Genomic DNA, 221,322 nt, shown 5'->3' with positions numbered 1-221,322 from the left:
CGCCGGCAGCCCGGCGCCGGAATCGGCGGCGCTGATGGCCCTGGTGCAGCCGCTGGCCGGGCGCTTCCTGCTGCACATCGACCTGCACGAGACCACCGACAGCGACGAGAGCGAGTTCCGCCCGGCGCTGGCCGCGCGTGACGGCAAGCCGTTCGAGCCCGGCGAAATCCCCGACGGCTTCTACCTGGTGGACGACAGCGAAAACCCGCAGCCGGCGTTCCAGCAGGCGGTGATCGCGGCGGTGGCCCAGGTCACACACATCGCGCCGCCGGACGCGCAGGGGCAGATCATCGGCTCGCCGGTGGTGGCGCACGGCGTCATCGAGTATCCGCTCAAGGCGCTGGGCCTGTGCGCGGGCATCACGGGCGCGCGCTACACCACCACCACCGAGGTCTACCCGGACAGCCCGCGCGCCACGCCCGAGCAGTGCGACGACGCGCAGGTGGCGGCGGTACGCGCCGCGCTGGAGTACGCGCTGGCGCAGCGCTGAGCGGCCCCGTGCGTACACTGCCGCGACCAGGGCAGCGGAGCGTCGGCAGGATGGGCAGGACTCTGACGGGAATGGCGGTGGCCATGCTGGCCTGTGCAGGCGCGCAGGCGGCGCAGGCGCCGGCCTACGACCGGCCGGGCATCGGCTTTTCGACCAGCACGGTGGGCAAGGGCGTGTTCGCCTGGGAACAGGGCCTGCCCGATGGCAGCCACGACCGCCGCGATGGCGTGACCGCCACCACCTGGACGGCCGATACGCTGCTGCGGCTGGGCGTGGGCCGTACGCTGGAACTGCAGCTGGGCGCGGACACCTGGGGCGGCCAGCGCCTGCGCGGCGCCGGCCTGCACGCGCGTGCGGAAGGCGGCGGCGACGGCAGCATCGCCGTGAAGTGGGCGCCGGTGCTGGACAACGACACGCTGACGGTCGCCTTCAAATTCGGCACCACGCTGCCCTGGGGGCAGGCGCCGCTGGGCGGCGATGGCCAGGTGCGCGACCTGGGCGTCACCGTGGCCTGGGCGCTGCCGGCCGATGCCGGCCTGGCGCTGCATGTCGACCGGCAGTGGGGCAACGACGGTGACGGCTGGCTGTTCTCGCCCAGCTACGGCTTTCCCCTGGGCGAGGACGTGGCGGCCTATGTGGAAGCCGGCTACGGCGAGGACCAACAGCACATGCGCGCGGCCGGCGCGGGCCTGACCTGGATGGCGACGCCGCGGCTGCAGCTCGATGCTTCCTTCCTGCGCGGCCTGGACGAGGAAACCGCCGATTGGCAGGGCGGCGTCGGGCTGGCGCTTTATTTCGATTGAAGCGGTATCGGCGGTCCGCCTAGCGGCGCCTGCGGATCAGGGTCGCCGACGCCTGCAGCACCGCGCGGGTGAGCAGCGCCATCGAGGCGACTTCGCCCTTCCAGTGCTGCCAGTACAGCGGAATGTCTTCCCAGGCGCGCGCCTTGACGTAGACCAGTCGCCCGCTTTCCAGGTGGCGGCGCACCAGCGGCAGGGGGTTCATGGTCCAGCCCAGGCCGCCGAGGTTGGCGTGGACGAAGGCGCGGGTGGAGGGAATCCACCAGGTCGGCGCGTGCAGCGGCTGCTGCGAGCCGGTCAGGCGCTGGGCGTAACGCGCCTGCAGGTCGTCCTTGCGGTTGAACACCAGCACCGGGGCCTGCGCCAGCGCCTGTGTGGTGACCCCCTTGGCGAAGTGGCGCGCGTGGAATTCCGGGGTGCAGGTGGCGGCGTAGCGCATGCTGCCCAGCGCGTGGATCTGGCAGCCCTGCACCGGCTCGGACAGGGTGGTGACCGCGCCCAGCACCGCGCCCTGGCGCAGCAGCGCGGCGGTGTGGTCCTGGTCCTCGGTGTGCAGGTCCAGGGTGGTGCTGCTGTCGCGCGCGAAGGCCAGCGCGGCCTCGGGGAACCAGGTTTCCATGCTGTCGTGGTTCACCGCCACCGGGATGCTGGCTCGCGGCAGGTCGGCGTCGGACAGGCCGATGCGCTCGAAGGCGTCGCGCTCCAGCAGCGCGGTCTGCTCGGCCAGCCGCACCAGTACCTGGCCCTCGGCGGTGGCCTCGGTGGGCGTGGTGCGCCTGACCAGCAGCTTGCCGACGCGCTCCTCCAGCGCCTTGATCCGCTGCGATACCGCCGAGGCGGTGACGTTCAGCGCCAGCGCGGCGCGCTCAAAGCTGCCTTCGCGGATCACCGCGGCCAGGGCGCGGAGCTGGGCATGGTCGATGCGCATGATTAAGTACGGCTAATGAGGGTTTAAGAAGTTTAGCTCTACTTTTCGATGTTGCGCTGCGACAATTGCCCGCATCGACGCACCCCGGTGCCGTCTTCCCCCATCCGTACACAGGCAGTTCCCCCATGTTTTCCGTCGTAACCGCCCAGGCCACCAGCAGCGCCTGGCTCAGCGGTGCCGGTACCGGCATCGGTCTTTTCGCCGTGGTGGGCGCGCAGAGCGCCTTCATCCTGCGCCAGGGCATCCTGCGCCAGCACGTGATCCCGGTGATCGCCACCTGCTTCGCCATCGACGCGGCCTTCATCTTCGCCAGCGTCGCCGGCCTGCGCACGCTCACCAACCAGCTGCCGTGGCTGACCACGGTGCTGCTGTGGGGCGGCGTCGCCTTCCTGGCCTGGTACGCGCTGCAGTCGGCGCGGCGGGCCATGGCCGGCGGTGGCGGCATGCAGCTGGACGACAGCGCCGAATCCTCGCGCCGCGCGGCGATGATGGCCGCGGCCGGCTTCTCGATCATCAACCCGCATTTCTGGCTGGACATGGTGGTGATCGGCTCCATCGCCGACAACTTCGGCCATGCGCGCATGGCCTTCGCCGCCGGCGTGGTGACCGCCAGCGCGCTGTGGCTGACCGCGCAGGGCCTGGGCGCGCGCCTGCTGGCGCCGCTGTTCAACAAGCCGGGCACCTGGCGCGTGCTCGACGGCACCATCGCGGTGATCCTGAGCGTGCTGGCGCTGACCCTGGCGCTGCGCGGCGTGGGTTGATGGCGCGGACGCGGGCCATCGGCGCGGGTGCCGGCATGCCGGCGCCGGCGCGCTGCGCGGCGGCTTGCGCATGAGCCAGGCCCGGCCCGCGCTGTGGACATCGGGGTTCCTGTTGGCCTGCGTCGCCAACTTCCTGATGGGCATGTCGTTCTACGTGCTGATGCCGACCCTGCCGTTCCACCTGGTGGAGCAGCTGCGGATCGGCGAGGCCACGGTGGGCCTGGTGCTGTCCAGCTACGTGATCGCCGCGCTGCTGGTGCGGCCGTTCTCCGGTTTCATCGTCGACCGCTTCAACGCCAAGCACGCCTACCTGCTGGCGCTGGCGGCCTACGTGCTGTTCACCTCCGGCTACCTGCTGGCGCACACCGTGCTGGTCTTCGTGCTGGTGCGGCTGGGCATCGGCGTGACCTTCGCGGTGATGAGCACCGCCGCCAATACCCAGGCCATCGACATCATTCCCTCGGCGCGCCGCGGCGAGGGCATCGGCTTCTTCGGCCTGATGAGCAGCCTGGCGATGGCGCTGGGCCCGATGGCCGGCCTGTGGCTGATGGACCATTACCCGTTCCCAGTGATCTTCGAGGCGGCGGTGGCCGCCGGCGTCGCCGGCCTGCTGGTGGCGACGCGGGTGCACGCGCCGCGCAAGCTGCGCGACGGCACGGCCACGGTGCTGTCGCTGGACCGCTTCCTGCTGGTGCGCGGCATCCCGCTGGCGCTGAACCTGGCGGTGATCGGCCTGGGCTACGGCATGCTGCTGGCCTTCGCCGCGATCCACGGCAAGCAGCTGGGCGCGGGCAATACCGGCATCTTCTTCACCCTGATGGCGGTGGGCATGATGGTCTCGCGCGCGTTCTCCGGACGCCTGATCGATGGCGGCCGGGTGGTGCTGGCGACCAACGGCGGCAGCCTGGCGATCGTCGCCGGGCTCGGCCTGATGGCCTGGGCGCAGGCGCCGGCGACGTACTACCTGTCGGGCCTGCTGGCCGGCTTCGGCTTCGGCGTGGTGTACCCGGCCTACCAGACGATGATGGTCAACCTTGGCGGGCACGCGCAGCGCGGCACCGCGGTGGCCACCTATTTCTGCGCGCTGGACGTGGGCATCGGTGCGGGCATGGTGCTGGCCGGGCTGGTGGCCGCCCGCTTCGGCCTGGCCGCGGCGTTCGCCAGCGGCGCCGGCCTGGCGCTGGGCGCCGGGCTGGTCTATGCGCTGCTGCTGTCGGCGCGCTTCGTGCGCGCGCCGCTGCCGCAGGCCGGCGCCGGCGGCGTCGCGCACGCCGGGAAAAACGGCTGAAGAGCGGCGGCGCTTGGCCGCCGCCGGCCTGTGGCAGAATCCATCCGCATGTGGCGTCCGTCGGGCGCCGATCCATCACCTCCGGGGGAAGAATGAAGAAGTACCTGCCCGTCATCGCCGTGCTGTGCCTGCTGTCGGCCTGCAGCCAGGGCATCAAGGGCGTCTATGCCGACGCGATGGGCGTCACCCGGTACAGCTTCACCTCCGGCGGCAAGGTGACCATCGAGGCGATGGGCATCGCACAGGAAACCACCTATGTGCGCGAAGGCGACACCCTGAAGGTGGCGCTGCCGCAGAAGGGCGCGTCGCTGAATTTCACCATCAACCAGGACGGTTCGCTGGGAGGCCCGCTCGGCATCCGCCTGGAAAGAACCGACAGGTGACGGATCGCGGCATGCGGCCGGCACGCCCTGGGCACGGGAGGCGCTTGCGTTGGAACCGGTGATCCTTTCCGCGCTCGTGGCGGCGCTGCTGGCCGGGGCGGGCGCGGCCTGGTGGTTCGGGCGGCGGCCGCAGGCCGAGGCCTGGAGCTATGTTCCCGAAGCCCCCGACACCGACACGGCCGCCGCGCCGGCCATGGACCCCGCGCTGCTGCCGCAGATGCGCCGGCGCTTCCTGCGCGCCGCGCTCGGCGTCGAAGGCGGGGAGGCCGAATTGCCCGACCTGCCCGCGCATGACCCGGTGGCCGATGCCGTGGTGGCGTCGCTGGAGCGCGCCGACCTGTCGCAGCGCTACCTCCCGCGGCGCCCGCACCTGCTGCCGCAGTTGATCCACAGCGTCAACGACAGCACCGCCTCGGCGCGTTCCATCGGCCGCATCATCGGCAGCGACCCGCTGCTGACGGTGAACCTGCTGCGCATCGCCAACAGCGCGCTGTACCGCTTCCAGCAACAGCAGGTGCGCAGCATCGAGCGCGCGGTGACCCTGGTCGGCAACGAGGGCATCCGCCAGATCATCTCCGCCGCGCTGGTGCAGCCGGTGATGAATCCCCCCGACGGCGACGGCGGGCGGTTCTCGCAGCGGATCTGGGACTACACCCTGCGCATGTCGCTGGCCGCGGCCGACCACGCGCGCGGCGTGGAGCGCGAGGACGGATTCTCCGCGCAGCTGGCCGGCCTGCTGCGCGGGCTGGCCATGGTCATGGTGGTGCGCGCCACCGCCGACGCTTATTCGCGCCGGCAGACGCTGGCGCCGTCGCCGGAACTGCTGCTGTCGCTGCTGGAACGCTGCACGCCGCCGCTGGCGGCGCGGATCGCGCGCGAATGGCAGCTTGCGGCCGAGGTCGCCGCCGCGCTGGAAGCGGACGGGCAGGGCGCGCCGGCATCGTCGCTGGCGCGCTCGCTGGAAGTCGGCGAACTGGCCGCGGCGCTGTCGATGCTGTGCCGGGAAGGTCTGCTGGACGAAGCGCAGGCGCTGGAACTGCTGTCCGCCTGCGTGCCCGGCCATGTCGGCGGCTGGCTGTGGAAGCGGGTCAGCCCGGACGAGCCGTGCGCCCCCTGAGCCTGCCGCCCGCCGTGGGCGGGCGACGGCCTACAGCTGCGATTCGAGCGGCAGCCAGCTGATGACGCGCGCGGTGGCGCGCTGCAGCCAGGTGGTGTCCGGTTCGGCGACGTAGCCGGCCGGCGGCGCGCGTGCGCGGTCCAGCCAGCGCAGTTTCCCGTCGCTGTCCAGGTACAGGTAATAGCTCAGGTCCGGGCCGGACAGGCGCAGGTATTCCTCGCGCAGCTGCACCGCCAGCACCGGGTCGTCGAACAGCACGCCCATCTCGGTGTTGAGGTAGGCCGAGCGCGGGTCGATGTTGAACGAGCCGACGAAGCCGCGCCGGTCGTCCACGACGATGGCCTTGGTGTGCAGGCTGGCGCCGCTGCTGCCGAAGGCCGAACTGCGGCCGCCATCGCCGCGCGACTTGAGTTCGTAGAGCTGGACGCCGCCGCGCAGCAGCGGCAGCCGGTAATGCATGTAGCCGCTGTGTACCGCGGCCACGTCGTTGGCGGCCAGCGAGTTGGTGACGATGCCGACATGCACGCCCCCGGCCACCTGCCGCAGCAGTTCCTCCTCGCCGGTGCGGCCGGGGACGAAATACGGCGAGATCAGCAGGGTCTTGTGCCGGGCCTGGCCCAGTTCGGTGGCCAGGCGCGTCACCAGCCAGTCGGCGCGGTCGTTGTCGCGGTGCTTGAGCGGTGGATCGGAATACACCTGGAGGCGCGCGCTCCAGTGCAGCGGCAGGCGGTCGCCGACATAGGTGCCGGCCAGGCGCGTGCGCAGCCGGTCCAGGTAGGGGCGGGCCTCGGCGCGGCGCGCGTCCAGGGTGGCGCGGGAGACCAGTTGGCCGAGCTGCTGGCGCGACACCGGGGCGAGGGCGGCGATGGGCACGGCGGCGCGGCTGTTCCAGAAGGCGTCGAAGATGGCGCTGGCCTGGCCGGCGGCCGGGCCGGCGAGCAGCAGGTCCAGGTCGCGGAAATTGACGTCCGGGCGCGCGTCGAAATACTCCGCGCCGATGTTGCGGCCGCCGACGATGGCCACGCGGCCGTCGGCGATCCAGGCCTTGTTGTGCATGCGGTGGTTGATGCTGAAGACCCGCTGCACCATCTCCACCAGCCGCCACACGCCCTCGCGGTTGCGGAACGGGTTGTACAGGCGCACCTCGATGTTGCGGTGCGCGTCCAGCGCCAGCAGCTGCTTGTCCATGCCCGAGGCGTTCATGTCGTCCAGCAGCAGGCGCACGCGCACGCCGCGTTCGGCCGCCTCGTACACGTCGCGCGCCAGCAGGTGGCCGACCATGTCGTCGTGCCACATGTAGTACTGCAGGTCCAGGCTGCGGCCGGCCTGGCGGGTGACGACCGAGCGCGCGGCGAAGGCTTCCAGCCCGTCGACCAGGTAGGCCGCGCCGCTGCGGCCCGGATGCGCGGCAAGCTGGGGGGCGAGCGCGCGGTCCAGCGGGGTCTGCCCGGTGCGCGGCGGCAGCGCGGTGGACGGCGCGCCGACCGCGCGCGGGGTGAGCCGGTCGCCCAGCAGCAGGCCGCTGGCGACCAGCAGCAGGAGCACCGCGAGGAGGCGGCCGCACAGGCGCAGCAGGCGCCTGCCGCGGGAGGGGGAGGGTTCCATGGCCCGCATCCTAGCGGTGTCGGGGTGATGTCGGCGCGTCGGCCATGACGTTCCGGGGGTGTGGGCGGCGGGCGGTCTGGGCGAGAATCGCGGTTTGCCTTGCCCGAGCCTGCCGATGAGCGACCGTTCCCCTTCCTTTCGCGCCCCCAGCCTGGTGGTCCAGATCATCATCGGCCTGCTCGCCGGCATCGTGCTGGCGCTGGCCTGGCCGCAGGGCGCGCGCGCGGTCGGGCTGCTCGGCACCGTGTTCGTGTCGGCGCTGAAGGCGGTGGCGCCGGCGCTGGTGCTGATCCTGGTCACGGCTTCCATCGCCAACCACCAGCAGGGGCAGAAGACGCACATCCGCGCGATCCTGCTGCTGTACGTGGTCGGCACGCTGGCCGCGGCGCTGGTGGGCGTGCTGGCCAGCACCCTGTTCCCCAGCACGCTGCTGCTGAAGGCGCCCACCGATGCAGGGCTGAGCGCGCCGGGCGGCATCGGCGAGGTGCTGCGCACGCTGTTGATGCAGATCGTCGACAACCCGGTGAACGCGCTGCTGCATGCCAACTACATCGGCCTGCTGGCGTGGGCGGTCGGCCTGGGCCTGGCGCTGCGCCACGCCGGCGCCGGCACGCGCGCGGTGGTGGCCGACCTGTCCGCGGCGATCACCTGGATCGTGCGCATGGTGATCCGGCTGGCGCCGCTGGGCGTGTTCGGCATCGTCGCCTCGCTGCTGGCCGAATCCGGCCTCGGCGCGCTGAAGGCCTACCTGCACGTGCTGTGCGTGCTGGTCGGGGCGATGCTGTTCATGGCCTTCGTCGGCAACCCGCTGATCGTGGCGGTGGTGACCCGCCGCAACCCGTACCCGCTGGTGCTGCGCTGCCTGCGCGAGAGCGGCATCACCGCGTTCTTCACCCGCTCCTCGGCGGCCAACATCCCGGTCAACCTGGAACTGTGCCGCAAGCTGGGCCTGCACGAGGAAACCTATTCGGTGGCGATCCCGCTGGGCGCGACCATCAACATGGCCGGCGCGGCGATCACCATCTCGGTGCTGACGCTGGCGGCGGTGCACACGCTCGGCATCGCCGTGGACCTGCCCACATCGCTGCTGCTGAGCGTGGTGGCGGCGATCGGCGCCTGCGGCGCATCCGGCGTGCCGGGCGGCTCGCTGCTGCTGATCCCGCTGGCCTGCGGCCTGTTCGGCATTTCCAACGACGTGGCGATGCAGGTGGTGGCGGTGGGCTTCGTGGTAGGCGTGGTGCAGGACTCGGCCGAGACCGCGCTCAATTCCTCCACCGACGTGGTGTTCGTGGCCGCCGCCGAGCAGGCGCGCGGGCGCGGCTGACGGCGATGGGCGCGCGCTTCACCCCGGCGGTCCGCATCGGCCTTTCCATCGCGCTGGCCACCGGGCTGTACGGCGTTTCCTTCGGCGCGCTGGCGGTGGCGTCCGGGTTCAGTGTCGGCCAGACCGCGGCACTGAGCCTGCTGATGTTCACCGGCGGCTCGCAGTTCGCCTTCATCGGCGTGATCGGCGCCGGCGGCACCGGCGCGGCCGCATTCGGCGCGGCCACGCTGCTGGGCATCCGCAACGCGGTGTACGGCGCGCAGATCAACCGCATGCTGCGGCCGCGCGGCTGGCTGCGCCCGCTGTCGGCGCAGGTCACCATCGACGAATCGGTGGCGACCGCCGCTGGCCAGGACGAGCCCGCCGAGCAGCGCCGCGGGTTCTGGGCGGCCGGCGTGGGCGTCTACCTGCTGTGGAACCTGTTCACCCTGCTGGGCGCGCTGCTTGGCGATGCGCTGGGCGACCCGCGCCGCTGGGGCCTGGATGGCGCCGCGGTGGCCGCCTTCCTCGGCCTGCTGTGGCCGCGCCTGCGTTCGCGCGAACCGGTGGCCATCGCCGTGGCCTGCGCGCTGGTGACGGTGCTGGCGCTGCCCTGGGTGCCGCCGGGCGTGCCGATCCTGCTGGCGGCCGCGGTCGCTGGGCTGTGGGGCTGGTTCGGGCGCGGCCCGGCCGATGAAGGCCTGGAGCCGGACGTGGCGCCCGGCCACGACGCGGGAGACGCGCGATGACGCTGTGGGGCTGGGTGCTGCTGGCCAGCGTCGTGGCCTGGGCGATCAAGTTCTGCGGCTACCTGGTGCCGGTGCGCTGGATGGAATCGCCGCGCATGACGCGCGTGGCCGGCACCTTGACCATCGGCCTGCTGGCGTCGCTGACCACGATGAACGCGGTCTCCGCCGGGCAGGGCATGGCGCTGGACGCGCGCCTCGGCGCGCTGGTGGTGGCTGCGCTGGCGCTGCTGCTGCGCCTGCCGTTCCTGGGGGTGGTGCTGGCCGGCGCGGTGGCGGCGGCGGTGCTGCGGCTGCTGGCGTAGGCGCCGGGCGGCACCGGCGGGGCTTTGGCCGGGGGAGTTTCGTGCAGGGCAGGCCCTGCACCTGCGGGAAGTGCGGCTCAGAAGCGCTGGCCGGGGGCCAGATACCGCCATTGACCATCCGGCATGCGGCTCAGGCCGATGCGGCCGATGCGCAGCCGCCGCACCTGGGTGGCGCGCAGCCCGACCGCCGCGCACATGTGCTGCAGCTGGCCCGGTCGCACGTCCTTGATCGCGAAGCGCAGGCGCTGCTCGCTCTGCCAGCTGACCTTGCAGGCGGGCAGGGCGCGGCCCTGGAAGCTCAGCCCGTGGGTCAGCTTCGGCAACGCCCACGGGCTGCCTTCGCCTTCCACGTCGACCATGAACTCCTGTTCCAGCCCCGGCCCGGCCTCGAGCAGGTGCCGACGCACGCGCCAGTCCTGGGTGAGCACCACCAGGCCGCAGACGGCGGCGTCCAGCGGCAGCGGCGCTTCCAGGCGCAGGAAGTGGCGGTGCAGCAGGCGCAGGCCGGAAGCATCGTCGGCGAAGCGCGCGTCCTCGCGCAGCAGCGCGGACATGTCCGCGGCGGTGCAGCCGGCGGGCTTGTTCAGCAGCAGCGTCGCCGGTTCGGCCGGCTCGCTGCTGGCGCCGGCGGCGAGGGTGATGGTTTCGCCGGCCACCAGGGTCTGCGGCGCTTCCACCACCACGCCGTCCACGCTGACCCAGCCGCCCTCGATGTAGTGCCGGGCCTGGGCGCGGGAACAGTGCAGCTGCGCGGCGAGGCGCTTGTCGAGACGGAGGGGCGTGGTCATGGGGGCGGACAGTGCGGCGGGCGGGGAGTGTAGCGCCGTGGCGACGCAGGTGCCGGGCCTGCCCGGCATGAAGCTTCTCCGGCAAGGCGGCATCCGCCTCTACGGGATGCCGGGAGGGGCGGCGGCTTCGTGCTCCAGCGCGGTCAGGTACAGGCGCAGGTCGAACTCCAGCTGGTGGTAATCCGGTTCCATGTGCAGGCACAGCTGGTAGAAGGCCTTGTTGTGTTCGGCCTCCTTCAGGTGCGCCAGTTCATGCACCACGATCATGCGCAGGAACGGCGCCGGCGCATCGCGGAACACGCTGGCGATGCGGATCTCGCGGCTGGCCCTGAGCCTGCCGCCATGGTTGCGCGAGACCGCCGTGTGCAGGCCCAGCGCGTGCCTGAGCACCTGCAGCTTGCCGTCGTACAGCACCTTGCCCAGCGGCACCGACTGGCGCAGGTGGCGTTCCTTCAGCGCCTGCACGTAGTCGTAGAGCTGGCGGTCGCTGCGTACCGCGTGCGCCTGCGGGTAGCGGCGGCGCACGGCCTCGCCCAGCGTTCCCTGCGCCAGCAGCGCGCGGGCGCGCTGCTGCAGGTGCTCGGGATAGCCGGCGAGGTAGGTCAGGGGCTGCATCGGCGGGCGCGGGTGGGGGCGGGCCGGTATCATGGCAGCATCGATCCGATCACGTAGTACGAGAGATGGCAAAGGCGAATCCCCTGCAGGAGCAGCTGCTCAAGGCCGGCCTGGTCAAGAAGTCGCAGGTCGCGCAGGTCGCGCGCGAGCAGAACAAGGCGCGGCACGCCAAGGGCGCGGCCGCCGGCCCCAGCGAAGGCCAGCTGGAAGCCGAACGCGCGCGCGCGGAGAAGGCCGAGCGCGACCGCGCGCTGGCCGCCGAACGCAACGCCCAGCGCCGCGCCGAGGAACTGCGTGCGCAGGCGCGGCAGATCATCGCCGACCGCAAGGTGCCGCGCCGCGGCGAGCTGGAATACCGCTTCAGCGATGGTGCGGCGATCCGCACCCTGCTGGTGGACGAGGCGCTGCGCAGGCAGCTGGCCGCCGGCACGCTGGTGATCGCGCGCCATGGCGAGGGCTTCGAGCTGCTGCCGCGACTGGCCGCGGAAAAGGTGCGCGAGCGCGACGCCGCGCTGATCGTGCTCGACCACGGCCAGGCCGGCGATGCGCCGGCATCCAGCGGCAACGCCGAGGACGACGCCTATTACGCGCAGTTCGTGGTGCCCGACGACCTGGTCTGGTGACCACGCGGCGGCGCATTGGCCCGACATACAGGCGCTTGCGCTAGGCTGGCCCCTGGTCACTACGGAGCAGCCAGCCATGGCCACCGGTTGGGCGGGAGATACCGCCGTTCAGGATCAGATAGACGCCACCGTCGAGGACGCGATCAAGCGCGCCCGCAGCCGCCTGCCCAGCGGGCCGGGGCTGGAGCGCTGCGAGGAATGCGACGCGCCGATTCCCGAGGCGCGGCGCAAGGCCATTCCCGGCGTGCGCCTGTGCGTGGCCTGCCAGCAGGCGCTGGACGCCGAGGAGTCGGCCCACAGCGGCTACAACCGCCGCGGCAGCAAGGACAGCCAGCTGCGCTGAGGCTCAGCGGCTGTCGCCGCCCATGCTGAAACTGCCGGCCCAGCACCGCATCGCGAACAGCCACCACAGCCCGCCGGCGGTGGCGATCAGCCCGCCGACCAGGCCGATATGGCCCACGCCCAGGCGCAGGCCGACCTGGCTGCCGATCAGCGCGCCGGCGCCGATGCCGATGTTGAAGATGCCCGAGAACAGCGCCATCGCCACATCGGTGGCGTCGGCCGCCAGCCGCAGCACCTTGGACTGCATCGACAGCGCGAAGCAGATCATCGCCACGCCCCACACCGAGGCCAGCGCGTAGAGCATCCAGGCGCCGCCGGTGGCCAGGCGCAGGCCCAGCAGGCACAGCGCCAGGGTGACGATGGCGGCGAGCAGGAAGCCGCGCGGCCAGCGCGTGCCCAGGCGCGAGAACAGCAGGCTGCCGAAGAAGCCCATGCCGCCGAACAGCAGCAGCACCCAGGTGGTCACATGCGCGTCGAAGCCACCGACCTGCTGCACGAACGGCTCGATGTAGCTGTAGCCGGTGAACTGCGCCGCCACCACCACCATCACCAGCAGGTACAGCGCCAGCAGCGCCGGGCGGCGCAGCAGCAGCGGGAGGCTGCGGGCCGAGCCGCTGTTCTGGCTGGGCAGCGCCGGCAGCAGCCGCGCCAGCACCGCCATCGCCAGCAGGGCGACGCCGCCGATGGCCAGGAAGGTGACGCGCCAGCCCAGCAGCTCGCCGACGATGCGGCCCAGCGGGATGCCCAGCACCATCGCCACCGAGGTGCCGGTGGCCAGCAGCCCCAGCGCCTGCGGGCGCTTGTCGGTCGGGGCGATGCGCACCGCCAGCGAGGCGGTGATCGACCAGAACACCGCGTGCGCCAGCGCGATGCCGATGCGGCTGAGCATCAGCACGCCGAAATTCCAGGCCACCGCCGACAGCAGGTGGCTGGCGACGAACAGCGCGAACACGCCCAGCAGCAGGCGGCGGCGGTCGACGTCGCGGGTGAGCAGCATGCCGGGCAGCGAGGCCAGCGCGACCACCCAGGCATAGGCGGTGAGCATCAGCCCGACATGCTCGATGGGCATGCCGAAGCTGGCGCCGATGTCGCTCAGCAGCCCGACCGGCACGAACTCGCTGGTGTTGAACACGAAGGCGGCCATCGCCAGCGCCACCACGCCCAGCCAGCGCTGGCGGTCGCTGCGGGCGACGGGAACGGACAGGGGGGCCTCCGCCGCGGACGCGGCGCAGGAGGGCGTGGGGGAGCGGGACATTGCGGAAGGGAAAGCCGGTAGGGGGCGGCCTGTCGCGGTGCTGCGGGCGCGATTTTCGCACGCAGCGGCCGTACGCGGACGGAACGCTGTGGTACGCCGTGGTCGCAGTCGCCGGCGACGGCCTGCCGGCGCCGGTGGCAGGGGCTCAGCCGTCGCCCTGGATCACGTGCGCCTGCGCCGCGCCCGCCGGCCAGCGGCGCAGGGCGCGCTGGAAGAACAGGCTGTTGGGGATCTGCATCAGCGTGCCCTTGGCCGGGCCGCCGATTTCCTGCAGGGTGGTGTAGATCAGGTTGATGTCGATCACCTGGCCCTTCAGCCCGGGTTTCTCGCCGTCTTCCAGCAGCTCGACGCGGTCGCCGAGGCGGAACGGCCGGGTGGTGAAGATCAGCAGGGTGCAGAAGATGTTGGACAGTACGCTCCACGCGGCGAAGAACGCCACCGCGCCGACCGCGGCGAAGCCGGTGAACGCGGTCCACAGGATGGTCGGCGACACGCCCAGCTGGTCGAGGATCGCCACCAGCGCGGCGCTGCCGATCACGAAGTTGGACAGGCGCCGCGCGGCCGTTTCCACCTGCGGCGGCAGCGTGTAGTGCATGCCCAGCCGCGCCAGCAGGCGCCGGGTGAGCAGGCGCAGCAGCCACGCCACCAGCAGGATCAGGACGATGGCCAGCGCCACGTCCAGCAGGCTGATCCACTCGTGCATCCATTCGGGCAGGTATCTCTTCATCGGCAATCTCCTTGCAGGGCCGCATGCGCTGCGGCCCACGGGTCATCGGCGGCGCAGCGCGGCGGCGGTACGGGCGGCATCGCCGTCGTTGGCGCCCGGCGCGATGCCGAGCACGCGCGCGAGCAGCGGGTATACGTCGACGTTGTCGATCGGCGCAATCACCACGCCCCGGCCGAACGCCGGGCCATGGGCGATGAACGGCGAGCGCATGTCGGGCAGCGCATTGTCGTAGCCGTGCTCGCCGCGCAGGCGGTGGCCCTTGCGCTGCATCGCCGCGCGGGTGGTGATCTGCCAGCCGGGGTCGCCGATGCACAGGTAGGCCGGTACGCGACGGTGCCGCCCATACTGGAAACGGGCCGGAATGCGCTCGCGGGTCATGCACTCCATGTGCGCGTGCCGGCCCAGCAGCTGCCGCGCGGCGTCCTCGCCGCCGGGCAGGGCGTCGAAGGAGGCGTAGGCGCCGGTCCAGCCGAAGTCCAGCCGGCTCACGTCGACGAGGTCGTCCAGGAACAGCTCCTGCTCCGGCCCGGTCGCGGTCATGCCGTGGTCGGAGACCACCACCAGGTTCGCCTGCTGCCCCAGGCCGAGGGCGTCGATGCCGCGCAGCAACTGGCCGATGGCGGTGTCCACCTCGCCCAGCGCCTGGTCCAGCTCGGGAGAGTCGGGGCCGTGCTCATGGCCCACGGTGTCCACCCGGTCGAAGTACAGGGTGATGAAATGCGGGCGTTCGGCCGCGGGCAGCGCCAGCCATTCCAGCACCTGGCGGACGCGGTCCTGCGAGCTGACGGTGATGTCGAACGGGCGCCAGAATTCCGGACGCGCGCCATGCACCGGCGCTTCCGAGGCGACCCAGAACATGGCCGCGGCGCGCCCGCCCTGTTCGCGCACGCGGGTCCACAGCGGCGTGCCGTCGTCCCACCAGCGTTCGTCGCTGACGGTCGCCGGGTCGAACATGCTGAAGCGCACGCCCGGGATCGACGGATCGGTCATGAAATTGGCGATGACGCCGTGGTGGTCGGGGCGCAGCCCGGTCACCAGCGTGTAGTGGTTGGGGAAGGTGATGGACGGATACGACGGGCGCATGTACTCGGCGCGCACGCCATCGCCGGCCAGCGCCGACAGCGTCGGGGTGAGGCCGCGGTCCAGGTAGTCGTTGCGGAAGCCGTCGATCGACACCAGGATCAGCGGCGCGTCGGCGTCGCGCGCAAGCCTGGCCTGGGCCGGCGCGGGCGCCGTCGTGGGCGCGCTGGCGCAGCCGGCCAGCGCGAGGGCCGCGCCAAGCAGGGCAGCGGGGAGTCGGAGCATGGAATTGCGTGGAAATGGCGAAGGCCGATTGTCGGCTACCGGGCCGGCCCTGTCAGCCTTTGCCGCCGCCGGGAAATTTCCGCCGGCGGTTTAAACCTTTTCGATGGCCGCCGCATCCAAGGGATATGCTCGACGCCACCGTGACCGCCACCGCTCCTTTCCCGCAGGCCGCCGACGACGCCGCGCTGGCGCGTGCCGCCGCCGGTGGCGACAGCCACGCCTACGAGCGCATCTACCGCCGCCACGCGCCGCGCCTGTACGCGCTGCTGTGGCGGCTGTGCGGCGGCAGCGCGGCGCGCGCCGAGGATGCGCTGCAGGAAACCTTCATCCAGGCCTGGCGCAAGCTGCCGCAGTTCCGCTTCGAGAGCGCGCTGGGCACCTGGCTGCACCGGCTGGCGGTGAACACGGCGTTGATGGAACTGCGCGCCAGCGCCGCGTTCGAGGCGCTGGACCTCGGCGAGGACGGCATGGACGCGCTGGCGGGCATGCCGGCGGCCACGCGCTGCCACGCCACCGGGCTGGACCTGGAGCGCGCGCTGGAAACCCTGCCGCCGCGCGCCCGCGCGGTGCTGGTGCTGCACGACATCGAAGGCTGGAAACACCAGGAAATCGCCGAGGAACTGCAGATGGCCGTCGGCAGTTCCAAGGCACAGCTGCATCGCGCGCGCGGCCTGCTGCGCGCGCGTCTGGGAGAAACACCATGAACGAACGCATCCCCGACCACGACCCCGGACATGACGCGCTGGCCGCGCGCCTGCGCCAGCTTCCCGCCGAACGCCTGCCGCCGGCCGCGGCCTGGCAGCGCATCGCCGCGCAGCTGCAGGAAGAGCCGCGCCTGCCGGTGCAGGAAGGGCCACGCCTGCCAGCCGCTGCCGCTGCGGCCGTCGCCACGCCATCGACGCGTCGTCGCCGCTGGCTGCCCACCGCCGCCGCTGCGGCCGTCGCCGCGCTGGCCCTGTTCGGCGCCGGCCGCTGGTGGGGCCAGCAGGACCGGCCGGTGCCGGCCCCGGCGGCGCAGGCATCGCCGCTGGAGGCGCAGGCTGATGCGCTGGCCGACGCCTACCAGCAGGCGATCGCGTCCATTCCGCAGGACACCGTACCGGCCGAGCTCGTGCCCGCGCTGCATGAGCTCGACGCCAGCGCCGGCAGCATCCGCACGGCGATCGCACAGAGCCCCGACGCCGGCTTCCTGCTCGGCCAACTGCGGCGCACCTACGCGCTGCGCCTGGAACTCACCCGGCAGGGCCTGGCCCCCGCCGGTCTTCCCACCTGAAGGAGAAATCCCATGAAAGTTTCCCTGCGACACCTGCTGGCCGCCATCGCGCTGCTGGCTCCGCTGCCGGCCCTGGCGCAGACCCCGGTCAACGAACGCCATGCGCTGTCCAGCGGCGGGCGGGTCGAGATCAGCAACGTCGCCGGCTCGGTGACCGTGCGCGGCTGGGACCGCAACGAGGTGCAGCTCACCGGCACGCTCGGCGACGGCCAGCGCCTGGATGTACAGAACAGCGCCAACCGCGTGCAGCTGAAGGTGGTGTACCCGCAGAACAGCCGCAACAGCCGCGGCGCGGTACTGGAACTGCGCGTGCCGCGCGGCAGCGAACTGCAGGCCGGCACGGTCAGCGCCGCGCTGGACGTGGCCGATGTCGACCTGCGCCGGCTGCAGGCCAGCACCGTCAGTGGCGGCATCCGCGCCAACGGCCAGGCCGGCGAGAGCAGCCTCACCAGCGTCAGCGGCGCGATCCGCTCGCAGCTGCGGACCTCGCGGCTGGAACTGCGCTCGGTCAGCGGCGCGATCAACGCGGCCGGCACCAGCGGCGGCGAGGTGAGCGCCAACTCGGTTTCCGGTGGCGTCGAGCTGGATCTGTCCGCGGTGCAGCGGCTCGATGTCGAGACCGTGTCCGGCAGCCTGGGCGTGCGCAGCGCCGGCCTGCAGCCGGGCGGCCGCATCAGCCTGCAGACGGTGAGCGCGCCGATCACGCTGACCCTGCCGGCGCGCACGTCCGCGCAGCTGAAGGTCAAGAGCTTCAGCGGCAGCATCCGTTCGGACGTGGGCGAGGTCGAACGCCCGCGCTACGGTCCGGGCAGCCATCTCGACGCGCGCATCGGCGGCGGCGATGGCGACATCACGATCAACTCGCATTCGGGCAGCGTGCGGGTGAGCCTCGGCGGGCGCTGAGCGCCGCCCTTCCGCCCGCGCCGGCGAAACCGGGGCGGGCGGCTACAATAGGCGGCTTGCCACGTCATGTATGGAGCCGTCATGCCCGATTCTTCCTGCCCGCAGTGTTCGTCGGAGAACGTCTACCCCGACGGCGCGCTGTGGATATGCGCCGACTGCGGCCATGAATGGGCCCCGGGCGAAGCCGCCGCATCGGCCGTGGTGGTGCGCGACAGCAACGGCAACGTGCTGGTCGCCGGCGACACCGTCACCGTCATCAAGGACCTCAAGGTCAAGGGCTCGTCGATCCCGCTCAAGCAGGGCACGGTGATCCGCAACATCCGCCTGGTCGAGGACGACGCCGAGCACATCGAAGGCAACTCGGACAAGATCAAGGGCCTGGTGCTGAAGACCTGCTTCCTGCGCAAGGCCTGAGTCAAGTCGGGGCCCGCCGCCAACGCCCGGGCCGGGCGTTGTGCCCGGCCGCAGGAGCGTGGCCGCTTCAATGTCCGCCATGGCGGGCGGTCAGCCTGCGCAGCGTATCCAGCTTGGCCTGGTAGATCGCGCGCAGTCTGTCGGAGTTGCCGAGCGTGCGCGCCTGCTCCAGCTCGCGCGCCGCGCGGCGGTTGTCGCCGCTGAGCGAGTAGGCGCGCGCCAGCCCGAAATGGAATTGATGGGCAGTGCCGTACAGCCGCACGGCGCGCCGGTAATAGTGGATGGCGGTCGGATAGTCGGCGCGCCGCTCGGCTTCCACGCCCTGCATGAACTGGTAAAACGGGTCGCGTTCCCGTTCGCGCTGCAGCCGCGCCTCCAGCCGGCCCGCGCGTTGGTCATCGCCGATGCGCCGGTAGAGCGCGCTGGCGTTGGAGAGCGTGGAGGACAGGTCAGGGGCGATGGCCAGTGCATTGTCGAACGCGCGGACCGCTGCCGCCGTGTCGCCCGACCGGCTCTCCAGGACGCCCAGGTTGTTCCACGCCGGGGCGAAGCGCGGTTCCTGCGCCAGCGCCATGCGGAAATGCGCGCGGGCCGCCTCGATCTGCTGGGCTGCCAGGAGCTCGGCGCCGCGATTGTTGTAGAAGTGGGCCAGGGCGCGCTGGTCTGAAACCAGATGTGGGCCGCGCCGGTCGTACAGCACGTTCTGGTCCAGGTCCAGGGTGGCGCGGCGGCCGTTGATGCGCAGTCCGACGTTGACGTGTCCGGCGTTGTAGACCACGCCCTGCTCCTGGTACCACATGACGACCTGCCCGACTTCCTGGACCCGGGCCTCGATGCCTGCTTCGCGGGCCAGCGCGACGAAGAGCAGGGTGAAGGAAAGGCAGTTGGCGCGGTGCTGGGACCAGGCCTCGGCTATGGTCAGCGTCGCAGCGGTGTCGTACTGCAGAGCCGCGTCCGGGTCGGCCTTGGCATCCAGTCTCTGTGGCTGGAAAACGAGGTCGATCAGCCTTTGCAGGCGTTGCTCGAGCGAATTGGTCGGGTTGACCACCTCCTCGCGTACCCGCTGCTTCAGTTCGGGAGGGATCGCCATGACCTGCTCGGGCGTCGGCGGCGTGGCCGGCGGAGCGAAGTTGATGGCGGCGAGCAGGGCGAAAGCATTCCAACCGATCATGGCGACCACCCGTGAGGTTGCTTCGGCGGCCCCAGTGTATGCCTGTCCCGGCGCGCCGGCGCATCCGCGTGGGCAATCCACAGGCGGTGTGGACCGGCCGTTGGCAAAGATGTGGATAACCCCCGGCGCGCCTTGCGCCGCGGGCGTTGCGGAAGGGTGGTCATGTTTTCGCCACGGGCCCTGCCGTCGCCGGAAACCGGCGGCCCGACGCGCGGCCGGGTCTGCTAGTATCCGCGCCCCAGACGAGGCCGCGCCGCCATACGCCGGCATCTCCCGCCGGCCGGCGTTTTCATTCGACCATGACGAAGTTCATTCCCTCCGCCGAAGCGCAACTGTCGCTGGGTCTCGGCAGCGACATTCCCACCGAGCGCCTGTTCTTCGCGGTGATGCCCGACCCGGCCACGGCCTGGCGCATCGCCGAACTGGCCGAGGGGCTGCGCGATGAACATGGGTTGGGCGGCCGGCCGCTGGCGCGCGAGCGCCTGCACGTCACCCTGCACCACCTGGGCGACTATGCCGGCCTGCCGCCCAGCCTGCTGGCCAAGGTGCAGCAGGCCGCGGCGCGGGTGCGCATGCCGGAGTTCGAGGTGTGCTTCGATGAGGTCGGCAGTTTCGCCGGTGGCCGCCAGCATCCGTTCGTATTGCGCAGCGAGCATGGCGCCGATCTGCTGCATGGTCTGCACCAGGAACTGGCGCGCTGCCTGCAGGCCGTCGGCAGCCGCCCGGATCCGGCGTTCACGCCGCACCTGACCCTGCTCTACGACAGGCGGCGCCTGCCGGCGCAGCCGGTACAGCCGATGCGCTGGCTGGTGCGCGAGTTCGTGCTGATCCGCAGTTACCTGGGGCAGACCCGCTACCAGCTGGAAGGGCGCTGGCAGCTGGGTTGAACCTGCTTTCTGCAGGAGCGCACCCCCGCACAGGGATTCGAGGCTGGTGCCGGGCTGCAGGCAGGCACCGGCGCGTATTGAGGTGCGCATCCGGCGTGTTGCCTGCCTAGAATGCCGGCATGGATCTGATTCCGATGCCGCTGCCGCCGGGCCAACTGGCCGAGATCGAAGCCGCGCACGCGCAGCCGCCGCGCGCCTACCACAATTTCGGGCATGTGCAGGCGCTGCTGCGCCACCACCGCGATGTCGCCGCCGGTCCCGGCTGGCGGCAGCCGCGCGAGGTGGCGCTGGCGATGCTGTACCACGATGCCGTCTACGAGGCCGGTCGCGGCGACAACGAAGCCCGCTCGGCGACGATGGCGCGCGAGGCGATCGCGCGCTGGCTGCCCGATGCCGGCGTGGACGTGGAGCGGGTAGCCACGTTGATCGAATTGACCGCGCGCCACGGCAGCCTGCGCGGCGAGGAACTGGATGCGGATGCGGCGTTGTTCCTGGACAGCGACATGGCCATCCTCGGCGCGCCGCCGGCGGTCTTCGATGCCTATGACCGCGGCATTGCCGAGGAGTACCGGGGCAAGGTGCCGGTTTTCCTGTTCCGGCTCAATCGCCGGCGTTTCCTGAAGGGGGTGCTGGCGCAGCCGCGCATTTTCTTCAGCGATTTCTTCCATGCGCGCTATGACGCGCAGGCGCGGGAGAATCTGCGGCGGGTGACGGGCTGAGGCCTGCTTTGGCTGCGGCTGTGGCTTGGTTTTGGCTGTTGCGCTTTAGCTTTTGACTTTTCGGGTCCCCTTCCGCAGCGACGGAGCCGACGGACAAGACCCCGAAGGGGCGACGTGCAGGGATGCACGTCGTTTTTCGACGAGACAGGGATGTCTCGTCGAAAAATCCCGGCGGCGGAGTGGACCCAGCCCGCGCAGCGGGCTGGGCGCGTAGGCAGGGCGTGCTTTCTTTGGGCCACGTTTCTTTGCACGAGCAAAGAAAGGTGGCTCGCGCCCCGAAGGGGAGCGAAAGCCCTTGATCCTGTTTCTGCCCTTGCTCTGGTTTTCCCCTGGATGTTTGTGCCAAGGCGATAGGCAAAGAGCCAAGGCAAAGAGCCAAGGCCAAGCATGAAAGCGGAAGCTTGAAAGCAGAGCTTTCGCCCCTGCTTCGCAGGAGCGAGTTACTTCTCTTTGCTCGTGCAAAGAGAAGTAACCAAGAGAAAGCACGCCCCTGCCTCCGCGCCCAGCCCGCTGCGCGGGCTGGGTCCACTCCGCCGGCGGGATTTTTCGACGAGACATCCCTGTCTCGTCGAAAAACGACGCACATCCATGTGCGTCGCCCTTCGGGTTTTTCCCGCCAGCTCCGTCGCTGCGGAAGGGGACCCGAAGTCAAAAGCAAAAGCAAAAGCAAAGGCAAAGGCAAAGGCAAAGGTAAAGGTAAAGGCAGAATCAACGGCAACGGCAACGGCAACGGCAACACAGCCACAGTTCCATGCCTCGCCGGACCTCATGGCCTAGAATCGCCTGATCCTGTTTTATGGCGGCCGCGCCGGCCGAGATGATGAATCCGATTTCCACGCCCGACCCGGACCCGCGGCCCACGCCGCCGGAGGAGCCGGGGCCCAACGAATGCTGTGGCAGCGGCTGTCCGCTGTGCGTGCTGGACCTGTATGCCGATGAGCTGGCGCGCTACCGCCAGGCGCTGGCGGCGTGGAAACTGCGCCACCCCGACGCGCAGGACTGACGCCGGGGCTTCGACGCCATTCCGGCATTGGCAGGCGTAGGCTTGCCATTTCTCCGGTCAAGGAAGCGCTCATGGCACGTGCATCGCTCGCTCTGGTGGTGATGGCCTTCGGCCTGCTGGCCGCGGCGCCGGCGCCAGCGGTGGAACCGATCAGCCACGGCCGTTTCGAGCAGGTGCCGGTGTTGCTGCCCGATGGGCCGGTGCAGCGGGTGGTGCTGTGGTTCGCCGGCGAAGGCGACGCCGCGCGGCGGCAGGCACGCCTGCAGGCGCTGCGCCGCGATGGCGCGATGGTGGTGGACATCGATGCCCGCCATCTGGCCGGCGTGCTGGCGAAGGAGGGCGGCAGCTGCGGTTTTTCCGCTGGCGACGTGGAGAATTTCTCGCGTTACGTGCAGGCCTACCTGCACGTGCCGACCTATCGCCTGCCGATCCTGGGCGGCGATGGCGCGGGCGCCGCGCTGGCGTATGCGGTGTCGGCGCAGTCCGGCGCCGATGTGTTCGCCGGACTGCTCACCGAGGACTTCTGCCCGCGCCTGCACGAGCCTCGCATGATCTGCGGCGACGGTACCCATGACGGCAAGCTGGTGCCGGTGGCCTTGGGGGTTCCGTGGCTGCAGGCCGCGCCCGACAGGGGTGTGGCCTGCCCTGCAACCGAGGTCGAAGCCTTCCTGCAGGCGGTGCCGCTGGCGCGGCGCTTCCGGCGCAGCGCTTCGGGCAGCGCTATCCCGGGCGAGGTCGCGGCCGCGCGCGTGCTCGGCGCGCAGCGCGGGGTGAGCCTGCCGCCGGTGCCGCACGAACTCGATGGCCTGCCGCTGGTGGAAGTGCCGGCCGCCGGCAATGGCGACACCTTCGCCGTGTTCGTTTCCGGCGACGGCGGCTGGGCGGGGCTGGACAAGGAGGTGGCCGGCGCGCTGGCGCAGGCCGGCATCCCGGTGGTGGGCGTGGATTCGCTGCGCTACTTCTGGAGCGAGCGCACGCCGGCTGGTTTCGCCGCCGACCTGGACCGCATCGCCCGCCATTACGCGCGGCAGTGGCAGCGCCCGAAACTGATGTTGATCGGCTTCTCGCAGGGCGCCGACGTGCTGCCGGCGGCGATCAACCGGCTGTCGGTCGACACCAGCTCGATGCTGGCGATGACCGCCCTGCTGTCGGTGGGCACGCGCGCCGACTACGAGTTCCACGTCAGCAACTGGCTGGGCGGTGGCAGCGACCGGGGGCTGCCGATCGCGCCGGAGATGCGCCGGCTGCCGGCGGCGCGCACCGTCTGCGTCTATGGCCAGGACGACGACGACGCATTGTGCCCGCAGCTGCCGGCCGGTTCGGCGCAGGTGGTGCGCCTGCCCGGCGACCATCACTTCGAGGGCGATTACGCCGGGCTGGCGCGGGTGATCCTGCAGCGGCTGGGCGGGCTCAGTTCGACTGCCGACGCGGGTCCAGCGAAATGAGCCGGGTCACGTCCAGCAGCGCGGCGGGCAGGTGCATGCCGCCGGGCGCGGCGAGGTAGCGTGGGCGCCATTCCGGCGCGAACTTGGACTTGAAGCGGCGCAGGCCGCCGAAGCCGTAGAAGCGCTCGCCATGGCGCGCGACGAGGTTGGCGAAACGGTTCCAGCGCCCTGCCAGGCGGTGTTCGGCCAGCCCGGTCAGCGGCGCCATGCCCAGCGAGAAGCGCGTATGGCCGTTGGCCGCGCCCCACAGGAACAGTTCGATGAACAGGAAGTCCATGGTGCCCTTGGGCGCATCGGGGCGGTGCCGCATCAGGTCCACCGACAGCTCCTGCGCGACCGGCGCCTGCCACAGGTTGGCGAAGGCGACGATGCGACCTTCGGCTTCGACCAGGGCGAGCGGGAAGCGGCACAGGTAGCCGGCGTCGAAGCTGCCGAGCGAGAAGCCCTTCTCGTCGCCGGCCTTGTCCTCCAGCCAGGCGTCGGAGATCGCGGCCAGTTCCGGCAGCAGCGGCGCCACGTCCCCGGCCGGCACCACGCGGAAACCCAGGCCCGAGCGCCGGCCCTTGTTCCAGGCCTGGCGCAGGTCCGCGCGCGCGCTGCCTTCCAGGCTGAAGCCGGACAGCGACACCATCGCCTCCTCGCCGAGCTTGACCAGGGTCAGCCCCAGGTCGAGGTAGGTCTGCCAGTGCTGGTCGCCGGTCTGGTAGAACACCGGGCGCAGGCCGAGCCGGTCGGCTTCCTCGCGGAACCGCCAGATCAGCGCGCGCGCCGTGTCCGGCGGGCCGACCGGGTCGCCCATCGACACCAGCGAGCCGCCGTAGCGCTGCATCATCACGAAGCCGTTGCCGTCCTCGCTGCGCAGGATCGCCTTGTCGCCGGTCATCGCCAGGCAGGCCTGGGTGTCCTGCGCCCGCGCCAGCAGCGGCCGCAGCTGTTCGAGCTGCGCGGCGTCGGGTACCGGCAGGGGCGTACGCGTGCTGTGCAGCAGCCGCGCCAGACCGAACACGATCACCACCATGCTCACCAGCAGCAGCGCGCGCAGCGCGCGCGGCGCGTTGCCGGAGGTGGCGAACTGCCACCACAGCTCGTTCTGGTACTCGACGTGGCTGTAGACGAAAAACAGCAGCCACACCGTGGCCACCAGCACCAGCGCCAGGTTGCGCAGCCACGGCCAGGACCAGGCCTCGTCCAGCAGCGCGCCCTGCCGGTAGAACTCGCGCCGCGCCGCCCACAGCACCACCGCCACCAGCGGCAGGGCCAGCGCCACCAGCGCATGGCTGCCGCGCAGCCATGCCGGGATCGGCAGCAGCACGCTCAGCGCCAATGCGATCAGCCACGCTGCATGGCTGCGCCGCTGCAGGCCCTGGCCGATCAGCAACAGCAGCACGCCGCCCAGGCTGCCCAGCAGGTGCGAGGTCTCCACGATCGGCAGCGGCGCGTGCAGCGCGCGGTGCCGAGGCAGCGGCAGGGTGCCGTCGATCACCAGCAGCGCGCCTACCGCGAACACGGCCAGGGCGATGACCTGTGGCAACCACGGGCGCAGCACGTGCCAGAGCGTACTGGCGCCGCTGCGCAGCGGCCGGCGGATGCTGGCCAGCCCCGCCAGCAGGGTGGAGAGGAACAGCGGCACCAGGTAATAGGTGACGCGGTAGGCCACCGCCGCGGCGAGGATGGCGGCCGGCGCAAGCTGCGGCATCAGTTTGAGCAGGCTCCACTCGAACACGCCCAGCCCGGCCGGCACGGTGGAGACCAGCCCGGCCACCACCGCCACCAGGTACAGCCCGATGAAGCCGATGTAGCCGACGCCGTCCTGCGCCGGCAGCAGGACGCAGAAGGCCGCCGACGCCAGCCCCAGTTCCACCACGCTCAGCGCGGTGACTTCCAGCACCGTGCGCCGGTCCGGTATCCACACGCGGTGCCCGCGCCAGCCGATGCTGCGGCCGCCGTGGCCCACCGCCAGCCACATCGCGCCGAAGCCCAGCAGCAGGGCGATGCCCAGCAGGCGCACTAGCGGCGCGGTCAGCGGCAGCGCCTGCGCCGCCGCCCCCGGCTCCAGCCACAGCGCCAGGCCCAGCAGCACCCAGGCGCCGAACACGAAACCCAGCGTGCTCATCAGCACGACCTGGCCGATCTCGGCCAGCCCCAGCCCGGCGTTGCCGTAGCTGCGCACGCGGATCGCGCCGCCGGTGAGCGCGGCGAAGCCCAGCGTCTGCCCGGCGGCGTGGGCGAGGAAGGCGGTGATCGTCACGCGGCTGGCCGGCAGGCGTCGATTGGCACGGCGCAACCCGATCGCATCGAAACCGATCAGGCAGCCATAGCTGGCCATGCCCAGCAGCAGGGCCTGACCCAGCTGCGACCACGACAATGCATGCATGGCGCTGCGGATCTGGCGGTAGCCCTGCTCGCTGAACTCGCCGGCCAGCGCATGCAGGGCCATGCCCATGATCGCCAGGGTGACGGCGACGGCGGCGAAGCGGCGCCAGCCGGCGGTTGCGGGTGCGGTGTGTGTGGCGGGATCGGCCATGTGGGGTGGGGCGGCGGGCGCCGTGGCGGCGCGGGGATGCAGAGACTATCGGCAAGGCATGACGGTGCTGGCAAGCAGGCGCGCGGCCTTCAGCCGGCGGACGGGCGCGCACCCGGATAAGCTGGCGTCCCGTTCCTCCGCAGGGAATCGCCCTGGCCACTTCCTGCCACCGACCGCTCCGCGATCCCGCGCGCCTGGCCGCACTGCTGGCGCTGGCCGCGCTGCTGCTGTTCGCCGCCACGGCGACCTGGCTGCAGTTCGCGCGCACCGACCTGGACTGGGTGCGCGCCACGCTCAGCCTGTACCTGCACGGCCCGCACGGGCTGTGGCTGCGCAGTGCCTACTGCGTGCTGGCGGCGGCCATCGCCGTGCTCGCCGTCGCCTTGCATGCGCGCCTGCAGGGGCCGGCGCGGCGTGGCCTGCCGCTGGGGCTGTTCTGCGCTGCGGGCGTGGGCCTGGCGGCCGTGGCGGTGGGCGACAGCTGGTTGCCGGAACGGGCGCCGCTGCTCGCGCCGCTGGTGCATGCGCTGGCCGCGCAGACGGCCTTTCTCTGCGTCACCACGGCGATGCTGCTGCAGGCCTGGTGCTTCGGGCGCGACCCGCGCTGGCGCGGCTTCCACCGGCTGGCGTGGTGGTGGGCCTGGCTGGCGTTCGCCGGCCTGTGGCTGCACGTGCTCTGGCGCGACACGCCGCGCGGGCTGGGGCAGAAGGCGGTGATCGCGCTGGTCGTGGCGTGGCTGGCGCTGGCCGCGCTGCAGCTGTGGCGGCAGCCGCGACGTCACGGCTGAAACCATCGGTTGCGGGCACAATGGGCGCCACATCCACCCACGGGAAACCCCCCATGATCGAACGCTTCGATACCGGTCCGCGCATGTCGGAAATGACCATCCACCACGGCGTGGCCTACCTGGCTGGGCAGGTGCCGGAAGACACCAGCGCCGACATCGTCGGCCAGACCGAGCAGGTGCTGCAGGCCATCGACGACCTGCTGCGGCTGGCGCCGACCGACAAGAGCCACATCCTGCGCGCGGAAATCTTCCTGGCCGACATGGCCGATTTCGCCGGCATGAACCAGGCCTGGGACAAATGGGTGCCGGAAGGCGCCACGCCGGCGCGCGCCACGGTGCAGGCAAAGCTGGCCAACCCGGCGTGGAAGATCGAGATCGTCGTCACCGCGGCGGTGCCGTAAGCGCCTGGAGCGGGCGGAGCGGGGAAGGCGACTTCCCCTTCCGTTTCAGAAGCGCAGCCAGCCGGTCAGCGCGTGCAGCAGCAGGCCGATCAGGCCGCCGACCAGGGTGCCGTTGAAGCGGATGTACTGCAGGTCGCGGCCCACGCTCAGTTCCAGCTGTTCGACCAGCTTGCGTTCGTCCCAGCCCTTCACCGTCTGCGCGATGTGCGCGGTCACGCCGCTGCGCAGGCGCGTGGTGAGTTTTTCCGCGCCGGCCAGCATGTGCTGGTTGAGCGCATCGCGCAGCGCCGGGTCGCGGCCGATGGCGGCGCCGAGCCGGCCGAGGTTGCGTTCCAGGTGGGCGGCCAGCGCCGAATCCTCGCGCGAGAGGTCGGTGCGCAGCTGCGCGTGGATGCGCTGCCACAGCCCCTGCACGTAGTCCTGCACGGCCGGGTGGTCGATAGCCTGCTGCTTGAGCGCGTCCACCCGCGCGGCCAGCGCCGGGTCCTGGCGCAGCCGCTGCAGGTAGCCGCCCAGCCAGCGCGCGTAATCCTGGCGCAGCGGATGGCCGGGCTGGGAAAGCACGGCCTGCAGCTCGTCCAGCCCGGCGCGGGCCAGGCGGTCGGCAAGCGAATCGCCGATCTCGTCGATGGGCTTGACCCAGTCCACGGTGCTGGCCAGCTTCGGCCACTCCTTGCGGATGTAGCGCACGATCAGCGCCGAAGCGCGCTGGCGCACGGTCTCGCTGTCGAGCCAGCCGGCGACGCGGGTCAGGCCCTCGTCGAGCACGCGCTGGTGGCGGTCGTCGGCGGTGAGCAGGCCAAGCAGGTCGCCGGCGGTGGCCGCGGCGTTCCACTGCCGCAGCTGTTCGACCACGAAGCCCTGGATGGCGCGGCGCACGGCGGCCTCGTCCAGCAGGTCCAGCGCCTGCAGCGCCCAGCCGCGCGCCATGCCGGCCAGCATGCGCGCCTGTTCCGGCTCTGCCAGCCATTGGCCCAGGCGCGTGGCGGGGTCGAATACCTTCAGCCGGGCCAGCAGCGCTTCGGGTTCGAGGAAGTGGTCGCGCACGAACACCGCCAGGCTGTCGGCGATGCGCGCCTTGTTGCGCGGGATGATGGCGGTATGCGGGATCGGCAGGTTGAGCGGGCGGCGGAACAGCGCCACCACCGCGAACCAGTCGGCCAGCGCGCCGACCGTGGCCGCCTCGCAGAACGCGCCGACCCACGCCCAGATGCCGCGCTCGCCGTTGAGGTGGCTGACGACGAAGCCGGCCAGCATCGCCAGCAGCATCGCCAGCGCGTACCGCTTGAGCCGGCGCAGCTGCGCGCGGCGCGGATCGGCGCGCTCCATGCTCAATCCTTGTCGCCCACGCCGCGACGGAAGCAGTGCGGGCCGGCCGGGTGCGCCCACTGCCCGGCAGGGGGCAGGCGCCAGCGCGCGCGGCGCTCGCCGCTGTCGGTGGCGAACCCGGCGCACAGTTCGTAGTGGGTGGCGTCGATGCGGCGGTAGCGGTAATCCGCACCGCCGTCCGGGTCGCGCCGCGGCAGATTGACGCCGGGCTGCGCGGCCAGCGCATCGAGGTCGGGCGGCAGGGCTTCGTGTTCGTTGCGCCATGCCACGATCGCCATCTCCAGCGTCTGCAGGTCGCCGATGCGGGCTTCATCCAGCCGCAGCTGCCGCTGCCGCATCGGCGAGTCCATCACCCACACGCCGGCGGCGACGGCCAGCGCGGTGACGATGCCGGCGGCCCACAGCACGCGGCGGCCGGTGGCGGTCTGGTCGGCGCCGGCCACTTCCTCGCGGCGGAGGTCGCGCAGGTAGTGGCCGAACACGGTGCCGGCGATGGCCGCCACCACCGCCACCTTGAGCACGAAGCGCAGGCTCAGCTCGCCGCCGAGCAGGTTGTACACCAGGGTGGTGAGGTCGCCGATCAGGATGGCCGCGGCGGCGAACAGGGTCAGGTAGGTGAGCCAGCGGCGGATCGGCGACAGGCGCTTGATCGGGTTGCGCGCCACGTCGTGGGCGAGGTGGCGGGAGAGGAAGGCGAACACCGGGAAGGCGATGAGCAGCGCGGAGATGGACCAGCGGATCGCGCCGCTCAGCCGCATCACCTGCCATTGCGCGTCGGCCGGGTCGGGCAGGGCATGTTCCAGCAGCGCGAACAGCAGGCTGCCCAGGTTCCAGGCGAAGAAATACAGGGCGCTGAACAGCAGCAGGTAGAGGAAGGCCTCGCGCGCGGACAGCGAGGCGCGCGGGCGCGGTACCGGCAGGGCGAAATCCACCTCGGCCCAGCCATCGAGCACGCCGCGTATCTGCTCGGCGCTCCAGCCGGCGGCGAGCAGGGCTTGGGTCACCTGTTGGCGGTCATGGCCGCGCATCAGCGCGTCGCGCACGAACTGCTCCAGTTCCGGGGAGGCAGAGGCCATGGCGGGTTCCTCGTCGGGGACGACGCATGGTGAACGCCCGGCGGGCAGTCATGCAATCGCGCCGGCCATCACGTGGTGGTTGCCGCGGGAACGCACTTCAGTGCGCTCCCACGGCGTGCTGCCTGTCTGGCTCGGCCGGATGGGAGCGTGTCGATCTACGGCTCGCCGGCACCCAGCCGCGCGCGCAGCGCGTCCAGTTCCATGCGCAGCGCCTGGTTTTCCGCGGTCAGCGAAGCCACGCGCTGGCGCAGGGCCTCCAGTTCGCCCGCATCGGCCAGGGCGGGCGCAGGCGCGGGCTGCGCGTCGTCGCCGGCCACCGGCTCGGCCGCCGGCCTGGGCCTGCGCCGCGACTCGCGCACGCGCCTGGCGGCTTCCTTCAGTTCGCTTTTGCCGCCCTGCGCGGCCGCGCGCTGTTCTTCTTCCGGCAGGCTGGCGACCACCGCTGCGGCGCTGAGCGAGATCTCGCCCGCCTTCACCGCCTCGATCACTTCCTGCGCGGCATGCGCGCTGATCTTCTCGATCAGCGTCACCTGGCTGGCGCTGAGCTTGGCCTCGCGGGCGATTTCCGCCTTGGACAGCTTCGGCGCCGGCTCCCACGGCGGCGCATCGGCCTCGGCCTCTGCATCGACGGCGGCCAGTGCCGCTTCACCCTCGCTCTCGCGGCGCAGCTGTTCCTGTTCGGCGCGGTGGCGGGCCTCGACGATCGCGCGCTTGCGCAGCGCCAGCACGCCGCGCTGGAAATCGGACACGCTGCGCCGGCCCAGGTGCTGCTCGATCATCCACAGGTGCACGTCCTCCATCGACTGGAAGCGGGTGTTCTGCACCGTCTGGAAGGGAATGCCGTGTTTGCTGCAGATGCCGTAGCGGTTGTGGCCGTCGACCAGCACGTTGCCCCACAGCACCAGCGCATCGCGGCAGCCCTCGGCCAGCAGGCTGCGCTCCAGCGCGTCGTGCTCGTCGGGCGTCAGCGGGTCGATGTAGGCCTTGAGTTCTTCGTTGACGATGATGTCCATGCGCATGCCGGGGGAACGTGGGGGCGGCATTGTAGGTGAGCGTGGCGGGCCCGGGTACGCGGATCTGGCCGGCGCCCGGTACCATGGCGCGATGATTTCCCTGTTCCTCAAATCGCTGCTGGGCGCGCTGGCCGTGCTGGCGATCGCGCTGCTGGCCAGGTCGAAGAGTTTCTTCATCGCCGGCCTGGTGCCGCTGTTTCCCACCTTCGCGCTGATCGCCCATTACATCGTCGGCAGCGGGCGCTCCGGCGCCGACCTGCAGAAGACCGCGCTGTTCGGGCTGTGGTCGCTCTTTCCCTACGCCGGTTACCTGGTCGCGGTCTATTTCGGCAGCGTGCGCTGGCCCTTGGCGGTGACGCTGGGCGTGGCGACGGCAGTGTGGGTGCTGATGGCGCTGGCGATGATCGTCCTGTGGGGACGGCTGCACCCCGCCGCGGCGGGCGCCTGAGCGCAGGGCGGCGCATCGCGTCGCCACGGTTCGGGCCACGGGTTCGTTGGCGCTGAAACCATCGGCGCTTCGCCGGCCTGGCGGAAGGCAGCGGGCGCGCCTTCCCGATTAGAATCCGGGTTTCCCTCTCCCCGACGCCCTCCGGATACCGCGATGACTTCCTCCCCCGTCCCCCTCCGCGGCAGCATCGTCGCGCTCGTCACGCCCATGCACGAAGACGGCAGCGTGGACTACCCGGCGCTGCGCCGGCTGGTCGACTGGCACGTGGCCGAGGGCACGGACTGCATCGGCGTGGTCGGCACCACCGGCGAGTCGCCGACCGTGGACGTGGAAGAGCACTGCGAAATCATCCGCGTGGCCGTGGAGCAGGCCGCCGGCCGCGTGCCGGTGATGGCCGGCTGCGGCGGCAACTCCACCGCCGAGGCCATCGCGCTGGCGCAGTACGCGCGCCAGGTCGGCGCCGACAGCCAGCTGCAGGTGGTGCCGTACTACAACAAGCCGGGGCAGGAAGGGCAGTACCGCCATTTCAGGGCGATCGCCGAAGCCACCGGCGACCTGCCGATCGTGCTCTACAACGTGCCCGGCCGCAGCGTTGCCGACCTGCAGCACGACACCGTGCTGCGGCTGGCGCAGGTACCGGGGGTGATCGGCATCAAGGAAGCCACCGGCAACCTGGAGCGCGCGCAGTGGCTGATCCGCGAGGTGCCGGAAGGGTTCGCGGTGTATTCGGGCGACGACGCCACCGCGGTGGCGCTGATGCTCTGCGGCGGCCACGGCAACGTGAGCGTCACCGCCAACCTCGCCCCGCGCCTGATGCATGAGCTGTGCGTGGCCGCGCTGGCCGGCCAGGTGCAGGCGGCGATGGCGATCCAGCGGCGCCTGCTGCCGCTGCACAGGCAGTTGTTCATCGAGGCCAACCCGATCCCGGTGAAGTGGGCGATGCAGCGCCTGGGCCTGTGCGGTGGCACCCTGCGCCTGCCGATGACCGAACTCGAGCCCGGCAACCAACCCAGGGTGGAAGCGGCGCTGCGCGAAGCCGGCCTGCTGGCCTGAGCGCAGGCGCGCGGAACGCAGAAGCCCGGGCCGGTCGCGCGACCGGCCCGGGCCTCGATGAGGGCGGCGCCGTCATGCGGACGGCGGCGTCATGACCGGGCTCAGTCCTTTTCCAGCGCGATCACTTCACCCGTCGTCGGGTCCAGGCGCACTTTCACCTTCTCGCCTTCGGCGGTCCGGCCCTTGGCCTCCCACAGGCCGTCGTCGAGCTTCACGTCATGCACGCCGCTGTAGCCTGCCGCGGACAGCTGGGCACGCACATCGGCCTCGCCCAGCTGCGAAACCGCCTTTTCCGGATACACGCGGCCGGTGCGCGGATCCAGCCGCACGTCCACGTCGCGGCCATCGGCGCTGGTCGCATCGGCTTTCCACATGCCGTCTTCGAACTCCAGGTCCTTCACCTTGGTATAGCCCTGCGCCTCCAGCTGCGCGCGCACCTGCGGCGCGGTGAGCGCGTCCTGCGCCTGGGCGACGCTGGTGCCGGCCAGCGCCAGGGCCGCGGCGAAGAGGGCGGTGTGTAGCGGTCGATTGTTCATGGGCTGCTCCTGTATCAGTGCGTTCTGCACGCAGCCGGCAACGTAGCCGGGCCTTGCTGTACGCAGCCGTGAACCGGAGCGCCTGCGCGGCCTTGCGCTGCGGAGCGGTTAACCGATGTGGAGGGCAGGGGAAAAACATGTTCAATCGATGTCTGCGTGCGTGGAGTCGCGGTGAAGCCCACGCGCGACGAAGGGGCGCCGGTGGCGCCCCTTCCTTCATGGCGATCCTTCCGTGGCGTCAGTCGCGGCGTCGCAGCTGCTGGCCGAAACGATCCAGCCATTGCGCGAAACCCTGCAGCGCCGAGCCCCCCTTGTCGCGCAGGCTGGACAGCTCGGCCTCGAGCCGCTCGCGCCGCGTGGATTCGCCCTCCGACTTCGGCAGCGGCGGCAGCACGTGGGCGAAGTAGGTGTCGTCCAGCAGCTTGTGCAGCAGCCGCTCGCCGGGGAAGGGCTCGCCGTTGTTGAGCGCGCGCGCGCCCTTGAGCAGGCTGCGGATGTCGTACTGGGTGGGGCTGATGTCCGGCACCTGCTTGGGCAGGCCGAGCAGGCTGTAGACGGCGATGCGTGCGGTACGCACCGAGCTTTCCATGGTGAACACCACGTCGTTGGCGGTCTCCACGAACTGGCCGACCAGGGCGAGGTTGGTGCAGCCTTCGGGCACCACCGGCGGGCGGTCGCCGGCGGCGCGCGGCATGAACTGCGCGGTGATGTACGGCATCAGCGCCAGCCGCACCTTGGTATGCGGCAGGATCGCGTCGAGCTGGTCGGCGATGCCCAGGTGGTGGCACAGCTCGGCGACGATTTCGCGGCCGGTGCACTCGGGCATGGTTTTCTTCACGAAGTTGCCGGGCTGGTCCATCAGCAGCGCGTACACCCACATCACCACCGTGTCCTGCGGCTGGCCGGGGAAATGCGGCTGGCGGTTGATGGTGACGCTGAGCACCCAGTTGGAATCGGTGAAGGTGATGATGCCGCCGGTCACCGTGCGCCCGGAGGCGGGGTCGTTGACCGACAGGCCGCGCAGCCGGTCCACCAGCGGCGAGGGCCGGCAGGTCAGCGTCGCCGACTCCCACATCGAACGGTCGATGTCGCCGCAGAACTTGTCCGGCCGGCCGAACACCGGCGACTGCCGGGCGAGGTTGCGCCACAGGCTCCAGCCGCTGTCCGCGGCTGGGCCGTCCGCGCGCCGCACCAGCGTCGGCGCGGTGTCCATGTCGCCGTAGGCCGTGTCCTCGGTCATCGAGCCGGTGAGGGCGATGACCAGGTCGCGCGGCTCGATGGCGATGCGGCCATCGCCTTCGGCGGTGCGCGTGTGCAGGGCGGTGACGGTGCGGCGTCCGTCCTGCACGTCGAACTCCATGTCCAGCACCTTGCTGCCCAGGCGCAGCTGAACGCCCCTGGCGCGCAGCAGGCGCACCAGCGGGGTGACGAAGGTGTCGTATTGGTTGAATTTTGGGAACACCAGCGCCGACATGTCGCCGAAGCCGTCGATGGCGTCGAGGAAGCGGTGCATGTACAGCTTCATCTCCAGCAGGCTGTGCCAGTTCTCGAAGGCGAACATCGAGCGGAACAGGAACCAGAAATTGCTCTGCAGGAAGCCTTCGCTGAAATGGTCCTGGATGGTCAGGTCGTCCAGTTCGTCCTTGCGCTTGAGCAGCAGGCTGACCACTTCCCACTGCTGCCTGCGGCTCAGGCCGAAGCGGGCGAAGTCCGCCTTCACCTCGCCCTGCCGGTGCATCAGCCGCGCGCGCGACCAGTTGGGGTCGGCGTCGTTGAGCAGGCGGTATTCGTCCAGCACGCTGAAGCCCCCGGGCAGTTCCAGCGCCGGCACGTCCTGGAACATGTCCCAGAGGTTGTCGTAGTTCCAGTTCATCTCGCGGCCGCCGCGCACCAGGTAGCCCTCCTCGGGGTTGCCGGAGCCGTCGAGCGAGCCGCCTTCCACGGACTGGCCCTCGATGATCGTGATGTTGGCCGCGGGCATGTGGCCGTCGCGGATCAGGTAGAAGGCCGCGGCCAGTCCGGCGATGCCGCCGCCGACGATCCAGGCCCTGCGCGTGGCGATGCCCTCGGTGGGCAGCGGCCTGAAGCGCTGGTAGTTGCCGACCATGTCCGGCGGCGGCAGCGTGTTGAGCGGGGTGTTGTGCCAGTAGCGGCGGGTAGCGTCGGGCGCATGCTCGAAGCGCGGCGTTGAATCGCTCATGGGGGAGTCTCCTTGGGGGAAGGGAATGCAGGGAAGGACGGGCGCCGGCCGCCATCGAGGCCGACAAGGCTAGTGCCGCGCCGGTCCGGGCGACGTGAACCACCGGTCCGGCGCGGGGCTGCGGCGGCGATCGGTGTCGCCTGCAACCGGCCTGCGGGCGGCCTGTGGCGCGTGGCAGACTGCGCGGGTATCCCCCTGCCACGGCACCCATGCCTTCCACCGCCGCTTCCGCCAACTCCCCGCGCCGCGTGCTCGCCGCCAGCCTGGTCGGCACCACCATCGAATTCTTCGATTTCTACATCTACGCCACCGCGGCGGTGCTGGTGTTTCCCAAACTGTTCTTTCCCGAGAGCAGCGCCAACGCGGCGCTGCTGCAGTCGCTGGCCACCTTCGCCGTGGCCTTCATCGCGCGGCCGGTCGGTTCGGCGCTGTTCGGCCACTACGGCGACCGCATCGGCCGCAAGGCCACGCTGGTGGCGGCGCTGCTGACCATGGGCCTGTCCACGGTGGCGATCGGCCTGCTGCCGACCTACACCAGCATCGGCCTGTTGGCGCCGGCGCTGCTGGCGCTGTGCCGTTTCGGCCAAGGGCTGGGCCTGGGCGGCGAGTGGGGCGGGGCGGTGCTGCTGGCCACCGAGAACGCGCCGCCGGGCAGGCGCGCCTGGTACGGCATGTTCCCGCAGCTGGGCGCGCCGCTGGGGTTCCTGATGTCGGCGGGCATCTTCCTGCTGCTGGGCCGGCTGATGGACGATGCGGCGTTCCAGGCCTGGGGCTGGCGCGTGCCCTTCCTGGCCAGCGCGCTGCTGGTGATCGTGGGCCTGTGGGTGCGGCTGAACATCCACGAGACCCCGGACTTCCGCCGCGCGGTGGAAGGCGGGCAGCGGGTGCGGCTGCCGATGCGCGAGGTGATCGCCGGCCATGGTTTCGCGCTGGTGGCCGGGACGCTGGCCGCGTTCGCCACCTTCGTGCTGTTCTACCTGATGACGGTGTTCACCCTGGGCTACGGCACCTCGGCGCTGGGCTATACGCGCGAACAGTTCCTGCTGCTGCAGATGGTCGGCATCCTGTTCTTCGCCGCCGGCATCCCGCTGGCGGCGCTGCATGGCGACCGCCACGGCACGATCCGCACCATGCTGCTGGCGACGCTGGCGATCTTCGTGTTCGGGCTGCTGTTCAAGCCGCTGTTCCAGGCCGCGCACCCGTGGCAGGTGCTGGGCTTCCTGTCGCTGGGGCTGTTCCTGATGGGCCTGACCTACGGCCCCTGCGGCACCATGCTGGCCAGCCTGTACCCGGTGCAGGTGCGTTACACCGGCGCCTCGCTGTCGTTCAACCTGGCCGGCATCCTGGGCGCCGCGCCGGCGCCCTACGCGGCGACCTGGCTGGCGGGGAAATTCGGTGTCGGCGCGGTCGGCGGTTACCTGTGCGCCACCGCCCTGGCCACCGCGCTGGCGCTGTGGGCGATCCAGCGCCGCGACGCGGCGCGGCGCTGAGCCGTCCCGCGCGTGGCCGCGGCGGGTGGCCGCCGTCCCTGGCGGCCGTCGGCCGTCATTGGCCCGGTGCCGGGCAGCGTGCCCGGCGGTTCCCTGTTCCATGGTCTTGCTCCTGCGCCGCGCGGCGCCGGCAGGTTCCTGGCGCGCTCAGCGGAAAAGGCGCTTGAGCGTGCGCCCGAGCCAGCCGCCTTCCTCGTGTTCGCGCGCGAACTGGTTGAGGTGGCGCTTGACCTGCTCGGCGTAAGCCTTGTCGTCGCCGCGGATGTGGTTGAACAGCCAGCGCGAAAGCATGTTGCGCAGTTCGTCGGTGATGTCCTCGCCGGCCTCGAAGCGCATCCGGTACTCGGAAACGCGCTTGATGAACACCTCGTGCACGCGCTTGTGCGCGGCGCAGAACGGGTAACCGGCTTCCTCCATCAGCTCTTCCTCGAAAGCGAAGTGCGACAGGGTGTAGTCGATCAGCTCGTCGATCACCTCGCCCACGGCGACGCGCTCCAGGCTTTTCTGGGTCGCATGCAGGTGGTTGAGCATCTCCACGATGCGCATGTGCTGGCGGTCGATGACCTCCACGCCCGTGTTGAGATCGTCCTGCCAGACCAGAAGTGCCAACGCCGTTTCTCCGGATGAGTGCTGTCCGGGCGCACTCTAGGGACGGCGGCGGCGCGCCGCGTTGATCTGGATCAAGCGCCGCGCGCGGGTTCAGCCCGGTGTCATCGCGCGCCGGTGGTTGCGGCGGAGGTGGCGGCGCCGCACGGCATTCACCACAGCAGGTCGCGCAGCTTGTACCAGGACATGGCCGCCACCAGCAGCGGACGGCGCAGTGCCGGGCCGCCCGGGAACCGGTGGTGGGGAATGCGTTCGAACACGTCCAGCCGTTGCGCCTGCCCGGCGATGGCTTCGGCGATGACCTCGCCGGCCAGCCCGGTGCTGGCCACGCCATGACCGGAGAAGCCCTGCGCGAAGTAGACATTGGGCGTGAGCCGTCCCCAGTGCGGGGCACGGTTGCGGGTGATGTCGATGTAGCCGCCCCACACGTATTCCAGTTCCACGTCGGCCAGCTGCGGGAATACCGCGCGCATGCGCCGGGTCATCACCCCGCGCAGGCCGGGCGGCGGCAGCGCCGAGTAGCTGGCCTGGCCGCCGAACAGCAGGCGGTGGTCGCGGCTGAGGCGGAAATAGTCCAGCGCCCAGTTCACGTCGGCCACCGCCATGTCGTTGCCGATCAGGCCGCGCGCGCGTTCGGCGCCGAGCGGCGCGGTGGCGCCGATGTAGGTGCCCACCGGCATCATGCGCGTTTCCAGTTCCGGCGCGATGCCCTGCAGCCAGGCGTTGCCGGCCAGCACCACGAAGTCGGCCTCGACCCGGCCCTGGGCGGTGTGCAGCGCGGGCCGTGCGCCGCGCTCCAGGCGCTGCACCGGCGAGTGCTCGTGCACGGTGGCGCCGGCCGCCTCGGCCGCGCGCGCCAGCCCCTGCGCATAGGCCAGCGGATGCAGGTGGCCGCTGGCCGGGTCGTATACCGCGCCGCGGTAGCGGTCGCTGGCCAGCACCTGGCGCAGCTGCGCGCGGTCCCACCACTGCAGCGGGTAGTCGTAGCGCCGCGCCAGGGTTTCCATGTCCGCGCGCAGTGCCCGTTCCTGGCGGCGGCGGATCGGCACGCTGGCGTGGCCGTCGCGCCAGTCGCAGTCGATGGCGTGGCGCGCGATGCGCTCCTTGAGCCTGTGCAGGCCGTCGCGCGAGAACGCGAACAGCAGCCGCGCGTCACGCTCGCCGAGCAGGGATTCCAGCGTGCGCGGGTCGCAGCCATAGCCGACCAGCGCCTGGCCGCCGTTGCGGCCGGAAGCACCCCAGCCGACGCGCGCGGCCTCCAGCACCGTCACCCGGTAACCCTTTTCGGCCAGGGCGAGGGCGGTGGTCAGCCCGGTATAGCCGGCACCCAGCACCGCCACGTCCGCGCACGCCGCGCCGCGCAGCGGGGGGCGCGGCGCCAGCGGCGGCAGGCTGGCCGCGTACCAGCTGGGCGGGTGGTCGGAGCGGGCGGCGTCCACAGGCATCGGGCGCATCGAAGCAGGCGGGGCAGTGCAGTCTACGTGTCCGGGCCTCCCCCGGGCACGGTCGCGTGCGGTTGCCTAAACGCCGGGGCGGCAGTAGCGTGCCTGCACGCCTCGCCACCGGGGCGGCGCATGCGTGCCGGTGGCCAGGCGCCTGTCATGCCACCGAAGCCGAACCGTCATGAGCTCCCGCCCCCGTTCCCGCAAGCCTGCCGCCGTGCAGGAAGACAGCACCCTGCTGCGCTGGCTCAAGCAGCGCAACATCACCGAGGTCGAGTGCCTGGTGCCGGACATCACCGGCAACGCGCGCGGCAAGATCATCCCGGCCGACAAGTTCTCGCACGACTACGGCACGCGCCTGCCCGAGGGCATCTTCGCCACCACCGTCACCGGCGATTCCCCCGACGACTACTACGAGCTGGTGGCGCCGGCCGATTCGGACATGGTGCTGCGCCCGGACCCGGACACGGTGCGCATGGTGCCGTGGGCCACCGACCCCACCGCGCAGGTCATCCACGACTGCTACACGCGCAGCGGCCAGCCGCACGAGCTGGCGCCGCGCAACGTGCTGCGGCGGGTGCTGGCCGCCTATGACGAGCTGGGGCTCAAGCCGATCGTGGCGCCGGAGGTGGAGTTCTTCCTGGTGCAGAAGAACACCGACCCGGATTTCCCGCTGCTGCCGCCGGCCGGCCGCTCCGGCCGCCCGGAAACCGCGCGCCAGTCGTACTCGATCGACGCGGTCAACGAGTTCGACCCCATCCTCGACCTGATGTACGACTACTGCGACGCGATGCAGCTGGACGTGGACACGCTGATCCACGAATCCGGCGCGGCGCAGCTGGAGGTGAACTTCACCCACGCCGACGCCATGGCGCTGGCCGACCAGGTGTTCCTGTTCAAGCGCACCATGCGCGAGGCGGCGCTGCGCCACGGCGTGTACGCCACCTTCCTGGCCAAGCCGATGGAGAACGAGCCCGGCAGCGCGATGCACATCCACCAGAGCCTGCTGCGCACCCGCGACGGCGCCAACGTGTTCGCCGGCGAGGGCGAGGGCGAGTACAGCGCGCTGTTCATGCAGTACCTGGGCGGGCTGCAGAAGTACGTGCCGATGGCGATGGCGTTCTTCGCGCCGAACGTGAACTCCTACCGCCGGCTGGTGTTCGGCGAGGTTTCGCCGAGCAACGTGGAATGGGGCTTCGACAACCGCACCTGCGGCCTGCGCGTGCCGATCGACAGCCTGGAGAACAGCCGCGTGGAAAGCCGCTTCGCCGGCTCCGACGCCAACCCCTACCTGGCGATGGCCGCGACCCTGGCCTGCGGCCTGCTCGGCATCCGAGAGAAGCTCACCCCGACCGCACCGATCGCCGGCAACGCCAAGGCGCCGGGCTACGCGCTGCCGCGCTCGCTGGGCGAGGCGCTGGACGGGCTGGAAGGCTGCCAGCCGCTGCAGGAACTGCTCGGCCGCCGCTTCTGCCGGGCCTATGTCTCGGTCAAGCGCAAGGAATACGAGACCTTCTTCCGCGTCATCAGCTCCTGGGAGCGGGAATTCCTGCTGCTCAACGTATGAGGACCCGGGCTGCGGCGCTGGCCGCGGCCGGGCTTTGCCGATCCGGCCCGGTCGCGGCCGACGTCGCCCCTGCAGGGGCTTCGTGGGACAATGTTCCGCCCGCCGGTTCAGCCGGCCCCTCCCGGATCCCACTGGAGAACCCATGAATCTGCGCATCCTGACCATTGGCGTTGCCATGTCCCTGCTCGCCGCCTGCGGCGGCAAGGAAGAGAGCGCCAGCACCGCCGACGGCGGCGAGGCCAAGGTCCTCAACGTCTACAACTACTCGGATTACATCGCCGAGGACACCATCCCGAACTTCGAGAAGGCGACCGGCATCCGGGTCACCTACGATGTGTTCGACAGCGACGAGATGGTCGAGACCAAGCTGCTGACCGGCAACAGCGGCTACGACATCGTGGTGCCGACGCTGAACTTCTTCGGCCGCCAGATCCAGGCCGGCGTGTTCCTGCCGCTGGACAAGAGCAGGATCCCGAACCTGGCCAACCTCGATCCGGAGGTGATGGCGCGCATCGCCGGGCAGGACCCGGAGAACAAGTACGGCGTGCCGTACATGATGGGTACCACCGGCATCGGCTACAACGTGGCCAAGCTCAAGGAGCGCTTCGGCGGCAGCACCGACATCGCCGGCAGCTGGGACCTGGTGTTCAAGCCGGAGAACATCGCCAAGATGAAGGACTGCGGTGTCACCCTCCTGGACACCCCGGCGGACATGATCCCGATCGCGCTGCACTACCTGGGCCTGGACCCGCACAGCACCGACCCGGCCACCATCCAGAAGGCCGCCGACCTGCTCAAGAGCATCCGCCCCTACGTGCAGAACTTCCACTCCAGCCAGTACGTCGGCTCGCTGGCCAACGGCAGCACCTGCCTGGTGGTGGGCTGGTCGGGCGACATCATCCAGGCGCGCGACCGCGCCGAGGAGGCCGGCAACGGCGTGGAAGTGGCCTATTCCATCCCGAAGGAAGGCGCGCCGCAGTGGTTCGACATGCTGGCCATCCCCAAGGACGCCAAGCATCCCGAGAACGCCTATGCGTTCATCAACTACCTGCTCGAGCCGCAGGTGGCCGCCAACAACACCAACGTCACCCACTACGCCAACCCGGTGAAGCCGGCCACGCCGCTGGTGGACGCGGCGATCCGCGAGGACAGGACCATCTACCCGCCGCAGGACGTGGCGGCGAAGATGTTCACCTACGCCATCAACCCGCCGGAAGTGGACAAGCTCTACACCCGGCTGTGGACCGAGATCAAGACCGGCCGGTGACGGACCCGTTTGAAGCCCCTCTCCCATCGGGAGAGGGGTTGGGGAGAGGGTCGGGGCGGAGCCCTCGCAATGTTTGGCTGCACGAGCTTCGCCCGTACCCTCATCCGCCCCTTCGGGGCACCTTCTCCCGAGGGGAGAAGGGGAAAGTAGCCCCTCCCATGCTGCTCCCGGGAACTGCCCATGCCTGTTGACGCTCCCCCCGACGCCGCCGCCCTGAACAGCGAACCCGGCTACCTGTCCATCCGCGACCTGCGCAAGGAATTCGACGGCTTCGTCGCCGTCGACGACGTCAACCTGGACGTGCGCAAGGGCGAGATCTTCGCCCTGCTCGGCGGCTCGGGCAGCGGCAAGTCCACGCTGCTGCGCTGCCTGGCCGGCTTCGAGACGCCGACCCGCGGCAGGATCCTGCTCGACGGGCAGGAGATCAACGCGCTGCCGCCCTACGAGCGGCCGATCAACATGATGTTCCAGTCCTATGCGCTGTTCCCGCACATGACCGTGGAGCAGAACATCGCCTTCGGCCTGAAGCAGGACGGCATGGCGAAAGATGCCATCGCCCGCCGCGTCGGCGAGATGCTGGAGCTGGTGCAGCTGCAGAAGCTGGGCAAGCGCAAGCCGCACCAGCTTTCCGGCGGGCAGCAGCAGCGCGTGGCGCTGGCGCGCTCGCTGGCCAAGGGGCCGAAGCTGCTGCTGCTGGACGAGCCGATGGGCGCGCTGGACAAGAAGCTGCGCTCGAAGATGCAACTGGAGCTGGTCAACATCATCGAGCAGCTGGGCGTGACCTGCGTGATGGTCACCCACGACCAGGAAGAGGCCATGACCATGGCCACCCGCATCGCGGTGATGGACCAGGGCTGGATCCAGCAGATCGGCAAGCCGGACGACATCTACGAGCAGCCGGCCAACCGCTTCGTCGCCGGCTTCATCGGCTCGGTGAACCTGTTCGAGGGCGTGATCGACGAGGACCTGCCCGAATACGTCACCGTGCGTACCGCCGATTTCCCGGCGCCGATCTACGTCGGCCACGGCATCACCGGTTACGAAGGGCAGCCGGTGGCGTTCGCGCTGCGCCCGGAGAAGGTGCACATCGCCAAGGACGAGCCGGAGGGCGACAGCAACAAGGCGTTCGGCGTGGTCGAGGACATCGCCTATTTCGGCAGCCACTCCGTGTACCACGTGCGCCTGCCCAGCGGCGCCAAGATCCTGTCCAACTTCGCCAACATGAAGCGCTGGGACAGCGACGGCATCACCTGGAACGACGAGGTCTGGGTGAGCTGGGACGACAACGACGGCGTGGTGCTGACCTCATGAGCGCGCGCGGGCCGAACCCGGCGGGGTGGCGGCGCTGGCTGCCGGGCACGCGCGCCGGCGTGATCGGCGTGCCCTACCTGTGGCTGCTGCTGTTCTTCGCCATCCCGTTCCTGATCGTGCTGAAGATCTCCTTCGCGAAGATGGCCGTGGCGATGCCGCCGTATACGGCCATCGTGGCGTACGTGGACAACGCCTTCACCGTCAACCTCAACCTGGGCAACTACACCCAGCTGTTCGCCGACAGCCAGTACGTGGTGGCCTACCTGAGCTCGATCCGGATCGCGCTGGTCTCCACGCTGCTGACCCTGCTGATCGGCTACCCGATGGCCTACGTGATCTCGCGCATGTCGCCGTCGGCGCGCAACATCGCCATGATGCTGGTGGTGCTGCCGTCGTGGACCTCGTTCCTGATCCGCGTCTACGCCTGGATCGGCATCCTCGACAGCAACGGCCTGGTCAACCGCGCGCTGATGGGCATGGGCCTGATCGACGAACCGCTGCGCATCCTCTACACGCCGCTGGCGGCCTATATCGGCATCGTCTACTGCTACCTGCCGTTCATGGTGCTGCCGCTGTACGCCAACCTGGTCAAGCTCGACCACCGCCTGCTGGAAGCGGCCTACGACCTCGGCGCCAGGCCGTGGCAGGCGTTCGTGCGCATCACCCTGCCGCTGTCGCGCAGCGGCATCGTCGCCGGCTGCATGCTGGTGATGATCCCGGCGGTGGGCGAGTTCGTCATCCCGGAAATGCTCGGCGGCCCGGACACGCTGATGATCGGCCGCGTGCTGTGGGGCGAGTTCTTCAACAACCGCGACTGGCCGCTGGCCTCGGCGGTGGCGATCGTGATGCTCATCCTGCTGCTGATCCCGATCCTCGTCTTCAACCGTTCCCAGCAGCGCGCGCTGGAAGGGAAGCTGGCATGAGCGGGGGCCGCGGCCAACGCTGGCTGGGCTGGAGCGTGCTGCTGCTCGGCTTCGCCTTCCTGTACCTGCCGATCCTGCTGCTGGTGCTGTATTCGTTCAATTCCTCGCGGCTGGCGACGGTGTGGGCGGGCTTCTCCACGCGCTGGTACGGCGAACTGCTGCGCGACCGGCAGCTGCTGGAAGCGGCCTGGGTCAGCCTCAAGGTCGCGTTCTGGACCGCCACCGCGTCGATGGTGCTAGGCACCATGGCGGCGATGGCGATGACCCGCTTCCGGCGCTTCCCCGGCAAGACCGTGTTCGGCGCGCTGGTGACCGCGCCGCTGGTGATGCCGGAAGTGATCATCGGCCTGTCGATCCTGCTGATGCTGGTGTCGATGGGCGGCCTGTTCGGGCTGCCGTCCAAGGGCGTGGTGGCGATCTGGATCGCGCATGTCACCTTCACCATTTCCTTCGTGACCGTGGTGGTGTCCTCGCGCCTGCAGGAACTGGACCGCTCGCTGGAAGAGGCGGCCATGGACCTGGGCGCCAACCGGCTCAAGGTGTTCTTCCTGATCACCCTGCCGATCATCGCCCCGGCGCTGCTGTCCGGCTGGCTGCTGGCCTTCACCCTGTCGCTGGACGACGTGGTGATCGCCAGCTTCGTCGCCGGCCCCAGCTCGACCACGCTGCCGATGAAGATCTTCGCCTCGGTGCGCATGGGCGTGAGCCCGAAGATCAACGCCCTGGCCACCCTGCTGGTGCTGGCGGTATCGACCGTGGCCTTCGTCGGCTGGTGGATTTCCGCCCGCGCCGAGAAGCGGCGCCAGCGCGACATGCAGCTGGCGCTGCAGGACAACGGCTGAGGCGCACCTGGCTTCATGCGGGGCAGGCCCCGCATCCGCGTGCCGCCCCTGCAGTGCCGGGCTTGCCCGGCATGCACGCAGTCGACGCAGCCGCAACATCGCCGGCGCTATCCTGCGGGCCTTCGTTGGATGCAGGTGCAGCGCCATGACTTCGTACCAGACCCTCAACCCCTTCGACGGCCGTGTCCTGCGCACGGTCGAGCTGATGAGCGCCGTTGCCGTCGAGCAGCGGCTGGCGGCCGCCGAGGCGGCGTTCCCGGCGTGGTCGGGGCTGGCGCTGGAGCAGCGCGGCGCGCTGCTGCGCAAGGTGGCCGCGGGGCTGCGCGCGCGCCGCGACGAGATCCAACGCACGATGACCCTGGAGATGGGCAAGCTGCGCGGCGAAGGTCTGGCCGAGATCGAGAAGAGCGCGGCGGCCTGCGAATACTACGCCGACCATGCCGCCGGTTATCTCAGCCCGCAGCCGATCGCGACCGAGGCACAGCGCAGCTATGTCGTCTACCAGCCGATCGGCTGCGTGCTGGCGGTGATGCCCTGGAACTTCCCGGTGTGGCAGGTGTTCCGCTTCCTGGCGCCGTCGCTGATGGCCGGCAACGTGGCCCTGCTCAAGCACGCCAGCAACGTGCCCGGCTGCGCCGACCTGATCGCCGCGGTGCTGGCCGATGCCGGCGTGCCGGCCGGCGTGTTCGACGTGCTGCACATCGACAACGACCAGGCCGCTGACGTGCTGCGCGACCGCCGGGTCAAGGCGGTCACGCTGACCGGCAGCGAGCGCGCCGGGCGCTCGATCGCCGCCAACGCCGGTGAACAGCTGAAGAAGTGCGTAATGGAACTGGGCGGCAGCGACGCCTTCGTGGTGCTGGACGACGCCGACCTGGACGCCGCCGTCGCCGCGGCGGTGAAGTCGCGTTTCGACAATGCCGGGCAGACCTGCATCGCCGCCAAGCGCTTCGTGCTGGTCGACGCCATCGCCGACGCCTTCGTGCGGCGTTTCGTCGAGGCGGCGAAGGCGCGGGTATACGGCGACCCGCAGGACGAGGCCACCACGCTGGCGCCGATGGCCCGCGCCGACCTGCGCGAGGGCCTGCACCGGCAGGTGCGCGAGAGCATCGACAAGGGGGCCAGGCCGCTGCTGGGCTGCGAACCGCTGGCCGGCACCCATGCGGGTTACCCGGCCTCGATTCTCGACCACGTGGTGCCGGGCATGTCGGCCTATGAAGAGGAGTTGTTCGGTCCGGTGGCGTCGATCCTGCGGGTGAAGGACGAGGCCGAGGCGGTGCGCGTGGCCAACGACACCAGTTTCGGCCTGGGCGGCGCCGTGTGGACGCGCGACGCCGCGCGCGGCGAGCGGGTCGCCGCGCAGCTGCAGTGCGGCGCGGCCTTCGTCAACGCGGTGGTCAGGAGCGATGCGCGGCTGCCGTTCGGCGGCACCAAGCGCTCGGGCTTCGGCCGCGAGCTGGCCGAGCACGGCATCCGCGAGTTCACCAACATCAAGACGATCTACGTGGCCTGAGCCGGTTTTCCGGTCGGCAGGGGACGCCGGCAACTCGCGCCGCCGATGACACTGCACACCCGTAGGAGCGACTTCAGTCGCGAGGTTTTCGCAGGTAAGGCCCCGTTCGCGGCTGAAGCCGCTCCTACAGTGATTCTCGCAGCCGAAGGAGCGGCGCCGGTGGGCTCGGCGGCATCGCAGTACACCGGTAGGAGCGACTTCAGTCGCGATGGCTTTTCGCAGGGAAAGCCCCGTTCGCGGCTGAAGCCGCTCCTGCCGGGATTCCGTCAGCCGAACGGATGGTCGATCGACGGGCTCTGCGGGGTCAGCAGTTCGGCGCCGTCGGCGGTGATGTGCAGGATGTCCTCCAGGCGCACGCCGAACCTGTCCGGGATGTAGATGCCGGGTTCGTCGCTGAAGGTCATGCCCGGTTCGAGCAGGTGCCTGTTGCCGCGGACCAGGTAATCCCACTCGTGCATGTCCATGCCGATGCCGTGGCCGAGGCGGTGGCTGAAATAGGTGTAGTCCGGGCCGTAGCCGGCATCGACGATGACCTTGCGCGCGGCCGCGTCCAGCGCTTCCATCGCCACGCCGGGGCGTGCGGCCTGCAGCGCGCTGGTCTGCGCCTTCAGCACGATGTCGAAGACGCGGCGGATGTCGTCGCCCGCCTGGCCCAGCACCACGGTGCGGGTGATGTCGCTGGTGTAGCCATCTGCCCTGCAGCCGCCGTCGAAGATGACCGGCGTGCCTTCGGTGAGCCGCTGCGGCGCGTCCGAGCCGTGCGGCGAGGCGGTGTACTTGCCGATGTTGACGTCGGCGCTGCCGCGCAGGCCGGTACGCGCATAGGCTAGGGCCACCAGCCCGGCGATGTCGTCCTCGGTCATGCCCGGCGCCAGCGCCTTCCACACGGCCTCGTACACCGCCAGCGTGGTCTGGTTGGCCAGGCGCATCAGCGCCAGTTCGGCCGGGCTCTTGATGCGCCGGCAGCCGGCGGTGACCGGCCAGGCATCGACGAAGGTGGCGTGGGGCAGGGCGTCCATGATGCCCTTGCTGCGGAAGAACGGCACGGTTTCCTCGATGCCGACCGTGCCGCTGGCGGCGCCGAACCCGCGCAGCACCTGCGCGACCAGCGCGTAGGGATCCTCGTCCTCCTGCCAGCCGCGTACGTCGTTGCCGAGCTTGATCTGCTCCAGCGTGCGGCCGCGCTCGAACTCGGGCGTGACGTAGACCGGCTCGCCCGATCGCGGCAGGACCACGCCGGTCAGGCGCTCGCTGTTCCACCAGTGCATGCCGGTGAAGTAGGTCAGCGACGTCCCCGCGCCGATGAACACCGCGTTGATCCCGTGTTCGTCCATCAGCTGCTGCGCCCGTGCCAGGCGCTGCCTGCGCTCGTCGGCACTGATGGGCACCACGCGGTGCGCGACCGGTTCGAGCGCGCGGATGGATTCGGGAAGTGCGGACGCCTTGCCGTCCTCCGCGGCGGCCAGTGCGGCGCCAGAGGGGCCGAGCAGCGGCAGGGCCGCGGCGCCGGCGGCCAGCGAAGTACGCAGGAAAAGCCGGCGGCGGCTATCGAGAATGGCGTCGTTCTGCATGAAGTCCCCCGGAAGGCAGTGATGGGTTGGATGGCCGCGGGCGGCCGCGGCGGCGCGGGCCTACAGCCAGCCCGAGCGCTTGAACAGCCGGTACAGCACCCAGCAGACGGTGCCGACGACGACGATCAGCAGCGGGTAGCCATAGCGGTCGTCCAGTTCGGGCATGCCCTTGAAGTTCATGCCGTACCAGCTGGTGATCAGAGTTGGCGCGGCCAGCAGCGCCGCCCAGGCGCCGAGCCGCTTGACCGTCTCGCCCTGCGCCAGGGTGACCAGCGACAGGTTCACGCTCAGCGCGGTGCCGAGCATCTCGCGCAGGGTGTCGATGGCGTCGTTGACCCGCGCGGCATGGTCCTGCACGTCGCGCAGGTACAGCCGCGCCTCGTCGTTGAGCAGCTGCGCCGGGTTGCGCTGCAGCTGCGACAGCGCGTCCTGCAGCGGGGTGACCGCCAGCCGCATCTTGTTGAGCTCGCGCTTGAGGTCGTACAGGCGGATGACGGTACGGCGTCGGTAATTCTCGGCGAAGATGTCCTTCTCCAGCGAATCCAGCGTGTCGCGGAAGCTGTCGGTGATCGGCAGGTAGTTGTCCACCACCGCGTCGAGCACCGCGTACAGGCAGAACGAGGGCCCCAGCGCCACCAGGTCGTGCTCGCGTTCCAGCCGCGCGCGCACCGGCGCGTACGACAGCGAGGCGCCGTGGCGCACCGTCACCAGGTAGCGCGGGCCGAGGAAGGCGTGGGTCTCGCCATAGCGGATGCGCTCCTCCACCACCTGCGCGGTGTGCACCACCACGAACAGCGAGTTGCCGTAGGTTTCCACCTTGGGCCGCTGGTGCGCCTTGCGCGTGTCCTCGATGGCCAGGTCGTGCAGGCCGAACTCGGCCTGCACCTTTTCCAGCACGGCGTCGTCGGGCTCGTACAGGCCGACCCAGACGAAGCCCCGGCTGCTGGCTTCGAGCACGTCGCTGATCGAATCCAGCGCGAGGTTGCGCAGCGTGCCGTCCTCGCCGTACCAGGTGCAGTTGATGACACAGGGCGGATTGGCGGGCGCTGCCGCGGGAGAATTGCCGAGGTCCATGGCCGCATCGTGCCTCAGCGCGGGGAGGCCGCCAAGCCGCGGCGGCCCAGCACCAGCGCCAGCGCCAGGTGGACCGGCAGCAGCAGCACGATCCACTGCATGTTGAACTGCGCCTGCAGCGACAGCCAGTGCAGCGGCAGCGACAGCGTGGCGATGGCGGCTACCGCCCACAGCAGCGCGCCGAACGCGCGGCCGGGCTGGCGCCCGCGCAGCAGCTGCCATGCGCCCGGCAGCAGCGCCAGCGCCAGCGGGCTGAGCAGCAGCAGGTTGCGGTTGCCCCAGGCGGCGCGGTGTTCGCTCCAGCCCCACAGGTAGGCCAGCAGCAGGCCGGCCAGGCCACAGAACAGCCAGAAGGGCAGGGCCAGGCCGCCCAGCACGCGGCGGTGGCGGCGCGCGGCGAACACCGCACCGGCCAGCGCCAGGCCGACCAGCAGCCACGGCCACCAGGTGCGCTGGTATTCGGCCGGTTCCGGCGCCAGCCGCTGCGGCAGCAGTTCCTGTTCGGCCTGCACCAGCGGCCGCCCCTCGCTGTTGCGGACCTCGCGCAGGCCATCGGCCAGGCGCATCGGCACGAAGGCTTCCTGCCAGCGCGACAGCGGCTGGTCGGCCCACGGACCAAGGCCGAGGTCGAAGCCCAGCCACATCCACGGCGACGGCGAGGCCAGCCGCACCGCCTCGCTGCGGTAGGAATTGCCCCGCGAACGCCCGGCCAGCTGCGACTGCAGGCCACCGCCCATGGCGCGGTCCAGCGCGTCGCGCACCATGGTCGAGCAGTTGGCGGTGAAGTAGTCGTAGCGGTAGCGCGCGTTCTCCGGGCGGGAGCGCTCGGCCAGGTCGTCGGCCAGCGCCCGCGCCTGCTGCGGCGGCAGATCCAGCCACTGGATGGAAGCGCCGCGCCCGGCGTCGCGGTACTGCGCCAGGTCTTCGTCCAGCGGCAGCGCGACCAGGTAGTACATCATCCGCCCGCGCACGAAGTTGCCGATGAAGTCCGGCTCGGACGGGTCGAAGAAGCCGAAGTTGTAGGAGATGGCCGGGCCGCCGTCGGGATCGGCCACGACCAGGGCGTCGTGGCCGAAACGCTCGAAGAACACCTCGCCCGGCTGCATCGTCACCACGCCGATGCGCGGCGCGCGGGGCGCGGCGTCGCCGGCGGCAGGCACGGCCTGGGCCACGCCGGTCGCCAGCAGGCACAGCAGCGCGCACGCCAGCACGCGTGCGAACAGGGAGGCCGGGCGCGGCAGCCGGGAAAGACGCGGGCCGGTCAAGCTTCGTCCTGCGCGTCGGGGGGCAGCACGGTGACGTGGAACGCCTGCACCCGCCGCGCATTGGCGCGCGCGACGCGGAACACGAAGCGGTCCAGGGCGAGTTCGTCGCCGATCTCGGGCAGGTGGCCGATGGCCTCGGTGACCAGGCCGCCGATGGTGTCGTAGTCGTCGTCGGAGAAGTCCGCGCCGAAGCGCTCGTTGAAATCCTCGATCGCGGTGAGCGCATCGACCACGTAGCGACCGTCGGCCTGGATGGCGATCTGCGCGGTGTGGTCCTCGGCCTCGTCGTGTTCGTCGTCGATCTGGCCGACGATCTGCTCCAGCACGTCCTCGATGGTGACCAGGCCGGCCACGCCGCCGTATTCGTCCACCACGATCGCCATGTGGTTGCGCGAAAGCCGGAACTCCTTGAGCAGCACGTTGAGCTTCTTGGACTCGGGGATCAGCACCGCCGGGCGCAGCAGCTCGCGGACGCTGGCATGGCTGTTGTCGGCGACCACGCCGCGCAGCAGGTCCTTGGCCAGCAGGATGCCGAGCACGTCGTCCTTGTTCTCGCCGTGCACGGGGAAGCGCGAATGGCCGGATTCGACCACCTGCTTCATCAGTTCCAGGAAGGGCTGCTCGACCGGCAGCGAGACCATCTGCGAGCGCGGGATCATGACATCGCCGACGGTCAGCTCGGCCACGGCGACGGCGCCTTCCATCATGCGCAGGGTATCGGCGGCGATCAGGCCGTCCTGCTCGGCCGTCTGCAGCACGGCCAGCAGCTCGTCGCGGGTATGGGGTTCGCCGGAGAAGGCCGCGCTCAGGCGTTCGAGCCAGCCGCGTTTCTTTTCGCCCTGCTCCGGGGCGGTACTACTGTCGTCTTCGGACATCTCTTCAATCAGGGCACCCGGCGGACCGGGCGGTGAGGGAAGTCTAGCAGGATGTCCGCGGCCGCCCGCTCAGGCCGGCGGCGTGTCCGTGGGGGTGCCCGGAGCCGCGGCCGGTGCCTCGTTTTCGGCCGGAAGGTCCAGGCTGTAGGTGCAGCCTGCCAACGTCTTGCCCGGGTGGGATTTGACGTTGGACACGCTCAGGATCACCGACTCGATCAGCGCCTCGCCGGTCCTGGCGTCGTTGACGTCGCGGCTGACCAGCTCGCGCCCGGCCATGAACTTGCCGTCGGCGTCGTAGCCGGTTTCCAGGCCCAGGGTTTTGGCCAGGGGGCGCGGGTCGGCCAGGTCGAGGATCGCCATGATGCTGGAGCCGGCCATGGCGATATGGTCGGCCGGGTGGCCGAATACGGTCACCGGCGTGTTCAGCCTGTACTCGTTCATGAACAGGTTGCCCTGCGGCAGCGGCCGCCAGCCCAGCGCGACGGCCTTGAGCGGGTCGGCGGCGATCGGCGCCAGCGCGGTGAAATCGCTCACGCCCTGGCGGCATTCGATCAGCGCGGGCAGGTCGATGGCCGGATCGGCGAGCGCGGCGCTGGGCAGCGTGGCGGCGAGCAGCAGCGGGAACAGGCGGATCGTAGGCACGGGAACGGAGTTGTCCATTGGATGCGAAAAGGATCAGCGCACGGCCAGCCGTCGCCACAGCCAGCCGCCGCCCCATCCCAGCAGACGCAGCGACAGGACCAGCGGGATGACCAGCAGCGTGCACAGCAGCAGGAGGTTCACCACGGCCAGCAGCGCCAGCAGGACGATGGACGTTCCGATCTGAAGGGTCAATGTTCCCAGCGCCGCGTAGAACCCGGGGGCCAGATACAGGTACAGGGCCGCCAGTGCGAATGCCAGGCCCAGCATGAGCGGGGATGCACGGAAGAACGGCATGGCGGCGACCGGGCGTCTGGCCAACAGGCTGGCGATTGCCCGCCAGCCCACGGGCGCCGTCAGCAGGGACAGGCCCGCACACCCCAGCGCGACCTGCAGATGCGCCAGGGGAGTCATCCGCGGGCCGAAGGCAGGGGAAAACAGCGACAGATAGCAGGTGGCCGCGAACGACATGCAGAACACGGCGCCGGCCAGCATGCGCAGGGTGGATCCCATGCGCTGGCGCGAAACGCGCGGAGGCGGGGTCGGCGCGTGGTCGTTCATCCTGAATGCCTCGGCTGGCGGGTGTGGCGCCATTGAATGCCGAATCGACGCCGGCTTCAACCGAGGGCCGGAAGCACCGTCAGTGCTCGCCGGCGTAGGGATCGGCGATGCCCAGGTCGGCCAGGATCTCGCGTTCGAGCTGTTCCATCGCCTCGGCCTCCTTGTCGTCCTCGTGGTCCCAGCCGAGCAGGTGCAGCACGCCGTGCACGGTCAGGTGCGTGTAGTGGGCATTGAGCGGCTTGCGCTGCTCCGCGGCCTCGCGCGCCACCACCGGCGCGCAGATCACCAGGTCGCCTAGCAGCGGGAACTTGACGCCCTTGGGCAGGCCCTCAGGCACTTCCGCGGGGAAGCTGAGCACGTTGGTCGCGTAGTCCTTGCCACGGTAGTGACGGTTCAGCGACCGGCCCTCCCTGGCGTCGACAACGCGGATGGCCAGGTCGGCCTCGCGGATGCGTCCCTTCAGCGCGGCGGCGACCCAGCGCCGGAAACTCACCGCCGCCGGCAGGCCGGCGCGGGGCAGGGCATAGCTGACGGCGACATCGAGACGGACGGGGCCCTTGGTCATGGCAGGTTCCAGCGATCAGGCGGTGCGGAGGCGCACAGTATCGCGCGCAAGCCGGTTCACTGCGACTTCCATTCGTCCGCGTCGAAGGCGATTTCGACGATTTCGGCCGTGGCGCGCTGGTCCGCGATGCCCGCGTCCTCGACGGACGAATGGCAGTTGTTGCCCGTGAGCAGGGTGAGCTGGCGGACCAGCTGCACCACGCTCTGCTCCGGCGTCGCGTCGGTGGAAACATGCAGGGTGCCGCCTGCGCAGCCGCCGACATTGGCTACCTGCAGGGCCGGGACCAGCAGGCGTGCGGCACGGTCGCTCAGTGCGTTGAATTCATCAGGCGAAATACGCGCCTGGGCGGCCGTGGCGCGCAGCTTGAAGTAGTAGAGCTGCTTGTAGAACAGGTAGCCGTTGGAATACATGGGCCAGTCGTGGGGCGGCAGGCGCATGCCCAGTTGCAGCTTCTGGCCGACGAGCTGCCCGGCTTCGGCCTTCGCCCTGCGTACCGCCGCGTCCACGTCGTTGGCGGGCGGGCCGTCGTGCGCCTCCGGCGGCGGCAGCGGGAACCTGTCCTGCTGCAACTCGCGCAGCTGCGTGTAGGTGCCCTGTTCGTCGGCGAGCCGCAGATCGCGGCGGAAGGCGTCCATGCCCTCCCGGACCGCCATGTCCTGGGCCATCCGCCCGGCGGGGTAGACGTAGACGTCGAAGCGGATTTCCTGATGGTCCTTCAGCGCATAGCGGAAGCCGGCGCCCGCATGTTTCCGCGCCGGATCGAAGGTGTGTTGTTCGAGCACGAAATCGTCCACCTGCCTTGGGGCGACCAGGTAGCTGGTTTCGATGTAGGCGCGCGTGTCTTTCTTCTTTGCGGCCGCCGGGACGCTGGCGGCGACAGCCAGGGCACCCAGCAGGGCAGACAGCAGACGGAAACGGGACATGGCACCTCCTGTGCGGTTCGGTGCCGGCAGTGTAGGCGCCTTACTCCGCCCCGGGGTTGACCCGCTGCAGGTCGCGGCGGTCGTAGGCGCTGACGATGCGCGCCACCAGCGGGTGGCGGACCACGTCGCGCGATTCGAAGAAGGTGAAGCTCACGCCCTCGACGTCGCGCAGCACCTCGATGGCGTCGCGCAGGCCGGATTTGACGTGCTTGGGCAGGTCGGTCTGGGTGAGGTCGCCGGTGACCACCGCGGTGGAGCCGAAGCCCAGGCGGGTCAGGAACATCTTCATCTGCTCGATGGTGGTGTTCTGCGCCTCGTCCAGGATCACGAAGGCGTCGTTGAGCGTGCGTCCGCGCATGTAGGCCAGCGGCGCGATCTCGATGACGTTCTTCTCCAGCAGCTTGGCGACCTTCTCCACGCCGAGCATTTCGTACAGCGCGTCGTACAGCGGGCGCAGGTAGGGGTCGACCTTCTGGGTGAGGTCGCCGGGCAGGAAGCCCAGCTTCTCGCCGGCTTCCACCGCCGGGCGCACCAGGATCAGGCGCTGCACGCGCGATTCGTTCAGCGCTTCCACCGCCATGGCCACGGCCAGGAAGGTCTTGCCGGTACCGGCCGGGCCGATGCCGAAGTTGATGTCGTGGGTGGCGATCTGGTGCAGGTAGCGCGACTGGTTCTGGCCACGGCCGCGCACGGTGCCGCGCTTGACCTTGATCGCCACCTCCTGCGCCTCGTAGGCGCGCCCGGCCACCTGCTCGACATTGGCGCGGCTCAGCAGCAGGTGGATGGCATGGCTGTCCAGCGTGGTGTCGGCCGCTTCCTCGTAGAGCGCCTTGAGCAGCCTTTCGGCCTCGCCCGCGGTCCGGCCCGGCCCGCTGACGCGGAACACGTTGCCGCGGTTGGCGATCTGCACGCCCAGGCGCAGTTCGATCTGGCGCAGGTTCTCGTCGAAGGGACCGGCGAGGTTGGCCAGCCGCTCGTTGTCGGCCGGGTCGAGGGTGAAGTCGCGTTGGGTGGTGGCGGTCATTTCTGCAGCGGTTGCGGCGCGGGAGGGGGCCCTGCCCGGGGCCGGGAAGAGTACCGCCGCGGCAGTGCATCCACCAGCGTGGGCGATGGCCCGGGTTCTCCACAGGCCATGTGGATGCGGGTGCGGCGAAGCTGTGGATATCCTGCCGCGGGCCTTGCCATGGCGGCGTGTACGCCGGGCTGGCCAGAAAATCACCATGCGCCTGGCGCGGCCATGGATAATCGTGCGCGGCGGGTTGCCGCAGTGGCCACGCGGCGTTTCCCGGTACGGGGCGACGGCGTCGGGCCACGGGAGTCGGGCATGAGGAAGAGCCGGGACATGAACAGGCGTATCGGGATGATGGGGCTGGCGCTGGGCATCGTCGTGGCGGCCACCGGCTGCCGGCGCGAACCCGAGCCGCTGCTGGGCACGCTGGAGTGGGACCGCATCAGCCTGCCGGCGCCGGCCTCCGAGCGGATCGTCGCGCTGGACGTGCGCGAGGGCGACCAGGTCCGTGCCGGCACCCGCCTGCTGCGGCTGGAACCCGAACGCGTCCGCTCGCAGCTGCAGAGCGCGCAGGCGCAGGCCAGCCAGCGCGAGCAGTCGTTGCGCGAACTGATCAACGGGCCGCGCCGCGAGCAGGTCGCGCAGGCGCAGGCGCAACTGGCGGCCGCGCAGGCACGGGCGCGCGATGCCAGTGCCTATTACGCGCGGCTGCAGCCGCTGGGCCGCCGGCAGCTGGTGGCGGCGGCCGACGTCGACCGCGCCCGCGCGGCGGCCGACGATGCCCGGGCGCAGGTGCGCACCGCGCAGCAGGCGCTGCTGGAACTGCGCAACGGCACGCGCGTGGAGGAAATAGCCCAGGGCGAAGCGGCGCTGCAGGCGGCGCAGGCCGACGCGGCGGTGCAGGCGGTCAACCTGGAACGGCTGGACATCGTCGCCCCGCGCGACGGCCGCATCGACAGCCTGCCGTACAAGGCCGGCGACCAGGCGCCGGTCGGCGCCACCCTGGCGATCATGCTGGTCGGGCAGGCGCCTTACGCGCGCATCTACGTGCCGGCATCGGTGCGCCAGCGCATCGCCATCGGCCAGACCCTGCCGGTCACGGTGGCCGGCGGCGACACGGTGTACCAGGGGCGGGTGCGGATGATCCGCAGCGAGCCTGTGTTCACGCCGTACTACGCCCTGTCCGGCAGCGATGCCGAGCGGCTGAGCTACCTGGCCGAAGTGCAGCTGCCGGCCAGCGCCAATGGCCAGCCGGTGGGCGCGCCGGTGCAGGTGCGGCTGGCGGACGCCGCGCATGAATGAGGCCGGCGCTGCCGCCGGCGGGCTGGCGATCCGCGCGCGTTCGCTGGGCAAACGCTTCGGCGGATTCGCCGCGGTCGACGGCATCGACCTGGACGTGCCGCGCGCGCAGGTCTACGGCTTCCTCGGCCCGAACGGCTCGGGCAAGTCCACCACCATCCGCATGCTGTGCGGCCTGCTTACCCCGAGCGCGGGCGAAATCGAGGTGCTCGGCCTGTCGGTTCCGCGCCAGGCGGAAGAGCTGCGCCGCCACATCGGCTACATGACCCAGCGCTTCTCGCTGTACGAAGACCTGAGCGTGCGCGAGAACCTGATGTTCCTGGCGACGGTGCAGGGCCTGGCGCGCGCGCGCCGGGCGCCGCGGGTGGAGGAACTGCTGCAGGCCTATGGCCTGGGCGACCTGCAGCGGCAACCGGCCGGCACGCTCAGCGGCGGCCAGAAGCAGCGCCTGGCCCTGGCCTGCGCGGTGGTGCACTCACCGCAGCTGCTGCTGCTCGACGAACCGACCAGCGCGGTCGACCCCGAGTCGCGCCGCGACTTCTGGGAAAAGCTGTTCGACCTGGCCGACGCCGGCACCACCCTGCTGGTCTCCACCCACTACATGGACGAGGCCGAGCGCTGCCATCGCATCGCCATCCTCGACCACGGCCGGCTGGTGGCCGACGGCAGCCCCGCCGAACTGACCGGCCGCCTGCGCGGACGCACCCTGGGCGTGCGCAGCGGCGCGCTGCGCCAGGCGCAGAAGCGGCTGCACGCGGTGGAGGGCGTGCTGTCGGTGGCGCAGGTGGGCAACGCGCTGCGCGTGCTGTGCGCGCCCGGCCACGGCGATCCCGGCGCGGTGGCCGCGGCCCTGCGCCGGGACGGCCTGCAGGCCGAAGTGGAGCGCATCGAGCCCAGCCTGGAGGACGTATTCGTCGCCGCCACGCGCCGCGGGGAAGGGGCGGCGGCATGAAGCTGGCGCAGGTCTACGCCGTCATGGTCAAGGAACTGCGGCAGATGGCGCGCGACCGCATGACCCTGGCGATGATGATCGGCATCCCCACGCTGCAGCTGCTGCTGTTCGGTTATGCCATCAACCTGGACGTGCGCCACCTGCCGGCGGCGGTCGCCGACCAGGCCGATACCGCCGGCTCGCGCGCGCTGGTGCAGGACATGCTGTCCACCGGCGTGATCGAACCGGTGGCGGCGGCGCGCACGCCGCAGGAGCTGCAGGCGCTGATCCGCGCCGGGCGCATCGAGGTCGGCATCGTCGTGCCGCCGGATTTCGAGCGCCGCCTGGACGAGGGCCGCGAGGTGATGCAGGTGATCGTGGACGGCGCCGATACCTCGGTGCAGGCCGCAGCGCGGCAGCTGGCGCAGATGCCGCTGGACGGCCGCCTGTCCACTGCGCGCGCCGGCGCGCGGATCGGCGTGCTGCCGCTGTACAACCCGCAGCGGCAGTCGGCCATCAACGTGGTGCCGGGGCTGATCGGGGTGATCCTCACCATGACCCTGGTGATGTTCACCGCCATGGCCATCGTGCGCGAACGCGAACGCGGCAACCTGGAGATGCTGATCACCACGCCGGTGTCCAGCGCCGAGCTGATGCTGGGCAAGGTGCTGCCCTACATCGGCGTGGGGCTGGTGCAGACCAGCCTGATCCTGCTGCTCGGCGCCTGGCTGTTCGAGGTGCCGGTCGCCGGCGGCCTGCTGCCGGTCTACGCGGTGTCGATGCTGCTGATCGTCGCCAACCTCAGCCTCGGCCTGCTGATCTCCACCGCCGCCCGGTCGCAGTTCCAGGCGATGCAGATGACCTTCTTCCTGTTCCTGCCGTCGATGCTGCTGTCCGGCTTCATGTTCCCGTTCGACGGCATGCCGCGGCCGGCGCAGTGGCTGGCCGAGGCGCTGCCGCTGACGCATTTCATGCGGCTGATCCGCGGGGTGATGCTGCGCGGGGCCACGCTGCCGGAGCTGTGGCCCGACGCGCTGGCGCTGGCGGGCTTCAGCGTGGCGATGATGGCGCTGGCGATCCTGCGCTTCCGCAAGCGGCTGGATTGAAGGGCGCCGGCGGCCGGCGCCGCCGGTTCAGGCCGCGTCGGTCACCACGCGCCCGCGCAGCGAATTGGTCAGCGCCTCGGTGATGACCACGTCGACGAACTGGCCGATCAGCCGCTTCGGGCCGGGGAAATTCACCGAACGCATGTTCTCGGTCTTGCCGGTCAGCTCGTTGTCGTCCTTGCGCGAGGTGCCTTCGACCAGCACGGTCTGCACGCTGCCCACCATCCGCCGGGAGATGCCGGCGGCGTAGTCGTTGATGTGCGCCTGCAGGCGCGACAGGCGCGCATGCTTCTCGGCCTCGGAAGTGGTGTCCTCCAGGTCGGCGGCCGGCGTGCCGGGGCGGCGCGAATAGATGAAGGAGAAGCTCTGGTCGAAACCCACGTCCTCGATCAGCTTCATGGTCTTCTCGAAATCGGCCTCGGTCTCGCCGGGGAAGCCGACGATGAAGTCCGAGCTGATCGAGATGTCCGGGCGCACCGCGCGCAGCTTGCGGATCCGGGCCTTGAACTCGAGCGCGGTGTAGCCGCGCTTCATCGCGCTGAGGATGCGGTCGCTGCCGGCCTGCACCGGCAGGTGCAGGTAGTTGGCCAGCTTGGGCACGTCGCGGTAGGCGTCCACCAGCGAATCGGAGAACTCCAGCGGGTGCGAAGTGGTGAAGCGGATGCGGCCGATGCCGTCGATCTCGGCGATGGTGCGGATCAGCAGGCCGAGGTCGGCGAATTCGCCATCGCCGTAAGGCCCGCGATAGGCATTGACGTTCTGGCCGAGCAGGTTGATCTCGCGCACGCCCTGCGCGGCCAGCTGCGCGCATTCGACCACCACGTCCTCGAACGGGCGGCTGACCTCGGTGCCGCGGGTGTAGGGCACCACGCAGAACGAGCAGTACTTGGAACAGCCTTCCATGATCGACACGAAGGCCGACGGGCCCTCGGCACGCGGCTCGGGCAGGCGGTCGAACTTCTCGATCTCGGGGAAGCTGATGTCCACCTGCGGCCGGTTCTGCTCGCGGCGGGCGCGGATCAGCTCGGGCAGGCGGTGCAGGGTCTGCGGGCCGAACACCAGGTCCACGTAGGGCGCGCGCTTGACGATGGCCTCGCCTTCCTGCGAGGCGACGCAGCCGCCGACGCCGATGATGACGTCGCGGCCGCCGGCCTTGAGCTCCTTCCAGCGGCCGAGCTGGCTGAACACCTTTTCCTGCGCCTTCTCGCGGATGGAGCAGGTGTTGACCAGCACCACGTCGGCGTCCTCGGGGTTGTCGGTCAGCTCCAGGCCTTCGGCCTGCGCCAGCACGTCGGCCATCTTGGCCGAGTCGTACTCGTTCATCTGGCAACCGTGGGTCTTGATGTAGAGCTTTCCACGCGCGCCGCCGGCCGCCTTCGGCCGGGTGCCGGGCAGGGGGATCAGCTCGGGGGTATTCATTTCAACGGAAGGCACGGCGGAAACGGCCGTGTTCGGCAGGGGGGAGGCGGGCGTCCCGGGCATGGCGCTTATTCCAGACGGGTGGGCGGGCAGGCGGCCAGGGGCCGCGTTCGAGCCGGGTATTGTATCGGCCCGCCGGTGCCGGGGCACCCGCGGCGTCGAATGCCTGGCCTGGTCGAATACTTGGCAAGCCCCGGGGAAGCTGGGAGACTCGCCGCCATGAAGGGGTTCCTGGGGAGCGTAGGCATTCTTGCCGCCGCATTGGTCGCCGTGCCGGCCAGTGCCGGCACGCTGTACAAGTGCATCGGCAGCGACGGCGTTCCCAACTACGTCAGCAAGCGCATTGGCGGCGCCAGCTGCAGCGTGGTCGGCCGTTACCGGCCGTCGCACGAAGCGCCGCGCCGCGCCTTCGTGGCGCCCGCGCCGACGCCGGCCGCACCGGCCGCCGTGGCCATCGGCCATGGAGACGCGCCGCCTCCGGTGGCGGCCCGGGTCGCATCGCCCGCCGTCGCGCCGATGCCGGCGCCGGCTTCGGCCGGGCGTGCCCAGCGGGTGGTCAGCGGACAGGTCTATTCATACATGAAGGACGGCGTGCGCCACTACACCAGCACCCGGCCGGCGCAGGTCGCCAGCTTGGGCGAGGTGCGCACCATCCGTTACAGCTACATCGAGCGCTGCTACGCCTGCGGCGCGAACCCGGGCGTCAACTTCGGCACGGTGCGGCTCAATACGCAGGCCTACCACGCCGAGATTGCCGCCGCGGCCCGCGAGTTCGGGGTCGAGGAAGCGGTGGTGCGCGCGGTGATCCACGCCGAATCGGCATTCAATCCCACTGCGCTGAGCCGCGCCGGCGCGCAGGGGCTGATGCAGCTGATGCCGGCCACCGCGCGCCGCTTCGGCGTGAGCGATGCCTACGACGCCGCCCAGAACATCCGTGGCGGCGTGCAGTACCTGTCGTGGCTGCTGCGCCGGTTCAACGGCGACCTGACGCTGGCCGCGGCCGGCTACAACGCCGGCGAGGGCGCGGTGGACCGCCATGGCGGCGTGCCGCCCTATAACGAAACCCAGTACTACGTGAAGCGCGTGGCGCAGCTGGCCGACCGCTATCGCGGCGAACTGGCCTCGCGCCAGTGAGTGTCTCTGCATGGTTCCAAGGGCACGTGACAAAAGTCATGGACTCGTGTTTCATCGCGTTGTGCCGCCGCTGAACGTTCAGCTAAACTCGGGGGAGATTCGATTCTGAGCGGTCCGGTTCCGCCGGTCGCAGGCAGCGCAAGCCACCTAATCAATATCGGAGTGCCGGATGGCCAACGATGGGGTAAACGATCCAGTCAATGCCGGACGCCGGCGCTTCCTCACAGCCACCACCGCTGTGGTCGGGGCCGTCGGGGCAGGTTTCGCAGCAGTCCCGTTCATCAAGTCATGGAATCCCAGTGCCAAGGCCCAGCTGGCCGGCGCACCGGTGAATGCCGACATCAGCGCGCTGCAGGAGGGGCAGCGCCTGATCCTGGAGTGGCGAGGCCAGCCGATCTGGATCGTCAAGCGTTCCAAGGCGGTGCTCGACGCGCTGCCGACGCTGGATGGCCGCCTGCGCGACCCCAAGTCCGAAAACGCCGACCAGCAGCCGGACTACGTGCGCAAGGCCAGTCCCGAGCTGCGTTCGATCAAGCCGGAAATCTCCGTGCTGGTCGGCCTGTGCACCCACCTGGGCTGCTCGCCGGAAATGGCCGCCGAGATCAAGCCCGAACCCTATGACCCGGAATGGAAGGGCGGTTACTTCTGCCCCTGCCACAAGTCGCGCTTCGACATGGCCGGGCGCGTATTCCAGGGCGTGCCGGCGCCGACCAACCTGGTCGTGCCGCCGCACCATTACGCCGACGACAACACCATCGTCATCGGCGTCGATCCCAAGGGGGCGGCATAATCATGGCTGACAACATCCTCGTTCGCGTCGCCAATGGCGTGATGGGCTGGGTCAACGACCGCGCCCCGGCGCTGATGCCGATGTACCGGAAGCACATGTCCGAGTACTACGCGCCGAAGAATTTCAACATCTGGTACATCTTCGGCGTGCTGTCGATGGTGGTGCTGGTCAACCAGATCGTCACCGGCATCTTCCTCACCATGCATTACAAGACCAGCGCGGCGGAAGCCTTCGCCTCGGTCGAGTACATCATGCGCGACGTGGAGTGGGGCTGGCTGATCCGCTACATGCACAGCACCGGCGCCTCGCTGTTCTTCATCGTCGTCTACCTGCACATGTTCCGCGGCCTGATGTACGGCTCCTACAAGAAGCCGCGCGAGCTGGTGTGGATCCTGGGCATGCTGATCTACCTGGCGCTGATGGCCGAAGCCTTCATGGGCTACGTGCTGCCGTGGGGCCAGATGTCGTTCTGGGGCGCGAAGGTCATCATCTCGCTGTTCGGCGCCATCCCGGTGATCGGCAATGGCCTGACCGAGTGGATCATGGGCGACTACCTGCCGTCCGACGCCACCCTGAACCGCTTCTTCGCCCTGCACGTGATCGCGGTGCCGCTGGTGCTGCTGCTGCTGGTCGTGCTGCACCTGGGCGCGCTGCATGAAGTCGGCTCCAACAACCCCGACGGCGTGGAGATCAAGAAGGGCCCGAAGGGCAACCGCTGGTCGCCGACCGCGCCGGCCGACGGCGTGCCGTTCCATCCGTACTACACGGTGAAGGACACCTTCTACGTGTGCGCGATGATGGTCATCGCCGCCTTCATCATCTTCTTTGCCCCGGCCTTCGGCGGCTGGTTCCTCGAGCACGACAACTTCACCGAGGCCAACCGCCTGGTCACGCCGGAGCACATCAAGCCGGTGTGGTACTACACGCCGTACTACGCGATGCTGCGGGTGATCCCGCACAAGCTGAGCGGCGTGCTGGTGATGTTCGGCGCCATCGCGATCCTGTTCGCGGTGCCGTGGCTGGACCGCGCCAAGGTCAAGTCCTACCGCTACCGCGGCCTGCTCTCCAAGCTGCTGCTGTTCGGCTTCGCCATCAGCTTCGTGTGGCTGGGCAAGATCGGCGCCGGTCCGGGCACCGACCCGGTGGAGACCATCATCGGCCGCTTCCTGACCGCGTACTACTTCCTCTTCTTCCTGACCATGCCAGTGTGGACCAAGCTGGACAAGACCAAGCCGGTGCCGGAGCGGGTGACGACGCATGACTAAGAAATGGATTGCCTTGCTGGCAACGGCCACCGCCGCACTCCTGTTCTCGGCCGCCACCTTCGCTGCCTCGGGCGGGGCGCTGCAGCAGGCGGGCAACGACCTGTCCGACCAGGCGTCGCTGCAGCGCGGTGCGCAGGCCTACATGAACTACTGCTCGGGCTGCCACTCGCTGAAATACCTGCGTTACTCGCGCATGGCCGAGGACCTGGGCCTGACCGAGCAGCAGGTGATGGACAACCTGAACTTCACCGGCGCCAAGTTCGGCGAGCAGATCCACGTCGCCATGACCAAGGAGCAGGGCGACAAGTGGTTCGGCAAGATGCCGCCGGACCTGAGCCTGATCTCGCGCGTGCGTGGCAGCGACTGGATCTACACCTATCTCAAGTCGTTCTATCTGGACGAGTCGCGGCCGCTGGGCTGGAACAACAAGCTGTTCCCGAATGCCTCCATGCCCAACCCGCTGTGGGAACTGCAGGGCCTGCAGCATGCCGAGTTCGGCGAGCCCGATGCCGCCGGCGAGCGGCACCCGGAGCGGCTGGTGGTGACCAGCCCGGGGAACGTGAAGCCGCAGGAATACGACCAGACCGTCCGCGACATCACCAACTTCCTGGAGTACGCCGGCGAGCCGGCCGTGCTCAAGCGCCAGAGCATGGGCGTGTGGGTGGTGCTGTTCCTGGCGCTGCTCTCCTTCCTGGCGTACCTGCTCAAGAACGAGTACTGGACGGACGTGCATTGATGTGAGGGTGGGTCCCCGGGCCGGTGCGGCAGCGTGGCTGGCACTTGGCATCGGCGCCGGCTGACTGCACACTCAGGGAAGGTGGCGACCGCGGGCGCTGGGCCCGCGGCGTCGTAAGGCTGGCGGATTCCGGCCCTTGGAGAGCCCTTGATGGCGGCGAGTGTGCGCATGCGAAATACCCTGACGTTGTTCTCGGCCAATGACGATGTCCTGTGCCACCGGGTACGGCTGGTGCTGGCCGCGAAGGGTGTCACCTACGATCTGGTGCCGGTCGATCCGCAGAATCCGCCGGAAGACCTCATCGACCTCAACCCCTACCACTCGGTGCCGACCCTGGTCGAGCGCGAGCTGGTGCTCTACGCGGCCTCGGTGGTCAGCGAGTATCTGGACGAGCGTTACCCGCATCCGCCGCTGATGCCGGTGGACCCGCTGTCGCGGGCGCGCCTGCGCCTGGCGATGCTGCGCATCGAGCACGACTGGGTGCCGCAGGTGCAGGCCATCCAGCTGGGCAACAAGACCCAGGCCGAGGCCGCCCGCAAGCGCCTGAAGGAACTGGTGGCGCAGTCGGTGCCGCTGTTCAAGGCGTCCAAGTTCTTCCTCAACCCGGAAATGAGCCTGGCCGACTGCGCGATGGCGCCGATCATCTGGCGCCTGGAAGCGCTGGGCATTCCGCTGCCCAAGGACGGCAAGGCCATCGAGGATTACGGCAACCGCATCTTCCGCAACCCGGGTTTCATCCGCAGCCTCACCGACCAGGAAAAGAAGCTGCGCGAGCTGCCGGCCTGACGCATCGGCTGTATGCAGACTTATCGATCGCCGCCCGTGGGCGGTGATCGTGCGTCGATGCCGCGTACACTTGCCCCATGAGTGAAGAATCTTTCCGCATGAGCAGCCATCGCCCCTATCTGTTGCGGGCGCTGGTGGAATGGATCAACGACAACGGCATGACCCCGCACATCATGGTCGACGCCGGCGTGCCGGGCGTGCAGGTGCCGGCCAGCGCCGTCAAGGACGAGCGGGTCGTGCTCAACATCGCCGAGCGCGCGGTGATGCGGTTGCACATCGACAACGAGGCGGTGAGTTTCACCGCGCGTTTTTCCGGCGTCAGTTTCCCGGTGAACGTGCCGATCGCCGCGGTGCTGGCGGTGTACGCGCGCGAGACCGGGCAGGGTATGGCGCTGCCGGACGACATCCCGGGCAACGATGGCCCGGAGCCGCACGACGACGATACGCCGCCGCCCGGCGCGCCGCCGGAGCCGCCGCAGCCCTCGGGCAAGCGCCCGTTCCTGCGGGTGGTGAAATAAACCATACCGCCGCCGCAAGGCGGCGGTTTTCGTTGGAGCGCAGTGCGCTTGGTTGATGCGGGGCTGTCCTGCATCGAGGCGCCCGGCAAACCCCACACCGGGAAAGCCCGGCGCTACACGTCTTCGGCGTCTTCGGTGCGCGGCTGCAGCGTGCTGACCCGGGCGGTGGCCGGGCCGACGAAGGAAACCAGCTGCCTGCCGCGCAGCACCATGCGCCCGCTGTGGCGTTCGACGCCATCGTAGGAATAGTCGAAGCGGAAGCTGCGCTCGAAGCCCAGCCAGCCGCTGGGCAGGCGGCACAGGCGCAGCCCGGTCGCGTGCACGCTCTGGTCCAGCCACTGCACGTCGGCGGCCTGGCAGGCATTGCGGCCGAGTTCGGTGGCGCGTTCGGCCGCGGCCCGGGACGCATCCCAGAAGGCGTAGCCGATGGCGCCGAGGATCATCAGGATCAACAGGGTAGGCATGGCGCCACTTTAGGCGGCCGCGCGCGAAAGCGGAACCACGCGGAGGCGAGGGATGGCGCGCCTGCTGCGGCAGGACGATCCGCGCCCGGCGGACTGCCGCCTGCTCAATGCGACACGGCGGGCCCGGCCGGCGGCGGCTGTTGCGCCGGGGCCGCCTCCACCAGCTTAAGCAGCGCGGCCCAGTCCTGCCGGTTGAAATCGCATTCGTCCTCGCGGCCGGGCGAGCAGCCCGGCTCCACCGGCGAGGGCGGCGCGGCCTGCTGCGGCGGCGGAACGACCAGGCGGCCGGTACGGTCCAGCGGCAGCTTGCGCATGACCACCGCGTTGGCGACGTTGCCGCCGATCAGGTAGAGGGTCTGGTCGCCGCCGGCGTTTGCGGCCACGACCACCTCGCAATGCGATTTCCAGCGGTCGGCGCCGCTGGTATCCAGGGCCTGGACCAGGCCGGCATAGCTGGCTGGCCGGGTGCGGTCGCGCAGGAAGCAGAGCAGGTCGCCGGGCGCGGGTTTTTCCTGCATCGGGTCGGCGAGCCGGTACGGCGTGGCGGCAACGCCGCCGCGGCGGGCGGCGCGGATGTAGTCGATGTGCCGCGGCGAGCGGACGAAGCCCGGCACGCCGGCGCGGGTCATGACCCAGGAGATGAAGGCGGCCGACCACGGGTTGTCGATCAGGAAAGCACGGCAATCGTTGTCGGTCATGCGCTGGCCGGGCAGGGCCAGGCAGCTCTGGGCGCCGGGCAGGGCGGCCATCGGCGACAGGGTGCCGCTCTCGCGCCAATAGCCGGCCACGCGCTGCCAGGCGACCAGCCCATCGTCGGCCAGGCTGCCGCTCTCGGCTTCGGTGACGGCGAGGCTGGCGATGCGGCCATCGCGGTCGATGAAGGGGCGGTACCAGAGCCGATGCTCGCCGCAGGCGGCGCGGACGACGGCCTTGGCAGTCTCGCCCACGCCGTAGCGCGGCGGAATGTCGCAGACCTCGACGGCCATGGCCGGCAGGGCCGGCAACGACAGTGCACAGCAGAACAGGAAGCGTTGGAGCACGGCAGGTTCCCCTTGGACGTGCAGCGAGCCTCGCAGAGCCGGCCGTGGCCGTGCCGTGAAATCAGTGCGGCGGCAGGCCCAGCTTCAGCGACAGGTCGATCGCCTGTACATGCTTGGTCAGCCCGCCGATGGAGATGCAGTCCACGCCGTCCTCGGCGATCGCGCGCAGTCCGTCCAGGCCGACGCTGCCGGAAACCTCCAGCGGAATGCGCCTGCCGGGCGCCTGCGTGGCGGCGATGCGTACCGCGTCGCGGCGCATGGCCGCGGTGAAGTCGTCGATCAGGATGCGGTCGCAGCCGGCGGCCAGCGCTTCTTCCAGCTGCGCCAGGTCCTCGACCTCGACCACCAGCGGCAGGCCGGGCTGCTGCGCGCGTGCGGCCCGCACCGCGGCGGTGAGCGAACCGGCGGCGCGGATGTGGTTCTCCTTCAGCATCACCATGTCGAACAGGCCGATGCGGTGATTGTCGCCGCCGCCGCAGCGCACCGCGTATTTCTGCGCCAGGCGCAGGCCGGGCAGGGTCTTGCGGGTGTCGAGGATGCGCGCCCCGGTGCCGGCCACGGCCGCGACATGGCGCGCGGTGGTGGTGGCGGTGGCCGACAGCGTCTGCATGAAGTTCAGCGAGGTGCGCTCGGCGCTGACCAGCGCGCGGCTGCGGCCCTGCAGGGTGGCCAGCACGGTGCCGGCGGCGACGTGCTCGCCCTCCCGCACCCGCCATTCGATCCTGACCTGTGGGTCGAGCGCGCGATGGGTGGCGTCGAACCAAGGCCGGCCGGCGATCACCGCGTCCTGCTTGCACAGCAGGTAGGCGCTGTCGGCGGTATCGGGCAGCAGCGCGGCGGTGACGTCGCCGCTGCCGATGTCCTCGGCCAGGGCGCGGGCGACATCGGCGTCGATCTGCTCCTGCGGCGGAGCGGCCGGCGGCTGCGGCAGCATCACTTGCCCGGGAAACCGTCGATCTGCGCCGTGGCGATGGCCTCCTCGGCCAGCAGCACCGGGATGCCGTCCTCGACGCGGAACACCTGCCTGCGGTCGCGGGTGACCAGCGCCTCGCGCAGCGCTTCGGCCTGCGCACCGCCGTCGGCGCGGACGACGCCGCCGGCGGCGATGGCGCGGTTCAGCGCCTCCAGCCCGGCGCTGTCCAGCAGGGCCAGCGGCTGGCGGGTGTCGGGCGATACGAGCAGGTCGAGCAGTTTGCGGTCCATCGGGTCGTGGTCTTGCGTGGAAGGCGGCTAGAATACGTCTTTGCAGCAGGTGACGGCCAATGACCCCCAATTCCTCCGCGCCGCTTGTCGGCATCGTGATGGGTTCCCGTTCCGACTGGGAGACCATGCAGCACGCGGCCCAGAAGCTGGACGCGCTGGGCGTTCCATATGAAGTGAAGGTGGTTTCGGCGCACCGCACGCCGGACGTGCTGTTCACCTATGCCGAGGAAGCCGGCCCGCGCGGGCTGTGCGCGATCATCGCCGGCGCGGGCGGCGCCGCCCACCTGCCGGGCATGATCGCGGCCAAGACCGCGGTGCCGGTGCTGGGCGTGCCGGTGCAGTCCAAGGCGCTCAACGGCATGGATTCGCTGCTGTCCATCGTGCAGATGCCGGCCGGGATTCCGGTGGCCACCTTCGCCATCGGCAATGCCGGCGCGTCGAACGCGGCGCTGTTCGCCGCGGCGATGCTGGCGCCGGCGCAACCGGCCATCGGCCAGGCGCTGGACGCGTTCCGCGCGCGCCAGACCGCCGACGTGATGGCCGCCGACGACCCGCGCCAATGACCACGGTCGGCATTCTCGGGGGCGGGCAGCTGGCCCGCATGATGGTGCTGGCCGGCGCGCCGCTGGGCCTGCGTTTCGTGGTGTTCGACCCGGCCGCGGACGCCTGCGCCGGGCAGCTGGCGCCGCTGCAGGTGGGGGCGTTCGACGACATCGCCGCATTGGCCGAATTCGCCGCGAAAGTGGACGTGGTCACCTTCGACTTCGAGAACGTGCCCGCCGCCAGCGCGCGCTGGCTGGCCGGGCGCCGGCCGGTGTTCCCGAACCCGGCCGCGCTGGCGGTGGCGCAGGACCGGCTCAGCGAGAAGACGCTGTTCCAGGAACTGGGCATTCCGCTGCCGCCGTTCGCCGATATCCGCAGCCGCGACGAACTGGCGGCGAAGGCCGCCGAGTTCGGCATGCCCTGCATCCTCAAGACGCGCCGGCTCGGCTACGACGGCAAGGGCCAGTTCCGCCTCCGCGGCGAGGCCGACATCGATGCCGCCTGGCAGGCGCTGGGCGCGCAGGTCGGGACGACCGGGCTGATCCTGGAGGGCTTCGTCGCTTTCGACCGCGAGGTCAGCGTGGTGGCCGTGCGCGGCCGCGACGGCGAATTCCGTGCCTGGCCGCTGACCGGCAACTGGCATGTCGACGGCGTGCTGTCGGCCAGCCTGGCCCCGGCGGCCGCGAGCGCGGCGCAGCACGAGGCGGCCATCGGCTACGCGCGCCGCGTGGCCGAGCGGCTCGACTACGTGGGCGTGTTCGCGCTGGAGCTGTTCTGCCGCGGCGAGGAGCTGCTGGCCAACGAGATGGCGCCGCGCGTGCACAACTCCGGCCATTGGACCAGCGACGGCGCCGAGACCTCGCAGTTCGAAAACCACCTGCGTGCGGTGCTCGGCCTGCCGCTGGGCGATACGCGCGTGCTGGGCCATGCCTGCATGCTCAACTGGCTGGGCCGGATGCCGGATGCGAACCCGGTGCTGGCCGAGCCGGCCGGCCACTGGCACGACTACGGCAAGCAGCCGCGGGAAGGCCGCAAGGTGGGGCATGCCAACCTGCGCGACGACGACGCATCGGCCCTGGCCGCCGCGCTGGAGCGGGTGGGGCAGGCGCTGGGCCGCCAGGCGCAGGTCGAACCGGTGGTGCGCGCGCTGCGCGGCGGCTGACCGGCCTACCCGCCTGTCGTGCCGGCCGTGCCCGGCACGCGCGGGATCGACAACGCAGCGGTGCGTCCGTGCACGCTGCCGCACGACCGGCGTGGTGGTAGCGTGGGGCTCCTTTCACCGGAGCCGCCACCATGCTGGACTGGAACGAATACCGCCGCGAACTGAAGGGCCGGATCGGCGAGCTGGGCAGGCTTTCGCCCGACACGCTCAAGGGTTACCTGACCCTGAGTGGCGCCGGGGCGCAGACCGCGCACCTGGACGGCAGGACCCGCGAACTGATCGCGCTGGCGGTGGCCGTCACCACCCGCTGCGACGGCTGCATCACCACCCATGTGGATGCGGCGCTGAAACAGGGCGCCAGCCGCGAGGAGATCGCCGAGGCGCTGGGCGTGGCGGTGGCGCTCAACGCCGGCGCGGCGCTGGTGTACTCGGCGCGGGTGCTGGACGCGGTTGCCGCCCACGGCTGACCAGCAGCAGGGCGGGCCGGATGCCGTCCGGCACCGCCGCTTCCTGCGTGGGCGTTCAGCGCAGCCGGGCGCCCACGAAATCCCAGTTCACCAGCTTCCAGAACGACTGCAGATAGCGCGCGCGCTCGTTCTGGAAGTCCGTGTACCAGGCGTGTTCCCACAGGTCGCAGGCCAGCAGCGGCGTGCTGTCGCCGGTGAGCGGCGTGTTCGCGTTGCGGGTGGTGACGATGGCCAGGCGGCCGTCCGGATGCTGCACCAGCCAGGCCCAGCCGGAGCCGAACAGGCCCATGGCGGCGCGGTTGAATTCCTCGCGCAGCTTCTGCGTGTCGCCGAACTGCCGGGCGATGTGTTCGGCCAGCGCGCCATGCGGCTCGTCGCCGGCACGCGGGTGCAGGCACTGCCAGTAGAAGGCGTGGTTCCAGGCCTGGGCGGCGGCCTCGAACAGGCTGCCCTGGCTGGTGCGGACGATCTCCTCCAGCGGCAGGTCGTCCAGTTCGGTGCCGGCGATGCGGGCGTTGACCGCATCGACATAGGCGCGCTGGTGGTGGCCGTGGTGCAGGTCCAGCGTCGCCGCCGAGAGGTGGGGTTGCAGGGCGTCGCGGGGGTAGGGCAGGTCGGGCAGTTCGACGGGCATGGTCCGTTTCTTTTCTGTCTGGGGCGCGGCAGCCGGCTGGCTCGGCTTACAATCGGCAGCCACGGAGGAAGAGTCTATCCGACCGGACGGGCCGTTCTTTCGCAGCAGCAGGGAGATTCCAATGGCGGTGATGGAACAAATCCAGGCGGAGGTGGAGCAGCATCCCCTCGTCCTGTTCATGAAGGGCACGCCGCAGCATCCGATGTGCGGGTTCTCCAGCCGCGCCGTGCAGGCATTGCTGGCGGCGGGAGCGGTCAACCTGCGCACCGTCAACGTGCTCGAATTCCCCGAAGTCCGCGCCAACCTGCCGCGCTATTCCAACTGGCCGACGTTCCCGCAGTTCTTCATGCATGGCGAACTGATCGGCGGCTGCGACATCATCCTGGAACTGCTGGAGTCCGGTGAGCTCAAGCGCATCGTCGCCGAGGCGGGGCAGGCGTGAGCGCGCAGTCGATGGAGGCTGGAACGCCTCCCGCTCCCCGCCTGGACGGACGCGTCGTGCTGGTTGCCGGCGCCGCCGGCGGCCTGGGCGCGGCCGCGACGCGGGCCTGTGCGGCCGCGGGCGCCACCGTGGTGCTGCTGGGGCGCAAGGTCGCCAAGCTCAACCGCGTCTACGACAGTGCCGTGCCGCTCGGCCCCGAGCCGCTGCTGTACCCCCTGGACCTGGAAGGCGCCACGCCGGACGACTACGCCGAGTTGGCCGCGCGCCTGGAATCCGAGGTCGGCCGGCTGGATGGCCTGCTGCACTGCGCGGCCGACTTCGCCGGCCTGACGCCCTTCGCGCTGGGCGACCCGGCCGCCTTCGCCCGCGCCATCCATGTGAACCTCACCGCCCGCGCCTGGCTCACCCAGGCCTGCCTGCCGCTGCTGCGCCAGCGCGGGGACGCGGCCGTGGTGTTCGCGCTCGACGACCCGCAGCGGGTCGGGCAGGCCTATTGGGGTGGCTATGGCGTGGCGCAGTACGGCCTGCGCGGCCTGCTGGACACCCTGCACCACGAGCTGCGCAGCGGCCCGGTGCGGGTCAGCGGGCTGCAGCCGCGGCCCATGCGCACGCCCCTGCGGGCACGCGCATTCACCCATGAAACCGACTACGAGCCGGTCGATCCGGCGGCCTGCGCCGATGCCTGCGTGCAGCTGCTGGCCGTCGATGGAGCGCCCTGGCGCGGCAAGGTGATGGAACTGCGCGGGTGACCGTCCTTTCCGCCGCGCTGCTGCTGTTCCTGATCCTGGATCCGCTGGGCAACATCCCGGTCTTCCTCAGCCTGCTCAAACCCCTGGCGCCCAGGCGCCAGCGCGTGGTGCTGGTGCGCGAGCTGCTGATCGCGCTGGCAGTGCTGATGGCCTTCCTGTGGGGCGGCAAGTACGCGCTGGAATTGATGCACCTGCGGCAGGAGTCGGTATCCATCGCCGGCGGCATCGTGCTGTTCCTGATCGGCATCCGCATGATCTTCCCGCGGCCGGAAGGGTTGATGGGCGCGGTGCCGGACGGCGAGCCCTTCATCGTGCCGATGGCGATCCCGCTGGTGGCCGGGCCGTCGGGGATGGCGGCGGTCATGCTGATGGGCAGCAACGAGCCGGACCGGCTGGGTGAATGGAGCCTGGCACTGCTGCTGGCCTGGGGCGCCACGGCCGCGATCCTGATGTCGGCCACGCTGCTCTACAAGCTGCTCGGGGCGCGGGCGTTGACCGCGCTGGAGCGCCTGATGGGCATGCTGCTCGTCGCGATTTCCGTGCAAATGTTGCTGGATGGTGTCGCGGTCTACCTGGCGTCCATTCCGTAAGTTGTTGATTCGATTGTCGCGGCTTTGCTGCACTGCAAGATCGCTGTCTTGCTGCGGTCATATTCGGCGCTTACCGTGTTAACCTTATCTTAACCGTTGCGCATGTAACCGCCGCGGAAGGTACCCCCAGATTCAAGCCGATCAGGCGCCCGGTGGCCCCGGGGCTGATGGATCGCGTTTTTTCCCAATCGCCAACTCGTATCGAGGCTACCCAGAATGAACCACCCTCGCATCCGGATGTCCAAGCTTGCCCTTGGTCTCGTTGCCGCTCTCGCGGCCGCGCCGGCTTTCGCACAGAGCACCTCCGCCGGCGTCGGCGGCCAGGTCACCAACAACGGCGGCTCGCCGGTGGCCGGTGCCGAAGTCACCATCACCCACGTCGAGTCGGGCACGGTCAGCCGCGCCACCACCGATGCGTCGGGTCGTTACAACGCGCGCGGCCTGCGCGTGGGTGGCCCGTACACCATCACCATCACCAAGCCGGGTGAAGGCACGAAGACGGAAGAGGGTGTGTACCTCAACCTGAACCAGGTGAGCACGGTCAATGCCGCCCTGGCGGGTGATCTGGCCGCCACCAATCTGGAGGCGGTGCAGGTGGTTGCCACTGCCGGCTCGGCCGTGTTCAGCGCCGACAACAAGGGCGTGGGTACGTCGGTCAGCGGCCGTCAGCTGGAAATCGCTCCGCAGGGCAATCGCTCGCTGGACGACGTCGCCCGTATGGATCCCCGCATCAGCGTGACCGATCAGGCCACGGGCGCGATCTCGGTGGCTGGCGTGAACAACCGCTACAACAGCATCTCGGTCGATGGTCTGTCCCAGGGCGACCCGTTCGGCCTGAACGCCAATGGCATGCCGTACACGGGTTCGCCGATTTCGGTGGACACCATCGCCGCCTATGACATCAAGGTCTCCGACTACGACGTCGCGCAGGACAGCGTGGGTGCGAGCATCAATGCCGTCACCAAGTCCGGCACCAACGATTTCCATGGTTCGGTCTACTACGTGTACAAGGACGCCGGCAGCATGGTCGGCAAGAGCGGCGGGCAGGAGTACGCGGCGTTTGACAGGGACACCACCAAGGGTGTGACCTTCGGTGGTCCGATCCTCAAGGACAAGCTGTTCTTCTTCGGTTCGTATGAAGAGCAGAAGATCACCAATTTCGGTGGCGCGACCACCGCCGACGGCCTTGCCCGTGGCGTGGTTTCCCAGGCCGAGATCGACGAAGTGATCGACATTGCCAAGAACGTCTGGCACATCGATCCGGGTACCTACGGTTCGCTCGGCGTCGACCTGGATACCAAGCGTTACCTGGGCAAGATCGACTGGAACATCAATGACTCCCATCGCGCCAGCCTGACTTACCAGCAGACCGAGGAGTCGCTGCCGCAGCCGTACGATGACGGCGCGTCCACGGTGATCCTGAGCACCCGCTGGTACACCAAGACCAGCACCACCAAGAACACCTCTCTGCAGCTGTTCAGTGACTGGACCGACAACTTCACGACCGAAGCCAAGTTCAGCTACCAGCAGTTCGACCAGAACAGCGCCAACGCCATCAAGCTGCCGACCATCAATGTGACCACTGCTGGCAACAGCAGCGGCAGCGGGCAGGGCGTACGCCTGGGCGAGGATCGCAATCGCCACCTGAACATGATCAGCACCAAGAAGACCACCGCGTCGATCTTCGGTACCTATTACGCTGGCGACCACACCATCAAGGGCGGTTTCGACTACCTCAAGAACGATGCGCTGAACCTGTACGGTCGTGACCTGCACGGCGTGTATGTGTTCAACAGCATCGAGGATTTCCGCAACGGCGATTACTGGCGTTACGACGTGCGTCGTCCGGTTGATGGGTTCACCGAAGCCGACACCGCTGCTGCGATCAAGTTCAGCCAGTTCAGCCCGTTCCTCCAGGACACCTGGCAGGTCAATGACAACCTGTCGCTGGTCTATGGCGTCCGCGTCAACATTCCCAGCGCTGACAAGGCGCCGGAGCGCAAGCCGGGCTTTGAAGAGGCGTTCGGCTTCCGCAACGACTTCAAGCTGAGCAGCAGCAACAAGGTCATCCTGCCGCGTGTGGCCTTCAACTACACGTTCGATACGCCGCGCTACTCGCAGCTGCGCGGTGGCATCGGCCTGTTCCAGAGCGTGCCGCCGTTCGTGTGGCTGGCCAACCCGTACCAGAACAACGGCATGACCTCCGCCTCGTTCTGTGCGACCAATCCGGCCAACCCGGTGAGGGGCTGCGTGACGAACAACGGTGAATATCCGTTCAGCACCGATCCGAACAACCAGCCGGTTCCGCCGAATCTGGCCGCATCGGGCAGCGCCCAGATGGACAGCATCGATCCGAACTTCAAGCTCCCGACCGTCTGGAAGGTGAGCCTGGGTTACGACGCCGAGCTGCCGTGGTGGGGGCTGGTGGGTACGGTCGAGGTCCAGCACCTGAAGAACAAGGACGGCGTGTTCTACAAGGCGCTGAACATCGGCAAGGCGCAGGGTCAGCTGGCTGACGGTCGCGACAGCTACTGGTGCACGCCGGGCAACACGAAGAACTGCGGTGCGGTGGCAGGCTTCACCACCAATTCGACCGTGCTGAGCAACACCAGCAAGGGTGCCTCCACGGCTGTGACCTTCTCGCTGGACAAGCCGTTCGACAATGGCTGGTACGGCAACATCAGCTACACCTTCACCAAGGCTACCGAAGTCGGTTCGGAGACCAGTTCGCAGGCGTGGTCCAGCTACCAGTATGTGTCGCGTCTGAATCCGAATGATGAGTACGCAGGCACCGCGACCCGCGAGATCCGCGATTCGCTCAAGGCCTCCCTGGGTTGGGAGCATGCGTTCTTCGGTAACTACAAGACCAGCTTCACGGCCTTCTATACCGGCCGCACCGGCCTGCCGTACACCTGGATCGTGGATGGTGACCCGAACGGCGACGGCATCTTCCAGGATCCGGCCTACATCCCGACGCGCGGCGACTCGAAGGTCAGCTACGTTTACGGCAACAAGGCTGCGACTGCCGACCAGATCGCCGCATTCCAGGCGTTCATCGACAGCAACCCGTACCTGAGCGGCCGCCGTGGTGGCATCGCCGATCGCAATGGTGCGCGCAATCCGTGGGTGAACCAGGTTGATGTCAGCGTCCAGCAGGAGCTGCCCGGCTTCTTCAAGGAGCACAAGTCGGTCATCCGTCTGGATATCTACAATTTCCTGAACATGCTCAACAAGGATTGGGGCATTACGGAAAACGTGGGCGGCTTCGACACCCGCTACCTGGCGAAGCTGAGCAAGGTCAATCCGGATGGTACCTATGTGTACGATCTGGCCGGTGCCAACTCGCCGCAGAATTCCACGGTGTATGACTTCAACCGTGGTTATCCGTCGCGCCCGGTCTCGCGCTGGTCGGCTCTGCTGACCCTGCGTTACGAGTTCTGATGCCCTGACGGATCAGTACGGAACAGGAGACGGCCGGGGAAACCCGGCCGTTTTCCTTTTCATGGGGGCAGCGCTACATTCGACCAACTGAGAAGACGGAACGAAGATGGAAATGACGACGAAAGAGGCGGTGGCGCGTGCGCTGCCGGTGCAGGACGCGCGGATCTACCCGCGCGGCGGTCTGGACGTGCTGTCGCGGGCGGAGGTGGCGCGCCTGCGCGACGCTTCCAGCGGCGGCATGCACGAGCTGCTGCGGCGCTGCGCGCTGGCGGTGCTCACCAGTGGCAGCGCATCGGACGATCCGCGCGCCGCGCGCGATCTCTATCCCGATTTCGACATCCAGGTCGCCCAGCAGGACCGCGGCGTGCGCATCGACCTGAGCAACGCGCCGGCGATGGCCTTCGTCGATGGCGAGATCATCCGCGGCATCGCCGAACTGCTGTTCTCGGTCGTGCGCGACCTGGCCTACATGGCCATCGAGCTGGGGCCGGAGTACGCCTCGGACCTGGAGACGTCCGAAGGCATCACCAACGCGGTGTTCGGCGTGCTGCGCAACGCGCGCATCCTGCAGCCCAGCGAGCCGAACCTGGTCGTCTGCTGGGGCGGCCACTCGATCTCCCGCGACGAATACCTGTACACCAAGCAGGTCGGTTACGAGCTGGGGCTGCGCGGCCTGGACATCTGCACCGGCTGCGGCCCGGGCGCGATGAAGGGGCCGATGAAGGGCGCGACCATCGCCCATGCCAAGCAGCGCAGGACCAATACGCGCTACATCGGCATCACCGAGCCGGGCATCATCGCGGCCGAGTCGCCGAACCCGATCGTGAACCACCTGGTGATCATGCCGGACATCGAGAAGCGCCTGGAGGCCTTCGTCCGCATGGGCCATGGCATCATCGTGTTCCCGGGCGGCGTCGGCACCGCCGAGGAAATCCTGTACCTGCTGGGCATCCTGCTGCGCGAGGAGAACAAGGCGCTGCCGTTCCCGCTGATCCTCAGCGGCCCGACCGTCGCCGCGCCGTACTTCGAGCAGATCGACCGGTTCATACGCATGACCCTGGGCGAGGAAGCGGCCAGCCGCTACGAGATCATCGTCGGCGACCCGGTCGCCGTGGCGCGGCGCATGACGCAGGGCATCAAGCGGGTGCGCGAGTACCGGCTGGCGCACAAGGACTCGTTCTTCTTCAACTGGTCGGTGGAAATCCCCAGGGAATACCAGCAGCCGTTCGTGCCGACGCACGAGGCGATGGCCGCGCTGGACCTGCATCATGGGCGGCCCGCGCCGGAACTGGCCGCCGACCTGCGCCGCGCGTTCTCGGGCATCGTCGCCGGCAACGTCAAGGAGGACAGCATGCAGCGGATCGAGCAGTTCGGGCCTTTCCGGATCCATGGCGATCCGGACATGATGCAGGCGCTGGATGCGCTGCTGCGCGCCTTCGTCGAACAACGGCGCATGAAGATCTCCGGCGAATACCACCCCTGCTACCAGGTCGTGACCTGATGGCGTTGTGATGTGCCGGCAGGGCGTCAGTCATGGATTGACGCCCTGCGCGCCCGATGGAGCAGCGGCTTACTCCGGCCGGCAAGGCATGGTCATCGTCGCCACGTAGCAGTTGCCTTCGCTCCGGGTTTCCACCTGCCCGCCCATGGCCCGCACGCGTTCGCGTACCGCGCGCAGGCCGACGCCGTGGCCTGGGCGGGCAGAGGCCGGGCTTGCGGGTAGATCGTTGATGACGACGATGCGCGCCCTGTCCGCCTGCTGGTCGACGGTCACGCGCAGCAGGCAACTGGTGGTGGAGGGTTCGACGCCATGGTGGATTGCGTTTTCCACCAGGGGTTGGATTGACAGCGTCGGTACCTGCAGCGTGGGCAGTGGTTCGGGCAGTTCCCACTCCAGGCGCATGCGCTGACCGAAACGCAGGTGCTCGATCTCGGCATAGCGGCGCGCCAGCTCTATTTCCTCGCGCAGCGGAATACGGTTGGGCCCAGCCAGGGCGGCACGGAACAGGTCGGCCAGGTCAAGCAGCAACTGTTCGGCTTTTTCCGGCTGCTGGTGGACCAGCGCCACCCCGGTGTTGAGCGTGTTGAAGAGGAAATGAGGGTGGATGCGCGCCTGCAATGCGTCCAGTTCGGCCTGTTTGATGCGCACGGCCATTTGCCGCGCATTCCAGTGGCTGCGGAAAATAGCCAGCCCGATCAACCCCACCGCCAGTGCGATGCCGCTGAACTGCAGCCACAGAACCCGCCAGGCTGCCGGCTGAAGTATCAGTTGATCATGCAGCAGCAGCCACAGAATCGAACAGATGATGCTGGTCACCACCAGCAAGGTGGCCAGCGCAAAATAGGCAACGCTCAGCGGGCGTAGTTTTTCCAGCGGACGGCGTAACAGGGCCAGCACGCTCACGGTCAGCAGGCTGGTCCACTGGATCAGCAGCGAGGTCAGGCCGAAGTGCACCCAGCGACTGCCATCGATGCCGGGGGCAAGCGCCAGAATCACTGCGAGCAGCTCGCCCGCCAGAACGATGAAGACAAGAGTGGATGTCTGCCATAGAGCTTCCAGGGGGGGGCGGAGCAGTTCAGGCGAGGACGCGCTGGTGTGTGTCTGGGGTGGAAGATCCATGGTGTGGTGCCGTTGGTGGCAGGAATGCCGCCGCTCGTCGGCATGTGCTGGTGCTTGCGGCGGAGGTTTCATTAGCGTACAGGCATCGAAACCATGGGGGGAGTTCCATGCGACGCAGGGGGGGAGGTGGTGCACGCGGCTTCAGTCTGCTGGAGCTGATGGTGACCGTGGCCGTTCTGGCCATTCTGGCGAGTGCCGCGATCCCGGGTTTCACGTCGCTCATCAATCGCGACCGCCTCACCTCCCGGGCCAATGAGCTTGTCGCACTGTTCCAGTACGCGCGTTCGGAAGCGATCCGCCTCAATGGTCGGGTTGTCCTCTGTCCGTCCACCGATGGGGCCAACTGCTCCGGAAGCGACTGGGATCAGCTCATCGTGGTCGTTTCCAGGAGCGGGCAGGTTCTCCGGCAGCTTTCGGGCAATGGCCGTGCTGCGATCAGCGCGGATGTGGCCGACGTTGCCTTCAGTGCCGATGGATTGGCACGCGACAGCAGCGGTTTGCTGGCAACCGCCAGCATCACCGTATGCATCGACACCACGCACCCCTCTGACAATCGCCGCGTAGTACAGCTGGCCAGCGGTTCCCGTGTATCCGTCCAGCAGGCGTCTGGCGCCTGTCCCTGATTTCAGAACGAGGTGGTTCAGGTGAAGCAGAATCCCCGCAGGCGTTGGCAGCTCCGTCGACGAACGGGCATGCATGGCGTCAGCCTCATCGAGGTGCTGATCGCGGTGCTGGTCATGGCGATCGGATTGCTGGGCATAGCCGCGATGCAGACCATCGCATTGCGCAACAGCCAAGGCTCGCTGGAGCGTAGTCAGGCGGTCATCTCGGCCTATGCGGCATTGGAAGCCATGCGGGCCAATAGGAATGTGGCGTTGTCGGGTGGCTATAACACCAACGGCTTCATCTGCTCGGCAACGGGCAGTGGCTCGCTGGCGGCCGCCGACACCACTGCCTGGATTGCTGGTTGGCGTGCCTCCCTGGGCCTGAGCGCTGCCGACGTGAACACCGGTTGCGGCAGCATCAACTGCGACGCCGGTACAGGTATCTGTGAAATCGGCCTGCGCTGGGACGATAGTCACTCCACGGATGCGGGGGCCAGGCAGAAAGTGGCCGGCAGTACGACAAGTACATTCCGCACCAAGGTGCAGCTATGAAGGCAAAGATGAGCGACCGGCACGCAGGCGTGCGGCGGCAGGCAGGTTTCAGCCTGATAGAACTGATGATCGCGATGTTGATCGGCCTGCTGGTGGTTGGGGCCGCGGTCGGCATCTTCCTTTCCAATCGACAGGTCTATCGTGCTACCGAGGGGGTAGGGCGACTGCAGGAAGGTGCGCGTGTTGCCTTCGAGCTGATGTCGCGGGATCTGCGTGAGGCTGCCGGCAACCCTTGTGTCAACAATCTGCCCATCGCCAATGTGCTCAACAATTCCGGTGGCAACTGGTGGAGCAACATCCACTCCTGGGGTGATGCTTTTCGCGGCTACGGGAGCGGTGATGCGGCCGCCGGGCTGACCGGCGGTACCGGTGCTGGCCAGCGGTTGGCAGATACCGAAGCCGTGCAACTGTTCAGCGCGGACGATAATGTGGTCACGGTCAGTGCGCATGACACTGCGGGAGCGGTATTCACGGTCAATGATGGCAGTCATGGGATTGCCGCAGGCGACTTGGCCATGGTCTGCAATGGCAAGCAGGCTTCCATTTTCCAGGTGTCTGCGGTCGGTGGCAGTGGTACCACGATATCCCACGCTGCTTCTGGTACGCCTGGCAACTCCACCGTCAATCTCAATGTCAGTGGCGGCAAGTTCGATTACAGTCCCAGTGCGACCGCCGGTCACGAGTCGGTATCGGTACTGACTCGTCTGCGTGCGACCCGCTGGTACATCGGCAATGGGAGCAGTGGCCCATCGCTGTACCAGCAGGTGGCTACTGCCAATGGTGCCGTCGCCGCACAGGAAGTGGCCGAAGGAGTGTCCAATCTGAGCGTCCTGTACCTGGTCGCGGGGCAATCCACCTACCAGAATGCCGCAGCAATCGGTGGCAACTGGGGCAACGTCACTTCGGCGCGCATTACTCTCACTCTGACCGGGGCCGACCGCGTGGGGCCTGGCGGCGATACCATCCAGCGCCAACTGGTCCATGTCGTCAGCTTGCGGAACCGCAATCCATGAAAATCCCTTTTCATCATTCCAGGCGGCAGCAAGGAGCCTCGCTGGTCGTCGTCCTTATCCTGTTGCTGCTGATGACGCTGCTCGGGCTTGCCATGCTGCGCGGTACCACCATGGAGGAGCGGATGACTGCCAACCTTTATGATCGCAGTCTTAGTTTTCAGGCTGTCGAATCCGCCCTGCGGCAAGGGGAGGCGCTGGCACGGGCGACGCCGGTTGCATCGGTGCCAGCCAGCGGGTGCAGCGATGGTGTATGCAGCCTGCCGGATCCCACCGCTGCCGATCGCTGGTTGAGTGCCAGTTTCAATGGCTGGCGTAGCGCCAGCAATGATCTGGCTGATGGCAACGTTCCGATGCCGACGGCCAGTTACATCATTGAATACATGGGCATGACGCCCTCGTGGCCGGCCTGCGACCGCAAGATTCCTGTGGATGCTTTGTGTCTGACGCCGCGCTTCCGCATTACTGCAATCTCGGACAGTGCCGATCGCTCGGTTGTGCTGCTCCAAACCACCTATAACGTCCAGTGAGGATGCCTGCCATGCGCAAGCCTCTGTCTCCCCTTCGGCATGCGTCGCGCAGCCGCATGGTGTCCCGTCTCATGCCCGCGCTGGCGGCATTCTGCGTCACGTTGTTGGCTGCACCGGCCAATGCCGGCATCACGCTGCCTACCGACCCGCTGACCACTGGCGTGCGGGTGCCGCCGAATGTCCTGTTCATTCTCGACAATTCTGGGTCGATGCAATGGGATTACCTGCCTGATAGCGTGCCGGCTACAACCGCGCCCAATGTGGCTTCATCGGCCTATACCCGCAATACCATTTACTATAATCCTGCCATCAATTATCAGCCTTGGACTCTGCCAGATGCCAGCTTGATGACCGGTGGCACCAGCTACAGCGCGGCATATAGTGACAACGTATTTGTTCCCTATACCGGGGATGGGCCAGGAGGAGTTGGCACCGTCATCACGACCAGCGGGACTACGAATCTGTCCGATGCTGTGCGGACCTTTTATGTGCCGAAGGATGTCAGCCGCACTGACGATGCCTATCTGAGGGTCGGCGAAAATTACTGGCGATATCAGATACACACCGATGGCGTGATCGTGCGTAGTGAATACGTGGCGCGCGCTGGTGCAGCCCCCAACTACAATCGAGGGCTGGCAAACCGCAACTGCAGCACGAACAGCGGTAAGGATTGGCGGAACTGTACGCGGGTTACGCCGACCGGACGTACTGAGGAGGCGGAGCGCAGCAACTTCGCCACCTGGTATTCCTATCACCGTACCCGCTACAAGGCGGCCAAGGCGGGCGCCAGTGCGGCATTTGCTGAACTGGACAAGGATGCCAACGTCCGCGTAGGTTTTCGCACCATCTGGAACGATACCAATATTCCTACGGCCAGCCGTGTTCTGAACATGCCGACGCCGGCGGTGCCGATACCGGTCAACCACAACAATGGCCTGTTTACAAATACGGGTACGACCCTCAATCCCAAGGCTTACAACAACCGCACGCAATGGTACAACCGGTTGTTCACCACTACCGGCAACAGTACTACGCCGTTGCGCAAGGCGCTGGCCGATGCGGGTGCCTATTTCAGCAGCTCCGCCAGCACGGGTCCCTATGGTCCGGAGAGCGGTGCGGATCAGCTGGCGTGTCGGCAGAATTTCACGATCCTGACCACCGACGGCTACTGGAACGAAACCTACAGCAATACGGTCATCGGGGATGCGGACAATGCCTCAGGTAGCACCATAACCGGTCCGCTGGGTAGCTATACCTACACTCCGACTGCACCCTATGCGGGTGGTCTGGCGTCGGATGGCAGCCCGACTCTGGCGGACGTGGCCATGTATTACTGGCGTACGGATCTGCGTACCGATGCCGGGATGGACAACATTGTCCCCACCACTGCCAAGGACCCGGCGTTCTGGCAGCACATGGTCACCTTCGCCATCGGTCTGGGCCTGGTAGGTACAGTGGATCAGGATAGCGTTGAGGCTGTTCTGGCCAACGGCAATGCCACCGTGAATGGCGCGGCAGGCTGGCCGGAGCCGAAAAACAATACAATTACCGCGGTGGATGACCTGCTGCATGCAGCGGTCAATGGTCGCGGCACTTATGTTTCGGCCGGAAATCCTGCGGCATTCGCTTCGGGTCTGAAGGCCGCGCTTGCGGCAGTAACCGAGCGTACGGGTTCGTTCTCCAACATCAGTGCCAATTCGGCCTCGCTCTCCACCGGCTCCATGTTGTTCCAGGCAAGTTATGTTTCCGGTGTATGGACGGGCGAGGTGGCGGCCTACCCTGTTACCGCGAACGGGGCCGGCAGTACTCCCTCGTGGAGGGGATCCCAGGGTATTCCCGCAATCAATCGCAAACTGTTCACTACGGATGGCAGGCAGCTGTTGGCGTTCCCTGGTTCGATCACGGAAACGCAGCGTACTGCGTTGACGCGTACCGGCGGTGCCAACGTCTATCCGGTCAGCGGCGACGACAATGCAAGCTATCTGGCGGGTAACCGTTCGTTGGAGATTTCCCAGGGTGGGACGCTCCGCAACCGCAACACGTTGTTGGGCGACGTGGTGGGATCGTCGCCGTTTTACGTGGCGGAGACCAACACGCTGTACGTTGGAGCCAACGACGGCATGCTGCATGCCTTCAATGCCAGCACCGGTGCTGAACTCTTCGGCTTCATTCCCGGTGGCATCAACTGGAGCACGCTGGGTACCCTGAGTCGTCCGGATTACGGGCACAACTTCTTTGTCGACGGTCCGGTGGTGGTATCCACCCGCGCACAGGCATCGGGCAGAAATGTTCTGGTCGGGGCTCTGGGCAAGGGGGGGAAGGGATTGTTCGCACTGGACGTTACTACCCCTTCCAGCCCGAGCTTCAAGTGGGAGGTGGGCGATCAGGATCCGGACATGGGGCTGGTACAGAGCGCGCCGATCATCGCCCGACTCAATGATGGTACCAATGCACTGATCGTCAGCAATGGAATCAACAGCAGCAATGGCCATGCCGTCCTGCTCATCTATGACCTCGACAGAGGTACTCTGCTGGGGAAACTGGATACCGGCGTGGGCTCGGCTGTAACGGATTCCGACGATTCGAATGGATTGTCCGCGCCGGTGGGCTGGGATGCGGACGGCGATGGCAAGCTGGATTACGTGTACGCCGGCGACATGCTGGGTAATGTCTGGAAATTCGATCTCAGCTCGAGAGTTTCGTCGGGGTGGGGGTATTCCAGGCTCTTCTCGGCCACTTACACCAAGAGCAACGGCGACGTGGTGCGCCAGCCAATCACTGGCGGCCTGACTGTCGCCATGCATCCGACCACCTACAAGACCTGGCTGTTCTTCGGTACCGGTCGGCTGATGACGAACGGCGACATGAAGAATGCGGATGTGCAAAGTCTCTATGGCATCGTCGATGACGGCACTGCGCTGGCGCGCAATGGTGCGGGAGCGAACCTGACCAGGCGCAGCGCGGCAGTGGTGGGTACGGCCAATGGCAAGGCTGTCCGGGCGTTCGAGGCCAATTCCGCGTTGCCGTCCGGTTCCAAAGGCTGGTATCTGGACTTGTTGACGCCGCCGGATGGCGTGGCCGAGGGGGAGCGTGTCGTTTCGGCGGCCCAGATCTTGGGTGGCAGACAGACCGTCATGGTAACCAGTAGCGTCATTCCAACCGCGAGTGCCTGCCAGTCCGATGGTCGCGGGTACATCAATGCGTTGGACGCCTTTACAGGCACAAGCCTGAGGTCCCCATTCTTTGACACAAACAGCGATGGCAGCTTTGCGGATGAGGTACTGACCGTGGATGGTAAAAAAGTACCCATCGGATCCGTGGATCTGGGGGTCGGAATGGGAACCTTGCCGAACCTGATGTCGGGAAGCGGAGGTTCGGGTACTGGCGCATCCCCGGGAATGATGTGCGAGACCGGTTCCAACGGCAAAATGGTCTGCGTGCCTTACGATGACATACGCAATCTGGGCCGGGTCTCCTGGCGTGAAATAAAGAGAGGGAATTGAACCATGGCATCCAGCGAGTGCATGCGGCAGAGATACGGCGCGGCTCCGGCAGGACGCCAGAGGCAGATGGGCTTCACTTTGATCGAGATTATGATCGTGGTGGTGATCATCGCCGTTCTGGCATCCATCGCATACCCCAGTTATCAGCGCTACGTCGTCAAATCCAGGCGGGCAGCGGTAGCGGCCTGCCTTCAGCAGCATGCTCAACTCATGGAGCGCTACTACACAACCAATCTCACGTACGTAGGTGCTGCTGCACCGAATTGTGAAGCCAGTCTGGCCAGCTTCTACAATGTCGGATTTGACGGGGCGCTTGCCGCTCGCAGCTATGCGATCCGTGCTGTGCCCACTGCTCGCCAGCGTGACTCGCTCTGCGGTACGTTGGGGCTCAATGCCCAGGGAGTACGCAGCATTACCGGAACGGGAACGTTGGCGGAATGCTGGTAATGGATTGATCGCATGCCAGACGGGTTGCATGGCCGGCCATGCCCCGTTTGGTGTGGCAGGAAGCCCCGCGATTGCCTTTCTGCGCCGCAAAAAAAAGCCTGCGACTGCTCGCAGGCTTTTTTTTTGATCTGGCGCCCGAAGTTGGACTCGAACCAACGACCCCCTGATTAACAGTCAAGTGCTCTAACCGGCTGAGCTATTCGGGCGGGGAGGCGCATTCTACGCAGCGTCGCAGGGGCGTGCAAGTCCCGTGGGGCCGCGCTGCGGGGTGAACGGGAGTGCTTCAGCCGGGGCAGGTCGTCGGTGTCCCGGGGCGGGCAGTGCGGGCGCGGCCGGCATTGTTGACGACCACCGAGGCCAGCAGTTGCCCTTCGGCATTGCAGATCGAGAGGGTCACATTGCTGCCGGCGCTGCGACCATCTGGCAGGTAGCGGATCTGTTGCCTTCCGGCGGAGCTGCTCACCCGAAGATGACGCGAAACGGGAGCGATGTCCGCGCGCACGATGTCGCCGGGGCCATCGGGGCGGCGGTTGCCGTCGCGGTCGAGGAACAGCAGCCAGCCACTGCTCCAGTTGGTCGTAGGGGTGCAGGTGGCGCCATCCGCGGAAGGACAGAGTACGGCGGCGCTGCGTCTGCTGACGGCGGTGAGGCGGGCGAGCGCGAGATTGTTGAGCAGGGCGTAGCTGGCGACGTCGACCCGCTGCCGTTCGACCAGGTCTTCCAGGGAAGGCGTGGCGATCGTGGCGAGGATCGCCAGGATGGCGACACAGGCGAGCATCTCCAGCAGACTCACGCCGCGCGGATGTGCGGGTGGAGGACCTGCGGAGACGGGCATCCATGCCATGTGCGGTTTTCCTGTGGAGCGGCGAGGCGCGCCGAGGGGACATCCTTGCCCGGTACGGCGGCCGCGGGGATAGGCCGGGGTGGCCGTCTGGCCTAGGAAGCATCCTCAGCCGGCCGTCATCCGGGCGGTGGCTATACTTGCCGGTCCGTACCGCGCGCGCTCCCATGTCCGACCGATTCCAGCTCGTATCGCCCTATTCGCCGGCAGGCGACCAGCCGGCCGCCATCGAGAAGCTCGTCGCCAACTTCGAGGCGGGCATCGCCAAGCAGACGCTGCTGGGCGTGACCGGTTCGGGCAAGACCTACACCATCGCCAACGTGGTGCAGCAGATCCAGCGGCCGACGCTGGTGATGGCGCCGAACAAGACGCTGGCGGCGCAGCTCTACGGCGAGTTCAAGTCGTTCTTCCCGCACAACGCGGTCGAGTACTTCGTCAGTTATTACGACTATTACCAGCCCGAGGCCTACGTGCCGGCGTCGGACACCTTCATCGAGAAGGACAGTTCGATCAACGAGCACATCGAGCAGATGCGGCTGGCGGCGACCAAGACCCTGCTGTCGCGGCCGGACGCGCTGGTGGTGGCGACGGTCTCGGCGATCTACGGCCTCGGCGCGCCCGAGGACTACCTGTCGCTGCGCCTGATCCTGTCCAAGGGCGAGCGCATCGACCAGCGCGACCTGATCAACCACCTGACCCAGCTGCAGTACACGCGCAACGAGTACGAACTGCAGCGCGGCACCTTCCGCGTGCGCGGCGAGGTGATCGACGTGTTTCCCGCCGAACTGGACAGCGAGGCGGTGCGCATCGAGCTGTTCGACGGCGAGGTCGAGCAGCTGAGCATGTTCGACCCGCTCACCGGCGAGAGCCTGCGCAGGATGCAGCGCTACACCATCTACCCGAAGACCCACTACGCCACCACGCGCGAACGGGTGCTGGCGGCGATCGAGACGATCAAGGCCGAGCTGAAGGAGCGGCTGGAGCTGCTGTACGCGCAGAACAAGCTGGTGGAGGCGCAGCGCCTGGCGCAGCGCACCCAGTTCGACCTGGAGATGATGGCCGAGGTCGGCTACTGCAACGGCATCGAGAACTACTCCAGGCACCTGACCGGCAAGGCTGCCGGCGAACCGCCGCCGACGCTGTTCGACTACCTGCCGCCGGACGCGCTGCTGGTGATCGACGAATCGCACGTGACCATTCCGCAGATCGGCGCGATGTACAAGGGCGACCGTTCGCGCAAGGAAACGCTGGTGGAGTTCGGCTTCCGCCTGCCGTCGGCGCTGGACAACCGCCCGCTGCGCTTCGAGGAATGGGAGGCACGCTCGCCGCGCAGCATCTATGTCTCGGCCACGCCGGGCCCGTACGAGCTGCGTGAGTCGGGCGAGGAGATCACCGAGCTGGTAGTGCGCCCCACCGGCCTGGTCGACCCGCAGGTCGAGATCCGTCCGGTGGCCACCCAGGTCGACGACCTGATGTCCGAGTGCCATGAGCGCATAAAGATGGGCGACCGCGTACTGGTCACCACGCTGACCAAGCGCATGGCCGAGAACCTCACCGAGTACCTCGGCGAACACGGCATCCGCGTGCGCTACCTGCATTCGGACGTGGATACGGTCGAGCGCGTGGAGATCATCCGCGACCTGCGCCTGGGCAAGTTCGACGTGCTGGTCGGCATCAACCTGCTGCGCGAGGGCCTGGACATGCCCGAGGTCTCGCTGGTGGCGATCCTCGACGCGGACAAGGAAGGCTTCCTGCGTTCGACCGGCTCGCTGATCCAGACCATCGGCCGCGCCGCCCGCAACCTGCGCGGCAAGGCGATCCTCTACGCCGACAGGATCACCCGCTCGATGCAGGCGGCCATCGACGAGACCGACCGTCGCCGCCAGAAGCAGGTGGAATACAACGAGGCGCATGGCATCGTGCCCAAGTCGGTGGCACGGCCCATCACCGACATTCTCGAAGGCGCGCACGAGGAAGGGGCGGCCAGGCCCGGCGGCAAGGGCAAGGCCCGTCGCGTGGCCGAGCCCGAGGCGGACTACCGGGCGCTCGACCCGGCCCAGGCCGCCGCCCGCATCAAGGCGCTGGAGCAGCAGATGTACCAGCACGCCCGCGACCTGGAGTTCGAGGACGCGGCGCGGGTGCGCGACCAGATCCGCCGCCTGAAGGAGGCGAGCCTCGGCTGATGCGGCGGGGCGTCGATGCGTCGGCCCGGGGGCAGCGAAGGGCCGTGTGAAAATTTTTACAGAAACCTGTTGCTCTCCCCCTGATCGCTGGACTAAGATACGCGCCCTCGCAACGAGCAATTGCTTGCGATGCGAAGGGCGGTTAGCTCAGCGGTAGAGCACTACCTTGACATGGTAGGGGTCACAGGTTCGAACCCTGTACCGCCCACCACTCCGGCGAGGAGTGGATCAATGACCCGGCAGCTGCCGGGTTTTTTGTTGCCCCTCATCCATGGCGACGGGCCTTCGAGCCAGCGGCGGGCTGTCAGAAACCCGCTCCCGGCGGTTTTCCATCATCCACGCTGGGGCGCGCCGACAGGTCATGCCGGGGCTGTTCCCGGCGGCTGTCATCCCGGCGCCCCGGCCGGTGGGCCGCAACGCTTCGCCGGCGTTGGCGGGCCGCTCAGGCGGGATGGAGGCGAAACGGCCGCGATTGGTTTACCATCGTGCCCGACCTCCTTCCGGAATAGGTGGCCCGCGGAAACGCCGGCCGAGCGTGCGACATGAGCACTACCCACTCCTGACGCCAGATCCCGCCACGGCCCTGCAGCAGGCGCCTCCGTGGCGCTTTTTTATTGCCCCGTTTCCCGGAAGCGCGCCGCAGATCCGCGCGCTCCGTGGCCCGCCTCGCAGGGTGGGCCAAGACCCAGGTGAAGCCCATGATCAACATTACTCTCCCCGACGGCAGCATCCGTCAGTTCGAAAACCCGGTCAGCGTCATGGACGTGGCCCAGTCCATCGGCGCCGGCCTGGCCAAGGCCACCATCGCCGGCGCGGTGGATGGCGTGCTGGTCGACGCCAGCGATGTCATCGACCACGATGCCTCGCTGCGCATCATCACCGCCAAGGACGAGGAGGGCGTGGAGATCATCCGCCACTCCTGCGCGCACCTGGTCGGCCACGCGGTCAAGCAGTTGTACCCGGACGTGAAGATGGTGATCGGCCCGGTCATCGCCGAAGGCTTCTATTACGACATCTATTCCGAGCGCCCGTTCACGCCAGAGGACATGGCCGCGATCGAAAAGCGCATGGGCGAGCTGATCGCGCAGGACTACGACGTGATCAAGAAGATGACGCCGCGCGCGGAAGTCGTCGAGATCTTCAGGGCCCGCGGCGAGGACTACAAGCTGCGCCTGATCGAGGACATGCCCGCCGACATCAAGGCCATGGGCATGTACTACCACCAGGAATACGTGGACATGTGCCGCGGCCCGCATGTGCCGAACACGCGTTTCCTCAAGGCGTTCAAGCTGACCCGCATCTCCGGCGCCTACTGGCGCGGCGACGCCAGGAACGAGCAGCTGCAGCGCATCTACGGCACCGCCTGGGCCGACAGGAAGCAGCTCGAGGCCTACATCAAGCGCATCGAGGAAGCCGAGATGCGCGACCACCGCCGCATCGGCAGGCAGCAGGAGCTGTTCCACCTGCAGGAAGAAGCGCCGGGCCTGGTGTTCTGGCACCCGAAGGGCTGGGCGCTGTGGCAGGTGGTCGAGCAGTACGTGCGCCGCGTCTACCGCAGCAGCGGCTACGGCGAGGTGCGCTGCCCGCAGATCCTGGACGTGAGCCTGTGGAAGAAGTCCGGCCACTGGGACAACTACCAGGACAACATGTTCTTCACCGAGTCGGAGAAGCGCACCTACGCGGTCAAGCCGATGAACTGCCCGGGCCACATCCAGGTGTTCAACCAGGGCCTGCACAGCTACCGCGACCTGCCGATCCGCTACGGCGAATTCGGCGCCTGCCACCGCAACGAGCCGTCCGGCGCGCTGCACGGCATCCTGCGCGTGCGCGGCTTCACCCAGGACGACGGCCACGTGTTCTGCACCGAGGAGCAGGTGGAGTCCGAGGTCCGGGCGTTCCATTCGCAGGCGCTGAAGGTTTATGCCGATTTCGGCTTCGAGGACATCCAGATCAAGATCGCGCTGCGTCCCGAATCGCGCCTGGGCGACGATGCCACCTGGGACAAGGCCGAGGCTGCCCTGCGTTCGGCGCTGTCCAGCTGCGGCGTGGAATGGCAGGAGCTGCCGGGCGAGGGCGCCTTCTACGGCCCGAAGATCGAGTACCACCTGAAGGATGCCATCGGCCGTACCTGGCAGCTGGGCACCATGCAGGTGGACTTCATGATGCCGGGCCGCCTGGGTGCTGAATACGTCGACGAAAACAGCCAGAAACGGCACCCGGTGATGCTCCACCGGGCCATCGTCGGCTCGATGGAGCGCTTCATCGGCATCCTGATCGAGCACCACGCCGGCGCGTTCCCGACCTGGCTGGCGCCGGTGCAGGTGGTGGTGGCCAATATCACCGATGCCCAGGCTGAATACGTTCAGCAGGTCCGCAAAACCCTTGCGGAGCAAGGCTTCCGGGTCACCGCCGATTTGCGGAACGAGAAGATCGGCTATAAGATTCGCGAGCATACGCTGCAGCGTGTGCCGTATCTGCTGGTCGTCGGCGACCGCGAGAAGGAGAACGGCGCGGTGGCGGTACGCACCCGTTCGGGCGAGGATCTGGGCAGCATGTCGCTCCAGGCCTTCATCGAACGCCTGCAGGCGGAACACAGGCAGTAAGCATCCAGCCCCGGCCCCCGCGGACGCTCCGTCGGGGCCGGTTCGATTCCATCCGGAGATTGCAATATCAGTACCCCTGACACCAAGCAGAATCGTCGCAACCACGAAATCCGCGTGCCGCGCGTGCGCGTGATCGGCAGCGACGGTGAAATGATCGGCGTGTTGTCGCGCGACGAAGCGCTGTCGATGGCCGAGGATGAGGGCCTGGACCTGGTCGAGATCCAGCCGCAGGCCGATCCGCCGGTCTGCAAGATCATGGACTTCGGCAAGTTCAAGTTCGAACAGCAGAAGAAGGCCAACGAGGCCAAGAAGAAGAGCAAGCAGGTCGAGATCAAGGAAGTGAAGTTCCGTCCGGTCACGGACGAGGGCGACTACCAGATCAAGCTGCGCAAGATGCGCGCCTTCCTCGAGGAAGGCGACAAGGTCAAGGTCAACATCCGTTTCCGTGGCCGTGAAATGAGCCACCAGGAGCTGGGTCGCGAGATGGCCGGCCGCATCGAGGCGGACCTGGGCGAGGACATCGTGATCGAATCGCGCCCGCGCCTGGAAGGCCGGCAGATGGTCATGATGATCGCGCCGAAGAAGAAGTAAGGCCGCCGCGGCCCAGGCCGCCGCCTTGCCGCACGGGGAGGGCGCCATGCCGGCTCCCCGTTCTGCGTTCATGTGCCTGCCCGGGTCCGGCCGCCTGCGATTGCAAGTGCCCGGATCCACAGGCATAATGGGCGGCCCGGTTCGCCGGGCTTGTTGTTTGCATCACCTACAGGACCTGCCTGCCTCCATCGGGAGTGCGGGCTTCAAGCAGGCAAGGGCAAGGATGGAAAGCGTGCTTCAGGCGCTTGGCGACGCAGTCGCAAAGCACCGCAAGCGCCGCCCCGGCCAGTAAAAAGAGACCATCAAGGACATAGCAATGCCCAAGATCAAGACCAACCGGGCGGCGGCCAAGCGTTTCCGCAAGACCGCTTCCGGCAAGTACAAGGCTGGCCACGCCAACCGTAGCCACATCCTCACCAAGAAGGCGACCAAGCGGAAGCGTAACCTGCGTCAGACGAACCACGTCCGCGCAGAAGACGCAGGCCGTCTGGACCGCATGCTGCCCTACCTCTGAGGAACTGAACCATGGCACGAGTCAAGCGTGGTGTGCAGGCGCGCCGCCGCCACAAGAAGATCATCAGCCAGGCGAAGGGCTACTACAACGCCCGCCGCAAGGTTTTCCGCGTCGCCAAGCAGGCGGTCATCAAGGCACAGCAGTACGCCTACATCGGCCGCAAGCAGAAGAAGCGCAATTTCCGTTCGCTGTGGATCACCCGCATCAACGCGGCTGCCCGCATCAACGGCATGAGCTACAGCCGTTTCATGAACGGCCTGCTCAAGGCTGGCATCACCCTGGACCGCAAGGTGCTGGCGGACATCGCCGTGCACGACGCGGCGGGTTTTGCCGCGCTGGCCGAGAAGGCCAAGAGCGCGCTGGCGGCATAAGTCCTTCCTCCGCCGGCGCGGTTCACCCGCGGCGGTGGTGAATGAGACAATGCATGGGGAAGGGCGCAAGTCCTTCCCCATTTCTTTTTGTGGTTCAGCATCAATGCCTTGCTGTTCCCTTCTCCCGTCGGGAGGAGGTGCCCGCAGGCGGATGAAGGGGAGCGGAGTCCGTGATGCCCGAGCCGTCGGGACTCCATCGCCCCCACTCAAGGCCTTCTCCCGATGGGGGGGGGGGGCTTTGGCTCCGCCGGGGATGCGACGAGGCAAACCGATCCGAGGTCCGTCGATCCATGAGTGACATCCAATCCCTGACCGCGCAGGCGCTGGCCGACGTGGCCGCGGCGCAGAATCCGGAAGCACTGGAGAACCTGCGTGTCGCCCTGCTGGGCAAGAACGGCAGCATCACCGCGCAGCTCAAGCAGCTGGGTGGCCTGCCGGCCGACGAGCGCAAGGCGGCGGGCGAAGCGATCAACCGCGCGCGCGACGCGGTGTCCGGTGCCCTGGGCGAGCGCAAGGCGCTGCTGGAAAACGCGGCCCTGGACGCGCGCCTGGCCTCCGAGCGCATCGACGTGACCCTGCCGGGGCGCGATGCCGGGCGCGGCGGCCTGCACCCGGTCACGCGCACGCTGGAGCGCATCACCGAGATCTTCGGCCGCCTCGGCTACGAGCTCTCCGAGGGCCCGGAGATCGAGGACGACTGGCACAACTTCGAGGCGCTGAACTTCCCGCCGCACCATCCGGCGCGCGCCATGCACGACACTTTCTATTTCGGCGACGGCCGCCTGCTGCGCACGCATACCTCCGGTGTGCAGGTGCGCTACATGGACGAGCACCGCCCGCCGCTGCGCATGATCGCCGCCGGCAAGGTCTACCGCAGCGACAGCGACCAGACCCATTCGCCGATGTTCCACCAGGTCGAAGGCCTGCTGGTGGACGAGCACTCGACCTTCGCCGACCTCAAGGGCACGCTGAGCGAATTCGTGCGCGCGTTCTTCGAACGCGATTTCGAGATGCGCTTCCGCCCGAGCTACTTCCCGTTCGTGGAACCGGGCGCGGAAGTGGACATCGCCTGGCAGCAGCCCGACGGCAGCACCCGCTGGCTGGAAGTGCTGGGCTGCGGCATGGTGCACCCGAACGTGCTGCGCAACTGCGGCATCGATCCGGAGCGTTACACCGGCTTCGCCTTCGGGCTCGGCGTGGAGCGCTTCGCGATGCTGCGCTACGGCGTGAACGACCTGCGCGCGTTCTTCGACAACGACGTGCGTTTCCTGCGCCAGTTCGCGTAAGGCGCGGCAGCGGGTTCCCCACAGGCATACACGGCGGGCGGTGGCCCGCACAACGGATCGAGCAACGATGAAATTCTCCGAAAGCTGGCTGCGCAGCCATGTCCCTACCGACGCCTCGCGCGATGAACTGAGCGCGGTGCTGACCGCCATCGGCCTGGAAGTCGAGGAAGTGACGGCGCTGGGCCAGGGCCTGGACAACGTGGTGGTGGCGCGCATCGTCGAGGCCGTGCGCCACCCGGAGGCCGACCGCCTGCAGGTGTGCCGGGTCGAGGCGGGCAGGGGCGAGCTGCTGCAGATCGTCTGCGGCGCGCCGAACGCGCGCCCGGGCCTGGTCGCGCCGCTGGCGATGGTCGGCGCGCAGATCGGCGAGTTGAAGATCAAGCCGGCCAAGCTGCGCGGCGTCGAGTCCAACGGCATGTTGTGTTCGGCCAGGGAGCTGGGCCTGGACAACGACGCTTCCGGCCTGCTGGAACTGCCGGACGACGCGCCGGTGGGCACGCCGCTGGTCGAATACCTCGGCCTGCCCGACGCCAGCATCGAGATTAAGCTCACCCCCAACCGCGCCGACTGCTTCAGCGTGCGCGGCATCGCCTTCGATGTCGCTGCCGCCACCCGCAGCGAAGTGAAGCCGTTCGCCGCCGACGCCGTGCCGGCGCAGGGCGCGCGCGAACTGTCCATCGCGCTGGAGGCCGGCGCCGAAGCGCCGCGTTACCTCGGCCGCGTGATCGAAGGCGTCGATGCGCGTGCGGCCACGCCGTTGTGGATGGCCGAGCGCCTGCGCCGCAGCGGCGTGCGCCCGGTGTCGCTGCTGGTGGACATCACCCAGTACGTGATGCTGGAGCTGGGCCAGCCGATGCACGCCTACGACCTGGATACGCTCAAGGGCGGCATCGGCGTGCGCCGTTCGCGCGCCGGCGAGACCCTGAAGCTGCTCGATGGCCGCGATGCCGCGCTGGACGGCGGCTTCCTGGTAATCACCGACGCCGACCGCCCGGTCGGCCTGGCCGGCATGATGGGCGGCTTCGATACGCGCGTCACCGACGCCACCACCAACGTGTTCCTCGAGGCCGCGCACTTCGCGCCGGCGGCGATCATGGGCCGCGGCCGCAAGCTGGGCCTGCACACCGACGCCGGCCACCGCTTCGAGCGGGGCGTGGATCCGCAGCTGCCGCGCACCGCGATCGAATACGCCACCCGCCTGGTGCTGGACCTGGCCGGCGGCGTGCCGTCGCCGGTCACCGAGGCGGTACGCGAAGCCGACCTGCCGGTGGCGGCAACCATCCCGCTGCGCCGCGCGCGCATCGCCCGCGTGCTGGGCATCCAGATCGACGATGCCGAAGTCGAGCGCATCCTGCGCGCGCTGGGCATGGCGGTCGCGCCGGCGGCCGAAGGCTGGAGCGTGACCGCGCCCAGCCGCCGCTTCGACATCGCCATCGAAGAGGACCTGATCGAGGAACTGGCGCGCATCCACGGCTACGAGCAGATCCCGACCACGCTGCCGGGCGGCGCGGCGCGCATCGCCATGCCCAGCGAAACCCGCCTGGACGACCTGAGCGTGCGCCGCCAGCTGGTGGCGCGCGACATGCTGGAAACCATCAATTACGCCTTCGTCGATGCGCAGCTGCTCGACCAGTGGGCGCTGACGGAAGGGCGGGTGGCCTTGGCCAACCCGCTGTCGGCGGAGCTGGCGGTGATGCGGCCGATGCTGCTGCCGGGCCTGGTGGCGACGCTGGGCCGCAACGTCGCGCGCCAGGCGGGCCGCGTGCGGCTGTTCGAGCTTGGCCGCGTATTCGCGCAGCAGGCCGGCGAAGCCGGGCAGGCGCCGCGGGAAACCGTGCGCGTGGCCGCGGCCGTCTGCGGCGATGCGGCGGCGCTGCAATGGGGCGAGAAGGCGCGCAAGGTCGATTTCCACGACCTGAAGGGCGACCTGCAGTCGCTGGCTGCCGCCGCCGGCGCGCAGCTGGAGTTCCGTGCCGCGGCGCACCCGTTCGCGCACCCGGCGCGCTCGGCCGAGGTCTGGCGCGATGGCCGGCGCATCGGCTGGATCGGCCAGCTGCACCCGCGCCTGGCGGCGGCGATGGAGATCGACGTGGACGTGCTGGCGTTCGAGCTGGACCTGGAGCCGCTGGCCGCGCGCGTCCTGCCGCGCGCCGGCGAGCTGTCGCGGTTCCCGGCGGTGCGCCGCGACCTGGCCGTGGTGGCGGCTGAACAGGTCGAATGGGAGGCCTTGTCGGCGACCATCCGCCAGGCGGCGGGCAGCCTGCTGCGCGAGGTCGTGCTGTTCGACCGTTACGTCGGCCAGGGCGTCGAACCCGGATTCAAGAGTCTGGCTATGGGCTTGATTTTGCAGGACACCTCGCGCACTCTGACGGACCGCGACGTGGACGCCGTGGTCGCCTCCGTGGTGGCCGCCGTCGAGCGCGAACACGGCGCCAGGATCCGGGGTTGAAGCGGAAGTAACACAGGGAACAGGCATGGCATTGACCAAGGCGGAGATGGCCGACCGGTTGTTCGACGAAGTCGGCTTGAACAAGCGCGAGGCCAAGGAGTTCGTCGATGCGTTCTTCGACGTGCTGCGCGATGCGTTGGAACAGGGACGCCAGGTGAAACTGTCCGGTTTCGGCAATTTCGACCTGCGGCGCAAGAACCAGCGCCCGGGCCGCAATCCCAAGACCGGGGAGGAGATTCCGATTTCCGCCCGCACGGTGGTCACCTTCCGTCCGGGCCAGAAGCTCAAGGAGCGGGTGGAGGCATATGCTGGATCCGGGCAGTAACCGCGAACTTCCGCCGATTCCGGCCAAGCGCTACTTCACCATTGGTGAGGTCAGCGAGCTGTGCGACGTCAAGCCGCACGTGCTGCGCTACTGGGAAACCGAATTCCCGAGCCTGGAGCCGGCCAAGCGCCGCGGCAACCGCCGCTACTACCAGCGCCACGACGTGCTGATGGTGCGGCAGATCCGCGGCCTGCTGTACGAACAGGGCTACACCATCGGCGGCGCCCGCCTGCGCCTGGAAGGCGAGGGCGCGCGGCAGGAGTCGGCGCTGAGCAACCAGATCATCAAGCAGGTCCGCATGGAGCTCGAGGAAGTGCTGCAGCTGCTGCGGCGTTGACCGCTTCGGCCGCAATACGCGTATAATCGCCGGCTCGCCACCACGGTGGCGGCATGCAGTAACGATCGGGGCGTAGCGCAGCCTGGTAGCGCATCTGCCTGGGGGGCAGAGGGTCGTCGGTTCGAATCCGGCCGTCCCGACCAATTACTGCAGTTGATCAAGGGCTCGCGGCATATGTCGTGAGCCCTTTTTCGTTCTGGTCCCGGTTCTTACCTTGGCTTGCAGAGCAAGGCGATCAGCGCGTCACTGCAGCCAGCCGGGCAAGCACGCGGATCCGGCGATCCAACATGCGTGCAAGGTGGTGGGCCGGGTCAGAAGCGATAACCCCGTAGCCGCGCATGGCATCGGTGATGTGTCTGCTCGACTGCGAGAGGGGCGGCGCTCCCCTTTGCATCGGGCCAGAGGCGGGCGAGCACATTCGTGCCTGCCCACCCGTGACCGACGGATCGGGGCAACCGGGACTGGCCCGCCCAGTGGCAGGCCAGTCATCCCGCTTACGGCGCAGGGCAGAAATCGGCCTTGCACCGCTGGTAGTTGATTTCGCATTGCTCCGGGGTAAATACACCGTTTTCCAGGCAGCGGTGGAGTTGAACATCGCACTGCGAACAAGGGCTCAGCTGTGCGCTCGCCAAGCCGGATGTGGCCACTACCACCAGGAACATTACGGTCTTCAGGGTCTTCTTGATCATCGCGTCATTCCTTTGTTGCCCTGGATGGGCCCGCCAACCATAGCAATCGTGAACCTGGCTGGTTTGTGCGACGCGACACGCGGCGGCAGGTGGAGTTCGGATGTGCCCGGCGGCGTTTCAGCCGGCCATCAGGCCGGCCACGGCCAGTGCAAGGCACAGGACCGTCAACGTGCCGAACAGCAGCGGCCGCACGCGCAGGCCGGCAGGCGGACGCTGCTCGATGCGGGCGGTGCTGGTGCGCAGGATGAGTCCGGCGGGGAAGCCGCTGCGGGCCATGGTGGCGTCGCAGGCGTCCATGCAGGCGCTGCATTCGATGCAGGCATCGGTGCGGCCGTTGCGGATGTCCAGGCCGATCGGACAGGCGCGGACGCAGGCCCCGCAGTCGGTGCAGTCGCCGAGGTGGGCATCGCTGAAGGTCGGGCGTGGGCCGGCACTGGCCGGGTGCGCGGCGCGGAATACGTAGTCGCGTGCGGTCACCGGGTCCAGCAGGCCGCGCGCGCGCTGCATCACGCTTCCGCCGCCTGCGGGGCGCGTGCCGCGCGGTTCGCCGCGCCGCGCGTCGTAGTGGATCGACGGCGTGAAGGCGTCGACGAGCCAGGGCTGGACGCGGCTGTAAGGACACAGGTAGGTGCACACCTGCTCGTGCAGGAACAACACGTTGGCCCAGGTGGCCAGGGCGTAGAAGGCGATCCAGAACGTTTCCCAGCGGCCCAGCGCGAACCTGGGCAGGCCGGCGACGAGCCGGTCGATCGGCGAGAAATAGCCGACGAAGGTGAGGCCGGTCCACAGCGCGATCAGCGCCCAGAGCGCATGCCGCAGCAGCCGTCCAGTCCGTTCGCTGGCCAGACCGTTGAGCGTGGTGACACGCCGCAGTGCCCGGTGCAGGCGCGTCAGCACGGTCTGCGGGCACGCATGGGCGCACCAGAGCCGGCCATACAGGCTGGTGACCAGGCAGAGGGCGCCCAGCGCCGCCAGCGCCAGCCACAGCAGCGGCAGGATCGCCTCCGTGCGCAGGTCCAGGCCGAAGAAGTGGATGTGGCGCGCTTCCATATCGAACAGCAGCAACGCCGTGTCGCGCCAGCGCAGCCATGGCAGGCCGTAGAACAGCCCCAGCATCGTCGCCGGCACCAGCCATCGCAGGCCATGGCGCCGGTTCAATGGCCGCTGTCGCAGCGGTGTCGCCGGATGCACGGCCGGGGAATGACCGGGGCGGTGGAGGCGGCTCATTCCAGCGGTGGCTCTTCGCCGGCCGGCGGACGCAGCAGCAGGGCGGTCACGCCGCAGGCCGAAAAAGTGCCGAGCCAGGCCAGGAAGAAGCCGGCGGTATAGCCCAGGCCGCGGCTGATGCCATGGCGCGGGAAGCCGATGCGCTGCAGGTCCAGCGGGTCGAAGAAGGCGAAGAACAGCGCCGCCGCGACCGCCGCGACGAAGAAACTCGGCCACAGCACCGCGCCCAGCTGCTGTACCGGGGAGCGCCGCGCGTCGGGCGAAGTGTCGGGGTCGATCATGGTGGCATCGGGTGCTGGGCCTGGCAGGCGTACAATCGGCGCTTGCCGTTTCGCCGAAGCGGCGCTGAGGCAAGGGTGAACCTGCCCTCAGCCTAGGCAGCCCGGAAGCGGGCGGCCTTGATCTGGATCAAGCCGTGCCCGGATGCCGTTGGGCAGACTGCGGGGCAGGGCGAGGAGTTTGCAGCGATGAACGACGAGCGCCTGCCGCAGCCGGCGGCGGACCTGTGCAGCGAGGAAGAGATCGACCGCCTGGTGCGGCGTTTCTACGGGCGCGTGCGCGAGGACGACCTGCTCGGGCCGGTATTCGAGGCCCACGTGCACGACTGGGAGGCGCACATGCGCCACCTGGTCGATTTCTGGTCGACGCTGCTGCGCGGCACGCGCCGCTTCCAGGGCGCGCCGATGCAGAAGCACATGGTGATCGACGAACTGCGCGAGGAATTGTTCGAGCGCTGGCTGCTGCTGTTCCGGCAGACCACGGCCGAACTGGGCAATGTGCCGATGCAGCGGCTGGCCGACGATGCGGCCGAACGCATCGCGGGCAATTTCTGGCGGCGCTTCCAGATGTCGCGCTGGCCCACGCTGCAGGTGCTGGGGCAGTAGCCGGGAGCGGGCCGGCGCCATTGATCTGGCTCAAGGCGGCCGCGCGGGGCATCGGGCAGGCTGTGCGCATGGACACGACCACCGCATCACCCGACCCGCTGGGCTGGACTTTCGACCCGGACATCCTGCGCCGCCACGACCGGCCGGGCCCGCGCTACACCTCCTATCCCACTGCGCCGCATTTCCACGATGGCCATGGCGCCGGGCAGTTCCGCGCAGCCATCGCGCGCAGCAATGCGTCGAGGCGGCCGCTGTCGCTGTACGTGCATGTGCCTTACTGCACCAGCCCGTGTTTCTACTGCGGCTGCAACCGCGTCGTCAGCCGCGACCGCGGCAAGGGTGCGCCCTATGTCGACCGCGTGCTGGCCGAAGTGGACCGCGTGGCGCCGCTGTTCGCGCCGGAGCGCGAGGTGATCCAGCTGCATTTCGGCGGCGGCACGCCGAACTTCCTTGAACCTGGGCAGCTGTCGCGCCTGGTCGAGGGGCTGCGCCGGCGCTTCCGCTTCAGCGACGACGGCGGCCGCGATTTCTCCATCGAACTGGACCCGCGCTCCGTCTCTCCGGCCGACATCGCCGTGCTGGCGCAACTGGGTTTCAACCGCGCCAGCCTCGGCGTACAGGATTTCGACCCGGCGGTGCAGCAGGCGATCAACCGCGTGCAGGGCGTGGACGAAACCCTGGCGATCATCGAGGCCTGCCGCCGCCATGGCCTGCGTTCGGTCAACGTCGACCTGATCTACGGTCTGCCGAAGCAGACGCCGGAAGGCTTCGCGTGCACGCTGGAAACGGTGCTGGCGGTGCGCCCTGACCGGTTGGCGATCTATGGCTATGCGCATATGCCGCAGTTGTTCAGGGCGCAGCGGCAGATCGCCGACGCCGACCTTCCCGATGCCGAGCGCAAGCTCGCGCTGCTCGGCCTGGCGGTGGAGCGCCTGTCGGCCGCCGGCTACCAGTACATCGGCATGGATCACTTCGCGCTGCCGGAGGAAGACCTGTCGCGCGCGCAGCGCACAGGCAGCCTGCACCGCAATTTCATGGGCTATACCACGCACGCCGACACCGACCTGCTGGGCCTGGGCGTGAGCGCGATCAGCAGGATCGACAACAGCTACAGCCAGAACCCGCGCGAGCTGAAGGACTGGGAAGCGCGCATCGACGCCGGCGCCCTGCCGGTATGGCGCGGACTGGAACTGGACGCCGACGACCTGCTGCGCGCCGAACTGATCCAGCAGCTGATGTGCCACGGCCGCGTGGACGGCCATGCCCTGGCCGCGCGTCACGGCATCGATTTCGAGCAGTACTTCGCCACCGAGCTGGCCGCGCTGCAGCGCCTGGCCGCCGACGGGCTGGCCCGGTATGGCGATGGCGTGGTCGCCGCGACCCGGCAGGGCCGGCCGCTGCTGCGCTTGGTCGCCATGTGTTTCGACCGCTACCTGCAGGCCCCGCAGCAGCCGGCGCGCTATTCGCGGGCGATCTGAGCCGTCAGTGATCCCATGGCAGAACCGTAGGGGCGACTTCAGTCGCGAAGGGGCTTTCGCGCGTGGATGCTGCCGCCCAAGCCCCGAGTCCCGGCAGGATTTGCCGGGCAAGCCCCTTCGCGACTGAAGTCGCTCCTACGGGAGTGGCGGCCGGGTTGGATTCACAAGCGCGCGCCGATCAGGCACGCTATCGCGATGCCCGGATGGCGAAACTGGTAGACGCATCGGACTTAAAATCCGCCGGGGGCAACCCCATGCCGGTTCGATTCCGGCTCCGGGCACCAGCATGCAACCACGTCGAGGGATGGGATGAGCGCCGATATTTCCGCAGCCAGCGCGCCGCGCATCGCCATCATCGGCCTGGGCTATGTCGGCCTGCCGCTGGCGGTCGAATTCGGCCGGACGCTGGACACGCTCGGCTACGACATCGACGCCGCGCGCGTGGCCGAGCTGCGCGAAGGCCATGACCGCACGCTGGAACTGGACGCCGCCGAACTGGCCGCGGCCACCTGCCTGCGCTACTGCGCCGATGCGACGGAGCTGGCGCGGTGCAATGTGTTCATCGTCACCGTGCCCACGCCCATCGACGCCTGGGAGCAGCCGGACCTGGAGCCGCTGCGCGGCGCCAGCCAGCTGATCGCCGGCGTGCTCAAGCGCGGCGACCTGGTGATCTACGAATCCACCGTCTACCCCGGCACCACCGAGGAAGTCTGCGTGCCGCTGCTGGAGCAGGGCTCGGGCCTGCGCTTCAACCAGGACTTCTGGTGCGGTTACAGCCCGGAGCGGATCAATCCCGGCGACCGCCAGCGGCGCCTGCCGGACATCCGCAAGATCACCTCGGGTTCCACGCCGGAAGCGGCGGAGGTGGTGGATGCGCTGTACCGGCGCATCATCGCCGCCGGCACCTGGCGCGCGCCGTCGCTGCGCGTGGCCGAAGCGGCCAAGGTGGTGGAGAACATCCAGCGCGACGTGAACATCGCCCTGGTCAACGAGCTGGCGCTGATCTTCGACCGGCTCGGCATCGACACGCTGGACGTGCTCGAAGCGGCCGGCACCAAGTGGAATTTCCTGCCGTTCCGGCCGGGCATGGTCGGCGGCCACTGCATCGGCGTGGACCCGTATTACCTGCTGCACAAGTCCGAGAGCGTGGGCTACCACCCGGACCTGATCCACACCGCACGCCAGGTCAACAACCGCGTGGTCGCGCACGTGGTCGCGCGCGTGGACGCGCTGCTGGCCGGCAGGGGCAAGCCGCTGCGCGGCGCGCGCGTGCTGGTGCTGGGCGTGACCTTCAAGGAGGACTGCCCGGACCTGCGCAACAGCCGCGCGCTGGACCTGGCGCGGCTGCTGGCCGGGCAGGGCGCGGCGGTCGATGCCTTCGACCCCTGGGCCGATCCGGCCGAGGCCGAACGCGAAGCCGGCGTGGCGCTGGTCGACGCGCCGGTGCCGGCGCGCTACGACGCGGTGGTGCTGGCCGTGGCGCACCGCCAGTTCCGCGAACTCGATGCCACGCGCATCCGCGCGCTGGGCGTGGCGGACATGGTGGTCTACGACGTCAAGTCGGTGTGGCCGCGGCACGTGGTGGACGACCGGTTGTAGAATCCGGCATCACCGGTCGCGAGGACGGCAATGCATCGTTATCTGGTCTATATACTGGCGCTGGTCCTGCTGCCGGTGTCGCTGGCCCTCGCCGAACGCTGGCCCGCCTGGTACTGGGGCGTGGGCCTGTTCGGCGCGATGGCGCTGCTCGGCACCTGGGACGTGCTGCAGCGGCGCAGCGTGCTGCGGCGCAATTACCCGGTGCTGGCGCACTTCCGCTACGGCTTCGAGTCCATCGGCCCGGAAATCCGCCAGTACTTCGTGCAGAGCGACCTGGAGGACGTGCCGTTCTCGCGCCAGCAGCGGCAGCTGGTCTACCAGCGCGCGCGCAACGTGATGGACGTGGTGCCGTTCGGCACGCTGCGCAGCACCTATGCGGTGGACTACGAGTGGATCAACCACTCGATGGCGCCGACCAGCATCCCGCACCACGATTTCCGCGTGGTGATCGGCGCCGGCTGCGCGCGGCCGTACTCGGCCAGCGTGTTCAACATTTCGGCGATGAGCTTCGGCTCGCTGTCGGCCAATGCCATCCGCGCGTTGAACAAGGGCGCGAAGCTGGGCGGTTTCTACCACGACACCGGCGAAGGCTCGATTTCGCCCTACCACCGCGAGAACGGCGGCGACCTGGTGTGGGAGATCGGCTCGGGCTATTTCGGCTGCCGCGACGAGCACGGCCGTTTCAGCGAGGAACGTTTCGTCGCCAACGCCAACCACGACCAGGTCAAGATGATCGAGATCAAGCTGTCGCAGGGCGCCAAGCCCGGCCACGGCGGCGTGCTGCCCGCGGCCAAGGTCAGCGCGGAAATCTCCGTTACCCGCGGCGTGCCGATGGGCGTGGACTGCGTGTCGCCGTCGCGCCATTCGGCGTTCTCCACGCCGGTGGAACTGCTGCAGTTCGTCGCGCGCCTGCGCGAGCTGTCTGGCGGCAAGCCGACCGGCTTCAAGCTGGCCATCGGCCACCCGTGGGAATGGTTCGGCATCGCCAAGGCCATGCACGAGACCGGGCTGCTGCCGGACTTCATCGTGGTCGACGGTGCCGAGGGCGGCACCGGCGCATCACCGGCCGAGTTCATCGACCACGTCGGCGTGCCGATGAACGAGGCGCTGATCCTGGTGCACAACACGCTGGTCGGCCTGAACCTGCGCGAGCGCATCCGCATCGGCGCGGCCGGCAAGGTCACCAGCGCCTTCGACATCGCGCGCACCATCGCGCTGGGCGCGGACTGGTGCAACGCCGGGCGCGGCTTCATGTTCGCGCTGGGCTGCATCCAGTCGCTGAGCTGCCACAACGACAAGTGCCCGACCGGCATCGCCACCCAAGACCCGGGCCGCTGGCGCCACCTCGATCCGACCGACAAGGCCGAGCGGGTGCGCAACTTCCACGAGAACACCCTGCGCGCGCTGCGCGACCTGCTCGGTGCGGCCGGGCTGAACGATCCTTCCGAGCTCGGCCCCGAGCACATCCTGCGCCGGGTGTCACCGATCGAGATCCGTTCGATGGCGACGCTGTACCGCTACCTGTCGCCGGGCGAACTGCTCGACCGGGTGCCGGGCCATGCGGTGTTCCGCGAATACTGGGCCGATGCGCGCAGCGATTCGTTCGCGCCGCCGCCGCGCATCGAGGCGCTGCGCGGCACCAAGCTGCACTGAGATGTCTCCCTCCGGCAGGGGCAGGGGGTTTCCTGCCTCGCTTCGCCCGGGAGTGCCATGCGCAGCAGGCTCCGGCTCTACAGGGCAGGATTCACCGGAGCCAGGCAATCACGCCGTCGGCCGCGCGCAGCGCGCTGGCGTAGCAGGCGGTGAGCAGGTAGCCGCCGGTCGGCGCCTCCCAGTCCAGCATTTCGCCGGCGCAGAACACGCCGGGCAGGGCCTGCAGCATCAGCCCTGCGTCCAATGCTTCCAGGCGCACGCCGCCGGCGGTGCTGATGGTCTCGGCCATCGGCCGCGGCCGCAGCAGCCGCAGCGGCAGGCGCTTGAGCGTGCGCACCACCGCATCGGGATCGTTGCCGGCGTCCTTGCCCAGGACTTCAAACACCAGCGCGGCCTTGGCCGCGTCGATGCCGGCGACGCGGCGCAGGTGCTCGCCGAAGCTGCGCCCCTTGCGCGGGCGTGCCAGGTCGGCGCGCAGGCGCGCTTCGTCGCGGCCCGGCACCAGGTCCAGTTCCAGCAGCGCATGGCCGTCGCGGTTGATCGCCTCGCGCAGGTCGGCGGCGATGGCATAGACCAGGCTGCCTTCGATGCCGTACTCGCTGGCGACGCACTCGCCCTGCAGTTCCTGCGGGACGCCGCGCAGGTCCCGCCAGTGCGCGATGACCGGCTTGAGCGGGCTGCCGGCATGGCGCTGGCGGAAATGCCCGCTCCAGGCGATGTCGAAGCCGCAGTTGGCCGGCTGCAGCGGCGCCACGTCCACGCTGCGCGCGCGCAGCGTGTCCACCCAGGCGCCATCGGAACCGAGTTCGGGCCAGCTGCCGCCGCCCAGCGCCAGCACCGTGGCGTCGACGCTCACCGCGGTCTCGCCGTCGCTGGTCTGCATGCGCAGCATGCCGTCGTCGTTCCAGCCCAGCCAGCGATGCTGCACGTGGAAGCGCACGCCCTGTTCCTTCAGCCGCCGCACCCAGCCGCGCAGCAGCGGCGCGGCCTTGCGGTCCAGCGGGAACACGCGGCCGGAGCTGCCGACATAGGTGTCCACGCCCAGCCCCTGCGCCCAGCGGCGCAGGGCATCGGCATCGAAGCCGTCCAGCCAGCCGGCCACCTCCGCCGCGCGTTCGCGGTAGCGGTGGTCGAACTGCGGGCGCGGTTCGGAGTGGGTGAGGTTCAGGCCGCCCTTGCCGGCGATCAGGAACTTGCGCCCCGGCGAGCCCTTGGCCTCGTACAGGTCGACCGCCAGGCCGGCCGCGCGCAGGCGTTCGGCGGCGAACAGCCCGGCGGGGCCGCCGCCGACCACCGCCACGCGCCTGCCCGCGGAGCCGGGGTCAGCGCGGCTGGACATCGAGCAGTTCGACGTCGAACACCAGTGAGGAGCCGGGCGGGATCGGGCCGGCGCGGCGGCTGCCGTAGCCGTAGTCGGCCGGAATCATCAGCGTGCGCCTGCCGCCGACCTTCATGCCGGCCACGCCCTCGTCCCAGCCGCGGATGACCTGCCGCTCGCCGAGATTGAAGGTAAACGGCTCGCCGCGGTCGAGCGAGCTGTCGAACTTCTCGCCGTGCTTGTCGGCGGTGCGCTCGTCGTAGATCCAGCCGGTGTAATGCACCGTGACCCTGGTGCCCGGGACCGCCTCGGCGCCGGTGCCCGGTACGCTGTCGATGCGCTCGAAGGCGGCGATGCTGCCGCCCGGTGGCGGGCCGGGCGGGGTGCAGCCGGCGGCGAGCAGGGACAGCAGCAAGGGGACGAGCAGGCGACGCATGGTGGCTCCAGGTTGAAGACGGCCCATGGGGTGCATGGGTTCCACGGGGCAACGGGACGAAGCGGATCCCCGCACAAGGCGATGCGGTGCCATTGCGAGGGGCTCACGCGGGTGCGGCAAGGGTAGCGCATCGCCAGCGGGTATCATGGCGCGATGGCGAAACTGCTGCTCAATCTGCGCAATGTCGACGAGGACGAAAGCCGCGAGGTCGGCGAACTGCTCGACCGCCACGGCATCGCCTGGTACCGCACCGAACCCAGTCCCTGGGGCATTTCCTTCGGCGGCATCTGGCTGCGCGAACGCGAGGACCATGCGCGTGCGAAGGAACTGATGGCGGCCTACCAGGCCGAGCGTTCCCGGCGCGTGCGCGCCGAACGCGAGGCGGCGCTGCGCGACGGCACCGCCGAGACCTTCGGCTCGCTGTTCCGGCGGCGGCCGCTGTACGTGATCGCCGTGCTGCTGGGCATGCTGGCCGCCGCGGCGCTGGTGCTGCTGCCGTTCATGCTGCTGCGTGGCTGACGGGCGGCGGCCACGTAAAATACGCCGATGATCGTCAATACCGCCGCCTACCACTTCGTTCCCGTCGCCGATGCCGAGGCGCTGGCCGCCACCCTGCTGGAGCGGGCGCAGGCGCGCGAACTGCGCGGCACCCTGCTGGTGGCGGACGAGGGCATCAACCTGTTCCTGGCCGGCAGCCGCGACGGCATCGATGGCTTCTACGCCGAACTGAAGGCTGACGCACGCTTCGCCGCCATGCGGGTCAAATACAGCTACAGCCACATGCAGCCGTTCGCGCGGCTCAAGGCCAAGGTCAAGCCGGAGATCATCAGCTTCCGCCGCGACGACGGCCAGCCGCTGGACTACCCACGTGCGCCATCGGTGGCCCCGGCCACGCTGCAGCGCTGGCTGCGGCAGGGGCACGACGACGATGGCAGGCGCGTGGTGATGCTCGATACCCGCAACGCGCAGGAGTTCGAGCACGGCACCTTCGCCGGTGCGCTGACCCTGCCGATCGCCCGTTTCACCGACCTGCCGCAAGCCCTGGAACCGCACCGCGCGGACCTGGCCGATGCCACCGTGGTCAGCTTCTGCACCGGTGGCATCCGCTGCGAGAAGGCCGCGCTGTGGATGCGCAACGACGGCATGGACAACGTGCTGCAGCTGGACGGCGGCATCCTGGGGTATTTCGAGGAGGTCGGCGGCGAAGGCTACGAGGGCCGCTGCTTCGTGTTCGACGAGCGCGTGGCGCTGGACCCGCAGCTGCGGCCGCTGGTGGACGACGAAGCGGCCTGACTGCGCTCCCCCGGTAGGAGCGGCTTCAGCCGCGAAGGGGGCCATCGCACTGATCCTGCCGCAGCAGTCCGGACATGCACGTCCGGTGGGTTCAACGGGAAGGCCGTTTCGCGGCTGAAGCCGCTCCTGCGGGAATCGGCCGGAAAACAGTGTTCGACAGGTGGGGGCCGCGCAGGCATGGGAAACCGCGCCCTGCACCCCATGTCCTGGTCATCTCCCGCCGGAAACCGCCGCATGATTCCACTTTCCGTCCTCGACCTGGCTCCCGTCTGCGAAGGCGCCACGCCGGGCGAGGCCTTCGCCAACATGCTCGACCTCGCACGGCATGCCGAGCGCTGGGGCTACCGCCGCTACTGGCTGGCCGAGCACCACAACATGCCGGGCATCGCCAGCGCGGCGACCTCGGTGCTGATCGGCCACGTCGCCGGCGGTACCTCGACCATCCGCGTCGGCGCCGGCGGCATCATGCTGCCCAACCACTCGCCGCTGCAGGTGGCCGAGCAGTTCGGCACGCTGGCCTCGCTGTACCCCGGGCGCATCGACCTGGGCCTGGGCCGCGCGCCGGGCACCGACCATGCCACCGCCCGCGCGCTGCGCCGTTACTTCGACAGCGCCGACCAGTTCCCGCAGGACGTGAGCGAACTGCTGCACTACTTCGAGCCGGTGCAGCCGGGACAGGCCGTGCAGGCGGTGCCGGGCGCGGACGTGGAGGTGCCGGTGTGGCTGCTGGGCTCCAGCCTGTTCAGCGCGCGGCTGTCGGCGGCGATGGGCCTGCCGTTCGCCTTCGCCTCGCATTTCGCTCCGGACGCGATGGACGAGGCGCTGGCGATCTACCGCCGCGACTTCCGCCCTTCCGCGCGCCTGCGCGCGCCGTGGGCGATGCTGGCGCTGAACGTGGTGGCCAGCGAATCGGAGGCGCAGTCGCGGCGCCTGTTCACCACCCAGCAGCAGAGCTTCGTCAACCTGCGGCGCGGCCGCCCTGGGCGGATTCCGCCGCCGGTCGACGACATCGAGGCGTTCTGGGAGCCGCACGAAAAGGCGGGCGTGGAGCGGGCGCTGGCCTGCACGGTGCTCGGCGATCCTGCCCAGGTCGGCGAGGGGCTGGCGGCCTTCGCCGCGCGCCATCGCCCGGACGAGATGATGCTCACCGCCAACATCTTCGACCATGCCGCGCGCCTGCGTTCGTTCGAGCTGGCGATGCAGGCCTGGCAGGCGCGCCACTGAGGGGCGCCTGCAGGGGGTCAGCCGCCGGTCCAGCGCTGGAACAGTTCGACGGTGTGGCTGACCAGCTGCCCGGAGCCGAGTCCGAAGAACAGGCCGGCGGCGAGGGCGGCGAGCCAGTTGAACAGCATCAGCGCGCCGTCGCGCTCGATCAGCGCCAGCGCGAACAGCAGCAGCTGGAAGCCGAACAGATAGTTGGTGAAGGGAATCGGCAGCGACAGCAGGACGCCGACCATGATCAGCAGCAGGCCGGTGAACACGCGCGCCGGCAGCGGCCCCACCAGCGCCGGCAGGCGCGGCCTGAGCATGCGGTCCAGGCGCCGCAGCGGCCGCTCGATGCGGCCGAGGAAGCGGTGCATGGTGCCGCGCCTGGGCCCGCGCCGGGCGATGAAGCCCGGCACCCACGGCCGCGACAGGCCGCCCATCATCTGCAGGCCGATCAGCAGCACCAGCGGGCCGCTGACCGCGCCGCCGATGCCGGGAATGGGGATGAACGAGGGCAGGATGGCGACGAACAGGAACACGCCGAACGCGCTTTCCTGCAGGCCCTGCAGGATCCTGCCGAGCGGCTGGTGCTCCTCGGGGTCGCCCTGTTCGAACATCGCCAGCAGGGCGCGGATGCCCTCGTTGCGGTATGCGCCGGGCGCCTCAGCCGGCCCCGGCTCGCCGCCCTGCGGCTCAGCCGGTGGTGTCATCTTCGTCTTCTTCCGGCAGCCGGCGCAGCAGCAGCTTGTCGATGCGGGCGCCGTCCAGGTCGACGATCTCGATGCGCCAGCCGGCCCAGTCGAAATACTCGCCGGCGTGCGGGATGCGGCCGAAGGAATGCATGCACATGCCGGCCAGCGTGTAGTAGTCGCCTTCCTCGGCGTCCGGCAGTTCGACGCCGCCCATCAGCTCGCGCAGGTCGTCCACCGGCAGCGAGCCGTCCACCAGCAGCGAGCCGTCCTCGCGGGTGACCACCAGCGCGTCCTCGTCGGTGTTCTCCGGCGCCTGCAGGCGGCCGACCACCGCGCCCATCAGGTCGCTGATCGTCACCAGGCCCTGGATCTCGCCGTATTCGTCCACCACCAGCGCCATCGACTGGTGCTCCTCGCGGAAGATCTCCAGCAGCTTCATCGCATGGGTGGACTCGGAGACGTAGAGCGTCTCGCGCAGGTTCTCGAACAGCGCGTGCCCGTCGCCCTGCAGGCGGCGGGTGACCAGCGACTTGACCTCGAGGATGCCGGCGATGTCCTGGTCGTTGCCGCGGTATACCGGATAGCGCGAGAAGGCATGCTCGTGCATGGTTTCCAGGTTCTTCTCCGCGTCGGCGGTGGTGTCCAGCCAGGCGATGCGGTTGCGCGGGGTCATCAGGCTGTCGGCGGTGCGGTCGCCCAGGCGCATGACCCGGTTCATCATGTCGCGCTCGTGGATGTCGATCACGCCGGCCTCGTGGCTTTCGGCCACCAGCATGCGGATCTCCTCTTCGGTCACCGACGCCGAGTCGGTCTTGCCCAGCCCCAGCAGGCGCAGCACCAGCCGCGTGGTCCGCGACAGCAGCCACACGAACGGGAAGGCGAGGGTGGCCAGCCAGCCCATGGGCATCGCCACCAGCCCGGCGATGTCCTCCGAACGGGTCAGCGCCAGCCGCTTGGGCACCAGCTCGCCGAAGATCAGCGTGACGAAGGTGATCAGGGTGACCGCCAGTGCCTTGCCCACCGCGCCGGCATAGGTGAAGCCCGGCATCAGGCCCTGGATCCAGGCGGCGATGGCCTCGCCCAGCGCTTCGCCGCCCAGGAAACCGGTCAGCACGCCGATCACGGTGATGCCGATCTGCACGGTGGACAGGAAGTTCTCGGGCTTCTCGGCCAGCGCCAAGGCGCGCTCGGCGCGCTTGCTGGTGGCCGACATCTGCTTGAGCCGGCTCTTGCGCGAGGTCATGACCGACATCTCGGACATGGCGAAGAAGCCGTTGAGCAGGATCAGGGCGAAAACGATGAGGATCAGTTCAAACACGGGTCGCTCCCCGGGTCGATGGCAGGGAGGGCGGGTGCTTGCGGTGGCGGCAGGAGCTCAGGGGCGTGCCCGGGCGCTGCGGCGGGGGATAGGGGTCGTCGTCCATAAGGTGCGCCCGCGGGGCGCCGGCGCATCTTAGCAAACCGCCGTGCAGGGCCGGCAACTGCCCGTTCATTTTCGCCGGCGGGCGCCGGGCGGGAATACCCGAGAAGTCATCCAGCCGTCATAATCCGCCCCGGTGCCGTCCCTCCGCGACGGCGAACAGGCATTCCCAATGTTTTCATTGCAGACCATTTTCGGCTCCGGCAAGCAGTTCTACACCTACCTCGACGAGGCCGCCCAGGCCGCCGCCGACAGCGCCAAGGCGCTGCACGCGATGATGCGCGAGGCCGACCGGCAGCCGGCTCTGGATGCGTTCAAGCTGGCGCGCCTGCGCGAGCGCGCAGCCTCCGACAAGATCAGCCAGGCGCTGGTGGACAGCTTCATGACCCCGATCGAGCGCGAGGACATCGAGGCACTGGGCTCGGCGCTGTACAAGATTCCCAAGCAGATCGAGAAGTTCGCCGACCGCTATTCGCTGGCCACCCAGCACCTGGCGCAGATCGACTTCGCCCCGCGCGCGGCGATGCTGGAGCAGGCCGCCGACGTGGTGGTGGACATGGTCAAGGACCTGCGCCACATGAACATCGACCGCATGACGGCGATGAACGAGAAGCTGCGCGCGCTGGAGAACGAGGCCGACCGGCTGATGCTGGAGCTGTACCGCGAGATCTATTCCGGGCGCCTGGACAACCTGCAGATGTTCCTGCTCAAGGAATTCTTCGAGATCCTGGAAAAGGCCATCGACCGCTGCCGCGAGGCGGGCGTGGTGGTCTACCAGATCGTGTTGAAGAACAGCTGACGGGGACGGTCGATGCTCACCCTCGTACTGGTGGTGATCCTGGCAGCCCTCGTCTTCGAGTTCATCAACGGCTTCCACGACACCGCCAACTCCATCGCCACCGTGGTGGCGACCAAGGTGCTCTCGCCCGGCTGGGCGGTGATGCTGGCCGCGGGCATGAACCTGATCGGCGCGCTGACCGGCACCGCGGTGGCGCTGACCATCGCCAACGGCCTGCTCAACACCGACGTGGTCGAGGTCACCCCGCAGGTGATCCTGTGCGCGCTGCTCGGCGGCATCGTCTGGAACCTGATCACCTGGTGGAAGGGCCTGCCGTCCTCGTCCTCGCACGCGCTGATCGGCGGCCTGTGCGGCGCCGGCCTGGCCGCCGCGCACAACAACTGGGACGCGCTGATCTGGTCGCAGAGCGTGGGCAACTGGGCGCAGAACAAGGGCCTGCTGTGGAAGGTGTTCGTGCCGATGATCACCTCGCCGATCGCCGGCTTCCTGCTCGGCATCGTGGTGATGTGCCTGCTGTGGGCGATCATCGCCGGCATGGCGCGGGCCGGCGGCGTGCTGCGGCGGCTGGCGCGGCCGCGCTGGGTCAATGCCTTCTTCGGCAAGGCGCAGATCGTCTCGGCCGCCTACATGGGCTTCGCCCACGGCCACAACGACGCGCAGAAGACCATGGGCATCATCGCCATGACCCTGATCGGCGCCGAGGCCACCGGTGCCTTGAACGACCTGCCCTCGTGGCTGGCGTTCATGCACCCGGACGCGCACGCCGGCGACGGCATCGCCATGTGGATCGTGCTGACCTGCGCGGTGGTGATGGCCGCCGGTACCGCCTCCGGTGGCTGGAAGATCATCAAGACCCTGGGCCACAAGATGGTCAAGCTGCACCCGATCCACGGCTTCGCCGCGGAGACCAGCTCGGCCACCATCCTGACCCTGGCCGCGCACTTCGGCATGCCGGTGTCGACCACGCACAGCATTTCCACCGCGATCATGGGCGTGGGCTTCGCCAAGAACCCCAAGTCGCTGCGCATCGGCGTGATCGAGCGCATCGTCTGGGCGTGGATCCTGACCATCCCGGCGGCCGGCGGCTGCGCCTACCTGATCCTGAAGCTGTTCGCCCTCGTCGGCTGGAACTGACCGGAACCTCCCGCCGGACGCATGAACAAAGGCCCGCCGTTCCCGGCGGGCCTTTCGTTTGTATGCGGGGCGGCGGTTGTCAGTTGCGCTGGTACATGGCGCGCACGTCGCGGCGGAACGCGGCCTGGCTGTCGGCGCGGCTGTAGAACATGTGCCCGCCCGGGTAGCTGCGCACCTGCACGCGCTGCGGGTCGCTGCCCATCGCCGGCATCTGGTCCACGGTCAGGATCGAACCCATGAACGGACACGACAGGTCGTTCCAGCCATGCGCGATCAGCACCTGCAGGCGCGGGTCGATGGCCACCGCCTGGCGCAGCTGGGTGACCGCGCCGGCGCGCAGGTCGCCGTTGCGGTCCCACTGGCGGTTCACTTCGTAGCTCAGCGCGTTGTAGCGGGCGTCGACCTTCCAGCCGACCACGCGGGTGACGAAGTCCACCATCGCGGTGGTGGTCGGGGCGATGATGCTGTCCAGCAGCGGGTCGTTGGCGCGCTGCTCCGGATCGTTGGGGAACGGATCGAACGCGGTCACGTTGGAGTCGTAGCGGCTGCCCAGCGTGCCCTTGTCGCGGAATATCTCGCGCAGGTAGGCCTGGGTTTCCAGGCGGCCGCCGGCGCGGCGCACGAACACCGGGTCCAGGCCGGTCAGCTCGGTGACCCGGCGCAGCATCGCCTCGGTCGCCTGCGGGTCGGAGCGGCCCTTCATCAGCGCGGTGGCGTAGTCGCCGCGGGTGTACTCGACCACCTCGCGCATGGCCTCGTCGCTGAGCCGGCCCTGGCGTTCCAGGTGCGCGGCGGCGATCGAGGGCAGGGTCTGGATCCACGCCATCGGCGAGACGTCGCTGTTGTCCTCCAGGGTCGGGCTCAGGTAGGGCGAGACCAGCACCAGTCCGTTCATCGCCACGCCCAGCCGGGTCTGCAGGTAGTGGGTGATGCGCGGGCCGCGGTAGCCGCCGTAGCTTTCGCCGGCCAGGTACTTGCGCGAGGTCATGCGCTGGTTCTTCAGCAGCCAGTCGTAGACCGCGCGCGACAGGTATTCGACGTCGGCGGTGGGGGTGAAGAACTGCTTCTTCGCTTCGTCGCCGGCGATGCGGGCGCGGCTGAAGCCGGTGCCGATGGGGTCGATGAACACCAGGTCGGTGAAGTCCAGCCAGGTGCCGGGGTTGTCGCGCAGCGTGGCTGGCGCCGAGGCGCTGTCGCCCTCGCTGCCGAAGGCCACCACCTTCGGGCCGACCGCGCCGAGGTTCAGGTAGACCGACGAGGCGCCGGGGCCGCCGTTGAGCGCGAAGGTGACCGGGCGGTCCTTGCCGGGCACGGTGTAGGCGGTGAACACCACGTCGCCGATGGTTTTGCCCTGCGCGTCGCGCACCGGCAGCGAGCCGACGGTGGCGGTGTAGTCGAGCGTGCGGCCTTCCAGGCGCATGCTCTGGCGGACCGAGGCATCGGCCGGCAGCGGTGCCGGAGCGGCCGTGGCGGCCTTGTCTTCGGCGGCGTCGGCCTTGGCCGGGGCGGGTGCAGCGAGCAGCAGGCCGGCGCCAAGCGCGGCCACGTACAGCAGGTGTTTCATGCGGACGACCACAGGATCAGGGAACGCCCGATCCTATGCCCGTGCAGGAAGACGCAAATGTGCCCAAAGCCATGGAGGGCGTGGCCGCAGGAGCGCACTTGCGTGCGCGATGGAACTCTATCGAAGTCTCGCCGTTTCAAAGCCCCTCTCCCGATGGGAGAGGGGTTGGGGAGAGGGGGGGAAGTCTCGCGCAGCCCGCATTTGCAAGGCTTCGCACGTAGCCCCATCCGCCCCATCGGGGCACCTGCGTTCGGCACATCCTTGTACCTGGCCCTTCGGGCGACTTCGCCGTGCGCATCGACAATGCTGTCGATGCGTCTCCCGGAGGGAGAAGGGAGATGCCGTCCGTCGGCAAGGACGAACGATGATGGGGGCCGTTATACCTCCAAGGAAGCCAGGTCGCCCTTGCTCTCCAGCCAGCCCTTGCGGTCGCCCGCCCGCTTCTTCGCCAGCAGCATGTCCATCAGCGAACGGGTCTGCTCGTCGTCGTCCACGGTCAGCTGCACCAGGCGGCGGGTGTCGGGATGGATGGTGGACTCGCGCAGCTGCTGCGGGTTCATCTCGCCCAGGCCCTTGAAGCGGGTGACGCTGACCTGGCCGCGGATCTTCTCGCGTTCGATCTTCTCCAGCAGCGAGCGCTTCTCTTCCTCGTCCAGCGCGTAGAACACCTGCTTGCCCACGTCCACGCGGAACAGCGGCGGCATCGCCACGAACACGTGGCCGGCGGCGACCAGCGCGGGGAAGTGCTTCAGGAACAGCGCGGTGAGCAGGGTGGCGATGTGCAGGCCGTCCGAGTCGGCGTCGGCCAGGATCACCACCTTGCCGTAGCGCAGGCCGGACAGGTCGTCCTTGCCCGGGTCGCAGCCGATGGCCACGGCCAGGTTGTGCACTTCCTCCGAGGCCAGCACGCTGCCCGAGGCCACCTCCCAGGTGTTGAGGATCTTGCCGCGCAGCGGCAGGATCGCCTGGAAATCCTTGTCGCGGGCCTGCTTGGCGCTGCCGCCGGCCGAATCGCCTTCCACCAGGAACAGCTCGGTGCGCGACAGGTCCTGGCTGATGCAGTCGGCCAGCTTGCCGGGCAGCGCCGGGCCCTGGGTGACCTTCTTGCGGACCACCAGCTTCTCGGTCTTCAGGCGCGCGCTGGCGCGCTCGATGGCGATCTGCGCGATCTTCTCGCCCACTTCCACGTTCTGGTTCAGCGCCAGGCTGAAGGCGTCGTGGGCGGCGCCCTCGACGAAGCCGGCGGCCTGGCGCGAGGACAGGCGCTCCTTGGTCTGGCCGCTGAACTGCGGGTCGGTCATCTTCAGCGACAGCACGAACGACACGCGGTCCCACACGTCTTCCGGCGCCAGCTTGACGCCGCGCGGCAGCAGGTTGCGGAAGTCGCAGAACTCGCGCAGCGCCTCGGTCAGGCCGGTGCGCAGGCCGTTGACGTGGGTGCCGTGCTGGGCGGTGGGGATCAGGTTGACGTAGCTCTCCTGCACCAGCTCGCCTTCCGGCAGCCAGGCCACGGCCCAGTCCACCGCCTCGGTTTCCTTCTTCAGCACGCCGACGAACAGGTCGGCCGGCAGCATCTCGCGCTCGCCCAGCTCGGCCTTGAGGTAGTCACGCAGGCCGTCCTCGTAATGCCAGGTTTCGGTCTCGCCGGTGGCCTCGTCGGTCAGCCGGACGGTCAGGCCCGGGCACAGCACCGCCTTGGCGCGCAGCAGGTGGCGCAGCGCGCGCACGTTGAACTTCGGCGTGTCGAAATACTTCGGGTCGGGCCAGAAGCGCAGGCGGGTACCGGTGTTCTTCCTGCCCACCGTGCCGACCACTTCCAGCGGGCTGGCGCGGTCGCCGTCGCGGAAGCTGATGCGGTGCTCGCTGCCCTCGCGCCGGATGTGGATCTCCACCAGCGTGGACAGCGCATTGACCACCGACACGCCCACGCCGTGCAGGCCGCCGGAGAAGGTGTAATTGCGGTTGCTGAATTTGCCGCCGGCGTGCAGCCGGGTCAGGATCAGCTCGACACCGGGGATCTTCTCCTCCGGGTGGATGTCCACCGGCATGCCGCGGCCGTCGTCGCTGACCTCGCAGCTGCCGTCCTTGAACAGCGTGACCTCGACGGTCTTCGCATGCCCGGCCAGCGCCTCGTCCACCGAGTTGTCGATGACTTCCTGCGCCAGGTGGTTGGGCCGCGCGGTGTCGGTGTACATGCCGGGGCGGCGTTTGACCGGGTCCAGGCCGGAGAGGACTTCGATGTCGGCGGCGTTGTAACGGGCGTTCATGTATCTCGACAAGGCACTGATGCGACGGGCAAGTTTGCGGTCTGCCGGGGAAATTTGCACGCAGGTGTTCAGTGCGGGGAGGGGCGGGCGGGGGTATCCTCTGCGCGCTGGAAAGTACGCAACCGACCCCCATGTGTCGGTGGAGACTCCGGAGGATGAAGATGAAATCGTCGAAATTGCTGGTTCTGGCCGTGGCTGCCGCCGCCGTGGTGGCGGTGCCGCTGGTGATGGCGCAGAGCGCCGACAAGGGCAAGGCGGGCGAGGCCGCGCAGAACGCGGCCGTGGACAAGGCGCAGAGCGAGGCCGAGCAGAAGGCCAAGCGCCGCGCCGCCGCCGCCGCCCAGGAAAAAGCCCGGGGCGAGCAGTCCGCCCCGCGCGAAGAGGAAGAAGAGGAAGCCCGCAAGCGTCGCTGACGCGGGCCTTCCGGTACCGATGGACGCCCCGGCGCAGGCCGGGGCGTCCTTTTTGTTATGTCCCCCAGGGCGGCCCGGCGGCAGGCCGCTGGCGCCCCGGGACTGGACGGAATTTTCGACGTCGCCGCATCCCGCGCTTGGGTGTTCGCGCGACAACCTTTAAACTAGGGCTTTCCGGGAGGCGCGTGAGCCATGACCCCCCTTATTTTCGTTACCGGCGGTGTGGTGTCCTCGCTTGGCAAGGGCATTGCCGCCGCGTCGCTGGCCTCCATCCTCGAGGCGCGTGGCCTGAAGGTCACGATGATGAAGCTGGATCCGTACATCAACGTCGATCCGGGCACCATGAGTCCCTTCCAGCACGGCGAGGTCTACGTCACCGATGACGGCGCCGAGACCGACCTGGACCTGGGCCACTACGAGCGCTTCGTCCATACCCGCCTGAGCCGCAGGAACTCGGTCACCACCGGGCGCATCTACGAGAACGTGATCCGCAAGGAGCGCCGCGGCGACTACCTCGGCGCGACCGTGCAGGTGATCCCGCACATCACCGACGAGATCCGCCGCTGCATCGATGAAGCCACCGAGGGCTACGACGTGGCGCTGGTGGAGATCGGCGGCACCGTCGGCGACATCGAATCGCTGCCGTTCCTGGAGGCCATCCGCCAGGTGCGCACCGAGCGCGGCCCGGAGAAGGCGCTGTTCATGCACCTGACGCTGGTGCCGTACATCGGCGCCGCCGGCGAGCTGAAGACCAAGCCGACCCAGCATTCGGTCAAGGAACTGCGTTCGATCGGCATCCAGCCGGACGTGCTGCTGTGCCGCTCCGAGCAGGCCATCCCCGATTCGGAACGGCGCAAGATCTCGCTGTTCACCAACGTCTCCGAGCGCGCGGTGATCAGCGTGCCGGACGTGGACGTGCTGTACCGCGTGCCGATGGGCCTGCATGCGCAGGGCCTGGACGAGATCGTGGTCAACCAGCTCAGGCTCGCCGACAAGGCCGGCCCGGCCGACCTGTCCGAGTGGGAGGCGGTGCTGGATGCGGCGCTGCACCCGCTGGACGAGGTGACCATCGCCGTGGTCGGCAAGTACGTGGACCACCAGGACGCCTACAAGTCGGTTGGCGAGGCGCTCAAGCATGGTGGCCTGCGCCAGCGCACCCGCGTCAACCTCAAGTGGCTGGAAGCGCAGGACCTGGAAGAATCCGGCATGTCGGCGCTGGAAGGCGTGGACGGCATCCTGGTGCCGGGCGGCTTCGGCGACCGCGGCTTCGAGGGCAAGGTGCTGACCTCGCAGTACGCGCGCGAACACCGGCTGCCGTACTTCGGCATCTGCTACGGCATGCAGGCGGCGGTGGTGGACTACGCCCGCCACGTGGCCGGGCTGGAGGGCGCCAACAGCACCGAGAACGACCGCCAGTCGCCGAACCCGGTGATCGGCCTGATCACCGAGTGGCGCACCGCCAGCGGCGAGGTCGAGAAGCGCGACGAGAAATCCGACCTGGGCGGCACCATGCGCCTGGGCCTGCAGGAGCAGCGCCTTAAGCCGGGCACGCTGGCGCGCGAGCTGTACGGCAAGGACGTGGTGGCCGAGCGCCACCGCCACCGCTACGAATTCAACAACCGCTACCGTACCCAGCTGGAGGACGCCGGCCTGGTGATCTCCGGCAAGTCGATGGACGACACGCTGGTGGAAGTGGTGGAACTGCCGCGCGAGGTGCACCCGTGGTTCCTGGCCTGCCAGGCGCACCCGGAGTTCCTGTCCACGCCGCGCGGCGGGCACCCGCTGTTCATCGGCTTCATCCGCGCCGCGCGCGAGAAGAAGGCCGGCGGCAAGCTGCTGAAGGAAGCGCGGGCCTGATGCGGCCCGCCTGACGCCTCAATCAACCGGGAAACCGCATGAAACTCTGTGGATTTGAAGTAGGCCTGGACCAGCCGCTGTTCCTGATCGCCGGTCCCTGCGTGATCGAGTCGATGCAGCTGCAGCTCGACACCGCCGGCAGGCTCAAGGAAATCACCGGCAGGCTGGGGATGAATTTCATCTTCAAGTCCAGCTTCGACAAGGCCAACCGCACCTCCGGCACCAGCTTCCGCGGCCCGGGCCTGGAAGAGGGCCTGAAGGTGCTCGCCGAGGTGAAGAAGCAGATCGGCGTGCCGGTGCTGACCGACGTGCACGAGTACACGCCGATGGACGAAGTGGCCTCGGTCGTCGACGTGCTGCAGACCCCGGCCTTCCTGGTGCGCCAGACCGACTTCATCAGGAAGGTGTGCAGCGCCGGCCGCCCGGTGAACATCAAGAAGGGCCAGTTCCTGTCGCCGTGGGACATGAAGCCGGTGGTGGAGAAGGCCAAGTCCACCGGCAACAACGACATCATGGTCTGCGAGCGCGGCGCCAGCTTCGGCTACAACAACCTGGTCAGCGACATGCGCTCGCTGAGCGTGATGCGCGATACCGGCTGCCCGGTGGTGTTCGACGCGACCCATTCGGTGCAGCTGCCGGGCGGGCAGGGCAGCAGTTCCGGCGGCCAGCGCGAGTTCGTGCCGGTGCTGGCGCGCGCGGCGGTGGCGGTCGGCGTGGCCGGCCTGTTCGCCGAAACCCATCCCGATCCGTCCAAGGCGCTGTCCGACGGCCCCAACGCCTGGCCGCTGGACAAGATGGAGGCGCTGCTGGAAACCCTGCTGGCGCTGGATTCGATCACCAAGAAGAACGGGTTCCTGGAGAGCACGGTCTGATGAGCGGCGGCAGGCGGGCCTGCGTGGGAGCGGAGCGCATGAAGCGAACCCTTCTGGTGGCCGTGGCCTGCGCGCTGGTCGTGTTGGCGGGCAATGCCGGCGCATGCCGTACCGACCCGCCCATCGTGACGCCGACCCTGCGCGAAGCCACCGGGTCGGCGGACATCGTGGCGGTGATCCACGTCGATGGGGTCGAGTGGCGGACACCGGAAGAAGAGGCGGAGTTTCGTCGCCTGTGGGAGCGCCCGCCAATGAATACGCCATTTTCCTATCCTGCCCGCTCGGCGCGTTTCAGTGTGAAGCGCGTCCTCAAGGGCAGCATCCCGGTCAATACGTTGATCTGGAGTGGTGCCACCAGTTGCGATGTCGGTCTGGCGGAAGGCCGGGATTATGTATTGTTTGCCAGCCTGCCTTCGGGAGAAGATGACCGACTCATGCCGCTGCGCGGCACGTTTCCTCTGGATGCGCGCCCCTACACCGACGCCATGCTGGCCGAAGTGGAATCCTTCCTCACTCACTCCAACGCCCCCACACCATGACGACAATCGCCAAGATCCACGCCCGTGAAATCCTCGACAGCCGTGGCAACCCCACGCTGGAAGCCGAAGTCACCCTGGCCGACGGCTCGTTCGGTCGCGCCGCGGTGCCGTCGGGTGCCTCCACCGGCACCAAGGAGGCGGTGGAACTGCGCGATGGCGACAAGACCCGTTACCTGGGCAAGGGCGTGCGCGATGCGGTGGCCAACGTCAACGGCCCGATCGCCGCGGCGCTGAAGGATTTCGATGCCGGGGACCAGGCCGGCCTGGACCGCCGCCTGATCGACCTGGACGGTACCGAGAACAAGGGCCGCCTGGGCGCCAATGCGCTGCTGGGCGTTTCGATGGCCGCCGCGCATGCCGCCGCCGCCTCGAAGAAGCAGGCGCTGTGGCAGTACCTGACCGCGAAGACCGGCGCCACGCCGTCGCTGCCGGTGCCGATGATGAACATCATCAACGGCGGCGCGCATGCCGACAACAACGTCGACTTCCAGGAATTCATGGTGCTGCCGGTCGGCTTCACCTCGTTCGGCGAATCGCTGCGCGCCGGCACCGAGATCTTCCACGCGCTCAAGTCGGTGCTCAAGGGCCATGGCCTGAGCACGGCGGTGGGCGACGAGGGCGGCTTCGCCCCGGATTTCCGCAGCAACGTCGAGGCGCTGGACACCATCCTGGAAGCCATCGGCAAGGCCGGTTACACCGCCGGCGAGGACATCCTGCTGGGCCTGGACGTGGCCTCCAGCGAGTTCTACGAGAACGGCAAGTACAACCTGGTCGGCGAGAACAAGCGCCTGACCTCCGAGCAGTTCGTCGATTTCCTGGCCGACTGGACCGCGCAGTACCCGATCATCACCATCGAGGACGGCCTGGCCGAGAACGACTGGGCCGGCTGGAAGCTGCTGACCCAGCGCATCGGCGGCAAGGTGCAGCTGGTCGGCGACGACCTGTTCGTCACCAACCCGAAGATCTTCGCCGAGGGCATCGAGTCGGGCACCGCCAATGCCATCCTGATCAAGGTCAACCAGATCGGCACCCTGACCGAGACGCTGGAAGCGATCGCCATGGCCGACAAGGCGCATTACGCGGCGATCGTCTCGCACCGCTCGGGCGAGACCGAGGACACCACCATCGCCGACATCGCCGTGGCCACCACCGCCACCCAGATCAAGACCGGTTCGCTGTGCCGCAGCGACCGCGTGGCGAAGTACAACCAGTTGCTGCGCATCGAGGAAGCCCTCGGCGGCAACGCGCGCTACGCCGGGCGTGACGCGTTCGTCTCGCTCAAGCGCTGACGCCCGTGCGTGACTGGCGCTGGCTGCTGCTGGTGCTCGCGGTGCTGCTGGCGCTGCTGCAGTACCGCTTCTGGTTCGGGCCGGGCAATTCGGGCGAGGTGATGATGCTCGAGGCCCAGGTCGCCAACCAGAAGCGCGACAACGAAGGCCTGCAGCAGCGCAACGACGCGCTCGCCGCCGAGGTCAAGGACCTCAAGGAAGGCGAGGCCGCCATCGAGGAGCGGGCGCGCAGCGAACTGGGCATGATCAAGCCCGGCGAGAAGTTCTACCGCGTGGTCGAGGACGCGCCGGTCGCGCGCCCGGCCGCGGCGCAGGCGGGCACGCAGGACGCCCAGGCGCAGGAGGTCGTGCCATGACCACGCAGGTCTGGGCCGTGGTGCCGGCCGCCGGCCGCGGTACCCGCTTCGGCGGGCCGGTGCCCAAGCAATACTTGCTGGCCGCCGGCGAACCGCTGCTGGCGCATGCGCTGGCGGCGCTGCTGTCGCACCCCGGCGTGGCCGGGGTGATGGTGGCCATCGCCGAAGACGACGCCGACTGGCCCGGCTGGAATGCCTTTGCCGGCAAGCCGGTGCTGACCTGCACCGGCGGCGACACCCGCGCCGCCTCGGTGCTGGCCGGGTTGCAGGCCCTGCCGGACAGCGTGCGCGCCGACGATTTCGTGCTGGTGCACGACGCGGCGCGGCCGAACCTGCCGGCGGGCGACCTGGGGCGGCTGCTGGAAGTGGGGCGCGCCGACCCGGTCGGCGCCATCCTTGCCGCGCCGGTACGCGATACGCTCAAGCGCGCCGGCGACGACGGCGGCATCGACCGCACCGAACCGCGCGAACGGTTGTGGCGCGCGCTGACGCCGCAGCTGTTCCGCCGCCACCAGCTGACCCGCGCCCTGGCCGAAGCCACCGGCGCCGGCGTCGAAGTGACCGACGAGGCCATGGCCATGGAGCGCCAGGGCGCGCGGCCGCTGCTGGTCGAGGGCGACGAGTGCAACTTCAAGGTCACCACGCCGGCCGACCTGGCCCGCTTCGAGTTCGAGCTGTCGCGGCGCGGCTGAATCCCCGTCCGGCGGCGCGACGCCGGGCCTGACACGACAATCCGGTCCGAAGCCATGAATCCTCCTTCCTTCCCTCCCATCCGCATCGGCCAGGGCTACGACGTGCACGCTTTCGGCGAAGGCGACCACGTCATGCTCGGTGGCGTGCGCGTGCCGCACCGCTGCGGCGTGCTCGCGCACAGCGATGGCGACGTGATCCTGCACGCGCTGTGCGACGCGATGCTGGGCGCGCTGGCGCTGGGCGACATCGGCCAGCATTTCCCGCCCAGCGACGACCGCTGGAAGGGCGCGGACAGCAGCCAGTTCGTGCGCCACTGCGACGGCCTGCTGCGCGGGCGCGGCTGGCAGGTGGGCAATGCCGACATCACCGTGATCTGCGAGCGGCCCAAGGTGGGCCCGCACGCGCTGGCGATGCGCGAAACGGTGGCGGGGCTGCTGGGCATCGGCCTGGACCGGGTCAGCATCAAGGCCACCACCAGCGAGAAGCTGGGCTTCACCGGCCGCGAGGAAGGCATCGCCGCGCAGGCGGCGGTGCTGCTGGTTGCCGCATAGCCGCCGTCCTGCATTTTTGTATCCGCAGGAGCGGCTTCAGCCGCGAGGCAGCTTCCCCGCTCCCATTTCCCTGTCGAACCGCGGAAAGGCAAGGCTGCGCGAAAGCCCTTCGCGGCTGAAGCCGCTCCTACGAAGATGCGGGCCCGACATCGTTCCACAGGACTGACATGACCGATATTCCCGCGCTTCCCCTTGCCTATGGCGCACCGGTGCTGAGCGCGCTGATGCGCAGCACGCCGGAGGACTTCCAGGTCGACGAGCTGCCCGCCTTCGAGGCGAGCGGCGAGGGCGAGCACCTGCTGCTGGACATCCGCAAGCGCGGCGCCAATACCGTGGCGGTGGCCAGGCAGCTGGCGCAGTGGGCCGGCGTGCCGGAGATGGGCGTCAGCTATGCCGGGCAGAAGGACCGGCACGCGGTGACCACGCAGCGGTTCAGCGTGCACCTGCCGCGGCGCGTCGCCCCCGACCTGGCGCTGCTGGAATCGGACGAGGTCCACGTGCTGGCCTCGACCTGGCACAACCGCAAGCTGCAGCGCGGCGCGCTGGCCGGCAACCGCTTCAGGCTGGTGCTGCGCGGCGTGCAGGGCGAGCGCGCAGCCATCGATGAACGCCTGCAGGTCATTGCCGCGCGCGGCCTGCCCAACTGGTTCGGCGAGCAGCGTTTCGGCCGCGATGGCGGCAACGTGCCGGCGGCGCTGGCGATGTTCGCCGGCCGCCGGGTGCGCAAGGACCAGCGCTCCATGCTGCTGTCGGCGGCGCGCTCGGCGCTGTTCAACCGCGTGCTGGCCGCGCGGGTGGAGCAGGGCAGCTGGGACCGCGCGCTGGACGGCGAAGTGTGGATGCTCGATGGCAGCCGCTCGGTGTTCGGCCCCGAACCGATGAGCGAGGCGCTGGCCGAGCGGCTGGCGCGTTTCGACATCCATCCCAGCGGGCCGTTGTGGGGCGCGGGCGAACCGCGCGCCACCGGCGCGGCGCTGGAACTGGAGCAGGCGGTGCTGGCCGACGGACAGGCGCTGGCGCTGCGCGCCGGGCTGGAACAGGCCGGCCTGAAGCAGGAGCGACGCGCGCTGCGGCTGCGGCCGGCGCTGATGCAGCACGCCTGGCTGCAGGACGACGTGCTGGAACTCTGCTTCGCCCTGCCGCCGGGCTGCTATGCCACCGCCGTGCTGCACGAGCTGGGCGAGGTGGGCGACGCCAGCCGCGCCGGTTCGCCGGGAACGGAATAGCCCGCGGGGCTGCGTCCAGGCTGTTCCGGTCACGGGGGAACGGCGTCAGCCGCGAAGCCGAAGCGGGCCACGCGCGGCGCACTGCCCGATGCCGCAAGACCGCCTCTCCGGCGTCGCCACGAGTGCCAGCGCGCCTGCCCACTGCCGCCGGTCGTGGCCCACCGGCGGGCCGCCGCTCAGCGCCGCGCCAGCAGTACCAGCACCGCGCCGGTGCCGCCCTGCGCCGGCGGCGCCGAATGGAAGGCCAGCACGTCGTTGCGCTGGCGCAGCAGACGGTCCACCAGATTCTTCAGCACCGGCGCGCCGCCATCGGACTGCAGGCCCTTGCCGTGGATGATGCGCACGCAGCCATGGTCGTGCGCATGCGCCTCGAGCAGGAACTGGCGCAGCAGGTGCTCGGCCTGGGCCGCGCTGGCGCCGTGCAGGTCCAGTTCGTCCTGCACCGAATACTGGCCGCGCCGCAGCCGCTGGAACATGCGCGCGGGCAGCGTGTCGCGGCGGTAGCTGGCCACGTCGCCGGCCTCCAGCGGCGCACCCGACTGCAGCAGCCGGGCGAACTCGCCCAGCGCCTGCGCCTCGTCCTGCTCGGCCATGCGCGCGCGCGGCTTCGGTCGCGGCCGGGTGATGGCCGGCGTTTCCACCTTGCGCAGCGGCTTTACTTCGCCGATGGCCGAGCGGAACAGGGCGCCGTCGTCTTCGTCTTCTGGGTGCGACATGCGCATAGCGTAACGGCTGCGGCAATGGGGAGGGCATCACGGGAAGGCGACGGACGCATTCCGGTATCATGCCGGATCGGGCCATGCCGGCCGGCGTGCAGCACGCCGGCGCATGGCGGTGGACGGCGAGGCAGCGGGAGCGCCGTCATGGATTCAGCGATTCAGGTCTTCAATGCGCGTACTTGTAAGCAACGACGACGGCGTGGACGCCCCCGGCATTAGGATGCTCGCCGAGGAGCTGCGCAATGCCGGCCACGAGGTCACCGTAGTGGCGCCGGACCGCGACCGTTCCGGCGCCAGCAATTCCCTTACCCTGGACCAGCCGGTGCGGCTGCGCCGGATCGACCATTACACCTGCGCGGTGAGCGGCACGCCCACCGACTGCGTGCACCTGGCCCTGACCGGCATGCTGGAGCACGAGCCGGACATCGTGGTCTCGGGCATCAACAACGCCGCCAACCTCGGCGACGACGTGATCTATTCCGGCACCGTGTCGGCGGCGATGGAAGGGCGTTTCCTCGGGCTGCCGTCGGTGGCCGTGTCGCTGGTCACCCAGCGCCATGAAGCCAGGAATTTCCTCAGCGCCGCGCGTGCCGCCATCGAGATCGTGGCGCGGCTGAAGGCCGATCCGCTGCCGGCCGACACCATCCTCAACGTCAACGTGCCCGACCTGCCGTGGGACGAGATCCGCGGCTTCGAGGTGACGCGCCTGGGCAACCGCCACCGCGCCGAGGCCTGCATCCCGGCCACCGACCCGCGCGGCAACACCGTGTACTGGATCGGCCCGGCCGGCTCCGAGCAGGACGCCGGCCCCGGCACCGATTTCCATGCGGTGCGCACCGGCCATATCTCGATCACGCCGATCCAGGTGGACCTGACCCGCTATGAGGCGCTGGAGAAGGTCGCCAGCTGGGTCGGTGGGCTGTCGGCGACGCTGGAGCGGCCGGCATGACGCCACGCCTGCGTCTTTCGCCCGAGGCGGTCGGCAGCGGCATGACCTCGCAGCGCGTGCGCGACCGGCTGGTCGACCGCCTGCGCGACGGCGCCCAGAACGGCGGTGGCATCGGCGACGAGCGCGTGCTCAACGCGGTGCGCGTGGTGCCGCGGCACCTGTTCATCGACGAGGCGCTGGCCTCGCGCGCCTACGAGGACACCGCGCTGCCGATCGGCCATGGCCAGACCATCTCCCAGCCGTGGGTGGTGGCGCGCATGACCGAGGCGGTGCTGCAGGTGGCGCCGAAGACGGTGCTGGAGGTGGGCACCGGTTCGGGCTACCAGGCGGCGATCCTGGCGGCGGTGGGGCTGGAGGTGTACACCGTCGAACGCATCGGCGACCTGCTGCGCCAGGCGCGCAAGCGCCTGCGGCAGCTGGGCATGAACGTGCGCAGCAAGCACGACGACGGCCGCATCGGCTGGCCCGAGCACGGCCCCTACGACGCCATCGTCGTCACCGCCGCCGCACCGGCGCTGGTGGAGGCACTGGTCGAACAACTGGCCGTCGGCGGCCGCCTGGTCGCGCCGGTCGGCGGTCCCGGCGGGCAGACGCTGCTGCAGCTTACCCGGCAGGCGGACGGCATCGTGCAGGAGGAACTGGCGCCGGTCAGCTTCGTGCCGCTGCTGTCGGGCATGCTGGACTGAACACGCTGGACTGACACGGGAACCCCGCGACGATGAAGATATTCGGGCCGCTGTACGACCGCGCGCTGTACTGGGCCAGCCACAAGCGCGCGCCCACCTACCTGACGGTGCTGAGCTTCATCGAGGCCATCATCTTCCCGGTGATGCCGGAAGTGATGCTGATGCCGATGTGCGTGGCGCAGCCGCGCAAGGGCTGGCGCTTCGCCACCCTGAGCCTGGCCGGTTCGATGGTCGGCGCGATGGTCGGTTACGCGCTGGGCCACTACGCGTTCGAGGCGGTCAAGCCGCTGTTCGCCGCGCTGGGCATGCTGCCGGCCATCGAGTCGGGCATCGCCACGCTGCAGGCGAAGATGGTCGAATCGCCGTGGGCGGTGTTCACCTTCCTGGTGCTGGGCGGCTTCATGCCGATCCCGATGAAGGTCTTCACCTGGGCTTCCGGTATCGTCGGCGTGCCGCTGCCGCAGTACGTGCTGAGCATGCTGGTCGGGCGCGGCAAGCGCGTTTACGTGCTGGCCGCGGTGATCCGCTTCGGCGGCGCGCGCGCGGCCGAGGCGCTGCGGCGCTGGATCGAACCGCTGGGCTGGATCGCGACCGCGCTGGTCGTCGGCCTGGTGGGCTGGCTGGTATGGAGGACGAAATTCGCATGAGTGCAAAGGTGATGTTCAAGGGCGCGTCCAGGGCGGCGGCCGGCGCGACGGCGTTGCTGCTGGCCGCGGTGTTGGCCGGTTGCGGCACGGCCACGGTGGTCCGGCCGTCGGGGGGCGCGTCCACCGCGCCGGCAACCCCGCGCACTTCGGTGCCCAAGCCGGGGCAGACCGCGGTGGTGCGCCGCGGCGACACGCTGTATGCGCTGGCTCGCATCCACAACATCACGCCGGGCGACCTGGCGGCCTGGAACGGCCTGTCCAACCCGAACGCGATCTATCCGGGGCAGACGCTGCGGTTGTATCCGGGCAGCGGCGCCACCGCCTCGCGTCCGCCCACTGGTAGTGGAACCACCGCGCGTCCGGCCACGCCACCACCGGCGGCGACGCCGGCACCGGCGCCGGCCAACAGCGGCATCGGCTGGCGCTGGCCGGCCGACGGCGCGCTGGTCGGTCGTTTCGTCGCCGGCGAGACCACCAAGCAGGGCATCGATATCGCCGGCAGCAGCGGCCAGGCGGTACGCGCGGCCGGCCCGGGCGTGGTGGTCTATTCCGGCGCCGGCCTGGTCGGCTACGGCGAGCTGATCATCATCAAGCACAACGACCAGTGGCTGTCGGCCTACGGCCACAACCGCAAGCGCCTGGTCAACGAGGGGCAGAACGTCAAGGCCGGCGACCAGATCGCGGAAATGGGCCGCACCGGCACCTCGCGCGACATGCTGCACTTCGAGATCCGCTACAACGGCAAGCCGGTGGATCCCCTGCAGTACCTGCCGCAGCGGTAGCGGCGACCTCCACATCGGATACGGAGGACAGGGATGCCATGCGTCGACGCCATGAAGGAAGCGTGTTTCGTCGTATTTCCCATCCATGTCGTACTGACGGCGCTGGCCTGGGCATTCGACTGGCATCGCCTGCAGGGACCGGGCACGCTGGGGGTCATGGCCGGGTGCGTGGCCGGTGCCGCGCTCGCGGCGCAGCTGGAACTGGCGGTGGCGCCGCGCTGCCTGCTGATGGCGCTGATGGTCGGGATGGGCCAGTACCTGTTCGGCCTGCTGGAGCGCAGGGCGCGGCGGCAGGGCCGCTGAGCCACCCCGCCGCATGCCGCGGTGCCCGGGCGGGCCCTGCGGGCAGGGGCCCGCCGTGCCGCGGTCATGGACATGTACGCCGGCCCGGTGCCGGTTGAGGAGGAAGAGCGTGGGGAAATCGCGTTACTGGTTCGCCGCCAAGGAACTCGGATGGGGCTGGGGCTGGCCGCTGGCGTGGCAGGGATGGCTCACCTATGCGGCGGCGGCCGTGCTGCTGGTCGCCGGCCTGGTGATGTTCCCGCCCGTGTCCGACCCGCTCGGCTCCTTCGCCTGCAACGTCGGCGTGGCCCTGCTTGTCCTGCTTGTCTGCTGGCTCAAGGGCGAGCCGCTGCGCTGAGCGCCGGCCCGTAGCCGCGGGGCCGGCCGCGCATGGAACAACAGGCAGATGCGTGCGGGAACAGTCCCGCACCCCGTGACGCCGGGCGTCACTCCAGGATGAACGCCGCGACCACGCGGCGGTTTTCGCCGGCCAGCACGTTGAAGGTGCGCGCGGCCGAGGCATTGTTCATCACCTCGATGCCGATGCCGCGGGTCAGGCAGGCGGCCATGACTTCCACCGACGGGAACACCTGGCGTTCGCCCGTGCCGAGGATGAACACGGCCGGGTTCTGTTCCAGCGCCGGGGCGAGGTCCGCCACGGTGAGCTGGCCCACCGCGGCCACCGCCCAGTCTTCGATCAGCTGGTCGGGGGAAAGGATGAAGCTGCGCGCCAGCGTCCGGTCGTTGACCCGGGCCTGGCGGCCGTCGGCCGAGCGCAGGGAATAGGTGTAATCGGGCAGTTCGCGGCTCAGTTGCATCGTTGGCTCCTCGGCGGTCAGCCGCGGGGCAGCACGATCTGGCGCTTTTCCCGGGCCGGGCGGTACAGGACGGCGACGTGGCCGATGCGCTGGACCAGCGCGCCGCCGCTGGCCTGGAGCAGCTCGCCGACCATGGCCTCGCGCGCCTCGCGGTCCTCGGCGGCGACCTTGACCTTGATCAGTTCGTGGCGTTCCAGCACCTCGTCCAGTTCCGCCAGGAAGGCGGGGGTGACTCCCTTGCCGCCGATCTGCAGCAGTGCTTTCAGATCGTGGGCCATGCCGCGCAGGAATCGGTTCTGGGCCGGGGTGAGGACGATGGACATGCAGTGATTACGGGTTATCAAGGGGGTTCAGGGTATCATGCCCACCCCTACAGGCCCCATCCCGATGTCCCGCAGCAAGAGCAGTCAACGCTGGTTGAAGGAGCATTTCTCCGACCCCTTCGTGAAGAAGGCGCAGTCCGAGGGCATGCGTTCGCGCGCCGCCTACAAGCTGGAGGAACTGCTCAAGCGCGACCGCCTGCTGAAGCCGAACATGGTGGTGGTCGACCTCGGCGCGGCGCCGGGCGGCTGGTCGCAGCAGGTGCGGAGACAGATGGGCGACAGCGGCCGGGTCCTGGCGCTGGACATCCTGGAGATGCCGCCGCTGGCCGGCGTGGAGTTCCTTCATGGTGACTTCAGGGAAGAAACCGTCCTATCCCAGTTCGAAGCCATGCTCGGCGACCAGCCGGTGGACCTTGTCCTGTCGGATATGGCCCCCAATAAGAGTGGCATGGATGCGGTGGACCAGCCGCGGATGATGCACCTGGCGGAGCTGGCGATGGATTTCGCCGACAACCATCTCAAGCCGGGTGGGGCGTTCCTGATCAAGCTGTTCCAGGGCGTCGGCTTTGACGACTACGTGCGGGAAATGCGCCGCCGTTACGACAAGGTCGTGATCCGCAAGCCGGAAGCCTCGCGCAAGCGCTCGCCCGAGGTCTATGCCCTGGGCCAGGGCAAGCGCCCGCAGATCAAGTAAGCTCGACACCATACGAAACGCGTCAGAAATTAGAGGAACGCCGGAGCCGATGAGGATGAACGACCTGACCAAGAACCTCCTGCTATGGGTGGTTGTCGCCGTCGTGCTGATGGTGGTGTTCCAGAGCTTCGCCCCGCGCGGCGGCACGCCGCCGGTCAGCGACGCCAACAACTACACGCAGTTCCTGCGCGACGTGGATGCCGGGCGGATCAAGTCGGTGGAGATCACCAACGAGACCACGCTCACCGCCAACGCCATCCGCTTCAGGCGCAGCGACGGCAGCGAGGGCGCGCTGTACGGTCCCAGCGACAGCAAGCTGATCGACCAGCTCTACCAGAAGGGCGTGGACGTGGTCCGCATGAAGCCGGAAACCGGCCTGAGCTTCTGGTCGATCCTGCTGCAGTTCCTGCCGGTGCTGCTGCTGATCGGCTTCTGGATCTTCATGATGCGGCAGATGCAGGGCGGTGGCGGCGGCGCCAAGGGCGCGATGTCCTTCGGCAAGTCGCGCGCCAAGCTGCAGGGCGAGGACCAGATCAAGGTCACCTTCGCCGACGTGGCCGGCTGCGACGAGGCCAAGGAGGAGGTCGGCGAACTGGTCGAGTTCCTGCGCGACCCGTCCAAGTTCACCAAGCTCGGCGGCAAGATTCCGCGCGGCGTGCTGATGGTCGGCCCGCCGGGCACCGGCAAGACCCTTCTGGCGCGTGCCATCGCCGGCGAGGCCAAGGTGCCGTTCTTCAGCATTTCCGGTTCGGACTTCGTGGAGATGTTCGTCGGCGTCGGCGCCAGCCGCGTGCGCGACATGTTCGAGCAGGCCAAGAAGCATGCGCCGTGCATCATCTTCATCGACGAGATCGACGCCGTCGGCCGTCACCGCGGCTCCGGCATGGGCGGCGGCCATGACGAGCGCGAGCAGACCCTGAACCAGATGCTGGTCGAGATGGACGGCTTCGAGGGTGGCGAGGGCGTGATCGTGATCGCCGCGACCAACCGTCCGGACGTGCTCGACAAGGCGCTGCTGCGCCCGGGCCGCTTCGACCGCCAGGTGATGGTCGGCCTGCCCGACATCAAGGGCCGCGAGCAGATCCTGCGCGTGCACCTGCGCAAGGTGCCGGCCGCCGACGACGTGCGCCCGGAAGTGCTGGCGCGCGGTACTCCGGGCTTCTCCGGCGCCGACCTGGCCAACCTGGTCAACGAGGGCGCCCTGTTCGCCGCGCGCCGCGGCAAGCAGGAAGTGAGCATGCAGGACTTCGAGGACGCCAAGGACAAGATCTACATGGGTCCGGAGCGCCGCAGCATGGTCATGCGCGAGGACGAGCGCCGCAACACGGCCTACCACGAGTCCGGCCACGCGGTGGTCGCCATGTCCCTGCCCAAGGCCGACCCGGTGCACAAGGTCACCATCATGCCGCGCGGCTGGGCGCTGGGCGTGACCTGGCAGCTGCCCGAGCACGACCACATCAGCAAGTACAAGGACCGCATGCTGGAAGAACTGGCGATCCTGTTCGGCGGCCGCATCGCCGAGGAAATCTTCGTCGGCGAAATGTCCACCGGCGCTTCCAACGACTTCGAGCGCGCCACCAAGCTGGCCCGCGGCATGGTCACCAAGTACGGCATGTCCGACGTGCTGGGCACCATGGTCTATGCCGACGAGGAAGCCGGCTACGGCATGCACAGCAAGACCATTTCCGAGGCCACCCAGCAGAAGGTGGATGCGGAAATCCGCCGCATCCTCGACGAGCAGTACAACGTGGCGCGCCGCATCCTGGAGGAGAAGCGCGACATCGTCGAGGCCATGACCGCCGCGCTGCTCGACTGGGAAACCATCGACGCCGAGCAGGTCAAGGCGATCATGGAAGGCCGCAAGCCCTCGCCGCCGGCTGGCTGGGTGGACAAGGGCAAGAGCGACCCGTCGGACAGCGACCAGGGCGGCGACGAGCGCCCGGTGGCGCCGATCAGCGATCCGGCCGGGCAGCACTGAGCCTGCCGCCAACGCAGTCAGCAGCACGGGCCGGATATTCCGGCCCGTCCTGTTTCCGGGGAACGGAAACGCAGGGGCAGTGCTTTGGTGGCGCGGCCTGTCGGCGCCTGTTCCGCTCCGGCTCCCGGGAAAACGAAGGCGGGCGATTGCGGGAAGCCCGCAGGCGTTCCATGGCGGAGGCCCCGGCTTGCAGCCGCGATGGTTCCGATGACCGCATCCGCGAGAGACAATGGGCCACCGCGCCTCATCCTCCAGCCACATGACCGACCAGACTCCACCCCCCGCTGCCTCCACCCACCTCCCCGAAATGGTGATCGCCACCGTGGCCGGCGTCGCCTTCGGGGTGAAGACCGGCCATTACCTGGCGGGCATTTTCATCGGCATCGTGCTGGGCGTGGCGCTCAGCGCGATCGGTACCCTGGTCCGGGCAAGGAGCCGGCGCTGATGTTCGACACCTCACCGGTACTGGACTGCGCCGGCCGGCCGTTGCGGCTGGATCGCGCGCGGGTGATGGGCATCGTCAACGTCACCCCGGATTCGTTCTCCGACGGCGGGCGGCATTTCGATACCGCCGCGGCCATCGCCCATGGCCTGGCGCTGGTGGAGCAGGGCGCGGACCTGCTCGACGTCGGCGGGGAATCCACCCGGCCCGGCGCCGCGCAGGTGTCGGCGCAGGAGGAGATCGAGCGCGTGGCGCCGGTGATCGAGGCGCTGGTGGCGCGCGTGCCGGTGCCGGTCAGCGTCGATACCTGCAAGCCGGAGGTGATGCGTGCGGCGCTGGCCGCCGGCGCCGGCATGGTCAACGACGTGCAGGCCCTGCGCCAGCCCGGCGCGCTGGAGGCCGTGGCCGGTTCCGGCGCGGCCGCGGTGCTGATGCACGCGGTGGGCGGGCCGCACGACGCCGGCGTGGCATGGGACAGCGACGACGTCGCCGGCGACGTGCAGCGCTTCCTGGCCGAACGCCTGTTCGCCGCGGAGATGGCCGGCATCGCCCGCAGCCGGCTGGTGGTCGACCCCGGCTACGGGTTCAACAAGGACACCACGCAGAACTTCGCGCTGCTGGCCGGGCAGGAAAAACTGCTGGCGCTGGGCGTGCCGCTGCTGGCCGGGCTGTCGCGCAAGCGCTGCATCGGCGAGGTCACCGGCCGCGCCGTCGCCGCCGAGCGCGTGGCCGGCTCGGTCGCCGCGCACCTGCTGGCGGTGCAGCGCGGCGCGAAGATCGTGCGCGTGCACGACGTGGCCGCCACGGTCGATGCGCTCAGGGTGCTGGCCGCGCTCGACGCGGTGCCGGCGCCGCGCGCAGACCGCGCCGCGGCGCCGCGCTGGCCGGACGAGGACTGATGGCGGCCGACACGCGGCCGCTGGCGATCGCGCTGATGGGCCCCACCGCGTCGGGCAAGACCGCGGCGGCCATCGAACTGGCGCGGCGTCACGGCGGCGAAATCGTCAGCGTCGATTCGGCGCTGGTGTACCGCGGGCTGGAGATCGGCGCGGCCAAACCCGACGAAGCCGAGCGCGCCGGTGTTCCCCACCATCTGCTGGACCTGCGCGATCCCTGGCAGAGCTATTCGGCCGCCGAGTTCGCCGCCGACGCCGGCGCCGCGGTGCGCGACATCCTCGCGCGCGGGCGGCTGCCGATCCTGGCCGGCGGCACCGGGCTGTACTTCCGCGCGCTGCTGCAGGGGCTGTCGCCGATGCCGGAAGCCGACCCGGCCATCCGCGCGGCGATCAGCGCCGAAGCCCAGGCCGTGGGCTGGCCGGCGCTGCACGCGCAGCTGGCGCAGGTCGACCCGGCCGCGGCCGGCCGCATCCACGCCACCGATCCGCAGCGCATCCAGCGCGCGCTGGAGGTGTACCGGCTCACCGGCAGGCCGATCAGCCACTGGCAGGCATTGCCCGGCACCGCCCGCCTGCCGGTGCGCGTGCTCAAGCTGGTGCTGGCGCCGGCCGACCGCGCGGTGCTGCACGCGCGCATCGAGCGCCGCTTCGACCTGATGCTGGAAGCGGGTTTCCTCGATGAAGTGGGGCGCCTGCGCGCGTTGCCGCAGATGGCGGACGTGCCGGCGCCGCTCGACCTGCCGGCGATCCGCGCGGTGGGCTACCGCCAGGCCTGGCAGTTCCTGGACGGGCAGGAAAGCGCGGCCGGTTTCCGCGACAAGGCGATCTTCGCCACCCGCCAGCTCGCCAAGCGCCAGCTCACCTGGCTGCGCGGCGAACTGGACGCGCGCTGGTTCGACCCGGCCACCGACCGGCACCGCCTGCAGGACGCGGTTTCCCTGTTCCTGGGGCGATGAAGCGCGCCGGGCGGTGTAACATCGCGGTTCCGGACAGGCAGGGGAAGCCGCATGGTCCGGGTCGATAAGAACAATAACGAGGAGTTCAAGATGTCCAAGGGGCAATCCTTGCAGGACCCGTTCCTGAACGCACTGCGCCGCGAGCGCGTGCCGGTTTCGGTCTACCTGGTCAACGGCATCAAGCTGCAGGGCACGATCGAGTCGTTCGACCAGTTCGTGGTGCTGCTGCGCAATACGGTCAGCCAGATGGTCTACAAGCACGCCATTTCCACCGTGGTGCCGGCGCGCAACGTGCGCGTGGGGCCGGGCGGCGGCTACGTGCAATCGGCCGACAGCAGTCAGGCAGGCGATGACGACAACGACAACGAATAAGCAGGACGCGGCGCGTGTTTGACCGCTCGAAACGAGGCGAGCACGCGCTGTTGATCCAGCCGCATGCAGGGCGGCTGGAAGAGGATGTGCTGGAAGAGTTCACCGACCTGGCCCGCTCGGCCGGCGCCAGCATCGCGGCCACCGTGACCGCGCGCATCGACCGCCCCAATCCTTCCACCCTGATCGGCAGCGGCAAGCTGGACGAGGTCAAGGCCATGGCCGACGCCACCGGCGCCGACCTGGTGCTGGTCAACCATGCCCTGACCCCGGTGCAGGAACGCAACCTGGAGAAGTTCCTGGAGCGGCGCGTGATCGACCGCACCGGCCTGATCCTGGACATCTTCGCCCAGCGTGCGCACAGCCACGAAGGCAAGCTGCAGGTGGAACTGGCGCAGCTGCGCCACCTGGCCACGCGCCTGGTACGCGGCTGGACCCACCTGGAGCGCCAGCGCGGCGGTTCCATCGGCCTGCGCGGCCCCGGCGAAACCCAGCTGGAAACCGACCGCCGCCTGCTGCAGAAGCGCGTGGAGCAGCTGCAGAAGCGCCTGGACAAGGTGGAAGTGCAGCGCACCCAGATGCGCCGCGCGCGCGTACGCAGCGAGATGCCGCGCGTGGCCCTGGTGGGCTACACCAACGCCGGCAAGTCGACCCTGTTCAACGCGCTGACCGGCGCCGGTGCCTATGCCGCCGACCAGCTGTTCGCCACGCTCGACCCGACCGTGCGCCGCATCGCGCTGCCCGGCGGCAACGCCATGCTGGCCGACACCGTCGGTTTCGTGCGCGACCTGCCGCACGAACTGGTGGCGGCGTTCCGCTCCACCCTGAGCGAGGCGCGCGAGGCCGATTTCCTGCTGCACCTGGTCGACGCCGCCGATCCGCTGCGCGAGGAACGCATCGCCCAGGTGGACGAAGTGCTGCAGGCCGTCGGTGCCGGCGACCTGCCGCAGCTGCTGGTGTTCAACAAGATCGACCGCATCGAAGGCGCCGACGTACGCCACGACGCGCAGGACGGCGTGCCGGACGAGGCGCGCCGCGAGCGCGTGTGGATCTCCGCGCGCGACGGCCGCGGCCTGGACCTGCTGCAGTCGGTGCTGGGCAAGCGCCTGGGCCTGCAGCATGTCACCGGCCGCGTGCGCCTGCCGCCCAGCGCCGGCAGGCTGCGCTCGCGCCTGCACCAACTGGAAGTCATCCGCAGCGAACAGGCCGACGAGGAAGGTTGGCTGATCGAGGTGGACATTCCCATCGCCGAGGCGGAGAAGCTGGCCGCCGGCGCCGACGGGCAGGTGATCCGCGCGCTGCTGCCGGAGCGCGGGCCCGAATGGTGAGGTAGGACTGCAGGAACTCCGGCGCGGACGTCGGCGCGCCGGTGGATGGAACGGACGACTATCCATGACAGGGAGGAAAGCGATGAAGGCGCAATGGATGTGGGCTGTGGGCGTTTGGCTGGCCCTGGTGCCGGTATTGGCGCAGGCAGAAGCGCCGTCGGAACCGCGCTACGTGATCAGCAGGGCCCAGGATATCGATGGGACTTGCCTTGAACGTTTGACGCACCTGCATGAGAGCGGCAGCGAGCCGCTGGATCCGCCGCAGCTGGAACGGTTCAAGGAGCACCTGCGTACCTGCGGCTGGCCGGTCATGCCTTCTGCCGGCAGGCATGGCGTGGAAGCGGCCGCGAACCTGCTGTTGCGATCCAGCGCGGACGAGGCTTTCCAGGAGCAGATCATCGACCTGGTCCAGGAGCGGGTTGGTGTCGACCTCGATGCGTTCGGATACGCCTGGCTCAATGACACGATCCAGCTGCAGCATGGTCGTCCCCAGCAGTTCGGCACGCACGTGGCGGTGGAGGACGGCAAGGTGGCCTTGTCGCCGGAACCGGAAAGAACGCCGCGCTTCTGGCGGGATTTCCTGGGGCTGCCGCCGGTCGAGGAATGGCTGGCTGGCCTGCAGGCCAGGCTTGATGCGGGAGACAGCCCTGGCGCAGCCGAGCTTTCGCCGCCGTTGGCGATGGAAACCTACCGGCCCTTCACCCAGCCCGAGCTTCGCCGCCTGGTCGGCAGGATGATCAATCGCGATCAGGACGTCCGTGCCGAAGCGGTGGCCGCGATGCGGCAGGGCGATGAGGAGCAGCGCAAGGCGCTGGACCGGCAGATCGCGGAGATGGATGCGGAGAATCGCGCCAGCCTGCTGGACATCTTCGAAAAGCATGGCTTCCCGACCCCGGAGATGATCGGTCGCGACGGCGTCTCTTCGGTGTTCCTGCTGGTGCAGCATGCCGACGACGATCCGGACTTCCAGGCGCGTGCCCTGGAGCTTGCCGAGCCGCTGATGCAGCGCCGCGGCATGTCGCGGCAGCAGTACGCCATGCTGACCGACCGTGTATTGCTGGCGCGGGACCAGCCGCAGCTGTATGGGTCGCAATACAGGGTCGAGCAGGGCAAGGTCGCGGTGCTTCCGCTGGCCGACCCGGACAATGTGGACGCGCGCCGGGCGCGCATGGCGATGGGGACGCTGGCCAGTTACCTGGATGCGGTCGCCCGGCAGCTGGGGGCAAGCGTCGAGTCCGGCGGATCAGGCAACTGAAGGCGGTGGACGAGTAAGAGTGGAGGACGGAGGCACGGAAGCGGCGTGCTCCCCGTTCGTCACGGCTGTCGAAAATCCGTACCTGCGGCGAAGTCAAAGCATGTGGGCAGCGCCTGCCCCGGATGCGGGTTTTCCCGGCGGCAGCAGCACGATCACGGTGCCGATGTGATTGGAGCGGCGCGAGCCTCAATGACGCCAGAGCGCCAGAGGAGTGCGCGTCGCCACGCGCAGTGAGGTGGTCGCGCCGGAATGGCGCTACTTCAACCGCGCCAGCCTCTGCCCCAGCTGCACCGGGCTTTCCGCCTTCAAGGCCGGGTCGAACTCGGCCACGCCCGGCGGCAGCAGCACGATCACGGTGCTGCCGTAGTTGAAGCGGGCCATCTCCGCGAACCTCTCCAGCGTAATCCCCTTGCCGCGCCAGTCCTTGCGGGTGATGCGGTCGCCATAGGCGGGGATTTCCTCGCCGCTCCACACCGTTTCCACGCCGCTGACCAGCAGCGCGCCGACCATCACCTGCACCATCGGGCCGAAGTCGGTGTCGAAGTGGCACACCAGCCGCTCGTTGCGGGCGAACAGGCGCGGCACGTGGGCCACCGCGGCCGGGCCGACGCTGAACAGGCGGCCGGGCACGTGCACGGTCTCGCGCAGGGTGCCGGTCCAGGGCATGTGCACGCGGTGGTAGTCGCGCGGGGACAGGTACACGGTGGCGAACAGGCCGTTGGCGAAGGGGGCGGCGTCGGTGGCGTCGCCGAGCAGTTCGGCGGCGGTGAACGACTGGCCCTTGGCCTGGAAGATGCGCCCGTCCTCGATCGCGCCGAGCTGGCTGATGCGGCCGTCGGCCGGCATCAGCAGCGCGCGCGGGTCGGTATCGGCCACGCGCGCGCCCGGCTTCAGCGCGCGGGTGAAGAAGGCATTGAAGCTGGCATAGCTGCGCGGGTCCGGATCGGCCGCCTCGGCCAGGTTGACGCCGAACTTCCGCGTCACCGTGTCGATCAGCCAGCGCGAGACGCGCGGGTTGCGTGAATAGGCCAGCGAGCGCGCCATCGACGACAGCAGCCGATGGGGCAGGGCATGGGTGAGCGTGGTCAGCAGACTCATGGGGCGGTCTTTCCGGTGAGCTTGGTCAGGTCGCTGGCGATCAGCTTCGGGTCGAACGGCGGGCGCATCAGCCCGGCCAGCCGGCCTTCGGGGTCAAGCACGGCGATGCTGGCCGAGTGGTCCATGCTGTAGTCGTCCGGGTTCTTGTCGAAGTGCTTGCCCGGCGCCTTCTGGAACACGAGGCCAAGCGGCGTGGCGAAGCGCTCCAGCGACGGCACGTCGGCGGTGGCGGCCAGGGTGTCCTTGTGGAAGGCGTGCGCGTATTCGCCCAGCCGCGCCGGCGTATCGCGTTCGGGATCGACGGAGACGAACACCACGCGCGGGCGCAGGCTTTCGGGAATGCCTTCCCACTGCTTCTGCGCCAGCGCCAGTTCGGACAGGGTGGTCGGGCACACATCCGGGCAGGAGGTGAAGCCCAGGAACACCAGGGTCCAGTGCCCGCGCAGTTCGCCCGGAATCAGGCGGGTGCCGTCGGACTGGCTGAGGCTGAAATCCGGCAGCGGCCGCGGCGTGGGATAGAAGATGATCGAGCCGGCCTGGTGGCCGCCGTTGCCGGCCGGGCCGAACACCTTCTGCGCCAGCAGCAGGCCCAGGCCTGCCGCCAGCGCGATGGCCAGGACGATGCCGGTATTGCGGTTGAACATGGGCCGTTTCTCCGTACGGGTGGGGCGGCGCCGGGCCCGGATGGAGCGCGGGTCCGCGGGCGGCGGTGGCGGGATCCGGTGGCATGCCGGCCTCTTGCCGGGGCGTTGCGGCCCGATGCCGGGACATTGCCGCGGTTTCGGCTGCAACCGGGCGCTCAATATACCGGGTGCGCGCCTATAATCGCAGACCACTCTTGTCCCCCGTATTGCCATGACAGCCCAGGCGGCCGCCGAACTCCACACGATCATCGACCTGATCCGCTACGGCGCCAGCCGTTTCAATGCCGCGGGCCTGACCTTCGGGCACAGCTACGACAATGCGCTGGACGAAGCCACCAGCCTGGTGCTGCACACCCTGCACCTGCCGCCGGACCTGGGTCCGGCCTATGGCCAGGCGCGCCTGCTGGCCGAGGAGAAGCAGCAGGTTCTGGCGCTGTTCGAGCGCCGCATCGCCGAGCGCGTGCCGGCCGCCTATCTCATCGGCGAGGCCTGGTTCGCCGGACTGAGCTTCAAGAGCGACGCGCGCGCCCTGGTGCCGCGCTCGCCCATCGCCGAGCTGATCCTCAACGGCTTCGAGCCGTGGCTGGCCGGGCGCGAGGTCACCCGCGCGCTGGACCTGTGCACCGGCTCGGGCTGCATCGCCATCGCCATGGGCCATTACTACCCGAACTGGCAGGTGGACGGCAGCGACATCAACGACGCCGCGCTGTCGCTGGCGGCCGAGAACAAGGAGCGCCTGCTCGCGCACAACGTCGAGCTGGTCAAAAGCGACCTGTTCGCCGGCCTGCAGGGCCGCGTCTACGACCTGATCGTCACCAACCCGCCGTACGTCACCAACGACGAGACCGACGCGCTGCCGCGCGAATACGCGCACGAGCCGGAACTGGCGCTGCGTGCCGGCGACGACGGCCTGGACCTGGTGCTGAAGATCCTGCGCGATGCGCCGGATCATCTGAGCGAGGACGGCCTGCTGATCTGCGAAGTGGGCGATTCCGAACAGCACCTGGTCAGGCTGCTGCCGGAAGTATTCATGTCCTGGATCGAGTTCAAGGTCGGGCAGATGGGCATTTTCGCGGTCGAAGCCGCCGAACTGCGCGCCCACCACGCGCGCATCGCCGAGCTGGCGGCGCAGCGATGAGCTCCAACGCCTTCGGCAAGCTGCTGACCGTCACCACCTTCGGCGAATCGCACGGGCCGGCGATCGGCTGCGTGATCGATGGCTGCCCGCCGGGGCTGGAGATCGCGCCGGAGGAATTCGCCCACGACCTGCAGCGCCGCGCCACCGGCAAGAGCCGGCACACTTCGGCGCGCCGCGAGGCCGACGAGGTGGAGATCCTGTCCGGCGTGTACGAGGGTCGCACCACCGGCACGCCGATCGCGCTGCTGATCCGCAACACCGACCAGCGCAGCAGGGATTACAGCAACATCGCTGCGCAGTTCCGCCCCGGCCACGCCGACTACAGCTACTGGCAGAAGTACGGCATCCGCGACCCGCGCGGCGGCGGCCGTTCCTCGGCGCGCGAGACCACCATGCGCGTGGCCGCCGGCGTGATCGCCAAGAAGTGGCTCAAGCAACGTTACGGCGTGACCGTGCGCGGCTGGCTGTCGCAGCTGGGCGACATCACCCCGGCCGGCTTCGACTGGAACGCGGTCGAGGACAACCCGTTTTTCTGGCCCGACGCGGCGCAGGTGCCGGAGCTGGAGGCGTACATGGACGCGCTGCGCAAGTCCGGCGATTCGGTCGGCGCGCGCGTGAACGTGGTCGCCGACGGCGTGCCGGCGGGCTGGGGCGAGCCGATCTACGGCAAGCTCGACGGCGAGATCGCCGCGGCGCTGATGAGCATCAACGCGGTCAAGGGCGTGGAGATCGGCGACGGGTTCGCCAGCGCCGCGCAGAAGGGCACGGAGCACCGCGACCTGATCACGCCCGACGGTTTCCAGTCCAACCACGCCGGCGGCATCCTCGGCGGCATCGCCACCGGCCAGCAGATCGCCGCCTCGATGGCGCTCAAGCCGACCTCCAGCCTGCGCCTGCCCGGCGCCACGGTGGATGTGGAAGGCAACGCGGTCGAGGTCGTCACCACCGGCCGCCACGACCCCTGCGTCGGCATCCGCGCCACGCCCATCGCCGAGGCGATGCTGGCGCTGGTGCTGATGGACCAGGCGCTGCGCCACCGCGCGCAGTGCGGCGACGTCGGCGTGGTGACGCCGCGCATCCCCGGCAGCCTCGATGGCTGAGCGGCGGCCCCGCGTCTGGGTATCGCAGCCGCTGTTCGACGACACCGTCGCGCAGCTGGCCGCATGCTGCGACGTGGTGGCCACGCCGGTCGTCACCGCGCACGACAGCGCCGCGCTGGCGGCGCACCTGGCCGCCGCCGACGGTGCCCTGGTCACGCTCAACGAACGCATCGGCGCGGCGGAAATCGCCGGTGCCGCGGCGTTGAAGGTCGTCGCCAACGTCGGCGTGGGCTACAACAATCTCGACATTCCGGCGCTGAGTGCGGCGGGCATCATCGCCACCAACACCCCGGACGTGCTCACCGAGACCACGGCCGACCTCGGCTTCGCGCTGCTGATGGCCGCGGCGCGGCGCATCGTCGAATCCGACCGCTGGCTGCGCGAGGGCCACTGGCGGCAATGGTCGTTCACCACCATGCTCGGCGCCGACCTGCATGGCAGCACCCTGGGCATCCTCGGCATGGGCCGCATCGGCCAGGCCATCGCCCGCCGCGGCCACCACGGCTTCGGCATGAAGGTGCTGTACCACAACCGTTCGCGCCTGCCCGCGGACGTGGAGCAGGCGGTCGGCGCGCGTTACGTCGGTTTCGACGAGTTGCTGGGCAGCGTCGACCACCTGCTGCTGGTGCTGCCGTATACCGCGCAGAACCACCACATCATCGACGCCGCCGCGCTGGCGAAGATGAAGCCCGGCGCCACGCTGGTGAACATCGCCCGCGGCGGCATCGTCGACGAACTGGCCCTGGCCGACGCGCTGGCGCACGGTCGCCTGGCCTCGGCCGCGCTGGACGTCTACGAGAACGAACCGGACGTGCGCCCGGAACTGCGTGCGCTGCGCAACATCGTGCTGACCCCGCACGTCGGCAGCGCCTCGCTGGCCACGCGCCGGGCGATGGTGCAGGTGGCGGTGGACAACCTGCTGGCCGGCCTGGGCATCGGCCCGGAAGCCGGCCGTCCGACCAACGCGGTCAATGCCGGCCAGCTGGCCGATGGCATGGCGCGCACGGGCAATGCCGGCACCAAAATCGACATCAAGAAACGGTAGGGAGCCTCCGAGGCTGTCGCCGGAGGTTCCCCGAACCTGGCTCGACGTGCGTGTCCCCCCATCTCTTTCTTTCGAGTACACCCCATGAGCAATGAAGCCCGTCGTTTCCACGTAGCCGTCGTCGGCGCCACCGGCGCGGTCGGCCAGACCATGTTGTCCATCCTCGCCGAGCGCGATTTCCCGGTCGGCAAGCTGAGCCTGCTCGCTTCCGAACGCTCGGCCGGCCAGCAGGTCGAGTTCAATGGCGGGAAGGTCACCGTCCAGGACCTGGCCGCCTTCGATCCCACCGGCGTGGAGATCGCGCTGTTCTCGGCCGGTGGCGGCATCTCCAAGGAATACGCGCCGAAGTTCGCCGCCGCCGGCGCGGTGGTCATCGACAACTCGTCCTCGTTCCGCTACGACGACGACGTGCCGCTGGTGGTGTCCGAGGTCAACCCGGAAGCGGCGAAGAACCGCCCGCGCGGCATCATCGCCAACCCGAACTGCTCGACCATGCAGCTGATGCCGGTGCTGGCGCCGATCCACCGCGAATACGGCATCGAGCGCATCAACGTGGCCACCTACCAGTCCGTTTCCGGCGCCGGCCAGAGCGGCATGGAGGAGCTGGGCAAGCAGACCGCGCAGCTGCTCGGCTTCCAGGGGATCGAGCCGGCGAAGTTTCCGGTGCAGATCGCCTTCAACCTGATCCCGCACATCGACGAGTTCCTCGACAACGGCTTCACCAAGGAGGAAATGAAGCTGGTCTGGGAGACCCGCAAGATCCTCGGCGACGACAGCATCCAGGTGAACCCGACGGCCGTGCGCGTGCCGGTGTTCTACGGCCATTCCGAGGCGGTGAACATCGAGACGAAGAAGAAGATCAGCGTGGAGCAGGCGCGCGCACTGCTGGCCGCCGCGCCGGGCGTGGAGGTCGTGGACGAGCGCAGGGCCGGCGGTTACCCGACCCCGGTCACCCATGCCTCGGGCACCGACCCGGTCTATGTCGGCCGCATCCGCGAGGACCTCTCGCACCCGCGCGGCCTGAACATGTGGGTGGTGGCCGACAACATCCGCAAGGGCGCCGCGCTCAACGCCGTGCAGCTCGCCGAACTGGTCGCCAACGGCGGCTGAGAGACAAGGCCGCCACGACGCCCGGGTTCGCCGTACCGCAGGCCGGCAGCCGCTCATACCCGAACCCCGGATCGCATCTGGAGCAAAGCCCCCTGAGTCAGGGGGCGCGCCGAAGGCGCGGGGTGTGGCAAGCGAGAGACGGGGCCCGCGGTTTGCAGAGCAAACCGTGGGGCGGCAGCGCGCAGCGCTGGCGCGTCCCATCCCTCCGGTATTCGGAACCCGGCTCTGCCGGTATATTTGCCGGCATGAAACCACGGGGCAGGAGCGCGATGCGCTCGATACAAGGCGTACTCGTCCTCGCGCTGGGGCTGTACAGCAGCGCCGCGCTTGCCCTCGGCCTGGGCAACATCCGCGTGCTGTCCCGGCCCGGGCAGCCGCTGGTGGCCGAGATCCCGGTGATCTCCAGCGACCCGGGCGAGCTGGAAAACGCCACGGTGGGGCTGGCTTCGGCGGCGACCTTCGAGCGCGTGGGCCTGTCGCGCCCGGAGGGGCTGGTTAGCGAGCTGCAGTTCCAGTTCGCCCAGGACGCGCAGGGGCGCGCCGTGGTGCGGGTGACCAGCGCGGCACCGGTGCAGGTGCCGGCGCTGAGCTTCCTGATCGAGGTCGACTGGGGGCAGGGGCGCCTGGTGCGCGAATACTCTGCGCTGGTCGCCGCGCCCGAGACCGCCACCGCGGTGGACGAGCCGGTGATCGAGGCACCGGCGGCTGCGCCGTCCAACCTGATCGTGCGCGAACCCGAACCGGCGCCGACGCCCACGCCCGCACCGGCAAGGGAGCCGGCACCGGCCGCCGCCGCCACGCCATCCGCGCCGCCGGCGCCCCGCCCGGCGCCAGCCGCGCGCCCGGCGGCCACGGCCGATGGCACGCTGGCCCCGGTGCAGCGCGGCCAGACCCTGTCGGGAATCGCCCGCGACGTGGCGCGCGACAATGGGGTTTCGCTGGACCAGGCGATGGTGGCGCTGCTGCGCGCCAACCCCGAAGCGTTCATCCGCGGCAACGTCAACCTGCTGCGGCAGGGCGCGGTGCTGCGTGTTCCCGGGAACGAAGAACTGCAGCGCACCGACCTGGCCGCGGCGCGCGCGCTGGTGCGCGAGCATGCCGCGCAATGGCGCCAGGCGCGCGCACCGATCCCGCAGCCGGCGGTGGCCGGCGCGGCGAATGCAACGGGCACGCCTGCCGCGACGGCGCCGGCGGCGAACGACGCGCGGCTGGAAATCGCGCCGGCGGTGGCCGGTGCGCAACAGACGGCAGGAATGACGACCGGTCTCGAGGCCGGCGGCGAGGGCGACATGGCGGCGAACGAACAACTGCGGCAGGCCAGGGAAGACCTCGCCACGCGCGATGCGGAACTGCAGGAACTGCGCGAACGCGTGGCTGCGCTGGAGAAGCTGCAGGCCCAGCAGCAGTCGCTGATCGCGATGAAGGACAGCAACCTGGCCGCGGCGCAGCAGCGCCTGGCCGAGGTGGCGAAGAAGGAGCCGGCGGGTACCGCGCCGTGGGCCTGGTTGGGCGTGCTGCTGCTGGTGGTGGCCGCGGCGGGCTGGTGGCTGTCGCGCCGCCGCCGGCCATCGCCGCTTCCGCCCGCGCCGCCTGCCGGCCGTGCCGCCGCCGGCGAACTGTCCGCGCTCGCCGCGGCCATGCCCGCGGTGGAGCAGGACATCGCCGCCGGGGCCGCGCCGGCGCATGCCGGAGACGAAGCCGAAGCAGAAGCCGGGGCCGTGCCGTTCTGGTCGCAGCCGCCCGCAGGCGCGAACCCGCCGCCTCCGGCCCGGCAGGAGCCGGTGCTGCTGTTCGAGGCCTCGCGTACGCTGGCCGAGGACGCGGCATTGGCCGAACCGGCCGCGCAGGAGGAAAGCGCCTGGCTGGCCGGCGACATGGCCCGCCTGGCGCCGCTCAATCCCGCGCCTGCCGGCCGCGAGCGGCTGGAACTGGCGATCGCCTACCTGGACCTGGGCGATGCGGAAACCGCGCGCACGCTGCTCAACGAAGTGGCGGCGGGCAGCGACCCGCAGGCGCGCGCCGAGGCGGCCGAACTGCTGGGGCGGCTGGGATGAGCGCGCAGGAACCGGCGGTGAAGCGCGAACGGCGCATCGACTACGTGGAGTTCGCCTCGCGCGACCCCGCCGCCAGCCGGCGCTTCTTCGAGCAGGTGTTCGGCTGGCGTTTCGAGGATTACGGCCCGGACTACACCGCGTTCGACGATGGCGGCCTGCAGGGCGGGTTCTTCCATGGCGAGCCGGCGACGAGCGCGTCCGGCGCACCGCTGGTGGTGCTCTACGCGGCGCAGCTGTCGCCGCTGCAGGCGGCGGTGCTGGCGCACGGCGGCACGCTGAGCAGGCCGGAATTCACCTTCCCGGGCGGGCGCCGCTTCCAGTTCGTCGAGCCCGGCGGCAACGAACTGGCCGTGTGGTCCGAGCGCGACGCGGATTGAACAGGCGGCCGCCGTGGGCGTGCCAGCCCCGGCGGGCGCCGGCGACATGAGAGGTTTGACGATGCGCTACGCGCTGGGCGTGGAATACGACGGCAGCGAATTCAAGGGCTGGCAGCAGCTGGGCGAAAGCGGTTGCGCCAGCGTGCAGGCCACCCTGCAGGACGCGCTGTCCTCGGTGGCCGATGCGCCGGTGAGCGTGGTCTGCGCCGGCCGCACCGATGCCGGCGTGCATGGCGAGTGCCAGGTGGTGCATTTCGACAGCGACGTCGCGCGCGAGCCGCGTGGCTGGGTGCTGGGCACGACCACGCGGCTGCCGCCTTCGGTGTGCGTGCGCTGGTGCGTGCCGGTGGCCGATGATTTCCATGCGCGCTTTTCGGCGCGCGCGCGGCGCTACCGCTACCGCTTGCTCAACCGCCAGGTGCGGCCGGCGCTGTACCGGCAGACGCTGAGCTGGGAGCGCCGCCCGCTGGACGCCGATGCGATGCACCGCGCCGCGCAGGCGCTGCTGGGCGAAAACGACTTCAGCGCGTTCCGCAGCGTGCAGTGCCAGGCGCTGCATGCGCGACGCGAACTGCAGTCGATCTCGGTCGCGCGGCAGGGCGAGGTGGTCGAGGTGCAGGTGCAGGCCAATGCCTTCCTGCACCACATGGTGCGCAACATCGTCGGTTCGCTGCTGCTGGTCGGCGCCGGCGAGAAGCCCGAATCGTGGATCGGGCAGGTGCTGGCGCTGCGCGACCGCACCCGGGCCGGGCCGACCGCGCCGCCGCAGGGGCTGGTGTTCGTCGGCCCGCTGTATCCTGACCAGTGGCAACTGCCGGCCGAGGTGACGCTATGACCCGCATGCTGTTCCGCACCCGCATCAAGTTCTGCGGCATGACCCGCGCCGGCGACATCCGCCTGGCCAGCGAACTGGGCGTGGACGCAATCGGCTTCGTGTTCGCGCGCGGCAGCGCGCGCCGGGTGGCGCCGGCTGAAGCCCGCGCGATGCGCCAGGCGGCCACGCCGATGGTCGACGTGGTCGCGCTGTTCCGCGACAACAGCCGCGAGGAGGTGCGCGAGGTGATGCGCACGGTGCGGCCGAGCCTGCTCCAGTTCCACGGGGACGAGGACGACACCTTCTGCCGCGCGTTCAACATGCCCTACCTGAAGGCGGTGGCGATGGGCGGAACCGAAGCGGTCACCGCGCGCAGCCTGCAGCTGGCGCACCCGCATGCCGCCGGTTTCCTGCTGGACAGCCATGCCCCGGGCGGCAGCGGCGGCAGCGGCGTGGCCTTCGACTGGGCGCAGGTGCCTGCCGGCCTGCACCGGCCGTTCCTGCTGGCCGGCGGCATCCGCCCGGACAATGTGTTCGACGCGATCACCAGCGTGCAGCCGTGGGGCGTGGATGTGTCCAGCGGCATCGAGTCGGCGCCGGGCATCAAGGACGGCGACCGCATGCGTCGCTTCGTCGAGGAAGTGCGGCGCGCCGACATGCACGACACGTCCGCGTAATCCGGTAGCGGCTTCAGCCGCGATGGGGCTTTCCCGGTAAGGCCCCCATCGCGGCTGAAGCCGCTCCTACGGGTTTATGCCGCCAGCTGCCGCCGCAGCCAGTCCGCCAGCGCCTCGACCTGCGGGTGACGCTCACCTCCCGTCGTGCACAGCGCCCATTGCCCTTCGGTGTCGACGAAGCCCCAGGGCGCGATGAGGCGGCCGTTGACCAGGTCGTCGGCCACCAGCGGCTCGGGCGCGATGGCGACGCCAAGGCCGGCGACCGCGGCTTCGAGCAGGTAGTACAGGTGCTCGAAACCGGTGCCTTCGCGCAGCGCGGTCGTGTCCAGGTCGTTGAGCGCCGCCCAGGTCGGCCATGCCTGCGGTCGCGAGCGGGTGTGCAGCAGGGCGTGGCCGAGCAGGGCATCGGGCGGCTGGCGGGCGAGCCGCTGCGCGCCATGCATGGACGGGCTGAACACCGGGCCGATGCGCTCGCTGCCCAGGCCGTGCACGGTCCAGCCGGCCGGCCATGGCGCCTGGCCGAGCAGCAGGGCCGCGTCCAGCCCGGCCAGCCGCGGCGCGAAGTCGCCGTCCTGTGCGGCCAGGTGCAGGGTCAGGCCCGGCAGGTCGCGCTGCAGTTGCTGCAGCCGCGGGATCATCCAGCGCGCCAGCACGCTGCCTGGGCAGCCGAGCACGAAGGCATCGCTGCGCTGGCTGCGGCGCAGTGCGGCCACGCAGTCGCGCAGCTGCGAAAACGCGCCGGAGGCGGCCTCCTGCAGGCGCCGGCCGGCGGCGGTCGGGCGGATGCCGCGGCCCTCGCGCTCGAACAGCGCCACGCCCAGTTCTTCCTCCAGCGCGCGCAGCTGGCGGCTCACCGCGCCATGGGTCACGTGCAGTTCCCCGGCCGCGAGGCTGACGCTGCGCAGGCGGGCGGCGGCCTCGAAGGCGCGCAGCGCGTTTAGCGAGGGCAGGGCGTGATCGTCCTTCATGGCGCACATCCGACCACCATGGAGGGCGGGAATGCCGGTTTTGAAGGAGCGGAAACCGGCCCTGTGCCACCTTGCGGGCGGCTTCGCCATGACAACTGTCTGTGCTGCGGTTCATTCATGTGAGTTTTTCTAACACATGGCGATCCACATATCGATTTTCTTCGCCGCGCATGTGCGCTACGGTGCGGGCCTGTCCTGCCGACCGTGATGCCATGAGCGCCGCACCGATCCCCGATTTCCATGCCTTTCCCGACGCCCGCGGGCATTTCGGCCGCTTCGGCGGCAGCTTCGTCGCCGAGACCCTGGTCGGGCCGTTGCAGGAACTGGCGGCCGCCTACGACCAGGCACGGGTCGATCCGGCCTTCATCGCCGCCTACGACAAGGACCTGAAGCACTACGTCGGCCGGCCCAGCCCGATCTACCACGCCGAACGCCTGAGCCGCGACGTGGGCGGCGCGCAGATCCTGCTCAAGCGCGAGGACCTCAACCACACCGGCGCGCACAAGGTGAACAACACCATCGGCCAGGCGCTGCTGGCCGCGCGCATGGGCAAGACCCGCATCATCGCCGAGACCGGCGCCGGCCAGCACGGCGTGGCCAGCGCCACCGTGGCCGCGCGGCTCGGGCTGGAATGCGTGGTGTACATGGGCGCCACCGACATCGAGCGGCAGAAGATCAACGTCTACCGCATGAAGCTGCTGGGCGCCACGGTGGTGCCGGTGAGCAGCGGCTCGGCCACGCTCAAGGACGCGCTCAACGAGGCCATGCGCGACTGGGTCACCAACGTGCGCGACACCTTCTACATCATCGGCACGGTCGCCGGCCCCGATCCCTATCCGCGCATGGTGCGCGATTTCAACGCCATCGTCGGGCGCGAGGCGCGTGCGCAGATGCTGGAGGACTACGGCCGCCTGCCCGATGCGATCACCGCCTGCGTCGGCGGCGGTTCCAACGCGATCGGCCTGTTCCATGCCTTCCTCAACGACCGCGAGGTGAAGATCTACGGCGCCGAGGCCGCCGGCGACGGCATCGCCACCGGACGCCACGCCGCCTCGATCTCGGCCGGCCGCCCCGGCGTGCTGCATGGCAACCGCACCTACGTGCTGTGCGACGACGACGGCCAGATCACCGAGACCCATTCCATTTCCGCCGGCCTGGATTACCCCGGCGTCGGCCCGGAGCACGCCTTCCTGGCCGACAGCGGCCGCGCGCAGTACGTGGGCATCACCGACGACGAGGCGCTGGCCGCGTTCCACCGCCTGACCCGCACCGAGGGCATCCTGCCGGCGCTGGAATCCAGCCATGCAGTGGCGCAGGCGATCAAGCTGGCGCGCGACCTGCCGAAGGACGCGCTGGTGCTGTGCAACCTGTCCGGCCGTGGCGACAAGGACGTGCATACCATCGCCGCGCGCGAAGGGCTGTCGCTGTGAGCGCGCCGATGATGCGCACGGGCGCGCTGGCCTGCATCGCGCTGGCGCTGTCTGCGTGCAAACCGGTGGAGCCTGAAGCCACGCCGGCACCGGCCGCCGCTTCCGCTCCAGTGCCCGAGGCGGCGCCACCGGCGGCCGATGCGGCGGCGCAACTGGCCGCGGTCGGCGAACTGCGCGTCGGCGCTCCCTTCGGCAAGGCGCCAGGCGACGCGGCCTTCAGGTCCGCGGGCATGCGCGAAGCGATGGAGGGCGACTGCGAGTACTACGACCGCGGCACGCTGCCCGAAGGCATGTCGATGATGGTGATCGCCGACCGCATCGCGCGCTTCGACGTGGATGGCGAAGGCGAGCCCGGCGTGCGCGTCGATGCGCGGCCGGCCACCGCGCCCGCGGTGCCGTTCGGGCTGTGGGTGGGCATGGACGTGGCCGAGGCGAAAAAGCGCCTGCCGCCGGGCGTCGTGGTCAGCCCGCACGCCTATGTGTCGCCCGATGGCGACTACCTGACCTGGACCGACAAGCGGACCCACCTGGCCCTGCGCCTGGAAACCCTCAACGGCGTGGTGACCTCGATCTACTGGGGCCAGCCGGATGCGGTCGAACTGATTGAAGGATGCGCCTGAGATGTCCGTGACCCGAATCGACGAATGCTTCGCCCGCCTGCGCGCCTCCGGCCGCAAGGCGCTGATCCCGTTCATCACCGCCGGCGACCCGGCGCTGGACGCCACCGTGCCGGTGATGCACGAACTGGTCGCCGCCGGCGCCGACGTGATCGAACTGGGCGTGCCGTTTTCCGACCCGATGGCCGACGGCCCCACCATCCAGCGCAGTTCCGAGCGTGCGCTGGCGCGAGGTGCCGGCCGCCGCTACGTGCTGGACACCGTGGCCCGGTTCCGCGAGCAGGATGCGCTCACCCCGGTGGTGTTGATGGGCTACCTCAACCCGGTGGAAATCCGCGGCGCGACGCAGTTCGCGGCCGAGGCGGTCGCTGCCGGCGTGGACGGCGTGCTGCTGGTCGACCTGCCGCCGGAGGAAGCCGATGAAATCCGCGCCGCCTTCACCGCCGCCGGCCTGGCGCTGATCCTGCTGGCCTCGCCGACCAGCAGCCAGGCGAGGCTCGATGGCCTGTGCGACGCCGCGCAGGGCTATCTGTACTACGTCAGTTTCGCCGGCGTCACCGGCGCCTCCGAACGCCTGGACAGCGCCGCCGCCGGACAGCGCCTGCGCCTGCTGCGCAGCCGATCCAAGGTGCCGGTGGTGGCCGGTTTCGGCATCAAGGACGCGGCCAGCGCCGCGGCGATGGCGCTCGACGCCGATGGCGTGGTGGTCGGCAGCGCGCTGGTGGCGGCGATGGCCGAAGCCGGTTCGGTGGCCGAGGCGGTGCGTGCGGCGGGCGCGTTCCTGGCGCCGTTGCGGCAGGCGCTCGATGCCTGAGCGAAGCCGGCGCGCAGGGATAATGCGGGCCGGCTCCGTTTCGCAGGGCGACGCTTGAACGTTCCATTGCCGCAGGCCGGCGGCCGCAACCCCGGCATCGATGCGCTGCGCGGCGCCTCCATCCTGATGGTGGTGCTGCACCACCTGGCCCTGCGCATCCCCCTGCGCGACACCGCGCTGGGCGAGGTGCTGCCGCAGCGCCTGCTCAATGCGCTCAGCTACAACGGCTATGAGGCGGTCTTCGTCTTCTTCGTCGTGTCCGGCTTCCTGATCGCCTCGCATTCGCTGCGGCGCTGGGACGCGCTGTCGGCCATCGACCTGCGTGCCTTCTACGTGCGCCGCGCCGCACGCATCCTGCCGTGCCTGTTGCTGCTGCTGGCGGTGTTGAGCGCGTTGCACCTGGCCGGCGTGCCGTTCCACGTGATCGATGGAGACGGGCAGTCGCTGGGCGGGGCGCTGTTCTCCGCGCTGGGGCTGCACCTGAACTGGTACGAGGGCCGCACCGGCTGGCTGCCCGGCGGCTGGGACGTGCTGTGGTCGCTGTCGATCGAGGAAGTGTTCTACCTGGGGTTTCCGCTGCTGTGCCTGCTGGTGCGTGGACGCATGCCGCTGACCGTGCTGCTGGCGCTGTTCGCGCTGTCGCTGCCGCTGACCCGTGCGGCCCTGGCCGGCAACGAGATCTGGCAGGAGAAGGCCTACCTGCCGGGCATGGCGGCCATCGCCACCGGCGTGCTGACCGCGCTGCTGGTCCAGCGCTGGCGGGCGCCGCCGCGGACCGCGCGGCTGCTGCGCCTGGCCGGCGGGCTGGGGCTGCTGGCCGTGCCGCTCTACGGGCGCGAGCTGTGGGCCTCGTTCGGCAACGGCTACATGCTGGTGCTGACCGGCTCGGCGGCGATGCTGATCGCCGGCCTGCAGGTGGACACCGGCGGCAGGCCGACGCGCGCGCTGGGCTGGCTGCGCAGCTTCGGCCGGCTCAGCTACGAGATCTACCTGACCCACATGTTCATCGTATTCGCGCTGGTGGCCCTGTACCGGCACGGCGGCAGCGATGTCCGCGCGGGGTTCTGGTGGTACCTGCCGTTGCTGGCGTTGTGCTGGGCGCTGGGCGCGCTGCTGGCGCGGTTCTATTCGGAACCCTGCGACCGGGCCGTGCGGCGGCGCTGGCTGCGCGCGTCCGCCGCGGATGCCGGCGGCCTGCCGGCCATGGCGCCGCGCCCGCTCAGCCCCGGCCGCGAATAGCACCGGCGGCATTGCCGAACAGGTCGTCGGCATCGGCGGCGGGCAGGGCGCCTTCGAGCCGCAGCAGGAACTGCTTGGCCGCCAGTCCGCCGCTGAAGCCGGTGAGCGCGCCGTTGGCGCCGATCACGCGGTGGCAGGGCAGGACGATGCCCAGCGGGTTGCGGCCATTGGCCGCGCCCACTGCGCGGGCCGCGGTCGGGCGGCCAAGGCGCGCGGCCAACTGCGCGTAGCTCGTGGTCTACCCGTAGGGGATGCCCGCCAGCGCGAACCAGACCTGGCGCTGGAACGGCGTGCCGCGCGGCGCCAGCGGCAGGTCGAAGGCGCGCCGGGCGCCGGCGAAATATTCGTCGAGCTGGGCCTGCGCCCGCCGCAGCAGCGGGTGGTCGCCCTCGCGCCAGCCCTCCCGCGGCAGGAACCAGGCGTCCTGCGGGAATTCGAGCGCGAACAGCCCGTGGTCGGTGGCGGAGACGGTGAGCGGCCCGAGCGGGCTGTCGATGCGGCGGAAGTGGATCGTCATCGCGTTTCCAGGGGATGGCGTGGGCCCCGGCGCTGTACGCTACCGTCGGTTTGCCGGCGCGCGCTAGACTGTCGGCCCTGTCGCGGCCCCCGGGTCGCCCTGAACGGAACCGTCATCCCGCATGAGCTGGCTCAGCAAATTGATGCCCTCGGGCATCCGCACCGACAACACGCCCAACAAGAAACGCAGCGTCCCCGAGGGCCTGTGGGAAAAGTGCAGCAGTTGCGGTGCCGCCCTGTACCGGCCGGAGCTGGAGGAGAACCTGGAGGTCTGCCCGAAGTGCGGCCACCACATGGCCATCCGCGCCCGTGCCCGCCTGGCGTCGCTGTTCGACGCCGACAGCACCACCGAGATCGCCGCCCGCCTCGGGCCGACCGACCTGCTCAAGTTCAAGGACCAGAAGAAGTACGCCGAGCGCATCAAGGCCTCGCAGAAGAACACCGGCGAGTACGACGCGCTGGTGGCCATGCGCGGCACCCTGAAGGGGCGCCCGCTGGTGGCCGCCTCGTTCGATTTCGCCTTCATGGGCGGCTCGATGGGCTCGGTGGTCGGCGAGCGCTTCGCGCTGGCGGCCGAGACCGCGCTGGAGATCGGCGCGCCCTTCGTATGCTTCTCCGCCAGCGGTGGCGCGCGCATGCAGGAAGGCCTGTTCTCGCTGATGCAGATGGCCAAGACCTCGGCCGCGCTGGGCAAACTGCGCGAGGCCGGCCTGCCGTACATCTCGGTGCTGACCCATCCGACCACCGGTGGCGTGTCGGCTTCGTTCGCCATGCTGGGCGACATCAACATCGCCGAGCCGCAGGCGCTGATCGGCTTCGCCGGCCCGCGCGTGATCGAGCAGACCGTGCGCGAAAAGCTGCCCGAAGGGTTCCAGCGCGCCGAGTTCCTGCTCGAGCACGGCGCCATCGACCAGATCTGCGACCGCCGCGAAATGCGCGAGCGCCTGGCCGATCTGCTGGCCATGCTGATGCGCCAGGAGCGTCCGGCCGACGACGTGGCCGCCGCCTGATGGTCGCCCGCAGGTATTTCGGCACCGACGGCATCCGTGGCCGGGTCGGCGAAGGGGCGATTTCCGCCGATTTCGTGCTGCGCCTGGGCAACGCCTACGGGCAGGCGCTGGTGCGCGCGACCCAGGCGCGCGGCGCCGACCGCAAGCCGCTGGTGGTGATCGGCAAGGACACCCGCATCTCCAACTATATGTTCGAGGCCGCGCTGGAGGCCGGACTGGTCGCCGCCGGCGTGCACGTGCAGTTGATGGGGCCGATGCCGACCCCGGCGGTCGCGCACCTGACCCGCTCGCTGCGCGCCGATGGCGGCATCGTCGTCTCCGCCTCGCACAACCCGCACCACGACAACGGCATCAAGTTCTTTTCCGCGCAGGGCGAGAAGCTCGACGACGCGACCGAGCTGTCGATCGAGGATGCGCTCGACCAGCCATTTTCGACCGTGGCCTCCGAGCGCCTGGGCAAGGCGGTGCGCACGCGCGATGCGATCGGCCGCTACGTCGAGGCCTGCAAGAATTCGGTGCCGCGCGACTTCGACCTGGAAGGCCTGCGCATCGTGGTGGACTGCGCCAACGGCGCGACCTACCAGGTGGCGCCGCTGGTGCTGCGCGAACTGGGCGCCAGCGTCGAGGCGATGGGCGCGGAGCCCAACGGCGTGAACATCAATGACGGCGTCGGCTCGATGTACCCGGAGGCGCTGGCCGCCAGGGTGCGTGCCAGCGGGGCGCACCTGGGCATCGCCTTCGACGGCGACGGCGACCGCCTGCTGTTCGTCGACAGCGATGGTGCGGTCCGCGACGGCGACGACCTGCTGTACGTGCTGGCGATGGACTGGAAGGCCAGCGGCCGCCTGCGCGGGCCGGTGGTGGGCACGCTGATGACCAACTACGGTTTCGAACAGGCGCTGGCGCGGGCCGGGATCGGCTTCCTGCGCGCCAACGTCGGCGACCGCTACGTGCACAAGGCGCTGCTGGAGCACGATGGCGTGCTTGGTGGCGAAGCGTCGGGCCACTTGTTGTGCCTGGACCGGGCCACCACCGGCGACGGCATCATCAGCGCGCTGCAGGTGCTGGAGGTGCTCAGGCGCCGCGGCATCACCCTGCAGGACGCGCTGGTCGGCCTGAGCCGGATGCCGCAGCAGACGGTCAACGTCAGGGTCGGGCAGGGTGCCTCGGCCAAGGCGATGGTGCAGTCCGAGGGCGTGGTGGCCGCGCTGGCCGCCGCGCAGCAGGCGGTGGCGGGCCACGGCCGCGCCTTCCTGCGCCCATCCGGCACCGAGCCGGTGGTACGGGTGACGGTGGAGGCCGACGACGCCGCGCTGATGCAGGCCACGCTCGAGCGGCTGGCCGAAGCGGTCAGGGCCGCCGCGGCGGCATGACGAAACGCCCCGGATTCCGGGGCGTTTCGCTTTCTGTTCCCGCTCTCCGGGGACAGCCCTTCGCACCATCGGCAGGCGCTGCTGCGGCAACCGCGCCGCCTGCCGGCCTGCGCCGGTCAGGGCCCGGCCAGCATGCCCCGGCGGTGCGCCTTGAAGCGGTTGAAGAACGGCGCGATCAACGGGTGGTAGCTGCTGGCGATGCGCTTGCGCAGCCACTTCGCCGGGCGGTTGCGGATGGCGAAGCGGTAGATGTGTTCCGGATCGCCGCCGACGAGATTGCGGCCGAACGGATGGGTGGTGTGCAGGTAGCGGAAGCCGAGCTCGCGCGCGATCCGCACGTAGTCCTCGTCGAAATCGCCGTACGGCCAGCACAGGGTGTCCGAGGCTTCGCCCAGTTCCCTGTGCAGCTCCTCGCGCGCCCGCACCAGGTCGCCGCGGATGCCTGCGCATTTTTCCTCGCGGCTGATGTCCTGGCGCAGCCAGCGGGTGTGCGTATGGGTGTGGCAATGGAACTCGAACGTGCCGGCGGCAATCGCCGCGCGCGCTTCGCTCCAGCGCATCATCACCTCGTCGGCGCGGCCCTGGCCGAAGATCGCGTCCTCGCAGCCGCGGTGGTCCGGCGTGACCGGCACGGCCGCGCCCTGCTGGCCGGCATGCGGGCGCACCTCGCCCTGGCCCATCCAGCCGGTGACCAGGAACACCACGGCATGCATGCCGTACTTCTGCAGGACGGGATGGGCGTGCACCCAGTTGTCCAGGTAGCCGTCATCGAAGGTGATGAGGATGGACCGGCGCGGTACCGGCGCGCCGGCCAGGAAGCCGGCGTACTGCTGCATGGTCAACGACGTCCAGCCATCGGCGGCCAGCCAGGCGATCTGGCTTTCAAAGTTTTCCGGGGAGACCGTGATCATGCCCGGCGAGGGGCTGACGTGGTGGTGCATCAGCACCGGTACCGACTTGGCGTGGGCCATGTCCCAATTCCTCGAGCCACTGGTGGTAAAGATGTTCGGTGGCTTCGCAGTGCCCTGCGGCCGTGAAGCGGTGCTCGCTGCGGATCCAGTCCCAGCCGGCGCGTCCCATCGCCTGGCGCAGTTCGGCCGAGGACGCCAGCGCGCGCAGTGCGGCGGTCAGTGCGGGCCGGTTGCCGAGCCCGACGAGAATAGCATTGACCCGTTCGGCCACCATTTCAGGAATGCCGCCCACGCGCGTGGCGACGATCGGCACGCCGGCCAGGGCCGCTTCCAGGAATACGGTTCCCGCGGCCTCCTTGTGGCTGGGCAGGGCGAACACGTCGAACCCGGCCATCAGCCGCGTGGCGTCGCTGCGGTAGCCGGGCAGGCGGACCTGGCGTTCGATGCCGTACTGCGCGCTCGACGCCTTCAGCCGCGACATGACCGGTTCGCCGTCGCCGACCACGAGCAGGTGCAGCTTCGGATTCTCGCGGCACAGCGGCGCGATCGCCTCCAGCAGGTCGAGGTGGCCCTTGGGCTCGCGCAGCACGGCCACGCAGCCGACGACCACGTCATCGTCGTTGAAGCCGAGTTCGGCGCGCACCTCGGCGCGCAGTCGTTGCAGTTCCGGCCAGGCGCGACCTGCCGGCGCTTCGCCGGCCGCCTGCGGCGACCGCGCCATGGGCGGCACCACGCCGATCCGGGTCGGGGCGATGCCGCGTTCCTGCAGCAGGCGCCTGACGTACTGGCTGACGGTGATGACCCGGTGCGGCAGCCAGGTATAGGTCAGCAGCGAATGTACCGGGCTCATCAGGTGCCGCGAGCGGACCACCAGCGGTACGCCGGCCAGCCGCGCGCCGGCCGCCGCGATCAGGGCGTCGCGGCGGCTGGTGACGTTCACCACGTCGTAGCGGTGCAGGCGGGCCAGCCGGCGCACCGCGGCAATGCCGCGCAGCAGCCGCGGCAGACCGCCCATCTCCAGCGTATGCACGACGAAACCGTGGCCGCGCGCGGCTTCGGCCAGGCGCGCGCCGGGCTGGCACAGCAGCGAGACGTCGTGACCGCGGGCGCGCATGGCCAGCAGGTGGCGCAGCAGGTAGATCTCCTGGCCGCCCATGCCGCGGGCGGCTTCGGTGTGCAGGATCTTCAGCGGACGGTCCGCCAGGGATGCGGGTTCCATATGGAGTGGGCGCGAAGTGGGAGGGGACAGGGGTATCGCCGGTCCTGCACCAGCCCCGGGCGGGGAATTGTATCGCTTTGTATCAATGTGTCACCGGCCGCCCGGCGGGGCGATCTGTCACAATGTCCAGCCGGGCCACAGACCTGCCGGCCCGCTACTTCATGACAAGCCAGGAACCGCTGTGAGCAAGATCCCAACCCTCGACATCACCCGCTTCGACAGCGACCGCGAGGCCTTCGTGGCCGAGCTGGGCGCGGCCTATCGCCAGTGGGGTTTCGCGGGCATCCGCAACCATGGCATCCCGCAGGCCGACATCGACGCGGCCTACGATGTCTTCAAGGCCTTCTTCGCCCTGCCCGAAGAGGTCAAGCGCAAGTACCACGTGGCCGGCGGCGGCGGCGCCCGCGGCTACACCCCGTTCGGCGTGGAGACCGCCAAGGGCTCCAGGCACTTCGACCTGAAGGAGTTCTGGCATATCGGCCGCGAGATCCCGGACGACTCCAGGTACCGCGAGGTGATGCCGCCGAACCTGTGGCCGGAAGAAGTGCCGGGCTTCCGCGAACGCGGCTACGGCCTGTACCAGGCGCTGGACAACCTGGGCTCGCGCGTGCTGTCGGCGCTGGCCCTGCACATCGGCCTGCCGGAGACCTTCTTCGCCGACAAGACCAACAACGGCAACTCGATCCTGCGCCCGATCCACTACCCGCCGATCACCACCGACGACATCCCGAACGTGCGTGCCGGCGCCCATGGCGACATCAACTTCATCACCCTGCTGGTCGGCGCCAGCGCCGCCGGCCTGGAAGTGCAGTCGCACGAAGGCGAGTGGGTGCCGTTCACCTCGGACGCGGACACCATCGTGGTCAACATCGGCGACATGCTGCAGCGCCTGACCAACCACGTGTATCCGTCGACCATCCACCGCGTGGTCAACCCCCCGGGCGAGCTGGCGCGCCAGCCGCGCTACTCGGTGCCGTTCTTCCTGCACCCGAATCCGGACTTCCTGATCGACGTGCTGCCCTCGTGCATCACCCCGGACAACCCGAGCCGGTATCCGGAACCGATCACCGCCCACGGCTTCCTCGAGGAGCGCCTGCGCGAGATCAAGCTGAAGTAAGCAACGAAGGCCGCCGCGAGGCGGCCTTCGCCGTAGTGCCGGGCGCTGGCCGGCGGGGTGCCGCGGAAGTGCGGCGGCCGCCCGGTACCGCCGGCCGGCTGTCCGTGCTGTCCCGTGTTGTCCGCCGGTTGTCCTGCCGCTGTCCGGAGTGGGCTATCCTTCGCCCACTTTTCATTGGGAGTCGTTCCTGAATGCGCCGCAAGATCGTCGCCGGTAACTGGAAGCTGCATGGCAGCCGTCAATTCGCCACCGAGCTGGTGGGGCAGGTGGCCGCAGGCCTGCCGCTGGACGGGGTGGAGCTGGTGATCCTGCCGCCGCTGCCCTACCTGGGCGACCTGGTCGAGGACTTCGAGGGCACCGCGCTGGCATTCGGCTCGCAGGATGTCAGCTGCAACGAAAAGGGCGCCTATACCGGTGAGGTGTCGGCCGCCATGCTGGTGGACGTGGGCGCCCGCTACGGGCTGGTCGGCCATTCCGAGCGCCGCCAGTACCACCATGAGAGCAGCGAGCTGGTCGCGCGCAAGTTCATGGCGGCGGTGAATGCGGGGCTGACCCCGGTCCTGTGCGTGGGCGAGACGCTGGAGCAGCGCGAGGCCGGGCAGACCGAGCAGGTCATCGCCGCGCAGCTGGCGCCGGTGCTGGACCTGGCCGGGGTCGGGGCTTTCGCCGGGGCCGTGGTCGCCTACGAGCCGGTCTGGGCCATCGGCACCGGCCGCACCGCCAGCCCGGAACAGGCGCAGGCCGTGCACGCCTTCATCCGTGGCGAAGTCGCCGGGCGCGATGCTAGAATCGCCGATTCGTTGCCGATCCTGTATGGCGGCAGCGTCAAGCCCGACAATGCTGCAGAGCTGTTCGCACAGCCTGACGTCGATGGCGGGCTGGTAGGCGGCGCTTCGCTGGTGGCGGCAGATTTCCTGGCCATCGCGAGGGCGGCAGCCGGTCGCTAACGGTGGAATTGTCCGGGACGGATTTCAAATGCTGATGTTGATCCTCAATGTGGTCTATGTGCTGGTGGCGGTCGCGATGATCGCGCTGATCCTGATGCAGCGCGGCTCAGGCGCGGCGGCGGGCTCGGGCTTCGGTGCCGGCGCCTCGGGTACGGTGTTCGGCGCGCGCGGCGCGTCCAACTTCCTGTCCAAGTCCACCAAGTGGCTGGCCGTGGTGTTTTTCGGCATCAGCCTGTTCATGGCCTGGTACGCCAGCCATGGTTCGCGCCCCACCGAGCAGGGGCTGGGCGTGATGTCCCAGGTGCAGGCGCCGGCCGCTCCGGCGGGCGAGCTGCAGTCCGTTCCGCAGGCCGCGGCCGCGGGCGAAGTGCCGCAGGCGGCGCCTGCCGCAAATAATCCGGCGCAGAGCGAAGAAAAGCCCGCCGAGGGCTCGCATAAAGACTGAAGACGGTTACAATACGCGCCGCACTGCAGAGCCGGTGCGCTGACGTAAGTAAGCCCAGGTGGCGGAATTGGTAGACGCACTACCTTGAGGTGGTAGCGACGCAAGTCGTAGGGGTTCGAGTCCCCTCTTGGGCACCATGAGTTTGTTATGCGGGTATGCGGGATGCGGCAGCTCCCGCCGTGGCAAGTCCCGTCAATCCCCATGCGCGGGCGCCTGCAGGTGCCCGGGCAGAGGCAAGAGAGAATCGCTGTGCTGGCCGAATATTTGCCGTCCCTGCTGTTTCTGATCGTCGCCACCGGCATCGGCGTCGCCCTGATGCTGATCGGCCGTTTCCTTGGCCCCCGCAGCCCCGACGAACAGAAACTGTCGCCGTACGAGTGCGGCTTCGAGGCGTTCGAGAACGCGCGCATGAAGTTCGACGTGCGCTATTACCTCATCGCCATCCAGTTCATCGTCTTTGACCTGGAAATCATCTTCATCGTGCCCTGGACCCAGGTCTTCATGGAACTGGGCGCCCGTTCGCTCGTCACCATGGGCCTGTTCGTGGGCATGCTGTTCCTCGGCTTTATCTACGTGTGGAAGAAGGGAGCGCTGGAATGGGAGTGATTCAGACTCTCGATGGCCTGATGAACAACCCCATCCCGGAAGGGCGGGTTGACGACATCCTCCGGCCCGAAGGCGACAACCCGCTGCTGGAGAAGGGCTACGTCACCACCAGCGTCGACGCCCTGCTGAACTGGGCGCGCACCGGCTCGATGTGGCCGATGACCTTCGGCCTGGCCTGCTGTGCCGTGGAAATGATGCACGCCGGCGCCTCGCGCCTGGACCTGGACCGCTACGGCGTGGTGTTCCGCCCGTCACCGCGCCAGTCCGACGTGATGATCGTGGCCGGCACCCTGGTCAACAAGATGGCGCCGGCGCTGCGCAAGGTCTACGACCAGATGCCCGACCCGAAGTGGGTCATCTCGATGGGCAGCTGCGCCAACGGCGGCGGCTATTACCACTATTCGTATGCGGTCGTGCGCGGCTGCGATCGCGTGGTGCCGGTGGACGTGTACGTCCCGGGCTGCCCGCCGACCGCCGAGGCGCTGGTGTACGGCATCCTGCAGCTGCAGAAGAAGATCTGGCGCACCCAGACCATCGCACGCTGATCCCCTTTCAAGTCAAGAGCACGCCAGCCCCCATGGCCCAGCAAGCACCTTCACTCATCGACCGACTTCGCGCGCGTTTCGCCGGTGCGCAGGTCTCCGTGGTCGAACCGCGCGGCGAAGTGACGCTGGAGGTTCCGTCGGCCGACTGGCATGCCGTCGCCGTCGCGCTGCGCGACGAGTTCGGCTTCGAGCACGCCACCGACCTGTGCGGCGTCGACTACCTCGGCTACGGCAGCGACGAGTGGGATACCTCCGATGTTTCCTCGCAGGGCTTCAGCCGCGGCGTGGAAGGCAAGGGCGCCGGCCGCTTCGCCTGGGGCGAGTTCCCCAGCCACGAGACGGCCGATGGCGCGCAGCCTGACGCACTGCCGAAGCAGCGCTTCGCCGTGGTGGTGCAGCTGCGTTCCTACCAGCACAACCAGCTGCTGCGCATGCGCTGCTTCGCCCCGAGCGAGGCGCTGCCGGTGGTGGCGTCGCTGACCAGCGTGTGGCCGGGCCTGAACTGGTTCGAGCGCGAGGCGTTCGACCTGTACGGCGTGATCTTCGAAGGCCACCCGGACCTGCGCCGCATCCTGACCGACTACGGTTTCGTCGGCCATCCGTTCCGCAAGGATTTCCCGCTGATCGGCAACGTCGAAGTGCGTTACGACGAAGAAAAGAAGCGCGTGGTCTACGAGCCGGTGACTTCGGTCGAACCGCGCGTGGGCGTGCCGCGCGTGATCCGCGACGACGCCCGCTTCGAGACCGCCGAGGGTGAGCGCGCGCAGAGGGAGGCAAGCAAGTGAGCGAGTTCCACCAGGCCTCCGAGGCCTTCGCCAGCAATCCCGCCGAAGGCCGGCAGGAGATCCGCAACTACACCATGAACTTCGGCCCGCAGCACCCGGCCGCGCATGGCGTGCTGCGCCTGATCCTGGAGATGGACGGCGAGACCATCGTGCGCGCCGACCCGCACGTGGGCCTGCTGCATCGCGCCACCGAGAAGCTGGCCGAGTCCAAGCCGTTCAACCAGTCGATCGGCTACATGGACCGCCTGGACTACTGCTCGATGATGTGCAACGAGCACGCCTACGTCCGCGCCATCGAGACCCTGGCGGGCATCGAGGTGCCGGAGCGCGCGCAGTACATCCGCACCATGTTCGACGAGATCACCCGCATCCTGAACCACCTGATGTGGCTGGGTTCGAACGCGCTCGACCTGGGCGCGATGGCGGTGATGCTGTATGCGTTCCGCGAGCGCGAGGAGCTGATGGACTGCTACGAGGCGGTGTCCGGCGCGCGCATGCACGCGGCCTACTACCGCCCGGGCGGCGTGTACCGCGACCTGCCGGACGCGATGCCCAAGTACAAGGAATCGCGCTGGCACAAGGGCAATGCGCTCAAGCGCCTGAACGCGGCGCGCGAAGGCTCGCTGCTGAATTTCCTGGAGAACTTCACCAACGAGTTCCCGGCGCGCGTCGACGAATACGAGACCCTGCTGACCGACAACCGCATCTGGAAGCAGCGTACCGTCGGCATCGGCGTGGTCACCCCGGAGCACGCCCTGGCCTGGGGCATGACCGGCGCCATGCTGCGCGGCTCGGGCATCGCCTGGGATCTGCGCAAGAAGCAGCCGTACGCCAGGTACGACGCGGTCGATTTCGACATCCCGCTGGGCACCAACGGCGACTGCTACGACCGCTACCTGGTCCGCGTCGCCGAGATGCGTCAGTCCAACCGCATCATCAAGCAGTGCGTGCAGTGGCTGAAGGCCAACCCCGGCCCGGTCATGGTCCGCAATTTCAAGGTCGCTCCTCCTTCGCGCGCGGAGATGAAGGACGACATGGAAGCGCTGATCCACCACTTCAAGCTGTTCAGCGAAGGCTACTGCGTGCCGGCCGGCGAGACCTACGCCGCGGTCGAGGCGCCGAAGGGCGAGTTCGGCTGCTATCTGGTGTCCGACGGCGCCAACAAGCCGTTCCGCGTGCACCTGCGCGCGCCGGGTTTCGCCCACCTGTCCTCGATCGACTCGATCGTGCGCGGCCACATGCTGGCCGACGTGGTGGCGATGATCGGCACCTACGATCTCGTGTTCGGCGAGGTCGACCGGTAATGCCGGGCAAGCCCACAACGCCCGGTGCCAGCGCGGCCATGCTGCTGCAGGCACCGGTTTCCCAGGATCTGCTATTGGTTGAGGTCGGCCGATGAAGGCGACAGGTAATTTCGAGGCGGCGCGCGACGTCGACCCGATGGTGGTGCTGAGCGACAAGACCCGCGCTCACATCGATCACTGGCTGACGAAGTTCCCGCCCGAGCGCAAGCGCTCGGCGGTGCTGCAGGGCCTGCATGCGGCGCAGGAGCAGAACCAGGGCTGGCTGAGCGACGAGCTGATCGCCGCGGTGGCCAAGTACCTGGACCTGCCGTTCGTGTGGGCCTACGAGGTCGCCAGCTTCTATTCGATGTTCGAGACCGAGAAGGTCGGCCGCAACAACGTCGCCATCTGCACCAACATCAGCTGCTGGCTCAACGGCGCCGATGACATCGTGCGCCATTGCGAGAAGAAGCTGGGCATCAAGCACGGCGAATCGACCGCGGACGGCCGCATCTACCTCAAGCGCGAGGAGGAGTGCCTGGCCGGCTGCGCGGGCGCGCCGATGATGGTCATCAACGGTCACTACCACGAGCGCCTGACGCTGGACCAGGTCGACGCGCTGCTGGACGGGCTGGAGTAAGGCATGGCACACCACGAATCCAGGGGCCCGGTCGGTCCGGCGCCGCTTCCGCACAACGTGGTCTACACCACGCTGCACTACGACACCCCGTGGTCGTACGAGAACTACCTCAAGACCGGCGGCTACGCCGCGCTGCGCAAGATCCTCGAGGAGAAGATCGCGCCGGCCGACGTGATCGAGATGGTCAAGCAGTCCGGCCTGCGCGGCCGCGGCGGCGCGGGCTTCCCGACCGGCCTGAAGTGGTCCTTCATGCCCAAGGGCGACATGCAGAAGTACATCCTGTGCAACTCGGATGAATCCGAGCCGGGTACCTGCAAGGACCGCGACATCCTGCGCTACAACCCGCACTCGGTGGTGGAGGGCATGGCCATCGCCTGCTACGCCACCGGCTCGACCGTGGGCTACAACTACCTGCGCGGCGAGTTCCACCACGAGCCGTTCGAGCACTTCGAGCAGGCCCTGGCCGATGCCTACAAGCACGGCTGGCTGGGCAAGAACGTGCTGGGCAGCGGCGTGGACATCGACATCTATGCCGCGCTGGGCGCCGGCGCCTACATCTGCGGCGAAGAAACCGCGCTGATGGAATCGCTGGAAGGCAAGAAGGGCCAGCCGCGCTACAAGCCGCCGTTCCCGGCCAATTTCGGCCTGTACGGCAAGCCGTCGACGATCAACAACACCGAGACCTATGGTTCGGTGCCGGCGATCATCCGCAACGGCCCGGAATGGTTCAAGGGCCTGAGCAGGACCGCCAACGGCGGCCCGAAGTGCTTCTCGGTCTCCGGCTGCGTGCAGAAGGGCGGCAACTTCGAGGTGCCGCTGGGCACCACCTTCGACGAACTGCTGGAAATGGCCGGTGGCCTGCGTCCGGGCCGCACGCTGAAGGCGGCGATCCCGGGCGGCGTGTCGATGCCGGTGCTGACCGCCGAGCAGCTCAAGGGCCTGCCGATGGACTACGACACCATCCGCGCGCTGGGCTCGGGCCTGGGTTCGGGCGCGATCGTGGTGCTGGACGACAGCGTGTGCTGCGTCAAGTTCGCCTGCCGCATCAGCCAGTTCTTCCACAAGGAGTCCTGCGGCCAGTGCACCCCGTGCCGCGAGGGCACCGGCTGGATGCACCGCGTGCTGGAGCGCATCGTCGCCGGCAAGGCCACGATGGAGGACCTGCACCAGCTGCGCACCGTCGCCGGCCAGATCGAGGGCCACACCATCTGCGCCTTCGGCGAAGCGGCGGCGTGGCCGATCCAGGGGTTCCTGCGCCAGTTCTGGGACGAATTCGAGTACTACATCGTCAACGGTCATTCGATGGTTGACGGCAAGAAGGTGGAGGCTGCTGCCGCATGAGCGCGCAACCCATGAACCCGAGCGAGGCACCGGTGGTGCCGGAAGGACACGTCACCATCGAGATCGATGGGCAGACGCTGTTCGCGCCCAAGGGGTCGATGATCATCCAGGCCGCCGACAAGGCCGGCATTCCGATCCCGCGCTTCTGCTACCACGAGAAGCTGCCGATCGCGGCCAACTGCCGCATGTGCCTGGTCGACGTGGAGAAGTCGCCCAAGCCGTCGCCGGCCTGCGCCACGCCGGTCATGGACGGCATGAAGATCCAGACCCGCAACGAGAAGGCGCTCAAGTACCAGCGCTCGGTCATGGAGTTCCTGCTGATCAACCACCCGCTGGACTGCCCGATCTGCGACCAGGGCGGCGAGTGCGAGCTGCAGGACGTGTCGCTGGGCTATGGCCGTTCGGTCAGCCGCTTCAACGAGCGCAAGCGCGTGGTGGCCGACGAGGACATGGGGCCGCTGGTCGCCACCGAGATGACCCGCTGCATCCAGTGCACCCGCTGCGTGCGCTTCACCGCGGAGATCGCCGGCACCTATGAGCTGGGCGGCATGTACCGCGGCGAGAACCTGCAGATCGGCACCTACGACGGCAAGCCGCTGACCACCGAGCTGTCCGGCAACGTGATCGACGTGTGCCCGGTCGGCGCGCTGACCAACAAGGTGTTCCAGTTCCGCGCCCGCCCGTGGGAACTGACCGCGCGCGAATCGCTGGGCTACCACGACGCCATGGGCTCGAACCTGTTCCTGCACGTGCGCCGCGGCGAAGTGCTGCGCGCGGTGCCGCGCGACAACGAACTGGTCAACGAGTGCTGGCTGTCCGACCGCGACCGTTATTCGCACCAGGGCCTGTACGCCGCCGACCGCGCGGTCAAGCCGCTGCAGAAGGTCAACGGCGAGTGGAAGGAAGTGAGCTGGGCCGAAGGCCTGGCCGCCGCCCGCGAGATCCTGGACGGCAACCGCGGCGACGACCTGGGCGTGCTGGTGCATCCGTCCACCTCGAACGAGGAGGGCGCGCTGCTGGCCCGCCTGGCCGCCGGCCTGGGCTCCAGCAACATCGACCACCGCATCGACAACCGCGACTTCTCCGACGCCGCCACCGCCGAAGTATTCGGCGCCTCGCTGGCCGACATCGAGAAGGCCGACCGCATCGTGCTGCTGGGCAGCAACATCCGCCACGAGCTGCCGCTGCTGCACGCCCGCCTGCGCAAGGCGCAGACCCAGAACGGCGCGCAGATCTTCGCGGTCAACCCGGTCGATTTCGATTTCGCCTTCAAGCTGGCCGGCAAGCAGATCGTCGCGCCGTCGCAGCTCGCCGGGGCCATGGGCGATGCGACGCTGCGCGAGGCGGTGAAGGCCGGTGGCAACACCGTCGTCATCGTCGGCGCGATCGCCGAGAACCATCCGCAGGCCGCCGCGATCCGCGCCGCCGCGCGCGAGTTCGCTGCCGCCACCGGCGCGAAGCTGTGCCGCATCCCGCAGGGCGCCAACGCCATCGGCCTGTCCCGCGCCGGCGTGCTGCCGGCCGGCAAGGACGTCGCCGCGATGCTGGCGCAGCCGCGCAAGGCCTACGTGCTGTACGGCATCGAGCCGGGCCTGGACTTCGCCGACGGCGCCGCCGCGCGCAAGGCGCTGGCCGGCGCCAAGGTGGTGGCGTTCAGCCAGTTCGCCTGCGCCTCGACCCGCGACGTGGCCGACGTGATCCTGCCGGTCGGCGCGCTGCCGGAAATCGACGCGACCCTGACCAACCTCGACGGCCGCGAGCAGCAGGCCCGTGCCGGCGGCAAGCTGCCGGGCGAGGCCCGCGAGGGCTGGCGCGTGCTGCGCGCCCTGGGCGGCGACCTGCAGCTGGCCGGTTTCGGCTTCACCGATCTGGCAGGCCTGCGTGCCGGCCTGCAGCCGGTGCAGGTGGACGTGGCTGCCTCGGCGCAGCCGCAGGCGGCGGGCGAGGGCCTGGAAGTGGCATCGACCCCGGCGATCTACCGCACCGACGCGGTGGTGCGCCGCGCCGAAGCGCTGCAGGCGCATCCGCTGAACAACGCGCCGCGCATCGTGCTCAACGCCGACGACGCCGCGCGCCTGCAGCTGGCGGAAGGGCAGATGGCCAAGGTCGGCACCGATGCCGGCAAGGCGACCCTGCCGGTGGTGGTCGATGCGCGCGTCGCCGCCGGTACGGTCTGGATTGAATCGGGCCACGGCGCCACCGCGCCGCTGGGCGCCGCTCGGGTAACGGTGGTGGCTGCATGAACGAGTTGCTGTTGAACGCGGTCGACCCGCTGCACCAGTGGTTCCTGGCGCTGGGCGACATCGGCATCGTGCTGTGGACGGTGCTGAAGATCCTGGTCATCGCCATGCCGATCATCGTGTCGGTGGCGTTCTACGTGCTGTGGGAGCGCAAGCTGATCGGCTGGATGCACGTGCGCCACGGGCCGATGTACGTCGGCCTCGGCGGCCTGCTGCAGGCCTTCGCCGACGTCACCAAGCTGCTGTTCAAGGAAATCGTGCGCCCGGCCAACGCGCACAAGGCGATCTACGTGCTGGCGCCGCTGATCGTGCTGGCGCCGTCGTTCGCGGCATGGTCGGTGGTGCCGTTCGACTACAAGCTGGTGCTGTCCAACGCCAACGTCGGCCTGCTGTACCTGCTGGCGATGACCTCGCTGGGCATCTACGGCGTGATCCTGGCCGGCTGGGCGTCGAACTCCAAGTACGCCTTCCTCGGCGCGATGCGTTCGGCCGCGCAGATGGTCAGCTACGAGATCGCCATGGGCTTCGCTCTGGTCGGCGTGATGATCGCCGCCGGCAGCCTGAACCTGAGTGAGATCGTGCTGGCGCAGAAGGGCAGCTCGGGCCTGTTCGACTGGTTCCTGCTGCCGCTGCTGCCGCTGTTCGTCGTGTACTGGGTGTCCGGCGTGGCCGAGACCAACCGCGCGCCGTTCGACGTGGTCGAGGGCGAGTCGGAAATCGTCGCCGGCCACATGGTCGAGTACTCCGGCGGTGCGTTCGCGCTGTTCTTCCTGGCCGAATACGCCAACATGATCCTGATCAGCTTCCTGATCTCGATCTTCTTCCTGGGCGGCTGGCTGAGCCCGATCCAGGGCTGGGTCACGGCGGACGTGTCGCCCTGGGTCAACTGGATCTGGAACGGCGGCTGGCCGTGGCTGCTGGCCAAGGTCTTCTTCTTCGCCAGTTCCTACATCTGGTTCCGTGCCACGTTCCCGCGCTTCCGTTACGACCAGATCATGCGTCTGGGCTGGAAGGTGTTCATCCCGCTGACCATCGCGTGGATCGCGGTGACCGCACTGCTCGTGTTCTACGGCGTGATCCAGAGAGGCGTTTGATTCATGAAAAAGATCACCCACTATTTCAAGAGCCTGCTGCTGCTGGAGCTGGTCTCCGGCATGTGGCTGACGCTGAAGTACGCGTTCAAGCCCAAGTACACCGTGCTGTACCCGATGGAGAAGTTCCCGCAGTCGCCGCGCTTCCGCGGCCTGCACGCGCTGCGCCGCTACCCGAACGGCGAGGAACGCTGCATCGCCTGCAAGCTGTGCGAGGCGGTGTGCCCGGCGCTGGCCATCACCATCGACTCGGCCAAGCGCGAGGACGGCACCCGCCGCACCACGCGCTACGAGATCGACCTGTTCAAGTGCATCTTCTGCGGTTTTTGCGAAGAGAGCTGCCCGGTGGACTCGATCGTGGAAACCCACATCCTCGAGTACCACTTCGAGAACCGTGGCGAGAACATCGTCACCAAGCCGCAGCTGCTGGCCATCGGTGATCGGCTGGAAGCCGAGATCGCCGAACGCCGCGCCGCCGACGCCGCCTTCCGCTGAGGACCGAAAGATGGATTGGGTAAATATCGCCTTCTGGTTCTTCTCGGTCGTGGCGGGGCTTTCGGCCCTGTCGGTGATCAGCGTGCGCAACCCGGTGTATGCCGTGCTGTGCCTGATCCTGACCTTCTTCTCCGTGGCCTGCGTCTGGCTGCTGGTCGGCGCCGAGTTCCTCGGCGTCACCCTGGTGCTGGTGTACGTCGGCGCGGTGATGGTGCTGTTCCTGTTCGTGGTGATGATGCTGGACGTGGAAACGGACAGCCTGCGCGAAGGCTGGGTGCGCTACCTGCCGGTCGGCCTGGTGGTGGCGGTGGTGATGCTGGTGCAGATGCTGACCCTGATCGGCATCAAGGCCCGCATGGCCGCGCCGTTCCCGGCCGACAACGCCGCCGCCGTCGCCGCCGACAGCTCCAACATCACCTGGCTGGCGCGCAGCCTGTTCACCGAATACCTGCTGCCGTTCGAGTTCGCCGCGGTGATCCTGACCGTGGCGGTGATCGCCGCGGTGATGCTGACCCTGCGCCGCCGCACCGGCGTGAAGTCGCAGAATCCGTCCGAGCAGACCCGCGTCCGCGCCAGCGACCGCCTGCGCATCGTGAAGATGGCAGTCGAGAAGCCGGTCGTGCTGACCGACACCACGCACAATGAAGGCGGCGAGGAGGCCAAGCCATGATTTCCCTGGGCCACATGCTCGCGCTGGGCGCGGTGATGTTCTGCATCTCCGTCGCCGGCATCTTCCTCAACCGCAAGAACATCATCGTGCTGCTGATGTCGATCGAGTTGATGCTGCTGTCGGTGAACATCAACTTCGTCGCCTTCTCGCGCGAACTCGGCGACACCGCCGGCCAGCTGTTCGTGTTCTTCATCCTGACCGTGGCCGCGGCGGAAGCCGCCATCGGCCTCGCGATCCTGGTGACCCTGTTCCGTACCCGCCACACCATCAACGTTGGCGAAGTCGATTCGTTGAAGGGCTGACCCACAGATGGAAATCACTCTCTCCAAGAGTCTGTTGATCGCAGTGGTGCTGGCACCGCTGTTCGGCAGCATCATCGCCGGCCTGTTCGGTCGCCAGGTGGGGCGCAAGGGCGCCCAGTACGCCACCATCCTCGGCGTGGCGGTCAGCTGCGCGCTGTCGGTTCACACCCTGTACCAGCTGCTGTGGGGTGGGGCGCAGCCGTTCAACCAGAACATCTACACCTTCTTCGAGGTGGGCCAGTATTCGGCGCACGTCGGCTTCATGGTCGACCGCCTGACCGCGATGATGATGGTGGTGGTGACCTTCGTGTCGCTGCTGGTGCACATCTACTCGATCGGCTACATGGCCGACGATGACGGCTACCAGCGCTTCTTCAGCTACATCTCGCTGTTCACCTTCTCCATGCTCACCCTGGTGATGAGCAACAACTTCCTGCAGCTGTTCTTCGGCTGGGAAGCGGTGGGCCTGGTGTCGTACCTGCTGATCGGCTTCTACTTCAGGAAGCCGAGCGCGATCTTCGCCAACATGAAGGCCTTCCTGGTCAACCGCGTGGGTGACTTCGGCTTCCTGCTGGGCATCGCCGGCGTGCTGTGGGTGTTCGGCACCCTGGACTACGCCACCGTGTTCGCCAACGCGCCGCTGCTGAACGACCCGAACGCGCTGATCCAGGTGTGGTCCGGTTCGATCAACCTGTTCGGCCATCCGGTGCAGGTGCTGAGCGAGCCGGTGATCTGGTCGATCGCCACCCTGATCTGCATCTGCCTGTTCATCGGCGCGATGGGCAAGTCGGCGCAGGTGCCGCTGCACGTGTGGCTGCCGGACTCGATGGAGGGCCCGACCCCGATCTCGGCGCTGATCCACGCCGCCACCATGGTGACCGCCGGCATCTTCATGGTGACCCGCATGTCGCCGCTGTTCGAGCTGTCGCAGACCGCGCTGAACTTCGTGCTGTTCATCGGTGCCACCACCGCGTTCTTCACCGGCCTGATCGGCATCGTGCAGAACGACATCAAGCGCGTGGTCGCCTACTCGACGCTGTCGCAGCTGGGCTACATGACGGTGGCGCTGGGCGTGTCGGCCTATTCGGGCGCGGTGTTCCACCTGATGACCCATGCCTTCTTCAAGGCGCTGCTGTTCCTGGGCGCCGGCTCGGTCATCATCGGCATGCACCACGAGCAGAACATGATGAAGATGGGCGGCCTGCGCAAATACATGCCGATCACCCACATCACCATGTGGATCGGCACGCTGGCGCTGGTCGGCACGCCGTTCTTCTCCGGCTTCTACTCGAAGGACACCATCATCGAGGCCGCCGAGCTGCACGCCCACGCCTCGCACAGCTGGGTGGCGACCTACGGTTACTGGGCGGTGCTGGGCGGCGTGATCGTCACCAGTTTCTACAGCTTCCGCCTGCTGTTCCTGACCTTCTTCGGCAAGGAACGCTTCCGCGACGCGCATGACGACCACGGCCACGACGCCCACCACCATGACGACCATCATGGCCACGGTGCGCACGAGCCGCACGAGTCGCCGTGGGTGGTGACCCTGCCGCTGATCCTGCTGGCGATCCCGTCGATCCTCATCGGCTTCTTCACCGCCGGCCCGATGCTGTTCGGCACCGACTGGGCCGGTCACGCCGGCGGCAACGGCATCCCGGGGCAGGTGATGTCCTTCTTCACCGGCATTGTCGACTTCTACGACCCGGCGCGCGACACCATCGCCGCGGTGGGCAGGGAAGGCTGGCATGGCGCCGTGCAGTTCGCCCTGCATGGCCTGACCGCGCCGGCGTTCATCCTGACCGTTGCCGGTTTCGTCCTGGCCTGGGTGTTCTACATCTGGAAGCCGGAGCTGGCCGGGCAGTCCCGCAAGGCCCTGGCGCCGGTGGTCTCGGTGCTGGAGAACAAGTACGGCTTCGACAAGCTGTGGATCGACGGTTTCGCAGGCGGCAGCGTCAAGCTCGGCAAGGCCGCCCGCGTCGTGGACAGCAACGTGGTGGACGGGGTGGTGAACGGTGCGGCCCGCGTGGTCGAACTGGCCGCCAACCTGCTGCGCCGCACCCAATCCGGTTTCCTCTACCACTACGCCTTCGTGATGATCATCGGCCTGATTGCCCTGCTGGGCCTGCTGATGCATTTCTGGCGTTGACCTGTACGGAATAAGAAGACGTGTCGAACTGGCCCCTACTCAGTATCCTCATCTGGCTGCCGATCCTCGGCGGTGCGTTGATTCTTGCCGTGCGCAACGCCCAGGCCGCCCGATGGGCGTCCCTGGCGGTGGCACTGCTCACCTTCCTGTTGAGCCTCGGCCTGCTCAGCGGCTATGACCGCACCGCCGCCGAGGTGATGCAGTTCGTCGAGCAGCACCCCTGGATCCCGGCCTACGGCATCGGCTACAACCTGGCCGTCGACGGCATCGCCATCGCGCTGGTGCTGCTGACCACCCTGGTGGGCGTGCTGGCGCTGATCGGCGCCTGGGGCGTGGTCGACAAGCGCGTGAACCAGTACGTGGCCGCCTTCCTGATCCTGGAAGGCGTGACGGTGGGCATCTTCGCCGCCACCGACGCGATGCTGTTCTACGTGTTCTTCGAGGCCATGCTGATCCCGATGTTCCTGATCATCGGTGTCTGGGGCGGCCCGCGCCGCATCTATGCCGCGCTGAAGTTCTTCCTGTACACCTTCCTCGGCTCGGTGCTGATGCTGGTGGCGCTGATCTACCTGTACATCAAGGGCGGCAGCTTCCAGCTGGCCGACCTGTACCAGCTGCAGCTCTCCGCCCGGGAGCAGACCTGGATCTTCTTCGCCTTCCTGATCGCCTTCGCGGTCAAGGTGCCGATGTTCCCGGTGCACACCTGGCTGCCGGACGCGCACGTGGAGGCGCCGACCGCCGGTTCGGTGATCCTGGCCGCGATCGCGCTGAAGATCGGTGGTTACGGCTTCCTGCGCTTCAACCTGCCGATCGTGCCGGACGCCAGCCACGAGTGGGCCTGGCTGGTGATCGCGCTGTCGCTGGTGGCGGTGATCTACGTCGGCCTGGTGGCGCTGGTACAGGACGACATGAAGAAGCTGGTGGCCTATTCCTCGGTCGCGCACATGGGCTTCGTGACCCTGGGTACCTTCACCGCGCTGTGGCTGGTGCGCGAGGCCGGCAACGCCGACGCCGCGCGCCTGGGCCTGCAGGGCGCCATGGTGCAGATGATCTCGCACGGCTTCGTGTCCGGCGCGATGTTCACCTGCATCGGTGTGCTCTACGACCGCCTGCACACCCGCCGCATCGCCGACTACGGTGGCGTGGTCAACGTGATGCCGTGGTTCGCCGCCTTCGCGCTGCTGTTCTTCATGGCCAACTCCGGCCTGCCGGGCACCAGCGGTTTCGTCGGCGAGTTCATGGTGGTGCTGGCCAGCTTCCAGTGGGAGCCGCTGGTGGCGCTGGGCGCCGCGACCACGCTGATCATCGGCGCTGCGTACTCGCTGTGGCTGTACAAGCGCGTGTTCTTCGGTGAGGTGGGCAACGCCCACGTGGCCGAGATGAAGGACATCAACGGGCGCGAATGGCTGGTGCTGGGCGTGTTCGCCGTCGGTACGCTGGCGCTGGGCGTGTATCCGCGGCCGCTGACCGAACTGATGGAGCCCTCCATCGCCAAGCTGGCGATGCAGATCGCATCGAGCAAGCTGCTGTAAGCGGCCCCGTCGAGAGTATTGATTCCAGGATTTGATGATGACAACGCCGACGCTACTGCCGTTGACCGCCGCCGACCTCCCGCCGCTGCTGCCAGAACTGGTGGTGATCGGCGGGGCCTTCGCCCTGCTGATCCTCGACCTGTTCATCAGCAACCGCCACAAGGTGTGGACCCACTTCCTGTCGGTCGCCATCCTCGCCGTCGCCTTCGCGCTGCTGCTGGGCGGCGTGGGCGGGCAGGGCGAGGCGTTCCACGGCATGTTCATCCGCGACAATGCCGCCGACGTCATGAAGACCGTGGTGGTGCTGGTCAGCGGCCTGACCCTGGTCTACGGCTGGAGCTACCTGCGCGAGCGCAGCCTGTACCAGGGCGAGATCGCGGTGCTGGTCCTGTTCGCCACGGCGGGCATGATGATCCTGGTCTCGGCCGGCAGCCTGCTGATGGTCTACCTGGGGCTGGAGCTGCTGGCGCTGTGTTCCTATGCGCTGGTCGCCAGCAACCGCGAGAACAAGCTGGCCGCCGAAGCGGGCATGAAGTACATCGTGCTCGGCTCGCTGGCCTCGGGCCTGCTGCTGTACGGCATGTCGCTGGTCTACGGCGCCACCGGCTCGCTGCACCTGGACGTGATCCATGACGCGGCCGCGCATTCGGACGAGCGCATGCTGCTGCTGACCGGCGCGGTGTTCATGGTCGCCGGCGTCGCCTTCAAGCTGGGCGCCGCGCCGTTCCACATGTGGCTGCCCGACGTCTACCAGGGCGCCCCGGCACCGATCGCGCTGTTCATCAGCTCGGCGCCGAAGCTGGCCGCGTTCGGCATGGCCTACCGCCTGCTGGAAGCCGGCGTCGGGCCGCTGTCCACCGAACTGCAGTACGTACTGGCCGGCCTGGCCGCGCTGTCGCTGGTGGTCGGCAACCTGATGGCCATCGCCCAGGTCAACCTCAAGCGCATGCTGGCCTATTCGACCGTCTCGCACATCGGCTTCCTGCTGATGGGCGTGGCCGGCGGCGGTGCGGCGGGCTATTCGGCGGCGATGTTCTACGCCGTGGCCTACGCGATCATGTCCACCGCCGCCTTCGGCGTGATCATCGCCCTGTCGCGCGCCGGCTTCGAGGCCGAGAGCATCGACGACTTCAAGGGCCTGAACGCGCGCAACCCGTGGATGGCCGGCCTGATGCTGTGCGCCATGTTCTCGCTGGCCGGCATCCCGCCGTTCCTGGGCTTCTGGGCCAAGCTGGCGGTGCTGGGCGCGGCGGTCAACGGTGGCCTGCTGTGGCTGGTGATCCTGGGCGTGATCAGCGCGGTGGTGGGCTGTTTCTACTACCTGCGCGTGGTCAAGGTCATGTATTTCGACGAGCCGGTGGGCGAGCCGCTGCCGCGCAACAATGACCGCCTGCTGGGCATCGTGCTGGGCGTGAACTGCGTGGCCCTGCTGGTGCTGCCGGTGGCGCTGGGGCCGCTGCTGGCCTGGATGCGCAACGCATTTGCACATTTGTCATAAAAAGCGATACAAAACGGCGCGATTCATGTAATATGCGCGCCCTGAGTTGATGGCGACGCCGGGAAGCCGGTGTCGCCGGACCATCGCAAGATGGTCGGCCGGAACGGGGTCGTTCCGGGTTTCAGTGGAATCCCCGGGTTTCCTGAAACAATGGAGTAAAAAAGACTTGCGGTAACGGTCCAATTACTTCATAATTCCGCTTCTGCTGCGGGGTGGAGCAGTCTGGCAGCTCGTCGGGCTCATAACCCGAAGGTCGCAGGTTCAAATCCTGCCCCCGCTACCAGTTCTGGCCTTCTTCAACACTGTTGTCGAAGGCTGAATCTGGGCTCGCAGGAACGATTGCTTCCGTTCCTGCAACCGGAATCCAGTCACCGGATTCATACCGGACAAAGGGCCCAGTCGGGCCCTTTGTTGTTTCCGCAAAACGAAAAGTCCGGCTGGGTTTTCCCGTTTTCCCATTACCGAAATCAAGGCAGGCTGTGAGCGACAAGGCTACTGAAATCGCGAATCTGCTGGGCCCCACCGTGCAGGCGCTGGGCCTGGAGCTGCTGGGCGCCGAGTATCTGCCGGCACCGGGCGGCGCGACGCTGCGTCTGTACATCGACGTGCCGCTGGCCGAGCAGCCCGAGCGCGTGGTCAACATCGACGACTGCGAGCGGGTGAGCCGCGAGGTGTCCGCGCAGCTGGACGTCGAGGACCCGATCAGCGGCAACTACACGCTGGAAGTGTCCTCGCCGGGCGTGGACCGCCCGCTGTTCACGCTGGAGCAGTTCGAGCGCCACCTGGGCGAATCGGCCAAGGTCGGCCTGAAGCTGCCGCAGGAGAACCGCCGCCGTCTGCAGGGCGAGATCGCCGAGGTGGACGCCGCGGCCGGCACCGTGACCTTCGTGGTCGATGGCAAGCCGTTCGTGGCGGCCTTCGACAACATCGACAAGGCGCGCATCATTCCGGACTGGGCCGCGCTTGGCCTGGCTCCGACCAAACCGACGGGTCCGGCGCCCAGGCAGGGCGGCGCGGCCAAGAACAAATCCAATAACGAAACCGCGGCCCGCAAGCCGCGCGCGGAGTAAGCCGATGAGCAAGGAACTTCTGCTGGTAGTCGACGCGGTCGCCAATGAGAAAGGCGTGCCGCGCGAAGTGATCTTCGACGCGATCGAGGCGGCGCTCGCCTCAGCGGCGAAGAAGCGCTACGTGGACCAGGATGTGCTGGCGCGCGTGGCGATCGACCACAAGGACGGCAGCTACGAAACCTTCCGCCGCTGGGAGGTCGTGGCCGACGACGTGGTGATGGAATCGCCGGACCGCCAGATCCGCCTGATGGACGCGATCGAGGAGGCCGACGGCGTCGAGGTCGGCGACTACATCGAGGAGCAGATCGAGAACCCGGACTTCGGCCGCATCGCCGCGCAGGCCGCCAAGCAGGTGATCGTGCAGCGCGTGCGCGAGGCCGAGCGCCAGCAGGTCGTGGACGCGTGGAAGGATCGCGTCGGCGAACTGGTGACCGGCGTGGTCAAGCGCGCCGAGCGCGGCAACATCTACGTCGACCTGGGCGGCAACGCCGAGGCCTTCATCCCGAAGGACAAGGGCATTCCGCGCGACGTGCTGCGCGCCGGCGACCGCGTGCGCGGCTACCTGGCCGAAGTGCGCTCGGAGCCGCGCGGCCCGCAGCTGTTCATCAGCCGCGCCGCGCCGGAGTTCATGATCGAGCTGTTCAAGCTGGAAGTGCCGGAAGTCGGCCAGGGCCTGGTCGAGATCAAGGCCTGCGCCCGCGACCCGGGCGACCGCGCCAAGATCGCCGTCATCGCCTACGACAGCCGCACCGATCCGATCGGCGCCTGCATCGGCATGCGCGGTTCGCGCGTGCAGGCGGTGAGCAACGAGCTCAACGGCGAGCGCGTGGACATCGTGCTGTGGAACGAGAACCCGGCCAATTTCGTCATCAACGCGATGGCGCCGGCCGAAGTGCAGTCCATCATCGTCGATGAGGAAAAGCACTCGATGGACCTGGCCGTGGCCGAGGAGCGCCTGGCCCAGGCCATCGGCAAGGGCGGGCAGAACGTGCGCCTGGCCAGCCGCCTGACCGGCTGGCAGCTCAACGTGATGACCCAGGACCAGGTCACCGCCAAGTCGGAGGCCGAGCAGGCCGTGGCCCGCCAGCTGTTCATGGACAAGCTGGAAGTGGACGAGGAAATCGCCGGCATCCTGGTCAGCGAGGGCTTCAGCACCGTCGAGGAAATCGCCTACGTGCCGATCGGCGAGCTGCTGGCCGTGGAGGGCTTCGACGAGGACATCGTCGAGGAACTGCGCGCCCGCGCCCGCGATGCGCTGCTCAACGAGGCGCTGGCGGTGGAAGAGGGCGCCGAGGACGGCGTGCCGGCCGCCGACCTGCTGGCGCTGCCGGGCATGGACGAGGCCACGGCCTACGCGCTGGCCGGCAACGGCGTGCGCACCAGCGAGGACCTGTCGGACCTGGCGGCCGACGAGGTGCTGGAGTTCGGCATCGAGGGCATGGACCTGGAGCGCGCCGCGGCGCTGGTCCTGGCCGCCCGCGCCGAGGAAATTGCCAGGCTGGAGCGTGGCGAATGACCGCCGCGAAGGCCCGTCTGGAGCGCGGCGCATGAGCCAGCGATGAACAGTGCCCTGAGCCGCTCAGGGCGTAGAATCCGCGCAGCCTTCGTCCGTCTCGGGGGAGCGCCCAAAAGATCATAGGATCCGAATGTCGCAGCAAACCACCATCCGCAAGCTCGCCCAACTGGTCAACACGCCGGTGGAGAAACTGCTGGAACAGCTGGCCCAGGCCGGCATGAAGTTCAGCGGTCCCGACCAGGTCGTGACCAGCGCCGAGAAAGTGAAGCTGCTCGGTTTCCTTCGCCGTTCCCACGGCAAGGACGAGCAGATCGCCGACGAGGCTGACGCCGCGCCGAAGAAGATCACCCTGAGCCGCCGCACGCAGCAGGAAGTGACCGTCAACGCCGGCCGCAGTAAGACCACGGTCAATGTCGAGGTGCGCCAGAAGCGCACCTACGTCAAGCCGGCTGCGGGTGCGCCCGTGGATGCGGATGCCGAGCGCGCCGAGATCCTGCGCAAGCTCGAGGAGTCGCGCCAGCGCAACCTCGAGGAGCAGCGCATGCTGGCCGAGAAGGACCGCGCGCGCGCCGAGGAGATTGCCCAGCAGAAGGCGGCCGAGGAGGCCGAGCGCCTGCGTGCCGAGGCCGAGCGCAAGGCCGCCGAGGAAGCCGCGCAGGCGGCCAAGGCGCCGGCGCGCGACGAGGACGAGGACGAGCCGGTGGTCAAGAACGTGCGCCACGCGCCGTCGCCGAGCCGCCCGCATGCCGCCCGCGACGAGCGTCCCGCGCATGCCAAGCCGGGCAGCAAGTCGCGCGGCCCGCAGTCGTCCGACGACAACGGCGGCAACCGCTTCGGCGGCCAGCTGCACCTGTCGCCGTCCGACCGTGCCCGCCGCGGTGGCAACAACAGCAATTCCCGCGGCCGTCCGGGCGCGCGCGCGCCGCAGGGCCGCCGTGGCGCCGAGCAGTCGCGCGGCGGTGGCGGCAGCCACGGTTTCGAGCGTCCGACCGCGCCGGTGGTGCGTGAGGTCGCCATCGGCGACACCATCACCGTGGCCGACCTGGCGCAGAAGCTCGCGCTCAAGGGTGGCGAGGTGGTCAAGGCGCTGTTCAAGATGGGCGTGATGGCCACCATCACCCAGTCCATCGACCACGACACCGCGGCGCTGGTGACCGAGGAACTCGGCCACAAGGCGGTGCGCGCCGGCAACAACGATGCCGAGGACGCGCTGCTGGCCATCACCGATGCCGACCAGGGCGACGCCGTGCCGCGTCCGCCGGTGGTCACCATCATGGGCCACGTCGACCACGGCAAGACCTCGCTGCTGGACTACATCCGCCGCACCAAGGTCGCCAACGGCGAGGCCGGCGGCATCACCCAGCACATCGGCGCGTACCACGTGGAAACGCCGAAGGGCGTGATCAGCTTCCTCGACACCCCGGGCCACGCCGCGTTCACCTCGATGCGCGCCCGTGGCGCGCAGCTGACCGACGTGGTGGTGGTGGTGGTGGCGGCCGACGACGGCGTCATGCCGCAGACCAGGGAAGCCATCCAGCACGCCCGCGCGGCCAACGCGCCGATCGTGGTGGCGATCAACAAGATCGACAAGTCCTCGGCCGACCCGATGCGGGTCAAGAACGAACTGCTCGCCGAGCAGGTCGTGGCCGAAGAGTTCGGTGGCGACACGCAGATGGTGGAGATCTCGGCCAAGACCGGCCAGGGCATCGACGACCTGCTGGACGCGATCTCGCTGCAGGCCGAAGTGTTGGAGCTGAAGGCCGTGGCCGAAGGCCGCGCCGCCGGCGTGGTCATCGAATCCTCGCTGGACAAGGGCCGCGGCCCGGTCGCGACGGTGCTGGTGCAGCAGGGTCAGCTCAAGAAGGGCGACTACCTGGTGTGCGGCATCCAGTACGGCCGCGTGCGTGCGCTGTTCGACGAGACCGGCCGGCAGGTTGCCGAGGCCGGCCCGTCGATCCCGGTGCAGGTGCTGGGCCTGTCCGGCGTGCCGGATGCCGGCGACGACTTCGTGGTCGTCGACGACGAGCGCCTGGCCAAGGACGTGGCGCAGCAGCGCGAAACCAAGCGCCGCGAGTCGCGCCTGGTCGCCAGCGCGGGCAGCCGCATGGAAGACATCATGGCGCAGATGGGCAAGGGCGAAGGCCAGCAGGTGCTGAACCTGCTGATCAAGGCCGACGTCCAGGGCTCGGTGCAGGCGCTGAGCCAGTCGCTGGTGGGCCTGTCCAACGACGAGATCCGGATCAACGTGATCCACTCCGGCGTGGGCGGCATCACCGAGTCCGACGCCAACTCGGCGGTGGCCTCCAAGGCCACGGTCATCGGCTTCAACGTGCGCGCGGACGCTTCGGCCCGCCGCATCATCGAATCCAACGGCGTGGACCTGCGTTACTTCTCGATCATCTATGACGTGATCGACCAGGTGAAGCAGGTGGCTTCGGGCCTGCTGGGCGTGGAAATCCGCGAGGAGATCATCGGCATCGCCGAGGTCCGCGACGTGTTCCGCAGCTCCAAGTTCGGCGCGGTCGCCGGCTGCATGGTGGTCGAGGGCGTGGTCAAGCGGAACAAGCCGATCCGCGTGCTGCGCGACAGCGTGGTGGTGTTCGAAGGCGAACTGGAATCGCTGCGCCGCTTCAAGGAGAACGTGGACGAGGTCCGCAACGGTACCGAATGCGGTATCGGCGTGAAGGCCTACAACGACGTCAAGGCCGGCGACCAGATCGAGTGCTTCGAGCGCATCGAAGTGCCGCGCACCCTGTAACAACGCAGTACCGGCCGGCCCGCACCACTCGGGCCGGTCGCGCTTTCCCCCGCAGCAGCCAGACGAGCCAGATTCCGTGCCCAAGACTTTCCACCGTACCGACCGAGTTTCCGCGCAGATCCGCCGCGATCTGGGCACCCTGGTGCATGCCGCCGTGCGCGAGCACGGGCTGCCGTCGGTCAGCGTCTCGGACGTGGAAGTCACCCGCGACATGGCCCATGCCAAGGTGTTCGTCACCGCGCTGATGCCGGAGCGTTCGGTCGAGGCGGTCAAGGGCCTGCGCGAGCTGGCCGGTGAGCTGCGCATGGGCCTGGCCCGGGCGATGAAGCTGCGCCACGTGCCGGAGCTGCATTTCCATTACGACGATTCGGTGGACCGTGGCGAGCGCATCGACACCCTGCTGCGCGATCTGCCGGATGTGCAGTCGGCGCAGTCGGACGATGGCGATGAGGAAGGCGGGAAGGCCTGAGCTTTCGAGCCTGTTCCTTCTCCCTGCGGGAGAAGGCGCCCGAAGGACGGATGAGGGGCGGACGGAGCGGTGATGGTGGAGCCATCCGTTCCCGTTTCGAAGCGAAGCAGCGGTTTTCGCTCCCGCTGCGCCCCGGGCAGGTTGCTTCTCCATGCTCGTGCAGGGGGAAGATGGCCAGGGGACTCGCTTCCAGCAGCCGAATTGCGGGTCAGCCTGACTGCCTCCGCGAAAGACGGCGCGGGTCCCTGTACATCGGCCCCCGCAGGTTTTTCCACGGGCTCCGCCGCTGCGGAAGGAGCTCCAGGATCGGAAGCCGAAGCGCAACTGCAACCGCAGCGACAAAGCAGAGCAAAGCATTCCCCATGCGTCCCCGTATCCAATTCCGCCGCCTGGACGGCATCGTCCTGCTCGACAAGCCCGCCGGCATGAGCTCCAACACCGCGCTGCAGGTGGCGCGGCGCCTGTTCAGGGCGGAGAAGGGCGGGCATACCGGCAGCCTCGACCCGCTGGCCACCGGCCTGTTGCCGCTGTGCTTTGGCGAGGCGACCAAGATCGCCGGCCTGCTGCTGGGCTCGGCCAAGGCCTATGACGCGGAGATCGCGCTGGGCACGACCACCGATACCGACGACGCCGATGGCGCGGTGCTGCGGCAGCGCCCGGTGCCGGCCATCGACGCGCAGGCGCTGGGCCAGGCGCTGGCACCGTTGACCGGGCACATCCGCCAGCGCGCCCCGATCTACTCGGCGCTGAAGCAGGGCGGCGAGCCGCTGTATGTGAAGGCGCGCCGCGGCGACGCCATCGAGGCGCCGGAACGGGACGTGCACGTGCAGTCCATCGACGTGCTGGAACAGCAGCCGGAGCGGCTGCGCCTGCGCGTGACCTGCGGTTCGGGCACCTATATCCGCAGCATCGCCCGCGACCTGGGCGAGGCGCTGGGCTGCGGCGCGCACATCACCGCGCTGCGCCGGTTGTGGGTGGAGCCGTTCCTGTCCCCGCGCATGATCGGCCTGGACGAACTGCGCGCCGTGGCCGAAGCCGGGGACGAGGCGGCGCTGCTGGAATGGCTGCTGCCGCTGGACGCCGGGCTGAGCCATTTCGGCCGGGTCGAGCTGGACGCTGCCCGCGCGTCGCGCTTCTGCATGGGCCAGCGCCTGCGCGATCCGGCATGGCCGCGCGGGCTGGTGGCGGTATTCGCCGGCGACGGCAAGGCGCTGGGACTGGGGCAGGTGGACGCCGCCGGGATGCTGGCGCCGCAGCGCCGTTTCAATCTCTGACCGGCCGCGGGCCGCCGGCCGAAACGCGCCGCGCCTTGTGGCGGCAGGCGCGGATCGTTACAATTCTGCGGCCCTTTGCCGGGCACCGGTCCGCCGTCGGCGGGCCGCTTTCCTTAACGGCGAGCTGCGCGGTGCGTCATCAGCACGTTCCTGCCGGCCACGCATCCAGAGAAAACATCATGTCGATCGACACCCAGAAAGTTATTGAAGACAACAAGCGCGGCGCCAACGACACCGGTTCGCCGGAAGTCCAGGTGGCCCTGCTGACCGCCCGCATCGAGCAGCTGACCGAGCACTTCAAGGTGCACAAGAAGGACCACCACAGCCGCCGCGGCCTGCTGCAGCTGGTCAACCGCCGCCGCAGCCTGCTCGACTACCTGAAGAAGAAGGACGTCGAGCGCTACAAGGGCCTGATCGAAAAGCTTGGCCTGCGTCGCTAAGCAGCAACCCCTCCGCGGCGCAGCGATGCGCCGCGGTTTTGTTTTTGCAGTTCAACCGTATTCCCGGTGCCGGAACAACCGGCCACCCGCCGGCGACAAGGGTCGCCGACGGTCCATTCGCAGACAGCATCCCCAAGGACACCCTCCGTGGCAAAAATCACCAAAACCTTCCAGTACGGCAAGCACACCGTCACGCTTGAGACCGGCGAAATCGCCCGCCAGGCCAGCGGCGCCGTCATCGTCAAGATGGACGACACCGTGCTGCTGGTCACTGCCGTCGCCGCCAAGAGCGCGCGCGAAGGCCAGGACTTCTTCCCGCTGACCGTTGATTACCAGGAGAAGTTCTACGCCGGTGGCCGCATCCCGGGTGGCTTCTTCAAGCGCGAAGGCCGCGCCACGGAGAAGGAGACGCTGATCTCGCGCCTGATCGACCGTCCGATCCGTCCGCTGTTCCCGGAAGACTACAAGAACGAAGTGCAGATCATCGCCACGGTGATGTCGCTGAACCCGGAAGTGGACGGCGACATCGCCGCCCTGATCGGCGCGTCGGCCGCCCTGTCGCTGGCCGGCACCCCGTTCAAGGGCCCGATCGGCGCCGCCAAGGTCGGCTACAAGAATGGCGAATACATCCTCAACCCGACCGTGTCGGAGCTGAAGGAATCGCAGCTGGAGCTGGTCGTGGCCGGCACCGCCAACGCCGTGCTGATGGTGGAATCCGAGGCCGCGCTGCTGTCCGAAGAAGTGATGCTGGGCGCCGTGACCTTCGGCCACCGCGAGATGCAGAAGGTCATCAACGCGATCAACGAGCTGACCGTCGAAGCCGGCACCAAGCCGAGCGACTGGGTCGCCCCGGCCAAGAACGAGGCGCTGATCTCGGCGCTGAAGGAAGCCATCGGCGGCCAGCTGGCCGCGGCCTTCCAGGTGCGTGACAAGCTGCAGCGCCGCGACGCCATCGCCGCGATCAAGAAGGACGTGACCGAGCAGCTGGCCGGCCGCGTCGCCGCCGAGGGCTGGAACCCGGCCGAGCTGGCCAAGGAGTTCGGCGAGCTGGAGTACCGCACCATGCGCGATTCGGTGCTGGACACCAAGGTCCGCATCGACGGCCGCGCCCTGGACACCGTGCGCCCGATCAGCGTGAAGGCCGGCGTGCTGCCGCGCACCCACGGTTCGGCGCTGTTCACCCGCGGCGAGACCCAGGCCATCGTGGTCACCACCCTGGGCACCGCCCGCGATGGCCAGATCATCGATGCCGTCTCCGGCGAGTACAAGGAAAACTTCCTGTTCCATTACAACTTCCCGCCGTACTCGGTGGGCGAGTGCGGCCGTTTCGGCGCGCCGAAGCGCCGCGAGATCGGCCACGGCCGCCTGGCCAAGCGCGGCGTGCTGGCGGTGATGCCGACCATCGAGGAATTCCCGTACACCATCCGCGTGGTGTCGGAGATCACCGAATCCAACGGCTCCTCGTCGATGGCCTCGGTGTGCGGTTCCTCGCTGGCGCTGATGGATGCCGGCGTGCCGGTCAAGGCGCCGGTGGCGGGCATCGCCATGGGCCTGGTGAAGGAAGACGACCGCTTCGTCGTGCTGAGCGACATCCTGGGTGACGAAGACCACCTGGGCGACATGGACTTCAAGGTCGCCGGTACCTCCGAAGGCGTGTCCGCGCTGCAGATGGACATCAAGATCGAAGGCATCACCGAAGAGATCATGAAGCAGGCGCTGGAGCAGGCCAAGGCCGGCCGCCTGCACATCCTGGGCGAGATGGCCAAGGCGCTGACCGCGCCGCGCGAGGAGCTGAGCGATTACGCGCCGCGCCTGCTGACCATCAAGATCCACCCGGACAAGATCCGCGAAGTGATCGGCAAGGGCGGTTCGGTGATCCAGGCGATCACCAAGGAAACCGGCACCCAGATCGACATCCAGGACGACGGCACCATCACCATCGCCTCGGTGAACAACGCCGCCGCGCAGGAAGCCAAGCGCCGCATCGAGCAGATCACCTCGGACGTCGAGCCGGGCCGCATCTACGAAGGCAAGGTCGCCAAGATCATGGACTTCGGTGCGTTCGTCACCATCCTGCCGGGCAAGGACGGCCTGGTGCACGTCTCGCAGATTTCCAGCGAGCGCGTGGAGAAGGTCGGCGACAAGCTGAAGGAAGGCGACGTGGTCAAGGTCAAGGTGCTGGAAGTGGACAAGCAGGGCCGCATCCGCCTGTCGATGAAGGCCGTTGAGGAAGGCGAGGGCACCCCGGCCGAGTAAGCCTGGGCACTTGGGTTTCATCCGGAAAAGCGGGCCTCTGGCCCGCTTTTCTTTTGGGGCATCCCGTGCAGCCCGTTCGGTGGGGTGCCGTCCCCGGGTGCGATGGCGCCGCCGGCACGCCGGAGAGCGCCTACGCAGCCGCACGGCTTTCCCTGCGTGGTGGAGGCGTGACCTGCCTGCAGCCGCCGCGCCCCCGCTCCGGCAGCATGGACACGAGCCAGCGGAGAGGGGCGGGTGATGCGGGGATGGGCCAGCCGATGCTTTGCCCTGGCACGGCGGGGAAGGAGCGCGGTGGTGGCCCGTCCGCTGCTGGGCAAGGCCGCCGCGGCCTGCTTTCTGGCTGGCATCGGCATCGTCCTGTGGGCGCCGGCCCTGCCGCCTTCCTGGCTGCGCTGGGCGCTGCTGCTGTCCGGGTTGGCGCTCTGGGGGGGCGGACGCGTGCCCGGCTGGGGCGCGTTGCTGGCAGGGGCCGGCTGGGCGGCGCTGCAGGCCGGCTGGGCGCTGCAGGCGCAGTTGCCGCCCACGCTGGAGCGCAGCCAGGCCGTCATCGCCGGAACCGTGGTGTCCCTGCCCGAAGTGGAGTCCAACCGGACGCGCTTCCGCTTCCGGGTCGATGGCGATGAAGCGCAGCCCCCGGCCGTACGTGGGCGCCTGCTGCAGCTGGCGTGGTATGACGATTTCGGCAGCACCGAGCCGGGACCGAGGACGGCGGTGCATGCCGGTTCGCGCTGGCGCTTCCAGGCGCGCCTGCGCGCGCCCCGCGGGCTCGCCAATCCCGGAGGCTTCGACGCCGAGCGCAATGCACTGGCGCAGCGGATCGTCGCCAGCGGACTGGTCGTGAATGGGGGCGCAAGGCAACTGGCGGCGCCGGCGGGAATCGACGCATGGCGCGAGCGCATCGCCGGGCGGATCGATACCGCCATCGGCGCATCCGCCTCGCGTTACGTGCGGGCCCTCGCCGTAGGCGACACCCGGGCGCTGGACGATGGCGACTGGCACATGCTGCGCGCCACCGGCCTGACCCACCTGATCGCGATTTCCGGCTTCCACGTCGGCATGGTTGCCGGATTCGTCGCCCTGGCCGCGTCCGGCGCGTGGTGGCTGCTGCCCTGGCTGGGGCGGTGCTGCCCGCGCTCGCATGCCGCGGCCATCGCCGCCGTGGCCGGGGCCACGGGCTACGCGGCGGTGGCGGGCTTCGCCCTGCCGACGGTGCGCACGGTGCTGATGGTGGCCGTGGTGGCGCTGGCCAGGCTGGGGCGCCGCCCCGGCAGCGTGGCCGGCTCGCTGGCGCTGGCGGCCCTGGTGGTGCTGGGATGGGATCCGCTGGCCATGCTGACCGCCGGGTTCTGGTTGAGTTTCGCCGGAGTGGCCTGGCTGGTCTGGTGCCTGCCCGAGCGCACGCACTGGCTGCGTGGTTTTCTTTCCGCCCAGTCAGTGGCGACCGTGGGGCTGCTGCCGTTCACCGCTGTCCTGTTCGACCAGGCTTCGCTTGCCGGGCCGCTGGCGAATCTGCTGGCCATTCCCTGGTGGAGCCTGGTGGTGGTGCCGCTGGCGCTGCTCGGAACAGGGCTGGAGGCGCTGCTGCCCGGTGCCGGCAACGGGCCGTGGCGCGCGTCGGCATGGTGCTTCGAACTGAGCTGGTCCGCCCTGTCGTGGCTGGGCAGCAGCCGTTTCGCGCTGTGGTGGCTGCCCGAAGCGCGAAGCATGGCTCTGCCGCTGGCCCTGGCCGGCGCGGTATGGCTGCTGCTGCCGCGCGTTGTCCCCGGCAAGGGGCTGGCCATGCTGCTGTGGTTGCCGCTGCTGTGGCCGGCACGCGAGCTTCCACGGTACGGCGAGGTGGAAGTGGTGCTGCTCGACGTGGGGCAGGGGCTGTCGGTCCTGGTGCGCACCCGTGACCACCGCCTGCTCTACGACGCGGGGCCGGCGGTGCGCGATGGTTTCGATGCCGGCGAGCGCGTCGTGGTGCCGGCCCTGCGTGCCCTGGGCGTGCATCGGCTTGATGCCGTGGTCATCGGCCATGGCGACAACGACCATGCCGGCGGTGCCGCTGCCATCCGCAGGGCCATGCCGGTCGCGGCCTGGCACGCGCCGCCGGGCATGCAGCCGGCGCTGGCGGCCCGCGGATGCGGGTCGGGCCTGCGCTGGCAGTGGGACGGCGTGCAGTTCGAGTACCTGCATCCACATGCGGGCTTTCCCTACCTGCGCAACGAGTCCAGCTGCGTGCTGCGGATCCGGTCCGACCATGGCGCGGTGCTGCTGACCGGCGATATCGGCGAGGTCATCGAGAGCGGGCTGGCGCGACGGCAGCGGCCGTCGCTGCGGGCCGACGTGGTGCTGGCCCCGCACCATGGCAGCGCCGGTTCGTCGTTGCCCGGGTTCGTGTCGGCCACGCAGGCGCGGCTGGTGCTGGTGTCGGCCGGGCATGGCAACCGGTTCGGCCATCCCCGGCCGGAGGTGGTGGCGCGCTGGCGCAGGGCGGGCGCCGAGGTGCTGGCGACACCCGCCAGCGGCGCAGTCAGGGTGTGGCTGGGGGAGCAGGGCCTGCAGCTGCGCGAACGCCGGCAATGGCGTCGCCGCCTCTGGGATGCTGCAGGGCGGGCGCGGGCGGCTGTTATCCTATCGGAGGACGAAAACACGGCCATCGCGCCGGAGGGTTGAAACGTGTGGGAACTGGTCAAGGCCGGCGGTTGGCCGATGGTGCCGCTGCTGCTGTTGGGCGTGCTGGCTTTGGCGATCGTCCTGGAGCGCTTCTGGAGCCTGCGGCGCAATGAAGTGCTGCCGCCCGGCCTGGGGCAGGAAGTCCGCAACTGGGCCGCGCGCGGCAAGCTGGACGCCTCCCACATCGAGTCGCTGCGCGCCAACTCGCCGCTGGGCGCGCTGCTGGCCGCTGCGCTGGAAGCCCGCAACCGCCCGCGCGACCAGATCCGCGAGCGCATCGAGGACACCGGCCGCCATCTGGTGCATCGCATGGGGCGTTACCTCAATGCGCTGGGCACCATCGCTTCGGCGGGTCCGCTGCTCGGCCTGCTGGGTACCGTGATCGGCATGATCCAGATGTTCCTGGGCATCCTCGACCATGGCGTGGGCGACGTGAACCAGCTGGCTGGCGGCATCGGCAAGGCGCTGGTGTGCACCGCCACCGGCATGATCGTGGCCATCCCCGCGCTGATGTTCCACCGCTATTTCCGTGCGCGCGTGGATGGCTACGTGATCGAGATGGAACACGAGGCCGGCGCGCTGCTGGACACGCTCGATGGCCGCCCGGCGGTGATGGCCGCCGCCAGGCCGGCCGCGCCGGCAGCGGCAGTGGCCAAGGCCTGACCCCGCATGCGCATCCGCAACGACCGGGCCCAGGAAGAACCGCATATCGATCTGGTACCGCTGATCGATGTGATCCTGGTGCTGATCATCTTCTTCGTGGTCACCACCACCTTCGACGCGCGTTCCACCCTGCAGGTGCAGCTGCCGACCGCCAGCGACCAGCGCAATGCCGAACCGCCGCGCCCGCTCAGTGTGCTGGTCAACGCCGATGGCCGTTATTTCATCAACGACCAGGAAGTGCTGCGCACCGACGTGGAATCGGTGAAGCGCACCATCGTCCAGGTCGCGGGCGACGACCGCGAACAGACCGTGCTGCTGCGCGCCGACGCGCGCACGCCATACCAGGCCGTGGTGACGGTGCAGGATGCGCTGGGGCAGCTGGGTTTCCGCCGCATCGCGATCGCCACCGCGCCGGAGGTGCAGCGATGAGCCTGAAGGAGACGCCCTGGCAGACCTACCGGCGCCTGCTGGGTTTCGCCCATCCCTATCGCGGGCTGCTGCTGATGGCCGCGCTGGGCATGCTGATAGAAGCAGTGGCCGGCGGCGGTTTCCTGTGGCTGATGAAGCCGATCACCAACAACCTGGTGAATCCGGAAGACATCAACCCCTGGATGCCGATGGCCATCGTCGCGCTGTTCCTGCTGCGCGGCATCGCCGGCTACCTGACCGACATCGGCATGGGCAGGGCCGCGCGCAGCATCGCCCGCGACCTGCGCGTGCATGTGCTGGGCAAATACCTGCGCCTGCCGGGGCTGCAGTTCGACAACGAACCGGTGCCGTCGATGCTGGTGCGGCTGGGTTCGGACAGCGACCAGGTGGCGCAGGCCGCGGTCGATGCGATGAAGGTGGTGCTGCAGCAGTCGCTGCAGGCGCTGGCTTCGCTGGTGATGATGCTGTGGTACAGCTGGCAGGTGACCCTGGCGATCTTCGTGCTGGCGCCGCCGCTGGCGTGGGTGATGGACAAGGTCGCCAAGCGTTACCGCAGCATCAGCCACCGCATCCAGGAAAGCGGCGCGGAGCTGCTGCAGGCCGCGGACCAGACCCTGTCCAGCCACCAGGAGGTCAAGATCTACGGCGCGCAGCGCAGCGAACTGGAGCGCTATGGCGCGCTGGCCGATACCAACCTGAAGCTGTCGATGAAGGTCGAGGCCACGCGCAGCATCTCCTCGGCCATGGTGCAGCTGATCGGCGCGGTGGGCCTGGCGGCCCTGCTGCTGATCGCAGGCCATGAAGCGGCCGCCGGGCGCCTGACCGTGGGCGATTTCGTGGCGATGATGCTGGCGATGATGGCGATCATCCCCGCACTCAAGCAGCTGACCAACGTGCAGAACATGACCCAGCGCGGCATCGCTTCGGCGCAGCGCCTGTTCGTGGTGCTCGATGCCGAGGACGAGCCGGACACCGGCACCCGCGGGCTGCAGCGCGCCGAAGGGCTGCTGGAGTTCCGCGATGTCACTGCGCGCTACCCCGGACAGACCCGGCCGGCGATGGAAGGCGTCAGCTTCGTCGCGCGCCCGGGCACGGTGACGGCCATCGTCGGCCGGTCCGGCAGCGGCAAGTCCACCCTGATCAAACTGATCCCGCGTTTCTACGAGCCCGAATCCGGGCAGATCCTGCTCGACGGCCATCCCGTGCAGGAATACCGCCTGGCCGACCTGCGCCGGCAGATCGCGCTGGTCGGGCAGCAGGTGGTGCTGTTCGACGGCAGCATCGCGCAGAACATCGCCTATGGCGAACTGCAGGGCAGCAGCGCCGAACAGCTGGAACAGGCCATCGTCGGCGCCAATGCGCGCGAATTCGTCGATCAGCTGCCGCAGGGCGTGGATGCGCAGGTCGGCGCCAAGGGCGGACGCCTGTCCGGCGGCCAGCGCCAGCGCCTGGCGATCGCGCGCGCCATGCTCAAGGACGCGCCGATCCTGATCCTGGACGAGGCCACCGCGGCGCTGGACAACGAATCCGAACGCCTGGTGCAGGACGCCCTGCAGCGGCTGATGCCCGACCGCACCACGCTGGTGATCGCGCACCGCCTGTCCACCATCGAACACGCCGACCAGGTGCTGGTGATGGACCAGGGCCGGATCGTCGAGCGCGGCACGCACCAGGAACTGCTGGCGCTGGGCGGCCTGTACGAACACCTCTACCGCATGCAGTTCCGGGAAAGGCAGGGCTGATGGCCGGCAAGGGAACGCAGACGCCGGCATGGTGGTATGACGGCGCCCCGGTGCCGTGGACGGCCCGCCTGCTGGCGCCGCTGTATGGCGCCGTCGCCGGCCTGCGCCGCGGGCTGTACCGCCGCGGCTGGCTGCGGCGCCGGCAGGTGCCGGTGCCGGTGATCGTGGTCGGCAACATCACCGCCGGCGGCACCGGCAAGACGCCATTGACCATCGAACTGGTGGAGCGCCTGCGCGAGGCCGGCTGGAAGCCGGGCGTGGCCAGCCGCGGCTATGGCCGCGACGATGCCGGCACCGCCCGCTGGATCACGCCGGACCTGGCGCCGGGGCTGGGCGGCGACGAGCCGGTGCTGATCGCCTGGAAGACCGGCGTGCCGGTACGCGTGGACCAGGACCGCGTCGCCGCCGCCCGGGCCCTGCTCGCGGCCGGCTGCGACGTGGTGGTCTGCGACGACGGGCTGCAGCATTACCGGCTGGCGCGCGACATCGAGATCGAAGTGGTCGACGCGCAGCGGCGCTACGGCAACGGCCTGCTGATGCCGGCCGGCCCGCTGCGCGAACCGGTGGAACGGGCGCGCGACTGCGATTTCCGCGTGGTCAACCTGGGGCAGGCCAGCGATGGCGAGCAGGCGCCGCCGGCGTCGGGATTCGGCGAATGGACGATGCGGCTGCGCATCGACCGCGCCCGCCCGTTGCGCGGTGGCCGCGAGCGTTCGCTGCAGGGCTTCGCCGGGCAGCGCGTGCATGCCGTGGCCGGCATCGCGCATCCGCAGCGCTTCTTCCAGATGCTGCGCGCGCGCGGCATCGGCGTGGTGCCGCATGCGTTCGCCGATCACCACCGCTACCAGCCGGCGGACCTGTCCTTCGGCAGCGAGCTGCCGGTGCTGATGACCGAAAAGGACGCGGTGAAGTGCAAGGCATTCGCCACCGACTGGCACTACGCGGTGCCGTTGCAGGCCGAGTTGCCGGCGGCGTTCTGGGTGGCGCTGCTGGACCGGCTGGGCAAGCTGGCGCGGGCGTGAGCCCGCGTTGGCGGCGCGGCGTGCGGGCTGCGGCACGGGCTGCCGGAACCCTGCCCGACGGCCTGCTCCGGCGGGCAAATGCGAACCCGGTCGAAGCCTTGCCACGCGCCGGTACGCCGCGTTGGCTGCAACCCTTATCCTCATCCGCGACTTCCTCTCCCGCGGCGGTACGCGTGCCCCGCGCGGGGAGGAGCCATCAAGTTCTGCCCGGAGCGGGCAAGGAGTGCAGATGATCGTGGTTCCTGAATTCGTGGTGGCGATCCCGGCGCGGTATGCGTCCACCCGCCTGCCGGGCAAGCCGCTGGCCCTGCTCGCCGGGCAGCCGATGGTCGTGCACGTGGCGCGGCGCGCGCTGGCTGCCGGCGCCCGCCAGGTATGGGTGGCCACCGACGACAGGCGCATCGCCGATGCGCTCGACGGCCTGGACGGCATCCGCGTGGCGATGACGCGCGCGGACCACGCCTCGGGCACGGACCGGCTGGCCGAATGCGCGCGCCATGCCGGCTGGGATGAACAGGAAATCGTGGTCAACCTGCAGGGCGACGAGCCGTTCGCGCCGGCGGCGGGCATCCGCGCGGTCGCGGCGACCCTGGCCGCCAGCGGCGCGCCGATGGCGACCCTGGCCACGCCGGTGGAGGATGCCGCCACGCTGTTCGACCCCAACGTGGTGAAGCTGGTGCGCAACGCGCAGGGCGACGCGCTGTACTTCAGCCGCGCGCCGATTCCCTGGCACCGCGACGCCTTCGCCCGTTCGACGGCGCAGCTGCCGCAGGCGCAATGGCTGCGCCATATCGGCATCTATGGCTACCGCGCCGGCTTCCTGCAGCAGTTCGCGGCGATGCCGCCGGGCACGCTGGAGCAGATCGAATCGCTGGAACAGCTGCGCGTGCTGGAGGCGGGCTTCCGCATCGCCGCCGCGCTGTCGCCCGAGCCGTTCCCGCCGGGCATCGACACCCCCGAAGACCTCGCGCGTGCGGCCGCATTGCTGGAGAACGTCCGTTGAGGCTGCTGGTGGTGTGCCTGGGCAACATCTGCCGCTCGCCAATGGGCGAGGGCGCCCTGCGTGCCCGCATCGAACGCTCGCCGCTGGCCGGCCGCGTGGAAGTGGATTCGGCCGGCACCGCCGGCTGGCACCATGGCAAGGCGCCGGACCCGCGCGCCGTGGCCTGCGCGCGCCGCCACGGCGTGGATATTTCCGGCCTGCGCGCGCGCCAGCTGCAGCCTGCCGACTTCCTGCGCTTCGACCACATCCTGTGCGCGGACCCGGGCAATCTGGACGACGCCCTGGCGCTGGCGCCCCCGGAGGCGCGCGCGAAGGCCACCCTGTTGCTGCCCTGGGCGGGCATCGCCAGCGCCAGCGTGGTGCCGGACCCGTATTACGGCGACGACGCGGATTTCGAACACAGCTGGACGCTGCTGGAGGCGGCCGCCGAAGCGGCGGTGAGGCGCCTGTCGGCGCGGTCCGACTCCGGCATAATCGGCCCATGAACGCTCAGCCCGCGATGGATCTTCCCAAGTCCGGCATCTGGCTCAACGCGGCGCCGTCCACGTTGCAGGACCATGCCGGCCGCCCGCTGGTGCTGGCCTTCGTCAATGCCGCCTCGGTCTGGTGCGTGCAGCGGCTGTCCGAGGTGCTGCAGTGGCAGGCGCGCAATCCCGGGCGCCTGCAGCTGCTGGTCGTGCAGGTGCCGCGCTTCGATTTCGAACGCGAGCCGCAGCCGGCCCTGAAGCTGCTGCGCCGCCATGGCGTCACCGCCCCGATCCTGCTGGACGCGCAATGGGAAGCCTGGCGCCGGTTCGGCGTCGAGGCCTGGCCGACCCTGCTGCTGATCGACGCCCGGGGCCAGGAGCGCGAGCGCCTGGTGGGCGCCGCAGGCGACCTGGAGCGCAGCCTCAACGCCTTGTGCGAAGGCCTGGCGCGGCCGCTGGACGAGGACCTGCGCGCGGTCGTGGAAATCAATGTGGAACCGCGCCTGCCGCTGCGTTTCCCTGCGGGGCTGGCGGCCAGCGCCGACCGGCTCTATGTCGCCGATACCGGTCACCACCGCATCCTGGAGTGCACCCATGGCGGCCGCGTGCTGCGCCAGTTCGGCGTGGGCAGCGCGGACCTGGTCAACGGCCCGGCGGCCGATGCGGCCTTCAACCGGCCGCATGGCCTGGCGCTGGAGCGCGAGATGCTCTACGTCGCCGATACCGGCAACCACGCCGTGCGCCGCATTCACCTGCCGAGCGGGCAGGTGGACACCCTGTGCGGCACCGGGCGCGCCGGCGATCCGGTGGCCGGCGTGCTGTCCCAGCCCTGGGACAGCCCGCTGAACCACCCGCTGGACCTCGCCGTCGCCGACAACCAGCTGCACATCGCCATGGCCGGCGACAACCACATCTGGAGCTACGACCTGGGCATCCGCGCGCTGCGCTGGCGCGCCGGCGCCGGCGCGGTGGAAGTGCGCGACGGCGGCGGCCACCTGGCCGCGTTCGCCCAGCCCTGCGGCGTGGTGGCGGTGCAGCAGGTGCTGTATGTCTGCGATGCGCTGGGTTCGGCGATCCGTTCGGTGCAGCTGCGCGGCGACGTGGTGCAGACGCTGGTCGGGCAGGGGCCCTGGGAGTTCGGCAATACCGACGGGCCGCGCGTGCGTGCGCACCTGCAGTATCCGCAGGCGATCGCGATGGGCAGCGAATCGCCGCTGCTGTGGATCGCCGATGCCGGCAACGGCTGCCTGCGCATGCTGCGCCTGGGCGGTGGCGACCTGACCACGGTCAACCTGCCGCGGCGCCTGCATGGCCCGGCCGCCCTGGCGGTGGCCGCCGGCGCGGTGTGGATCGCCGAGACCGACGCGCACGCGATCCTGCGTTTCGATCCGGTCAGCGGCGAACTGGGCCACGTGCCGATCGAGGGATGAGCGGCAAGGCGACAAGCGGGTTCGACGGCAAGGCGTATGCGGCGGCGCTGAGCACGGCGCCGGGTGTCTACCGCATGTACGCGGCCGACGACACGCTGCTGTACGTCGGCAAGGCCGGTGCGCTGCGCAAGCGCGTGGGCAGTTATTTCAACGGCTCGCCGAAGAGCCGGCGCATCATGATGATGCTCGCACAGGTGGCGCGGATGGACGTGACCGTCACCCGCACCGAAGCCGAGGCGCTGCTGCTGGAGAACCAGCTGATCAAGTCGCTGGCGCCGCGCTACAACGTGTCCCTGCGCGACGACAAGACCTATCCGCAGGTGCTGCTCACCCGCGAGCAATGGCCGCGCATCGCGCTGCATCGCGGCCCACGCTCGGTGCCGGGGCGCTACTACGGCCCGTACCCGGGCGTGGGCGCGGTGCGCGAGACGCTGAACCTGATGCACAAGCTGTTCAAGCTGCGCAGCTGCGAGGACAGCGTGTTCCGCAACCGCTCGCGCCCGTGCCTGCAGTACCAGATCGGCCGTTGCAGCGCGCCCTGCGTGGAGCTGGTGGCGCAGGCCGAGTACGACGAATCGGTGCGGCGCGCGGCGTTGTTCCTCGAGGGCAGGAGCGACCAGCTCGCCGACGAACTGATGCAGGCCATGCAGCAGGCCAGCGACGCGCTGGAGTTCGAGCGCGCCGCGCGCCTGCGCGACCTGGTGGCGTCGCTGCGCAGCATGCAGAACCGGCAGTACGTGGACGGCCGCGCCGCCGACCTCGACGTGCTGGCCTGCGCCATGCAGGGGGCCAGCGCCTGCGTGCTGCTGCTGGCCTTCCGCGATGGCCGCAACCTCGGCACGCGCGCCTTCTTCCCGCGTACCAACGGCGAGGACAGCGCCGAGGAAGTGCTGGCCGCGTTCGTGTCGCAGTACTACGTCGAGCACGCGCCGCCGCCGGAAGTGCTGCTGGACCGCGAGATTCCCGACGCGGAAATGATCGAGGCGGCCCTGACCACGGCGGCCGAGCGGAAGGTCGCGCTGAAATGGAACGTGCGCGGCGAGCGTGCCGGATACGTGGAGCTCGCCAGCCGCAACGCGCAGATCACCTTGGTCAGCGAACTGGACAGCCGTGGCGCGCAGCATGCGCGCAGCGAAGCGGTACGCGAACTGCTGGGCCTGGCCGAACCGGTCCGGCGCGTGGAATGTTTCGACATCAGCCACACCATGGGCGAGGCGACCGTGGCCTCGTGCGTGGTGTTCGACGCCGCCGGCCCGGTGCGCTCGCAGTACCGCCGTTACAACATCAGCGGCATCGAACCCGGCGACGATTACGCGGCCATGCGCCAGGCCATCGACCGCAGGTTCCGCCGCGCGGTGGAAGAGGGGGGCGTGCTGCCGGACGTGCTGCTGATCGATGGCGGCGCCGGCCAGCTCGCGCAGGCGCAGGCCGCGCTGGCCGACCTGGGCGTCGAAGGCGTGCTGCTGGTCGGCGTCGCCAAGGGCGTGGAGCGTCGCGCCGGCCATGAGGCGCTGGTGCTGCCGGACGGCCGCGAGATCCGTCCCGGCGCGGCATCGCCGGCGCTGCAGTTCATCCAGCAGGTGCGCGACGAGGCGCACCGTTTCGCGATCACCGGCCACCGCGGGCGCCGGCAGAAAGCGCGCATGACCAGCAAGCTGGAGGACATTCCCGGCATCGGCCCGCGCCGCCGTGCCAGCCTGCTCAAGCATTTCGGCGGACTGGCGGGGTTGAAGGCCGCCGGCGAAGCCGAGATCGCGCGCGTGGAAGGCATCAATGCCGCCCTTGCAACGCGCATCTACGCTAACCTTCATGGACTGTCGATCCCGGATCCGGCAGCGGAGTAGAGCTGTAATGACCTTGACCGTACCCACCTGGCTGACGCTGCTGCGGATCGTGATGATCCCGGTGCTGGTGCTGGTGTTCTACCTGCCGTACACGTGGACGAACTTCGCCGCCGCCGCGGTGTTCGGCCTGGCGGCGATCACCGACTGGCTCGATGGCTGGGTCGCTCGCCGCTACGAGATGCACTCTGCGTTCGGCGCCTTCCTCGACCCGGTGGCGGACAAGCTGATGGTCGCGGTGGCGTTGTTCCTGATCGTGCAGGGGCACCCCACCGCCTGGATGGCATTCTGGGCCGCGGTGATCGTCGGCCGCGAGATCGCGGTATCGGCGCTGCGCGAATGGATGGCCGAGATCGGCCAGCGCGCCAAGGTGCGCGTGGCGATGATCGGCAAGATCAAGACCACCGCGCAGATGATCGCGCTGCTGTGCCTGCTGTACTCCGTGTCGCCCAATACGCCGGTCGCCAGCATCTGGATGGGCGGGCCGATATTCCATATAGGCGACTGGATGCTGGCGATCGCCGCCATGCTGACGCTGGTGTCCGCGGTGCAGTACCTGCGCGCGGCCTGGCCGAGCCTGCGCGAGGACGAAATCGCCGCGCGTTCGCAGTCGAAAAAAAGATGAAACGAGGCTGTTGACAGGCAGGCGATTGCATGTAGAATTTCGCCTCCCAAGCGGGAATAGCTCAGTTGGTAGAGCGCAACCTTGCCAAGGTTGAGGTCGCGAGTTCGAGTCTCGTTTCCCGCTCCAGATCGATGAAGCCACCGGGTTTGCAACGGAGCTGCATCGAGGGAATCACCTCAGGATGTCGGACGGCCCGGTGGCTGCAGACGGTATCCACCGGGTGGCCGGAAGCCTCCGGAAAGCGTGAAGAAAGTTGTTAAAAAGGCTGGCGCAACCTCTACGAAGTCTGTAGAATGCACGGCTCCCCAAGCGGGAATAGCTCAGTTGGTAGAGCGCAACCTTGCCAAGGTTGAGGTCGCGAGTTCGAGTCTCGTTTCCCGCTCCAGATAAGGAAAAGGCCCCGCGAGCGGGGTTTTTTCATATCGGGAGGATGTTTTTCCTCCTGTACAATCGAAAAGATTCTGGCCTGGTAGCAGAGTGGTTATGCAGCGGATTGCAAATCCGCGTACGCCGGTTCGATTCCGACCCAGGCCTCCATTTGAAAGCCCTGATTGATTCAGGGCTTTTTCTTTTTCCGGATTTTGAAGCCGATTATCTGATGCTCCGCTGATGGTGCCGTGCCTCCGGCAGGAGGGCGGGCAGGCGTGGCGCATCCCATGTCCGCTCGGCGAAAGAGAAATCCGTGCCGGTGAAGCGTGGCGTGATCCAGCTGCCGGTTGAGCGAACGCCAAGCGGTTCATTGCAGCCCGGTGCCAGCTGTTGGCGACGTGGTCCTGCAGTGCGAAGTGAGCGCGGGCGATGGCGGTGCGCCCGTGCCCGGTAAAGCCCGCGCATTTCATGCATGCGTGCCTGTACGGCGGACCACTGCAGTCAGTCTCGTGATCCGGGTTTTGACGGCTGCCCACAACCTGCGAACGGCGCCAAAGAGATTCTCCATGTCACGGCAACCGGCCGTGGCAAACAGGAGAGCGTCATGACCAACCAGCGCGAGCAGAACCAGAACCCGCAGCAGAATTTCGGGCAGCAGAACCAGGACAACCAGAACCAGAAGCAGCAACCCGGCCAGCAGGAGCAGGGCCAGCAGCGCAAGGCGCCGGGCCAGGGCAACGACGAGGAAGAGTAAGCCGCTTCGTCTGCGGACTTGCCGGCAGAAGCCCAGCCATCGTCGTGATGGCTGGGCTTTTCATTGGGTGTTCGACGAACCCGGGCTAGACGAGGATCGCCTCCCGGATCGCGCCCAGGCGTTCGGCCATGCGCGCGAGTTCATTGACGACCTGGTGGCTGGCGGCACCGTGCCGCGCGATGGCCGCCTGCTGCAGCTCCTGGTACACCTGCCAGAACGCCGGGCCGGAACCATAGGCGACGTAGGCGGCGTGGAGCTCCATCCACTCTTCGTTCGTCAGGTACTGCGCGCTGTATCCCATGTCGCTCTCCATGCTTTACGCCCTGTACGCACGAAGATAGCCAGCGATTCATTGCCTGTTCGTTCAGAGGATGTCGACAGGAAATCAAAGTGTGATGGGTTTGACCGGCAGCGCGGAAAACCCGTGGCGGACGAGGGACTGCAGCATCAGCGCCGCGGCCCATCGCCATGCGCAGCACCTGCAACAACCTCTTCACCGGGCGATGCCCAGGATCGTGCTGCCAACCATGCATCCCACTCGCGACCTGGCTGGCTACCTGGAGGAGTGGGGTGCATGGCTGGACCTGATGGGGGGCTTTGCGTCGTAGTACGAGCTCGTCCGCCGGCATCCGTGCTGCGGGCAGTGGTCCCATGCATCGCCTGCACCGCCCGGACCGTTGGCCGGGCGTGTGCCGCGTGCATGTGCGCCGTCGATCATCGGCAGCGCATCCGTCGATGCGCGCCACGCGCTGGAACGACGGACTTCCGTGACGGAGGCCCAGGCGATGGCGGCGCAGGCAGCCATCGCTCCCATGGCGTCAGCCGGCGGCGCTCAGCGGCGCGGAGGCATTGCGCAGGTCCGGCCAGCGCCGGAAGATCGCATCGCGGATGCCGGCGGCGTCGATGCCGGCTTCGGCCAGCAGGTCTTCGCGGCTGGCGTGGTGCTGGAAGCTGTCCGGCAAGCCCAGGTGCAGCACCGGCATGACGATGGCTTCGGCGTTGAGCAGTTCGGACACGCCCGAGCCGGCGCCGCCGGCAACCACGTTGTCCTCGACGGTGACGAAGCCGTCGTGGGTGCGGGCGAGGTCGAGCAGCAGGGCGCGGTCCAGCGGCTTGATGAAACGCATGTTGACCACGCTCAGGCCCAGCTCGCGGCCGACCTGTTCGGCGGCGGTCACGGTCGCGCCGAACGCGAGGATGGCCAGGCGGTGGCCCTGCACGCGCAGCTGCGCCCTGCCGACCGGCAGGGTGGACAGGTCGACGCCGGGCGCGACGCCCGGGCCGGTGCCGCGCGGGTAACGCACCGCCGCCGGGCCCTTGTACTGCAGGCCGGTGCTGAGCATCTGCCGGCATTCGGCTTCGTCGGCCGGCGCCATCACCACCATGTTCGGCACGCAGCGCAGGAAGCTCAGGTCGAGGTTGCCGGCATGGGTGGCGCCGTCCGGGCCAACCACGCCGGCGCGGTCGATGGCGAACAGCACGTCCAGGTCCTGGATGGCGACGTCATGCACCAGCTGGTCGTAGGCGCGCTGCAGGAAGGTGGAATAGATCGCCACCACCGGCTTGGCGCCCTGCGTGGCCATGCCCGCGGCCAGCGTCACCGCGTGCTGCTCGGCGATGGCCACGTCGAAATAGCGCTGCGGGTATTCCCGGCTGAAACGCACCAGGCCCGAACCTTCGCGCATCGCCGGGGTGATGCCCATCAGCTGCGGCTCGGCGGCGGCGGCATCGCACAGCCAGTCGCCGAACACGTCGGTGTAGGTCGGCTTCTTCGGCGCGCTCTTGGCCGGCAGGCCCTTGCTCGGGTCGAACGGGCCGACCGCGTGGTAGCCGATCTGGTCGCCCTCGGCCGGTTCGTAGCCCTTGCCCTTGGTGGTCATGATGTGCAGCAGGTGCGGCCCCTTCTTGCCCTTGAGGGTCTTGAGGGTGGACAGCAGCAGCGGCAGGTCGTGGCCGTCGATCGGGCCGGTGTAGTGGAAGCCCATCTGCTCGAACGCGGTGGACGGCACGAACATGCCCTTCCACTGTTCTTCCCAGCGCTTGACGAAGCGCGCCGGCGGGCTGTGGCGCTTGTCGCCGAGGATCTTCTTGCCGCCCTCGCGCAGCGCGTTGAGGGTACGGCTGGCGGTGGCGCGGCCGAGCATCTTGGTCAGCCCGCCCACCGCCTCGGAGATGGACATGTTGTTGTCGTTGAGGATGACCAGCACGTTCGGCTCCTCGTCCATGCCGCCGGCATGCGCCAGCGCCTCGAACGCCATGCCGGCGGTCATCGCGCCGTCGCCGATCACCGCCACCATGCGGCGTTCGTCGCCCTGGCGCTGGCGGGCGATGGCCATGCCCAGCGCGGCCGAGATCGAGGTGGAGGAATGGCCGACGCCGAAGGTGTCGTATTCGCTTTCCTCGCGCTTGGGGAACGGCGCCACGCCGTCCTTCTGCTTGACCGTGTGGATGGTGTCGCGGCGGCCGGTGAGGATCTTGTGCGGGTAGGTCTGGTGGCCCACGTCCCACACCAGCTGGTCGACCGGGGTGTCGTAGAGGTAGTGCAGGGCGACGGTGAGTTCGATCACGCCCAGCCCGGCGGCGAAATGGCCACCGCTCCGGCCCACGGATTCGATCAGGTAATCGCGCAGCTCGCCGGCGACCGCGGGCAGTTCGGTTTCGTCGAACGCGCGCAGGTCGTGCGGGGTCTGGATGCGCGACAGGCGCGGATAGCGGACGGAGTCGATCATTTTCTTCGCATTTCAGCCGAAGCGGTATTTTCGCCCCCATTCCGGGGTGGGGCAAGCAAACCGCCGGCGGCGTGAGCGGCCGATGACGGGAGCGCAGGCCGCGGTTCAGGGAGCGGCGGGGCGTGGCGGCTGTCGTAGGAGCGACTTCAGTCGCGACAGGGGGCCTTGCCGGGAAGTCCCCATCGCGACTGAAGTCGCTCCTACGGGGCTCTGGGGGATTGCCCGGGATCAGGCGCTGCGCCGCAACGCCTTCTTCGGCAGCTGCGCCTGCAGGAAGGCCATCTGGTCGGCGAGGATGTTGCGGTTGGACAGGATCAGGTGCTCGATCCAGCTGGGCCGGTAAGGCACCGCCAGCAGCGGCATGTTGGCCTGCTGCGGGGTGCGGTTGCTCTTGCGCGAGTTGCACTGGAAGCAGGCGCTGACCACGTTTTCCCAGATGTCGCGGCCGCCCTTGGACAGCGGCATCACGTGGTCGCGGGTGAGGTGCGGGCGGCTGAACTGCTGGCCGCAGTACAGGCACAGCTGCGCGTCGCGGGCGAACAGCGCGGTGTTGGTGAGGTTGGGCGTGGGGTCGATGGCGCGCGAGCGGGCGTGGCCGCGCGAGGCGATGATCGGGTGCAGGTCCAGGCCGCTGCGCAGCCCGCTGGCGCGGTTGATGGCGCCGTGCACGTGCAGGCAGGGGTCGCCCAGGGTCCAGGCCACCGCGCCGCGCGCGTAGAGGCAGGACGCTTCCTGCCAGTTGATCCAGTCGAGCACGCGGCCATGCGCGTCCAGCGACAGCAGTCGCACGGAACCGAGGCGGTGCAGGGAGGGCGGGAGCGAAAACTCCGGGTCCGGAGCGGATGCGGCGACTCCGGTATCGATCAGACCACGCGGTGTAGTGTCTGTCTCCATCGGGAAAACAGCTTATACACGAAGCGTGACAGTTTGTGTAAACCCGGCCGCCATCGACGATGGCGGCCGGGCCGGGTTCACTCGCCGAAGCGCGCGGCGTCCAGGGCCATCAGCGGTCCGGCGCCGCTTTCCATGCTGGCGGCGTGGGCCAGGGTGCGCGGCAGGATGCGTGCGTAGTAGAAACGCGCGGTTTCCAGCTTGGCCTGCTTGAAGTCGTCGGTATGGGACGAGGACTGCGCCGCGGCCACGGCGCGCGCCCACCAGTAGGCCAGGGCGACATAGCCGCTGTAGAACAGGTAGTCCCAGCTGGCCGCGCCGAGTTCTTCCGGGTTGGCGGCGGCGCGCTGCAGCACGTTCATGGTCAGCTTGCCCCATTCCTGCGCCTTGGCGCCCAGGGCGGGCAGGAATTCGGCCACGGCGGGGTTGCCGGCATTGGCGGCGATGAACGCCTCGATCTCGGCCAGGAACAGCCTCAGGCCCGCGCCCTGCGACACGGCGGTCTTGCGGCCGATCAGGTCCAGCGCCTGGATGCCGGTGGTGCCTTCGTACAGGGTGGTGATGCGGGCATCGCGCGCCAGCTGCTCCATGCCGTGCTCGGCGATGTAGCCGTGGCCGCCGAAGCACTGCTGCGCGTTGTAGGTGTTCTCGATGCTCCACTCGGTCAGGCAGGCCTTGACGATGGGCGTGAGGAAGCCGACCAGGGTCTCGGCGTCGGCGCGCGCCTGCGCGTCGCCGGCGCTCTGCGCGGCGTCCAGCTGGGTGTAGGCATGGGCGGCGAGCAGGCGGCCGCCCTCGGTCAGCGCCTTGATCGACAGCAGCATGCGGCGCACGTCGGGCTGGGCGATGATCGGGTCGGCCGGCTTGTCCGCCAGCTGCGCGCCCTTGGGCGCGCGCGACTGCAGGCGTTCGCGGGCGTAGGCCAGCGCACCCTGCCAGGCGCGCTCGGACTGCGCCAGGCCCTGGATGCCGACGCCCAGGCGCGCGGAGTTCATCATCACGAACATCGCCTGCAGGCCCTTGTGCGGCTGGCCGACGAGGTAGCCCTGGGCGCCGTCGAAGTTCATCACGCAGGTGGACGAGCCGTGGATGCCCATCTTGTGTTCCAGCGCGCCGCAGCGCAGGGCATTGCGTTCGCCCATCGAGCCGTCGCGGCCGACCTTGTACTTGGGCGTGACGAACAGCGAGATGCCCTTCGGCCCCGGCGGCGCGTCGGGCAGCTTGGCCAGTACCAGGTGCACGATGTTCTCGCTCAGGTCGTGCTCGCCGGCGGTGATGAAGATCTTGGTGCCGGTGATGGCGTAGCTGCCGTCGGCATTGGGCTCGGCGCGGGTCTTGAGCAGGCCCAGGTCCGTGCCGGCGTGCGGTTCGGTCAGGCACATGGTGCCGGTCCAGTTGCCGGCCACCAGCGGCTTGAGGAAGGCCTCCTTCTGCCAGTCCTCGCCGTAGTGCCTGAGCGCCTCGACCGCGCCGTGCGACAGCATCGGGAACAGGCTCCAGGCCAGGTTGGCCGCGGACACCATCTCGCTCAGCGCCATGCCCAGCGTTTCCGGCATGCCCTGGCCGCCGAACTCCGGCGCGGCGGTCAGGCCGGTCCAGCCGCCTTCGACGAACTGCGCATAGGCTTGCCTGAAGCCGGGGGCGGTGGTGACCTCGCCGGTGGCCTTGTCCAGCGTGCAGCCGTTCTCGTCGCCCACGGCGTTCAGCGGCGCCAGCACGCTGGCGCTGAAGCGGCCGGCTTCCTCGAGCACGGCGTCGATGACGTCGGCGCTGGCGTCGCCATGGCCCATCGCGGCGAACAGGGACTCGGCCTTGAGCACGTCGTGCAGGGCGAAACGGAGGTCGGTAACGGGGGCCTTGTAGTTGCTCATCGGTGCGATCTCGGATGAAACGGAAAGGGGAAGCGGATCAGCGCAGCACGCCGGGCAGGCCCGGGGCCTGGTTCAGGCTGTTGCGGGATTTCACCTCGAAGCTGCGCTGTTTCTTCTCTTCGGGCGTGGCCTTGACCGTGCCTTCCAGTTCGTAGAACAGCGAGCGGCCGCCGGCCAGGGCGTCGGCCATGACGATGCGCGCCGGCGAGGAAGGCTGCAGCCGGACCTTGACCACGTCGGCCGATTCCGGGCCGATGGACAGCCCGGGGGCGGCGGCGAGGGTGCCGGCGGTTTCGTCGCCGACCTTCATCGCCAGCGACACGTCGTCGAAGCGCATCGGCATCGAGCTGTAGTTGCGCAGGCGCAGCTCCACGTCCCAGCTGCCGTCGCTGGCGACGGTGAGCTGCTGGATGCCGGCGGCGGGCTCGGAAACCCGCTTCACCACGCCGCCGCCGCAGGAAGCGAGGGCAAGGCTGAGAACTGCGGTCAGGACGTACTGTGGGCGAAAACGCATACTACTCGGTCCTCGGGGTCCGGAGGGATCGTCCAAAGGATACTACGCCGTATGGCGGGCGTGGCCGGGGGGCGGCGGTGCGGCCGATGGCGGAACTTTTCCGCGGGCTCATCTAGGCATGTCAGGAGACCGACAACGTCGCCGCATTCGCATATACCGGAGAGGGGTTCATCAATGCGTTCATTCAAGTTGTTGCCGCTGGCAAGCGCGATCCGTGGCGGGCTGGCCGCCGTGGCGCTGTGCGTGGCCATGCCGGCGCTCGCCGCACCGCCGCAGTTCGATATCGAGGGCGGCCGCATCGAAGAGGTGCTGCCTGAATTCGCCCGCCAGGCGGGCCTGCAGATCATCGCGCCGGCGGCCATGGGCGAGGAGGGGCGGATCGAGGTCGGACAACTGAAGGGGCAGATGGACCCGCGGCAGGCGCTGAACCGGCTGCTCGACGGCACCGGGCTCACCATCGCCTCGGACGATGGCCGCACCATCACCCTGCGCGCCGCCGCGCCGATGCTGGCCTCGCTCGGCGGCCTGGGCGGCCTGGCCGTGGCGCAGGCCGCCGAGCCCGAGCCGGTGGCACCGGCGGCGCAGGAAACGCCGGCCAACGGCCCGGTGAACACGCTGGACCAGATCACCGTGGTCGGCAGCCAGATCAAGGGCAGCAAGTCGGCGGCGATCCTGCCGGTGGCCACCCTGCAGGCCGAACAGATCGAAGCCACCGGCGCGGTCTCCGGCGACGACCTGTACCGCTCCATCCCGCAGATGGGCAACGTCACCTTCAGCGGCACCAACGGCGGCAACAGCTCCAACTACGCGCGCGGCGACATCGCCTCGGTCAACCTGCGCGGCCTGGGCGTGGGCAATACCCTGCTGCTGATCAACGGACGCCGCACCGTGGTGCACCCCACCAGCCAGGCCGACGGCAACCTGGTGCCGGTGCTGACCTACAACGCCAACACCGTGCCGGTGGCCAACCTGCGCCGGGTCGAGGTGCTGCTCGACGGCGCCGCCGCGATCTACGGCACCGACGCGGTGGCCGGCGTGGTCAACAACGTGCTGCGCGACGACATGGACGGCGGCACCCTCAGCGTGCAGAAGGGCGTCGGCGAAGGCACCAACCTGAGCGACGTGTCGGTCAACGGCATGTGGGGCAAGAACTCCGAGGACCTGCGCTCCAACGTCACCATCGCCTTCAACTACTACAACACCACCGGCCTGAATTCGCTGGACCAGGACTGGACCCGCAACGCCAACCGCATCGACGACTTCGCCGGTACGCCGTATGAAGGCCTGGCCGGCGTGGACAACCGCAACACCAACAGTCCGTGGGGCAATTTCACCGTCAACGGCCCGCGCGTATCGCAGGACGGCAAGTGGCTGACCACCGCCGCCGGCGCCTTCCACGTCAAGCCGACCAGCAACGGCAATTGCGGCGCGACCATCGGCGACGGCCTGTGCGTGCAGTCCGGCAGCAAGGCGACTTCCGGCGCCGACGCCAACCTGCGCGACAACCACCAGTCGCTGTATCCGGTGTCGATCGCGCCGGACGTACGCCGCATCAACCTGTTCGCCACCGGCAAGCACGATTTCGAGAACGGCCTGTCGCTGTTCAGCGAGGCCGGCCTGTACGACTCGCGTGCCTACAGCCTGCAGAACGGCGTCAACACCATTTCCTCGCTGCCGATGACGGTGGCCGCCAGCAATTACTGGAACCCGTTCGGCGCCATGTACCTGCCCGACGGCACGCTCAACCCGAACCGCCTGCAGGGCCTGAACATCGGCCCGGATGGCCTGCCGGTGACGATCACCAGCTACCGCTTCGAGCGCCCGACCCGGATCGAGGTCAAGAACACCCAGGTGCGTGCGCTGGCCGGCCTGCGCGGTTACCACTTCGGTTTCGACTGGGAAAGCGCGGCGCTGTACTCCAGGGCCAAGGTGGTCGACACCCAGGACGCGGTGAGCATGACCCTGTTCCAGCAGGCGCTGGCCGATCCGACCTCGGCGGCCTACAACCCGTTCTGCGGCGGCTGCAACGACTGGAGCAAGCTGGACCGGTTCTTCTACAAGGCCAAGCGCAAGAGCGAGACCGAGCTGTACCTGTGGGACTTCAAGGCCTCGCGCCCGGACCTGTTCCGCACCTGGGCCGGCGAAGTCGGCATGGCGGCCGGCGTGGAAGTGCGCCATGAAACCCAGCGCGACGACCGCGACGCGCACGTCGACGGTTCGCTGGCCTTCACCGACGCGATCACCGGCGTCCAGTACCCCAGCGACATGTACGGCGTCAGCCCGACCCCGGACACCTACGGTTCGCGCACCGTCGCCGGCGTGTTCGCCGAGTTCTCGGTGCCGCTGGTGTCGCCCGGCATGGACATCCCGCTGGTCCGTTCGCTGGACCTGCAGGTGGCCGGCCGCGCCGAGCGCTACAACGACTTCGGCAACGTCGCCAAGCCGAAGCTGGCGCTGGGCTGGCAGATCATCGACGGCCTGACCGTGCGCTCGTCCTGGGCCAAGGGCTTCCGCGCGCCGAACCTGGAGCAGGTCAACGCCACCATGGTCAGCCGTTCCAACAGCCGCACCGACTGGATCCAGTGCCTGGCCGACGTGCGCAGCGGCGCCCAGGCCTCGATGGCCGGCTGCAAGGGCTACACCGCCTCGACCACCGCGCGGCGCTCGGGCAACCCGGACCTGAAGCCGGAAACCTCGACCAACACCAGCGCCGGCATCGTGTTCCAGCCGCAGTTCATCCCCGAGGACTTCGGCCGCTTCACCTTCGCCGTGGATTACTACAAGTACGAGCAGGAAGGCATCATCGGCCTGTTCGGCGAGGGCAACGCGCTGATCCTGGACTACGTGCTGCGCCAGCAGGGCAGCAGCAACGCCGACGTGGTGCGCGCCGACCCGACCGCCGACGACATCGCGCGCTACTCCGGCACCGGCCTGGACGCGGCGGGCAAGGTGCTCTACGTCAAGGACCAGTACGTCAACCTGGAGCCGCAGACCGTGCGCGGCGTGGACTACACCTTCAGCTGGGCCTCGCCGGAAACCCGTGCCGGGCGTTTCGACGTGTCGCTCAACGGCACCCGCCTGATCGAGTTCTACCGCCAGCGCTCGCCGGCGCTGCAGGCGCTGGAAGACGCCAAGGGCAGCGGCCTGGTCGATCCGTCGATCCGCGTCACCGGCGGCGGCAACCTGATCGGCAGCGGCGGCAACCCGCAGTGGAAGTGGTCCGGCACCCTGACCTGGCGCTACCAGCAGCTGACCGTCGGCGCCAGCGCGCGCTACAGCAGCTCGTTCGTGGAGAACGGCCTGGTGCTGGCCGACGGCACGCCGTGGACGGTGAAGTCGCAGACGCTGGCCAATGCCTTCGTCAAGTACGACCTCAAGGGCGACGGCTGGATGGACGGGCTGTCGCTGAAGGTCGGCGCCAACAACCTGGCCAACAAGCGCCCGCCGGTCTCCAGCGACGCGTTCGGCTATTCCTCGGCGGTGTACCAGGCCTATCCGCGCTACTGGTACGTCAACGTGACCAAGGCGTTCTGATGATCCATTGTGCTGTTCGTGGAAACGCCCGGCGCAGGCCGGGCACCGCGCCGGTGTCACCATGACGGCGGCACTGGCGGCGGAGCGTTCGCTGTGGCTGGCCGAGCACGTACTGCCGTGCGAGCCGGCGCTGCGCGACTGGCTGCAGCGGCGCCTGCCGGTGCACCAGGACGTGGATGACGTGATCCAGGAGACCTACGCCATCCTGGCGGCGATGGCGGACGTGTCCCACGTGCGCCAGCCGCGCGCCTACGTGTACTCGGTGGCGCAGTCGGTGGTGCTGCAGCAGCTGCGGCGCGCGCAGGTGGTGTCGATCGAGGCGGTGGCCGAGATCGAGCGGGTGGCCACCAGCGGCGAGGAGGCGTGTCCGGAGCGGACCGCGTCCTCGCGGCAGGAACTGGCGCGGATCGGCGCGCTGATCGACAGCCTGCCGGACAAGTGCCGCGAGGCCTTCGTCCTGCGCCGGGTCGAGGGCTACTCGCAGCGCGAGATCGCCCAGCGCATGCGGATCAGCGAGAACACCGTGGAGAAACACATCTGCAAGGGAATCCGGGTACTGATGGATTCGATGAAGCGCGACGGGACGGACGTGGAAGAGGGCAGGGACAGGCTCGGAGCTGGAGGAACGCGACATGCGCGCACACGATGAACGCAGCATCGACGATATCGCGGCGGCCTGGGTCGCGCGCGAGGACCGCGCCGCGCTGGGCGCCGGGGAGATGGCCGCGCGCGATGCCTGGCTGCAGGCCGACGTGCGCCACTTCGGCGCCTATGCGCGGGCCCATGCCGTGCTGGCGCGCACCGCCCGCGCCCGCGCGCTGTCCAGCGGCGTGGCGCCGGCGACGGACGTCGTGCCGTCGCGGCCGCGTTTCGGGCGCTCGCGGCGGCTGCTGCGCTGGGCGGTGGGCGCGGCTGCGGTGCTCAGCCTGCTGGCGATCGGCGTGCATCGCCAGGACGACGATGCCGAGTACTACGCCACGCGCAAGGGCGAGATCCTGCGCGTGCCGCTGCAGGACGGCTCGGCGATCACCCTGGATTCGGATTCGCAGGTGCGCGTGCGCTACACCGGCACGCGCCGCAACATCACCCTGCTGCAGGGCGAGGCGCTGTTCGACGTGGCCAAGAACCCCGGCCGGCCGTTCGTGGTGCGAGCGCAGGAGACCGACGTGACCGCGGTGGGCACCAGCTTCGCGGTCAGCCTCAACGAGCGCCGCAGCGGCGGCGTCGAGGTGCTGGTGCGCGAGGGCGTGGTCGACGTGGCCGACACCCAGGGCGCGGTGGCGCCGGCGCGGCTGCTGGCCAATTACCGCGCGCTGGCCAACCGCAGCCATGGCATCCGCATCGAGCCCGTTCCCAGCGAGGACCTGGAGCAGCAGCTGGCCTGGCGCGAGGGCATGCTGTCCTTCAACGGCGACACGCTCTCGGTGGCGGCCGCGCAGTTCCTGCGCTACAGCGACACCCGCATCGTCATCGACGATCCGGTGGTCGGCAGCCGCCGCATCGTCGGCCTGTACTCGGCCAGCGACCCGCTGGGCTTCGCCCGCAGCGTCGCCCTGAGCCTGGGGCTGGTGGTCGAGCAGCAGGGCAAGGTGGTGCGCCTGCGCACGCCGGAGAGCGCGCCGCACGCGGCGCATTCCATGCAATGACTCTGGATTGAAGACATGAACAGAAACTCCCGGCGCGCCCGCGCGCTCGCACTGCTCACCGCGCTGCTGCTGTCCGCCGGACAGGCCTGCGTGGCCGCCACGTCCGCCAACACGGCGCTGCTGATCCGCGGGGCGATGGTGTTCGACGGCACCGGCCGCCCGGCCTATCCGGCCAGCGTGTTGGTGGAGGACGGCAGGATCGCCGCCATCGCCGGCGCCGGCGAAACGCTGGCCGCGCCCAGGGGCGCGCGCGTGGTGGACGCCCGCGGGCAGGCGCTGCTGCCCGGCCTGTTCGACCTGCACACGCACTGGACGCCCAACGCGCGCCCGGCCGAGCTGCCGCAGGTCGCCAACCTGTACATGGCCGCCGGCGTCACCACGGTCAGCGATTTCCACGAGCCGCCGGAGGCCTACGCGCCGCGTCGCGCGTGGCTGGCCGACATCGCCGCGCCGGACGTGAAGTTCGCCGCGCGCATGAGCACGCCGCTGGGCCATGGCGCCGACTGGGGCGACGAGAACACCACGCGCTGGGTGAATTCGCCCGAGGCCGCGCGCGCCGGCGTGCGCGCCGTCGCCGCCTACCGGCCCGATTTCATCAAGGCCTTCACCGACGGCTGGCGCTATTCCAACGCCGCCGACAACAGCAGCATGGACGAGGAAACCCTGGCCGCGCTGGTGGACGAGGCGCACAGGCACGGCCTGAAGGTGTTCACCCACACGGTGATGGTCAAGCGCGGCAAGGTCGCCGCGCGCGCCGGCGTGGACGTGATCGCGCACAGCGTGCAGGACACGCCGGTGGACGAGGAACTGGTGCGGCTGATGCGCGAGCACGGCACCGCCTACGCGCCCTCGCTGGCGGTCTACCTGCCCGAGCGCGTGGACGGCAGCGGCAGGTCCGGCGCGCGCCCGGAGGTGCTGCGGCAGCGCGAGCGCAACTTCGCCAATGCCCTGCACAACGTCAAGGCGCTGCACGATGCCGGCATCCCGGTGGTGGTCGGCACCGACGCCGGCATGACCGGCACGCCGCACGGCGCATCGACCCTGCGCGAGCTGGAACTGCTGGTCGATGCCGGGCTGACCCCGGCCGAGGCGCTGCTGGCCGGCACCGCCAACAGCGCCCGCGCGCTGGGCGTGGACGACCGCGGCACCTTGGAAGTCGGCAAGCGTGCCGACCTGCTGCTGGTGAAGGGCCGGCCGTGGGAGCGCATCGGCGACATCCGCAATACCGAGCGGGTCTATGTCGCCGGCCGCCAGGTGCACGGCGAGGGCATGCGGCTGCCGGCCGGCAACCGTGCGCTGTCGCTGCCGGCGCAGCCGGTGGCGGCGCTGGTCGACGATTTCGAGCGCGCCGACGGTCGCACCGCGCTGGACACGCTGCGCATCGACGAGGCCGACGGCGGCAACGACCGCACCGTGCAGGTGAGCGAAGTCGTGGCCCGCGAGAGCGGCGGCAACGCGCTGTCGGTGCAGGCCCGCCTGTCCACCAAGCCGACCGCCTATGCCGCGGCGATCCTGCCGTTGAGCCGTGGCTCGGTCGCGCCCGTGGACCTGCGCGCCTACCGCGGCATCCGCTTCGACGTGCGCGGCGGCACGCCGGCGCTGCGGCTGGAGGCGCGGGCGCTGGGCGACCGGCGTTTCGTCGCGCCGCTCCAGGCCGGGCCGCAGTGGCGCACGGTGGAGATCCCGTTCTCCGCGCTGCAGGGACAGCCGCCGTACCGCGCCAAGGGGCCGGTGGCCGAATGGAAGGGCGACGACGTGCAGCAGCTGGTGTTTTCCGCCGGCGGCGAAGCCGGCCAGAAGATCTGGTTCGAGATCGACAACGTCAGCTTCTATTGAGTACACAACCCTTGTAGGAGCGACTTCAGTCGCGATCGGGCTTTCCCGGCAAAGCCCCAATCGCGACTGAAGTCGCTCCTACGGGAACCCTCGGGTCTGAAGGCTTTGTCCGGTCCAGGATTTTCTGGGGTCCGGCAGGAACGGAGACAGGCGATGAAACAGGGACTGCTTGCCGGCGCGCTGCTGCTGGCGACACTTGCCGCCGGCACCAGCGCTGGCGAGGGCGACGTGCTCGCCCACCTCGATGCCTACGCCACCCGCCAGGCCGAGGTCGGCCGGCTGCTGTGGCAGCAGCCCGAACTGGGCTACCTGGAGGAACGTTCCTCGCGCCTGCTGCAGCAGGAACTGCGCCAGGCCGGCTTCCGCATCGAGGCCGGCGTGGCCGGCATGCCGACCGCGTTCGTCGCCTCCTACGGCACGCGCGGCAGCGGCCCGGTGATCGCGCTGCTGGCCGAGATGGACGCGCTGCCCGGCATGGCGCAGGCGGCCGAACCGGTGCGCATGCCCATCGCCGGGCAGGACGCGGGCCAGGCCTGCGGCCACAACCTGTTCGGCGCGGCGTCGGTGGGCGCGGCGCGCGCCATCGCGCAGTGGCTCAAGGCCAGCGGCACGCCGGGCGAGGTGCGCCTGTACGGTACGCCGGCCGAGGAGGGCGGTTCGGGCAAGGTCTATCTGACCCGCGCCGGCCTGTTCGACGACGTGGACGTGGTGCTGCACTGGCACCCGGCGTCGGAGAACTCGGCCGCGCAGGGCACCAGCCTGGCCAACATCAGCGGCAAGTTCCGTTTCCACGGCGTCGCCGCGCACGCGGCCATCGCGCCGGACCGCGGCCGCTCCGCGCTGGACGCGGTGGAAGCGTTCAACCACATGGCCAACCTGATGCGCGAACACGTGCCCGACGGCACCCGCATCCACTACGTGATCAGCAATGGCGGCAGCGCGCCCAACGTGGTGCCGGATCTCGCCGAGGCCTACTACTACGTGCGCCACGTCGATCCGGCGGTGGTGCGCGACGTGTTCGAGCGCCTGCGCAGGGCCGCCGACGGCGCCGCGATGGGCACCGGCACCACGGTCGAGTTCGAACAGACCGGCGGCGTGTTCTCGCTGCTGCCCAACGACACGCTGGGGCAGGTAATGCAGGCGGCGCTGGAACAGGTGGGCGGCGTGCGCTACGACGCCCGGGAACAGGCCTTCGCCGGAAAGCTGCAGCAGAACCTGGAGCGACGGCCGCCGCTGGAGACGGCGATGCAGCTGCAGCCGTACCGCGCCGATGTGGCCGGCAGCGCATCCACCGACGTCGGCGACGTCAGCTGGAACGTGCCGACCGCGGGGCTGAGCACCGCCACCTGGGTGCCCGGCACGCCGGCGCACAGCTGGCAGGCGGTGGCAGCCTCCGGCGCCAGCATCGGCGCCAAGGGCGCATTGAATGCCTCCAGGGCGATGGCGCTGGCCGCGGTGCGGCTGTTCCAGTCGCCGGACAGCGTGCGCGCCGCCAGGGACGAGTTCGAGCGGCGGCGTGGCGCGCAGTTCCGCTACGTCCCGCTGCTGCAGCGCGAAGCGCCGCCGCTGGACTACCGGCGCAGGCCGTCCGCGCCATGACCGCCGCCGGTCGTCATTCGACCGGCGCCATCACCTTCAGCGGCGCCAGGTCGTAGCCCATGTCGGTGGCCTGGCGCTTGAGCCGTTCGAGCAGGGCGCCGTCCATCGACGGCGTGCGCGACAGGATCCACAGGTACTTGCGCCCCGGTTCGCCGACCATCGCCCACTGGTAGTCCGGGTCCAGCGCGATCACCCAGTAGTCGGCCCATGCCCAGGGCAGCCACGACAGCCAGTCCGGCGCGAAGCGCACCTGCAGGCGGCCGGGGTGCCCGGCCACCGTGCGCGCGATGCCTTCGGCCTCGATCATGCCGCCATCGCCGGTGCGGCAGCGGTTGAGCACGCTGATGCGGCCATCGGCGCGCAGCCGGTAGCTTGCGGTGATGTCGGCCACGCAGTTCTTCTGGAACGACACCGGCAGGTGCGCGATTTCGTGCCACTGGCCGGCATAGCGGTCCAGCTCGAAGCGTTCGACCGATTCGACCGGCGATGCCGCCAGCGCGGTGGTGGCGAGCAGCAGCGACAGCGGCAGGGACAGGAGCAGGCGATGGCGCATGGGCTGGCCTCCGGGATTGGGACGCAGGCTATGCAAAGCCGGGCGTGGTGAAGTAAATGTTTTGTTGCCGCCGTCCGTGGCGGCAACCCTCCGGGCCATCGACGGGCGATGTCAGGAACCGCTCCGGGCGGTTCCTTTGTTGCCGCCTTCCACCTGCTGGAAGCAGCCGTTGCCGGGCACCGCGAAAAAACTTTCCGGTGGCGCTTGCCGAAACCGGAAGACATCCGTATCATGCGCGTCCTCGCCGGCGGGAACGTCGCGAAAACAAAGTGGCCGGGTAGCTCAGTTGGTAGAGCAGGGGATTGAAAATCCCCGTGTCGGGGGTTCGATTCCCTCCCCGGCCACCACGAATCCGAAGGGCCTGCAGAAATGCAGGCCCTTTTCATTTGCGCGGGCGCCTGCCGTTTGTGTGATCGCACCGCTACATGGCGGCGGACCTGCGGGCTAAAGTGGCCGTGATTCCGGGCCGGTTCGCAAACGGGGACGCGGGGAATGACGATGGCGATGGACCTGCGCAAACTGATACTGGCCCTGGTCCTGCTGGGGGCCTTCCTGCCGTTCGTCAACACGCTCCACGCCAGCTACCAGGTACAGCGGCAGCAACTGCTGGACAGCACCCTGGAAAGCAACCTGGCGTACGCGACCAAGCTCGCCAAGAGCACCGACGACTTCATCCAGTCGGCGCAACTGCAGCTGGAATACACCGCGCAGCTGCTGGTCGGGCAGATGGACGATGCCGAAAAGCTCGGCAGGGAAGCGGCGCGGCTGCGGCTGATGAGCAAGAGCTTCAATTCCATCGTCATCTTCGACGACACCGGCAAGGTGCTGGCGACCTCGCCGGAAACGCTGCAGCTGCAGGGCAAGATCCTCGCCAGCGCCGCGGTCAGGGAGTCGATCCGCACCCGCCGTCCGCTCATCAGCAAGCCCTATCTTTCGGCGACCGGCAATTTCATCGTGCTCATGGTCAGCCCGATCCACGACCCGCAGCGCGGCTTCCTCGGCGCGATCGGCGGCGCCATCCACCTGCAGAAGGAAAACATCCTCGACCGCCTGCTGGGCCGGCACTTCTACCACGACGGTTCCTACCTGTTCGTGGTCGACGGCGACGGGCAGATCATCTACCACCCCGACGGCGGCCGCATCGGCAAGGTGATACACGGCAACCGGGCCATCGACGAGGTGACCCGTGGCGGCAGCGGGACGGCGTCGGTCATCAACAGCAAGGGGATTCCGATGCTCGCCGGCTATGCGCCGGTCGCCGCCACCGGCTGGGGGGTGATCGCCCAGCGCCCGCGCGATGTCACCCTGGCGCCGCTGACCTCGCTGATGCGTACCGTGTTCTTCAAAACGCTGCCGCTGGCCGCGCTGACGGTGCTGCTGCTGTGGTGGTGCGCGCGCGTCATCGCCCACCCGCTGCACATGCTCGCCGACGGCGCGCGCACCATGGACCAGCCGGAAACCCCGCAGCGCATCCGCTCGGTGCGCTCCTGGTATTTCGAATCGCGCGAACTGAAGAAGGCGATGCTGCTGGGCATCGGCCTGTTCCAGAAGAGCATCAGCAAGCTGCGCGAGGACGTGAACACCGACCCGCTGACCGGGCTGGGCAACCGCCGCCACCTGCAGGCCCGGCTGCAGGAACTGCAGGAACAGGCGACCCCGTTCGCGGTCGTCTCGCTGGACATCGACCATTTCAAGCGGGTCAACGACACCTGGGGGCACGACGTCGGCGACCTGGTCCTCAAACAGCTGGCCATGCATCTGCAGGACGTGTCGCGCGTGGACGACGTGCCGTGCCGGGTCGGCGGCGAGGAGTTCCTGCTGCTGTTGCCCGGCGCGTCCGTGGCCAGCGCCGCGCAGGTCGCCGAGCGGCTGCGCCGGCAGGTCGAACGGGCCAGCATGCCGCCGGTCGGGCAGGTGACCGTCTCGCTCGGCGTGGCCGGCTGGCCGGAAAGCAGCCCGGACATCGCCGCCGTATTCAAGAACGCCGACGAAATGCTGTACGCGGCCAAGCATGGCGGCCGCAACCGGGTCATGGCCCAGGCGCCGCCGGCCTGAGCCGCCGTGCGCCCGCGTTTCCCTTGCCACGAACAAGAAAAAACCCCGGGGGATACCCGGGGTTCTTCTGTTTGGTGGAGCCAGGGAGGATCGAACTCCCGACCTCGTCATTGCGAACGACGCGCTCTCCCAGCTGAGCTATGGCCCCGTATTTCACGGTGATCGCAGTGCGCTGGATGAGGGTGGGACCCCGCCAGCCGTATGACTGCTTCACATGGCCCGCGAATTCTAACGCGATGCCGGCGCCGCCGCCAAGAGGGGCTGCAGCAGCGCCTGCAGCTGGTCGCGTCGCCAGCCGCCGAGCGCGGCCGGCCAGTCGCCGCCTTCCAGCAGCGCTTCCAGGTGCCGGCGCGAGGCGAGCAGGCCGTCGGGCAGGCCGAGTTCGGCGGTGCGGCGCGCCACCGCGTCCTGCAGGCGCTTGAGCGCGGCCTTGTTGCCATCGGTGGCGGCCAGCGCCTGCGGCGCCTGGTCTTCGTCGGGCAGCGGCGTCTGCAGGGCCTGCCACACGGCCTGCGCGAGCTTGCGCGGCGCCTTGGGGAAACGTTCGAACAGCCGCAGCAAAGCGTCGTAATCGGCCGGGGGCGTGCGCGCCAGCGCCGTGGCCAGTTCGTTGTCCAGGATCCAGCTGCGCGGCCGGTCGCTGTGCCGGGCCTGCTGGTCGCGCCAGCGCAGCAGGCGCAGCAGGCGGCGCTGCGCATCCGCTTCCAGGAACTGCGCCGCGCGCATGGACAGGTGCGGCCAGCGTTCGGGCTCATCGTGGTCGACCGACGCCAGCAGGCGCTGCGCGTCGTCCTGCAGCCAGTCGCGGCGGCCGAGCTCGCGCAGGCGCGCGTCGATCGCGTCGTGCAGCGCGAACAGGTATTCGACATCGTCGGCGGCGTACTCCAGCTGCGCGTCCGACAACGGCCGGCGCATCCAGTCCGAGCGGGTCTCGCCCTTGGGCAGGACCACGCCGGTGACCTGCGCCACCAGCTTCTGGTAGCCCATGCCGCCGCCGATGCCGGCCAGCGCGGCGCCGATCTGGGTGTCGAACAGCGGCCGCGGCAGGGCGCCGCAGGCGCACTTGAACGCGACCAGGTCCTCGCTGGCGCTGTGCATGACCTTGAGGATCGAGGCGTCTTCCAGCCACGGGCGCAGGGCATCGGCCATGCCCGGTACCAGCGGGTCGATCAGCAGGATGTCATCGCCTACCGCCATCTGCACCAGCGCCAGTTGCGGCCAGTAGGTGCGTTCGCGGATGAATTCGGTGTCCAGCCCGATGCGGCCGGGGCGCTGGCGGTAGCGCTCTTCCAGTTCCGCCGGGTGTTTGATCCAGTGCGCCACGTCCATTCCATCAACTGCAGGGTTTGCCCAGGCAGGCGAGAATAGCCTAACGTCGCAGCGCACCCGAGCGCGCAGAGCCTGTATGGGAGGAAGTTTGCGTACAACCGGCCCGTTGGCCTGCGTGGTTCTTTGCGCCGCGCTGGCGTGCGCCGCCTGCCGGCAGGAGCCGCCGGCGGCCACCGCGCCGCAGCCGGTCCAGGCCGAGCCGGTGTCGCCGGTCGCGGCGCAGGAGCCGGCGGCGATCGCCGCGCCGGACCCGGCCGCCGTGCCGCTGCCGGTCTGGACGCCGCCCGCGGTCGAGCTGCAGCCGGAGGAGGTGCGCGGCGCGCTGCAGCGCGCGGGTGCGGCGCTGGCCGAAGAACGCCTGTACCAGGACGCGGACGCCGCGATCCCGCTGTACCTGGCGGTGCTGTCGCTGCGGCCGCAGGAGCGCGAGGCCAGGCGCGGCCTGGAAAAGGCCCGCACGCGCCTGCTGGCTTCGGTCCGCGCGCTGCTGGAACGACCGGACGAACAGCGCAGGGCGCTGGCCGAAGCGGCCACGCAGGTCGCGGTGCTCGTGCACCTGGCGCCGGAGGGCAAGGTCGAACGGGAACTGCAGCAGCGCGTGCAGGTGGCGCGGCGGCTGCTGGCCTTGAACCGTTCCGGCGAGGAGGCGCTGCGCGCCGGCAGCCCGGCGCTGGCGGCCGGCGCGTTCGCCCAGGTGCTGGAGCTGGACCCGGGCAACAGCCGCGCCCGGCAGGGCCTGGCGGCGGTGGAGAGCGCGCTGCTGCGGCAGGCCGAGGACGCCGCTGCCCATGCCGACTTCAATGCGGCGCTGGACGGCCTGCAGCGCGCCGCGCGGATCCGCGAGGACGCGCCCACCGTGGCCGACGCGCGGCTGCGGATCGAGGCGATGCGCGAGGCGCAGCTTGCCGCCCTGCGCGATGGCGGCCTGCGCGACCTCACTTCGCCCAAGGGCCTGAAGGCGGCGCGCGAGAAACTGGAGCAGGCGCTGCGCATCGCCGCACCCGGCGACAGCGCCGTGGCGGTGCTGCGGCAGCGCATCGACCTGGTCGCGCATTACGGCAGCTTCCGGCCCGGCCAGGTGTTCAGCGATACCCTGCAGGATGGCGGGCGCGGGCCGCAGATGATCGTGGTGCCGCATGGCGGCTTCCAGATGGGCGCCGGCTACGGCGAGCCGGGCGCCAGCGACGCCGAGCGCCCGCAGCATTACGTGCGCTTCGACCGCGGTTTCGCCATGTCCATCACCGAGGTCACGGTGGCCGAGTTCGGCCGCTTCGTCGCGGCCACCAAGGCGCGGCCGCGCGCGACCCGGCGCGGCCATTCGATCGTCTACGACGAGCGCAGCGGCAACTTCGTGCGCCGCAACGGCGCCGACTGGCAGGCCGGCTACAACGGCGCCAAGGCGCCGCCGGACAACCCGGTCATGCACGTCAGCGTGCGCGATGCCGAGGCGTACGCGGCCTGGCTGTCCGCGCAGACCGGCCGCCATTACCGGCTGCCCAGCGAGGCCGAGTTCGAATACGCGCTGCGCGCGGGCACCACCGGCCGCTACCCCTGGGGCGATGCCGGCGTGCCGCCGGAGGGCAGCGGCAATTTCACCGGCAGCGAGGATGTTTCGCCCAGCGGCCGCCACTGGAAGAACGCCTTCATCGGTTATGGCGATGGCTACTGGGGGGCGGCGCCGACGGCCAGCTTCCGCCCCAACGCCTGGGGCCTGCATGACATGGCCGGCAACCTCAGCGAGTGGGTGGCCGACTGCTGGCACGCCAGCTACCGGCGCGCGCCGGCCGATGGCGCGGCCTGGTACAACCCGGGCTGCCGGCAGCGCGTGGTCCGCGGCGGCAACTGGGCCAACGCGCCGGAGCAGACCCGCGCCGCCTGGCGGCTGTCGCAGGACTCGGACGTGACCAGCGCTCGCATCGGCTTCCGCCTGGTGCGCGGCATCTGACGCGGCGCGCTACCATCCCCCCGTCCAACCGTTCCCGGCGGAGTCCACGATGCGACAAGATCCCCTCGGCAACCCGCGCGGCACCCGGCGCCGCGGCCTGGGCGGCGGCCTGCGCTGGCTGATCCTGGTCGGCTTCGCCATCTATGGCGGGTGTTACTACTTCAGCAACCGCACGGTGGACCCGTATACCGGCGAGAAGGTGCTGATCGACAAGACGCTCGACGCCGAGGGCGAAAAGGCGCTGGGCCTGCAGGCCTACCAGCAGATCATGGCGCAGGAGCGGCCGGTCGACCCCAATACCCCGGTGGCGCGGCAGATCCGCGAGATCGCCCAGCGCCTGATCGCCAAGGTCGACGTGGTGGAAACCGCGCTGGCGACCGAGCACGGCCAGCCGCCCAACCATTTCTCCCGCACCTTCGACTGGGAAGTGAACGTGCTGCAGTCCGACCAGGCCAATGCGTTCTGCCTGCCGGGCGGCAAGATGGCGGTCTACACCGGGCTGGTGCCGGTGGCGCGCAACGCCGACGCGATGGCGGTGGTGATGGGCCACGAGATCGCCCATGCGCTGCTGCGCCACGGCGCGCAGCGCATGGCCCAGCAGAAGCTGACCGAGATCGGGCAGATGGCCGGCGCTGCCGGCGGCATGGACGCGCAGCAGCAACAGATGCTGATGTCGGCCTTCGGTTACGGCTACCTGCTGCCGTACGCGCGCAGCCACGAGACGCAGGCCGACGAAGTGGGACTGATGCTGGCCGCCGCGGCCTGCTTCAACCCGGAGGAGGCGGTGCCGCTGTGGGAGCGCATGGGCGCGGCCAGCGGCGGCCAGGCGCCGCCGGAGTTCGCCTCGACCCACCCCAACCCCGGCACCCGCATCCAGAACCTGCAGGCGCTGATGCCCAAGGCGATGGAGTACCGGCAGCGTTTCTGCGAGAGCGCGAAGGCGAACTGAGGAATTGCCGGTACCCCCGTAGGGGCGGCTTCAGCCGCGAAGGGGCATTGCCGGGAAAGCCCCATCGCGGCTGAAGCCGCTCCTACGGTTGCTGCTGTGGCGTGGCTTCTGTGCCGACGACCTGTACGTCCACCACGCCGTCGCCCACCCGCGCCTGCAGCGCATCGCCGGGCTGGACCTGGGTGGTGGAGCGCACCAGCGCGCCGTCGTCGGCGCGGGTGAGGATCGCGTAGCCGCGCGCCACGGTGGCCAGCGGGCTCACCGCTTCCAGCGAGCGGGCAATGCCGCGCAGGTGCAGGGCATCGCGCTGCAGCTGCCGCGCCATGGCCGCCTGCGCGCGCGGCGCCAGTGTGTCCAGGCGCCTGCGCAGCAGTTCCAGCCGGCGCGCGGGCTGCACCGCGCGCAGCACCGAGTGGCCATGCGCCAGGCGCGCGCGGCGCTGCTCCAGCTGCCGTCGCCAGAACGCATGCAGGCGCGCGGACAGCGCCTGCTGGCGGTGCCGCAGCAGGGCCAGCCGGGCCTGCGGGCCCTGCGCCTGCAGGCGCAGCGCGGCGCGGTCGGCGCGCTGCATCGCCTGTCCCAGCGCATGCGCCTGCAGCTGCGCCAGACGCTGCTGCAGGCGCCGTACGCGCAGCTCCAGGTCGCGCCGGTCCGGCACCAGCAGTTCGGCGGCCACCGACGGCGTGGGCGCGCGCAGGTCGGCGGCGAAGTCGGACAGGCTGAAATCGGTCTCGTGGCCGACCGCCGAAACCACCGGCGTGGTGCTGGCGGCGATGGCGCGCGCCAGCTGCTCGTCGTTGAACGCCCACAGGTCTTCCAGCGAGCCGCCGCCGCGGGTGAGCAGGATGGCGTCGTAGCGGCCGCTGGCGTCGGCGCGGCGCAGCAGCGCGGTGATCTGCGCGGCCGCGGTGTCGCCCTGCACCAGGCTCGGCAGCAGCTCCACCTCCAGCAGCGGGAAGCGCCGCGCCAGCACGCTGAGCACGTCGCGCACCGCCGCGCCGCTGGGCGAGGTGATCACCGCCAACCGGCGGACGTGGGCCGGCAGCGGCCGCTTGCGTTCCGGGTCGAACAGGCCCTCGGCCTGCAGCCGCGCCCTGAGTTCCTCGAAGGCGCGGCGCAGCGCGCCTTCGCCGGCTTCCTCCATGTGGTCCAGCACCAGCTGGTATTCGCCGCGCGCCTCGTACAGGGTCAGGCGGCCGCGCGCCAGCACGCGCAGGCCTTCGCGCGGAACGAATTTCAGCCACTGGCTCTTCGGCCGGAACATCGCCGCGCGCACCTGCGCGCGCGCGTCCTTCAGGGTGAAGTACAGGTGCCCCGACGACGGGCGGCTGACGTTGCCGAGTTCGCCTTCCACCCACACCAGCGGAAACGCGCCCTCGATCAGGTCGCGGGCGAGCGTGTTGAGCTGGCTGGGGGTGAGGACGTTGTCCATGTGCAGCAGGGAATGGGGAGCAGGGAAAGGGGAATGATGGGCCAATGCAGGTGGCTGCGTACGGCATGGTTCCACTTCCGCATCCCCTTGTCGAAGCATGGTGGGTGGGGGGAGCGCCGGAGCGCCTCATTCCCCGTTCCCCGCGCCCCGTTCCCCGCTGTATCGCTGCAACGCCCATGCGACATGCTCGCGCACCAGTTCGGACGGATGGTCGAGACGGCGTTCCAGCGCCTGCCGCGCGGCGGGCGAGGGCGCCGCGTTGCCCAGCGCCACGGCGATGTTGCGCAGCCAGCGTTCGTGGCCGCTGCGGCGGATCGGGCTGCCCTCGGTGCGGCGCAGGAACTCGTCTTCCTCCCAGGCGAACAGCTCCGGCAGCGTGGCCGTGTCCAGGTTGTTGCGCGCGCGGAAATCCGGTTCGTCGGTGCGGCGCGCGAACTTGTTCCAGGGGCACACCAGCTGGCAGTCGTCGCAGCCATAGATGCGGTTGCCCATCAGCGGGCGCATCTCCAGCGGGATGGCGCCGTCGTGTTCGATGGTCAGGTAGGAAATGCAGCGGCGCGCATCGAGCCGGTGCGGGGCGATGATGGCCGCGGTCGGGCACACGTCGATGCAGCGCGTGCAGGTGCCGCAGTGCGCGCTGGCCGGCGCATCCACCGGCAATGGCAGGTCCACGTAGATTTCGCCGAGGAAGAACCACGAACCGCCGTCCCTGTCGATCAGGCAGGTGTGCTTGCCGATCCAGCCCAGCCCGGCGTTGCGCGCCAGCGCGCGCTCGAGCACCGGCGCCGAATCGACGAAGACGCGGTGCCCGAACGGGCCGACCTCGGCGGCGATGCGTTCGGCCAGTTTCTGCAGGCGGTTGCGCATCAGCTTGTGGTAGTCGCGGCCCAGCGCGTAGCGCGCGACGTAGGCGCGCCCGGCGTCGTTCAAGGTGGCCCAGGCTTCGGCATCGTCCTTGTGGCCATAGTCCAGCCCGACCGAGATCACCCGCACCGTGCCCGGCAACAGTTCGTGCGGCCGCGCGCGCATCGCGCCGTGCCGCGCCATCCATTCCATCGTCCCGTACAGGCCCTTACCCAGCCAGTCGGCCAGGTGCGCTTCGTCTTCGCGCAGTTCGATGCCGCTGACGCCGCAGCGCTGGAAACCCGCCTCGCGCGCGAGCTGGCGGATGCGCAGCGACAGCTGCGCCATGTCGGCGGTGGCAACGGCCTGGGGCATGGCGCAAGTATAGAATCGCGGGCATGAACCAGCCTGCCGGATTGTTCGATACCGCCGCCGCGCGCCGCATCGACGCGCAGGCCACCGCCGCGCTGGGCGGCGATGGCTACGTGCTGATGCAGCGCGCCGGACAGGCGGCCTGGCAATGCGCGCTGCAGTACTGGCCGCAGGCGCGCCGCATCGTCGTGGTCTGCGGGCCGGGCAACAACGGCGGTGATGGCTATGTGCTGGCGCGGCTGGCGCGCCAGTCCGGGCGCGGGGTGTGCGTGCTGCATCTGCCGGAACACGCGCCGCGCACGCCGCTGGCGCAGCGCGCCTGCACCGACTACCTGGCCATCGGCGGGCAGGTCGAGCTGTCGCGCGACTGCCTGCGCGAGGCCGACCTCATCGTCGATGCGCTGTTCGGCATCGGCCTGGACCGCGCGCCCGATGCCGCGGCGGCGGAACTGATCGCCGCGCTCAACGCCGCCGGCGCGCCGGTGCTGGCGCTGGACGTGCCCAGCGGCGTCGACGCCGGCAGCGGCGC

Annotated in this window: 210 protein-coding genes, 11 tRNA genes and 2 pseudogenes (2 of these 223 running past the window's edge); 161 read left to right on the top strand and 62 right to left on the bottom strand. The window is 69.2% G+C overall.

Going from position 1 to position 221,322, the window contains the following annotated elements; translation table 11 throughout:
• Positions 1–490 carry the 3' portion of a M14 family metallopeptidase gene (locus tag AC06FP_RS07450; protein WP_478075060.1) on the top strand. 434 nt of this gene lie to the left of the window's left edge, so the window shows 490 of its 924 coding nt (coding positions 435–924); its start codon lies off the left edge, out of view; the stop codon is at positions 488–490.
• Between the two features lie 50 nt (positions 491–540).
• Positions 541–1,293 carry a transporter gene (locus AC06FP_RS07445; RefSeq protein WP_478075059.1) on the top strand — a complete coding sequence of 251 codons (753 nt, stop codon included), beginning with the start codon at positions 541–543 and terminating at the stop codon, positions 1,291–1,293.
• 19 nt (positions 1,294–1,312) lie between these two features.
• On the opposite strand, the gene AC06FP_RS07440 is transcribed toward AC06FP_RS07445, so the two are convergent.
• Positions 1,313–2,218 (bottom strand): LysR family transcriptional regulator ArgP, encoded by a 906-nt coding sequence (locus tag AC06FP_RS07440; protein WP_478075058.1) that lies wholly within the window; start codon positions 2,216–2,218, stop codon positions 1,313–1,315.
• Between the two features lie 125 nt (positions 2,219–2,343).
• Between AC06FP_RS07440 and AC06FP_RS07435 the strand changes: the two genes are divergently transcribed.
• The 4 genes from AC06FP_RS07435 (at position 2,344) to AC06FP_RS07420 (ending at position 5,767) form a co-directional block, all read left to right on the top strand.
• Positions 2,344–2,979, top strand: a complete 636-nt coding sequence (locus AC06FP_RS07435; protein ID WP_456118733.1) for a LysE/ArgO family amino acid transporter — start codon at positions 2,344–2,346, stop codon at positions 2,977–2,979.
• A gap of 70 nt (positions 2,980–3,049) precedes the next feature.
• Entirely contained in the window at positions 3,050–4,267 is a 1,218-nt protein-coding gene (locus AC06FP_RS07430; protein ID WP_456118735.1) for an MFS transporter, read from the top strand.
• Positions 4,268–4,359: 92 nt separating this feature from the next.
• A complete protein-coding gene (locus AC06FP_RS07425) occupies positions 4,360–4,650 on the top strand; it encodes a hypothetical protein (protein WP_456118737.1) in 291 nt (96 codons plus the stop codon).
• A gap of 58 nt (positions 4,651–4,708) precedes the next feature.
• On the top strand, positions 4,709–5,767 hold the full coding sequence (locus tag AC06FP_RS07420) for an HDOD domain-containing protein (RefSeq protein WP_478075057.1): 1,059 nt from the start codon (positions 4,709–4,711) through the stop codon (positions 5,765–5,767).
• Between the two features lie 30 nt (positions 5,768–5,797).
• Here AC06FP_RS07420 and AC06FP_RS07415 read toward each other — a convergent pair whose 3' ends face one another.
• On the bottom strand, positions 5,798–7,372 hold the full coding sequence (locus tag AC06FP_RS07415; RefSeq protein WP_478075056.1) for a phospholipase D family protein: 1,575 nt from the start codon (positions 7,370–7,372) through the stop codon (positions 5,798–5,800).
• A 115-nt stretch (positions 7,373–7,487) separates the two neighbouring features.
• On the opposite strand from AC06FP_RS07415, the gene sstT reads away from it, so the two are divergent.
• From sstT to AC06FP_RS07400, 3 genes are read left to right on the top strand one after another with little or no spacing between them, the layout of a single operon-like run.
• Complete coding sequence (gene sstT / locus AC06FP_RS07410) at positions 7,488–8,696, top strand: serine/threonine transporter SstT (RefSeq protein ID WP_478075055.1); 1,209 nt, start codon at positions 7,488–7,490, stop codon at positions 8,694–8,696.
• A 5-nt stretch (positions 8,697–8,701) separates the two neighbouring features.
• Positions 8,702–9,424, top strand: coding sequence for an AzlC family ABC transporter permease (locus AC06FP_RS07405; protein WP_478075054.1), 723 nt, complete (start codon positions 8,702–8,704; stop codon positions 9,422–9,424).
• Positions 9,421–9,726, top strand: coding sequence for an AzlD domain-containing protein (locus AC06FP_RS07400; RefSeq protein ID WP_478075053.1), 306 nt, complete (start codon positions 9,421–9,423; stop codon positions 9,724–9,726). Before AC06FP_RS07405 ends, AC06FP_RS07400 begins: the two co-directional genes overlap by 4 nt.
• A 77-nt stretch (positions 9,727–9,803) precedes the next feature.
• Here AC06FP_RS07400 and AC06FP_RS07395 read toward each other — a convergent pair whose 3' ends face one another.
• Together AC06FP_RS07395 and AC06FP_RS07390 are read right to left on the bottom strand one after the other, a co-directional pair.
• On the bottom strand, positions 9,804–10,514 hold the full coding sequence (locus AC06FP_RS07395) for an RNA pseudouridine synthase (protein WP_478075052.1): 711 nt from the start codon (positions 10,512–10,514) through the stop codon (positions 9,804–9,806).
• Positions 10,515–10,613: 99 nt separating this feature from the next.
• A complete protein-coding gene (locus tag AC06FP_RS07390; protein ID WP_478075051.1) occupies positions 10,614–11,129 on the bottom strand; it encodes a M48 metallopeptidase family protein in 516 nt (171 codons plus the stop codon).
• Positions 11,130–11,194: 65 nt separating this feature from the next.
• On the opposite strand from AC06FP_RS07390, the gene AC06FP_RS07385 reads away from it, so the two are divergent.
• Together AC06FP_RS07385 and AC06FP_RS07380 are read left to right on the top strand one after the other, a co-directional pair.
• A complete protein-coding gene (locus AC06FP_RS07385; protein ID WP_478075050.1) occupies positions 11,195–11,752 on the top strand; it encodes a DUF2058 domain-containing protein in 558 nt (185 codons plus the stop codon).
• Between the two features lie 76 nt (positions 11,753–11,828).
• Positions 11,829–12,095 carry a DksA/TraR family C4-type zinc finger protein gene (locus tag AC06FP_RS07380; RefSeq protein ID WP_055770167.1) on the top strand — a complete coding sequence of 89 codons (267 nt, stop codon included), beginning with the start codon at positions 11,829–11,831 and terminating at the stop codon, positions 12,093–12,095.
• Between the two features lie 3 nt (positions 12,096–12,098).
• On the opposite strand, the gene AC06FP_RS07375 is transcribed toward AC06FP_RS07380, so the two are convergent.
• From AC06FP_RS07375 to AC06FP_RS07365, 3 genes are all read right to left on the bottom strand, one after another.
• Positions 12,099–13,349: a sugar transporter gene (locus AC06FP_RS07375; protein ID WP_478075049.1), complete on the bottom strand. Its 1,251-nt coding sequence runs from the start codon at positions 13,347–13,349 to the stop codon at positions 12,099–12,101.
• 145 nt (positions 13,350–13,494) lie between these two features.
• Complete coding sequence (locus AC06FP_RS07370) at positions 13,495–14,076, bottom strand: mechanosensitive ion channel domain-containing protein (RefSeq protein ID WP_478075048.1); 582 nt, start codon at positions 14,074–14,076, stop codon at positions 13,495–13,497.
• Positions 14,077–14,118: 42 nt separating this feature from the next.
• Complete coding sequence (locus AC06FP_RS07365) at positions 14,119–15,381, bottom strand: alkaline phosphatase family protein (RefSeq protein WP_478075047.1); 1,263 nt, start codon at positions 15,379–15,381, stop codon at positions 14,119–14,121.
• 125 nt (positions 15,382–15,506) lie between these two features.
• Here AC06FP_RS07365 and AC06FP_RS07360 point away from each other — a divergent pair, with 125 nt between their 5' ends.
• The 4 genes from AC06FP_RS07360 to AC06FP_RS07345 all read left to right on the top strand — a co-directional run bounded on the left by AC06FP_RS07360 (position 15,507) and on the right by AC06FP_RS07345 (position 17,971).
• Entirely contained in the window at positions 15,507–16,085 is a 579-nt protein-coding gene (locus tag AC06FP_RS07360; RefSeq protein WP_456118761.1) for an RNA polymerase sigma factor, read from the top strand.
• On the top strand, positions 16,082–16,654 hold the full coding sequence (locus AC06FP_RS07355; RefSeq protein WP_478075046.1) for a hypothetical protein: 573 nt from the start codon (positions 16,082–16,084) through the stop codon (positions 16,652–16,654). Before AC06FP_RS07360 ends, AC06FP_RS07355 begins: the two co-directional genes overlap by 4 nt.
• Before the next feature lie 12 nt (positions 16,655–16,666).
• The gene (locus AC06FP_RS07350; RefSeq protein ID WP_478075045.1) at positions 16,667–17,557 is read left to right on the top strand and encodes a DUF4097 family beta strand repeat-containing protein; all 891 of its coding nucleotides are present in this window, start codon (positions 16,667–16,669) and stop codon (positions 17,555–17,557) included.
• Between the two features lie 81 nt (positions 17,558–17,638).
• A complete protein-coding gene (locus AC06FP_RS07345) occupies positions 17,639–17,971 on the top strand; it encodes a zinc ribbon domain-containing protein YjdM (RefSeq protein ID WP_478075044.1) in 333 nt (110 codons plus the stop codon).
• A gap of 67 nt (positions 17,972–18,038) precedes the next feature.
• On the opposite strand, the gene AC06FP_RS07340 is transcribed toward AC06FP_RS07345, so the two are convergent.
• Positions 18,039–19,142, bottom strand: a complete 1,104-nt coding sequence (locus AC06FP_RS07340; RefSeq protein ID WP_478075043.1) for a transglutaminase domain-containing protein — start codon at positions 19,140–19,142, stop codon at positions 18,039–18,041.
• 299 nt (positions 19,143–19,441) lie between these two features.
• Here AC06FP_RS07340 and thpR point away from each other — a divergent pair, with 299 nt between their 5' ends.
• From thpR to AC06FP_RS07320, 4 genes are all read left to right on the top strand, one after another.
• Complete coding sequence (gene thpR / locus AC06FP_RS07335) at positions 19,442–20,029, top strand: RNA 2',3'-cyclic phosphodiesterase (protein ID WP_478075042.1); 588 nt, start codon at positions 19,442–19,444, stop codon at positions 20,027–20,029.
• Between the two features lie 119 nt (positions 20,030–20,148).
• Positions 20,149–20,748 carry an HD domain-containing protein gene (locus tag AC06FP_RS07330; protein ID WP_478075041.1) on the top strand — a complete coding sequence of 200 codons (600 nt, stop codon included), beginning with the start codon at positions 20,149–20,151 and terminating at the stop codon, positions 20,746–20,748.
• Between the two features lie 820 nt (positions 20,749–21,568).
• A complete protein-coding gene (locus AC06FP_RS07325) occupies positions 21,569–21,751 on the top strand; it encodes an oxidoreductase-like domain-containing protein (RefSeq protein WP_456118773.1) in 183 nt (60 codons plus the stop codon).
• Between the two features lie 71 nt (positions 21,752–21,822).
• Positions 21,823–23,196 carry a virulence factor family protein gene (locus AC06FP_RS07320; protein WP_478075040.1) on the top strand — a complete coding sequence of 458 codons (1,374 nt, stop codon included), beginning with the start codon at positions 21,823–21,825 and terminating at the stop codon, positions 23,194–23,196.
• On the opposite strand, the gene mprF is transcribed toward AC06FP_RS07320, so the two are convergent.
• A complete protein-coding gene (mprF, locus tag AC06FP_RS07315) occupies positions 23,162–25,720 on the bottom strand; it encodes a bifunctional lysylphosphatidylglycerol flippase/synthetase MprF (RefSeq protein WP_478075039.1) in 2,559 nt (852 codons plus the stop codon). The genes AC06FP_RS07320 and mprF overlap by 35 nt on opposite strands.
• A 152-nt stretch (positions 25,721–25,872) precedes the next feature.
• On the opposite strand from mprF, the gene AC06FP_RS07310 reads away from it, so the two are divergent.
• Together AC06FP_RS07310 and AC06FP_RS07305 are read left to right on the top strand one after the other, a co-directional pair.
• The gene (locus tag AC06FP_RS07310; RefSeq protein ID WP_478075302.1) at positions 25,873–26,508 is read left to right on the top strand and encodes a DUF998 domain-containing protein; all 636 of its coding nucleotides are present in this window, start codon (positions 25,873–25,875) and stop codon (positions 26,506–26,508) included.
• A gap of 53 nt (positions 26,509–26,561) precedes the next feature.
• Positions 26,562–26,909, top strand: coding sequence for a RidA family protein (locus tag AC06FP_RS07305; protein WP_456118779.1), 348 nt, complete (start codon positions 26,562–26,564; stop codon positions 26,907–26,909).
• A 45-nt stretch (positions 26,910–26,954) separates the two neighbouring features.
• Here AC06FP_RS07305 and AC06FP_RS07300 read toward each other — a convergent pair whose 3' ends face one another.
• From AC06FP_RS07300 to AC06FP_RS07290, 3 genes are all read right to left on the bottom strand, one after another.
• Complete coding sequence (locus AC06FP_RS07300; protein WP_478075038.1) at positions 26,955–28,238, bottom strand: DUF445 domain-containing protein; 1,284 nt, start codon at positions 28,236–28,238, stop codon at positions 26,955–26,957.
• A 2-nt stretch (positions 28,239–28,240) separates the two neighbouring features.
• Complete coding sequence (locus AC06FP_RS07295; protein WP_478075037.1) at positions 28,241–29,314, bottom strand: DUF5671 domain-containing protein; 1,074 nt, start codon at positions 29,312–29,314, stop codon at positions 28,241–28,243.
• 155 nt (positions 29,315–29,469) lie between these two features.
• Positions 29,470–30,327, bottom strand: coding sequence for a ParB N-terminal domain-containing protein (locus tag AC06FP_RS07290; protein ID WP_478075301.1), 858 nt, complete (start codon positions 30,325–30,327; stop codon positions 29,470–29,472).
• A gap of 91 nt (positions 30,328–30,418) precedes the next feature.
• Between AC06FP_RS07290 and AC06FP_RS07285 the strand changes: the two genes are divergently transcribed.
• Both AC06FP_RS07285 and dapA read left to right on the top strand, forming a co-directional pair.
• Entirely contained in the window at positions 30,419–30,775 is a 357-nt protein-coding gene (locus AC06FP_RS07285; RefSeq protein ID WP_456118787.1) for a GlpM family protein, read from the top strand.
• Positions 30,776–30,928: 153 nt separating this feature from the next.
• Positions 30,929–31,828: a 4-hydroxy-tetrahydrodipicolinate synthase gene (gene dapA, locus AC06FP_RS07280; RefSeq protein ID WP_478075036.1), complete on the top strand. Its 900-nt coding sequence runs from the start codon at positions 30,929–30,931 to the stop codon at positions 31,826–31,828.
• A gap of 101 nt (positions 31,829–31,929) precedes the next feature.
• Here dapA and AC06FP_RS07275 read toward each other — a convergent pair whose 3' ends face one another.
• Together AC06FP_RS07275 and AC06FP_RS07270 are read right to left on the bottom strand one after the other, a co-directional pair.
• Positions 31,930–32,364 carry a PepSY domain-containing protein gene (locus AC06FP_RS07275; protein WP_456118792.1) on the bottom strand — a complete coding sequence of 145 codons (435 nt, stop codon included), beginning with the start codon at positions 32,362–32,364 and terminating at the stop codon, positions 31,930–31,932.
• 238 nt (positions 32,365–32,602) lie between these two features.
• Positions 32,603–34,564 carry an oleate hydratase gene (locus tag AC06FP_RS07270; RefSeq protein ID WP_478075035.1) on the bottom strand — a complete coding sequence of 654 codons (1,962 nt, stop codon included), beginning with the start codon at positions 34,562–34,564 and terminating at the stop codon, positions 32,603–32,605.
• A 209-nt stretch (positions 34,565–34,773) separates the two neighbouring features.
• Between AC06FP_RS07270 and AC06FP_RS07265 the strand changes: the two genes are divergently transcribed.
• On the top strand, positions 34,774–36,054 hold the full coding sequence (locus AC06FP_RS07265; protein WP_478075034.1) for an MFS transporter: 1,281 nt from the start codon (positions 34,774–34,776) through the stop codon (positions 36,052–36,054).
• 147 nt (positions 36,055–36,201) lie between these two features.
• Here the strand turns inward: AC06FP_RS07265 and AC06FP_RS07260 are convergent, their stop codons facing one another.
• Positions 36,202–36,663, bottom strand: a complete 462-nt coding sequence (locus tag AC06FP_RS07260; protein WP_478075033.1) for a bacteriohemerythrin — start codon at positions 36,661–36,663, stop codon at positions 36,202–36,204.
• Positions 36,664–36,812: 149 nt separating this feature from the next.
• Positions 36,813–38,105 (bottom strand): NAD(P)/FAD-dependent oxidoreductase, encoded by a 1,293-nt coding sequence (locus tag AC06FP_RS07255; protein WP_478075032.1) that lies wholly within the window; start codon positions 38,103–38,105, stop codon positions 36,813–36,815.
• Positions 38,106–38,283: 178 nt separating this feature from the next.
• Between AC06FP_RS07255 and AC06FP_RS07250 the strand changes: the two genes are divergently transcribed.
• From AC06FP_RS07250 to AC06FP_RS07225, 6 genes are all read left to right on the top strand, one after another.
• Complete coding sequence (locus AC06FP_RS07250) at positions 38,284–39,669, top strand: glutamine synthetase family protein (RefSeq protein ID WP_456118801.1); 1,386 nt, start codon at positions 38,284–38,286, stop codon at positions 39,667–39,669.
• Positions 39,670–39,811: 142 nt separating this feature from the next.
• Entirely contained in the window at positions 39,812–40,936 is a 1,125-nt protein-coding gene (locus AC06FP_RS07245; RefSeq protein WP_478075031.1) for a polyamine ABC transporter substrate-binding protein, read from the top strand.
• Between the two features lie 180 nt (positions 40,937–41,116).
• Complete coding sequence (locus tag AC06FP_RS07240) at positions 41,117–42,247, top strand: ABC transporter ATP-binding protein (RefSeq protein ID WP_478075030.1); 1,131 nt, start codon at positions 41,117–41,119, stop codon at positions 42,245–42,247.
• Complete coding sequence (locus AC06FP_RS07235) at positions 42,244–43,170, top strand: ABC transporter permease subunit (RefSeq protein ID WP_478075029.1); 927 nt, start codon at positions 42,244–42,246, stop codon at positions 43,168–43,170. The genes AC06FP_RS07240 and AC06FP_RS07235 overlap by 4 nt, the downstream gene beginning before the upstream one ends.
• Positions 43,167–44,012, top strand: coding sequence for an ABC transporter permease subunit (locus AC06FP_RS07230; protein WP_456118809.1), 846 nt, complete (start codon positions 43,167–43,169; stop codon positions 44,010–44,012). The genes AC06FP_RS07235 and AC06FP_RS07230 overlap by 4 nt, the downstream gene beginning before the upstream one ends.
• A 145-nt stretch (positions 44,013–44,157) precedes the next feature.
• Positions 44,158–45,525: an NAD-dependent succinate-semialdehyde dehydrogenase gene (locus AC06FP_RS07225; RefSeq protein ID WP_478075028.1), complete on the top strand. Its 1,368-nt coding sequence runs from the start codon at positions 44,158–44,160 to the stop codon at positions 45,523–45,525.
• A gap of 266 nt (positions 45,526–45,791) precedes the next feature.
• On the opposite strand, the gene AC06FP_RS07220 is transcribed toward AC06FP_RS07225, so the two are convergent.
• The 9 genes from AC06FP_RS07220 to AC06FP_RS07180 form a co-directional block, all read right to left on the bottom strand.
• On the bottom strand, positions 45,792–47,096 hold the full coding sequence (locus tag AC06FP_RS07220) for a M24 family metallopeptidase (protein ID WP_478075027.1): 1,305 nt from the start codon (positions 47,094–47,096) through the stop codon (positions 45,792–45,794).
• A 60-nt stretch (positions 47,097–47,156) separates the two neighbouring features.
• Positions 47,157–48,170 (bottom strand): magnesium and cobalt transport protein CorA, encoded by a 1,014-nt coding sequence (locus AC06FP_RS07215; protein WP_478075026.1) that lies wholly within the window; start codon positions 48,168–48,170, stop codon positions 47,157–47,159.
• A gap of 14 nt (positions 48,171–48,184) precedes the next feature.
• Entirely contained in the window at positions 48,185–49,393 is a 1,209-nt protein-coding gene (locus AC06FP_RS07210; RefSeq protein ID WP_478075300.1) for a lipoprotein N-acyltransferase Lnb domain-containing protein, read from the bottom strand.
• A gap of 38 nt (positions 49,394–49,431) precedes the next feature.
• Entirely contained in the window at positions 49,432–50,310 is an 879-nt protein-coding gene (locus AC06FP_RS07205) for an HlyC/CorC family transporter (RefSeq protein WP_456118819.1), read from the bottom strand.
• Positions 50,311–50,379: 69 nt separating this feature from the next.
• Positions 50,380–50,970: a hypothetical protein gene (locus AC06FP_RS07200; RefSeq protein WP_478075025.1), complete on the bottom strand. Its 591-nt coding sequence runs from the start codon at positions 50,968–50,970 to the stop codon at positions 50,380–50,382.
• A gap of 15 nt (positions 50,971–50,985) precedes the next feature.
• Entirely contained in the window at positions 50,986–51,510 is a 525-nt protein-coding gene (locus tag AC06FP_RS07195; RefSeq protein ID WP_478075024.1) for a hypothetical protein, read from the bottom strand.
• A gap of 79 nt (positions 51,511–51,589) precedes the next feature.
• Complete coding sequence (gene ybeY, locus AC06FP_RS07190; RefSeq protein WP_478075023.1) at positions 51,590–52,075, bottom strand: rRNA maturation RNase YbeY; 486 nt, start codon at positions 52,073–52,075, stop codon at positions 51,590–51,592.
• A gap of 56 nt (positions 52,076–52,131) precedes the next feature.
• Positions 52,132–52,998, bottom strand: a complete 867-nt coding sequence (locus tag AC06FP_RS07185; RefSeq protein WP_478075022.1) for a hypothetical protein — start codon at positions 52,996–52,998, stop codon at positions 52,132–52,134.
• A gap of 40 nt (positions 52,999–53,038) precedes the next feature.
• On the bottom strand, positions 53,039–54,022 hold the full coding sequence (locus tag AC06FP_RS07180; RefSeq protein WP_478075021.1) for a PhoH family protein: 984 nt from the start codon (positions 54,020–54,022) through the stop codon (positions 53,039–53,041).
• Positions 54,023–54,340: 318 nt separating this feature from the next.
• Here AC06FP_RS07180 and AC06FP_RS07175 point away from each other — a divergent pair, with 318 nt between their 5' ends.
• Genes AC06FP_RS07175 through AC06FP_RS07165 form a run of 3 tightly spaced genes read left to right on the top strand, consistent with a single transcriptional unit; the run spans position 54,341 to position 57,343 of the window.
• Positions 54,341–55,309: an HlyD family secretion protein gene (locus AC06FP_RS07175; RefSeq protein ID WP_478075020.1), complete on the top strand. Its 969-nt coding sequence runs from the start codon at positions 54,341–54,343 to the stop codon at positions 55,307–55,309.
• Positions 55,302–56,258 carry an ABC transporter ATP-binding protein gene (locus tag AC06FP_RS07170; RefSeq protein WP_478075019.1) on the top strand — a complete coding sequence of 319 codons (957 nt, stop codon included), beginning with the start codon at positions 55,302–55,304 and terminating at the stop codon, positions 56,256–56,258. Before AC06FP_RS07175 ends, AC06FP_RS07170 begins: the two co-directional genes overlap by 8 nt.
• Positions 56,255–57,343: an ABC transporter permease gene (locus AC06FP_RS07165; protein ID WP_478075018.1), complete on the top strand. Its 1,089-nt coding sequence runs from the start codon at positions 56,255–56,257 to the stop codon at positions 57,341–57,343. The genes AC06FP_RS07170 and AC06FP_RS07165 overlap by 4 nt, the downstream gene beginning before the upstream one ends.
• A gap of 27 nt (positions 57,344–57,370) precedes the next feature.
• On the opposite strand, the gene miaB is transcribed toward AC06FP_RS07165, so the two are convergent.
• Entirely contained in the window at positions 57,371–58,825 is a 1,455-nt protein-coding gene (miaB, locus tag AC06FP_RS07160; RefSeq protein ID WP_478075017.1) for a tRNA (N6-isopentenyl adenosine(37)-C2)-methylthiotransferase MiaB, read from the bottom strand.
• A gap of 156 nt (positions 58,826–58,981) precedes the next feature.
• Between miaB and AC06FP_RS07155 the strand changes: the two genes are divergently transcribed.
• From AC06FP_RS07155 to AC06FP_RS07130, 6 genes are all read left to right on the top strand, one after another.
• Positions 58,982–59,896, top strand: a complete 915-nt coding sequence (locus AC06FP_RS07155) for a lytic transglycosylase domain-containing protein (RefSeq protein ID WP_478075016.1) — start codon at positions 58,982–58,984, stop codon at positions 59,894–59,896.
• Positions 59,897–60,065: 169 nt separating this feature from the next.
• Positions 60,066–60,686: a ubiquinol-cytochrome c reductase iron-sulfur subunit gene (petA, locus tag AC06FP_RS07150; RefSeq protein WP_433851133.1), complete on the top strand. Its 621-nt coding sequence runs from the start codon at positions 60,066–60,068 to the stop codon at positions 60,684–60,686.
• Positions 60,687–60,688: 2 nt separating this feature from the next.
• Positions 60,689–61,951, top strand: a complete 1,263-nt coding sequence (locus tag AC06FP_RS07145; protein WP_456118841.1) for a cytochrome b — start codon at positions 60,689–60,691, stop codon at positions 61,949–61,951.
• Positions 61,944–62,687, top strand: coding sequence for a cytochrome c1 (locus tag AC06FP_RS07140; protein WP_478075015.1), 744 nt, complete (start codon positions 61,944–61,946; stop codon positions 62,685–62,687). The genes AC06FP_RS07145 and AC06FP_RS07140 overlap by 8 nt, the downstream gene beginning before the upstream one ends.
• A 150-nt stretch (positions 62,688–62,837) precedes the next feature.
• Positions 62,838–63,473 (top strand): glutathione S-transferase N-terminal domain-containing protein, encoded by a 636-nt coding sequence (locus AC06FP_RS07135; protein ID WP_456118845.1) that lies wholly within the window; start codon positions 62,838–62,840, stop codon positions 63,471–63,473.
• Between the two features lie 77 nt (positions 63,474–63,550).
• On the top strand, positions 63,551–63,991 hold the full coding sequence (locus AC06FP_RS07130; protein ID WP_456118847.1) for a ClpXP protease specificity-enhancing factor: 441 nt from the start codon (positions 63,551–63,553) through the stop codon (positions 63,989–63,991).
• Positions 63,992–64,104: 113 nt separating this feature from the next.
• On the opposite strand, the gene AC06FP_RS07125 is transcribed toward AC06FP_RS07130, so the two are convergent.
• The 4 genes from AC06FP_RS07125 to AC06FP_RS07110 all read right to left on the bottom strand — a co-directional run bounded on the left by AC06FP_RS07125 (position 64,105) and on the right by AC06FP_RS07110 (position 66,698).
• A complete protein-coding gene (locus AC06FP_RS07125) occupies positions 64,105–64,455 on the bottom strand; it encodes a DUF3301 domain-containing protein (RefSeq protein WP_478075014.1) in 351 nt (116 codons plus the stop codon).
• A gap of 104 nt (positions 64,456–64,559) precedes the next feature.
• Positions 64,560–65,441: a DUF2272 domain-containing protein gene (locus tag AC06FP_RS07120; protein ID WP_478075299.1), complete on the bottom strand. Its 882-nt coding sequence runs from the start codon at positions 65,439–65,441 to the stop codon at positions 64,560–64,562.
• Between the two features lie 115 nt (positions 65,442–65,556).
• Positions 65,557–66,429, bottom strand: coding sequence for a carboxylating nicotinate-nucleotide diphosphorylase (gene nadC / locus AC06FP_RS07115; protein WP_478075298.1), 873 nt, complete (start codon positions 66,427–66,429; stop codon positions 65,557–65,559).
• Positions 66,429–66,698: a Trm112 family protein gene (locus AC06FP_RS07110; protein WP_456118851.1), complete on the bottom strand. Its 270-nt coding sequence runs from the start codon at positions 66,696–66,698 to the stop codon at positions 66,429–66,431. Before AC06FP_RS07110 ends, nadC begins: the two co-directional genes overlap by 1 nt.
• Before the next feature lie 59 nt (positions 66,699–66,757).
• Here AC06FP_RS07110 and purE point away from each other — a divergent pair, with 59 nt between their 5' ends.
• The 3 genes from purE to AC06FP_RS07095 all read left to right on the top strand — a co-directional run bounded on the left by purE (position 66,758) and on the right by AC06FP_RS07095 (position 68,870).
• Positions 66,758–67,261, top strand: coding sequence for a 5-(carboxyamino)imidazole ribonucleotide mutase (gene purE / locus AC06FP_RS07105; protein WP_478075013.1), 504 nt, complete (start codon positions 66,758–66,760; stop codon positions 67,259–67,261).
• A complete protein-coding gene (locus tag AC06FP_RS07100) occupies positions 67,258–68,403 on the top strand; it encodes a 5-(carboxyamino)imidazole ribonucleotide synthase (protein WP_478075012.1) in 1,146 nt (381 codons plus the stop codon). The genes purE and AC06FP_RS07100 overlap by 4 nt, the downstream gene beginning before the upstream one ends.
• 131 nt (positions 68,404–68,534) lie before the next feature.
• Positions 68,535–68,870, top strand: coding sequence for a carboxymuconolactone decarboxylase family protein (locus AC06FP_RS07095; protein ID WP_456118855.1), 336 nt, complete (start codon positions 68,535–68,537; stop codon positions 68,868–68,870).
• 55 nt (positions 68,871–68,925) lie between these two features.
• Here AC06FP_RS07095 and AC06FP_RS07090 read toward each other — a convergent pair whose 3' ends face one another.
• Positions 68,926–69,504 carry a superoxide dismutase gene (locus tag AC06FP_RS07090; RefSeq protein WP_456118857.1) on the bottom strand — a complete coding sequence of 193 codons (579 nt, stop codon included), beginning with the start codon at positions 69,502–69,504 and terminating at the stop codon, positions 68,926–68,928.
• A 121-nt stretch (positions 69,505–69,625) separates the two neighbouring features.
• On the opposite strand from AC06FP_RS07090, the gene grxD reads away from it, so the two are divergent.
• The 5 genes from grxD to ppnN all read left to right on the top strand — a co-directional run bounded on the left by grxD (position 69,626) and on the right by ppnN (position 76,227).
• Positions 69,626–69,946 carry a Grx4 family monothiol glutaredoxin gene (gene grxD / locus AC06FP_RS07085; RefSeq protein ID WP_456119415.1) on the top strand — a complete coding sequence of 107 codons (321 nt, stop codon included), beginning with the start codon at positions 69,626–69,628 and terminating at the stop codon, positions 69,944–69,946.
• An 11-nt stretch (positions 69,947–69,957) separates the two neighbouring features.
• A complete protein-coding gene (locus AC06FP_RS07080; RefSeq protein ID WP_478075297.1) occupies positions 69,958–70,695 on the top strand; it encodes an SDR family NAD(P)-dependent oxidoreductase in 738 nt (245 codons plus the stop codon).
• Positions 70,692–71,285 carry a YhgN family NAAT transporter gene (locus tag AC06FP_RS07075; RefSeq protein WP_433851146.1) on the top strand — a complete coding sequence of 198 codons (594 nt, stop codon included), beginning with the start codon at positions 70,692–70,694 and terminating at the stop codon, positions 71,283–71,285. Before AC06FP_RS07080 ends, AC06FP_RS07075 begins: the two co-directional genes overlap by 4 nt.
• 216 nt (positions 71,286–71,501) lie before the next feature.
• The gene (locus AC06FP_RS07070; protein ID WP_478075011.1) at positions 71,502–74,726 is read left to right on the top strand and encodes a TonB-dependent receptor; all 3,225 of its coding nucleotides are present in this window, start codon (positions 71,502–71,504) and stop codon (positions 74,724–74,726) included.
• A 112-nt stretch (positions 74,727–74,838) separates the two neighbouring features.
• Positions 74,839–76,227, top strand: a complete 1,389-nt coding sequence (gene ppnN, locus AC06FP_RS07065) for a nucleotide 5'-monophosphate nucleosidase PpnN (RefSeq protein WP_456118863.1) — start codon at positions 74,839–74,841, stop codon at positions 76,225–76,227.
• Between the two features lie 69 nt (positions 76,228–76,296).
• On the opposite strand, the gene AC06FP_RS07060 is transcribed toward ppnN, so the two are convergent.
• On the bottom strand, positions 76,297–77,346 hold the full coding sequence (locus tag AC06FP_RS07060; RefSeq protein WP_478075010.1) for a sensor histidine kinase: 1,050 nt from the start codon (positions 77,344–77,346) through the stop codon (positions 76,297–76,299).
• A 107-nt stretch (positions 77,347–77,453) separates the two neighbouring features.
• Between AC06FP_RS07060 and AC06FP_RS07055 the strand changes: the two genes are divergently transcribed.
• The 6 genes from AC06FP_RS07055 (at position 77,454) to AC06FP_RS07030 (ending at position 83,993) form a co-directional block, all read left to right on the top strand.
• The gene (locus AC06FP_RS07055; RefSeq protein ID WP_478075009.1) at positions 77,454–77,969 is read left to right on the top strand and encodes a GspH/FimT family pseudopilin; all 516 of its coding nucleotides are present in this window, start codon (positions 77,454–77,456) and stop codon (positions 77,967–77,969) included.
• Between the two features lie 69 nt (positions 77,970–78,038).
• Entirely contained in the window at positions 78,039–78,503 is a 465-nt protein-coding gene (gene pilV / locus AC06FP_RS07050) for a type IV pilus modification protein PilV (RefSeq protein WP_478075008.1), read from the top strand.
• A gap of 8 nt (positions 78,504–78,511) precedes the next feature.
• Positions 78,512–79,516, top strand: a complete 1,005-nt coding sequence (locus tag AC06FP_RS07045; RefSeq protein ID WP_478075007.1) for a prepilin-type N-terminal cleavage/methylation domain-containing protein — start codon at positions 78,512–78,514, stop codon at positions 79,514–79,516.
• Entirely contained in the window at positions 79,513–80,043 is a 531-nt protein-coding gene (locus AC06FP_RS07040; protein WP_456118873.1) for a pilus assembly PilX family protein, read from the top strand. Before AC06FP_RS07045 ends, AC06FP_RS07040 begins: the two co-directional genes overlap by 4 nt.
• A gap of 11 nt (positions 80,044–80,054) precedes the next feature.
• On the top strand, positions 80,055–83,546 hold the full coding sequence (locus AC06FP_RS07035; RefSeq protein WP_478075006.1) for a pilus assembly protein: 3,492 nt from the start codon (positions 80,055–80,057) through the stop codon (positions 83,544–83,546).
• A gap of 3 nt (positions 83,547–83,549) precedes the next feature.
• Entirely contained in the window at positions 83,550–83,993 is a 444-nt protein-coding gene (locus AC06FP_RS07030; RefSeq protein WP_456118877.1) for a type IV pilin protein, read from the top strand.
• Positions 83,994–84,122: 129 nt separating this feature from the next.
• Here AC06FP_RS07030 and AC06FP_RS07025 read toward each other — a convergent pair.
• Positions 84,123–84,199 (bottom strand) — tRNA-Asn (locus tag AC06FP_RS07025).
• 77 nt (positions 84,200–84,276) lie between these two features.
• Positions 84,277–84,837 (bottom strand): GspH/FimT family pseudopilin, encoded by a 561-nt coding sequence (locus AC06FP_RS07020; RefSeq protein ID WP_478075005.1) that lies wholly within the window; start codon positions 84,835–84,837, stop codon positions 84,277–84,279.
• 164 nt (positions 84,838–85,001) lie between these two features.
• Here AC06FP_RS07020 and uvrB point away from each other — a divergent pair, with 164 nt between their 5' ends.
• From uvrB to AC06FP_RS06965, 11 genes are all read left to right on the top strand, one after another.
• Complete coding sequence (gene uvrB / locus AC06FP_RS07015) at positions 85,002–87,017, top strand: excinuclease ABC subunit UvrB (protein WP_456118881.1); 2,016 nt, start codon at positions 85,002–85,004, stop codon at positions 87,015–87,017.
• A 136-nt stretch (positions 87,018–87,153) separates the two neighbouring features.
• A tRNA-Val gene (locus AC06FP_RS07010) sits at positions 87,154–87,228 on the top strand.
• A 487-nt stretch (positions 87,229–87,715) separates the two neighbouring features.
• A complete protein-coding gene (gene thrS, locus AC06FP_RS07005; RefSeq protein WP_478075004.1) occupies positions 87,716–89,620 on the top strand; it encodes a threonine--tRNA ligase in 1,905 nt (634 codons plus the stop codon).
• 66 nt (positions 89,621–89,686) lie between these two features.
• Positions 89,687–90,211, top strand: coding sequence for a translation initiation factor IF-3 (gene infC / locus AC06FP_RS07000; RefSeq protein ID WP_456119416.1), 525 nt, complete (start codon positions 89,687–89,689; stop codon positions 90,209–90,211).
• A 316-nt stretch (positions 90,212–90,527) separates the two neighbouring features.
• The gene (rpmI, locus tag AC06FP_RS06995) at positions 90,528–90,725 is read left to right on the top strand and encodes a 50S ribosomal protein L35 (protein ID WP_010342861.1); all 198 of its coding nucleotides are present in this window, start codon (positions 90,528–90,530) and stop codon (positions 90,723–90,725) included.
• An 11-nt stretch (positions 90,726–90,736) separates the two neighbouring features.
• Positions 90,737–91,096, top strand: coding sequence for a 50S ribosomal protein L20 (gene rplT / locus AC06FP_RS06990; RefSeq protein ID WP_054664681.1), 360 nt, complete (start codon positions 90,737–90,739; stop codon positions 91,094–91,096).
• A 290-nt stretch (positions 91,097–91,386) separates the two neighbouring features.
• Positions 91,387–92,382 carry a phenylalanine--tRNA ligase subunit alpha gene (locus AC06FP_RS06985; RefSeq protein WP_456118887.1) on the top strand — a complete coding sequence of 332 codons (996 nt, stop codon included), beginning with the start codon at positions 91,387–91,389 and terminating at the stop codon, positions 92,380–92,382.
• 67 nt (positions 92,383–92,449) lie between these two features.
• Positions 92,450–94,831 carry a phenylalanine--tRNA ligase subunit beta gene (gene pheT / locus AC06FP_RS06980; protein ID WP_478075003.1) on the top strand — a complete coding sequence of 794 codons (2,382 nt, stop codon included), beginning with the start codon at positions 92,450–92,452 and terminating at the stop codon, positions 94,829–94,831.
• Between the two features lie 25 nt (positions 94,832–94,856).
• The gene (locus AC06FP_RS06975) at positions 94,857–95,156 is read left to right on the top strand and encodes an integration host factor subunit alpha (protein ID WP_054657702.1); all 300 of its coding nucleotides are present in this window, start codon (positions 94,857–94,859) and stop codon (positions 95,154–95,156) included.
• Positions 95,137–95,493, top strand: coding sequence for a MerR family transcriptional regulator (locus tag AC06FP_RS06970; protein ID WP_055769947.1), 357 nt, complete (start codon positions 95,137–95,139; stop codon positions 95,491–95,493). The genes AC06FP_RS06975 and AC06FP_RS06970 overlap by 20 nt, the downstream gene beginning before the upstream one ends.
• 66 nt (positions 95,494–95,559) lie before the next feature.
• Positions 95,560–95,636: transfer RNA gene (locus AC06FP_RS06965), tRNA-Pro, on the top strand.
• A 351-nt stretch (positions 95,637–95,987) separates the two neighbouring features.
• On the opposite strand, the gene AC06FP_RS06960 is transcribed toward AC06FP_RS06965, so the two are convergent.
• The 3 genes from AC06FP_RS06960 to AC06FP_RS06950 form a co-directional block, all read right to left on the bottom strand.
• Positions 95,988–96,182 carry a hypothetical protein gene (locus AC06FP_RS06960; RefSeq protein ID WP_478075002.1) on the bottom strand — a complete coding sequence of 65 codons (195 nt, stop codon included), beginning with the start codon at positions 96,180–96,182 and terminating at the stop codon, positions 95,988–95,990.
• Between the two features lie 117 nt (positions 96,183–96,299).
• Positions 96,300–97,409, bottom strand: coding sequence for a 4Fe-4S dicluster domain-containing protein (locus AC06FP_RS06955; RefSeq protein WP_478075001.1), 1,110 nt, complete (start codon positions 97,407–97,409; stop codon positions 96,300–96,302).
• A complete protein-coding gene (locus tag AC06FP_RS06950) occupies positions 97,406–97,690 on the bottom strand; it encodes a hypothetical protein (RefSeq protein WP_456118895.1) in 285 nt (94 codons plus the stop codon). The genes AC06FP_RS06955 and AC06FP_RS06950 overlap by 4 nt, the downstream gene beginning before the upstream one ends.
• 186 nt (positions 97,691–97,876) lie before the next feature.
• Between AC06FP_RS06950 and AC06FP_RS06945 the strand changes: the two genes are divergently transcribed.
• The 5 genes from AC06FP_RS06945 (at position 97,877) to AC06FP_RS06925 (ending at position 103,023) form a co-directional block, all read left to right on the top strand.
• Positions 97,877–98,293 carry a group III truncated hemoglobin gene (locus AC06FP_RS06945; protein WP_478075000.1) on the top strand — a complete coding sequence of 139 codons (417 nt, stop codon included), beginning with the start codon at positions 97,877–97,879 and terminating at the stop codon, positions 98,291–98,293.
• Between the two features lie 68 nt (positions 98,294–98,361).
• The gene (gene hemN / locus AC06FP_RS06940) at positions 98,362–99,771 is read left to right on the top strand and encodes an oxygen-independent coproporphyrinogen III oxidase (protein WP_478074999.1); all 1,410 of its coding nucleotides are present in this window, start codon (positions 98,362–98,364) and stop codon (positions 99,769–99,771) included.
• Between the two features lie 197 nt (positions 99,772–99,968).
• Positions 99,969–100,055: transfer RNA gene (locus AC06FP_RS06935), tRNA-Leu, on the top strand.
• A gap of 25 nt (positions 100,056–100,080) precedes the next feature.
• Positions 100,081–101,370 (top strand): nucleotide sugar dehydrogenase, encoded by a 1,290-nt coding sequence (locus tag AC06FP_RS06930; RefSeq protein WP_478074998.1) that lies wholly within the window; start codon positions 100,081–100,083, stop codon positions 101,368–101,370.
• A 30-nt stretch (positions 101,371–101,400) separates the two neighbouring features.
• Positions 101,401–103,023 carry an FMN-binding glutamate synthase family protein gene (locus AC06FP_RS06925; RefSeq protein WP_478074997.1) on the top strand — a complete coding sequence of 541 codons (1,623 nt, stop codon included), beginning with the start codon at positions 101,401–101,403 and terminating at the stop codon, positions 103,021–103,023.
• 91 nt (positions 103,024–103,114) lie between these two features.
• Here AC06FP_RS06925 and AC06FP_RS06920 read toward each other — a convergent pair whose 3' ends face one another.
• Complete coding sequence (locus AC06FP_RS06920) at positions 103,115–104,362, bottom strand: TIGR03862 family flavoprotein (protein ID WP_478074996.1); 1,248 nt, start codon at positions 104,360–104,362, stop codon at positions 103,115–103,117.
• Complete coding sequence (locus AC06FP_RS06915; protein ID WP_478074995.1) at positions 104,346–104,777, bottom strand: FKBP-type peptidyl-prolyl cis-trans isomerase; 432 nt, start codon at positions 104,775–104,777, stop codon at positions 104,346–104,348. The genes AC06FP_RS06920 and AC06FP_RS06915 overlap by 17 nt, the downstream gene beginning before the upstream one ends.
• A 153-nt stretch (positions 104,778–104,930) precedes the next feature.
• On the opposite strand from AC06FP_RS06915, the gene AC06FP_RS06910 reads away from it, so the two are divergent.
• The 3 genes from AC06FP_RS06910 (at position 104,931) to AC06FP_RS06900 (ending at position 107,294) form a co-directional block, all read left to right on the top strand.
• A complete protein-coding gene (locus tag AC06FP_RS06910; RefSeq protein WP_456118908.1) occupies positions 104,931–105,296 on the top strand; it encodes a DUF6164 family protein in 366 nt (121 codons plus the stop codon).
• A gap of 27 nt (positions 105,297–105,323) precedes the next feature.
• A complete protein-coding gene (locus AC06FP_RS06905) occupies positions 105,324–106,070 on the top strand; it encodes a sulfurtransferase (protein WP_478074994.1) in 747 nt (248 codons plus the stop codon).
• Between the two features lie 234 nt (positions 106,071–106,304).
• A complete protein-coding gene (locus AC06FP_RS06900; RefSeq protein WP_478074993.1) occupies positions 106,305–107,294 on the top strand; it encodes an LLM class flavin-dependent oxidoreductase in 990 nt (329 codons plus the stop codon).
• A 17-nt stretch (positions 107,295–107,311) separates the two neighbouring features.
• On the opposite strand, the gene AC06FP_RS06895 is transcribed toward AC06FP_RS06900, so the two are convergent.
• Positions 107,312–107,986: an exopolysaccharide biosynthesis protein gene (locus AC06FP_RS06895; protein WP_456118914.1), complete on the bottom strand. Its 675-nt coding sequence runs from the start codon at positions 107,984–107,986 to the stop codon at positions 107,312–107,314.
• Positions 107,970–109,286, bottom strand: coding sequence for a hemolysin family protein (locus AC06FP_RS06890; RefSeq protein ID WP_478074992.1), 1,317 nt, complete (start codon positions 109,284–109,286; stop codon positions 107,970–107,972). Before AC06FP_RS06890 ends, AC06FP_RS06895 begins: the two co-directional genes overlap by 17 nt.
• Positions 109,287–109,560: 274 nt before the next feature.
• On the opposite strand from AC06FP_RS06890, the gene AC06FP_RS06885 reads away from it, so the two are divergent.
• Together AC06FP_RS06885 and AC06FP_RS06880 are read left to right on the top strand one after the other, a co-directional pair.
• Positions 109,561–110,187 (top strand): DUF47 domain-containing protein, encoded by a 627-nt coding sequence (locus tag AC06FP_RS06885; RefSeq protein WP_433851174.1) that lies wholly within the window; start codon positions 109,561–109,563, stop codon positions 110,185–110,187.
• 12 nt (positions 110,188–110,199) lie between these two features.
• Positions 110,200–111,321 carry an inorganic phosphate transporter gene (locus tag AC06FP_RS06880; protein WP_456118916.1) on the top strand — a complete coding sequence of 374 codons (1,122 nt, stop codon included), beginning with the start codon at positions 110,200–110,202 and terminating at the stop codon, positions 111,319–111,321.
• Between the two features lie 79 nt (positions 111,322–111,400).
• Here the strand turns inward: AC06FP_RS06880 and AC06FP_RS06875 are convergent, their stop codons facing one another.
• The gene (locus tag AC06FP_RS06875) at positions 111,401–112,885 is read right to left on the bottom strand and encodes a S10 family peptidase (RefSeq protein ID WP_478074991.1); all 1,485 of its coding nucleotides are present in this window, start codon (positions 112,883–112,885) and stop codon (positions 111,401–111,403) included.
• Between the two features lie 377 nt (positions 112,886–113,262).
• Positions 113,263–115,152 (bottom strand): DNA topoisomerase IV subunit B, encoded by a 1,890-nt coding sequence (parE, locus tag AC06FP_RS06870; RefSeq protein WP_456118920.1) that lies wholly within the window; start codon positions 115,150–115,152, stop codon positions 113,263–113,265.
• 161 nt (positions 115,153–115,313) lie between these two features.
• Between parE and AC06FP_RS06865 the strand changes: the two genes are divergently transcribed.
• From AC06FP_RS06865 to truD, 9 genes are all read left to right on the top strand, one after another.
• The gene (locus AC06FP_RS06865; protein ID WP_456118922.1) at positions 115,314–115,565 is read left to right on the top strand and encodes a hypothetical protein; all 252 of its coding nucleotides are present in this window, start codon (positions 115,314–115,316) and stop codon (positions 115,563–115,565) included.
• Positions 115,566–115,757: 192 nt separating this feature from the next.
• Positions 115,758–117,422, top strand: coding sequence for a CTP synthase (locus tag AC06FP_RS06860; RefSeq protein ID WP_456118924.1), 1,665 nt, complete (start codon positions 115,758–115,760; stop codon positions 117,420–117,422).
• A 38-nt stretch (positions 117,423–117,460) separates the two neighbouring features.
• Positions 117,461–118,294 (top strand): 3-deoxy-8-phosphooctulonate synthase, encoded by an 834-nt coding sequence (gene kdsA / locus AC06FP_RS06855; protein WP_478074990.1) that lies wholly within the window; start codon positions 117,461–117,463, stop codon positions 118,292–118,294.
• A 38-nt stretch (positions 118,295–118,332) separates the two neighbouring features.
• Entirely contained in the window at positions 118,333–118,833 is a 501-nt protein-coding gene (locus AC06FP_RS06850; protein ID WP_478074989.1) for a hypothetical protein, read from the top strand.
• Positions 118,830–120,122, top strand: coding sequence for a phosphopyruvate hydratase (gene eno / locus AC06FP_RS06845; RefSeq protein WP_478074988.1), 1,293 nt, complete (start codon positions 118,830–118,832; stop codon positions 120,120–120,122). The genes AC06FP_RS06850 and eno overlap by 4 nt, the downstream gene beginning before the upstream one ends.
• 5 nt (positions 120,123–120,127) lie before the next feature.
• Positions 120,128–120,478, top strand: a complete 351-nt coding sequence (ftsB, locus tag AC06FP_RS06840) for a cell division protein FtsB (RefSeq protein ID WP_456118932.1) — start codon at positions 120,128–120,130, stop codon at positions 120,476–120,478.
• Complete coding sequence (ispD, locus tag AC06FP_RS06835; RefSeq protein WP_478074987.1) at positions 120,475–121,170, top strand: 2-C-methyl-D-erythritol 4-phosphate cytidylyltransferase; 696 nt, start codon at positions 120,475–120,477, stop codon at positions 121,168–121,170. The genes ftsB and ispD overlap by 4 nt, the downstream gene beginning before the upstream one ends.
• Positions 121,171–121,224: 54 nt before the next feature.
• Entirely contained in the window at positions 121,225–121,722 is a 498-nt protein-coding gene (gene ispF, locus AC06FP_RS06830; protein ID WP_456118936.1) for a 2-C-methyl-D-erythritol 2,4-cyclodiphosphate synthase, read from the top strand.
• A 167-nt stretch (positions 121,723–121,889) separates the two neighbouring features.
• Positions 121,890–122,948 (top strand): tRNA pseudouridine(13) synthase TruD, encoded by a 1,059-nt coding sequence (gene truD / locus AC06FP_RS06825; RefSeq protein ID WP_478074986.1) that lies wholly within the window; start codon positions 121,890–121,892, stop codon positions 122,946–122,948.
• Positions 122,949–123,124: 176 nt separating this feature from the next.
• Here truD and AC06FP_RS06820 read toward each other — a convergent pair whose 3' ends face one another.
• A complete protein-coding gene (locus AC06FP_RS06820) occupies positions 123,125–123,664 on the bottom strand; it encodes a Smr/MutS family protein (RefSeq protein WP_478074985.1) in 540 nt (179 codons plus the stop codon).
• A gap of 172 nt (positions 123,665–123,836) precedes the next feature.
• Between AC06FP_RS06820 and surE the strand changes: the two genes are divergently transcribed.
• The 6 genes from surE (at position 123,837) to AC06FP_RS06790 (ending at position 127,371) form a co-directional block, all read left to right on the top strand.
• Positions 123,837–124,616, top strand: a complete 780-nt coding sequence (gene surE, locus AC06FP_RS06815) for a 5'/3'-nucleotidase SurE (protein WP_104938539.1) — start codon at positions 123,837–123,839, stop codon at positions 124,614–124,616.
• Positions 124,613–125,302, top strand: coding sequence for a protein-L-isoaspartate(D-aspartate) O-methyltransferase (locus AC06FP_RS06810; RefSeq protein ID WP_456118942.1), 690 nt, complete (start codon positions 124,613–124,615; stop codon positions 125,300–125,302). Before surE ends, AC06FP_RS06810 begins: the two co-directional genes overlap by 4 nt.
• 32 nt (positions 125,303–125,334) lie before the next feature.
• Positions 125,335–125,949, top strand: a complete 615-nt coding sequence (locus AC06FP_RS06805) for a YqaA family protein (protein WP_456118944.1) — start codon at positions 125,335–125,337, stop codon at positions 125,947–125,949.
• Positions 125,928–126,731: a peptidoglycan DD-metalloendopeptidase family protein gene (locus AC06FP_RS06800; RefSeq protein WP_456118946.1), complete on the top strand. Its 804-nt coding sequence runs from the start codon at positions 125,928–125,930 to the stop codon at positions 126,729–126,731. The genes AC06FP_RS06805 and AC06FP_RS06800 overlap by 22 nt, the downstream gene beginning before the upstream one ends.
• 33 nt (positions 126,732–126,764) lie before the next feature.
• The gene (locus AC06FP_RS06795; RefSeq protein WP_478074984.1) at positions 126,765–127,034 is read left to right on the top strand and encodes a hypothetical protein; all 270 of its coding nucleotides are present in this window, start codon (positions 126,765–126,767) and stop codon (positions 127,032–127,034) included.
• A 109-nt stretch (positions 127,035–127,143) separates the two neighbouring features.
• Positions 127,144–127,371 (top strand): hypothetical protein, encoded by a 228-nt coding sequence (locus tag AC06FP_RS06790; protein WP_456118950.1) that lies wholly within the window; start codon positions 127,144–127,146, stop codon positions 127,369–127,371.
• 88 nt (positions 127,372–127,459) lie between these two features.
• Here the strand turns inward: AC06FP_RS06790 and AC06FP_RS06785 are convergent, their stop codons facing one another.
• Both AC06FP_RS06785 and yhbY read right to left on the bottom strand, forming a co-directional pair.
• Complete coding sequence (locus AC06FP_RS06785; protein WP_478074983.1) at positions 127,460–127,831, bottom strand: Mth938-like domain-containing protein; 372 nt, start codon at positions 127,829–127,831, stop codon at positions 127,460–127,462.
• Positions 127,832–127,848: 17 nt separating this feature from the next.
• Entirely contained in the window at positions 127,849–128,154 is a 306-nt protein-coding gene (yhbY, locus tag AC06FP_RS06780; protein ID WP_478074982.1) for a ribosome assembly RNA-binding protein YhbY, read from the bottom strand.
• Between the two features lie 64 nt (positions 128,155–128,218).
• Here yhbY and rlmE point away from each other — a divergent pair, with 64 nt between their 5' ends.
• The 8 genes from rlmE (at position 128,219) to AC06FP_RS06740 (ending at position 136,072) form a co-directional block, all read left to right on the top strand.
• Positions 128,219–128,848 carry a 23S rRNA (uridine(2552)-2'-O)-methyltransferase RlmE gene (gene rlmE / locus AC06FP_RS06775; protein ID WP_456118956.1) on the top strand — a complete coding sequence of 210 codons (630 nt, stop codon included), beginning with the start codon at positions 128,219–128,221 and terminating at the stop codon, positions 128,846–128,848.
• 55 nt (positions 128,849–128,903) lie between these two features.
• Complete coding sequence (ftsH, locus tag AC06FP_RS06770; protein ID WP_456118958.1) at positions 128,904–130,826, top strand: ATP-dependent zinc metalloprotease FtsH; 1,923 nt, start codon at positions 128,904–128,906, stop codon at positions 130,824–130,826.
• Between the two features lie 259 nt (positions 130,827–131,085).
• Entirely contained in the window at positions 131,086–131,271 is a 186-nt protein-coding gene (locus tag AC06FP_RS06765; RefSeq protein ID WP_456118960.1) for a hypothetical protein, read from the top strand.
• Positions 131,271–132,167 carry a dihydropteroate synthase gene (gene folP, locus AC06FP_RS06760; RefSeq protein ID WP_456118962.1) on the top strand — a complete coding sequence of 299 codons (897 nt, stop codon included), beginning with the start codon at positions 131,271–131,273 and terminating at the stop codon, positions 132,165–132,167. Before AC06FP_RS06765 ends, folP begins: the two co-directional genes overlap by 1 nt.
• Entirely contained in the window at positions 132,167–133,120 is a 954-nt protein-coding gene (gene miaA / locus AC06FP_RS06755) for a tRNA (adenosine(37)-N6)-dimethylallyltransferase MiaA (protein ID WP_456118964.1), read from the top strand. Before folP ends, miaA begins: the two co-directional genes overlap by 1 nt.
• 90 nt (positions 133,121–133,210) lie before the next feature.
• On the top strand, positions 133,211–133,492 hold the full coding sequence (gene hfq, locus AC06FP_RS06750) for an RNA chaperone Hfq (RefSeq protein WP_456119418.1): 282 nt from the start codon (positions 133,211–133,213) through the stop codon (positions 133,490–133,492).
• 14 nt (positions 133,493–133,506) lie between these two features.
• The gene (hflX, locus tag AC06FP_RS06745; protein ID WP_478074981.1) at positions 133,507–134,817 is read left to right on the top strand and encodes a ribosome rescue GTPase HflX; all 1,311 of its coding nucleotides are present in this window, start codon (positions 133,507–133,509) and stop codon (positions 134,815–134,817) included.
• A gap of 82 nt (positions 134,818–134,899) precedes the next feature.
• Complete coding sequence (locus AC06FP_RS06740; RefSeq protein WP_478074980.1) at positions 134,900–136,072, top strand: DUF6624 domain-containing protein; 1,173 nt, start codon at positions 134,900–134,902, stop codon at positions 136,070–136,072.
• A gap of 255 nt (positions 136,073–136,327) precedes the next feature.
• Here AC06FP_RS06740 and asd read toward each other — a convergent pair whose 3' ends face one another.
• Both asd and AC06FP_RS06730 read right to left on the bottom strand, forming a co-directional pair.
• The gene (gene asd / locus AC06FP_RS06735; protein ID WP_478074979.1) at positions 136,328–137,170 is read right to left on the bottom strand and encodes an archaetidylserine decarboxylase; all 843 of its coding nucleotides are present in this window, start codon (positions 137,168–137,170) and stop codon (positions 136,328–136,330) included.
• On the bottom strand, positions 137,167–137,814 hold the full coding sequence (locus AC06FP_RS06730) for an SCO family protein (protein WP_478074978.1): 648 nt from the start codon (positions 137,812–137,814) through the stop codon (positions 137,167–137,169). Before AC06FP_RS06730 ends, asd begins: the two co-directional genes overlap by 4 nt.
• Before the next feature lie 211 nt (positions 137,815–138,025).
• Between AC06FP_RS06730 and prmB the strand changes: the two genes are divergently transcribed.
• From prmB to AC06FP_RS06690, 8 genes are all read left to right on the top strand, one after another.
• Entirely contained in the window at positions 138,026–138,952 is a 927-nt protein-coding gene (prmB, locus tag AC06FP_RS06725) for a 50S ribosomal protein L3 N(5)-glutamine methyltransferase (protein ID WP_478074977.1), read from the top strand.
• On the top strand, positions 138,949–140,052 hold the full coding sequence (gene aroC / locus AC06FP_RS06720; RefSeq protein WP_478074976.1) for a chorismate synthase: 1,104 nt from the start codon (positions 138,949–138,951) through the stop codon (positions 140,050–140,052). Before prmB ends, aroC begins: the two co-directional genes overlap by 4 nt.
• Complete coding sequence (locus AC06FP_RS06715; RefSeq protein ID WP_478074975.1) at positions 140,045–141,097, top strand: 2-hydroxyacid dehydrogenase; 1,053 nt, start codon at positions 140,045–140,047, stop codon at positions 141,095–141,097. Before aroC ends, AC06FP_RS06715 begins: the two co-directional genes overlap by 8 nt.
• Positions 141,098–141,181: 84 nt before the next feature.
• Positions 141,182–142,207, top strand: coding sequence for an aspartate-semialdehyde dehydrogenase (locus tag AC06FP_RS06710; RefSeq protein WP_478074974.1), 1,026 nt, complete (start codon positions 141,182–141,184; stop codon positions 142,205–142,207).
• Between the two features lie 269 nt (positions 142,208–142,476).
• Entirely contained in the window at positions 142,477–144,261 is a 1,785-nt protein-coding gene (locus AC06FP_RS06705) for a type IV pilus assembly protein FimV (protein WP_478074973.1), read from the top strand.
• Positions 144,258–144,638 (top strand): VOC family protein, encoded by a 381-nt coding sequence (locus AC06FP_RS06700; RefSeq protein WP_478074972.1) that lies wholly within the window; start codon positions 144,258–144,260, stop codon positions 144,636–144,638. The genes AC06FP_RS06705 and AC06FP_RS06700 overlap by 4 nt, the downstream gene beginning before the upstream one ends.
• 61 nt (positions 144,639–144,699) lie before the next feature.
• Entirely contained in the window at positions 144,700–145,473 is a 774-nt protein-coding gene (truA, locus tag AC06FP_RS06695) for a tRNA pseudouridine(38-40) synthase TruA (RefSeq protein WP_456119419.1), read from the top strand.
• The gene (locus AC06FP_RS06690; protein WP_478074971.1) at positions 145,470–146,129 is read left to right on the top strand and encodes a phosphoribosylanthranilate isomerase; all 660 of its coding nucleotides are present in this window, start codon (positions 145,470–145,472) and stop codon (positions 146,127–146,129) included. The genes truA and AC06FP_RS06690 overlap by 4 nt, the downstream gene beginning before the upstream one ends.
• A gap of 74 nt (positions 146,130–146,203) precedes the next feature.
• Here the strand turns inward: AC06FP_RS06690 and AC06FP_RS06685 are convergent, their stop codons facing one another.
• The gene (locus AC06FP_RS06685; protein WP_478074970.1) at positions 146,204–147,097 is read right to left on the bottom strand and encodes a LysR family transcriptional regulator; all 894 of its coding nucleotides are present in this window, start codon (positions 147,095–147,097) and stop codon (positions 146,204–146,206) included.
• Between the two features lie 212 nt (positions 147,098–147,309).
• Between AC06FP_RS06685 and trpB the strand changes: the two genes are divergently transcribed.
• Genes trpB through AC06FP_RS06665 form a run of 4 tightly spaced genes read left to right on the top strand, consistent with a single transcriptional unit; the run spans position 147,310 to position 151,197 of the window.
• Positions 147,310–148,527 (top strand): tryptophan synthase subunit beta, encoded by a 1,218-nt coding sequence (trpB, locus tag AC06FP_RS06680; RefSeq protein ID WP_456118992.1) that lies wholly within the window; start codon positions 147,310–147,312, stop codon positions 148,525–148,527.
• A gap of 8 nt (positions 148,528–148,535) precedes the next feature.
• Complete coding sequence (locus AC06FP_RS06675; RefSeq protein ID WP_478074969.1) at positions 148,536–149,147, top strand: hypothetical protein; 612 nt, start codon at positions 148,536–148,538, stop codon at positions 149,145–149,147.
• Between the two features lie 7 nt (positions 149,148–149,154).
• Positions 149,155–149,958, top strand: coding sequence for a tryptophan synthase subunit alpha (gene trpA, locus AC06FP_RS06670; RefSeq protein ID WP_478075296.1), 804 nt, complete (start codon positions 149,155–149,157; stop codon positions 149,956–149,958).
• A gap of 54 nt (positions 149,959–150,012) precedes the next feature.
• Positions 150,013–151,197, top strand: a complete 1,185-nt coding sequence (locus AC06FP_RS06665) for an acyltransferase family protein (protein WP_478074968.1) — start codon at positions 150,013–150,015, stop codon at positions 151,195–151,197.
• Here AC06FP_RS06665 and AC06FP_RS06660 read toward each other — a convergent pair.
• Positions 151,178–151,714 (bottom strand): annotated as a pseudogene (locus AC06FP_RS06660) (methylated-DNA--[protein]-cysteine S-methyltransferase). The gene AC06FP_RS06665 and the pseudogene AC06FP_RS06660 overlap by 20 nt on opposite strands.
• Before the next feature lie 121 nt (positions 151,715–151,835).
• Here AC06FP_RS06660 and accD point away from each other — a divergent pair.
• Positions 151,836–152,723: an acetyl-CoA carboxylase, carboxyltransferase subunit beta gene (accD, locus tag AC06FP_RS06655; protein ID WP_456119000.1), complete on the top strand. Its 888-nt coding sequence runs from the start codon at positions 151,836–151,838 to the stop codon at positions 152,721–152,723.
• On the top strand, positions 152,723–154,096 hold the full coding sequence (gene glmM / locus AC06FP_RS06650; protein WP_478074967.1) for a phosphoglucosamine mutase: 1,374 nt from the start codon (positions 152,723–152,725) through the stop codon (positions 154,094–154,096). The genes accD and glmM overlap by 1 nt, the downstream gene beginning before the upstream one ends.
• Before the next feature lie 116 nt (positions 154,097–154,212).
• Here glmM and AC06FP_RS06645 read toward each other — a convergent pair whose 3' ends face one another.
• Both AC06FP_RS06645 and AC06FP_RS06640 read right to left on the bottom strand, forming a co-directional pair.
• Positions 154,213–155,067 carry a polysaccharide deacetylase family protein gene (locus AC06FP_RS06645; RefSeq protein WP_478074966.1) on the bottom strand — a complete coding sequence of 285 codons (855 nt, stop codon included), beginning with the start codon at positions 155,065–155,067 and terminating at the stop codon, positions 154,213–154,215.
• Positions 154,979–156,226 carry a glycosyltransferase family 4 protein gene (locus tag AC06FP_RS06640; RefSeq protein WP_478074965.1) on the bottom strand — a complete coding sequence of 416 codons (1,248 nt, stop codon included), beginning with the start codon at positions 156,224–156,226 and terminating at the stop codon, positions 154,979–154,981. Before AC06FP_RS06640 ends, AC06FP_RS06645 begins: the two co-directional genes overlap by 89 nt.
• Before the next feature lie 181 nt (positions 156,227–156,407).
• On the opposite strand from AC06FP_RS06640, the gene AC06FP_RS06635 reads away from it, so the two are divergent.
• The 40 genes and pseudogenes from AC06FP_RS06635 (at position 156,408) to AC06FP_RS06440 (ending at position 196,695) form a co-directional block, all read left to right on the top strand.
• Positions 156,408–157,343 carry an isopenicillin N synthase family dioxygenase gene (locus AC06FP_RS06635; protein ID WP_478074964.1) on the top strand — a complete coding sequence of 312 codons (936 nt, stop codon included), beginning with the start codon at positions 156,408–156,410 and terminating at the stop codon, positions 157,341–157,343.
• A gap of 191 nt (positions 157,344–157,534) precedes the next feature.
• Entirely contained in the window at positions 157,535–158,290 is a 756-nt protein-coding gene (gene tpiA / locus AC06FP_RS06630) for a triose-phosphate isomerase (RefSeq protein WP_478074963.1), read from the top strand.
• A gap of 28 nt (positions 158,291–158,318) precedes the next feature.
• Positions 158,319–158,735: a preprotein translocase subunit SecG gene (gene secG / locus AC06FP_RS06625; RefSeq protein ID WP_456119012.1), complete on the top strand. Its 417-nt coding sequence runs from the start codon at positions 158,319–158,321 to the stop codon at positions 158,733–158,735.
• Positions 158,736–158,787: 52 nt separating this feature from the next.
• Positions 158,788–158,872: transfer RNA gene (locus tag AC06FP_RS06620), tRNA-Leu, on the top strand.
• Between the two features lie 112 nt (positions 158,873–158,984).
• Positions 158,985–159,341 carry an NADH-quinone oxidoreductase subunit A gene (locus AC06FP_RS06615; RefSeq protein WP_054664847.1) on the top strand — a complete coding sequence of 119 codons (357 nt, stop codon included), beginning with the start codon at positions 158,985–158,987 and terminating at the stop codon, positions 159,339–159,341.
• Positions 159,332–159,886, top strand: coding sequence for a NuoB/complex I 20 kDa subunit family protein (locus tag AC06FP_RS06610; protein ID WP_054664850.1), 555 nt, complete (start codon positions 159,332–159,334; stop codon positions 159,884–159,886). Before AC06FP_RS06615 ends, AC06FP_RS06610 begins: the two co-directional genes overlap by 10 nt.
• Before the next feature lie 32 nt (positions 159,887–159,918).
• Complete coding sequence (locus AC06FP_RS06605) at positions 159,919–160,671, top strand: NADH-quinone oxidoreductase subunit C (protein WP_456119014.1); 753 nt, start codon at positions 159,919–159,921, stop codon at positions 160,669–160,671.
• The gene (locus AC06FP_RS06600; protein WP_478074962.1) at positions 160,668–161,975 is read left to right on the top strand and encodes an NADH-quinone oxidoreductase subunit D; all 1,308 of its coding nucleotides are present in this window, start codon (positions 160,668–160,670) and stop codon (positions 161,973–161,975) included. The genes AC06FP_RS06605 and AC06FP_RS06600 overlap by 4 nt, the downstream gene beginning before the upstream one ends.
• Before the next feature lie 91 nt (positions 161,976–162,066).
• Positions 162,067–162,594 (top strand): NADH-quinone oxidoreductase subunit NuoE, encoded by a 528-nt coding sequence (gene nuoE / locus AC06FP_RS06595; protein ID WP_478074961.1) that lies wholly within the window; start codon positions 162,067–162,069, stop codon positions 162,592–162,594.
• A gap of 3 nt (positions 162,595–162,597) precedes the next feature.
• Positions 162,598–163,935: an NADH-quinone oxidoreductase subunit NuoF gene (nuoF, locus tag AC06FP_RS06590; RefSeq protein ID WP_478074960.1), complete on the top strand. Its 1,338-nt coding sequence runs from the start codon at positions 162,598–162,600 to the stop codon at positions 163,933–163,935.
• Positions 163,932–166,178, top strand: a complete 2,247-nt coding sequence (nuoG, locus tag AC06FP_RS06585; protein ID WP_478074959.1) for an NADH-quinone oxidoreductase subunit NuoG — start codon at positions 163,932–163,934, stop codon at positions 166,176–166,178. Before nuoF ends, nuoG begins: the two co-directional genes overlap by 4 nt.
• Complete coding sequence (nuoH, locus tag AC06FP_RS06580) at positions 166,175–167,269, top strand: NADH-quinone oxidoreductase subunit NuoH (RefSeq protein ID WP_478074958.1); 1,095 nt, start codon at positions 166,175–166,177, stop codon at positions 167,267–167,269. Before nuoG ends, nuoH begins: the two co-directional genes overlap by 4 nt.
• Positions 167,270–167,272: 3 nt before the next feature.
• The gene (gene nuoI / locus AC06FP_RS06575) at positions 167,273–167,761 is read left to right on the top strand and encodes an NADH-quinone oxidoreductase subunit NuoI (RefSeq protein WP_054664867.1); all 489 of its coding nucleotides are present in this window, start codon (positions 167,273–167,275) and stop codon (positions 167,759–167,761) included.
• A gap of 10 nt (positions 167,762–167,771) precedes the next feature.
• On the top strand, positions 167,772–168,431 hold the full coding sequence (locus AC06FP_RS06570) for an NADH-quinone oxidoreductase subunit J (RefSeq protein ID WP_478074957.1): 660 nt from the start codon (positions 167,772–167,774) through the stop codon (positions 168,429–168,431).
• On the top strand, positions 168,428–168,733 hold the full coding sequence (nuoK, locus tag AC06FP_RS06565) for an NADH-quinone oxidoreductase subunit NuoK (protein WP_057640727.1): 306 nt from the start codon (positions 168,428–168,430) through the stop codon (positions 168,731–168,733). The genes AC06FP_RS06570 and nuoK overlap by 4 nt, the downstream gene beginning before the upstream one ends.
• A 7-nt stretch (positions 168,734–168,740) precedes the next feature.
• A complete protein-coding gene (nuoL, locus tag AC06FP_RS06560) occupies positions 168,741–170,879 on the top strand; it encodes an NADH-quinone oxidoreductase subunit L (protein ID WP_478074956.1) in 2,139 nt (712 codons plus the stop codon).
• A 20-nt stretch (positions 170,880–170,899) separates the two neighbouring features.
• Positions 170,900–172,411, top strand: coding sequence for an NADH-quinone oxidoreductase subunit M (locus tag AC06FP_RS06555; RefSeq protein WP_456119030.1), 1,512 nt, complete (start codon positions 170,900–170,902; stop codon positions 172,409–172,411).
• 37 nt (positions 172,412–172,448) lie between these two features.
• Positions 172,449–173,909 carry an NADH-quinone oxidoreductase subunit NuoN gene (nuoN, locus tag AC06FP_RS06550; RefSeq protein WP_478074955.1) on the top strand — a complete coding sequence of 487 codons (1,461 nt, stop codon included), beginning with the start codon at positions 172,449–172,451 and terminating at the stop codon, positions 173,907–173,909.
• 206 nt (positions 173,910–174,115) lie between these two features.
• Positions 174,116–174,192 (top strand) — tRNA-Met (locus AC06FP_RS06545).
• A 196-nt stretch (positions 174,193–174,388) separates the two neighbouring features.
• Positions 174,389–174,979: a ribosome maturation factor RimP gene (gene rimP, locus AC06FP_RS06540; RefSeq protein WP_456119034.1), complete on the top strand. Its 591-nt coding sequence runs from the start codon at positions 174,389–174,391 to the stop codon at positions 174,977–174,979.
• Between the two features lie 4 nt (positions 174,980–174,983).
• On the top strand, positions 174,984–176,495 hold the full coding sequence (gene nusA / locus AC06FP_RS06535; RefSeq protein ID WP_478074954.1) for a transcription termination factor NusA: 1,512 nt from the start codon (positions 174,984–174,986) through the stop codon (positions 176,493–176,495).
• Positions 176,496–176,625: 130 nt separating this feature from the next.
• The gene (gene infB / locus AC06FP_RS06530) at positions 176,626–179,253 is read left to right on the top strand and encodes a translation initiation factor IF-2 (protein ID WP_456119038.1); all 2,628 of its coding nucleotides are present in this window, start codon (positions 176,626–176,628) and stop codon (positions 179,251–179,253) included.
• A gap of 76 nt (positions 179,254–179,329) precedes the next feature.
• The gene (gene rbfA / locus AC06FP_RS06525) at positions 179,330–179,722 is read left to right on the top strand and encodes a 30S ribosome-binding factor RbfA (protein WP_456119040.1); all 393 of its coding nucleotides are present in this window, start codon (positions 179,330–179,332) and stop codon (positions 179,720–179,722) included.
• Between the two features lie 362 nt (positions 179,723–180,084).
• The gene (gene truB, locus AC06FP_RS06520) at positions 180,085–180,996 is read left to right on the top strand and encodes a tRNA pseudouridine(55) synthase TruB (protein WP_478074953.1); all 912 of its coding nucleotides are present in this window, start codon (positions 180,085–180,087) and stop codon (positions 180,994–180,996) included.
• A gap of 179 nt (positions 180,997–181,175) precedes the next feature.
• Positions 181,176–181,436, top strand: coding sequence for a 30S ribosomal protein S15 (gene rpsO, locus AC06FP_RS06515; RefSeq protein WP_104938577.1), 261 nt, complete (start codon positions 181,176–181,178; stop codon positions 181,434–181,436).
• Positions 181,437–181,583: 147 nt separating this feature from the next.
• The gene (gene pnp / locus AC06FP_RS06510) at positions 181,584–183,692 is read left to right on the top strand and encodes a polyribonucleotide nucleotidyltransferase (protein ID WP_478074952.1); all 2,109 of its coding nucleotides are present in this window, start codon (positions 181,584–181,586) and stop codon (positions 183,690–183,692) included.
• A 237-nt stretch (positions 183,693–183,929) separates the two neighbouring features.
• Positions 183,930–186,463: pseudogene (locus AC06FP_RS06505) on the top strand (DNA internalization-related competence protein ComEC/Rec2).
• Positions 186,354–187,013, top strand: coding sequence for a MotA/TolQ/ExbB proton channel family protein (locus AC06FP_RS06500; protein ID WP_456119046.1), 660 nt, complete (start codon positions 186,354–186,356; stop codon positions 187,011–187,013). Before AC06FP_RS06505 ends, AC06FP_RS06500 begins: the two are co-directional and overlap by 110 nt.
• Before the next feature lie 6 nt (positions 187,014–187,019).
• A complete protein-coding gene (locus tag AC06FP_RS06495; protein WP_456119048.1) occupies positions 187,020–187,442 on the top strand; it encodes an ExbD/TolR family protein in 423 nt (140 codons plus the stop codon).
• The gene (gene msbA, locus AC06FP_RS06490; protein WP_478074951.1) at positions 187,439–189,184 is read left to right on the top strand and encodes a lipid A export permease/ATP-binding protein MsbA; all 1,746 of its coding nucleotides are present in this window, start codon (positions 187,439–187,441) and stop codon (positions 189,182–189,184) included. The genes AC06FP_RS06495 and msbA overlap by 4 nt, the downstream gene beginning before the upstream one ends.
• The gene (gene lpxK, locus AC06FP_RS06485) at positions 189,184–190,206 is read left to right on the top strand and encodes a tetraacyldisaccharide 4'-kinase (protein WP_478074950.1); all 1,023 of its coding nucleotides are present in this window, start codon (positions 189,184–189,186) and stop codon (positions 190,204–190,206) included. The genes msbA and lpxK overlap by 1 nt, the downstream gene beginning before the upstream one ends.
• 229 nt (positions 190,207–190,435) lie before the next feature.
• Positions 190,436–191,209: a 3-deoxy-manno-octulosonate cytidylyltransferase gene (kdsB, locus tag AC06FP_RS06480; protein WP_478074949.1), complete on the top strand. Its 774-nt coding sequence runs from the start codon at positions 190,436–190,438 to the stop codon at positions 191,207–191,209.
• Complete coding sequence (locus tag AC06FP_RS06475) at positions 191,206–191,694, top strand: low molecular weight protein-tyrosine-phosphatase (RefSeq protein ID WP_456119056.1); 489 nt, start codon at positions 191,206–191,208, stop codon at positions 191,692–191,694. The genes kdsB and AC06FP_RS06475 overlap by 4 nt, the downstream gene beginning before the upstream one ends.
• Entirely contained in the window at positions 191,691–193,106 is a 1,416-nt protein-coding gene (locus AC06FP_RS06470) for a hypothetical protein (protein WP_478074948.1), read from the top strand. Before AC06FP_RS06475 ends, AC06FP_RS06470 begins: the two co-directional genes overlap by 4 nt.
• The gene (uvrC, locus tag AC06FP_RS06465; protein WP_478074947.1) at positions 193,103–194,950 is read left to right on the top strand and encodes an excinuclease ABC subunit UvrC; all 1,848 of its coding nucleotides are present in this window, start codon (positions 193,103–193,105) and stop codon (positions 194,948–194,950) included. The genes AC06FP_RS06470 and uvrC overlap by 4 nt, the downstream gene beginning before the upstream one ends.
• Before the next feature lie 7 nt (positions 194,951–194,957).
• A complete protein-coding gene (gene pgsA / locus AC06FP_RS06460; RefSeq protein WP_456119062.1) occupies positions 194,958–195,572 on the top strand; it encodes a CDP-diacylglycerol--glycerol-3-phosphate 3-phosphatidyltransferase in 615 nt (204 codons plus the stop codon).
• A 50-nt stretch (positions 195,573–195,622) separates the two neighbouring features.
• Positions 195,623–195,698, top strand: a tRNA-Gly gene (locus AC06FP_RS06455).
• 183 nt (positions 195,699–195,881) lie between these two features.
• Positions 195,882–195,957: transfer RNA gene (locus tag AC06FP_RS06450), tRNA-Gly, on the top strand.
• A gap of 78 nt (positions 195,958–196,035) precedes the next feature.
• Positions 196,036–196,109, top strand: a tRNA-Cys gene (locus tag AC06FP_RS06445).
• A gap of 436 nt (positions 196,110–196,545) precedes the next feature.
• On the top strand, positions 196,546–196,695 hold the full coding sequence (locus tag AC06FP_RS06440) for a hypothetical protein (protein ID WP_456119064.1): 150 nt from the start codon (positions 196,546–196,548) through the stop codon (positions 196,693–196,695).
• 85 nt (positions 196,696–196,780) lie between these two features.
• On the opposite strand, the gene AC06FP_RS06435 is transcribed toward AC06FP_RS06440, so the two are convergent.
• The 5 genes from AC06FP_RS06435 to AC06FP_RS06415 all read right to left on the bottom strand — a co-directional run bounded on the left by AC06FP_RS06435 (position 196,781) and on the right by AC06FP_RS06415 (position 202,700).
• Positions 196,781–196,996, bottom strand: coding sequence for a hypothetical protein (locus tag AC06FP_RS06435; protein ID WP_456119066.1), 216 nt, complete (start codon positions 196,994–196,996; stop codon positions 196,781–196,783).
• 517 nt (positions 196,997–197,513) lie between these two features.
• Positions 197,514–199,424: a 1-deoxy-D-xylulose-5-phosphate synthase gene (dxs, locus tag AC06FP_RS06430; protein ID WP_456119068.1), complete on the bottom strand. Its 1,911-nt coding sequence runs from the start codon at positions 199,422–199,424 to the stop codon at positions 197,514–197,516.
• A 228-nt stretch (positions 199,425–199,652) separates the two neighbouring features.
• Complete coding sequence (locus AC06FP_RS06425; RefSeq protein WP_456119070.1) at positions 199,653–200,318, bottom strand: HNH endonuclease; 666 nt, start codon at positions 200,316–200,318, stop codon at positions 199,653–199,655.
• Positions 200,319–200,395: 77 nt separating this feature from the next.
• Positions 200,396–202,186, bottom strand: coding sequence for an acyl-CoA dehydrogenase C-terminal domain-containing protein (locus AC06FP_RS06420; RefSeq protein ID WP_478074946.1), 1,791 nt, complete (start codon positions 202,184–202,186; stop codon positions 200,396–200,398).
• A 37-nt stretch (positions 202,187–202,223) separates the two neighbouring features.
• Positions 202,224–202,700: an LEA/WHy family protein gene (locus tag AC06FP_RS06415; RefSeq protein ID WP_456119074.1), complete on the bottom strand. Its 477-nt coding sequence runs from the start codon at positions 202,698–202,700 to the stop codon at positions 202,224–202,226.
• Between the two features lie 174 nt (positions 202,701–202,874).
• Here AC06FP_RS06415 and AC06FP_RS06410 point away from each other — a divergent pair, with 174 nt between their 5' ends.
• The 5 genes from AC06FP_RS06410 (at position 202,875) to AC06FP_RS06390 (ending at position 211,315) form a co-directional block, all read left to right on the top strand.
• Positions 202,875–206,234, top strand: coding sequence for a TonB-dependent receptor (locus tag AC06FP_RS06410; RefSeq protein ID WP_478074945.1), 3,360 nt, complete (start codon positions 202,875–202,877; stop codon positions 206,232–206,234).
• A gap of 61 nt (positions 206,235–206,295) precedes the next feature.
• The gene (locus AC06FP_RS06405) at positions 206,296–206,883 is read left to right on the top strand and encodes an RNA polymerase sigma factor (RefSeq protein ID WP_478074944.1); all 588 of its coding nucleotides are present in this window, start codon (positions 206,296–206,298) and stop codon (positions 206,881–206,883) included.
• Positions 206,867–207,880: a FecR family protein gene (locus AC06FP_RS06400; protein ID WP_478074943.1), complete on the top strand. Its 1,014-nt coding sequence runs from the start codon at positions 206,867–206,869 to the stop codon at positions 207,878–207,880. Before AC06FP_RS06405 ends, AC06FP_RS06400 begins: the two co-directional genes overlap by 17 nt.
• Positions 207,881–207,895: 15 nt before the next feature.
• Positions 207,896–209,716 carry an amidohydrolase family protein gene (locus tag AC06FP_RS06395; RefSeq protein ID WP_478074942.1) on the top strand — a complete coding sequence of 607 codons (1,821 nt, stop codon included), beginning with the start codon at positions 207,896–207,898 and terminating at the stop codon, positions 209,714–209,716.
• A 153-nt stretch (positions 209,717–209,869) separates the two neighbouring features.
• Positions 209,870–211,315, top strand: a complete 1,446-nt coding sequence (locus tag AC06FP_RS06390) for an amidohydrolase (protein ID WP_478074941.1) — start codon at positions 209,870–209,872, stop codon at positions 211,313–211,315.
• 13 nt (positions 211,316–211,328) lie between these two features.
• On the opposite strand, the gene AC06FP_RS06385 is transcribed toward AC06FP_RS06390, so the two are convergent.
• The gene (locus AC06FP_RS06385) at positions 211,329–211,868 is read right to left on the bottom strand and encodes a lipocalin family protein (protein WP_478074940.1); all 540 of its coding nucleotides are present in this window, start codon (positions 211,866–211,868) and stop codon (positions 211,329–211,331) included.
• Between the two features lie 271 nt (positions 211,869–212,139).
• On the opposite strand from AC06FP_RS06385, the gene AC06FP_RS06380 reads away from it, so the two are divergent.
• Both AC06FP_RS06380 and AC06FP_RS06375 read left to right on the top strand, forming a co-directional pair.
• Positions 212,140–212,215, top strand: a tRNA-Phe gene (locus AC06FP_RS06380).
• 157 nt (positions 212,216–212,372) lie between these two features.
• Positions 212,373–213,923 (top strand): sensor domain-containing diguanylate cyclase, encoded by a 1,551-nt coding sequence (locus AC06FP_RS06375; RefSeq protein WP_478074939.1) that lies wholly within the window; start codon positions 212,373–212,375, stop codon positions 213,921–213,923.
• 72 nt (positions 213,924–213,995) lie between these two features.
• Here the strand turns inward: AC06FP_RS06375 and AC06FP_RS06370 are convergent.
• A tRNA-Ala gene (locus AC06FP_RS06370) sits at positions 213,996–214,071 on the bottom strand.
• A gap of 80 nt (positions 214,072–214,151) precedes the next feature.
• Positions 214,152–215,246, bottom strand: a complete 1,095-nt coding sequence (gene rnd, locus AC06FP_RS06365) for a ribonuclease D (protein ID WP_456119085.1) — start codon at positions 215,244–215,246, stop codon at positions 214,152–214,154.
• Between the two features lie 94 nt (positions 215,247–215,340).
• On the opposite strand from rnd, the gene AC06FP_RS06360 reads away from it, so the two are divergent.
• Together AC06FP_RS06360 and AC06FP_RS06355 are read left to right on the top strand one after the other, a co-directional pair.
• Positions 215,341–217,197, top strand: coding sequence for an SUMF1/EgtB/PvdO family nonheme iron enzyme (locus tag AC06FP_RS06360; protein WP_478074938.1), 1,857 nt, complete (start codon positions 215,341–215,343; stop codon positions 217,195–217,197).
• A 49-nt stretch (positions 217,198–217,246) separates the two neighbouring features.
• Positions 217,247–218,146 (top strand): M48 family metallopeptidase, encoded by a 900-nt coding sequence (locus AC06FP_RS06355; protein WP_478074937.1) that lies wholly within the window; start codon positions 217,247–217,249, stop codon positions 218,144–218,146.
• An 82-nt stretch (positions 218,147–218,228) separates the two neighbouring features.
• Here AC06FP_RS06355 and xseA read toward each other — a convergent pair whose 3' ends face one another.
• Positions 218,229–219,578, bottom strand: a complete 1,350-nt coding sequence (xseA, locus tag AC06FP_RS06350; RefSeq protein WP_478074936.1) for an exodeoxyribonuclease VII large subunit — start codon at positions 219,576–219,578, stop codon at positions 218,229–218,231.
• 126 nt (positions 219,579–219,704) lie between these two features.
• Entirely contained in the window at positions 219,705–220,796 is a 1,092-nt protein-coding gene (gene queG / locus AC06FP_RS06345) for a tRNA epoxyqueuosine(34) reductase QueG (RefSeq protein WP_478074935.1), read from the bottom strand.
• 23 nt (positions 220,797–220,819) lie between these two features.
• Here queG and AC06FP_RS06340 point away from each other — a divergent pair, with 23 nt between their 5' ends.
• Positions 220,820–221,322, top strand: the start of a protein-coding gene (locus tag AC06FP_RS06340; protein ID WP_478074934.1) for an NAD(P)H-hydrate dehydratase. 970 nt of this gene lie beyond the right edge of the window; 503 of the gene's 1,473 nt are visible here — the first part of the coding sequence; it begins with the start codon at positions 220,820–220,822; its stop codon lies beyond the right edge, outside the window.

Source organism: Stenotrophomonas sp. Steno-Z2 (genome assembly GCF_056393235.1).
The sequence above is the reverse complement of the archived record's forward strand: the minus strand, read 5'-3'. Positions and strand labels throughout refer to the sequence as shown.

Excerpts from the sequence above, each read along its gene's own strand:
- AC06FP_RS07300 (WP_478075038.1), bottom strand. The coding sequence starts at position 28,238 with ATGGAGCGCGCCGATCCGCGCCGCGCGCAGCTGCGCCGGCTCAAGCGG.
- AC06FP_RS06690 (WP_478074971.1), top strand. The coding sequence starts at position 145,470 with ATGACCCGCATGCTGTTCCGCACCCGCATCAAGTTCTGCGGCATGACC.
- uvrB (WP_456118881.1), top strand. The coding sequence starts at position 85,002 with ATGTCCGACCGATTCCAGCTCGTATCGCCCTATTCGCCGGCAGGCGAC.
- AC06FP_RS06820 (WP_478074985.1), bottom strand. The coding sequence starts at position 123,664 with ATGTCGCACCCAGAAGACGAAGACGACGGCGCCCTGTTCCGCTCGGCC.
- aroC (WP_478074976.1), top strand. The coding sequence starts at position 138,949 with ATGAGCTCCAACGCCTTCGGCAAGCTGCTGACCGTCACCACCTTCGGC.
- AC06FP_RS07445 (WP_478075059.1), top strand. The coding sequence starts at position 541 with ATGGGCAGGACTCTGACGGGAATGGCGGTGGCCATGCTGGCCTGTGCA.
- ybeY (WP_478075023.1), bottom strand. The coding sequence starts at position 52,075 with ATGACCAAGGGCCCCGTCCGTCTCGATGTCGCCGTCAGCTATGCCCTG.
- AC06FP_RS07355 (WP_478075046.1), top strand. The coding sequence starts at position 16,082 with ATGAACGAACGCATCCCCGACCACGACCCCGGACATGACGCGCTGGCC.
- AC06FP_RS06710 (WP_478074974.1), top strand. The coding sequence starts at position 141,182 with ATGAGCAATGAAGCCCGTCGTTTCCACGTAGCCGTCGTCGGCGCCACC.
- AC06FP_RS07180 (WP_478075021.1), bottom strand. The coding sequence starts at position 54,022 with ATGACCGCCACCACCCAACGCGACTTCACCCTCGACCCGGCCGACAAC.
- kdsB (WP_478074949.1), top strand. The coding sequence starts at position 190,436 with ATGATCGTGGTTCCTGAATTCGTGGTGGCGATCCCGGCGCGGTATGCG.
- AC06FP_RS07095 (WP_456118855.1), top strand. The coding sequence starts at position 68,535 with ATGCTGGACTGGAACGAATACCGCCGCGAACTGAAGGGCCGGATCGGC.
- pilV (WP_478075008.1), top strand. The coding sequence starts at position 78,039 with ATGCATGGCGTCAGCCTCATCGAGGTGCTGATCGCGGTGCTGGTCATG.
- AC06FP_RS06730 (WP_478074978.1), bottom strand. The coding sequence starts at position 137,814 with ATGTTCAACCGCAATACCGGCATCGTCCTGGCCATCGCGCTGGCGGCA.
- AC06FP_RS06435 (WP_456119066.1), bottom strand. The coding sequence starts at position 196,996 with ATGGGATACAGCGCGCAGTACCTGACGAACGAAGAGTGGATGGAGCTC.
- xseA (WP_478074936.1), bottom strand. The coding sequence starts at position 219,578 with ATGGACAACGTCCTCACCCCCAGCCAGCTCAACACGCTCGCCCGCGAC.
- rplT (WP_054664681.1), top strand. The coding sequence starts at position 90,737 with ATGGCACGAGTCAAGCGTGGTGTGCAGGCGCGCCGCCGCCACAAGAAG.
- nadC (WP_478075298.1), bottom strand. The coding sequence starts at position 66,429 with ATGCTGCCGCAGCCGCCGGCCGCTCCGCCGCAGGAGCAGATCGACGCC.
- AC06FP_RS07270 (WP_478075035.1), bottom strand. The coding sequence starts at position 34,564 with ATGAGCGATTCAACGCCGCGCTTCGAGCATGCGCCCGACGCTACCCGC.
- AC06FP_RS07400 (WP_478075053.1), top strand. The coding sequence starts at position 9,421 with ATGACGCTGTGGGGCTGGGTGCTGCTGGCCAGCGTCGTGGCCTGGGCG.
- AC06FP_RS07440 (WP_478075058.1), bottom strand. The coding sequence starts at position 2,218 with ATGCGCATCGACCATGCCCAGCTCCGCGCCCTGGCCGCGGTGATCCGC.
- AC06FP_RS06955 (WP_478075001.1), bottom strand. The coding sequence starts at position 97,409 with ATGAGCCGCCTCCACCGCCCCGGTCATTCCCCGGCCGTGCATCCGGCG.
- hemN (WP_478074999.1), top strand. The coding sequence starts at position 98,362 with ATGGACACGACCACCGCATCACCCGACCCGCTGGGCTGGACTTTCGAC.
- nuoH (WP_478074958.1), top strand. The coding sequence starts at position 166,175 with ATGAACGAGTTGCTGTTGAACGCGGTCGACCCGCTGCACCAGTGGTTC.
- AC06FP_RS07240 (WP_478075030.1), top strand. The coding sequence starts at position 41,117 with ATGCCTGTTGACGCTCCCCCCGACGCCGCCGCCCTGAACAGCGAACCC.
- AC06FP_RS07290 (WP_478075301.1), bottom strand. The coding sequence starts at position 30,327 with ATGGACATCATCGTCAACGAAGAACTCAAGGCCTACATCGACCCGCTG.
- queG (WP_478074935.1), bottom strand. The coding sequence starts at position 220,796 with ATGCCCCAGGCCGTTGCCACCGCCGACATGGCGCAGCTGTCGCTGCGC.
- thrS (WP_478075004.1), top strand. The coding sequence starts at position 87,716 with ATGATCAACATTACTCTCCCCGACGGCAGCATCCGTCAGTTCGAAAAC.
- AC06FP_RS06700 (WP_478074972.1), top strand. The coding sequence starts at position 144,258 with ATGAGCGCGCAGGAACCGGCGGTGAAGCGCGAACGGCGCATCGACTAC.
- AC06FP_RS06915 (WP_478074995.1), bottom strand. The coding sequence starts at position 104,777 with ATGCGTCGCCTGCTCGTCCCCTTGCTGCTGTCCCTGCTCGCCGCCGGC.
- nuoN (WP_478074955.1), top strand. The coding sequence starts at position 172,449 with ATGACAACGCCGACGCTACTGCCGTTGACCGCCGCCGACCTCCCGCCG.
- prmB (WP_478074977.1), top strand. The coding sequence starts at position 138,026 with ATGACAGCCCAGGCGGCCGCCGAACTCCACACGATCATCGACCTGATC.
- AC06FP_RS06495 (WP_456119048.1), top strand. The coding sequence starts at position 187,020 with ATGCGCATCCGCAACGACCGGGCCCAGGAAGAACCGCATATCGATCTG.
- AC06FP_RS06920 (WP_478074996.1), bottom strand. The coding sequence starts at position 104,362 with ATGTCCAGCCGCGCTGACCCCGGCTCCGCGGGCAGGCGCGTGGCGGTG.
- AC06FP_RS07030 (WP_456118877.1), top strand. The coding sequence starts at position 83,550 with ATGGCATCCAGCGAGTGCATGCGGCAGAGATACGGCGCGGCTCCGGCA.
- AC06FP_RS07175 (WP_478075020.1), top strand. The coding sequence starts at position 54,341 with ATGAACAGGCGTATCGGGATGATGGGGCTGGCGCTGGGCATCGTCGTG.
- AC06FP_RS07090 (WP_456118857.1), bottom strand. The coding sequence starts at position 69,504 with ATGCCCGTCGAACTGCCCGACCTGCCCTACCCCCGCGACGCCCTGCAA.
- AC06FP_RS06715 (WP_478074975.1), top strand. The coding sequence starts at position 140,045 with ATGGCTGAGCGGCGGCCCCGCGTCTGGGTATCGCAGCCGCTGTTCGAC.
- parE (WP_456118920.1), bottom strand. The coding sequence starts at position 115,152 with ATGAACGCCCGTTACAACGCCGCCGACATCGAAGTCCTCTCCGGCCTG.
- AC06FP_RS06985 (WP_456118887.1), top strand. The coding sequence starts at position 91,387 with ATGAGTGACATCCAATCCCTGACCGCGCAGGCGCTGGCCGACGTGGCC.
- AC06FP_RS07415 (WP_478075056.1), bottom strand. The coding sequence starts at position 7,372 with ATGGAACCCTCCCCCTCCCGCGGCAGGCGCCTGCTGCGCCTGTGCGGC.
- AC06FP_RS07185 (WP_478075022.1), bottom strand. The coding sequence starts at position 52,998 with ATGTCCCGTTTCCGTCTGCTGTCTGCCCTGCTGGGTGCCCTGGCTGTC.
- uvrC (WP_478074947.1), top strand. The coding sequence starts at position 193,103 with ATGAGCGGCAAGGCGACAAGCGGGTTCGACGGCAAGGCGTATGCGGCG.
- AC06FP_RS06470 (WP_478074948.1), top strand. The coding sequence starts at position 191,691 with ATGAACGCTCAGCCCGCGATGGATCTTCCCAAGTCCGGCATCTGGCTC.
- miaB (WP_478075017.1), bottom strand. The coding sequence starts at position 58,825 with ATGCCCGGGACGCCCGCCTCCCCCCTGCCGAACACGGCCGTTTCCGCC.
- AC06FP_RS06420 (WP_478074946.1), bottom strand. The coding sequence starts at position 202,186 with ATGAGCAACTACAAGGCCCCCGTTACCGACCTCCGTTTCGCCCTGCAC.
- AC06FP_RS06610 (WP_054664850.1), top strand. The coding sequence starts at position 159,332 with ATGGGAGTGATTCAGACTCTCGATGGCCTGATGAACAACCCCATCCCG.
- AC06FP_RS07205 (WP_456118819.1), bottom strand. The coding sequence starts at position 50,310 with ATGTCCGAAGACGACAGTAGTACCGCCCCGGAGCAGGGCGAAAAGAAA.
- AC06FP_RS07325 (WP_456118773.1), top strand. The coding sequence starts at position 21,569 with ATGAATCCGATTTCCACGCCCGACCCGGACCCGCGGCCCACGCCGCCG.
- AC06FP_RS06355 (WP_478074937.1), top strand. The coding sequence starts at position 217,247 with ATGCGACAAGATCCCCTCGGCAACCCGCGCGGCACCCGGCGCCGCGGC.
- AC06FP_RS06410 (WP_478074945.1), top strand. The coding sequence starts at position 202,875 with ATGCGTTCATTCAAGTTGTTGCCGCTGGCAAGCGCGATCCGTGGCGGG.
- miaA (WP_456118964.1), top strand. The coding sequence starts at position 132,167 with ATGGCGGCCGACACGCGGCCGCTGGCGATCGCGCTGATGGGCCCCACC.
- AC06FP_RS06570 (WP_478074957.1), top strand. The coding sequence starts at position 167,772 with ATGGATTGGGTAAATATCGCCTTCTGGTTCTTCTCGGTCGTGGCGGGG.
- AC06FP_RS06740 (WP_478074980.1), top strand. The coding sequence starts at position 134,900 with ATGAAGGCGCAATGGATGTGGGCTGTGGGCGTTTGGCTGGCCCTGGTG.
- AC06FP_RS06425 (WP_456119070.1), bottom strand. The coding sequence starts at position 200,318 with ATGGAGACAGACACTACACCGCGTGGTCTGATCGATACCGGAGTCGCC.
- AC06FP_RS07110 (WP_456118851.1), bottom strand. The coding sequence starts at position 66,698 with ATGGACCGCAAACTGCTCGACCTGCTCGTATCGCCCGACACCCGCCAG.
- AC06FP_RS07305 (WP_456118779.1), top strand. The coding sequence starts at position 26,562 with ATGATCGAACGCTTCGATACCGGTCCGCGCATGTCGGAAATGACCATC.
- ftsH (WP_456118958.1), top strand. The coding sequence starts at position 128,904 with ATGAACGACCTGACCAAGAACCTCCTGCTATGGGTGGTTGTCGCCGTC.
- truA (WP_456119419.1), top strand. The coding sequence starts at position 144,700 with ATGCGCTACGCGCTGGGCGTGGAATACGACGGCAGCGAATTCAAGGGC.
- AC06FP_RS06975 (WP_054657702.1), top strand. The coding sequence starts at position 94,857 with ATGGCATTGACCAAGGCGGAGATGGCCGACCGGTTGTTCGACGAAGTC.
- AC06FP_RS07230 (WP_456118809.1), top strand. The coding sequence starts at position 43,167 with ATGAGCGGGGGCCGCGGCCAACGCTGGCTGGGCTGGAGCGTGCTGCTG.
- AC06FP_RS07200 (WP_478075025.1), bottom strand. The coding sequence starts at position 50,970 with ATGGACAACTCCGTTCCCGTGCCTACGATCCGCCTGTTCCCGCTGCTG.
- kdsA (WP_478074990.1), top strand. The coding sequence starts at position 117,461 with ATGAAACTCTGTGGATTTGAAGTAGGCCTGGACCAGCCGCTGTTCCTG.
- AC06FP_RS06960 (WP_478075002.1), bottom strand. The coding sequence starts at position 96,182 with ATGATCAAGAAGACCCTGAAGACCGTAATGTTCCTGGTGGTAGTGGCC.
- ppnN (WP_456118863.1), top strand. The coding sequence starts at position 74,839 with ATGACGACGAAAGAGGCGGTGGCGCGTGCGCTGCCGGTGCAGGACGCG.
- AC06FP_RS07285 (WP_456118787.1), top strand. The coding sequence starts at position 30,419 with ATGATTTCCCTGTTCCTCAAATCGCTGCTGGGCGCGCTGGCCGTGCTG.
- AC06FP_RS07120 (WP_478075299.1), bottom strand. The coding sequence starts at position 65,441 with ATGGCCGTCGAGGTCTGCGACATTCCGCCGCGCTACGGCGTGGGCGAG.
- nuoL (WP_478074956.1), top strand. The coding sequence starts at position 168,741 with ATGGAAATCACTCTCTCCAAGAGTCTGTTGATCGCAGTGGTGCTGGCA.
- AC06FP_RS06765 (WP_456118960.1), top strand. The coding sequence starts at position 131,086 with ATGACCGACCAGACTCCACCCCCCGCTGCCTCCACCCACCTCCCCGAA.
- AC06FP_RS06970 (WP_055769947.1), top strand. The coding sequence starts at position 95,137 with ATGCTGGATCCGGGCAGTAACCGCGAACTTCCGCCGATTCCGGCCAAG.
- AC06FP_RS06905 (WP_478074994.1), top strand. The coding sequence starts at position 105,324 with ATGATCGTCAATACCGCCGCCTACCACTTCGTTCCCGTCGCCGATGCC.
- ispF (WP_456118936.1), top strand. The coding sequence starts at position 121,225 with ATGAATCCTCCTTCCTTCCCTCCCATCCGCATCGGCCAGGGCTACGAC.
- AC06FP_RS07385 (WP_478075050.1), top strand. The coding sequence starts at position 11,195 with ATGGCAAAGGCGAATCCCCTGCAGGAGCAGCTGCTCAAGGCCGGCCTG.
- AC06FP_RS06900 (WP_478074993.1), top strand. The coding sequence starts at position 106,305 with ATGATTCCACTTTCCGTCCTCGACCTGGCTCCCGTCTGCGAAGGCGCC.
- AC06FP_RS07255 (WP_478075032.1), bottom strand. The coding sequence starts at position 38,105 with ATGCCTGTGGACGCCGCCCGCTCCGACCACCCGCCCAGCTGGTACGCG.
- AC06FP_RS06800 (WP_456118946.1), top strand. The coding sequence starts at position 125,928 with ATGGAGGACGAAATTCGCATGAGTGCAAAGGTGATGTTCAAGGGCGCG.
- AC06FP_RS07340 (WP_478075043.1), bottom strand. The coding sequence starts at position 19,142 with ATGATCGGTTGGAATGCTTTCGCCCTGCTCGCCGCCATCAACTTCGCT.
- nuoG (WP_478074959.1), top strand. The coding sequence starts at position 163,932 with ATGAGCGCGCAACCCATGAACCCGAGCGAGGCACCGGTGGTGCCGGAA.
- AC06FP_RS07275 (WP_456118792.1), bottom strand. The coding sequence starts at position 32,364 with ATGAACAATCGACCGCTACACACCGCCCTCTTCGCCGCGGCCCTGGCG.
- purE (WP_478075013.1), top strand. The coding sequence starts at position 66,758 with ATGACCCCCAATTCCTCCGCGCCGCTTGTCGGCATCGTGATGGGTTCC.
- AC06FP_RS07055 (WP_478075009.1), top strand. The coding sequence starts at position 77,454 with ATGCGACGCAGGGGGGGAGGTGGTGCACGCGGCTTCAGTCTGCTGGAG.
- AC06FP_RS06805 (WP_456118944.1), top strand. The coding sequence starts at position 125,335 with ATGAAGATATTCGGGCCGCTGTACGACCGCGCGCTGTACTGGGCCAGC.
- AC06FP_RS07170 (WP_478075019.1), top strand. The coding sequence starts at position 55,302 with ATGAATGAGGCCGGCGCTGCCGCCGGCGGGCTGGCGATCCGCGCGCGT.
- AC06FP_RS07435 (WP_456118733.1), top strand. The coding sequence starts at position 2,344 with ATGTTTTCCGTCGTAACCGCCCAGGCCACCAGCAGCGCCTGGCTCAGC.
- AC06FP_RS06400 (WP_478074943.1), top strand. The coding sequence starts at position 206,867 with ATGCGCGCACACGATGAACGCAGCATCGACGATATCGCGGCGGCCTGG.
- AC06FP_RS07375 (WP_478075049.1), bottom strand. The coding sequence starts at position 13,349 with ATGTCCCGCTCCCCCACGCCCTCCTGCGCCGCGTCCGCGGCGGAGGCC.
- AC06FP_RS06850 (WP_478074989.1), top strand. The coding sequence starts at position 118,333 with ATGAAGCGAACCCTTCTGGTGGCCGTGGCCTGCGCGCTGGTCGTGTTG.
- rpmI (WP_010342861.1), top strand. The coding sequence starts at position 90,528 with ATGCCCAAGATCAAGACCAACCGGGCGGCGGCCAAGCGTTTCCGCAAG.
- folP (WP_456118962.1), top strand. The coding sequence starts at position 131,271 with ATGTTCGACACCTCACCGGTACTGGACTGCGCCGGCCGGCCGTTGCGG.
- AC06FP_RS07245 (WP_478075031.1), top strand. The coding sequence starts at position 39,812 with ATGAATCTGCGCATCCTGACCATTGGCGTTGCCATGTCCCTGCTCGCC.
- asd (WP_478074979.1), bottom strand. The coding sequence starts at position 137,170 with ATGAGTCTGCTGACCACGCTCACCCATGCCCTGCCCCATCGGCTGCTG.
- rlmE (WP_456118956.1), top strand. The coding sequence starts at position 128,219 with ATGTCCCGCAGCAAGAGCAGTCAACGCTGGTTGAAGGAGCATTTCTCC.
- AC06FP_RS06645 (WP_478074966.1), bottom strand. The coding sequence starts at position 155,067 with ATGGCCCACGCCAAGTCGGTACCGGTGCTGATGCACCACCACGTCAGC.
- AC06FP_RS07225 (WP_478075028.1), top strand. The coding sequence starts at position 44,158 with ATGACTTCGTACCAGACCCTCAACCCCTTCGACGGCCGTGTCCTGCGC.
- AC06FP_RS06685 (WP_478074970.1), bottom strand. The coding sequence starts at position 147,097 with ATGAAGGACGATCACGCCCTGCCCTCGCTAAACGCGCTGCGCGCCTTC.
- AC06FP_RS06415 (WP_456119074.1), bottom strand. The coding sequence starts at position 202,700 with ATGCGTTTTCGCCCACAGTACGTCCTGACCGCAGTTCTCAGCCTTGCC.
- AC06FP_RS07345 (WP_478075044.1), top strand. The coding sequence starts at position 17,639 with ATGCCCGATTCTTCCTGCCCGCAGTGTTCGTCGGAGAACGTCTACCCC.
- secG (WP_456119012.1), top strand. The coding sequence starts at position 158,319 with ATGCTGATGTTGATCCTCAATGTGGTCTATGTGCTGGTGGCGGTCGCG.
- AC06FP_RS07390 (WP_478075051.1), bottom strand. The coding sequence starts at position 11,129 with ATGCAGCCCCTGACCTACCTCGCCGGCTATCCCGAGCACCTGCAGCAG.
- nuoK (WP_057640727.1), top strand. The coding sequence starts at position 168,428 with ATGATTTCCCTGGGCCACATGCTCGCGCTGGGCGCGGTGATGTTCTGC.
- infB (WP_456119038.1), top strand. The coding sequence starts at position 176,626 with ATGTCGCAGCAAACCACCATCCGCAAGCTCGCCCAACTGGTCAACACG.
- AC06FP_RS06405 (WP_478074944.1), top strand. The coding sequence starts at position 206,296 with ATGACGGCGGCACTGGCGGCGGAGCGTTCGCTGTGGCTGGCCGAGCAC.
- AC06FP_RS06675 (WP_478074969.1), top strand. The coding sequence starts at position 148,536 with ATGATGCGCACGGGCGCGCTGGCCTGCATCGCGCTGGCGCTGTCTGCG.
- AC06FP_RS06885 (WP_433851174.1), top strand. The coding sequence starts at position 109,561 with ATGTTTTCATTGCAGACCATTTTCGGCTCCGGCAAGCAGTTCTACACC.
- AC06FP_RS07040 (WP_456118873.1), top strand. The coding sequence starts at position 79,513 with ATGAAAATCCCTTTTCATCATTCCAGGCGGCAGCAAGGAGCCTCGCTG.
- eno (WP_478074988.1), top strand. The coding sequence starts at position 118,830 with ATGACGACAATCGCCAAGATCCACGCCCGTGAAATCCTCGACAGCCGT.
- AC06FP_RS07215 (WP_478075026.1), bottom strand. The coding sequence starts at position 48,170 with ATGGACCTCGGCAATTCTCCCGCGGCAGCGCCCGCCAATCCGCCCTGT.
- glmM (WP_478074967.1), top strand. The coding sequence starts at position 152,723 with ATGGTCGCCCGCAGGTATTTCGGCACCGACGGCATCCGTGGCCGGGTC.
- accD (WP_456119000.1), top strand. The coding sequence starts at position 151,836 with ATGAGCTGGCTCAGCAAATTGATGCCCTCGGGCATCCGCACCGACAAC.
- AC06FP_RS07320 (WP_478075040.1), top strand. The coding sequence starts at position 21,823 with ATGGCACGTGCATCGCTCGCTCTGGTGGTGATGGCCTTCGGCCTGCTG.
- AC06FP_RS06950 (WP_456118895.1), bottom strand. The coding sequence starts at position 97,690 with ATGATCGACCCCGACACTTCGCCCGACGCGCGGCGCTCCCCGGTACAG.
- AC06FP_RS06440 (WP_456119064.1), top strand. The coding sequence starts at position 196,546 with ATGACCAACCAGCGCGAGCAGAACCAGAACCCGCAGCAGAATTTCGGG.
- AC06FP_RS07360 (WP_456118761.1), top strand. The coding sequence starts at position 15,507 with ATGCTCGACGCCACCGTGACCGCCACCGCTCCTTTCCCGCAGGCCGCC.
- AC06FP_RS06895 (WP_456118914.1), bottom strand. The coding sequence starts at position 107,986 with ATGACACCACCGGCTGAGCCGCAGGGCGGCGAGCCGGGGCCGGCTGAG.
- AC06FP_RS06705 (WP_478074973.1), top strand. The coding sequence starts at position 142,477 with ATGCGCTCGATACAAGGCGTACTCGTCCTCGCGCTGGGGCTGTACAGC.
- msbA (WP_478074951.1), top strand. The coding sequence starts at position 187,439 with ATGAGCCTGAAGGAGACGCCCTGGCAGACCTACCGGCGCCTGCTGGGT.
- AC06FP_RS06640 (WP_478074965.1), bottom strand. The coding sequence starts at position 156,226 with ATGGAACCCGCATCCCTGGCGGACCGTCCGCTGAAGATCCTGCACACC.
- AC06FP_RS06605 (WP_456119014.1), top strand. The coding sequence starts at position 159,919 with ATGGCCCAGCAAGCACCTTCACTCATCGACCGACTTCGCGCGCGTTTC.
- AC06FP_RS07295 (WP_478075037.1), bottom strand. The coding sequence starts at position 29,314 with ATGGCCTCTGCCTCCCCGGAACTGGAGCAGTTCGTGCGCGACGCGCTG.
- petA (WP_433851133.1), top strand. The coding sequence starts at position 60,066 with ATGGCCAACGATGGGGTAAACGATCCAGTCAATGCCGGACGCCGGCGC.
- AC06FP_RS06875 (WP_478074991.1), bottom strand. The coding sequence starts at position 112,885 with ATGAAACACCTGCTGTACGTGGCCGCGCTTGGCGCCGGCCTGCTGCTC.
- dapA (WP_478075036.1), top strand. The coding sequence starts at position 30,929 with ATGACTTCCTCCCCCGTCCCCCTCCGCGGCAGCATCGTCGCGCTCGTC.
- AC06FP_RS07130 (WP_456118847.1), top strand. The coding sequence starts at position 63,551 with ATGAGTGAAGAATCTTTCCGCATGAGCAGCCATCGCCCCTATCTGTTG.
- truD (WP_478074986.1), top strand. The coding sequence starts at position 121,890 with ATGACCGATATTCCCGCGCTTCCCCTTGCCTATGGCGCACCGGTGCTG.
- AC06FP_RS07100 (WP_478075012.1), top strand. The coding sequence starts at position 67,258 with ATGACCACGGTCGGCATTCTCGGGGGCGGGCAGCTGGCCCGCATGATG.
- AC06FP_RS06860 (WP_456118924.1), top strand. The coding sequence starts at position 115,758 with ATGACCCCCCTTATTTTCGTTACCGGCGGTGTGGTGTCCTCGCTTGGC.
- pheT (WP_478075003.1), top strand. The coding sequence starts at position 92,450 with ATGAAATTCTCCGAAAGCTGGCTGCGCAGCCATGTCCCTACCGACGCC.
- AC06FP_RS07020 (WP_478075005.1), bottom strand. The coding sequence starts at position 84,837 with ATGGCATGGATGCCCGTCTCCGCAGGTCCTCCACCCGCACATCCGCGC.
- AC06FP_RS07425 (WP_456118737.1), top strand. The coding sequence starts at position 4,360 with ATGAAGAAGTACCTGCCCGTCATCGCCGTGCTGTGCCTGCTGTCGGCC.
- AC06FP_RS07140 (WP_478075015.1), top strand. The coding sequence starts at position 61,944 with ATGACTAAGAAATGGATTGCCTTGCTGGCAACGGCCACCGCCGCACTC.
- AC06FP_RS06880 (WP_456118916.1), top strand. The coding sequence starts at position 110,200 with ATGCTCACCCTCGTACTGGTGGTGATCCTGGCAGCCCTCGTCTTCGAG.
- AC06FP_RS07220 (WP_478075027.1), bottom strand. The coding sequence starts at position 47,096 with ATGCAGAACGACGCCATTCTCGATAGCCGCCGCCGGCTTTTCCTGCGT.
- AC06FP_RS07070 (WP_478075011.1), top strand. The coding sequence starts at position 71,502 with ATGAACCACCCTCGCATCCGGATGTCCAAGCTTGCCCTTGGTCTCGTT.
- AC06FP_RS07045 (WP_478075007.1), top strand. The coding sequence starts at position 78,512 with ATGAGCGACCGGCACGCAGGCGTGCGGCGGCAGGCAGGTTTCAGCCTG.
- pgsA (WP_456119062.1), top strand. The coding sequence starts at position 194,958 with ATGACCTTGACCGTACCCACCTGGCTGACGCTGCTGCGGATCGTGATG.
- dxs (WP_456119068.1), bottom strand. The coding sequence starts at position 199,424 with ATGATCGACTCCGTCCGCTATCCGCGCCTGTCGCGCATCCAGACCCCG.
- truB (WP_478074953.1), top strand. The coding sequence starts at position 180,085 with ATGCGTCCCCGTATCCAATTCCGCCGCCTGGACGGCATCGTCCTGCTC.
- AC06FP_RS06930 (WP_478074998.1), top strand. The coding sequence starts at position 100,081 with ATGAGCGCCGATATTTCCGCAGCCAGCGCGCCGCGCATCGCCATCATC.
- AC06FP_RS07135 (WP_456118845.1), top strand. The coding sequence starts at position 62,838 with ATGGCGGCGAGTGTGCGCATGCGAAATACCCTGACGTTGTTCTCGGCC.
- mprF (WP_478075039.1), bottom strand. The coding sequence starts at position 25,720 with ATGGCCGATCCCGCCACACACACCGCACCCGCAACCGCCGGCTGGCGC.
- AC06FP_RS06810 (WP_456118942.1), top strand. The coding sequence starts at position 124,613 with ATGACGCCACGCCTGCGTCTTTCGCCCGAGGCGGTCGGCAGCGGCATG.
- AC06FP_RS07195 (WP_478075024.1), bottom strand. The coding sequence starts at position 51,510 with ATGAACGACCACGCGCCGACCCCGCCTCCGCGCGTTTCGCGCCAGCGC.
- AC06FP_RS07145 (WP_456118841.1), top strand. The coding sequence starts at position 60,689 with ATGGCTGACAACATCCTCGTTCGCGTCGCCAATGGCGTGATGGGCTGG.
- lpxK (WP_478074950.1), top strand. The coding sequence starts at position 189,184 with ATGGCCGGCAAGGGAACGCAGACGCCGGCATGGTGGTATGACGGCGCC.
- rpsO (WP_104938577.1), top strand. The coding sequence starts at position 181,176 with ATGTCGATCGACACCCAGAAAGTTATTGAAGACAACAAGCGCGGCGCC.
- AC06FP_RS07080 (WP_478075297.1), top strand. The coding sequence starts at position 69,958 with ATGGAGGCTGGAACGCCTCCCGCTCCCCGCCTGGACGGACGCGTCGTG.
- hfq (WP_456119418.1), top strand. The coding sequence starts at position 133,211 with ATGTCCAAGGGGCAATCCTTGCAGGACCCGTTCCTGAACGCACTGCGC.
- AC06FP_RS06390 (WP_478074941.1), top strand. The coding sequence starts at position 209,870 with ATGAAACAGGGACTGCTTGCCGGCGCGCTGCTGCTGGCGACACTTGCC.
- AC06FP_RS06785 (WP_478074983.1), bottom strand. The coding sequence starts at position 127,831 with ATGCAACTGAGCCGCGAACTGCCCGATTACACCTATTCCCTGCGCTCG.
- nuoI (WP_054664867.1), top strand. The coding sequence starts at position 167,273 with ATGAAAAAGATCACCCACTATTTCAAGAGCCTGCTGCTGCTGGAGCTG.
- ispD (WP_478074987.1), top strand. The coding sequence starts at position 120,475 with ATGACCACGCAGGTCTGGGCCGTGGTGCCGGCCGCCGGCCGCGGTACC.
- AC06FP_RS07235 (WP_478075029.1), top strand. The coding sequence starts at position 42,244 with ATGAGCGCGCGCGGGCCGAACCCGGCGGGGTGGCGGCGCTGGCTGCCG.
- AC06FP_RS06795 (WP_478074984.1), top strand. The coding sequence starts at position 126,765 with ATGCCATGCGTCGACGCCATGAAGGAAGCGTGTTTCGTCGTATTTCCC.
- AC06FP_RS07060 (WP_478075010.1), bottom strand. The coding sequence starts at position 77,346 with ATGGATCTTCCACCCCAGACACACACCAGCGCGTCCTCGCCTGAACTG.
- AC06FP_RS07350 (WP_478075045.1), top strand. The coding sequence starts at position 16,667 with ATGAAAGTTTCCCTGCGACACCTGCTGGCCGCCATCGCGCTGCTGGCT.
- AC06FP_RS07380 (WP_055770167.1), top strand. The coding sequence starts at position 11,829 with ATGGCCACCGGTTGGGCGGGAGATACCGCCGTTCAGGATCAGATAGAC.
- AC06FP_RS07405 (WP_478075054.1), top strand. The coding sequence starts at position 8,702 with ATGGGCGCGCGCTTCACCCCGGCGGTCCGCATCGGCCTTTCCATCGCG.
- AC06FP_RS07365 (WP_478075047.1), bottom strand. The coding sequence starts at position 15,381 with ATGCTCCGACTCCCCGCTGCCCTGCTTGGCGCGGCCCTCGCGCTGGCC.
- AC06FP_RS07165 (WP_478075018.1), top strand. The coding sequence starts at position 56,255 with ATGAAGCTGGCGCAGGTCTACGCCGTCATGGTCAAGGAACTGCGGCAG.
- AC06FP_RS06375 (WP_478074939.1), top strand. The coding sequence starts at position 212,373 with ATGGACCTGCGCAAACTGATACTGGCCCTGGTCCTGCTGGGGGCCTTC.
- nusA (WP_478074954.1), top strand. The coding sequence starts at position 174,984 with ATGAGCAAGGAACTTCTGCTGGTAGTCGACGCGGTCGCCAATGAGAAA.
- AC06FP_RS07330 (WP_478075041.1), top strand. The coding sequence starts at position 20,149 with ATGGATCTGATTCCGATGCCGCTGCCGCCGGGCCAACTGGCCGAGATC.
- AC06FP_RS06910 (WP_456118908.1), top strand. The coding sequence starts at position 104,931 with ATGGCGAAACTGCTGCTCAATCTGCGCAATGTCGACGAGGACGAAAGC.
- AC06FP_RS06395 (WP_478074942.1), top strand. The coding sequence starts at position 207,896 with ATGAACAGAAACTCCCGGCGCGCCCGCGCGCTCGCACTGCTCACCGCG.
- AC06FP_RS07125 (WP_478075014.1), bottom strand. The coding sequence starts at position 64,455 with ATGCCTACCCTGTTGATCCTGATGATCCTCGGCGCCATCGGCTACGCC.
- surE (WP_104938539.1), top strand. The coding sequence starts at position 123,837 with ATGCGCGTACTTGTAAGCAACGACGACGGCGTGGACGCCCCCGGCATT.
- AC06FP_RS06925 (WP_478074997.1), top strand. The coding sequence starts at position 101,401 with ATGCATCGTTATCTGGTCTATATACTGGCGCTGGTCCTGCTGCCGGTG.
- grxD (WP_456119415.1), top strand. The coding sequence starts at position 69,626 with ATGGCGGTGATGGAACAAATCCAGGCGGAGGTGGAGCAGCATCCCCTC.
- AC06FP_RS07430 (WP_456118735.1), top strand. The coding sequence starts at position 3,050 with ATGAGCCAGGCCCGGCCCGCGCTGTGGACATCGGGGTTCCTGTTGGCC.
- AC06FP_RS07250 (WP_456118801.1), top strand. The coding sequence starts at position 38,284 with ATGAGCTCCCGCCCCCGTTCCCGCAAGCCTGCCGCCGTGCAGGAAGAC.
- AC06FP_RS07155 (WP_478075016.1), top strand. The coding sequence starts at position 58,982 with ATGAAGGGGTTCCTGGGGAGCGTAGGCATTCTTGCCGCCGCATTGGTC.
- trpB (WP_456118992.1), top strand. The coding sequence starts at position 147,310 with ATGAGCGCCGCACCGATCCCCGATTTCCATGCCTTTCCCGACGCCCGC.
- AC06FP_RS06945 (WP_478075000.1), top strand. The coding sequence starts at position 97,877 with ATGAACGACGAGCGCCTGCCGCAGCCGGCGGCGGACCTGTGCAGCGAG.
- nuoE (WP_478074961.1), top strand. The coding sequence starts at position 162,067 with ATGAAGGCGACAGGTAATTTCGAGGCGGCGCGCGACGTCGACCCGATG.
- AC06FP_RS06865 (WP_456118922.1), top strand. The coding sequence starts at position 115,314 with ATGAAATCGTCGAAATTGCTGGTTCTGGCCGTGGCTGCCGCCGCCGTG.
- AC06FP_RS06385 (WP_478074940.1), bottom strand. The coding sequence starts at position 211,868 with ATGCGCCATCGCCTGCTCCTGTCCCTGCCGCTGTCGCTGCTGCTCGCC.
- nuoF (WP_478074960.1), top strand. The coding sequence starts at position 162,598 with ATGGCACACCACGAATCCAGGGGCCCGGTCGGTCCGGCGCCGCTTCCG.
- AC06FP_RS07035 (WP_478075006.1), top strand. The coding sequence starts at position 80,055 with ATGCGCAAGCCTCTGTCTCCCCTTCGGCATGCGTCGCGCAGCCGCATG.
- yhbY (WP_478074982.1), bottom strand. The coding sequence starts at position 128,154 with ATGTCCATCGTCCTCACCCCGGCCCAGAACCGATTCCTGCGCGGCATG.
- sstT (WP_478075055.1), top strand. The coding sequence starts at position 7,488 with ATGAGCGACCGTTCCCCTTCCTTTCGCGCCCCCAGCCTGGTGGTCCAG.
- tpiA (WP_478074963.1), top strand. The coding sequence starts at position 157,535 with ATGCGCCGCAAGATCGTCGCCGGTAACTGGAAGCTGCATGGCAGCCGT.
- AC06FP_RS07265 (WP_478075034.1), top strand. The coding sequence starts at position 34,774 with ATGCCTTCCACCGCCGCTTCCGCCAACTCCCCGCGCCGCGTGCTCGCC.
- thpR (WP_478075042.1), top strand. The coding sequence starts at position 19,442 with ATGACGAAGTTCATTCCCTCCGCCGAAGCGCAACTGTCGCTGGGTCTC.
- AC06FP_RS07370 (WP_478075048.1), bottom strand. The coding sequence starts at position 14,076 with ATGAAGAGATACCTGCCCGAATGGATGCACGAGTGGATCAGCCTGCTG.
- AC06FP_RS07395 (WP_478075052.1), bottom strand. The coding sequence starts at position 10,514 with ATGACCACGCCCCTCCGTCTCGACAAGCGCCTCGCCGCGCAGCTGCAC.